General features: G+C 41.0%; 221 protein-coding genes, 1 tRNA gene, 1 other RNA gene, 7 pseudogenes and 2 other annotated features (2 of these 232 running past the window's edge). Of the genes and pseudogenes, 170 read left to right on the plus strand and 60 right to left on the minus strand.

Going from position 1 to position 230686, the window contains the following annotated elements:
* Both N1I87_RS04765 and pepF read left to right on the plus strand, forming a co-directional pair.
* Positions 1-6, plus strand: partial view of a competence protein CoiA gene (locus N1I87_RS04765; RefSeq protein ID WP_341100837.1) — the final stretch only. Its footprint begins 1197 nt before the window's first position; the window shows 6 of its 1203 coding nt (coding positions 1198-1203); its start codon lies off the left edge, out of view; the stop codon is at positions 4-6.
* A 111-nt stretch (positions 7-117) separates the two neighbouring features.
* A complete protein-coding gene (pepF, locus tag N1I87_RS04770; RefSeq protein WP_003353656.1) occupies positions 118-1935 on the plus strand; it encodes an oligoendopeptidase F in 1818 nt (605 codons plus the stop codon).
* A 151-nt stretch (positions 1936-2086) separates the two neighbouring features.
* Here the strand turns inward: pepF and N1I87_RS04775 are convergent, their stop codons facing one another.
* From N1I87_RS04775 to N1I87_RS04805, 7 genes are all read right to left on the minus strand, one after another.
* Positions 2087-2263 (minus strand): hypothetical protein, encoded by a 177-nt coding sequence (locus N1I87_RS04775; RefSeq protein ID WP_003353655.1) that lies wholly within the window; start codon positions 2261-2263, stop codon positions 2087-2089.
* A gap of 725 nt (positions 2264-2988) precedes the next feature.
* Entirely contained in the window at positions 2989-4173 is a 1185-nt protein-coding gene (locus tag N1I87_RS04780; RefSeq protein WP_003353654.1) for a toxic anion resistance protein, read from the minus strand.
* Positions 4170-4826, minus strand: coding sequence for a 5-bromo-4-chloroindolyl phosphate hydrolysis family protein (locus tag N1I87_RS04785; protein ID WP_003353653.1), 657 nt, complete (start codon positions 4824-4826; stop codon positions 4170-4172). Before N1I87_RS04785 ends, N1I87_RS04780 begins: the two co-directional genes overlap by 4 nt.
* 328 nt (positions 4827-5154) lie before the next feature.
* Positions 5155-6009 carry a ClpXP adapter SpxH family protein gene (locus N1I87_RS04790; RefSeq protein ID WP_003353652.1) on the minus strand — a complete coding sequence of 285 codons (855 nt, stop codon included), beginning with the start codon at positions 6007-6009 and terminating at the stop codon, positions 5155-5157.
* On the minus strand, positions 6009-6404 hold the full coding sequence (locus N1I87_RS04795) for a globin domain-containing protein (RefSeq protein ID WP_003353650.1): 396 nt from the start codon (positions 6402-6404) through the stop codon (positions 6009-6011). Before N1I87_RS04795 ends, N1I87_RS04790 begins: the two co-directional genes overlap by 1 nt.
* 351 nt (positions 6405-6755) lie before the next feature.
* Entirely contained in the window at positions 6756-7388 is a 633-nt protein-coding gene (locus N1I87_RS04800) for a lytic transglycosylase domain-containing protein (protein ID WP_341100838.1), read from the minus strand.
* Positions 7389-7408: 20 nt separating this feature from the next.
* Positions 7409-7987 (minus strand): CYTH domain-containing protein, encoded by a 579-nt coding sequence (locus tag N1I87_RS04805; protein WP_327803816.1) that lies wholly within the window; start codon positions 7985-7987, stop codon positions 7409-7411.
* A gap of 101 nt (positions 7988-8088) precedes the next feature.
* Between N1I87_RS04805 and N1I87_RS04810 the strand changes: the two genes are divergently transcribed.
* Genes N1I87_RS04810 through N1I87_RS04825 form a run of 4 tightly spaced genes read left to right on the plus strand, consistent with a single transcriptional unit; the run spans position 8089 to position 10920 of the window.
* A complete protein-coding gene (locus tag N1I87_RS04810) occupies positions 8089-8463 on the plus strand; it encodes a UPF0738 family protein (RefSeq protein ID WP_003353647.1) in 375 nt (124 codons plus the stop codon).
* A 56-nt stretch (positions 8464-8519) separates the two neighbouring features.
* Positions 8520-9191, plus strand: a complete 672-nt coding sequence (locus N1I87_RS04815; protein ID WP_003353646.1) for a GTP pyrophosphokinase — start codon at positions 8520-8522, stop codon at positions 9189-9191.
* Positions 9188-9985, plus strand: a complete 798-nt coding sequence (locus N1I87_RS04820) for an NAD kinase (protein ID WP_003353645.1) — start codon at positions 9188-9190, stop codon at positions 9983-9985. Before N1I87_RS04815 ends, N1I87_RS04820 begins: the two co-directional genes overlap by 4 nt.
* 17 nt (positions 9986-10002) lie before the next feature.
* The gene (locus N1I87_RS04825) at positions 10003-10920 is read left to right on the plus strand and encodes an RluA family pseudouridine synthase (RefSeq protein WP_270584311.1); all 918 of its coding nucleotides are present in this window, start codon (positions 10003-10005) and stop codon (positions 10918-10920) included.
* A gap of 20 nt (positions 10921-10940) precedes the next feature.
* Here the strand turns inward: N1I87_RS04825 and prpE are convergent, their stop codons facing one another.
* Positions 10941-11681 carry a bis(5'-nucleosyl)-tetraphosphatase PrpE gene (gene prpE, locus N1I87_RS04830; protein ID WP_341100841.1) on the minus strand — a complete coding sequence of 247 codons (741 nt, stop codon included), beginning with the start codon at positions 11679-11681 and terminating at the stop codon, positions 10941-10943.
* Positions 11682-11954: 273 nt separating this feature from the next.
* Here prpE and fabI point away from each other — a divergent pair, with 273 nt between their 5' ends.
* The 4 genes from fabI (at position 11955) to N1I87_RS04850 (ending at position 14289) form a co-directional block, all read left to right on the plus strand.
* A complete protein-coding gene (gene fabI / locus N1I87_RS04835) occupies positions 11955-12725 on the plus strand; it encodes an enoyl-ACP reductase FabI (protein ID WP_341100842.1) in 771 nt (256 codons plus the stop codon).
* Positions 12726-12845: 120 nt separating this feature from the next.
* The gene (locus N1I87_RS04840; protein ID WP_341100844.1) at positions 12846-13079 is read left to right on the plus strand and encodes a hypothetical protein; all 234 of its coding nucleotides are present in this window, start codon (positions 12846-12848) and stop codon (positions 13077-13079) included.
* 581 nt (positions 13080-13660) lie between these two features.
* Positions 13661-14011, plus strand: a complete 351-nt coding sequence (locus tag N1I87_RS04845) for a hypothetical protein (RefSeq protein WP_341100846.1) — start codon at positions 13661-13663, stop codon at positions 14009-14011.
* A gap of 29 nt (positions 14012-14040) precedes the next feature.
* Complete coding sequence (locus N1I87_RS04850; protein WP_341100848.1) at positions 14041-14289, plus strand: hypothetical protein; 249 nt, start codon at positions 14041-14043, stop codon at positions 14287-14289.
* 1052 nt (positions 14290-15341) lie between these two features.
* Here N1I87_RS04850 and N1I87_RS04855 read toward each other — a convergent pair.
* Complete coding sequence (locus tag N1I87_RS04855; protein ID WP_341100850.1) at positions 15342-15998, minus strand: hypothetical protein; 657 nt, start codon at positions 15996-15998, stop codon at positions 15342-15344.
* A 423-nt stretch (positions 15999-16421) separates the two neighbouring features.
* Here N1I87_RS04855 and N1I87_RS04860 point away from each other — a divergent pair, with 423 nt between their 5' ends.
* The 5 genes from N1I87_RS04860 to N1I87_RS04880 all read left to right on the plus strand — a co-directional run bounded on the left by N1I87_RS04860 (position 16422) and on the right by N1I87_RS04880 (position 18558).
* Positions 16422-16895 (plus strand): sporulation protein, encoded by a 474-nt coding sequence (locus N1I87_RS04860; RefSeq protein WP_341100852.1) that lies wholly within the window; start codon positions 16422-16424, stop codon positions 16893-16895.
* Between the two features lie 16 nt (positions 16896-16911).
* Positions 16912-17382, plus strand: a complete 471-nt coding sequence (gene spoVAC, locus N1I87_RS04865; protein WP_270584207.1) for a stage V sporulation protein AC — start codon at positions 16912-16914, stop codon at positions 17380-17382.
* A gap of 158 nt (positions 17383-17540) precedes the next feature.
* Entirely contained in the window at positions 17541-17897 is a 357-nt protein-coding gene (gene spoVAE, locus N1I87_RS04870; protein ID WP_003353628.1) for a stage V sporulation protein AE, read from the plus strand.
* Between the two features lie 83 nt (positions 17898-17980).
* Positions 17981-18145: a YjcZ family sporulation protein gene (locus tag N1I87_RS04875; protein WP_270584206.1), complete on the plus strand. Its 165-nt coding sequence runs from the start codon at positions 17981-17983 to the stop codon at positions 18143-18145.
* Positions 18146-18294: 149 nt separating this feature from the next.
* The gene (locus N1I87_RS04880; protein ID WP_327803803.1) at positions 18295-18558 is read left to right on the plus strand and encodes a stage VI sporulation protein F; all 264 of its coding nucleotides are present in this window, start codon (positions 18295-18297) and stop codon (positions 18556-18558) included.
* A 555-nt stretch (positions 18559-19113) separates the two neighbouring features.
* Here N1I87_RS04880 and N1I87_RS04885 read toward each other — a convergent pair.
* The 4 genes from N1I87_RS04885 to N1I87_RS04900 form a co-directional block, all read right to left on the minus strand.
* Positions 19114-19536, minus strand: coding sequence for a GNAT family N-acetyltransferase (locus tag N1I87_RS04885; protein ID WP_341100853.1), 423 nt, complete (start codon positions 19534-19536; stop codon positions 19114-19116).
* Positions 19537-19540: 4 nt separating this feature from the next.
* Positions 19541-20053 (minus strand): YjcG family protein, encoded by a 513-nt coding sequence (locus N1I87_RS04890; protein ID WP_003353623.1) that lies wholly within the window; start codon positions 20051-20053, stop codon positions 19541-19543.
* 89 nt (positions 20054-20142) lie between these two features.
* A complete protein-coding gene (locus N1I87_RS04895) occupies positions 20143-20871 on the minus strand; it encodes an alpha/beta hydrolase (RefSeq protein ID WP_048622909.1) in 729 nt (242 codons plus the stop codon).
* Between the two features lie 254 nt (positions 20872-21125).
* On the minus strand, positions 21126-21365 hold the full coding sequence (locus tag N1I87_RS04900) for a hypothetical protein (RefSeq protein WP_340396356.1): 240 nt from the start codon (positions 21363-21365) through the stop codon (positions 21126-21128).
* A gap of 237 nt (positions 21366-21602) precedes the next feature.
* Here N1I87_RS04900 and N1I87_RS04905 point away from each other — a divergent pair, with 237 nt between their 5' ends.
* Together N1I87_RS04905 and N1I87_RS04910 are read left to right on the plus strand one after the other, a co-directional pair.
* Positions 21603-22574 carry a phosphotriesterase family protein gene (locus N1I87_RS04905; protein ID WP_341100854.1) on the plus strand — a complete coding sequence of 324 codons (972 nt, stop codon included), beginning with the start codon at positions 21603-21605 and terminating at the stop codon, positions 22572-22574.
* A 313-nt stretch (positions 22575-22887) separates the two neighbouring features.
* A complete protein-coding gene (locus tag N1I87_RS04910) occupies positions 22888-23940 on the plus strand; it encodes a 2,3-butanediol dehydrogenase (protein WP_341100855.1) in 1053 nt (350 codons plus the stop codon).
* Between the two features lie 528 nt (positions 23941-24468).
* Here N1I87_RS04910 and N1I87_RS04915 read toward each other — a convergent pair.
* Positions 24469-24873 (minus strand): endonuclease domain-containing protein, encoded by a 405-nt coding sequence (locus N1I87_RS04915; RefSeq protein ID WP_174521043.1) that lies wholly within the window; start codon positions 24871-24873, stop codon positions 24469-24471.
* A gap of 253 nt (positions 24874-25126) precedes the next feature.
* On the opposite strand from N1I87_RS04915, the pseudogene N1I87_RS04920 reads away from it, so the two are divergent.
* The 3 genes and pseudogenes from N1I87_RS04920 to N1I87_RS04930 all read left to right on the plus strand — a co-directional run.
* Positions 25127-26068 (plus strand): annotated as a pseudogene (locus N1I87_RS04920) (IS110 family transposase); the annotation flags it as partial.
* A gap of 103 nt (positions 26069-26171) precedes the next feature.
* The gene (locus N1I87_RS04925) at positions 26172-27050 is read left to right on the plus strand and encodes an IS982-like element ISGsp1 family transposase (RefSeq protein WP_011231214.1); all 879 of its coding nucleotides are present in this window, start codon (positions 26172-26174) and stop codon (positions 27048-27050) included.
* A gap of 22 nt (positions 27051-27072) precedes the next feature.
* Positions 27073-27423 (plus strand): annotated as a pseudogene (locus N1I87_RS04930) (transposase); the annotation flags it as partial.
* Positions 27424-28371: 948 nt separating this feature from the next.
* On the opposite strand, the gene N1I87_RS04935 reads toward N1I87_RS04930, so the two are convergent.
* Together N1I87_RS04935 and N1I87_RS04940 are read right to left on the minus strand one after the other, a co-directional pair.
* Positions 28372-28444 (minus strand) — tRNA-Val (locus N1I87_RS04935).
* A 447-nt stretch (positions 28445-28891) separates the two neighbouring features.
* The gene (locus N1I87_RS04940) at positions 28892-29032 is read right to left on the minus strand and encodes a ribbon-helix-helix protein, CopG family (RefSeq protein WP_003352379.1); all 141 of its coding nucleotides are present in this window, start codon (positions 29030-29032) and stop codon (positions 28892-28894) included.
* A gap of 87 nt (positions 29033-29119) precedes the next feature.
* On the opposite strand from N1I87_RS04940, the gene N1I87_RS04945 reads away from it, so the two are divergent.
* Positions 29120-30232: an RNA-guided endonuclease TnpB family protein gene (locus N1I87_RS04945; protein ID WP_003353982.1), complete on the plus strand. Its 1113-nt coding sequence runs from the start codon at positions 29120-29122 to the stop codon at positions 30230-30232.
* 84 nt (positions 30233-30316) lie between these two features.
* Here N1I87_RS04945 and N1I87_RS04950 read toward each other — a convergent pair whose 3' ends face one another.
* Positions 30317-30733, minus strand: coding sequence for a glutathione peroxidase (locus N1I87_RS04950; protein ID WP_341100858.1), 417 nt, complete (start codon positions 30731-30733; stop codon positions 30317-30319).
* Positions 30734-30874: 141 nt separating this feature from the next.
* On the opposite strand from N1I87_RS04950, the pseudogene N1I87_RS04955 reads away from it, so the two are divergent.
* A pseudogene (locus N1I87_RS04955) lies at positions 30875-31018 on the plus strand (GNAT family N-acetyltransferase); the annotation flags it as partial.
* Between the two features lie 367 nt (positions 31019-31385).
* Positions 31386-31673: a hypothetical protein gene (locus N1I87_RS04960; RefSeq protein ID WP_003353606.1), complete on the plus strand. Its 288-nt coding sequence runs from the start codon at positions 31386-31388 to the stop codon at positions 31671-31673.
* A gap of 98 nt (positions 31674-31771) precedes the next feature.
* Here the strand turns inward: N1I87_RS04960 and N1I87_RS04965 are convergent, their stop codons facing one another.
* Positions 31772-31954: a hypothetical protein gene (locus N1I87_RS04965; protein ID WP_003353605.1), complete on the minus strand. Its 183-nt coding sequence runs from the start codon at positions 31952-31954 to the stop codon at positions 31772-31774.
* A 454-nt stretch (positions 31955-32408) separates the two neighbouring features.
* Between N1I87_RS04965 and N1I87_RS04970 the strand changes: the two genes are divergently transcribed.
* Positions 32409-33368: a hypothetical protein gene (locus N1I87_RS04970; protein WP_341100860.1), complete on the plus strand. Its 960-nt coding sequence runs from the start codon at positions 32409-32411 to the stop codon at positions 33366-33368.
* Positions 33369-33750: 382 nt separating this feature from the next.
* Here N1I87_RS04970 and N1I87_RS04975 read toward each other — a convergent pair whose 3' ends face one another.
* Both N1I87_RS04975 and N1I87_RS04980 read right to left on the minus strand, forming a co-directional pair.
* The gene (locus N1I87_RS04975; protein ID WP_340396918.1) at positions 33751-33993 is read right to left on the minus strand and encodes a hypothetical protein; all 243 of its coding nucleotides are present in this window, start codon (positions 33991-33993) and stop codon (positions 33751-33753) included.
* Between the two features lie 348 nt (positions 33994-34341).
* On the minus strand, positions 34342-34563 hold the full coding sequence (locus tag N1I87_RS04980) for a helix-turn-helix domain-containing protein (RefSeq protein ID WP_341100861.1): 222 nt from the start codon (positions 34561-34563) through the stop codon (positions 34342-34344).
* 204 nt (positions 34564-34767) lie between these two features.
* Between N1I87_RS04980 and N1I87_RS04985 the strand changes: the two genes are divergently transcribed.
* Positions 34768-35190 carry a hypothetical protein gene (locus N1I87_RS04985; protein WP_003353601.1) on the plus strand — a complete coding sequence of 141 codons (423 nt, stop codon included), beginning with the start codon at positions 34768-34770 and terminating at the stop codon, positions 35188-35190.
* A 319-nt stretch (positions 35191-35509) separates the two neighbouring features.
* Here N1I87_RS04985 and N1I87_RS04990 read toward each other — a convergent pair whose 3' ends face one another.
* Both N1I87_RS04990 and N1I87_RS04995 read right to left on the minus strand, forming a co-directional pair.
* On the minus strand, positions 35510-35806 hold the full coding sequence (locus N1I87_RS04990) for a hypothetical protein (RefSeq protein WP_003353600.1): 297 nt from the start codon (positions 35804-35806) through the stop codon (positions 35510-35512).
* On the minus strand, positions 35790-36590 hold the full coding sequence (locus N1I87_RS04995) for a ParA family protein (RefSeq protein WP_341100863.1): 801 nt from the start codon (positions 36588-36590) through the stop codon (positions 35790-35792). Before N1I87_RS04995 ends, N1I87_RS04990 begins: the two co-directional genes overlap by 17 nt.
* Before the next feature lie 703 nt (positions 36591-37293).
* Between N1I87_RS04995 and N1I87_RS05000 the strand changes: the two genes are divergently transcribed.
* Entirely contained in the window at positions 37294-37704 is a 411-nt protein-coding gene (locus N1I87_RS05000; protein ID WP_003353597.1) for a ClpX C4-type zinc finger protein, read from the plus strand.
* 241 nt (positions 37705-37945) lie between these two features.
* Here N1I87_RS05000 and pdxR read toward each other — a convergent pair whose 3' ends face one another.
* Complete coding sequence (pdxR, locus tag N1I87_RS05005; RefSeq protein ID WP_003353596.1) at positions 37946-39340, minus strand: MocR-like pyridoxine biosynthesis transcription factor PdxR; 1395 nt, start codon at positions 39338-39340, stop codon at positions 37946-37948.
* 163 nt (positions 39341-39503) lie between these two features.
* On the opposite strand from pdxR, the gene N1I87_RS05010 reads away from it, so the two are divergent.
* From N1I87_RS05010 to N1I87_RS05020, 3 genes are all read left to right on the plus strand, one after another.
* Positions 39504-39707 (plus strand): hypothetical protein, encoded by a 204-nt coding sequence (locus tag N1I87_RS05010; RefSeq protein ID WP_341100865.1) that lies wholly within the window; start codon positions 39504-39506, stop codon positions 39705-39707.
* An 82-nt stretch (positions 39708-39789) separates the two neighbouring features.
* On the plus strand, positions 39790-40149 hold the full coding sequence (locus tag N1I87_RS05015) for a hypothetical protein (RefSeq protein WP_341100866.1): 360 nt from the start codon (positions 39790-39792) through the stop codon (positions 40147-40149).
* A 119-nt stretch (positions 40150-40268) separates the two neighbouring features.
* Entirely contained in the window at positions 40269-41552 is a 1284-nt protein-coding gene (locus N1I87_RS05020; protein WP_270584767.1) for an IS110 family transposase, read from the plus strand.
* A 506-nt stretch (positions 41553-42058) separates the two neighbouring features.
* Here N1I87_RS05020 and N1I87_RS05025 read toward each other — a convergent pair.
* On the minus strand, positions 42059-43432 hold the full coding sequence (locus tag N1I87_RS05025; RefSeq protein WP_044899598.1) for an IS1380-like element ISGsp2 family transposase: 1374 nt from the start codon (positions 43430-43432) through the stop codon (positions 42059-42061).
* A 219-nt stretch (positions 43433-43651) separates the two neighbouring features.
* Here N1I87_RS05025 and N1I87_RS05030 point away from each other — a divergent pair, with 219 nt between their 5' ends.
* The 4 genes from N1I87_RS05030 to N1I87_RS05045 are packed head-to-tail and all read left to right on the plus strand — an operon-like array spanning position 43652 to position 46864.
* Positions 43652-44065, plus strand: a complete 414-nt coding sequence (locus tag N1I87_RS05030; RefSeq protein WP_341100868.1) for a DUF2000 domain-containing protein — start codon at positions 43652-43654, stop codon at positions 44063-44065.
* A 15-nt stretch (positions 44066-44080) separates the two neighbouring features.
* A complete protein-coding gene (locus tag N1I87_RS05035) occupies positions 44081-44851 on the plus strand; it encodes a formylglycine-generating enzyme family protein (RefSeq protein WP_003353593.1) in 771 nt (256 codons plus the stop codon).
* A 12-nt stretch (positions 44852-44863) separates the two neighbouring features.
* The gene (locus N1I87_RS05040; protein ID WP_341100870.1) at positions 44864-45499 is read left to right on the plus strand and encodes a molybdopterin-dependent oxidoreductase; all 636 of its coding nucleotides are present in this window, start codon (positions 44864-44866) and stop codon (positions 45497-45499) included.
* A 24-nt stretch (positions 45500-45523) separates the two neighbouring features.
* Positions 45524-46864: an APC family permease gene (locus N1I87_RS05045; RefSeq protein WP_003353591.1), complete on the plus strand. Its 1341-nt coding sequence runs from the start codon at positions 45524-45526 to the stop codon at positions 46862-46864.
* A 308-nt stretch (positions 46865-47172) separates the two neighbouring features.
* Here the strand turns inward: N1I87_RS05045 and N1I87_RS05050 are convergent, their stop codons facing one another.
* The 6 genes from N1I87_RS05050 to N1I87_RS05075 form a co-directional block, all read right to left on the minus strand.
* Complete coding sequence (locus tag N1I87_RS05050) at positions 47173-48378, minus strand: cytochrome P450 (RefSeq protein WP_003353590.1); 1206 nt, start codon at positions 48376-48378, stop codon at positions 47173-47175.
* Between the two features lie 149 nt (positions 48379-48527).
* Positions 48528-49430, minus strand: coding sequence for a class I SAM-dependent methyltransferase (locus N1I87_RS05055; protein WP_003353589.1), 903 nt, complete (start codon positions 49428-49430; stop codon positions 48528-48530).
* A 687-nt stretch (positions 49431-50117) separates the two neighbouring features.
* Entirely contained in the window at positions 50118-51506 is a 1389-nt protein-coding gene (locus tag N1I87_RS05060; protein WP_341100872.1) for a VWA domain-containing protein, read from the minus strand.
* 93 nt (positions 51507-51599) lie between these two features.
* Entirely contained in the window at positions 51600-52784 is a 1185-nt protein-coding gene (locus N1I87_RS05065) for a bifunctional lytic transglycosylase/C40 family peptidase (RefSeq protein WP_340396907.1), read from the minus strand.
* Complete coding sequence (locus tag N1I87_RS05070; protein WP_340396905.1) at positions 52771-53403, minus strand: hypothetical protein; 633 nt, start codon at positions 53401-53403, stop codon at positions 52771-52773. Before N1I87_RS05070 ends, N1I87_RS05065 begins: the two co-directional genes overlap by 14 nt.
* Before the next feature lie 11 nt (positions 53404-53414).
* Entirely contained in the window at positions 53415-54371 is a 957-nt protein-coding gene (locus N1I87_RS05075) for a hypothetical protein (protein WP_340396903.1), read from the minus strand.
* Positions 54372-54832: 461 nt separating this feature from the next.
* Here N1I87_RS05075 and N1I87_RS05080 point away from each other — a divergent pair, with 461 nt between their 5' ends.
* Complete coding sequence (locus N1I87_RS05080; protein ID WP_048622918.1) at positions 54833-55129, plus strand: hypothetical protein; 297 nt, start codon at positions 54833-54835, stop codon at positions 55127-55129.
* Between the two features lie 563 nt (positions 55130-55692).
* Here N1I87_RS05080 and N1I87_RS05085 read toward each other — a convergent pair.
* A complete protein-coding gene (locus tag N1I87_RS05085; RefSeq protein ID WP_327798144.1) occupies positions 55693-56022 on the minus strand; it encodes a GlpM family protein in 330 nt (109 codons plus the stop codon).
* Positions 56023-56560: 538 nt separating this feature from the next.
* Here N1I87_RS05085 and N1I87_RS05090 point away from each other — a divergent pair.
* The 9 genes from N1I87_RS05090 to N1I87_RS05130 all read left to right on the plus strand — a co-directional run bounded on the left by N1I87_RS05090 (position 56561) and on the right by N1I87_RS05130 (position 66238).
* Entirely contained in the window at positions 56561-57763 is a 1203-nt protein-coding gene (locus tag N1I87_RS05090; RefSeq protein ID WP_341100876.1) for a transposase, read from the plus strand.
* A 131-nt stretch (positions 57764-57894) separates the two neighbouring features.
* On the plus strand, positions 57895-58299 hold the full coding sequence (locus tag N1I87_RS05095) for a hypothetical protein (RefSeq protein ID WP_341100878.1): 405 nt from the start codon (positions 57895-57897) through the stop codon (positions 58297-58299).
* Between the two features lie 319 nt (positions 58300-58618).
* Positions 58619-59176 carry an NADPH-dependent FMN reductase gene (ssuE, locus tag N1I87_RS05100; RefSeq protein ID WP_341100879.1) on the plus strand — a complete coding sequence of 186 codons (558 nt, stop codon included), beginning with the start codon at positions 58619-58621 and terminating at the stop codon, positions 59174-59176.
* 134 nt (positions 59177-59310) lie between these two features.
* On the plus strand, positions 59311-60384 hold the full coding sequence (gene sfnG, locus N1I87_RS05105; RefSeq protein ID WP_341100881.1) for a dimethylsulfone monooxygenase SfnG: 1074 nt from the start codon (positions 59311-59313) through the stop codon (positions 60382-60384).
* A gap of 397 nt (positions 60385-60781) precedes the next feature.
* Positions 60782-61522 (plus strand): ABC transporter ATP-binding protein, encoded by a 741-nt coding sequence (locus tag N1I87_RS05110; protein WP_445285708.1) that lies wholly within the window; start codon positions 60782-60784, stop codon positions 61520-61522.
* A gap of 150 nt (positions 61523-61672) precedes the next feature.
* Positions 61673-62854: an IS701 family transposase gene (locus N1I87_RS05115; protein WP_003353085.1), complete on the plus strand. Its 1182-nt coding sequence runs from the start codon at positions 61673-61675 to the stop codon at positions 62852-62854.
* 99 nt (positions 62855-62953) lie between these two features.
* A complete protein-coding gene (locus N1I87_RS05120; RefSeq protein ID WP_341100883.1) occupies positions 62954-63946 on the plus strand; it encodes an aliphatic sulfonate ABC transporter substrate-binding protein in 993 nt (330 codons plus the stop codon).
* Positions 63947-63959: 13 nt separating this feature from the next.
* Positions 63960-64754 (plus strand): ABC transporter permease, encoded by a 795-nt coding sequence (locus N1I87_RS05125; protein ID WP_341100886.1) that lies wholly within the window; start codon positions 63960-63962, stop codon positions 64752-64754.
* Positions 64754-66238, plus strand: coding sequence for a 4-hydroxyphenylacetate 3-hydroxylase family protein (locus N1I87_RS05130; protein ID WP_341100887.1), 1485 nt, complete (start codon positions 64754-64756; stop codon positions 66236-66238). The genes N1I87_RS05125 and N1I87_RS05130 overlap by 1 nt, the downstream gene beginning before the upstream one ends.
* A 732-nt stretch (positions 66239-66970) precedes the next feature.
* On the opposite strand, the gene N1I87_RS05135 is transcribed toward N1I87_RS05130, so the two are convergent.
* Complete coding sequence (locus N1I87_RS05135) at positions 66971-67315, minus strand: hypothetical protein (protein ID WP_341100888.1); 345 nt, start codon at positions 67313-67315, stop codon at positions 66971-66973.
* Between the two features lie 1606 nt (positions 67316-68921).
* Here N1I87_RS05135 and N1I87_RS05140 point away from each other — a divergent pair.
* Both N1I87_RS05140 and N1I87_RS05145 read left to right on the plus strand, forming a co-directional pair.
* Entirely contained in the window at positions 68922-69239 is a 318-nt protein-coding gene (locus N1I87_RS05140; RefSeq protein ID WP_341100889.1) for an IDEAL domain-containing protein, read from the plus strand.
* Positions 69240-69580: 341 nt separating this feature from the next.
* Entirely contained in the window at positions 69581-70111 is a 531-nt protein-coding gene (locus tag N1I87_RS05145; protein WP_341100890.1) for a GNAT family N-acetyltransferase, read from the plus strand.
* A 154-nt stretch (positions 70112-70265) separates the two neighbouring features.
* On the opposite strand, the pseudogene N1I87_RS05150 reads toward N1I87_RS05145, so the two are convergent.
* From N1I87_RS05150 to N1I87_RS05160, 4 genes and pseudogenes are all read right to left on the minus strand, one after another.
* Positions 70266-70816: pseudogene (locus N1I87_RS05150) on the minus strand (cupin domain-containing protein); the annotation flags it as partial.
* A gap of 170 nt (positions 70817-70986) precedes the next feature.
* Entirely contained in the window at positions 70987-72153 is a 1167-nt protein-coding gene (locus N1I87_RS05155) for an IS256 family transposase (protein ID WP_341100373.1), read from the minus strand.
* 103 nt (positions 72154-72256) lie between these two features.
* Positions 72257-72373, minus strand: a pseudogene (locus N1I87_RS17985) (cupin domain-containing protein); the annotation flags it as partial.
* Positions 72374-72855: 482 nt separating this feature from the next.
* On the minus strand, positions 72856-74229 hold the full coding sequence (locus tag N1I87_RS05160; protein ID WP_044899598.1) for an IS1380-like element ISGsp2 family transposase: 1374 nt from the start codon (positions 74227-74229) through the stop codon (positions 72856-72858).
* Between the two features lie 802 nt (positions 74230-75031).
* On the opposite strand from N1I87_RS05160, the gene N1I87_RS05165 reads away from it, so the two are divergent.
* Both N1I87_RS05165 and N1I87_RS05170 read left to right on the plus strand, forming a co-directional pair.
* The gene (locus N1I87_RS05165) at positions 75032-75688 is read left to right on the plus strand and encodes a Type 1 glutamine amidotransferase-like domain-containing protein (RefSeq protein ID WP_341100891.1); all 657 of its coding nucleotides are present in this window, start codon (positions 75032-75034) and stop codon (positions 75686-75688) included.
* A gap of 306 nt (positions 75689-75994) precedes the next feature.
* Positions 75995-76873: an IS982-like element ISGsp1 family transposase gene (locus N1I87_RS05170; protein ID WP_011231214.1), complete on the plus strand. Its 879-nt coding sequence runs from the start codon at positions 75995-75997 to the stop codon at positions 76871-76873.
* Between the two features lie 88 nt (positions 76874-76961).
* On the opposite strand, the gene N1I87_RS05175 is transcribed toward N1I87_RS05170, so the two are convergent.
* Positions 76962-78356 (minus strand): APC family permease, encoded by a 1395-nt coding sequence (locus tag N1I87_RS05175; RefSeq protein ID WP_341100893.1) that lies wholly within the window; start codon positions 78354-78356, stop codon positions 76962-76964.
* A 562-nt stretch (positions 78357-78918) separates the two neighbouring features.
* On the opposite strand from N1I87_RS05175, the gene zwf reads away from it, so the two are divergent.
* Positions 78919-80364 (plus strand): glucose-6-phosphate dehydrogenase, encoded by a 1446-nt coding sequence (gene zwf, locus N1I87_RS05180; RefSeq protein WP_341100894.1) that lies wholly within the window; start codon positions 78919-78921, stop codon positions 80362-80364.
* 352 nt (positions 80365-80716) lie between these two features.
* Here the strand turns inward: zwf and N1I87_RS05185 are convergent, their stop codons facing one another.
* Positions 80717-81898 carry an IS701 family transposase gene (locus N1I87_RS05185; protein WP_003353085.1) on the minus strand — a complete coding sequence of 394 codons (1182 nt, stop codon included), beginning with the start codon at positions 81896-81898 and terminating at the stop codon, positions 80717-80719.
* A 338-nt stretch (positions 81899-82236) separates the two neighbouring features.
* The gene (locus N1I87_RS05190) at positions 82237-82608 is read right to left on the minus strand and encodes a winged helix-turn-helix transcriptional regulator (RefSeq protein ID WP_341100896.1); all 372 of its coding nucleotides are present in this window, start codon (positions 82606-82608) and stop codon (positions 82237-82239) included.
* Positions 82609-82805: 197 nt separating this feature from the next.
* Here N1I87_RS05190 and N1I87_RS05195 point away from each other — a divergent pair.
* Both N1I87_RS05195 and N1I87_RS05200 read left to right on the plus strand, forming a co-directional pair.
* Positions 82806-84024: pseudogene (locus N1I87_RS05195) on the plus strand (MFS transporter).
* 201 nt (positions 84025-84225) lie between these two features.
* Positions 84226-84309, plus strand: a pseudogene (locus N1I87_RS05200) (aldo/keto reductase); the annotation flags it as partial.
* Between the two features lie 95 nt (positions 84310-84404).
* Here the strand turns inward: N1I87_RS05200 and N1I87_RS05205 are convergent.
* Positions 84405-84545 (minus strand): ribbon-helix-helix protein, CopG family, encoded by a 141-nt coding sequence (locus N1I87_RS05205; protein ID WP_003352379.1) that lies wholly within the window; start codon positions 84543-84545, stop codon positions 84405-84407.
* A gap of 87 nt (positions 84546-84632) precedes the next feature.
* Between N1I87_RS05205 and N1I87_RS05210 the strand changes: the two genes are divergently transcribed.
* Positions 84633-85745, plus strand: a complete 1113-nt coding sequence (locus N1I87_RS05210; protein ID WP_003353982.1) for an RNA-guided endonuclease TnpB family protein — start codon at positions 84633-84635, stop codon at positions 85743-85745.
* Positions 85746-86006: 261 nt separating this feature from the next.
* On the opposite strand, the gene N1I87_RS05215 is transcribed toward N1I87_RS05210, so the two are convergent.
* Complete coding sequence (locus tag N1I87_RS05215) at positions 86007-87566, minus strand: IS1182 family transposase (RefSeq protein WP_270584763.1); 1560 nt, start codon at positions 87564-87566, stop codon at positions 86007-86009.
* Positions 87567-87685: 119 nt separating this feature from the next.
* Between N1I87_RS05215 and N1I87_RS05220 the strand changes: the two genes are divergently transcribed.
* The 18 genes from N1I87_RS05220 (at position 87686) to pheA (ending at position 104636) form a co-directional block, all read left to right on the plus strand.
* Positions 87686-88867 (plus strand): IS701 family transposase, encoded by a 1182-nt coding sequence (locus N1I87_RS05220; RefSeq protein WP_003353085.1) that lies wholly within the window; start codon positions 87686-87688, stop codon positions 88865-88867.
* A 749-nt stretch (positions 88868-89616) separates the two neighbouring features.
* Positions 89617-90192 (plus strand): Maf family protein, encoded by a 576-nt coding sequence (locus tag N1I87_RS05225; protein WP_048623769.1) that lies wholly within the window; start codon positions 89617-89619, stop codon positions 90190-90192.
* Between the two features lie 379 nt (positions 90193-90571).
* Positions 90572-91261, plus strand: a complete 690-nt coding sequence (radC, locus tag N1I87_RS05230) for a RadC family protein (RefSeq protein WP_003355529.1) — start codon at positions 90572-90574, stop codon at positions 91259-91261.
* A 380-nt stretch (positions 91262-91641) separates the two neighbouring features.
* Positions 91642-92655 (plus strand): rod shape-determining protein, encoded by a 1014-nt coding sequence (locus N1I87_RS05235; RefSeq protein WP_003355528.1) that lies wholly within the window; start codon positions 91642-91644, stop codon positions 92653-92655.
* 209 nt (positions 92656-92864) lie between these two features.
* Positions 92865-93767 (plus strand): rod shape-determining protein MreC, encoded by a 903-nt coding sequence (gene mreC, locus N1I87_RS05240; RefSeq protein ID WP_003355527.1) that lies wholly within the window; start codon positions 92865-92867, stop codon positions 93765-93767.
* On the plus strand, positions 93764-94282 hold the full coding sequence (mreD, locus tag N1I87_RS05245; RefSeq protein ID WP_341100897.1) for a rod shape-determining protein MreD: 519 nt from the start codon (positions 93764-93766) through the stop codon (positions 94280-94282). The genes mreC and mreD overlap by 4 nt, the downstream gene beginning before the upstream one ends.
* Before the next feature lie 198 nt (positions 94283-94480).
* Entirely contained in the window at positions 94481-95158 is a 678-nt protein-coding gene (gene minC, locus N1I87_RS05250) for a septum site-determining protein MinC (RefSeq protein ID WP_003355524.1), read from the plus strand.
* Between the two features lies 1 nt (position 95159).
* Positions 95160-95969: a septum site-determining protein MinD gene (minD, locus tag N1I87_RS05255; protein WP_003355523.1), complete on the plus strand. Its 810-nt coding sequence runs from the start codon at positions 95160-95162 to the stop codon at positions 95967-95969.
* 170 nt (positions 95970-96139) lie between these two features.
* A complete protein-coding gene (locus N1I87_RS05260; RefSeq protein ID WP_003355522.1) occupies positions 96140-96910 on the plus strand; it encodes a M23 family metallopeptidase in 771 nt (256 codons plus the stop codon).
* Positions 96903-97769, plus strand: coding sequence for a M50 family metallopeptidase (locus tag N1I87_RS05265; protein ID WP_048623766.1), 867 nt, complete (start codon positions 96903-96905; stop codon positions 97767-97769). The genes N1I87_RS05260 and N1I87_RS05265 overlap by 8 nt, the downstream gene beginning before the upstream one ends.
* Positions 97770-98024: 255 nt before the next feature.
* The gene (locus N1I87_RS05270) at positions 98025-99488 is read left to right on the plus strand and encodes an Rne/Rng family ribonuclease (RefSeq protein ID WP_048623765.1); all 1464 of its coding nucleotides are present in this window, start codon (positions 98025-98027) and stop codon (positions 99486-99488) included.
* A 47-nt stretch (positions 99489-99535) separates the two neighbouring features.
* Positions 99536-99614, plus strand: a sequence feature (ribosomal protein L21 leader region).
* 13 nt (positions 99615-99627) lie between these two features.
* Positions 99628-99936, plus strand: coding sequence for a 50S ribosomal protein L21 (gene rplU, locus N1I87_RS05275; protein ID WP_003355519.1), 309 nt, complete (start codon positions 99628-99630; stop codon positions 99934-99936).
* Between the two features lie 11 nt (positions 99937-99947).
* Positions 99948-100304, plus strand: a complete 357-nt coding sequence (locus N1I87_RS05280; protein ID WP_003355518.1) for a ribosomal-processing cysteine protease Prp — start codon at positions 99948-99950, stop codon at positions 100302-100304.
* Positions 100297-100587 carry a 50S ribosomal protein L27 gene (gene rpmA, locus N1I87_RS05285; RefSeq protein ID WP_003355517.1) on the plus strand — a complete coding sequence of 97 codons (291 nt, stop codon included), beginning with the start codon at positions 100297-100299 and terminating at the stop codon, positions 100585-100587. The genes N1I87_RS05280 and rpmA overlap by 8 nt, the downstream gene beginning before the upstream one ends.
* A gap of 237 nt (positions 100588-100824) precedes the next feature.
* Positions 100825-101376, plus strand: a complete 552-nt coding sequence (locus N1I87_RS05290; protein WP_270583097.1) for a Spo0B C-terminal domain-containing protein — start codon at positions 100825-100827, stop codon at positions 101374-101376.
* 314 nt (positions 101377-101690) lie between these two features.
* Positions 101691-102980, plus strand: a complete 1290-nt coding sequence (gene obgE / locus N1I87_RS05295) for a GTPase ObgE (protein WP_048623764.1) — start codon at positions 101691-101693, stop codon at positions 102978-102980.
* Positions 102981-103084: 104 nt separating this feature from the next.
* The gene (locus N1I87_RS05300; RefSeq protein ID WP_048623763.1) at positions 103085-103540 is read left to right on the plus strand and encodes an ACT domain-containing protein; all 456 of its coding nucleotides are present in this window, start codon (positions 103085-103087) and stop codon (positions 103538-103540) included.
* A gap of 250 nt (positions 103541-103790) precedes the next feature.
* Entirely contained in the window at positions 103791-104636 is an 846-nt protein-coding gene (pheA, locus tag N1I87_RS05305) for a prephenate dehydratase (RefSeq protein WP_003355511.1), read from the plus strand.
* 121 nt (positions 104637-104757) lie between these two features.
* Here pheA and N1I87_RS05310 read toward each other — a convergent pair whose 3' ends face one another.
* On the minus strand, positions 104758-105297 hold the full coding sequence (locus tag N1I87_RS05310; RefSeq protein ID WP_327796918.1) for a transcription repressor NadR: 540 nt from the start codon (positions 105295-105297) through the stop codon (positions 104758-104760).
* Positions 105298-105342: 45 nt separating this feature from the next.
* Positions 105343-106506, minus strand: coding sequence for an IscS subfamily cysteine desulfurase (locus N1I87_RS05315; RefSeq protein ID WP_341100898.1), 1164 nt, complete (start codon positions 106504-106506; stop codon positions 105343-105345).
* Between the two features lie 177 nt (positions 106507-106683).
* Here N1I87_RS05315 and nadB point away from each other — a divergent pair, with 177 nt between their 5' ends.
* The 7 genes from nadB to N1I87_RS05350 all read left to right on the plus strand — a co-directional run bounded on the left by nadB (position 106684) and on the right by N1I87_RS05350 (position 114576).
* Positions 106684-108279, plus strand: a complete 1596-nt coding sequence (gene nadB, locus N1I87_RS05320; protein ID WP_341100899.1) for an L-aspartate oxidase — start codon at positions 106684-106686, stop codon at positions 108277-108279.
* Positions 108248-109093 carry a carboxylating nicotinate-nucleotide diphosphorylase gene (gene nadC, locus N1I87_RS05325; protein WP_341100901.1) on the plus strand — a complete coding sequence of 282 codons (846 nt, stop codon included), beginning with the start codon at positions 108248-108250 and terminating at the stop codon, positions 109091-109093. Before nadB ends, nadC begins: the two co-directional genes overlap by 32 nt.
* Before the next feature lie 15 nt (positions 109094-109108).
* Complete coding sequence (gene nadA / locus N1I87_RS05330; protein WP_341100903.1) at positions 109109-110212, plus strand: quinolinate synthase NadA; 1104 nt, start codon at positions 109109-109111, stop codon at positions 110210-110212.
* A 143-nt stretch (positions 110213-110355) separates the two neighbouring features.
* Complete coding sequence (safA, locus tag N1I87_RS05335) at positions 110356-111642, plus strand: SafA/ExsA family spore coat assembly protein (RefSeq protein ID WP_341100904.1); 1287 nt, start codon at positions 110356-110358, stop codon at positions 111640-111642.
* Positions 111629-112591 carry a hypothetical protein gene (locus N1I87_RS05340; protein ID WP_341100905.1) on the plus strand — a complete coding sequence of 321 codons (963 nt, stop codon included), beginning with the start codon at positions 111629-111631 and terminating at the stop codon, positions 112589-112591. The genes safA and N1I87_RS05340 overlap by 14 nt, the downstream gene beginning before the upstream one ends.
* A 107-nt stretch (positions 112592-112698) precedes the next feature.
* Positions 112699-113430 (plus strand): YhcN/YlaJ family sporulation lipoprotein, encoded by a 732-nt coding sequence (locus N1I87_RS05345; RefSeq protein ID WP_003355502.1) that lies wholly within the window; start codon positions 112699-112701, stop codon positions 113428-113430.
* Positions 113431-113847: 417 nt separating this feature from the next.
* Positions 113848-114576, plus strand: coding sequence for a YebC/PmpR family DNA-binding transcriptional regulator (locus N1I87_RS05350; protein WP_048623754.1), 729 nt, complete (start codon positions 113848-113850; stop codon positions 114574-114576).
* A 147-nt stretch (positions 114577-114723) separates the two neighbouring features.
* Here the strand turns inward: N1I87_RS05350 and mprF are convergent, their stop codons facing one another.
* Entirely contained in the window at positions 114724-117288 is a 2565-nt protein-coding gene (gene mprF, locus N1I87_RS05355; RefSeq protein WP_341100907.1) for a bifunctional lysylphosphatidylglycerol flippase/synthetase MprF, read from the minus strand.
* Positions 117289-117565: 277 nt separating this feature from the next.
* On the opposite strand from mprF, the gene N1I87_RS05360 reads away from it, so the two are divergent.
* Complete coding sequence (locus N1I87_RS05360) at positions 117566-118138, plus strand: BofC C-terminal domain-containing protein (RefSeq protein ID WP_341100908.1); 573 nt, start codon at positions 117566-117568, stop codon at positions 118136-118138.
* A 389-nt stretch (positions 118139-118527) separates the two neighbouring features.
* Here N1I87_RS05360 and N1I87_RS05365 read toward each other — a convergent pair whose 3' ends face one another.
* Positions 118528-119775, minus strand: a complete 1248-nt coding sequence (locus tag N1I87_RS05365) for an MGDG synthase family glycosyltransferase (protein WP_341100909.1) — start codon at positions 119773-119775, stop codon at positions 118528-118530.
* A gap of 424 nt (positions 119776-120199) precedes the next feature.
* On the opposite strand from N1I87_RS05365, the gene N1I87_RS05370 reads away from it, so the two are divergent.
* The 7 genes from N1I87_RS05370 to yajC all read left to right on the plus strand — a co-directional run bounded on the left by N1I87_RS05370 (position 120200) and on the right by yajC (position 126725).
* A complete protein-coding gene (locus N1I87_RS05370) occupies positions 120200-121588 on the plus strand; it encodes an MFS transporter (RefSeq protein WP_341100910.1) in 1389 nt (462 codons plus the stop codon).
* 418 nt (positions 121589-122006) lie between these two features.
* Entirely contained in the window at positions 122007-122618 is a 612-nt protein-coding gene (ruvA, locus tag N1I87_RS05375; protein WP_341100911.1) for a Holliday junction branch migration protein RuvA, read from the plus strand.
* A gap of 150 nt (positions 122619-122768) precedes the next feature.
* Positions 122769-123770: a Holliday junction branch migration DNA helicase RuvB gene (gene ruvB, locus N1I87_RS05380; RefSeq protein ID WP_003355494.1), complete on the plus strand. Its 1002-nt coding sequence runs from the start codon at positions 122769-122771 to the stop codon at positions 123768-123770.
* Positions 123767-123979 carry a DUF2905 domain-containing protein gene (locus N1I87_RS05385; protein WP_003355492.1) on the plus strand — a complete coding sequence of 71 codons (213 nt, stop codon included), beginning with the start codon at positions 123767-123769 and terminating at the stop codon, positions 123977-123979. Before ruvB ends, N1I87_RS05385 begins: the two co-directional genes overlap by 4 nt.
* A gap of 172 nt (positions 123980-124151) precedes the next feature.
* Complete coding sequence (gene queA / locus N1I87_RS05390; RefSeq protein WP_270583112.1) at positions 124152-125180, plus strand: tRNA preQ1(34) S-adenosylmethionine ribosyltransferase-isomerase QueA; 1029 nt, start codon at positions 124152-124154, stop codon at positions 125178-125180.
* A 50-nt stretch (positions 125181-125230) separates the two neighbouring features.
* The gene (gene tgt, locus N1I87_RS05395; protein ID WP_341100913.1) at positions 125231-126370 is read left to right on the plus strand and encodes a tRNA guanosine(34) transglycosylase Tgt; all 1140 of its coding nucleotides are present in this window, start codon (positions 125231-125233) and stop codon (positions 126368-126370) included.
* A gap of 64 nt (positions 126371-126434) precedes the next feature.
* Positions 126435-126725, plus strand: coding sequence for a preprotein translocase subunit YajC (gene yajC / locus N1I87_RS05400; RefSeq protein WP_341100914.1), 291 nt, complete (start codon positions 126435-126437; stop codon positions 126723-126725).
* 81 nt (positions 126726-126806) lie between these two features.
* Here yajC and N1I87_RS05405 read toward each other — a convergent pair whose 3' ends face one another.
* Complete coding sequence (locus N1I87_RS05405) at positions 126807-127190, minus strand: TIGR04086 family membrane protein (RefSeq protein WP_341100916.1); 384 nt, start codon at positions 127188-127190, stop codon at positions 126807-126809.
* A gap of 442 nt (positions 127191-127632) precedes the next feature.
* On the minus strand, positions 127633-129177 hold the full coding sequence (spoVB, locus tag N1I87_RS05410; RefSeq protein WP_341100918.1) for a stage V sporulation protein B: 1545 nt from the start codon (positions 129175-129177) through the stop codon (positions 127633-127635).
* Positions 129178-129286: 109 nt separating this feature from the next.
* Between spoVB and N1I87_RS05415 the strand changes: the two genes are divergently transcribed.
* From N1I87_RS05415 to dtd, 6 genes are all read left to right on the plus strand, one after another.
* The gene (locus tag N1I87_RS05415; protein ID WP_340396000.1) at positions 129287-129604 is read left to right on the plus strand and encodes a post-transcriptional regulator; all 318 of its coding nucleotides are present in this window, start codon (positions 129287-129289) and stop codon (positions 129602-129604) included.
* Between the two features lie 117 nt (positions 129605-129721).
* Positions 129722-131986 (plus strand): protein translocase subunit SecDF, encoded by a 2265-nt coding sequence (secDF, locus tag N1I87_RS05420; protein WP_341100920.1) that lies wholly within the window; start codon positions 129722-129724, stop codon positions 131984-131986.
* A gap of 137 nt (positions 131987-132123) precedes the next feature.
* On the plus strand, positions 132124-134493 hold the full coding sequence (recJ, locus tag N1I87_RS05425; RefSeq protein ID WP_341100921.1) for a single-stranded-DNA-specific exonuclease RecJ: 2370 nt from the start codon (positions 132124-132126) through the stop codon (positions 134491-134493).
* A complete protein-coding gene (locus N1I87_RS05430; RefSeq protein ID WP_003355482.1) occupies positions 134484-134999 on the plus strand; it encodes an adenine phosphoribosyltransferase in 516 nt (171 codons plus the stop codon). Before recJ ends, N1I87_RS05430 begins: the two co-directional genes overlap by 10 nt.
* Before the next feature lie 463 nt (positions 135000-135462).
* Positions 135463-137655 carry a RelA/SpoT family protein gene (locus N1I87_RS05435; RefSeq protein WP_341100923.1) on the plus strand — a complete coding sequence of 731 codons (2193 nt, stop codon included), beginning with the start codon at positions 135463-135465 and terminating at the stop codon, positions 137653-137655.
* Positions 137656-137666: 11 nt separating this feature from the next.
* The gene (gene dtd, locus N1I87_RS05440) at positions 137667-138107 is read left to right on the plus strand and encodes a D-aminoacyl-tRNA deacylase (protein ID WP_003355480.1); all 441 of its coding nucleotides are present in this window, start codon (positions 137667-137669) and stop codon (positions 138105-138107) included.
* Between the two features lie 35 nt (positions 138108-138142).
* On the opposite strand, the gene N1I87_RS05445 is transcribed toward dtd, so the two are convergent.
* The gene (locus N1I87_RS05445) at positions 138143-139399 is read right to left on the minus strand and encodes an N-acetylmuramoyl-L-alanine amidase (RefSeq protein WP_341100924.1); all 1257 of its coding nucleotides are present in this window, start codon (positions 139397-139399) and stop codon (positions 138143-138145) included.
* A gap of 173 nt (positions 139400-139572) precedes the next feature.
* Between N1I87_RS05445 and N1I87_RS05450 the strand changes: the two genes are divergently transcribed.
* The 5 genes from N1I87_RS05450 (at position 139573) to N1I87_RS05470 (ending at position 144524) form a co-directional block, all read left to right on the plus strand.
* On the plus strand, positions 139573-139746 hold the full coding sequence (locus N1I87_RS05450) for a hypothetical protein (RefSeq protein ID WP_340395997.1): 174 nt from the start codon (positions 139573-139575) through the stop codon (positions 139744-139746).
* 55 nt (positions 139747-139801) lie between these two features.
* Positions 139802-140020, plus strand: a binding site (T-box leader).
* 98 nt (positions 140021-140118) lie between these two features.
* Positions 140119-141384 carry a histidine--tRNA ligase gene (gene hisS / locus N1I87_RS05455; protein ID WP_341103285.1) on the plus strand — a complete coding sequence of 422 codons (1266 nt, stop codon included), beginning with the start codon at positions 140119-140121 and terminating at the stop codon, positions 141382-141384.
* A 104-nt stretch (positions 141385-141488) separates the two neighbouring features.
* Entirely contained in the window at positions 141489-143264 is a 1776-nt protein-coding gene (gene aspS, locus N1I87_RS05460; RefSeq protein WP_341100926.1) for an aspartate--tRNA ligase, read from the plus strand.
* Positions 143265-143326: 62 nt separating this feature from the next.
* Positions 143327-143522, plus strand: a non-coding RNA gene (gene ssrS / locus N1I87_RS05465) — 6S RNA.
* 237 nt (positions 143523-143759) lie between these two features.
* A complete protein-coding gene (locus tag N1I87_RS05470) occupies positions 143760-144524 on the plus strand; it encodes a tRNA threonylcarbamoyladenosine dehydratase (RefSeq protein ID WP_003355475.1) in 765 nt (254 codons plus the stop codon).
* Between the two features lie 249 nt (positions 144525-144773).
* On the opposite strand, the gene N1I87_RS05475 is transcribed toward N1I87_RS05470, so the two are convergent.
* The 4 genes from N1I87_RS05475 to N1I87_RS05490 all read right to left on the minus strand — a co-directional run bounded on the left by N1I87_RS05475 (position 144774) and on the right by N1I87_RS05490 (position 150717).
* Positions 144774-145970 (minus strand): MFS transporter, encoded by a 1197-nt coding sequence (locus tag N1I87_RS05475; protein ID WP_341100928.1) that lies wholly within the window; start codon positions 145968-145970, stop codon positions 144774-144776.
* A 248-nt stretch (positions 145971-146218) separates the two neighbouring features.
* Positions 146219-147400, minus strand: coding sequence for an IS701 family transposase (locus N1I87_RS05480; protein WP_003353085.1), 1182 nt, complete (start codon positions 147398-147400; stop codon positions 146219-146221).
* A gap of 477 nt (positions 147401-147877) precedes the next feature.
* Positions 147878-149134 carry a cation:dicarboxylate symporter family transporter gene (locus tag N1I87_RS05485; RefSeq protein WP_341100930.1) on the minus strand — a complete coding sequence of 419 codons (1257 nt, stop codon included), beginning with the start codon at positions 149132-149134 and terminating at the stop codon, positions 147878-147880.
* 299 nt (positions 149135-149433) lie between these two features.
* A complete protein-coding gene (locus tag N1I87_RS05490) occupies positions 149434-150717 on the minus strand; it encodes a replication-associated recombination protein A (RefSeq protein ID WP_341100931.1) in 1284 nt (427 codons plus the stop codon).
* 189 nt (positions 150718-150906) lie between these two features.
* Between N1I87_RS05490 and N1I87_RS05495 the strand changes: the two genes are divergently transcribed.
* The 23 genes from N1I87_RS05495 to N1I87_RS05605 all read left to right on the plus strand — a co-directional run bounded on the left by N1I87_RS05495 (position 150907) and on the right by N1I87_RS05605 (position 172006).
* Entirely contained in the window at positions 150907-151581 is a 675-nt protein-coding gene (locus N1I87_RS05495) for a YczE/YyaS/YitT family protein (protein WP_174521048.1), read from the plus strand.
* Entirely contained in the window at positions 151565-151984 is a 420-nt protein-coding gene (cymR, locus tag N1I87_RS05500) for a cysteine metabolism transcriptional regulator CymR (RefSeq protein ID WP_003355470.1), read from the plus strand. The genes N1I87_RS05495 and cymR overlap by 17 nt, the downstream gene beginning before the upstream one ends.
* A 16-nt stretch (positions 151985-152000) precedes the next feature.
* Positions 152001-153146, plus strand: coding sequence for a cysteine desulfurase family protein (locus N1I87_RS05505; protein ID WP_048623737.1), 1146 nt, complete (start codon positions 152001-152003; stop codon positions 153144-153146).
* A gap of 18 nt (positions 153147-153164) precedes the next feature.
* Positions 153165-154280 (plus strand): tRNA 2-thiouridine(34) synthase MnmA, encoded by a 1116-nt coding sequence (gene mnmA, locus N1I87_RS05510; RefSeq protein WP_327796934.1) that lies wholly within the window; start codon positions 153165-153167, stop codon positions 154278-154280.
* A 219-nt stretch (positions 154281-154499) separates the two neighbouring features.
* Positions 154500-155153 carry a tetratricopeptide repeat protein gene (locus N1I87_RS05515; RefSeq protein WP_341100933.1) on the plus strand — a complete coding sequence of 218 codons (654 nt, stop codon included), beginning with the start codon at positions 154500-154502 and terminating at the stop codon, positions 155151-155153.
* A 156-nt stretch (positions 155154-155309) separates the two neighbouring features.
* Positions 155310-157712 carry an SF1B family DNA helicase RecD2 gene (gene recD2, locus N1I87_RS05520; protein WP_341100935.1) on the plus strand — a complete coding sequence of 801 codons (2403 nt, stop codon included), beginning with the start codon at positions 155310-155312 and terminating at the stop codon, positions 157710-157712.
* Positions 157713-157753: 41 nt separating this feature from the next.
* Complete coding sequence (locus N1I87_RS05525; RefSeq protein WP_003355464.1) at positions 157754-158266, plus strand: PRC-barrel domain-containing protein; 513 nt, start codon at positions 157754-157756, stop codon at positions 158264-158266.
* Positions 158238-158426 (plus strand): hypothetical protein, encoded by a 189-nt coding sequence (locus N1I87_RS05530; RefSeq protein WP_003355463.1) that lies wholly within the window; start codon positions 158238-158240, stop codon positions 158424-158426. The genes N1I87_RS05525 and N1I87_RS05530 overlap by 29 nt, the downstream gene beginning before the upstream one ends.
* 15 nt (positions 158427-158441) lie before the next feature.
* Positions 158442-158573 carry a YrzQ family protein gene (locus tag N1I87_RS05535; RefSeq protein ID WP_003355462.1) on the plus strand — a complete coding sequence of 44 codons (132 nt, stop codon included), beginning with the start codon at positions 158442-158444 and terminating at the stop codon, positions 158571-158573.
* Positions 158574-158791: 218 nt separating this feature from the next.
* Positions 158792-159862, plus strand: a complete 1071-nt coding sequence (locus tag N1I87_RS05540) for an AI-2E family transporter (protein WP_340395892.1) — start codon at positions 158792-158794, stop codon at positions 159860-159862.
* A gap of 510 nt (positions 159863-160372) precedes the next feature.
* Complete coding sequence (alaS, locus tag N1I87_RS05545) at positions 160373-163015, plus strand: alanine--tRNA ligase (protein ID WP_341100938.1); 2643 nt, start codon at positions 160373-160375, stop codon at positions 163013-163015.
* Positions 163016-163077: 62 nt separating this feature from the next.
* Complete coding sequence (locus N1I87_RS05550) at positions 163078-163341, plus strand: IreB family regulatory phosphoprotein (RefSeq protein ID WP_003355459.1); 264 nt, start codon at positions 163078-163080, stop codon at positions 163339-163341.
* Between the two features lie 4 nt (positions 163342-163345).
* Positions 163346-163762 carry a Holliday junction resolvase RuvX gene (gene ruvX, locus N1I87_RS05555; protein WP_003355457.1) on the plus strand — a complete coding sequence of 139 codons (417 nt, stop codon included), beginning with the start codon at positions 163346-163348 and terminating at the stop codon, positions 163760-163762.
* A gap of 49 nt (positions 163763-163811) precedes the next feature.
* Positions 163812-164120 carry a DUF1292 domain-containing protein gene (locus N1I87_RS05560; RefSeq protein ID WP_003355456.1) on the plus strand — a complete coding sequence of 103 codons (309 nt, stop codon included), beginning with the start codon at positions 163812-163814 and terminating at the stop codon, positions 164118-164120.
* Between the two features lie 122 nt (positions 164121-164242).
* Positions 164243-165352 (plus strand): endolytic transglycosylase MltG, encoded by a 1110-nt coding sequence (gene mltG / locus N1I87_RS05565; RefSeq protein ID WP_341100939.1) that lies wholly within the window; start codon positions 164243-164245, stop codon positions 165350-165352.
* Positions 165353-165562: 210 nt separating this feature from the next.
* Complete coding sequence (locus N1I87_RS05570) at positions 165563-166216, plus strand: O-methyltransferase (RefSeq protein WP_327796938.1); 654 nt, start codon at positions 165563-165565, stop codon at positions 166214-166216.
* Entirely contained in the window at positions 166206-167138 is a 933-nt protein-coding gene (locus tag N1I87_RS05575; RefSeq protein WP_341100941.1) for a peptidase U32 family protein, read from the plus strand. The genes N1I87_RS05570 and N1I87_RS05575 overlap by 11 nt, the downstream gene beginning before the upstream one ends.
* Before the next feature lie 99 nt (positions 167139-167237).
* Positions 167238-168515, plus strand: coding sequence for a peptidase U32 family protein (locus N1I87_RS05580; protein ID WP_003355450.1), 1278 nt, complete (start codon positions 167238-167240; stop codon positions 168513-168515).
* Between the two features lie 4 nt (positions 168516-168519).
* Positions 168520-169155, plus strand: a complete 636-nt coding sequence (udk, locus tag N1I87_RS05585; RefSeq protein ID WP_003355449.1) for a uridine kinase — start codon at positions 168520-168522, stop codon at positions 169153-169155.
* 111 nt (positions 169156-169266) lie between these two features.
* A complete protein-coding gene (greA, locus tag N1I87_RS05590; RefSeq protein WP_003355448.1) occupies positions 169267-169743 on the plus strand; it encodes a transcription elongation factor GreA in 477 nt (158 codons plus the stop codon).
* Positions 169744-170142: 399 nt separating this feature from the next.
* A complete protein-coding gene (locus tag N1I87_RS05595) occupies positions 170143-170772 on the plus strand; it encodes a YrrS family protein (protein WP_003355446.1) in 630 nt (209 codons plus the stop codon).
* 26 nt (positions 170773-170798) lie between these two features.
* Positions 170799-171494: a 5'-methylthioadenosine/S-adenosylhomocysteine nucleosidase gene (gene mtnN, locus N1I87_RS05600; protein ID WP_341100944.1), complete on the plus strand. Its 696-nt coding sequence runs from the start codon at positions 170799-170801 to the stop codon at positions 171492-171494.
* Between the two features lie 269 nt (positions 171495-171763).
* Positions 171764-172006, plus strand: coding sequence for a YrhC family protein (locus tag N1I87_RS05605; protein WP_048623727.1), 243 nt, complete (start codon positions 171764-171766; stop codon positions 172004-172006).
* Positions 172007-172274: 268 nt separating this feature from the next.
* Here N1I87_RS05605 and sigK read toward each other — a convergent pair whose 3' ends face one another.
* Positions 172275-172997 carry an RNA polymerase sporulation sigma factor SigK gene (sigK, locus tag N1I87_RS05610; protein WP_340395895.1) on the minus strand — a complete coding sequence of 241 codons (723 nt, stop codon included), beginning with the start codon at positions 172995-172997 and terminating at the stop codon, positions 172275-172277.
* An 867-nt stretch (positions 172998-173864) separates the two neighbouring features.
* On the opposite strand from sigK, the gene N1I87_RS05615 reads away from it, so the two are divergent.
* Positions 173865-175004 (plus strand): IS110 family transposase, encoded by a 1140-nt coding sequence (locus tag N1I87_RS05615; protein ID WP_341100946.1) that lies wholly within the window; start codon positions 173865-173867, stop codon positions 175002-175004.
* Between the two features lie 187 nt (positions 175005-175191).
* Here the strand turns inward: N1I87_RS05615 and N1I87_RS05620 are convergent, their stop codons facing one another.
* On the minus strand, positions 175192-175332 hold the full coding sequence (locus N1I87_RS05620) for a sporulation histidine kinase inhibitor Sda (RefSeq protein ID WP_341100947.1): 141 nt from the start codon (positions 175330-175332) through the stop codon (positions 175192-175194).
* A gap of 195 nt (positions 175333-175527) precedes the next feature.
* On the opposite strand from N1I87_RS05620, the gene N1I87_RS05625 reads away from it, so the two are divergent.
* The 9 genes from N1I87_RS05625 (at position 175528) to N1I87_RS05665 (ending at position 181066) form a co-directional block, all read left to right on the plus strand.
* Positions 175528-175923 (plus strand): hypothetical protein, encoded by a 396-nt coding sequence (locus N1I87_RS05625; RefSeq protein WP_341100950.1) that lies wholly within the window; start codon positions 175528-175530, stop codon positions 175921-175923.
* Between the two features lie 146 nt (positions 175924-176069).
* Entirely contained in the window at positions 176070-176591 is a 522-nt protein-coding gene (locus N1I87_RS05630) for a YqeG family HAD IIIA-type phosphatase (protein WP_270583167.1), read from the plus strand.
* The gene (yqeH, locus tag N1I87_RS05635) at positions 176588-177694 is read left to right on the plus strand and encodes a ribosome biogenesis GTPase YqeH (RefSeq protein ID WP_003355438.1); all 1107 of its coding nucleotides are present in this window, start codon (positions 176588-176590) and stop codon (positions 177692-177694) included. The genes N1I87_RS05630 and yqeH overlap by 4 nt, the downstream gene beginning before the upstream one ends.
* A gap of 11 nt (positions 177695-177705) precedes the next feature.
* Entirely contained in the window at positions 177706-178554 is an 849-nt protein-coding gene (gene aroE / locus N1I87_RS05640) for a shikimate dehydrogenase (RefSeq protein ID WP_341100953.1), read from the plus strand.
* Complete coding sequence (gene yhbY, locus N1I87_RS05645; RefSeq protein ID WP_003355436.1) at positions 178541-178834, plus strand: ribosome assembly RNA-binding protein YhbY; 294 nt, start codon at positions 178541-178543, stop codon at positions 178832-178834. The genes aroE and yhbY overlap by 14 nt, the downstream gene beginning before the upstream one ends.
* Entirely contained in the window at positions 178831-179403 is a 573-nt protein-coding gene (locus N1I87_RS05650) for a nicotinate-nucleotide adenylyltransferase (RefSeq protein WP_341100954.1), read from the plus strand. Before yhbY ends, N1I87_RS05650 begins: the two co-directional genes overlap by 4 nt.
* Positions 179393-179968: a bis(5'-nucleosyl)-tetraphosphatase (symmetrical) YqeK gene (gene yqeK, locus N1I87_RS05655; RefSeq protein WP_341100956.1), complete on the plus strand. Its 576-nt coding sequence runs from the start codon at positions 179393-179395 to the stop codon at positions 179966-179968. The genes N1I87_RS05650 and yqeK overlap by 11 nt, the downstream gene beginning before the upstream one ends.
* Positions 179961-180317 (plus strand): ribosome silencing factor, encoded by a 357-nt coding sequence (gene rsfS, locus N1I87_RS05660; RefSeq protein WP_003355432.1) that lies wholly within the window; start codon positions 179961-179963, stop codon positions 180315-180317. The genes yqeK and rsfS overlap by 8 nt, the downstream gene beginning before the upstream one ends.
* Positions 180314-181066 carry a class I SAM-dependent DNA methyltransferase gene (locus N1I87_RS05665; RefSeq protein WP_327823966.1) on the plus strand — a complete coding sequence of 251 codons (753 nt, stop codon included), beginning with the start codon at positions 180314-180316 and terminating at the stop codon, positions 181064-181066. Before rsfS ends, N1I87_RS05665 begins: the two co-directional genes overlap by 4 nt.
* Before the next feature lie 119 nt (positions 181067-181185).
* On the opposite strand, the gene comER is transcribed toward N1I87_RS05665, so the two are convergent.
* Entirely contained in the window at positions 181186-182007 is an 822-nt protein-coding gene (gene comER / locus N1I87_RS05670; protein ID WP_003355430.1) for a late competence protein ComER, read from the minus strand.
* A gap of 83 nt (positions 182008-182090) precedes the next feature.
* On the opposite strand from comER, the gene N1I87_RS05675 reads away from it, so the two are divergent.
* From N1I87_RS05675 to N1I87_RS05685, 3 genes are all read left to right on the plus strand, one after another.
* Positions 182091-182738: a helix-hairpin-helix domain-containing protein gene (locus N1I87_RS05675; protein WP_341100957.1), complete on the plus strand. Its 648-nt coding sequence runs from the start codon at positions 182091-182093 to the stop codon at positions 182736-182738.
* A 127-nt stretch (positions 182739-182865) separates the two neighbouring features.
* Complete coding sequence (locus tag N1I87_RS05680; RefSeq protein WP_040341964.1) at positions 182866-183396, plus strand: ComE operon protein 2; 531 nt, start codon at positions 182866-182868, stop codon at positions 183394-183396.
* Positions 183397-183413: 17 nt separating this feature from the next.
* Positions 183414-185711, plus strand: coding sequence for a DNA internalization-related competence protein ComEC/Rec2 (locus tag N1I87_RS05685; protein WP_341100958.1), 2298 nt, complete (start codon positions 183414-183416; stop codon positions 185709-185711).
* A gap of 55 nt (positions 185712-185766) precedes the next feature.
* Here the strand turns inward: N1I87_RS05685 and N1I87_RS05690 are convergent, their stop codons facing one another.
* Positions 185767-185898 (minus strand): YqzM family protein, encoded by a 132-nt coding sequence (locus N1I87_RS05690; protein ID WP_003355426.1) that lies wholly within the window; start codon positions 185896-185898, stop codon positions 185767-185769.
* Positions 185899-186204: 306 nt separating this feature from the next.
* Between N1I87_RS05690 and holA the strand changes: the two genes are divergently transcribed.
* The gene (gene holA / locus N1I87_RS05695) at positions 186205-187227 is read left to right on the plus strand and encodes a DNA polymerase III subunit delta (RefSeq protein ID WP_003355424.1); all 1023 of its coding nucleotides are present in this window, start codon (positions 186205-186207) and stop codon (positions 187225-187227) included.
* A gap of 147 nt (positions 187228-187374) precedes the next feature.
* On the opposite strand, the gene rpsT is transcribed toward holA, so the two are convergent.
* A complete protein-coding gene (gene rpsT, locus N1I87_RS05700) occupies positions 187375-187635 on the minus strand; it encodes a 30S ribosomal protein S20 (RefSeq protein ID WP_003355423.1) in 261 nt (86 codons plus the stop codon).
* 252 nt (positions 187636-187887) lie between these two features.
* Here rpsT and gpr point away from each other — a divergent pair, with 252 nt between their 5' ends.
* From gpr to mtaB, 12 genes are all read left to right on the plus strand, one after another.
* Entirely contained in the window at positions 187888-188997 is a 1110-nt protein-coding gene (gene gpr, locus N1I87_RS05705) for a GPR endopeptidase (RefSeq protein WP_341103288.1), read from the plus strand.
* 127 nt (positions 188998-189124) lie between these two features.
* A complete protein-coding gene (gene spoIIP, locus N1I87_RS05710) occupies positions 189125-190315 on the plus strand; it encodes a stage II sporulation protein P (RefSeq protein ID WP_003355421.1) in 1191 nt (396 codons plus the stop codon).
* A 181-nt stretch (positions 190316-190496) separates the two neighbouring features.
* Positions 190497-192143: an IS1182 family transposase gene (locus N1I87_RS05715; RefSeq protein WP_340397600.1), complete on the plus strand. Its 1647-nt coding sequence runs from the start codon at positions 190497-190499 to the stop codon at positions 192141-192143.
* Positions 192144-192437: 294 nt separating this feature from the next.
* Positions 192438-194264, plus strand: a complete 1827-nt coding sequence (gene lepA / locus N1I87_RS05720) for a translation elongation factor 4 (RefSeq protein ID WP_003355420.1) — start codon at positions 192438-192440, stop codon at positions 194262-194264.
* Positions 194265-194442: 178 nt separating this feature from the next.
* Positions 194443-195579, plus strand: coding sequence for a radical SAM family heme chaperone HemW (gene hemW, locus N1I87_RS05725; protein ID WP_341100959.1), 1137 nt, complete (start codon positions 194443-194445; stop codon positions 195577-195579).
* Between the two features lie 86 nt (positions 195580-195665).
* Positions 195666-196694, plus strand: a complete 1029-nt coding sequence (gene hrcA, locus N1I87_RS05730) for a heat-inducible transcriptional repressor HrcA (protein ID WP_048623717.1) — start codon at positions 195666-195668, stop codon at positions 196692-196694.
* A 136-nt stretch (positions 196695-196830) separates the two neighbouring features.
* Entirely contained in the window at positions 196831-197454 is a 624-nt protein-coding gene (gene grpE, locus N1I87_RS05735) for a nucleotide exchange factor GrpE (protein ID WP_445285709.1), read from the plus strand.
* A 39-nt stretch (positions 197455-197493) separates the two neighbouring features.
* The gene (gene dnaK, locus N1I87_RS05740) at positions 197494-199320 is read left to right on the plus strand and encodes a molecular chaperone DnaK (protein WP_341096731.1); all 1827 of its coding nucleotides are present in this window, start codon (positions 197494-197496) and stop codon (positions 199318-199320) included.
* A gap of 170 nt (positions 199321-199490) precedes the next feature.
* The gene (gene dnaJ / locus N1I87_RS05745) at positions 199491-200621 is read left to right on the plus strand and encodes a molecular chaperone DnaJ (protein WP_003355414.1); all 1131 of its coding nucleotides are present in this window, start codon (positions 199491-199493) and stop codon (positions 200619-200621) included.
* 23 nt (positions 200622-200644) lie between these two features.
* The gene (gene prmA / locus N1I87_RS05750; RefSeq protein ID WP_341100961.1) at positions 200645-201583 is read left to right on the plus strand and encodes a 50S ribosomal protein L11 methyltransferase; all 939 of its coding nucleotides are present in this window, start codon (positions 200645-200647) and stop codon (positions 201581-201583) included.
* A gap of 18 nt (positions 201584-201601) precedes the next feature.
* Positions 201602-202360: a 16S rRNA (uracil(1498)-N(3))-methyltransferase gene (locus N1I87_RS05755; protein WP_003355412.1), complete on the plus strand. Its 759-nt coding sequence runs from the start codon at positions 201602-201604 to the stop codon at positions 202358-202360.
* Between the two features lie 5 nt (positions 202361-202365).
* Complete coding sequence (gene mtaB, locus N1I87_RS05760) at positions 202366-203724, plus strand: tRNA (N(6)-L-threonylcarbamoyladenosine(37)-C(2))-methylthiotransferase MtaB (protein WP_003355410.1); 1359 nt, start codon at positions 202366-202368, stop codon at positions 203722-203724.
* A gap of 68 nt (positions 203725-203792) precedes the next feature.
* Here mtaB and N1I87_RS05765 read toward each other — a convergent pair whose 3' ends face one another.
* Positions 203793-204761, minus strand: coding sequence for a DMT family transporter (locus N1I87_RS05765; RefSeq protein ID WP_341100962.1), 969 nt, complete (start codon positions 204759-204761; stop codon positions 203793-203795).
* Positions 204762-205142: 381 nt separating this feature from the next.
* Here N1I87_RS05765 and rpsU point away from each other — a divergent pair, with 381 nt between their 5' ends.
* From rpsU to N1I87_RS05890, 25 genes are all read left to right on the plus strand, one after another.
* A complete protein-coding gene (gene rpsU, locus N1I87_RS05770) occupies positions 205143-205316 on the plus strand; it encodes a 30S ribosomal protein S21 (protein ID WP_003355405.1) in 174 nt (57 codons plus the stop codon).
* Positions 205317-205331: 15 nt separating this feature from the next.
* Positions 205332-205778 carry a GatB/YqeY domain-containing protein gene (locus N1I87_RS05775; protein WP_003355404.1) on the plus strand — a complete coding sequence of 149 codons (447 nt, stop codon included), beginning with the start codon at positions 205332-205334 and terminating at the stop codon, positions 205776-205778.
* A 309-nt stretch (positions 205779-206087) separates the two neighbouring features.
* Positions 206088-206765, plus strand: a complete 678-nt coding sequence (locus tag N1I87_RS05780; protein WP_341100963.1) for an NfeD family protein — start codon at positions 206088-206090, stop codon at positions 206763-206765.
* 18 nt (positions 206766-206783) lie between these two features.
* Positions 206784-207782: a flotillin-like protein FloA gene (gene floA / locus N1I87_RS05785; protein ID WP_341100964.1), complete on the plus strand. Its 999-nt coding sequence runs from the start codon at positions 206784-206786 to the stop codon at positions 207780-207782.
* A 20-nt stretch (positions 207783-207802) separates the two neighbouring features.
* Positions 207803-208156, plus strand: a complete 354-nt coding sequence (locus N1I87_RS05790; RefSeq protein WP_341100965.1) for a hypothetical protein — start codon at positions 207803-207805, stop codon at positions 208154-208156.
* 74 nt (positions 208157-208230) lie between these two features.
* Entirely contained in the window at positions 208231-208515 is a 285-nt protein-coding gene (gene yqfC / locus N1I87_RS05795) for a sporulation protein YqfC (protein ID WP_340402387.1), read from the plus strand.
* 10 nt (positions 208516-208525) lie between these two features.
* Positions 208526-209770, plus strand: a complete 1245-nt coding sequence (gene yqfD / locus N1I87_RS05800; protein WP_341100968.1) for a sporulation protein YqfD — start codon at positions 208526-208528, stop codon at positions 209768-209770.
* Complete coding sequence (locus N1I87_RS05805) at positions 209721-210683, plus strand: PhoH family protein (protein ID WP_003355397.1); 963 nt, start codon at positions 209721-209723, stop codon at positions 210681-210683. Before yqfD ends, N1I87_RS05805 begins: the two co-directional genes overlap by 50 nt.
* A gap of 238 nt (positions 210684-210921) precedes the next feature.
* Positions 210922-213048, plus strand: coding sequence for an HD family phosphohydrolase (locus tag N1I87_RS05810; protein WP_341100970.1), 2127 nt, complete (start codon positions 210922-210924; stop codon positions 213046-213048).
* A complete protein-coding gene (gene ybeY / locus N1I87_RS05815; protein ID WP_327823975.1) occupies positions 213045-213515 on the plus strand; it encodes an rRNA maturation RNase YbeY in 471 nt (156 codons plus the stop codon). The genes N1I87_RS05810 and ybeY overlap by 4 nt, the downstream gene beginning before the upstream one ends.
* Positions 213493-213891 carry a diacylglycerol kinase family protein gene (locus N1I87_RS05820; RefSeq protein ID WP_341100971.1) on the plus strand — a complete coding sequence of 133 codons (399 nt, stop codon included), beginning with the start codon at positions 213493-213495 and terminating at the stop codon, positions 213889-213891. The genes ybeY and N1I87_RS05820 overlap by 23 nt, the downstream gene beginning before the upstream one ends.
* Positions 213892-214335: 444 nt before the next feature.
* Positions 214336-215250 carry a GTPase Era gene (era, locus tag N1I87_RS05825; protein WP_341100972.1) on the plus strand — a complete coding sequence of 305 codons (915 nt, stop codon included), beginning with the start codon at positions 214336-214338 and terminating at the stop codon, positions 215248-215250.
* Positions 215251-215368: 118 nt separating this feature from the next.
* Positions 215369-215512: a YqzL family protein gene (locus N1I87_RS05830; RefSeq protein ID WP_003355391.1), complete on the plus strand. Its 144-nt coding sequence runs from the start codon at positions 215369-215371 to the stop codon at positions 215510-215512.
* Positions 215513-215549: 37 nt separating this feature from the next.
* Positions 215550-216326: a DNA repair protein RecO gene (recO, locus tag N1I87_RS05835; RefSeq protein WP_341096743.1), complete on the plus strand. Its 777-nt coding sequence runs from the start codon at positions 215550-215552 to the stop codon at positions 216324-216326.
* Positions 216327-216717: 391 nt separating this feature from the next.
* Positions 216718-217608: a glycine--tRNA ligase subunit alpha gene (glyQ, locus tag N1I87_RS05840; RefSeq protein ID WP_003355389.1), complete on the plus strand. Its 891-nt coding sequence runs from the start codon at positions 216718-216720 to the stop codon at positions 217606-217608.
* Positions 217601-219673: a glycine--tRNA ligase subunit beta gene (glyS, locus tag N1I87_RS05845; protein ID WP_341100973.1), complete on the plus strand. Its 2073-nt coding sequence runs from the start codon at positions 217601-217603 to the stop codon at positions 219671-219673. Before glyQ ends, glyS begins: the two co-directional genes overlap by 8 nt.
* Before the next feature lie 178 nt (positions 219674-219851).
* Positions 219852-220484 carry a helix-turn-helix transcriptional regulator gene (locus tag N1I87_RS05850; protein WP_169799141.1) on the plus strand — a complete coding sequence of 211 codons (633 nt, stop codon included), beginning with the start codon at positions 219852-219854 and terminating at the stop codon, positions 220482-220484.
* A gap of 31 nt (positions 220485-220515) precedes the next feature.
* Positions 220516-221319 carry a pyruvate, water dikinase regulatory protein gene (locus N1I87_RS05855; protein WP_341100975.1) on the plus strand — a complete coding sequence of 268 codons (804 nt, stop codon included), beginning with the start codon at positions 220516-220518 and terminating at the stop codon, positions 221317-221319.
* A 482-nt stretch (positions 221320-221801) separates the two neighbouring features.
* Positions 221802-222245 carry a YaiI/YqxD family protein gene (locus tag N1I87_RS05860; protein ID WP_341100977.1) on the plus strand — a complete coding sequence of 148 codons (444 nt, stop codon included), beginning with the start codon at positions 221802-221804 and terminating at the stop codon, positions 222243-222245.
* Between the two features lie 40 nt (positions 222246-222285).
* Positions 222286-224139 (plus strand): DNA primase, encoded by a 1854-nt coding sequence (gene dnaG / locus N1I87_RS05865; protein ID WP_341100979.1) that lies wholly within the window; start codon positions 222286-222288, stop codon positions 224137-224139.
* Positions 224132-225265: an RNA polymerase sigma factor RpoD gene (gene rpoD, locus N1I87_RS05870; protein ID WP_341100982.1), complete on the plus strand. Its 1134-nt coding sequence runs from the start codon at positions 224132-224134 to the stop codon at positions 225263-225265. Before dnaG ends, rpoD begins: the two co-directional genes overlap by 8 nt.
* Positions 225266-225390: 125 nt before the next feature.
* Entirely contained in the window at positions 225391-225924 is a 534-nt protein-coding gene (locus tag N1I87_RS05875) for a hypothetical protein (protein ID WP_327803994.1), read from the plus strand.
* Between the two features lie 190 nt (positions 225925-226114).
* The gene (cccA, locus tag N1I87_RS05880) at positions 226115-226483 is read left to right on the plus strand and encodes a cytochrome c550 (protein ID WP_048623700.1); all 369 of its coding nucleotides are present in this window, start codon (positions 226115-226117) and stop codon (positions 226481-226483) included.
* Between the two features lie 100 nt (positions 226484-226583).
* Positions 226584-227291, plus strand: a complete 708-nt coding sequence (locus N1I87_RS05885; protein WP_327823978.1) for a tRNA (adenine(22)-N(1))-methyltransferase — start codon at positions 226584-226586, stop codon at positions 227289-227291.
* Complete coding sequence (locus tag N1I87_RS05890) at positions 227288-228406, plus strand: Nif3-like dinuclear metal center hexameric protein (protein WP_327796967.1); 1119 nt, start codon at positions 227288-227290, stop codon at positions 228404-228406. The genes N1I87_RS05885 and N1I87_RS05890 overlap by 4 nt, the downstream gene beginning before the upstream one ends.
* A gap of 75 nt (positions 228407-228481) precedes the next feature.
* Here N1I87_RS05890 and N1I87_RS05895 read toward each other — a convergent pair whose 3' ends face one another.
* Positions 228482-229441: a 4-hydroxy-3-methylbut-2-enyl diphosphate reductase gene (locus N1I87_RS05895; protein ID WP_270584032.1), complete on the minus strand. Its 960-nt coding sequence runs from the start codon at positions 229439-229441 to the stop codon at positions 228482-228484.
* A gap of 124 nt (positions 229442-229565) precedes the next feature.
* A complete protein-coding gene (gene vrrA, locus N1I87_RS05900; RefSeq protein ID WP_340395981.1) occupies positions 229566-230189 on the minus strand; it encodes a VrrA/YqfQ family protein in 624 nt (207 codons plus the stop codon).
* A gap of 409 nt (positions 230190-230598) precedes the next feature.
* Between vrrA and N1I87_RS05905 the strand changes: the two genes are divergently transcribed.
* Positions 230599-230686, plus strand: partial view of a DEAD/DEAH box helicase gene (locus N1I87_RS05905; RefSeq protein WP_048623695.1) — the 5' portion only. The gene runs 1223 nt beyond the window's last position; 88 of the gene's 1311 nt are visible here — the first part of the coding sequence; it begins with the start codon at positions 230599-230601; its stop codon lies off the right edge, out of view.

Raw genomic sequence — 230686 nt, forward strand, 5'->3', positions numbered from 1 at the left:
ATTTGAGCACTTAAGCAGGATAATTTCGGCAATAAGTGTAAAATATATAGTGAAACTCTCATGCGAAGAGATGAACAAAAAGTATGGAATGCTGACGTTTTCGATGGAGGGATATTGATGACAGAAACACAGGCAAAGACGTTGCCTTCTCGCAATGAAGTGCCGGAAGAGCTGAAATGGAGGCTGGAAGATATATTTGCCTCCGATGAAGAATGGGAAAAAGAATTCGAAGCCGTTAAAGAATTAGCGAAAAAAGCAGCTACCTTTAAGGGAAAGTTGGGAGAAAGTGCAGATCAATTGTATGAACTCCTGACTTTTCAAGATGAATTGCTGCTGAGGATGGGAAAATTATATGCCTATTCTCATATGAGATATGATGAAGATACGACAAATTCATTTTATCAAGGGCTGGATGCGCGTGCGAAAAGCTTGTATTCACAAGTAGCCAGCAGCCTTTCTTTTGTCGTTCCGGAAATATTGAGCATCGATGAAAGCAAACTTGAAAAGTTCTTAGAAGAAAAAGAAGAATTAAAACTGTATCGCCACGCCATTGAAGAAATCAACCGCGAGCGCCCTCACGTTCTTGATGCCGATCAAGAAGCGTTGTTGGCCCAAGCTTCAGAGGTAATGAGTGCTTCCAGCAATACGTTCGGCGTTTTAAATAATGCCGATTTGGAGTTTCCGGCCATTGAAGACGAGAATGGGGAAAAAGTGCAAATCACCCATGGCCGCTTTATTCAATTTTTGGAATCAAAAGATCGCAGAGTGCGCCGCGAAGCTTTTAAAGCGGTTTATGAAACATATGGAAAGTTTCAAAATACATTTGCCAGCACATTGAACGGCCAAGTAAAACGAGACAATTTTTATGCAAGGGTTCGTAATTATGAAAGTGCCCGCCAAGCGGCTCTTTCTTCTAACAACATCCCGGAGAAAGTGTACGATAATTTAGTGGAGACAGTGAATAAACATCTTCACTTGCTTCATCGCTATGTGGATTTGCGCAAAAAAGTGTTACAACTCGATGATCTTCACATGTATGACCTTTATACGCCGCTCGTTCAAGATGTCGATCTGAATGTAACTTACGAGGAAGCCAAAGACTATGTATTGAAAGGTTTAGCTCCTCTTGGAGACGATTATTTGAATGTCTTGAAAAAAGGCTTTGAGAATCGTTGGGTGGATGTTGTAGAAAATAAAGGGAAAAGAAGTGGCGCCTATTCTTCCGGATCCTATGGAACGAATCCTTATATTCTTTTGAACTGGCAAGACAATGTGAACAATCTGTTTACGCTTGCACATGAATTCGGTCATAGCGTTCACAGCTACTATACGAGAAAAAATCAGCCGTTTGTGTATGGCGATTATTCCATCTTTGTGGCGGAAGTTGCTTCGACATGCAATGAGGCGCTTTTAAATGAGTATTTATTGAAAACGTTGAAAGACGAAAAAGAGCGGATGTATATTTTGAATCATTATTTGGAAGGATTCCGAGGCACAGTCTTCCGTCAAACCATGTTTGCTGAATTTGAACATATCATCCATCAGAAGGAACAAAACGGCGAAGCATTGACATCTGAGCTATTGACTAAGGAATATTATGAATTGAACAAGAAGTATTTTGGCACGGGGATGACCATCGATGAAGAAATCGGTTTAGAATGGGCGCGGATTCCGCATTTCTACTACAATTATTACGTATATCAATACGCAACTGGATTCAGTGCAGCCCAAGCTCTAAGTTCACAAATATTAACCGAAGGGAAACCGGCAGTTGATCGTTACATCAATCATTTCTTAAAAGCGGGCAGTTCCGATTATCCAATTGAAGTGCTGAAAAAAGCAGGGGTTGATATGACGACACCTGAACCAATTGAACAGGCTTTGAAAGTATTTGAAGAAAAGCTGTCCGAACTCGAATCATTATTAGAGCAATAACAAAGGAGAAATAACGGCCATCAGTGGGGATTTCTCTCCGCTGATGGTTATTTTCGCTTAACAGGGATGGTGAACGTTCCATTGAGCATTGGAAAAACATTACTTCTTTCCTTGAAATTCTCCATCATTTCCCCGCAGAAATTCATAGTTTTTAACGAAATCCTTTAAAACGTTTTCGATCGTTCAGATAACTAATAAATAGAAAAATCACAATAAATAAAATGGGGGAAGTAATGTAAAGCGGTACTAACTTCATAAGTCCAAGCAAATTGATCAATAATGTCAATAGAAGCAGAATGGTAAGAAATAGAATGGGAAGTTTTTTCAATCGAGACAGCCTCCTTCGCTGTTTTTTGCTCTATTTCCCTATTTCATTATTATGAAAAGGGCATCGCATTCATTCAAATAAGGGGAAGAGGCCATCTTGATGTGCTCTTTTTCTAACATTCATTCGGAATTTGACAAATCTGTGAAAATTCGAGCAAACTCTTGAAAACTAAAAAAATAATTGATATATTAAAAACGTGAAGTTGATCACAAGCAAACATATACCCCTTTGTTTGACCGTGAAAAATTTCTCCCATCCCCTTTGTTCGAGAAAAGGCCTTGCAGTTTGTCACTGCAAGGCCTTTTCTCTTTATGATGGACATTGACGAAAATCTACTAAAATAGTGTTCATTTTATCTTATGGTCATTTTAATCCTACTTTTTGGGGGCAACAAAGCTCCGGTGAATGGCTGTTGTTTAATGAATGAATGTTTGTTTTTGGACGGAAGAATAGAAAGTACTAATAGGCTGGAGAACAGGTAAGTCGAATAGATTTTTAGATGAGGGGAGTCGATAGGAGGGGAGAAAGGCGGTATTAGGAAGATCGGACATAGACTGTTTTAGGCTTTATTTTTAAAAGGAGCTATCCGAGAGAACATTCTTCGTTGATATGGTGGAAATGCTATGTCCATTCGTTCAATGAAAGGCTGATTTTGTATCTACCTTGCACGTAAAGGTTTCCATTCATAAAAAAGTGGGGAAGATGTTTCCCCACTTCTAATTTTTTCACTTTAAATTCAGCAGCTTTTGTTTTAGTTCGTTTTCCATTGTGGAAAGCTCTTGCTCGACTTGGTAACGTTTGGCGCGGCCTTCTTGTTGTATGCGCAACACTTCTTCTAATGTCGAGATCAAGTTTTCTTGAGTTTTTTTCAGTGTTTCAATATCGACGAGGCCTCTTTCGTTTTCTTGAGCCGTTTCGATGGTGTTTGCTTTTAGCATTTCAGCATTTTTCAGCAATAATTCATTCGTTGTTTTGCTGACTTGTTTTTGAGCTTCTACTGCATGACGTTGGCGAATCAGCGTTAACGCAATCGCGATTTGATTTTTCCACAACGGAATCGCCGTCATAATCGAGGATTGAATTTTTTCCGCTAATGTTTGGTTTGTATTTTGAATTAATCGAATTTGTGGTGCGCTTTGGATCGTAATTTGACGGCTTAATTTTAAATCGTGCAGACGTTTTTCCAGTCGATCAGCGAACTGCACCATATCATTTACTTCTTGATAAGCCATTTGGTCGCCGGATGTTTCCGCTTTTTTTCTCAGTTCCGGAATGATCTTCGTATGAAGTTCCTCTAATTTTAACTCGCCTGCCGCAATATAAATATTCAAAGCATGGAAATAGTCTTTGTTTTTCTCATACAATTGTTCTAACAATTGGATATCACGAAGCAATGTTTGTTTGGCAAGATCGAGTTTCACGCTAATGCGTTCGATTTGAGCGCTCGTTTTTTGATATTTGGATAATATTTCGTGAACCGAATGAGAAATTTTCCCAAACATCCGCAGGAAAAAGTTTTTCTTTTCCGGCTGCAGCTCTTCAGGGTTTACTTGTTCGAGCTTTTGCATCAATTCGCTTAAAATATCGCCGATTTCGCCAATGTCTTTATTTTGTACATGTTCAAGCATCGTTTGCGAGAAATGGAGTAATTTAGATTGCGCTTGCGTTCCGTATAAAATGATGGCTTGATGATCGGTGGGATCAATTTGTTTGCTCAGTTCATATGCTTTTTGACGATGCTCTTCAGGCAAAATGTCGACTAAACGGTTAGAATCGGCTTTATGGCCGACTTCCGTTTGATTCTCTTTTTGATCCAATATAAATTCGTTGCTTCCAAAAGGGTTGGCAAGTAAATCATCGATTCCATCACTGGAATGTTCAGGGGTTAACGATTTTTTTTCATCTGTCATTTTGTGCTGTTTCTCCTTTCATGACGTGAGAGCGGGTGTTTATGTCTGAGGGAGCGTTTTGCATATTCCAGTTCAAATTGGAGTTCATCCATATCGTTTGAAAGCAGTTGATATAAATCTTTCTCCACTTCATGATGCAATTCCTGTAAAGTGCGCTTCGTTTCTTGAACGCTTTGTATCATTTCTTTATTTTGAACGGGCTGTGTATTTAATAAGGCGTATTTTTCAATGAGTTCTACCATTGAATCCAGATGAACATAAAAAAATGACTCTGCCTGATAAAATCGCTTCGGTTCTTTTTTTATGAGACTATATATTTTTCTGACTAATTTGTACATGTCATAAAACAGTCTGAACGTATCGATTTGGCGAACACTTAGAAAAGCTTTCTGAAGGCGTTTCATTTTTAGCTTCGCTTCTTTTAAATTTTTGCGGATAAAGCGATATTCTTTTCTTGATAAACCTTGCTGTTTCAAAAACTTTCCAGTCATCATCCATTTTAGCCATTGGTAGATCACGAAACCGGCAAAAATGGAAACTGCCGATGATAACCAAAATAAATGATGAAACAGAAAATATACGAGCGCCCAAATGAAGATCATCGACGGTATGGTAATGAGAATCCGAATCAAGAGATCTAAAATCCATTTCACTTTTCGGCAACTCCTGTCTATATTTGTCGTTCTTCTATTGTATACGATTCAAATGAAAAAAAGGATTCATCACTACTATATCAAAGATTAACAAAATGTTCATAATGATGAGAAACAAAAAATCCAAAAGAGGGTGGGCTTCATTGGGAGAGAGGAAAGCACGGTAGGATTCTGTGCAGGGTGGAATGGAAACGTTGTAAAGTAAAAGAAGATCGTTCATTCACAATGCTTTGCAACGTGTACATACACTGCTTCAAAATGCATTTTGAAAAATTTCTCCATAAAAAATAAAAAGCAAGTGATCCTTTTGTAAAAGAACACTTGCTTTTTAACCGATATATTTCCAAAAAACCCCGTGCTTTGCAGGTATTTTTTCCACTTTTCTTTGAAGCATAAGCTTCTTAAGCTCTTTTTCAGCATCGGCCGTCTCCCAATCATAGACAACAGCCACTTCTTTAGTGGCCACGAATTGATAATGTTTCAAAAATACTTCGAGCGGGGGTGGAGATAAAGGTTCAGGAGTTTCCGGCAGCATCTCTTGGATAATTTGAACATAAATTTCATATGGATAAGTTCCAGTAACTTTAATTCCTTCATCTTCGATATTCTCATTAAAAAACACCAAAGTTGGAATTTCATCTACTTCCATTTCCGAGGTGATTTTTAAATCGCATTGAAAAGCTTTTACCGCCGGATCGGCATGCAAATCGTTTTTAAATTCTTCTACATCGAGATTCGCTTCTTCTGCACTTTGTACAAGAACATCCATCTTCGTCACATTTTGTTTTTCCAAAAACAATCGTTCTTGCACCTTTCTTAAAAATCGGCTTCCGGCTTTTCTGCCTTGCAATTCGGCTGCTTTAATGGCTACAGAAACGATATAAGGAGAGGAAATAGGATTTTCAAGCCAGAGAGTTCCGTCACAGGACATCCCCGTCCGGCTTGCTGTTCTTTCCCAATATTGGGCCATGTTTTCATGCCTTTTTTTGCCGATATTTAATGCTGTCAATTTTCCCGTTAATATGTGTCTAAGACGAAAATACTGTCCATATTCAATGTGCAGTTTCTTTAAAATCGGTTCCAACGCCCAACATTGAGGACACAACGGATCAATAAAAAAGTAGATTTCCAGCGGTTTCTTTTCTTTGCTGCAGCAATTTTGGAAAAAAAATATTTGTTCCACTATACTTCACCTTGTTCTTCGGGTGTGTTGATCATATGATGGGCCGTCAGCGTCAGTCGCATTAAGAGAAATTCACGAAATTCCCCCGCCAGTCCCACTTTATCCATTGCCCTTTTCATGCAGTTGAGCCAGGCTTCTGCACGTTTCGGTGTAACCGGAAAATTCATGTGCCGCGCTCTTAACATGGGGTGTCCATGTTCTTGAGAGTATAAAGGAGGCCCACCTAAAAATTGGGTCAAAAATTGTTTTTGTTTTCTGGCTGTTTCGGTTAGGTCATCAGGGAAAATAGGGGATAAATCAGGGTCTTTAGCCACATTGGCATAAAAAGCGTCTACTAAATCGGAAAGTTTCTTTTCACCGATGACATCATAAGGCGTTACCGCATTTTCAACCATTATTCAGGCTCCTTCAATCCTTAGTGTTAGTATTTTTAAGCTTATTGTATCAGTGATAGAAAGAGAACTCAAACAAATAGCTTTTAACGGTGGGTTCGGTGCCCTCATCAACGTTAGCGTTCAAAATGCACCTAAGTTTCGCCGCAACGTATTTGCACATAAAAGCACATGCAAATTGCAAAAAGATAAACATTTTTCAAAAATAGTATATCACATTTGGTGAAAAAGCGGAAAAAAGACCGGCGATAGATTTCAGCTCCCAGCTTCTGAAATAAGGTCGAATAGATGCTCAATCTCTTTCATATCCTGTTCAAGAAGATGGAAACTGTCATGCCGGATTTATATTATATATTATGCATAAAAATGTTGAGCAATATTGCGTACATAATTTTCCGTTTCTTGAAACGGCGGGATGCCTCCGTATTTTTCTACGTTTCCGGGACCGGCGTTATAAGCGGCTAGGGCAAGCTCAATATTATTGTCAAAGCGATCGAGAAGCTGCCGTAAATATTTGGTCCCCCCAAAAATATTTTCTTCGGGATCCATTGGATTGCTGACTCCAAGCGACCTTGCCGTTGCGGGCATCAATTGCATCAATCCTATTGCGCCGACAGGGCTGACGGCGTTTGGATTGAAATTAGACTCTTGCCTGATGACGGCTTGAATCAGTTTTTTCGGAACGTGGTACGTTTCAGCCGCTTTCGTTATGTATTCATCAAAATCCGTTTTTACAGAAGAATCGTCTGTAGAAGCGATCACATCTGCGCCGGGCTTAGTGATCAAAGGAGGAGCCGAATGATGGTTCTCATAATCTTCTATGATTTCTAAGCCTTCTTTTAACGCTTCCTGGAAAATGATGCCAAATGAATTCAGCGGTTCCTCGTGAAAAAGTGTTTGTGACGACACGGATTGAACGGGAGAAGAGGCGATATTGCCAAGAGCGTTCAATTGCGTGATAAGCCCCAACCAATTGTTATTGACCATAATCCTTCCTCCTTACTTCGTTATTTCGACATCAGTGCGTTATAAAAACGTTTGATTTTATTTTCCGTTTTTCTGACCGGGATACCGTATTGCTGCAATAGTGATAAGAATTTTTCTTTTCCGACATCATAATTTTCTACTTCATATTCTAGCTCAAAATCTTGAGTATTTAAATACCAACTCTTGTCCAATACGAGAATGCCATCTTTGTAAGGAATTTCAGCACGGCAAGTAGTTAGAGTGCCGAAGCATTTTAATTCTGAAAGTGGAACAGAAGATTGAATCAATGCCGACTTCACTTCTCCATCAGGGATCATGCCGGAAGTCAGCATCATGGTCGCTTCTTCCGAATTTAAAGTTTGATTGGTTTCAAGAAGGCCTTTTTCGTAAGGCTGTTTTAATGTAAGTTCAAAATGGTTGTTAGTTTCGCGAATTCTTAAAGCCATTTTATTTTCTTTCAATAAAAAAGAAGGTGTATCAAAATAATGGTTTTTATGCGAAAAAAAGTCGTTTTGGCTGACGCGGAAACGGTCGGTCAAACGATGGAATTCCTCTTCGGTCAACAGATTTTTAAACTCAATTTCTAGCTGCTTAGGCATGAAACATTCCTCTTTTCCGTTAAAAAATGATAATATAATTATGTCTTGAATCATGAAAAACATCAATGATTGCATCAAAAGTCCTGGAAGGGAGACAAAAGATGAGAAAGAAAATTCACTTTACAAAGTCCGAATGGGATGGAAAAAATCTCATTCTGAAAACGGATCAAAAGGAGACTTTTCCTGCTTTGAAAGCAAGCGGACAAATGATCGTCGATTCCGATCAATTCGCTTTTATTTATTTGGCGGAAGATAAAGACGAATATATATATCTTTACATACACGAGCCTGTTTGGGCGGATTTACATAAGGTGCTGCAAACGGACGCAGCAGTGAAAGCCGATATTGAAGGAGAAATATTGGAATTAACTCAATTTTCTGATGAACTTTCCTATTTAATCCACAACATAGAAGGAAACAGCAATTATGGAGAAGAAATGGTGGCAAAAGTAGAATCTGTTTTTTTCGAAAAGTAACGGCCGGTTATATAGAATAGGGGAAAAGAATATTTTCCTCTTGTGAGGTGAAGAAAGTGAATCACTGGGATCAATTTTTAGCGCCTTATAAGCAAGCTGTAGATGAGCTGAAGGTGAAACTGAAAGGGCTGCGGTCACAATTTGAATTGATGAACATTCCTTCTCCTATTGAGTTTGTTACCGGGCGGGTGAAACCGATCGCCAGCATCTTGGATAAAGCCAATCAAAAAGGGATTCCGCTGGATCAATTGGAAACACAAATGCAGGATATAGCTGGCTTGCGGATGATGTGCCAATTTGTGGACGATATTATGAAAGTGGTAGAACTTTTGCGGATGCGAAAAGATTTTACGATTGTAGAAGAAAAAGATTATATTTCAAATAAAAAACCAAGCGGCTACCGTTCTTATCATGTGATCATCGAATATCCCGTCCAAACGATTTATGGAGAGAAAAAGATTTTAGCCGAGATTCAAATTCGTACGTTGGCCATGAATTTCTGGGCTACGATCGAGCATTCTTTGAATTATAAATATAAAGGGCGTTTTCCGAAAGAAATCGAAATGAGGCTGCAGAGAGCGGCAGAAGCAGCCTTTCAGTTGGATGAGGAAATGTCGCAAATTCGAGAAGAAATTCAAGAAGCGCAGGCTTTTTTTACAAAGAAGAAAGAAGCGAAAAAGGATCACAATGACAAAATATCGGATCAAAAAGGGGGGACAGAAAAATGAAATTTGCGATCACGTCCAAAGGAGATGCGAAATCCAATGCGCTTATGCACAAAATCCGAACGTATTTGCAGGATTTTGATTTAACCTATGACGATAACCAGCCTGATATTGTCATTTCAGTAGGGGGAGACGGCACGCTGCTGTATGCTTTTCATCGCTACAGTTCAAGGCTGTCCAAAACGGCTTTTGTCGGAATACATACGGGACATTTGGGATTTTATGCCGATTGGGTTCCCGAAGAAATCGAAAAACTGGTCATTGCGATCGCAAGAACCCCCTTTCAAGTGGTCGAATATCCCCTTCTTGAAATCATTATTCGCTACCAGCACGGAGGAAAAGAAACGAGATACTTGGCTTTGAATGAATCGACGGTGAAAAGCGTGGACGGTACTTTAGTGATGGATGTGGAAATCAGAGGATCCCATTTTGAACGCTTTCGGGGAGACGGACTCTGCGTCTCGACCCCTTCGGGAAGCACCGCGTATAACAAAGCGCTTGGCGGAGCCATTATCCATCCTTCTATTAGGGCGATTCAAATTGCAGAAATGGCTTCCATTAATAATCGGGTATTCCGGACAGTCGGCTCTCCGCTGATTTTGCCTTCTCATCATACGTGTATGCTAAAGCCGGTTAATAAAATGGATTTTTTGATTACCATTGATCATTTAACACTTCTCCACAAGGATGTTAAATCGATTCAATATCGGGTAGCGAATGAAACGATCCGTTTTGCCCGTTTCCGCCCTTTTCCGTTTTGGAAGCGGGTGCGTGATTCTTTTATTTCCGAAGATTAACAACGGTGAGGAGCAATATGAAAACCTTTATGCCTTTTCAGCTTGAGTGGGTCATCCATGAAGATGCCGATGGTCTTCTCATTAGAGAATTTTTAGGAAAACAGCATATTTCCAAGCGAGCTTTAACCGCAATCAAATTTTCGGGTGGAAAAATAATGGTTGATGGCAAGGAGCAAAATGTCCGCTATCGCCTGAAGAAAGGGGAGCGACTGACTGTCGTGTTTCCCCCGGAGATGCCATCTGAAAGTTTGCAGGCGGAAAATATTCCGCTTTCGATTGTGTATGAGGATCCATACTTACTCGTGATTTCCAAACCTGCAGGAATGAATACAATTCCTTCCCGGGAGCATCCTTCGGGAAGCCTTGCAAACGCACTATTGGGTTATTATGAAAAGAAAGGGATTCAGGCGGCTCCCCATATTGTGACAAGGCTTGATCGTCACACGTCAGGTTTGGTGCTGGCGGTGAAAAGCCGCCATATTCATCATCTTTTCAGCGAAATGCAAAAAAGGCGCGGGGTGAAAAGAACGTATCAAGCCCTTGCGGAAGGAATTTTTTTAAACCATCAAGGAACGATCGAACAGCCCATTGGAAGAAAAGAGTCGAGCATTATTGAACGCACTGTAAGAGAAGATGGCCAGTATGCCTGTACACATTACGAAGTGCTTAGGCAATACGACCAATTTGCCCATGTCCAGCTGACATTGGACACCGGACGGACGCATCAAATTCGCGTCCACCTGTCTTTTATCGGACATCCGCTGTTGGGAGATGATCTTTACGGCGGGAATACGAGCTTCATTTCAAGACAGGCCCTCCACTGCGCTAATCTTCAATTTTACCATCCTGTATTCCAAAGGGATATGGAGTTTAGTGAACCGTTGCCGTTGGATATGAAACAAATTCTTGCTTTCCATACTAAGATCGACCTCTAGTCCCAGTGGAATCTCAAGAGTTAATCCCATGTTTCTCGAAATTTTTCGGGGACGAAGGGCATCGTGGAAGGAACGCTCACCGTTTCGAGTTCGGGCCAACGAAAAGCGGTGAGGGCTCCGCCAAATACAGCCCCTGTATCGATATTGGCAGTTCGGTTAAGAATTCGTGGTTCTTTTACAGGAGTGTGTCCGTAAACAATCCAGGCTTTTCCTCGATAATATTTGGCCCAGTCTCTGCGAACAGGAGTTCCGTCCGCATGTTTTTCACCGGTAATGTCGCCGTACAAGACGAAAGTTTTGACGCGTTGATTGTTTTTTCCAATATCTTGTTCACGAATGCCGGCATGAGCGACGATCAATTGGCTTTCGTCTAGAATTTGATAAAGAGGGGCATTTTCATAGAGTTTCATGAACATGCGCCGATAATGGGCGGCATTTTTTTCGGGGAGAGCCTTCAGTTCGGCTACAGTCGTTTCCAACCCATGGGAAATTTGAACACGATTTCCGAGAAAGTAGCGGTACAGCTTGTTGCAGTGGTTGCCTGGCGAATAGTAACCAAGTTTTTGTTTCCAAAGCAGGTAGACGGTTTCTATCACTTTCAGAGACTGAGGCCCTCTGTCCGTCAAATCTCCAACAAATGAAAGCACCCTTCCCTTTGGATGGACAGGAATGCCTTTTTTCCAGTCGTATCCAAGTTTTTCGGTCAGCTCTACCAATTCTTGAAAGCAACCATGAATGTCTCCAATAATATCGATGTTCATTTTCAATTCCCCCAAGTCGTCGTGTTTCTTTTTATTCTTTCCTTTTTGTCCATTGAGAAGTACATATTTCGTCTTTTTTCATTATTCAAAATAAAACATAATACGTGGAAAAGAAAGGAATTAAAAAAGCAATAAGGAAAACGGATAGAACGGAGTGTTTTTTGATTCCCTTGCAGAATCCGGAAGCCCTTTTTATCAGGGCTTTTTTTCTGTATGGAAACATGCTAAACTTTTTATCAGGTTCTAATAACTTGTATTAGGAGGAAACGGAACATGGATCTTTTAAAAGGAAAAACGTTTGTGGTGATGGGGGTCGCGAATAAGCGGAGCATCGCATGGGGCATTGCTCGTTCCCTTCATCAAGCTGGGGCGCGTCTTATTTTTACATACGCAGGAGAACGTTTGGAAAAAAGCGTGAAGGAACTGGCAGAATCTTTAAACGAGGACTCGCCTGTTTTGCCGTGTGATGTCACCAATGACGAAGATATTAAAAAATGTTTCGCGGAAATAAAAAATCGCGTCGGGGTCATTCATGGTCTTGCGCATTGCATTGCCTTTGCCAATAAAGAGGATTTAAGCGGAGACTATGTGGACACTTCCAGAGATGGATATCTTCTCGCTCAAAATATCTCTTCTTATTCATTAACCGCCGTCGCCAGAGAAGCGAAAGAGTTGATGACAGAAGGTGGAAGCATCGTCACAATGACGTATTTAGGCGGTGAACGAGTGGTAACCAACTATAATGTGATGGGTGTGGCTAAAGCAGCTTTGGAGGCAAGCGTGAGATATTTGGCTGCGGATTTAGGGAAATATGGAATCCGTGTCAATTCGATTTCGGCAGGACCTATTCGTACACTATCGGCAAAAGGGATCAGCGACTTTAACTCGATCTTAAAAGTTATTGAAGAACGCTCGCCGCTTAGAAGAACTACTACACAAGAAGAAGTTGGGGACACGGCTGCATTTTTATTCAGCGACATGTCACGTGGAATCACCGGCGAAAATATACATGTGGATTCAGGTTTTCATATTACGGCGCTTTAATCGAGTCGATAGGCTGGCTTGGAAAGGATGCTCATTTCAAGCCAGCTTTTTTCTATTTATCAACAAATGGGCGGTCGCAGCATACAATGAGGAAGGTTCGATCAGAATGGAGGGTTGAGAATGGAACAAAGCCAAAGAATCAAACAGTCGAGACCGCCTTTATTGTATATCAGTCAGCCTAAATTTCCCCTGCCGAACACTCCGATGCAAAAGCAGTACACGATGGAAATAGGGAGGAACGAGACTGTTGCAGAACCACCTATCTTGAACGAGGCAAAAGAACAGGACAAAACCTTCGTTAAAGCGGACAAATTGGATGACCATAAAGACGATTCTAATCATCATAGCGGATGATGCCACATAGACATCAAACGAAAGTAATCAAAATGAGGAATCGTCCAATGGAGCAGATAGCCTACTTAAAAATTTTCAGTCAGCATTCATTCATTGAAAATAGTAGAATCCTTTACCGGAGCACTCTATTAAAAAAGGATCGAAAGTATCAAGATAAATTGAAATAAAAACCTGTCTGTTTGGATCCCCTCAAGGTAGACAGAAAAAGAAAACAAATGATTCTGTTTACGATTGAGGAGGCTTTTTTATGGAGAAATAAGGCAAAACATATGAAGCGGCATGCAAGAAAAAATCTACTGGCTTATATCTTAAGAATGGGAGATTTGAGACGCAGCAAAAAATAAGGAATCGATCATGCGATGATTCGCCGCCGGGTGAATCTTTTTTATTTGAGAAATTAAAAGGTTTTGAAGATAAGTCTGAATAGGCAGAAACGGAGAACTCGTTAAAAGGACCCTAAAACATAAAAACGAACAAGAAAAATGCCAAAATATATATTAGTTTTAAGTTTTTCTCTCTTATCCACTTTTTTGACTTATAATTAAATGACTATATTATTATTTTGGAAGAAAAGGGTATTTTTGGATGAAGAGCAAAAAAATGAAGGGCCTTATGCTCGTCCTTCTCATCCTGATCGGAGGAGGTTTTCTAACGGACAAGTTTTACTTTCAAAAAGCTGCAGCACAAAAAGCCACAATGGATCATCGGAGGAAAAAGGATATGCCGACCGGATAGAAACGAAAAAGATGGTTTATGACAGTAAAAAGGGGACTTATTATATGGTTGTTTCCTACAAAGATGAAAAAGGCGTTCGTTATGAATATTTTTGTAATGGCGGTTTATTCCCTACTAAAGTTTTTGTAGCAGCATATGATCATCATGATTCAATTGAAAAAGGTACGAAAGGAAAAGGGAAATATTTAGAGGAATAATGAGCAAGCAGAAAATGGAGAGAAGGATAATGGATAAAAAGATAAAAGAAAGCAAACTTTTAAAAAAATACGACGAATTTAACATAGGGATTGTGTGCGCGCTTATTCTTTTCATTTGTGGGCTTTTAAGAGTCAGTATCTCTATTCAACTATTTTTATTGTCGCTAGTGGCGCTGGTAGACTTAATGGTGACGGTGATAACGAACAAAAAGAAAGAGATGATCATGGATATTTGTGCCACCGTCCTTTTATGGATTGGCGCTGTGTTTTTAAAATAAAAAGAAAGGGTGAATCATGAAGGAGAAAAGAAATCATGGTTTACTGAAGGATGGTTAGAGATTATTTTTGGGTAATGGGATCATTTAGTTTGATACGACTTTTGAACGTAATGCGGCTTTTTGCCGAAGCGTTTATTTGAATATTCGAAAAATAATGTTGCTATCAGTCTATCATTTCGACAAGAACTTTTGTGTTTAATGCAAATTTGAACCTAACTATCTTTTTGTATCTGAAGAAAGCTGTTTGAATTTGAAAGAATGAATTCTTTCTCTTTAACCAAATGGTTTAATATAGGTGTGATATCTGTTATATTTAACTAATTGGTTAACCATAATAAAGATGATCATTTAAATGAAAGTTTTATGCATTAGCTGTTTCTGAAAGTAGGACAGTTACTAGCGAAACCGTTTGATCTGTTTTTGGCTTCTATTTCAAAACAAATGAAGATTTTAGAGCGAGCGAATTAGTCCATAAGATTGTAAATGGAAAAACTCACACGTGTTGCTTAAATACCGCATCATTATTTCAAGCTACAGAATGGCTGCTTTTTTTGAGAAATTTTGGAGTAAACGTTTTGATCTTCTTGAGAGTGAATTATAAAAAAACAATAAAAAGAATATTAAATCACCCGTGGTACTAGATAAAATGAGATCAGCATAAAAATAGCCCTGCATGAAGGATCTCCTTTAAAATGAAAGTGCTACCAAACATTCAATAAGAAGGCAGTGTCAACAAAATCGTCTATAATATATAGATTGTTTCCAATAACTCAAGGGATTATTTTGGCAGTGTTGAAAAAGAGGTTGAAGAGCAGCATACTGTTGCCCTGGCAACCTCATTATTCAACGTTTAAAATGAGCAAAAGAAATTTTTCCTTCTGATTTTGAGCGGTAGATCCCCGAATCTGTCCCCAAAAATGAAGCGGAATTTTTGCATTTAGCAAGTCATTTATACACATAACGAAAGAAAATCCCGCTTGTGTTCCTCATTTAAGACACATATTTCTTAAATTTTTGAATGTCGATTCACAATCAGTTCGGTCTTCTTATTTTTATTTCCGTTTTTTGGAAAACAAACGTGAAAAAAAACCTTTTTGTTTCTCTTTTTCTGCCATGGCGGCTTCGATTCTAGCTTTCCTGATTTCTAAAGCTTGATTCAATGATTTCATGAGTTGTCGATCACGTTTCTCCAATGACTCTTTGATGAATTTTTCTTGTTCTTGAAATCGTTCCGTTAATTGTCTATTGAGCTCATTGAGTTCTCGAAGCTCTTTTACTATATCTTCCATCATGTTGAGTTTATCCAATTGATTCATTAACTCATTGAATCGGTTATCATATTGTGTTATATCGCTTGATTCTTGTTGATTTGACTGGACTTGTTTAAGTGTTTCGCCTTCCGCTTCACTTTGTATTTTTTGTTTCTGATTGATTACGATCATTTTCGCCATACGTTCCACTGGCACAGCACTTTTTTTAGATAAACTCTTTACTTCTTTGAAAACAAACACATCGTTATTCGTATAGATCCTGGATCCATTCTCGGTTTTCCTGAATCTATAACCTGCTTTTTCCAATGCTTGTGCATATTTTCTTACCGTCGATTCCGCTATATCGACCATATTCGCTATATCTTTAGTACTGTATTCTTTCCCTACATTATCGCTATTCATGTCCCAATACCGGTACACATATTCAACACGGGTCATATCGTGTCCTTCAAAATCATCACACAATCTCGTTTCAACCTTTATCCAACTCATTTGTAATCTATACAATTCATGTTTTAATTGTGTGTTTTTCTCGCCTAGAACGAAAACAGTTTTTTCTTTGTTCACTATAAAATTAAGTAGCTCATCCTTTTTAATGAATTTAGCCATTGAGTTATCCATTATTTAATGAGCTAGGATCCAATCATGGATTTTGTCATGTAAGTGAACTGAATTCAAAACCATTTTTTATGATCAATTAGATTATTTGAACAACCACAGTGCACTCATTGTTAGTCGCGATAGGAGAACATGGCTTTTACCAGATGCGGATCTTATAGTTGTTAACCATTTCCATTATAAAATAACGGGTTTGGAAAAAAATAAGACTTAGTTAACAAGCAATGTTGAGGAGATGACGTTATGAACATCGTAAAAGGAATTATGGCCATATTTGTTCTTTTCCTTTGTCTTTCCGGATGCGGCGGCATGGGCAGCAATCACACAAAAGACAGTAAATTGGCGTTGATGAAAACGACGGATCCCGAACCGATAAAATTATCCGACTCTTCCTCTAAGAAAGTAGCTGCCATTAAAAAAGAAGTCAGCCGGATGAATGAAATTTATGATGTTTCTGTGGTGGAAGGGAAAAAGGATATACTGGTTGCTTATAAAGTAAGGCATTTGTCGAGATTTAAAATGAAAACCATCGAAAAGAATTTAAAAGAGAGACTTGAGAAACAATATCCACACGATCATTTCGTTGTCTCAAGCGACTATAAAATATTTTTGGAATCCGTTAGATTGAAGGAAGATTTAGATGCAGGAAAAATATCCAAAAAAGAAGCCAACAAGCGTTTTCGGAAAATAATAAAACTGTCAAAAGAACTTACATAAAGGAAGGAGTATTCAAATGCCGAAACAGCAAAAAACCATGGTTCAACAGGAATATGAAGAAATTGAAAAAAAATATGAAACGAAAAGACCAGTGTTAAAAAATTGCCTGCGGGCTTTTTTCGTAGGAGGGCTGATATGCGCCATCGGACAAGCGATCACGTATTTTTATATTTACTTCTTCGATTTTACAGAACAAACAGCGGGAAATCCGACTGTTGCTACCCTTGTATTCCTGTCGATGCTCCTGACGGGATTTGGGGTTTATGATAGAATCGGTCAATTTTCAGGCGCAGGCAGCGCAGTTCCGGTTACAGGATTTGGAAATTCAGTTATTTCTGCAGCCATTGAGCACCGAACTGAAGGATTCGTTCTAGGAGTAGGCGGCAATATGTTTAAATTGGCCGGATCGGTCATTGTGTTCGGTGTTTTTTCAGCCTTTGTGATTGCTTTAATTAAAACACTTTTGTTCAAATTCGGCGTTTTGTAATAAGGATGAAACGTTCAAGTTCAAAAGATCTGCATTTTTAGGCATCTTTACTCCACGAAATGAAGATTAATCATCCGATTTCATTGTTCGCAAATGCTGTAAGAGGCGTTGGTCGATGAAAGCGACATAACAAATTGAACAGAAAAGGAGTGATCCATATGATCGCCATGTACTTTTGGGCTTTTGTCGTCGGTGGAGCGATTTGTGTTCTCGGTCAGCTTCTTTTTGACGTTGCAAAATTATCACCGGGCCATACGATGTGTTTATTGGTTGTTTTAGGTGCTATTGTGTCCGGATTTGGACTGTATGAACCGTTGATCGATTTTGCCGGTGCGGGTGCCACTACTCCGATTACCAGTTTTGGCAATTCACTTGTACAAGGAGCGATGCAAGAGGCAAGACGTCACGGCATTGTAGGGGTATTAACAGGAATGTTTGAAGTAACGAGTTCAGGAATTTCCGCCGCCATCATTTTTGGATTTATCGGTGCACTGCTATTTAAACCAAAGGGATAATCAAACTTTCATGGCAAAAGCCTATACAAGAACGTACACCTCCACATATGTTATTAATGAAATCACAAAGTGAGGTGACGATCATGGGCTTCGGATTTGGAGGATACGGTGGCTACGGCGGCTTCGGCGGCTGCGGTTGTGGCGGCTACGGCGGCTATGGCTACGGTGGTTTTTATGGCGGCTCTACGTTTGTGCTAATCGTCGTGCTTTTCATCTTATTAATCATAGTTGGCGCAAGTTTCTGCTAATTAATGGGCCTCACCTAGATGAATGGAAAGGCAGAGGGCAACAGGCTCTCTGCTTTTTCAATTGTTGAAGAATTCAGGCTTTCTTTTGGTGCACGAAACGCTAAGGGTTGAATATGATAGCAGTAGCCAAAAGGAGGTCGGTAGAGAAAATGGATAATCAATTTTTTAAGAATATCGAAAAGAAAACAGGCGTCAATATGAAGGATGTTTTTGAATTGGCAAATTCTCTACAAAATGCTGATTTTCGAGATGAAAAAACCGTCCGCCATGTCATCCGCCGAGTTTCAGAAATCGCGAACAAACCTGTTTCCAAAGAAATGGAGGATAAAATTGTTCGAACGATTATAAAAGACGGGAAAAAATTAGATTTCAATGCAATTTCCCAAATGATGAACAAAAAGTCAGGGAAATAACTTGCTGACTGCCACTAAGTGATGAAAACATTGAAAAATGATTGAATTTTTGGAATATTATATATAAACAGTGATCGAACATAGACGGGGGCAACATCCCCCGTTCTATGGATTTGCGGCACCTACTATAGAAAAGGAAGTGAATGATTGTGGGCTATATCAATCCTAATCTTTCGTTTCATACTATCCAGTATCATGAACGGATTAGAAATCAAATGGCACGGCCTTATCAAATTCAAAGCATTCATCCTATAAAAATGAAATCCCCGTTTCAGAAGATGCTTGATAAAAAACTACCGTTGCCAAAAAAGAAAAAACATTCTAGTACCATGACGGAAAAAGAACAAGATATGAGAAAAAAGATCGATTTACGTTGGTAAAATGCCGGACATCCATGACGTTCATTAACCATCATACATAAACTAGGCAACCGTTTAGAGGGCGCTGCACATAATGGGAGGTGGATACTATAGATAGTATTCACTTTTTGTGCGTTGAAATGAAGAAGGAAGCGATTGCAGTGCTCGGATAGGGTGTTTGACACAACTTATCAGGTCAGAATTCTTTCAGCATTGTCTTATGAGGGATTCCGGCATCCATAAACTCTTCGGAGACAACTTTATATCCAAGCTTTTCGTAAAAAGGGATGGCATGGACTTGGGCATTAAGCTTTAATGCCGGAACGTTTTGGCTTCTAGCGTATTCCTCGATGGCTTCCATAATCGCTTTGCCGGCACCTGATCCGCGCGCTTCAGGAAGAACGCAAATCCGCTCTGCTTTTCCTTTGCCATCCACTATCCTGAACCTTCCGGCGCCTGCCGGATCTCCATGATGAAGAAGGAGAAAATGGACTGCTTCCTTTTCGTATTGGTCGATTTCCTCTTCTATTGGTACATGTTGTTCTTCCACAAATACTTTTTTTCTAATTTGAAAGACTTGTTCAAGCTCATGTTTTGTTTCAACGACTTTCACTTGCATGGGCTTATTCCTTTCCTAATAAGAATGTTTCATACACTGTCCACTGTCCGTTTTCCAATTGATACAGTAAATGGAATCGGTCTACTGTTTCTGTATGATCAATGCCAAGCATTCTAAGCGATCCATAAACATCGGAATGCTCATCATTCGATAAATCTTGTGCGATCGTAATGTGAGGCACAAAAGCGTATTTCGTATCATCGTCAGGAAATTGTTCATGAATATCTTGATACAGTTTTTCTAATTCTTCCGTCGGTTTTACTTTAAAATATACGACGTTGTTAACCGGTTGGAAAGAGCTTACCTTGAAGACATGCAACGTTAGGGGCTTTGATTTTTTGGCAATCCCGCTTAGTTTTTGTGCGATTTCGCTAATTTTGGCTTCATCCGCTTCAAATGGATCTTTTAAAGTCAGATGCGGAGGGATTAACGAATAGTGAGAATCATATCTTTTTCGATAGGAATTGGCCAAATCTTGGAGTTTTTTCGACGGGAATATCACAATTCCATATTTCATATTTTCATCCTCCTCACTATGCCTTTATTAGACATATGTAGTTTATTATAACAAATTTTCAAATGATTCAAAACTTATAGTTTGAAAATTCAAATGGCAAACATTTTCCGAAGAGCTCTTTTTAAATCAGGCTGCCAATATTTCCAAGAATGGTGCCCATCGAACTCATCATAAAATGGATTTAATCCCTTGCTTTCCATCAGCAAATGGAGCTCCCGATTCGGGCTTAAGAAATCCTTTACCTGTCCGTTTGTCATTTTCACCGCTGTTTCTTGTTGGCCGATGATATGATAAATATCCAAAAGATGCATTTGGTCGTTGTTCTCAACGGTTTTCAAAACTTTTTCGTCCACATATGGAGAATAAAGGATGATTTTCCCAAAAATATTTGGATATTGAAGCGCTGCCATTAAAGAAACCGTTGCCCCTAAAGAATCTCCGGCTAAACAGCGGCTCATGCCCATTTGGTAAGTGGGGTAAGCATCGTCGAGGAAAGGTACCAATTCATGGGCAAGGAAGCGGATGTAAGCCGCATTCTGTTCCCCATCCGGATGGTATTTCCTCCGACGATCCTGAACATTTCTATAAGGAATACCCGCGATAATAATGTTTTCAATTTCTTTTTTCCCAAGCAGCTCATCGGCTAAACGAGGAATTCTTCCTAATTGAAAATAATCTTTGCCATCTTGTGTGATCAGCAAAGAATATTTGGAAAGCGGCGAAAAAGAGGGGGGCAAATAGACAAGAACAGGGATTTCTTCGTTCAATTCTTTTGAAAAAATAGTATGTTCTGTAACCGTTCCGCGTTGTTGAGACATTTGTCAACCCTCCAGTAGATAATGTCAAGTATTCCTTTTATTCCGGTATTTGTTTGAGTCGTCTGGAAACAATGACCGCCGGATGAGGGAAGATGACGAAAACAACCCATTGGCTAAACGTTTGCCTATCTAGTTTACCATAAAAATGCAAAATTTTCTTATAAGTTTTATTCCTCCAGATGGGAAAAAAGAAAAGTTTCTTCTAGTTCATTTTATCGTCAACGAATTTTTGTCAGAAAAGGGGATGATCTGCTTCAGCCGGCTGACCGTCTTTTTGAACGTTTCATTTGGTGAAAGCGGCTTGGAAACGCGGACAGTATGTGATCGATGGAAAATCTTCGCAAGTCTTGGCGCATAAAGCAGTAGGCGAGGATGGAGTGTTCATTTAGGTTGAGGACAAGAATGGTTCGCTGAGAAAACTTTCCGTATTTGGATTCGTAAATGATCGTAATGGGGAACCGCTCCCGCATGCTTCTTCTGAAAAGGGATTCCATTTGGTCGCACCTCCTTGTGGTGAATTATATAGAACATTCGTTCGGTTGTCAATGAAGCTGAGGTTGTATTTTTTTCCAAAGGTCTTTTAAAAAAGATTGCAATTCATAGAACTCCCATGATTCCTGGGCGGAAAATTATCATGCAGCAAACGGACGAGTTTTGTCTTGTTCGAATAAACCTGTCAATTGGTCAGTAAAATGGAATGAAAGCGTTTTAAAAAGAGGGGGATCAGGGGAATGGGCATTCAAACAGTAACAGGAGAGCTGGCTCTTGAACAGTTGGGAAAAACGTTGATGCATGAACATTTCTTTTTTGATTATGCGGGATTTCAAGGAGACCGGACGTTGGCGGGGAGATCAAACCAAACGCTGTTGGAAGAAGCGTCCCATGCGGCAGCGATTATGAAAAAGCACGGCGTGAAGACGGTGATTGACCCGACACCTAGTGATTGTGGACGTGATGCGACAATTTTGAAAGCGTTATCAGAAAGGAGCGGCATTCACATTATTTGTGCATCAGGCTATTACTATGAAGGGGAAGGCGGTCCGGCGTATTTTAAATTCCGCCAAGCGCTTGGCACAGCCGAACAAGAAATTTACGACTTGCTGAAAACCGAAGTGACGGAAGGAATTGAAGGGACGGGCATAAAAGCAGGGGTGATCAAACTTGCCTCCAGCAAGGATCGAATCACACCTTATGAACGAATGTTCTTTGTAGCAGCGGCGCAAGTTCAAAAAGAAACCGGCGTCCCGATTGTCACCCATACACAAGAGGGCACAATGGGACCGGAGCAAGCCAAACTTCTAGTCGAAAACGGCGGCATTCCGGAAAAAATTATCATCGGACACATGTGTGGGAACAACGATATCGATTACCAACTTCGGACGCTGGATTATGGAGTCAACGTTGCCTTTGACCGCTTTGGACTGCAAAATTTGGTTGGAGCTCCAACGGATGACCGCCGCATTGGAACGTTTATGGGATTGATTGCGCTCGGATTTGAAGACCGTTTGTTCCTCTCTCATGACACAGTCAACGTTTGGCTGGGACGACCGCCGCAAATGCCTCCGGAAATGAAAGAAGCTCTGAAAAACTGGCAGCCCGGACATCTTTTCGAAAATATCCTTCCGAAAATGAAGCAAGGCGGATTAACCGATGAACAAATCGATAAAATTTTTGTACGAAATATTCAAAGAGTATTCTCCTAAATCATAAATATCACTTCTTAAAAAGAGGTTGTTGTCATTGGGCAATTTATTATATTCATCCTTTTTCATAGAGAATGGCTCCTGTAATGGTGGTTTCATCCCCATTTAGCAGTTTGAACGGAGTCATTCTCTTTTATATGGAAATGGATAGGTCTTTCCTAATATAAACCCTGTTTCATCGGCGCACGATGAAAATGACAAAATTCAATTCTAGTATTTTTGAACTATTTTTGAAATTTATTGAATAGATAAAAATAAAAGGAGTTTTGATGATACAATGAACGTGTAAAGAAAATAAAGAGGGGGAATCCTCATGAAAGGTGCAAGATGGCATAACGTTCGCGACATTCGAGTGGAGGAAGTGGAAGAACCGAAAGTAGAAAAAGGAAAAGTAAAAATCCAAGTGGAATGGGCAGGAATCTGCGGCAGTGATTTGCATGAATACGTTGCTGGTCCTATTTTTATTCCTGTCAAAGAACCTCATCCTATCAGCAAAGATGTAGCTCCTATCATTATGGGACACGAATTTTCGGGACGAGTAGTGGAAGTGGGCGAAGGAGTTACGAAAGTAAAAGTAGGAGATCCTGTCGTTGTAGAACCCATTCTTCGCTGTGGAAAATGTCCTGCATGTAAACAAGGAAAATACAATCTCTGCGAAAATTTAGGATTCCACGGTTTAGCCGGAGGAGGCGGTGGATTCTCTGAATATACTGTAGTAGATGAATACATGGTTCATAAAATGCCAGAAGGCCTTTCTTTCGAACAAGGGGCACTTGTGGAACCGGCAGCTGTAGCCTTACACGCTGTAAGATCGAGCAAAATTAAGGCCGGTGATAAAGCGGCTGTCTTTGGAACAGGTCCAATCGGGCTTCTTGTCATTGAAGCTTTAAAAGCAGCCGGTGCTTCCGAAATATATGCCGTAGAAGTTTCCGAAGAACGTCTTCAAAAAGCGTTGGAACTCGGCGCAACTGCCGGCATCAATCCGAAAAATGAAGATCCCGTCCAAAAGCTTCTCGAATTGACCGATGGAGGCGTCGATGTTTCCTTTGAAGTAACAGGAGTGCCGGCTGTTTTACAACAAGCCGTTGACAGTACGGCGTTCGAAGGAGAAACAGTGATCGTAAGTATTTGGGAAAAAGAAGCGAACCTTTTGCCCAATAACATCGTTTTAAAAGAAAGAAACGTAAAGGGAGTCATTGCATACCGCGATATCTTCCCAGCAGTCATGAATTTAATGAAACAAGGTTATTTCCCAGCTGAAAAGCTTGTAACGAAAAAAATTAAACTGGATCAAATTGTAGAAGAAGGATTTGAAAAACTCATCAAAGAAAAAGATCAAGTGAAAATTTTAGTCAAACCGGAATAAAATCTGAAACTTGCAGCAATATCCCCTTAGAAAGCAGTTATCTTGCGCTACCCATTGATCAGACATTTTCGTGAAAGGTGACAGGCCTCTAATGCTCCCAACATCGGAGGCCGCGCACCTTTCTTTTTTTTATATTTTATCATTCTACTTATTTTAATATGTTCTTGCAATCAGTAAAAATACGGGAAGAAGCTCCTCGAATCATTTGATTCACTGGATAGGAGCTGCAAAAATCCAATTAGTACGCATTTAAAGGTATGAAAATTCTATCATTTTAAAAAATTCCTCATAAGTTCAAGAGCCTACATCATGATAAACGTGCTAAATTTCGTTATAAACGTACAATCATTAATGTAATGGCCGGATTTTTTGTGACCGCATGCCTCTCGAAAAGACGTCTGGAAATTCTGTGAATTTTATGGGTTTCAGACTTGCGCACAGAAAAAACTTTGGGGGTCTGATACGAAAGCAACATTGTTAATTCAATGGAAATTATTATGGAACAATGTAAGTATAAGCAGAAGTTTTTTATATTTCGCTTTTAATCTTTTCGAGTACTTTCGCTAAATCTCGGTGAATCATCCGGCCGCTAAACCGCATCACTTTCCAGCCGTTTTTCCGCAGATAAGCGTTTTTACGTCGATCATGTGCTTTTTGTTCAGGTGTTGAATGATACGCTTTACCGTCGCATTCAATAGCGATTTTATACGTTGGCAGCGCAAGATCGATCCGGTATTTACCACATGGCACTTGCGTTTTTACATAATAGCCGTTTAAGGACAGCGCATCGTAAAGTCGCAATTCGATTGGACTTTCGCATTTTTGACGATCAAGATCGCCGATGACCGAATAATCTTTTTCGAGTTTTAAGGCGAGGATATAAAAGACAAGACCAACGCTTATAAGGCCGAAAAATACGATGTAATCTACCATGTTAATCACCTCAATGTATTAGTATGTCCATTTTTATCTTTCCGGAAACAGGCAATTTATACGCGGGTTCTTTTTAAAATCTTTGAAGGTTTTTCGAGAACTATATAGAAAACAAACTGGGAAGATAACTACTAATAAGGAGCTATTCCTGTAATGAAGAAATTTGAGGTTTGAAACAAAAAGAGCCCTCTTGGTATAGTACAGGGTGTCAATGCATTGACCCCGAATTAATAATTACCAAGGAGGACTCAAGATGAATTATACGCAAAATCGTAAAATCTCGCAAATTACACCATCAACATTAATTGTAGGCATTGATATCGCCAAAGACAAACACGTCGCTCGAGCTCAGGATGATCGAGGAATCGAATTTGGAAAAAGACTGATCTTTGAAAATCGCATACATGGCTATCAAAAACTGCTTGATTGGGTTTCGAGGCATCAAAAGGAACACCAAAAAACACATGTCATTTTTGGTGTTGAGCCGACCGGTCATTTCTGGCTGAGTCTGGCCTATTTCTTGACTGCTAAAGGTTATGACTTTGTCTTGGTCAATCCTATGCATGTCAAAAAAACTAAAGAGCTGGATGATAACTCTCCAACTAAAAACGATACGAAAGATGCACGTGTGATTGCACAGCTGATTAAAGATGGGCGATACTCCGTACCAAATCTCTTAGATGGCATCTATGCAGAGCTAAGAGAAGGCGTCAAATTAAGAGATCAGCTCATCCAGCAGCTTATGATCACAGAAGGTCGTATTCAAAATCACATCCAGCGTTACTTTCCGGAGTTTTTCGATGTATTTAAAGACTGGGAAGGAAAGGCAGCTCTTTGTACATTAAGAAACTTTCCATTCCCCTCTCAGATTAAAGAAATGACATCAGAAGAAGTTCTTGCGAAATGGAAACAAGAAGTAAACCGTGGTGTAGGAATCAAACGAGCTACAAAGTTAATAGAAGCAGCGAAAAAGAGCATTGGTATCCAAATTGGTATCAAGTTTGCTAAACGTGAATTGGATTATTTACTCGATCAATATGAGCTATACAAAGAGCAATTAGGACAGTTAGATAAGGATCTGGAAGCACTTGTAGTAACGATACCTGGAGCGAAGGAAATGATCAATATTCAAGGCTTAGGTCCTACAACAGTCGCGCTATTCTTCGCTGAGGTCGGGGATATAACAAAGTATAACCCGTGGTGCTAGATAAAACTCAGACAAGCATAAAAATAGCCCTTGCTGGCGGATCTCCAGTAGAATGAAAGTGTCACCCAACATTCGAAAGGAGAGATCCCCCATGCAAGAGCACTTTCATTTTACTACAGATCCAGCCAAACTTCAAAAACAATATGCCGCTATTTTCTGTTTTGTTTCTGCCCAACTGTCGTTGATTCAAATGTATCTTCATCGCCGCAACCGTCACTTGGTCAAGCAAGAAGACGAAGTGGTCATGGCGGTTCACCTTTTGGGGAAGCTGCTGGGCTTTTCTTCCGAACGAGCCTGGCATCGTTTTGTCACGGGAAATTTGTTCACAAACGGCTCGTTTCTTGAACGCTCCCGATACAACCGCCGCTGCCGAGCGCTTGGTTTCGCCATCAAATGGATCCGTCATGAGCTGGCGAAACGTGGCCAACACCATGCTTATGCGGTCGTCGACAGCTTGCCTCTTCCGTTGTGCCATCCCGCAAGAATGCAGCGCGTCAAGCGGTTTCGAGGGATCGCGGATATGGGGTATTGTGCTTCCAAAAAGCAATGGTACTACGGTTTCAAGCTGCATCTTCAAGTGACCAATCAAGGGCTGGCCATGGGCTATGTCGTGACGGAAGCGTCCTGCCACGACGTCAAAGCCGCTGAAACGGTGATGACTCAAATCCCTCATCCCTACAACTTTGGGGACAAAGGGTACATCAGCCACGCTCTTCGAGAAAAGCTGTACGAAGAACACCAAGCCGCGTTCTGGACACCGTCTCGACACAATCAAAAGCACGGCCCATCCAAGGCATGGGAAGAATGGATCAGGAAAAAACGCAAAGTCATCGAGACGGTGTTTTCGATTCTCGTAGACCAATACCGGATCACCGACATTCGAGCGAATTCCATTGCCGGGTTTGAAGTGGCACTCGATGGCATCTTGTTGGCTTATTCCTTGGTCACACTAGGGCTGGTTGAGCGCTGACACTCAACTAGCACCACGGGTAAAGTATAGTCATCCCCAGCAATTAGTAAATCTGGCAGGGCTGTCATTACGTGAACATAGTTCCGGGAAGTTTAAGGGGCAAACCAAGATCACAAAACGAGGACGAAGTCGATTGCGAAGAGCTTTATACTTGGCCATTCGTCCACTCGTTGCCCATAATCCAACGTTTAAAGCCCTGCATCAATACTACACAAAGCGTCCTGATCGACCTTTGAAGAAACAGCAGTCACTGATTGCCTTGTGTTGTAAATTACTACGTGTCTTATTTGTCATTGGTCAAAAACAGTGTGAATTTGATGGTTCAAAGTTATTGAGAGGTTTGCCTCAAATCGATTCATTACAGGCAGCTTAAGGCTTTATTAAGTTCATGAAATCATTTCAGAATACCGTAATTATCTCAAATGACAAACACCAATAGTGCAGAGTTGGAGCTTATTTATTCCATACGGGCATGTGACCCAGCAAAGGAGCATATCCAACCTCCACCTCATGGATACGCAGGACGAAGGAATGTATGGAATTCAATCCGGAGAGATGTGGGAGGGTTAGCGACCGTGAGTGATGTGGAGATGATGAAGCACGGTTATACCTTATTTTTACCAAATAAATACAATTTGGTTGATAGGATGCCCCCTACCATGTAAATTATTTAAAAAAATTCAACATATATCCATTAAATGAGGTGTGTATTCTATTAAGTGTCTATGAAATTTTGAGAAAAAGCGAGTATTCGGGAGAAAAATAAACTTTATTGAGGGAGGGAAGATATCATGTCGCAAGAATTTAACGTGACATTGAAAGAAGCAACACAATAAATTTTACAATAATTGGTATGTAAGAAAAATTTGGTAATTATGAGAAAATATATAGGCCTTGATTAGATAAAGTAAACAAGGGTGAAATTCAGTCCATAAAAAGAGGATATAGAAAAAATTTCATTAATTTGTGATAAAAATCGAATAGTATCACGAGTAATTTCGTTAATTGATCGTGGAATTCCGCATTTATCTAAATACTCGGTAAAACACGAATAGTTGTCGCGGTATTTTTTTAGAGTGTTAGGCGCTTGATCTTCCGCCTTTTTGATTGCAAAGAACGTTTCGGAAAGATCGTCTAGGTTGATCGCGGTTTTCCTCACGACATGTTCGTTCATTGTTTCGCATGAAAAAACACGCTCCTTTTCGAAGCGTGCAACATACCGGGTTAAGTAGGGTGAAACCTTTCGGACGAGTCTGCGCTTATGTCAACGTAAACAAAAAAGCGTCAAACCATTGAAAGTCACGGCTTGACGCTCGTTCAATGATTCCGACTGGTCTCGAACCAGCGACCTCCACCCTGTCAAGGTGGCGCTCTCCCAGCTGAGCTACGGAATCGAAAATCAGTATCGTTTAACTGACATGTATTATTTTATTGGATGCATAAAAAATAGTCAATACTTTTTATCCTATTTTTTTGCATTCGTATTTTTATATCTGTAAAATCAAAGGTTTTCCATTTTATGCATGAAAAGCACTTATTTAATGACAGGGTTTTGCTGTCTTATGTTCCCTTTACTCTTCTAATAATTTCTGAACGTTTTGCTCGAAATCAACCGGTTCTTCCCATGGTTCATATCTATCCACGACTTGACCGTTTTTGTTAATTAAATATTTGGTGAAATTCCATTTAATATCATCGCCGACCAGCCATTCAGGATAGTCATTTGCCAGTTTTATTTTTAACGTCTTTCCGAAAGAAGTCTCCCATCCTCTAGGAATGTGAAGGTGCGAATAGCACCAATGAGTAGGTGGGAGATGAATTTCGGTTGGCTTTAGCCAAAGTTATTTTTCCAATCCCTTTCTCAACAATTCTAAGATTGCGGCTGTTCTAGTTGGAATCCCATTTTCTTTTTGATATTGCTCCAATTTTTCTAATATCGTCTTAGGCATACGAATTTCTACACGTTCTTTCTCTTCTCTCATGATTATCACCTCATATTGATTGTACGGATTTTTTACGGTATAATCAATATATACGAAATTTTTCCGCACAAAGTGAGGTGAATTGATATGGCCAAGCAAAACAAAGCTTTCAAGTTTCGTTTGTTACCAAACAAAGAACAATCCGCATTATTAGCTAAGACATTTGGTTGTGTTCGCTTTGTCTACAATAAGATGTTAGCTGAACGCAAAGAAACGTATGAAAAGTTCAAGGATGATAAAGAATTGCTTAAAAAGCAAAAGTTTCCGACCCCTGCAAAATATAAAAGTGAATTTCCATTCCTAAAAGAAGTGGATTCTTTAGCTTTGGCAAATGCACAAATGAACTTACAGACTGCTTATAAGAATTTCTTTGAAGGAAATGCGGATTTTCCAAAGTTCAAAAATCGTAAAGCAAAACAATCCTATACAACTAATATGGTCAACGGAAATATTAAGCTAGAAAATGGTCATATCAAACTGCCAAAAATCAAAAAGCCAATAAAAATGAAACAGCATAGAGAGATACCTGCTGATTATAAAATCAAATCTTGCACTATTTCTAAAACAAAGACAGGCAAATACTACATTTCAATTTTGACAGAATATGAGAAAGATATTCGTCCAGTTAAAATACAGAAAGTTGTTGGTTTGGATTTTGCTATGGATGGTCTATATGTCGAGAGTGAACAGGGTAAGAAAGCCAATTACCCACGTTACTATCGGCAAGCCTTAGATAAATTAGCAAAAGCACAACGAATTCTTTCTCGAAGAAAGAAAGGTTCTGCAAGATGGGAAAAACAACACCTGAAAGTGGCTAAGCTACATGAAAAGACAGCGAATCAGCGCAGAAACTTTCTTCATCATAAGTCAAAAGAATTAGCAACAAACTATGACGCTGTGATTATTGAGGACTTAGACATGAAAGGCATGTCTCAAGCCCTCAACTTTGGAAAAAGCGTTCATGATAACGGCTGGGGGATGTTCACTACTTTCTTAGCGTATAAGCTAAAAGAACAGGGGAAACAACTTGTGAAAATTGATAAGTGGTTTCCCTCCACTAAGAAGTGTTCATGTTGCGGCAAGGAAAAAGAAATGCCATTATCTGAACGTGTATATAAATGTTCTTGCGGCTTTGTATTAGATCGCGATCACAATTCAGCAATCAATATCAAAAATGAGGGATTACGCTTATTAGCATAAAGAATAATAACTTTCGGAACGAGAGGGTTAGCTCGGTCAATTTTCTGTCATTAGACGGGATTACCCGAGAAGCCCCCACTTCAATCAAACCGTAAGGTTGATAAGTGGAGGGTAGTTCACTAGCTTTTCTGTCATATTCGATTCATCAAATCCACGGAACGGCGCCTCTTGTTTTAAATAATGGAACAAAGGATGAGCGTCTTTTCCGTTTACATCGATTTTTGCAAACATCGGAAACGTGACGCCGTATTTTAATTGGCAAAAAGAAGCCGCTTGGTCGCTTGTTCCAGGCTCTTGTTGATCAAACTGGTTGCATGGAAATCCCAGTATTTCGAAACCTTGCTTTTGATATTTTTCATACAGCTTTTGCAATTCCTCAAATTGGTATGTAAAGCGGCATTTACTAGCCGTATTCACCACTAAGAGCACTTTTCCTTTAAATTCTTCTAAAGAAACTTTATCACCGTATGCATTCTCTACTTCAAATTGATAAATGGACATGGGGAACACCTCTTTCATCTATTATTATTTAATAATTATTATAATATAAAAATACAGATAGGCAAAAAAAATTGCTCACAATGGCATGTTTGGAAATGCCTGCCCATAAATCAAAACATTTGAAAGAGAGTGCCTGCCTAAATGCCGCAAAATATCGGGTCGATTCGAGTTTTGGAGAAGGCAGGATTTCATAAAGAGGGGCTTTCCAAGCAGAACGTGAAGATTAAAGGAAAGTGGGAAGATCATTTACACTTCGCCATTGTGAATCCAAATGATACAGAATAGCCATGAATCCTTCATTTCACTATTATTTTTTTGCAAAAAAATCGTATGATCCTTTATTATTGGAAGCTAGACTAGGTTTATCACCATTACGTTACATAGGAAAAGAACGATAAGGACTGTCAAAACGGTTTGTATCCAAGACCGTAAGCGATACGAATGGAATGGTGATCTTTATAATTCTAAGGATAAGAGATAGTAAATTTTCAATCGAACTGTTTCAGTGATACCAATGGAGTGAATGACCTCCAGAACTTGCATCAGAGGAAATGGAAGTAAGCGGAGTGTCTACTCTAAAAAGAATAAATATTTTCCTAATTCTTCCGATATCAATAGTGTTTAAAAAAATTTTTTTCGAGGAGTTATGATCATGTTAACAAAGATAAAAAAGGTTAAACTAGAACCGGAATATAAAAATCCTGTTTATAAAGTAAAGCTGGAGAGCCCAAAAGGCAAAGAATTGTATATTAAATTTGACTTTACTTATTCGATGAATCGTTACATGCCTTTAGAAGTTCATTATGACGGAGAAGATAAAGGAGCCAAACTTGCTTGGTATACGAACGAAGTAGAAAAAATGAATGTGGAAGATTTCCTGGAGGCAATCGCAAAGAAAATTAATAAAAAATATAATTTTGAGTTAAAGAATACATTATAATGGTAAGCTCCCTCACAGAAACATGCAAAATGAAAAGGTATAACGGTAAAAAACTTATCTATTACCACTCTGCACGGAACGAATCTGTAGATGATCGTTTACATATATAATTTGAATTGTATATCACACCGAACAGGGTGTGTTTTTTTATCTGCTGATACAGGCAGATCGAGATATTTGTTAACGATTTTTCCTGCAAATAATGGAGTCTGTTTTTTGGTTCTTATTTGGTTTTCTTTTGGTGCGAAGCCAGTCTGCCCATAAGAATAATTTTTCTCCACGTTCTAAGAACTCCCCATTCTCAAAGCACCCTCGATAAAGCATGTATAGATCATTGTTTTATGGCATGAAATAATCAAATCTGTTTATTCATAAAGTAGTATTTTATTCACTAGCCTTACCTTCAGGTTTCTCATCGCGTTCCTCCATCAGGATTTTTTTCATTTTCCAAGCTTAGCAGATGTGACAAAAGGGAATTAAACACAAAAAATAATACCGGCTGGCCGACTGTATAAAGTTGAAATCTAAATGGCTTGCGGCATTTGAAATGAAGACATGAATCTCTTCATCAACACCAAGATCTTTCAGACAGTCACAACAACACAAGCACTAACCCATTCATAAACATAAACTAAATAAAAAATTCATTCTACTGCGGTTGATTTCAACCGTTCATTCACAAAAGATCTGTTTGTTTATTCTCAGCGAGAGATGGAATCTCAAAAGACCAAGTACTTGATAATTTGGGACTGCTTAAGCGAGTTTGCTGTTGCAGAATACGCCGAGAAAGGATACACACTGGAGGGACTAAATAGACAAATTAAAAGAAAGATAGATGCTGTTTCAGCTATTGAAAGTTTTTTAATGGCTCATTGGGAAGACGATAAAAACAAAATAAATGATCTTGCTAAGGGAACGTTAGCTTATTCTTTAGCTGACGAACAGTTAAAAAAGAAAATTGTTGAGTTGTTTAAATTGTTGGCACAGAATATTTCTCAAAATGTTCCCCAAAACTCCAAAAAGAAGTTGTTTGGAAAGATGTTATATGGTCTAAGAACTGTTACGTCAATCGAGAATTGGGTTGATCTTCATTTCAAAGAGCTCAGCAAATGCAAAAATTTTGAGGAACTACTGGATGCTTTATGGCCACTTTTATCTAACAACATTCAAAATAATATTTTCAAGAATTGTGAACGGCCAGAAATTTTAAAGGATATAGCCTTAGGATGGATTAATGGAAGATCATTCGTTGAATTACATGCAATTCTTAAAGAAAAAGACATTCGAATTAACAGCAAAAAGCAGAGGAGAAAGTTTAAAATAGAGCATGTTGTAGACATTTGTGAAAATGCATTTGCTTATGAGGCGATGCTTCTTATTGGGGCAATAGCTGAAATAATTGAATCTAAAGAAGATATTCAACATGAAGATATCATTAATAATCTTAGGAAATTACAAAAAAGAATAAAGTATGGGTTACCTAATTCATTAAGTATTATGTTTTATGAGCTAGGATTTGCAGATCGTGTTATTTCCATGGACTTAGGATTAACTTTAAATCAATATGGTTTCTCTAAAAGTTCCAAGAAAGCTTTAACCATAATAATTAAAGAACAAGAAAGGGTATTTCGTAAAACCCTTGCTAAATATCCATCTTATTTCACTTCGGTTTTAAATAACCTCTTGAAGAAATAACTATTATATTTTTCATTATTCTGCCTATTTATAGACATCAACTCCTATGATCAATAAAATGTGCACATATAGTTTACATAATACTGTTTGTCAAAAATAAAAAAATTAAGGATCAGTGAGTATCTTACCCACTGATCCTTAATTAAATATGTATCCAACACGAGACGTAACGATCTACCTTACACTATTATGAATAGTTGATTACCTATTTATGATTTCGACCATAATAAACAGTCCACCACTAATAATAATGGTTCGTTCGACCATATAAAATACCTGTACACCCATATACAACCTTTCGGCTGTATATGAACGTTAACTTTAATTTAATCGGTTGCCCAATAATGTTTAAACATGAATAACTGTAGATAACCGTTCAAACTTAAAAGTCTATGTCCAGAATAGGTTCCTCATCTATCTCACGGACTTTCTCCGTTATTTTTTTTTCGTTGTTCACGATCACCTTATTGATACGAGTATCTCGATACCCTGTTTCCTTCTTTAACTTCTGAATCCATTCATACGCAATACCTGGAATATCTTCTTTCCTTCGAGCTTTAAAATCTCCTGACTGCATTAATTTTTGACCTTCGATATCAAGATGAACGGTTAGTTTGATTTTCATTTATATTCTCAATCCTCCTTACAATTAATTATGCAAACAAATGTTCGGAAGTCTACTGTGAATAGAACAAACGTTCTTATATAATAATAAAAAAGGTCTGATCGATGAAGGGTTTGTTAAAAAGAGCTTTGGAATCGGGAGAAATTTTTGAAATGATTTATCTGTCCAACAAGAATGAAATAAGCCAACGGAAAATCAAAGTGGTTGATATTTCATCAAACACTTTTCGAGCCTATTGCTTTACAAGACGACAACCAAGAATCTTCAAAATAAGCAACGTTTTATCGATCGGTCTTGTACGAAGAAGAAAAATGAATCAGGGGGCATAATTGTCGTTTTCCATCATATTCACATCCAAAAATCATGATATTCAACATTGTATCCCATCTTTTTTAGCCCTTTTTGTAATTTTGCAAATATGGAGAATTTGGGCTTGTAATCCTTATCATTGCACATATTTGAAACTGTCGCTCTTCCCAGATTAGCTGCTTCCTCCAGTTCAATTTGTTTAATCCCCTTTTTATCAATCCACTTACCGAATTTAGTACGCTTCTTACCTATTCCAAACAATTTGCTCACTCCTCTTTTTTATCCAGTCTCGGCAAAAATGTCCGTTTTTAAACCACAAGAAAAAAACGGACATATTGGACAAGCTGTGTCGAATATTGTTTATCAAGACGTCTTGAAGACACCAGTAAATAGAGGAAGGAAAGATTAGCATTAGAAGTGAAGGACGTCAGACAGACGTCAAACACGATAGAAGGAGGACGTCACATGTATAGACCGACCGTGCGTTATGCAGATGTTTATAAACAATATGTCGATAGTTTGTTTCACGCTACTACACTAGATCGGAATCAAATCATCCGTGCAGCTTTATTTACGGCTGCCCATTCAAAAGAATTTTTAAATTTGATGTATACAAATAAGAAGAAAGACGTCAACCTCCCCTCCCCATCATGGAAGTTGGAACAATCGGAATTATGGAAGGAGCAGAACCCAACAACAAGAGAGGAGAAGGACGTCAATGCTAACTGCGAAGGAAAAACAAAAGTTAAAACAAATCCTGGAACTATTGGACGAGAAAGAAGTGAAGACCATAAAGATAGACGTCTCGGGCAGACTGCGGGACGAGAAGGGGAGATTCCGTTCAAAATCCGAACGTCAGGAAGAGGCATCAAAATACGCATCGAGTAGGAAGATTAAACTTGTTAAGGTGAAAGGTAGTTACGGAACATACTTAGTACAAACAAAACTATTTTCTGACGGGGAATTGGATTTATTATTAATATCCGGTTTTCTAATCGTGATGGCATTACTCTTTTAATTATTTTTGGGCATTCCACCCATGCATTAGAGGGTTATTTCAGACCATATCAGAAAATTTCTTCCTTGTTTCTCCATTATAAAAAAGGCAGGGGCAATCCCTGCCTTAAATTCACTTTACGCAACCATTGAATTTTTCTTTTCAATTTTTATAAAAACTTAAAACTATTTATTATTGAAACAGAGAGATCTACATCTGATCCTTTCCTTTTAACTCAGATAAATATTTTTCTACAGCTTCCTCAATAAGCAAATAAACATTCTTCTCCTGTAAGATCAACTGCACTTTTAGTTCTTTATGTAAATCTATGCGCAGATCAAAGGATACCCGTTTTCTTTCTATCTTCTTTTCTTCCTTTCTTTCTTGGTTGTTTTCTTCGTTGGAAACAACATTGTTTTCATTTCCAACCGATTCCACTAACACTTGTGTAGGTGTAATCGTTTTTTGCTGACGTTTTAGATTTTTGATGTCATCTACCTTTGACACGTTCCATCAGCTCCTTATAAAAATTTTTGTATTGCCCCAAAGCCTGCTTCAACTCAACATTTTCATCGAAACCGTACAGTGACAACCTTCCAATCGGAGCTTTACGTGTAATAATAGTTTGGAATACTTCGTTTGGATAATCCTCTTCGATCATTTCGTTAAACGCTTTGGCATCACTTCGTCTAACATCGTTCATCGTACGCAAAATACCGATAACCTTTGTTCCGTGCTTACTAACATTTCTTGCTCCCTCTACGGAATCCATAAAATTTGGAATCGCAGAATAGCACCAGTTAGAGCATTCAAATAACACAACGACATACTCACTGGCACATAAGGCATTCGTTGTCTGTTCACTTAATGAAGGAGGCGTGTCGATAACAATAAAATCGTAATTATCTCTCACCTTCTCTAATGTTTCATCTAAAATCTTACTAGGATTATCACCGTTATAACGAATTTTTTCACCTAGATATGTCACGCCTGTGTAAATCCAGCGAGGAAAAGTCGTTAAAAAATTATTGGCCGGTAACAGGTCTAAGTTTTCGTAAATTGGTACGATATAATTTGTAGGATCCTGACGCTGCATTGCTTCGAGTACCGACTTCTCAACAAATTCATTCGCGGGTCTCTTAGACAGCAATTCTGTTAAATTTCCTTGCGAGTCCATATCAACCGCAAGCACCTTGTACCCGTCTTGACTTAATAGATAAGCTAAAATCCCAGTGGTGGTTGACTTGCCGCAACCGCCTTTTTGGATGCCCATTGTTATCGTAATAGCCAACCTTCGAACCCTCCTTTCTTCCAACGTTCTTTTCTTCTTTTCTTAGTTCTTTTGTTCGTTCTTAACATCATTAATTAATGAATTCGCATAATAAGTAAAACACCTTTTTAAACCAAAACAATAAAGGGAGCAAAAAGCTCCCCTTCTTACTCTTATACATATATCGTGTAATGGTAACGAAACAATAAATCGCCTATCGGCGTTGCCCAAACGGAAAGTAAACCACCTTCGTACTTCACTTTCCGTTTCGGTTAAAATGGGATTCACCTATCGGAAATTAAAAGGGATGTAATCATGACAATTTAATCATTTCTCCGCATAAGTACTTTCACTTTCAAAAGGTTAATCTTCCGAACATTGACATAATGGATCAAGTTTTGAATCATTTTTCTTTATGATAAGTAATCCTTCACATCTTCCTTTCTTCCAACGTTCTTTTCTTCTTTTCTTGGTTCTTTTGTTCGTTCCTAACATCACTATTTAATTGAGTTCGACAATAAGTAAAAACATTTGTATTTGAAATGACGGACACTTATGATATTGTGCGTCTGTCAAAGTTCAATGTTTAGTTCTTAATTTACTAACGAGGCAGGTCAATCCAAAAATAATTTTTGAAAAATGCAGGACCATTTTATAAGTTTAAAGAATATATCTCACTAAATATGTATAAAAATGTACACATATAAAATAGGAGGTGTAAATAATGGAGCAAGATTTTCGCAAAAAAACATTTCGAGGTGCAAAAATTGAAGATGTTATCTTGGAATTAGAGAAACTAAGCTCTTTATGTGAAGAAAAATCTAAAAGTAGTGAACAATTAGAGAGACAACGTTTTTATGAAGGTATGGCTATTGCTTATACAACTATTGCATTGAAGTTAAAAGGAGATTTTGATTATATTGAGACAACTGTAATTGATGAATTGTACAATGCAGTAGAGAAAACTTCAAATCCAGTTAACCTAAACAATACTGAACATATCGAGACTTGTTCTTTTTGTCTTAGAAGTAAAGAAGAAGTCGGAAAATTGGCTTTGGGACCAGGAGTTTCTATATGCAGTGAATGTTTAGAATTTGGTGCAGAAGTTATTAAATCTCATTCAACAGAAGTTTAGATTCTTCAACAAACAGGTGTGTTACTTTAACAAAGATTGGAAAACCTTTATAATTTGGTTCTCCCTTGATTTTATTTTCTAATTATCAACATTAACATTTAACACCAGCCTTATAATAAAAAAATGGAGTATCCCAAAAGTGTTCGCTTTTGGGACATCATCTTCATGTTCCATTTACAACAAGTCGCCGTACAGAACGAACCAAAAAATCGAGAAGACATTGATAATGATTCACCATCTCCTAGATCAAAGCAGATTTTAATCTATATATACCTGCTTCTATTTCCTCTATTGTTAGATTACCATAGCCTAAAATGATTTTACTTTGATGCATTCCTTTGTGAATCGTATGAAGTTCTACTGGGTAAATTTTCACTTTATGTTCGGCCATTATTTCCTGTACCTTTTCATTTGAAAACTCTATATTTTGAAATTCAGCAATCAAATGCAGACCTGTTGAATCACCTGAAATTTTAACCTTAGTACCAAACTGTTCTACTAAACATTTTTTTAAATGATCCCGACGTGTTTTATATATTTTTTTCATTTTTCTAATATGGCGTTCCAGATGTCTTTCATCTATGAAACGCGCAAGGGTGAGTTGTTCTAATGAAGGGGTGTGAAGATCCGTGAACCATTTTAAATCTTTACAACGTTTTGTTAAAGAAAGAGGGAGAACTAAATACCCCAACCTTAGGGCAGGTGATAAGATCTTGCTGAAAGTTCCAATATAAATCACCCTGTCTGGATCAAGCCCCTGAAGTGAATTAATTGGCGCTTCTTGATAACGAAATTCACTGTCATAATCGTCTTCTACAATAAAACAATCAACTTTTCTGGCAAATTGGATTAACTGAATTCGACGCTGAATAGGCAATGTTCCCCCAAGAGGAAACTGATGGGATGGAGTCACAAAAATAAATCTTGGTTTTTTATTTTGGGGGATTAAATCCGTTTTCATACCGTGTTCATCTACAGGTATAGGGTGAAGCACCGCCCCAGTGGAAGAAAAAATGGTTTGAATTTCGTGTGTAATAGGATCTTCAATCATTACTTCATCCCCTGGTGAAAGAAGTAGTTTTGCTATAAGAGATAAGGCTTGTGTTGCTCCAGATGTAATAACTAGCTGATCAGGATGACAATGCACCCCCCTTGTTCTCTTTAGATACCGAGACAAGATATGACGCAGTTCAATTCTACCTTCAGGGTAACCATAGCCAAATACGGAATGTGGAGTTTCTATACAGACTCGTTTAGCAATTTGTCCCCATATATGCCTTGGAAACATGTCTAAAGCGGGGATACCAGAACGAAAATCTATGAAATCATTTCTTTCATCTTTTAAGTACTGAATTTCAAAAAAAGATAGACATTCCGTTCTCTCTTGTTGACTTAAGTAGGCTCCTTCCGCAACATATGTTCCAGAACCTTGCCGTGCTTCAACGTATCCCTCTGCTAGCAATTGTTCATAAGCTTCTACAACCACATTCCGTGATATGCCTAAATTAGAGGCTAGTTCGCGTGTAGGTGGAAGACACTCTCCGGCTGCAAGTTCCCCATTTAATATTTGTGTACGAATTTGTTCGTAAACTTGTCGTGTTAAAGATATATCGAGTCTCCGATCAATAGTTATCAAAGCATTCTTATTCCCCTTTTATCTAAATTGGTACCATAAAAGTCAATAATAATTGGTCCTTATCACTACCATTTTATCATGCTAAATTATAAAAGGAAATAACAATTACACATAATGGATATGCATGAAAAATAATCCTAATCGTTACGGGGGCGGGGGCAAAATGATCGTTGAAACCCAAGCAAAGGAGCAAAATAATCCCTTATTAATTTGGAATCAACACTTTTTATCTTCCCTGGTATTTTTAGAACAACTTGAAATTGCTACTCTGGGCCCTTCTGGAACAAGTAGTGAAGCATCAGCTCAATACTTGCTTTCATCCTTAAAAAAACAGTCATGGAAAGTATTCACTTTTTCCTACTTATGAAGAAGCTTATGAAAACTTAGTTTCAGGGACATCTAATATTCTTCTTGTAGCTAATGCCTACAAGGGAATAGATAAGTTTTACATGTCAAAAGATATCCAATTTTTATTTCCATTTGTCTTTGAAACACCTTTATACGGAGTTGCAAAAAGACCTTGTGAAGAATTGAATAGGAACCGTTCATTGGTTATTGCTACTCATCATGCTCCTTCTTGTCTTCTTCCTTGGTTCTTAGCCGATTTCGACATGAAATATGAGGTGTTATTTGTCAATTCAACAAGCGAAGCTGCTATCAAATTACAGAAAGGTGAAGTGGACCTTTGTTTAACAACTGTCAATGCAGCCCAAAAAAATAACGTAGAATTCATTTCGCCGACCCGTACCATTTTAATGTTATGGTCCGTTTTTGGTAAAAAGTCAACAATCGTATCGTTCAAACTTTAACAATGGAGCTATTCCTGTAATGAAGAAATTTGAGGTTTGAAACAAAAAGAGCCCTCTTGGTATAGTACAGGGTGTCAATGCATTGACCCCGAATTAATAATTACCAAGGAGGACTCAAGATGAATTATACGCAAAATCGTAAAATCTCGCAAATTACACCATCAACATTAATTGTAGGCATTGATATCGCCAAAGACAAACACGTCGCTCGAGCTCAGGATGATCGAGGAATCGAATTTGGAAAAAGACTGATCTTTGAAAATCGCATACATGGCTATCAAAAACTGCTTGATTGGGTTTCGAGGCATCAAAAGGAACACCAAAAAACACATGTCATTTTTGGTGTTGAGCCGACCGGTCATTTCTGGCTGAGTCTGGCCTATTTCTTGACTGCTAAAGGTTATGACTTTGTCTTGGTCAATCCTATGCATGTCAAAAAAACTAAAGAGCTGGATGATAACTCTCCAACTAAAAACGATACGAAAGATGCACGTGTGATTGCACAGCTGATTAAAGATGGGCGATACTCCGTACCAAATCTCTTAGATGGCATCTATGCAGAGCTAAGAGAAGGCGTCAAATTAAGAGATCAGCTCATCCAGCAGCTTATGATCACAGAAGGTCGTATTCAAAATCACATCCAGCGTTACTTTCCGGAGTTTTTCGATGTATTTAAAGACTGGGAAGGAAAGGCAGCTCTTTGTACATTAAGAAACTTTCCATTCCCCTCTCAGATTAAAGAAATGACATCAGAAGAAGTTCTTGCGAAATGGAAACAAGAAGTAAACCGTGGTGTAGGAATCAAACGAGCTACAAAGTTAATAGAAGCAGCGAAAAAGAGCATTGGTATCCAAATTGGTATCAAGTTTGCTAAACGTGAATTGGATTATTTACTCGATCAATATGAGCTATACAAAGAGCAATTAGGACAGTTAGATAAGGATCTGGAAGCACTTGTAGTAACGATACCTGGAGCGAAGGAAATGATCAATATTCAAGGCTTAGGTCCTACAACAGTCGCGCTATTCTTCGCTGAGGTCGGGGATATAACAAAGTATAGTCATCCCCAGCAATTAGTAAATCTGGCAGGGCTGTCATTACGTGAACATAGTTCCGGGAAGTTTAAGGGGCAAACCAAGATCACAAAACGAGGACGAAGTCGATTGCGAAGAGCTTTATACTTGGCCATTCGTCCACTCGTTGCCCATAATCCAACGTTTAAAGCCCTGCATCAATACTACACAAAGCGTCCTGATCGACCTTTGAAGAAACAGCAGTCACTGATTGCCTTGTGTTGTAAATTACTACGTGTCTTATTTGTCATTGGTCAAAAACAGTGTGAATTTGATGGTTCAAAGTTATTGAGAGGTTTGCCTCAAATCGATTCATTACAGGCAGCTTAAGGCTTTATTAAGTTCATGAAATCATTTCAGAATACCGTAATTATCTCAAATGACAAACACCAATAGTGCAGAGTTGGAGCTTATTTATTCCATACGGGCATGTGACCCAGCAAAGGAGCATATCCAACCTCCACCTCATGGATACGCAGGACGAAGGAATGTATGGAATTCAATCCGGAGAGATGTGGGAGGGTTAGCGACCGTGAGTGATGTGGAGATGATGAAGCACGGTTATACCTTATTTTTACCAAATAAATACAATTTGGTTGATAGGATGCCCCCTACCATGTAAATTATTTCCTGAATCCGTGATGAATTGAAATCGACTTTGATTTTGTTGTAATTTTGATGGATTGATAATCCATAAAACCCTTTTTATGCTTATGACCTATGTCATCTCTATTTCCGAAAATGGAACCAATCTCTTTTTTAGGTATACGAACCAAAAAAAGAGACAAAAAAGCACAGGGAGTGACGTTGGACATCAGCGACCGAACATTCGTTCGTTATCTTGCCTCTCTCCATTTCTGATAGACGTTCAGTAGGGGCTCGCTATAACCACTCCTTCGCGTCAGTTTCATCCAGATCTGTCGTGATCGACGGACGAGTCGCCCTGCCATCGTGATCACCGTCTGAATAATCGTCTTGATGCGGCGGCGTTTCACTTTGTGGTGCAACGGATGTCTCGGATCGCTTAATAGATCTTGTCCAATCAGACGAAGAAGATTGTAAACGAAGGCTCCCATGACCAACACGAGCGCATTCGTTTTCATCTTCCCAGATGGAAGCCGCTCTAAATCTAAGTCGCTCTTCAGTTCGCTATGAAACTGTTCGCATGTCGCATGGTCATGATACAACGCGAGCACATCGCTCATTCGAACATGCTCGTATCCTTTGAGCCGCACCCAATAGCTTTCCACTTCATAATCAGGAACGAGCATCAGCTGTCCATTGCGTTCCATCGTCCGTTCCGTCACTTGGGTGACTTGAACGTACGTATACGTGTTTCCATCGATCGCTGCCTTCTGTGGAAGGCATAGCTCATAGGTTTGTACTCCTTCGCTTTGTCCATCATCGACACGTTTGCCCTTTTGCGAAGCGATCTGGAACCAAAGCGCTTTCGATTCTCGGCGTAAGTTTCGCTTGATGACAAAGTCCACGTCTTCCTTTAGGCATACGTGCACATTCGCTTCTGCATCGTTTCCTGCATCCATGCGAACAAGCAGACGAGATGAAGTCAGTTGACGAGCTCGACGGATAGCGGTGACTAAAAACGAGGGCATGTTGTCTTGCACATGTTGTTTCCCTGGACGCAACTCGGCATGAACGAGATACCCTTCCTTCCCTGCATACGCAAACAACGGTGTAAAACCGTCAAATCCTTTATACGTTCGACTGACTCCTTCTTTTTTCGTATCGGAGTTGTCAAATGGGGAACCATCTATATCAAGGGGAAGCCATGTCGTCTTTCCTTTGGTCCAACAAGGGGACAAAGTGGCATGTCGTTGAATCAACAGACGTATGGACTCCTCCCAAAGAATCGTTTCGGTCATCGGAAGACAAGCGAGCTGATCGAGTCGTTGTCGCAAGGTTGGAGAGGAAGGCACGTGCTGAATCCCCATCGATGCCGAAAAGATATCGTCCTGACGATACGCTTCGATATGATCGAAATCCGTTTTTCCTGTGGCAAGCAAGCCAATCATCGAGCGAATGACATCGCTATGGGAAATGTGCACTTCTCGACGAACCGTTGGAAGCCGAAGTGCGTTTACCCGTTTATCCAGTTTCGTTCGATGGAGTAAGTAGCCAACGAGAGCAAGCCCAGCACTTGGGGTAATCGCTTCATCTGTCAATACAAACCGAATCGGGAAATCTTTCATCACATCACCTACTTGATGAAGAATCGTCAACGTCGTTTTTCCTTATCGTATCAACGGTTTGCGACCATTGTAAAGATGTTTTGTCACGGATTCAGGTATTTAAAAAAATTCAACATATATCCATTAAATGAGGTGTGTATTCTATTAAGTGTCTATGAAATTTTGAGAAAAAGCGAGTATTCGGGAGAAAAATAAACTTTATTGAGGGAGGAAAAAATCATGGAAATGAAATGTGTAATGGTTATTGATGCAGATTTACCTACAGGATTAATCTCAAATACTGCTGCGGTATTAGCCCTGACTTTGGGAAAGGAAATTGAGGGAATTATTGGTCCAACGGTAAAGGATGGAAGCGGTCATCCTCATGTAGGGATAACTACTACACCTATTCCTATTTTAAAAGGTGATTCCCTAAAAATTAAAGAGTTAAGGAACAAGTTATACGCAGAGGAATTTTCTGATTTATTTGTTGTAGATTTCACCAATGCGGCACAGACAACAAAAAGTTATGAGGAATATATCGAAAAAATTTCGACCTTATCAACAAACGATCTTGAGTATTTAGGATTGGCTTTATATGGAGACAAGAAAAAAGTGAATAAACTAACCGGAAGTATGGGGCTTCTCAAATAATAGGGGGAATCCAAGATGGGGAATCAAGTGAAAAATCAGTTAGACAATATGATTGTGATTCCAGGGGGGACTTTTCTTCGTGGCAGCAATGAATCGCCGGATGAACAACCAGTTAAATCCGTAACATTACACCCTTTTGCCATTGATAAAACACCAGTAACAAATAAACAATTTCGAGTATTTGTAGAAGCAGGCGGATATGAAAACCCTGTTTTCTGGCTTCCGAAAGGATGGGAGTATATCAAAACTAACAACATTAAATATCCAAATTATTGGTACGATGATCATTTTAATCAAGACGACCATCCTGTCACAGGAGTCAGTTGGTGGGAGGCAATGGCCTTTGCTACGTTTGTAGGCAAGACCTTACCGACCGAAGCGCAGTGGGAGTACGCATGCAAAGGAACGGATCAACGAAAATATCCGTGGGGAAATGAAGAACCAACTTCTAATCATGCAAACTTTGCTGTTGACTGCGATCCCGAAGAATTGAACCGTAGCTCAACCTCTGTTTATGCTTTTCCAAAGAATAAGTCCTTTTTCGGGTGTTTAGATATGGCGGGGAATTTTGCAGAATGGTGTTTGGATAATGTTTCTCTTAATTACGAATGGGATGAAACCGGAGTAAATCCATTATATCTTACGCAAGAAGAAGATTATCACATAGTTAGAGGTGGATGCGGACTACATAATGAAGATTTCATGAGATGTACAGCAAGAGATTACTATCCCGTTTCAGTCAGGGATAATCTAATTAGTTTTCGTTGTGTTATCAATCTTATTTAAGGAGAGAGGACTATGAATCCAATAGTTAAAACTCCAAATTTAGATCGAAAGCCATCTTCACTTCGTTATTATCAGGAAGGTCCACCAAAATCGGTTGATTTAAATACCTGGCGTAAATCAGTTACTGGATTAGTAGACAAAAAATTGAGTTTTACCTATCAAGATTTATTAGAGATGCCACAAATAGAAGAAAGCAGAAGAATGGTTTGTGTCTGTAATTGGAGTATTCGTCGGACGTGGAAAGGTGTTTTATTATCGAACATTATAGAAATGGCTGGAGTATCCCATCCTGAGAAGTATTATTTAAAGCAAACAAGTATAGGAACTAAGGAAAAAGGAGTTTATGAATCTACGATTCCTTTGGGTGATGCTCTTTCCAGACGGGCATTGATTGTTCACTCAGTTGATGGGGAACCTTTACCCATGGAACAAGGGTATCCTGTTCGATTATTTGATTTCGGTTTATACGGCTACAAAAACGTCAAAGGGTTGGCTCAATTAGAAGTGACCGAAGAATATCAAATTGGGGAATGGGAACGCCGTGCAGGATATGACATAAATGGGATTGTCCGTCCTAAAAAGTACTGGATTGTTGATTTGAAAAAATGGCGTTTTGTAGAAAAGCCAGGTGAAGTCACGGAATTTTAGCTCAATTGATGAAAGGGGAATTTCATGAACTTAAAAAGAGATTTAGGATGGAAAGAAGCTACCTCTCTTGGCACTGGCGCTATGGTCGGTGCGGGTATTTTTATTCTTAGTGGTGTAGCAGCTGGTAAAGCAGGGCCGGCTGTGATGCTTGCTTTTGTAATCGCAGCACTCTTAGAAATTTTACTAGGACTATGTTACGCAGAATTAGCATCGAGATACCCTAGAGCAGGTGGTGCTTATGAATATGTGAGGCAAACAATGGGTTCATTTGTTGGGACGTTAATTGGATGGTCATATTGGGGAGCATGGCTTGCAGCAAGCAGTTTCGTTTCACAAGGGTTTGGTAACTACCTTAACTCCTTAACGGGTGCTCCTCCGTTGCTAAGTGCAGTGGCACTCCTTCTGGTTTTAGGATTTCTAAATATTTTGGGTATCAAGTTCAGCGGCGTTGTTCAAGTGGGAATTGTCGTTGTTGAAATCATCGTACTCCTTTTATTTTTTGCTCTAGGTTTTGGTCATGTGGATTATTCGCTATATACACCTTTTGCACCTAACGGCTTTGAAGGAATTCTTGCCGCAGCATTAGTTGGTTTTCTTTCGATGGTTGGATGGGATGTGATTGTGGATGCAGGAGAAGAAATGAAAAATCCGAGTAAAACCATTCCAAAGGCTATTTTTTCATCCATTATCATCGTACTTTTTCTATACTGTGGTCTTTTATTCGTTTCGACAGGAGTCGTCCCTTGGCAGGAACTTGGATCATCAAAAGTACCGGTTGCTTTCGCAAGTCAGCAATTTTTAGGAGACTTCGGGCCGACCTTAGTTAGCATTGTGATTGTTATTGCTTTACCAGCCACAGCTAATGCTTTTATTATCTCGATTTCGAGAACTGCCTTTGCCATGGGCCGCAATGGATTTTTGCCGAAAAAAATTGGCTTTATACATCCTCGCTTCCAAACTCCGGTTTACGCTATATTACTAGGAGTTAGTATTCAAATTCTTTTTACATTGGTAAGTTCAATTAATATTGCAGTTAATGCAACAGGTTTTTTATATTTAATCACTTTTATTTTTACGATGATTGCCTTTTTTATCTCGAGAAGAAAAGCGACTCTTGAAGAAAAATCAACGCAGTTTTTAACTCCTTTTTATCCCTTTCTTCCAGCTTTAGCCTTAATCATCAGCCTTTGTTTACTAATTCCAGTTGGAGGGTCTGGCTTTTTTTCAGGATTGATATGGCTATCAACGGGGTTTTGTATCTATTTAATTCGTACTAAATCGATCAAAGCTACTGACAAAGTAAGAAGAAAAGAAAATGAGATCAAGATATCCTCCAATGAAGTGATCGACAGTGTTGTTGAGTGATTCTATCTTCGTGAGAAAGTGTAAATATAAAACCAAAAAAACATTTTCAGGGAATCAAAATCTAAAAAATGAAACATTAATAGTCATAAAACCTTTTGTTGATTATGGATTAAAAGAAGTAGCTCTTACGTCATATGAACATGCATTAATCTATTTGAGGGAGAAGGCTTTGCACAAGTGATCGAAGAGCACGACCAGAGATTGCGCACGCGTTTCCCGACCGATGGTTGCAGCCAACTTCTCCATTTAATACAAGCGCCTCATTGGTAAAGCGACCGGGGCGCTTATCATGCTTTTACGGAAACTGTTTATTTCACGGAAACGGGAAGCTTTTTCAATCCATAAATCGCTGTGCTATTGCCGATCGGAACAGGGCGGCGATCCGGTTGCCAAAAAAGGCGATCCACTCTTTGCAGGAGACTAGTTAAAGCGATGTTAGCTTCCAAACGCGCCAGGGGGGCACCCAGGCAAAAGTGGATGCCTTGCCCAAACGCAAGGTGGTGGTTGGGCTTGCGATGAATGTCAAACACATGGGCGTTTTCGAATTGGTTTTCGTCACGATTGGCGGAACCGATCCAAGCCATTACGATTTCGCCTTTTTTCAACTTGTTGTTCCTTAATTCCGTGTCTTGTTTCACTCTGCGGATGATGACTTGGGCGGGTGAACGGTAACGTAGCGTCTCCTCGACCAGTTGGGGAACCAGGGCAGGATCATGTTTGACCTGTTCAAACACCAGCTTATGCTCGATGAGGCTGTATACCGCATTGGAAATTAAATTGGTTGTAGTCTCATTTCCCGCCACAAGCAATAAGTTGCAAAAGGCAATTAGTTCTTGGCTGGACAGTTTCGCTTCCTCTTCCTTCGCTTTGATGAGGATCGAGATGAGGTCATTTCCTGGATGTGCCCGTTTTTCTTCAATGATTTGCTCAAAAAAGGCGCTTAATTCCGCTTCGGTTCTGTTGCGAATCTCTTTGAATTTGGCCAAGTGTTCGGGGTGATCGTTCTCGGGGGAACTGACCAGCGTATCCGACCAGTCTTTGAACCGTTTCATTTCGGACGATGGAACACCCAACATCTCGGCAATGACAATCACGGGCAAAGGATAAGAGAAATCATTTACAATATCAAATTCCGATTGCCCTTGGACCGAATTGAGCAGTTCCACTGCAATCTCATGAATACGGGGTTCCCACTCTCTCATTACTTTGGGAGTAAAGGAGCGACTGACTATGGAGCGGATATCGGTGTGCTTGGGCGGGTCCATGGCAATGATGCTTTGTGAAAGTGAACTCTGCCCTCTTCGCGGAATGACATTTGAGAAAAATTCCTTATCCTCCAATACCCTTTTGACATCTTTATAGAGGAAAACATTCCACATGCCTGCCTTGTCATTGTAATAAACGGGGGTTTGTTTCCTCATTTCTTCATACCACAGGAAAGGATCATAGGGGTCTATTTTCCCACGCAAATAACTGCTGGGGATCAGTCTGACATCCATCGTTCGATTTTCCATGAGTTTCCCTCCAAAGTGAGATCAATTTGAAAAGATAAGACTCTTTTATTGTGCGACATGGGTATTAACGGCTTCCCTCCGCGCCCTCGAGAGAAAAGAGACATCTCTTTTGGAATAGGCAGGTCTCCGTGTTCATCATGCCCAATGAATTACTCTACTACTGCCCTCGCAAAGCGCACATGTTTACTCGCATAATAGCCGTCCGTTCGACTCTGAAAATAGCGTTCTTGAATATCGGATGGGCTTAAGTTCTCATGAAGACGGAGCCCTAAACTTTCCAGTTCAAAAGCCAGTGTTGACGGATCAAAGGTCGTTTTAATCGGCTCGCCTATCTTTCGTAAATTCTCCTGTATCTTTTTCATATATGGAGTAGCTTCTTCTGGTACAAAGTAATCGAAAATAACCGCACTGCCCACGGGGGCAATATCGGTAATGGAACGCAGCGTTGCGAACACTTCGTTTTGAGTTAAGTACATTGTAACACCTAGCCAACTAAAAAAACTTTTAGTCTGCAAGTCATACGAAGTTCCCTTGAGTGCATCAGCCAAACTCTCCTTTGTGAAATCCACAGGTACAAAGTGAAGATTTGATGGGATTTCCCATTCTAATTCAGCCAGTCGATTAAGTTTGAAGGCTTGTGTGGCCGGGTGGTCAACTTCAAATACCTGAACCTGACTTAGGAGATCCGGACGACGAAAAGCAAAGGTATCCATCCCAGCCCCGAGTATCACATACTGCTCCACCCCTTGTTTTACAGCCTGATCAAGGTTGTCTTCCGTATATCTTGAACGGCTAAGGACATTAGGTAACCCCATGGCTTGCAATAAAGACGGCAAGGTATTTGTCGCCTGGTCGGAGCATGCCAAGATACTTTCAGGAACATTAATCTGGAGAGCTCTAGAAAATCCTTGTTCAATGAGTGCACGTCTTTCCTCTGGAATCAAACGATAGGCTAGAAAGTCATCAAAAATTTTTGGAGTATCATTCATGGCATGGTAGGCACGTAAGTAGGCGGTCATTATTGCAGTAAGACTGACTTGGTTTTCTTTCATTTGAATATCCTCCTTTTAGAGCCAATCTCCTTAGGAACTGAGAGATAACTCTAAAAAGAAGTATACCAAACCCACCTCTTGTGTAAATAATTAAATTTAAATAATATCACAATAATAAAATTTTGTCAAGTTTTATTTCAAGAAGCCGTCGAGAAGATGCCCCATGGTGAATTCTTAGAGATTAAAGGCACTGCTCATGCTGGTCTCTTTGCGAAGGCTGACGAGATCAACAATGCATTGATTGACTTCTTTTCTAAGCAACAACACCATAAGAGGTAGTGATCACATTTATACTAAAAATTTCTGTGATCCCATATAGAGTGACCATTGAAAAATATAACCGACTCCTTAAGGTACAGGTAGTCGGTTAAAATGCGTCTAAAATGTGTCTAAACGTACAATTTTTCCGAAATTATACGGTTACCCCCAAGATACGGTTAATGCAAACACCAATGAGCGCGGAGTATATTCCAAACTGAGGAGGGCCTTAACACGATCGCATATCATCCTGAGTATCTGTTGTAAAAAACCGATGACTGATTTTTTAGCCAAGAGTGGGAACATCCAACATCTCCTTTATTCATTAAATTTGAACGTTCGTACATAAAGGAAGAGCTTCAAGCAAGCAAAGAAAAACATTCGTTTTTTGCTAACTTGAAGCCTTTGAAACCAAAATAATATTCGTGATTATTTTCGATATTTATCTTTCATTTCTTCGCCTTTTTCATCAATAGCATCTTTTAATTTTCTTCCTTCTGTTTTGACTGTCTCAATTAAACTTTTGTATTTTTCCTGAATGTACTCATCTAAAATCTTACGACGTTGTTGAATAAGGCTTTCTACTTCATCCCGTGTTTCAGGGCTAATTTGTTCTCTGTCACGCAAATAGTATACGGCATCAGTTAAATGAGCTTTTTCATCATAAATTAAGTTTTGAAATTTTGACTTATTGCTGTAAAGAGCATTTTCTTTCTCGTTTTGTTCTCTTGATACATCATTCCAATTTTCAGCAATCCAAGAACTCCACTCATTGAACAGACGAACACGTTCCCTATCCCAAACTTGTTTGAAGTCTTCTGCTGTATCCACCGTTTCAAATTCTCCGCCGCTGGCTTCTGCAACCGAAATTAATTGTTTTTGACCATTGCTATCTACATCAAAGCCAATGATATTGACAACGGCTTTAATATTGGAATCATGAAGTTCCTTTGCTGCCTTTACCGGATCACCGTCACATGTTTCAATTCCATCACTTACCACGTAAATGATATTTTGTCCTGGCTTATTTGCTTTTTCAAAATCCTTTTTTGTTTCCGTAATTGCTAAAGCAATTGGTGTCCAACCTGTAGGTTGGAATTTCCCTAATGAAGCTTTAAAATCGGTAGCATTATAAGGCTTTAAATCATAAACCACTTCTGTGCTTCCACATGAAAGTTTTTTATCTTTGTCACTGTTACTTCCTTTATGTCCATATACTCTTAGTGAAACATTTGCTCCTTCTGGCATAGAAGAGACAAACTGATTAACAGCTTCTTTTGCAAGATCCATTTTTGTTTTACCACCAATTTTTTGAGCCATACTTCCACTGGCATCAAGCAAAATAGCGATATTAGCTGTTCCGTTGACTACTTGACCGTTATCAAGCTTCATTCCTTCAGGAGTTTTCGAAAGGGTTGTTTCAATGTGGGGATTAAAATTCTCCGCAAAATCATAATATTCTTTATAACCCTTTGATTCATTCATGAGCTTTAACAGTTGGTTGTAAACTTGAAAACTATCTTTATCTTGGAAGTTCTGCTCATCTAATGCTCTATGTACCACGGCTTCATTATAGGCATTACCTGAATATTTTCCTTTCTTCTCTTTCACAATTTCTTCTATACTCGTAGCAATTTGTATTTCTTCTTCTGAAGCAGCTTTTTCTTCCTTTTTAGTTTCTTCCTTGTTAGTTTCTTTGGATTTCTCACTTTTTGCATCAGTGGATGTTTGATCCTTTATACCACAAGCAGTTAATACAAATGCTAAGAATAAAACTAAAAATGAAAACAGTAACCGTTTTTTATTTTTTACTTTCATTGTAACCCTCACCTTTTAGAATTTTTGTTAAAGATTAGAGACGGGCAGGTAGTTGCATTTTTGTAAATTGAAAACTGTATGTTTTTTCATCCCTTATATTCTTTTAACCCGTCCATTGAATTTCTCCTTCCAGTAGCCCTTTGACATATCAGCAATCGCCACACCGGTACTCGATTGCGCCCCTATGAACTTGCCATTACCCACATAGATACCGACATGTCCATCTTTTTTATAAGTGTCAAAGAATACAAGATCACCCGGCTTCATTTTACTAGGTGAAACCGGCTTTCCTAAATACTTGAGCGTTTCTGTGCTAGTTGAACTTAACGGACCAAGATCGATGCCAACTTGAGCAAACGCCCAATGCACAAAGGATGAACAATCAAAGCGTCCTCTTGCTATATCACTCTGATTTCGTCCACCACCAAAAACATAGACAGAATTTCCAATCCACTTCATTCCAACATCAATAACTTCTACGCCAGTATTTCCTCCACCGCCGACTTTAATAGTGACATAGCCTTTCACGTACCGATCGGCAAAACCGAGAACTTCTTCGACGTACCAATCCGCATGATTGTATGAGAAAACTGCATCTCTGAAACGTCCTTCAGATGCACCGTTTGCAGCAAGATAGTTTGCTGCAGAATGGATGGCATCTTCTATATCCCACGGATCAGCTTTTCCGTCACCATTTGCATCAACACCATAGCCGCCATACTTCGCAATAACAGCTGGATTCGTTTTTTGGGATGTAGGAATATTCCCTTTTCCTAATCCTCCACAGGAAGGATGCTTCCAGCCAACCCATGTACAAGGCATGAACTGCAAATGACCTTCTGCACCAACCGGGGAAATCATAGGGTTAATCGTAGAAAAACGTGTTTCTACCCGATGCTGCGCAGCAATAAGATTCCACGGTACCCCATATTTTTGTTCAGCAGCTTTATAATATGGGATGAACTGCGCGGGTATTTCATTGGCTCCTATTTCCGATATTTCACCGCCCCAATAGCCACTGCCTTCCGGTCTTTCTTCTTCACCACTTGAAGCAATAATAATGAAAGCTGCAATCGCGAAAAATGCAAAAACCAAAACAACAGCGACAATGGCTAAAATAACCGGAAGTCCAATAGTAGAACCACTGGCCGCAGCTGCTTTTGTAGCTGCGGATTTTAAAGCTTTTTTAGCAGCAGCTTTTCCAACTTCACTGGCGGTTTTCTTTAAGGCCGAGCTGCCTTCTGTTTCATAGCCGTTAGGATCATTAGTTTGGGACATTTACTCTCACATCCTCTACCTTCCATTCTCCTTCGACCTCACGCAGCCCAAGTAAATACCAATCTTCCGTTTCTGAGGTTGTTCCATCAACTGATTTCGCTTCACCTGTCACCATCACATTCCAACGAACAACGACGCTACTCTTGTTAACCACCGGGGTAACTTGTGTGTCCTTGACGGTCAAATAAGACCGTTCAAGGACTTCTCGTCTGCCGTTTCGTTTCATCTTTTCATATAAAGCATCTGTCATATAGGGCTTCGCGTTTTCTAAATACTTCATTGGTTCATCCGCGCTGTAAGTATGAAAAGCTTTTGCAAATTGAACTGCAATCTCCTTCGCTTCATTCAGTGTTTCTTCTGAAAAACGCTCGGTTTGATCGTACTCATTTGTTCGATCATTACTTTCTAACGATTCGTAATGTTCCGAAACCGATGATTCAACTTGTTCAATCGATTCAGCTGCATTTTTTGGATTTTGTTTTACGGCCGCGTCTTCTTCTTTATTCATGCTCCGAAATACAGCTGATACTGTGAAGCCAACAACTAGAAAAACAAAAAGGATGAAAAGAAACAACTTGATTCGATCGCTCTTACTGTTATGAAAATCCCATCCGAACACATTTGTTCCTCCTAACGCTCTGTTCTATTCCCTCTCTCTCTATTTGTGGTGTTTTCACTCTCTTGGTTAATAGTTTCATTGATTTGTTCACGAGTTACGTTATTGATATTGCTCACATTTTCTCTTACGCTTTGCTCGGTTCTTCTTGTAACATTTCTTGAAACACTTTCTCTTTCCGTCATGTGTTCTTGAACATTACGATTAGTTTCCGTTACGTTATTAATTCGGTCTTCGTGGCTATGCTGGTTCATCAAATTAATTTTACGCCCGCTTTGGGTACGATCTGAAAGCTTTACATCACGCATTTCAGCCTGATCTACTGAAGGAGCTGCTTCACGTTGTGCATCCTGTATATTTGTTCGATCTGTTAAAGCAGATTCAGCAAGATTTCCTCGTTTGCGACGCAAGTCCTTGATATTCATAACATTATCATTCTTAGAATCTACAGCTTTTTCACGAGCAACATCCAAAATGCTTTGAGGTACGTTTAGTTTTTTTCCTATAGCAGCTTTATCTACCTGACGATCCATTAGCTGTTTACGGTCAGCTGTCGCTGCATTTTCAATACCTGAACGGTTTTTGTACATTTCTTGACCTTCATAAAATTCTTTATTTCTACGATCTGCCAGCATGGTACTACTAACAGAACTCTTGAGACCGTCTTTTGTTGCTTTCAGCTGTTGTTGTCTTTCTGCTAACTGATCTTTATCACGAACACCTATGTTGCTCTGTCCTACCTGACGTTGTGCTAAAGGCTGATTCCGAATACGTCCACGTGTGTTCAGTTGATCTAACACATCTTTGCCGGTACGAGCAATATTTCGAGTTTGCTTAAACTTCTGACGGTAACTCTGTAACGTTGCCCCTGTGCTACTTTGAACATTATTTGTAGCCGTTGCTACCATGCTGAATAATTCTTTTCGTTTCGCCCAAATACCAACGAAACAGATGATCTGAAGAATCATCATACCAAGATACCCTAAATCAGACGATTCAGTTGCACGATATAAAATCGCGGAAATTCCAAACAAGATGGTTAACAGTAGGGCAATCCAGCAGAAGAGGATGAATTCAAAAAAGAAGTTTTAGCTAAGTAAAATTCGGACTTATTTAGAAAGAAGCCGAACAGCGGAATGTCCATTTCAGCATTGGTAAAATTGGTCGCAGATCGATCAGTCAAAAAGAACTTCAGTATGATCACATCACCATAAGATTGGGATTGCAGCATCAGAAGTCCGATTGAATCTGTCGGAAAAAAGTTTCTGCAAAACGATTGAAGCATGCAAATATGAAACGTCCATTTGGAATTTATACATCTAGAATGATAAAAGAAACCGGGAAGCTGGTTCAGAACGTGGATGATGGCATGATACTCCATTTGCTCGCGGTGGTCAGAATTTTATTGAATGTGCGGGGAGGATAACGAATTATGGTGCGAGTAGGGGATTGGGTGAAGGTGTGTTTAAAGGATTATGACGTGATTGGGTTTGTCATTGCGACTTACGGTTATTCAGCCGTTATTCAGAAAACGATTTATGTTCGAGACGGGATCATCATGATCACTCGGGAGGATCCGGTGAAATATTCACTAGGTTTATTAAAACCGATCCCTGAAACGATTCATCCAGATGATTTACCCGTGTTGATTGATATGGCATTAGATCATTATGATCGAGAATGGTTCGAGGAACTAACAAGGAAAAAGAATGTGCATAAGAAACGATAAGAACGGCGCCGCGAGTACTAGGATGAAGAAAAAATTGTCCAGCGATAGAGACGCTGAAGGTGGAATATGGAAATGATTTCAAGAAAGTCATTGATTAGACAAAACAAATATGGGAAACAAATGAGGGGGTGAACATTGTTTTGCAAAAAGTTGAAGAATGATTAGGGGTTCCATTATGAAAATTGAAAGTAACAAAAAAAGGCAAGATGGTTTTTTGAAGAAAAGAGTGGAGATAAGCAATTGAATGACAAATGTTTCATCATAAAGTTAAAAAGATCCCCATTTCATTCCGCAGGAAAATGAAAGTTGGGTATTAGTTGAAATGATTGTAAGCGCATTATCGGATCTATTTTTCTGAAATTCACTTTGAACGATTGACCTTATTGCAGATGTCAAGGTTCACCCCTTAGATTTTAAAATGAAGAGAAAGCGTCTTGAAATCTTCGTACAGGTTCAACCTAGTTACATACATCCAGAAGTGATAAAAAAGTTGGTCCAAACGGATCCATATAATTCTAATCAAAAACCTACTAGAAAAAGTCTCTAGTAGGTTTTTAGGTAAATTAAGCTATCATTATTTTAGACATGAAGAGGTAAGCAGCATAAATGAATACGGAAAGCAAAACGGCATAAGACGGCTTCATCCAATTGGTCAAGAGAAAAACACAAAATACAAAAAGGGCTAAACCGAGCGCACCGAAAATACCACTTTTTTGAGCTGTATGAAACTCCTTTGAACTCATGAATTTCATTTGCAGCGTCATGTTGGCCAATGTCATGAGTGGAAGTACAGTGATCAAACCAGATATAAACAAATTTTTGGATTTGCTGAAATAAGTCGCAAATGCAAGGATGCAGCCGCCTAAGATAAACTTTGAAACATATTCCAACATTGTATGGCACTCCTAAAAAATTGCGTTTTAAGTAATTATGACATAAAAAAATTGAAAGTAAACTCTTGAAAATGATCATTTGTTTATTTTATGAATATATCATAACCAATGGTGTTTCTTAGAAATACTAAAAAATACGTTTAACTGATGAGATAAACTTCCGCTGGAATGAGTAGGCTATTTTTAAAAAAGCACGTGCAAAGATATGCCGTTTTTGTATATGTGCTGGGAGGCAGCAGAGTGATTGAAAACTTAGGAAAGAGAATTACAAGATCCTGGCACTTATGATGAATATTGAAATAGAATGGGAGATTTTAGTATGGATTCGATTCGAGTGACTAAATACAACCCTCAGTACAGAGATACGAACGATGTGTACACTAGAGAAGAGTGGACTAGTTTTTCAGATATTGAGCATTTTGCACATTTTTCAACCCAAGAGCCATAAGGTTTTCTAAAGCATAAAAAAGGACTTCACCCCTTATTTGTAGAATTTTGAAGTGACCAAACCACAAAAATCCACAAGGAGGAAGTCACTTTGTATATTCTACAAGAAAGTCTATTTTCCTTTGAAGAATTGCAAATTTTAGAGTCAAAAGAGAAATTACCGATCTTTTTTAGTGCTCTAGATTTGCGTCCTTATGCTAAACAATTGAAAAGTTCTTCACCCCAAGGGGCTGAAGGACATTCCAAAGAAGGGATATTAAGGGCTCTTATCGCTGCCCCATTAGAAGGTATTGATACTTTTACTTCTCTTCACAATCGATTGAAAAATGACCTGCGTTTTCGTTACCAATGTGGTTTAGATATTAGCAGGCCTGCACCATCCATCTCTACTCTTAGCCGAGTATTTTCTTCACTAACCAAAACTGGACTTGTGAAAAGAATCTTTCAAGATCTCGTCCAGTTAGCTCAAGAGGAAGGAGTAATTGATGGAAAACATCAGGCTATCGACAGTGCCGCCATTGATGCTTACGAAAAGAAGCAGCCTAAGAAGCGAAGTGAACAAACAGGCAACGCCAATTGGGGGGCAAAGTTTGATTCCTTCGGTAATAAAATTACTTGGTTTGGCTATAAGATGCATCTTTCCGTTGACACCAAAAGTGAATTACCAATGGCGATTGAAGTAACCCCTGCTCATATCAACGATGGGGATGTCGCACCACAATTAATTGAACAAGTAAAGAGTTGTACAAACTCTAAAATTGATTTCCTGATAATGGATGGTGGGTACGACCAGCTTAAAAACTACGAATCCGCCAAGAACATTGGGGCTCAAGCTATTATTCCACTCAATTTGCGTAATGAAAAGGAGCCTCCCGAAGGAATTGCCTCCAATGGAACCCCACGCTGTTCGATGGGGTACGAAATGACTTATTGGGGAGCCAATAAGGATCAGCTCAAATTCAGATGTCCACACGCAACCGGAAAAGTGGATTGCCCATTAGGAATGGCAGCCTGTTCATCCTCCAACTATGGAATGGTAGTAAAAATTAACGTGAATAAGGATCTTCGCCGGTACTCTAATCCACACCGCGATTCCAAACGTTGGAAAGAACTTTACAATGAGCGAACCAGTGTAGAACGGTGCAATTCAAGAATGAAAAGTGATCTTACAGCGAACTCCCTGCATGTGTGGGGAATCGATAAAGTAAAAACTCATATTTACTTGAACGCCATCGTATTACTGGTTTCAGCTCTCGCAATGGCAAAAGAGAGTAAAAAGCAACAAACCGCTTAAAAAATTTTTAAAGCGAAAAATTCTGCAAGTACGCCCAAAAAAGGACAAACAGAATATTTGTAAACCAAAGATACAAAATACCCCAATTTATTTGGGTTTCTTTTAAAACTCTTTTTAATAAAAATCTAATTTTGCAAAATGCTCATATTAATAAAGTGTTTCAAGGTAAGTTATTTTCCTTAAATGAATATTTACTTGTAGAGGAGAAATATATAAAAGCTGTAAAAACAATTTTAAAAGAAAAGAATATCAAAAACTTAAAAATTCGTGATCTAGAGATATATTCTGATGATCTAAACCTGAATCTAAAAGAGGGAGATAGTATAGGGTCCTTAAATTTAAACGAAGTAATGAAAATGATTCTTAGGGAAAACATTTGGTGTAAATTAGTTTCGGATGATTATTTTGAAATACATTTTGGCTACGATTATTATATGTATTTTGTGAGTAGTGAAATTTCCAATCGTGTCATTGAGAGTGTGAAAGAAATTGAAGGATTATTTGTAGAAAAAAGAAAATCACCTTATATCCGATGAATGATTTTTGTTGGGGTACAAATTTTTTCCAGTCGTTAAGCACTGTCTTTGCAAAAGCATTTTTTTTAAAGTGCAATAGTGATCTTTCAAAGTTTTATAGGCTTTATCATTTAAGTGAATTTTTCATATCGAAAACAAAAAGATTTGGAATGGTTTCAGTTCGTCCATCCAAATTGACGGAATATAGCGACTTTTATTCTTTTTGATATTGACACTTAGCAGGGACGGTGATAATATACAATAAATCAGACTAAACAGGTATGATTTATAAGTTTAATAAAATTAATTCTATTATTTAGAAAAATAAGGGGGAGTTTAAATGGGGAAAATCGTGATTATTAACGGGAATCCTTCGCTGACATCGAGACTGAACGGAATCATTCAATATGTTGAACGAAAGTTGCTGCAAGAGGGGGTTGATATTGAACATATCCAAGTTGCGGAATTGCCGGCGGACGATTTGATCAAAGCCAATTTTGACAGCGACGCTATACGGAAAGCGAATCAAAAAGTAGAGGAAGCGAAGGTGATCATCATCGCGAGTCCGGTATATAAAGCGTCGTATACGGGTGTATTAAAGACCTACCTCGATTTGCTTCCACAAAAAGCTTTAACCGGAAAAATCATTCTGCCACTGTTTATCGGCGGCTCAATCGCTCATCTTTTGTCCATCGATTATGCGCTGAAGCCGGTACTATCCACGTTGGGCGCAAGGCACATTATCGGCGGGGTGTATGCGGTGGATACTTGGATAACCCGAAATGGAAACAACGGCTATCATCTATCGGAAGAATTGATTCGTAGATTAGATGAAGCAGTCGCAGAATTGCTAGAAGAAATAGAATTAAGAAGCGGATTGCCGGAAAAGGTCAAGTAAACCGTCAAAGGCTAACGAAGCAAGACAGAAGCTAGATTTATACAAATATATTTCTGAATATTAAAAATAAATTTACTTATTTCTAGAAGAGGTCTGACTTTATATCGATCCATTTTTAAAAAGGGGTGAAGAAAATGTCTTTGAAGTTTGCTTATTGGGTTCCGAATGTTAGCGGCGGATTGGTGATTTCCAAAATTCCTCAAAAAACAGGCTGGTCCTTTGAGGATAATGCCAGATACGCTCAAATAGCTGAAGAAGCAGGATTTGAATATGCGTTGCTTCAAACGAGATTTCTGGCAAGCTACGGTGCGGAAAATCAATTGGAGGCTATCACGTTGGCATCCGCATTGGCGGCGGTAACGAAGAAGATTAAACTGATTTCGGCGGTGCTTCCCGGCTTATGGCATCCGGGGACGGTAGCCAAAATGATTTCCACCATTGATCAAATCAGCCATGGACGTGCCGCGATTAATATTGTGAGCGGGTGGTTTAAAGGAGAATTTAACGCATATGGCGAACCATGGCTAGACCACGACGAAAGATATCGGAGATTCGAGGAGTTTATCAATGTGCTTCGAAAATTGTGGACGGAGGAGGAAACCCATTTTCGTGGTGATTTTTACCGAATAAACGGTGCTCCATTAAAGCCGAAGCCTTTGAGAGTTCCGGAGATTTTCCAAGGAGGGAATTCTTTCGCCGCACGAAAGATGGCATCCAGAGTATCTGACTGGTATTTCATGAACGGAAATACCATCGAAGGCATTAAAGCACAAATTGATGAGGTGAATTCGCTCTCGGCTGAAAATAACCGTAAGCTGAAATTCGGCGTCAACGCATTTGTGATTGTGAGAGATACAGAAGAGGAAGCTAAACAGGTGCTTCGTGACATTATTGCTTATGCGGATGGCGAAGCTGTGGAAGGATTCCGCAGCCAAGTGCGCTTTGCCGGCAAAGCTTCTCCGGAAAGAGAAGGAATGTGGGCCAATTCGGATTTCAACGATTTGGTTCAATACAACGACGGTTTTAAAACCGGATTGATCGGTACGGCGGAACAGGTGGCGGATCGTATAATCGAACTCAAAAAAATCGGAGTCGACCTTATCTTAACCGGATTCCTTCATTATGACGAAGAAATTCGATTATTCGGGGAAAAAGTGATTCCATTGGTTCGAGAAAAGGAAGCCATATTAAACGTGGATGCTGTATAAAAATGGACTTTTTATGAAAAGTATGATGTTGAACGTAGCAAGGAATGGTTATGTACAACTAAATGTAGAAAGAAGACTTGCGAGAAGAATCCCCCTCTATTGTTGAAAAAGATATTCGACCAATTACCAAAATCATTGATTAAAACAATGTGTTTCCAAATCTTTAAATGCTCGCTAAAACGGGATGGATGCGGCTGGGATTGCATTTGTAAGTGCTCCATTATACAAAGAAGGGGGCATTTCTGCGGTATTTTCTAAATCCTTGATAAACAGCAGCGGGATGATGGAATATTTAGACGGACAAATCTACATCACCATAATTATGAATATTCGTAAAATTGGTTATTGAAATAGGGAGGAATGAGGATTGGGGGTAGGGTCAATAGGTTTCCATTTAATGGTCAAAGAGGTTAGCAAGCGATTTAATAATGTCCAAGTATTGAATCATTTAAATTTGGAAATCGAACCTGGGGAATTTGTTGCTATTATTGGGCGCAGCGGCTGCGGCAAAAGCACTCTGTTGCGTCTTCTTGCTGGACTTGATGTTCCGACAGAAGGGGAAGTGCTTCTTGACACTAAAAGAGTCAAAGGAGTTCATCCCGATACGCGAATACTTTTTCAAGATGCTAGATTGCTTCCTTGGAAAAGAGTGATAGCGAATGTACAAATCGGTGCAAGAAACGGAGACAAGGACAGAGCAGAGGAAGCACTACAGCTCGTGGGGTTGGAACATAAAGCGAAAGAATGGCCCGGCATACTATCCGGCGGACAGCGCCAGCGCGTCGCTCTTGCGAGGGCGTTGGCGGGTAACCCGCGCCTCCTGTTATTGGATGAACCTCTTAGTGCATTAGATGCTCTGACACGTATCGAAATGCAAGAATTGATTGAACGAATTTGGCATCAGCAACGATTTTCTGCCGTTTTGGTCACACACGACGTCAGCGAGGCTGTCGCTTTGGCAGATCGTATCGTCTTGATCGAAAATGGGGCTATCTCTCTTGATATACCGGTAGATTTACCCCGTCCGAGAGAAAGAAATACGGGCTTTGCCTATTATGAAAAGCTCATTCTGGATCTTCTTATGGGAAAAGAGACTAAAGAGACTTTAGAATCTGCGTTTATGTTCTCTTCCAAATAATAGTTTATAAATGTTGAATATTTTTTATTCTAACTGTAGATGAGCAAATTCGCTAACATAAATTTACAACCAAACAAAAAAGAAGACATGAACCCGATTCCTTGGTTAGAATAGATGTGCCACAACTACTCACAAGGGGGTTCATGTCTCATGAATAGATTAGCACATCACCTAGGAATCCACAAGTTTTTGACGATGTTGGGGTTGGCACTTTATTTCTCAAAACCTGTCATGAAGCATCTCGTTCATATCGTGGATGCGATGATTACAAAGGGCTTTTCGGGAACACTGACCGATCTACATCACGGGAGTTTTCATCCGAACCATCGCACGACACTCAGCCATTTTTTCACGAAAAGCCCATGGGAAGAAGAGACGTTGCTTCGCAAACTCCAGCAGTGGGTGCTTCATCGTGTCGAACGCAGCTCGAAACGAGAGAATCAACCCATTTTTGTTTCGATCGATGATACGATTTGCCAAAAAACGAAGCCCTCGTCACGGGCAACACACGCCATTCAAGGGTGTGATTGGCACTATTCTCACGCAGAGAAAAAGTCGATCTGGGGACATTCTCTCGTTTGGCTCATGGTTCATACGATGACCCAAGCGTTTCCTTTTGCCTTTCGCCTCTACGACAAGACGGCGGGGAAAAGCAAAGGGGAACTCGCGATCGAGATGCTTTCTTCGTTGGATGTGAGTCGACCCGTTTATGTGCTCATGGACTCTTGGTATCCATCGAAAACCCTCGTGGGAGCCTGCTTGAAAAAAGGGTTCCACGTCATCGCGATGCTCAAGACGAATCGGATTCTCTATCCAAAAGGGACGGCCATTCAAGCAAAGGAATTTGCCAAATCTATGGAGCCACGGGATACCCGCCTCGTCACGGTGGGAAAAGAGCGTTATCGGGTGTATCGCTACGAAGGTGCTCTGAACGGTCTCAAGGATGCCGTGGTGCTGCTCGCATGGAAAGCCGATCAGCCGATGACACCGAAACATCTTCATTGCGTCTTGAGCACCGATCGCGAGCTAAGCGATGAAGACATCTTGTGCTACTATGCCGAGCGTTGGTCGATCGAATGTTTTTTCCGTCAAGCGAAAGACCAGCTGAAACTCGATGGATACCGCGTTCGCGGGCGTCGGGCGGTGAAACGGTATTGGATCTTGGTGCAACTTGCGTATGTGTACAGCATGTTCGAGTCGAACAGTGATGTTTCGGATGGGCTCGATCTCCTGCGCAAGAGAAAAGGACATAGCCTCGTGGAGTTCATTTATCGTGCAGCAAAACAAAATATTCCCATTGATGCCGTGAAAAAACAGCTCCACGTGGCATAAGGGGTACCCCGTTTGTCTCTTTTTCGTATGGTAATCATTGTTAATAAAAATGCTCATCTACAGATTCTAATTCAATCCATTGAAAGAGGGATCTTTCCGATGATCTCAAAAACGTATAAAATGGCCGTTATGATTTTCGTTATGACCGTGGTATGGATTCTTGATGGCTGTAGTCACTCCGTTTCCCAAGAATCCGAAGTGAAAACTGTCAAACTGGATTATGCTTACTACAATCCGGTGAGTCTAGTTCTGAAAGAAAAGAAATGGTTGGAAGACGATTTGAAAAAGGATGGAATCGGAGTTGAATGGATTTTTAGCGCCGGAAGTAATAAATCGCTGGAGCTTTTGAATAGCAGGAGCATTGACTTTGGTTCGACATCGGGAGCCTCGGCTTTACTAGGAAGGGCAAATGGAAACCCAATCAAATCGATTTATGTTTTTTCTAAGCCAGAGTGGACAGCTTTAGTTGTTCGTGCCGATTCCCCTATTAAAAATATAAAAGATTTGAAAGGCAAAAAGATAGCTGTTACTCGAGGAACGGACCCTTACATATTTTTGCTGCGGGCATTGGGTACTGCGGGATTGAGTGAAAAAGATGTAGAAATCGTGCAACTGCAACACCCCGATGGTAAAACGGCCTTAGAAAAGGGGGATGTAGACGCATGGGCAGGACTCGATCCATATATGGCGCAAACAGAGATAGAGAAACACTCAAAATTGTTTTTCCGCAACCCGGATTGGAATACGTACGGATTTCTTAATGTAAGGGAAGAGTTTGCAAAAGACCATCCCGAGATTGTGAAAAAAGTGCTTAAAGCTTATGAAAAGGCTAGAAAATGGGCATTAGAAAATCCGGACGAGTTTGAGAAATTAGTGGCAGCAGAAAGTAAACAAAGCGATAAAGTCGCCGCAAAAGTGATCCACCGAACAGATTTGACCAATCCGGTCATTGGGGAGGTCCACAAACGGACCATAGAAGCGTCGGGAGAAGTGTTATTGAAAAGCGGTGCAATGGATAAATCCGTCGATATTAAGAAAACGGCCGACAATTTAATTGATCCGGAGTATATCGAAAACATCAACAAGAAGTAAAGGAGGAAAGCGGTTGCGTCAATGGAAGAAACATTTCTTTATCACAGGTATGGGGCTGATCATTCCAATATTCATCATCATCTTGTGGCAATCCCTTTCTATTAACGGTTTGATTCCCCCTAATATTATGCCTTCTCCCTTGAAGATTGTTTCCACCATCGTAGATTTGTTTCGGGGAGGAGAGCTCATGGAACACGTCGGAATTACACTATATCGGGTAAGCGTGGGATTTTTGCTTGGAACGGCTGTTGCTTTATCGTTTGGGGTATTGAACGGATATTTTCGTACGTTTCGGTATTTGTTGGATCCACTTATCCAAGCCTTGCGAAATATCCCTTCCTTGGCTTGGGTACCGTTATTTCTTTTATGGATGGGCATAAGCGAGACTTCCAAAATATCCTTGATTGCTTTAGGTGTTTTTTTCCCGGTTTATCTTAATTTAGTGTCTGGTATTCAAGGAGTGGACCGACGTTTACTGGAAGTAGGATTGGTGCACGGTTATCATGGCTGGAGATTGATTCGTCATTTTTTTCTGCCTGCGGCTCTGCCTTCGTTCATTGTAGGACTGAGAAGCGGGCTTGGATTAGGATGGATGTTTGTTGTAGCGGCGGAGATCATGGGGGCAAGCAAGGGATTAGGCTTTCTTATGATGGATGGTCAAACGACAGGGCGACCAGCTATTATCGTGGCCAGCATTTTATTGTTTGCTTTGTTTGGAAAATGCACCGATTATTTCTTGGAGCTGGTAGGACGTCGAATTCTTGCTTGGCAAGACAGCTACCAATCCTTGGAAAGGGGAAACGTTTAATGAATAAGAATAGCATGATAAACAAGACACGTGGCAAAAAATATTTGGACAGTTTGAAAGATGGAAGGAACGTGTGGCTGAATGGGAGCATCGTGGAGGATGTCACTGCGCACCCCGCCTTTACGGGAACGCTGTCTACCATCGAGCGGTTGTTCAATATGCTCGATCATCCGGAAGAGAAGCAATTGGTCGGCTTTCAACCGCCTGGTTCAGACACATATGTCCATAGTTCATTTCTTGTACCTAGAAATCAAGACGATTTGCGGAAGAGAAGCATCGCTTTTAAATATTGGGCGGATGAAACGCATGGAGTGATGAGCCGTCTTTCGGAATACGCCCGCTCACTCGTAACCGGGTGGTATGCTGCCAGAGAGCAGCTGGCCCAGTTGGATCCGCGGTTTGCTTATAAGATTGCGGATTATTACGAGAAGGCACGGGACAATGATTTGTTTGTAGCCAATGCATTGCTCGATCCACAGGTAGACCGTTCCAAAGGATTGGAAGATTTCGATGCGGCCGATCGCATTCTGCATATCGTTAAAGAAACGGAGGACGGTTTGATCTTAAGGGGTGCCAAGATGATAGCCACCGCCGCTCCTTATGCACACGATTTTCTTATATTCCCTTTTCATAAAATCAAAGAGGAATATGCGAAACATGCACATGCCTTGATCGTTCCCGCCAATTCGTCGGGACTGCATATCGTATGCCGGGAACCGTTCACTTCTGATCGTGAACAAGATCATCTTTTGAGCGCTTCTTTCGACGAAATGGATGCTGTATTATTTTTTGACGACGTTCTAGTTCCTTGGGAAAGAGTGCTCATTCACGGGAATGCGGAAGCAGTATGGAAGTTTCGGATGAATCGGACCGCTAATTCTCTCGCTTTTCATCAAACGGTCGTGAGGCTGTTAAGCAAACTTGAGTTTGTGACCGGTGTCGCCATCGCCATTGCAGAAGCGATTGGGGTTTCCGGATATTTGCATATTCAAGAAAAATTGGGGGAACTCATTACCCAAGTCGAAACGATTCATTCGCTGTTGGTTGCCTCGGAGGCGCAAGCTGAAAGGGACGAGACCGGCACGTTTATTCCTGCTCTTAAACCAATTGATACGGCGCGCATTCTAGGATCTCAATACTATCCGCGTGCGATAGAAATTTTACAGCAAATCGGTGCGGGGGGCTTCGTTCAAGTTCCGTCTACATTGGAAGAAATAAACGGGCCCATTTCAGAATTAATGCATAAATATTTTGCCGGAGCAACGGTGGGAGCCGAAGAAAAAGTCAAACTGTTTAAGCTGGCTTGGGACTTGTTTGGGAGCCAATTGGGTTCCAGACACGAATTATATGAAAGATATTATGCAGGAGATCCTGTAAGAGCCTTGGCCAATATATATACGAATGCGGAAAAACAGCAATATACAAAGCCGGTTTGGGAGTTTTTGCAAAGTAAGTCTCACGTCAAAAATGGATCACGATTATGAGAACGGGCTGATGCACTAAAAGCTCTCTGAAGGAAGTCTCGCTTTATCCCGCATAAGGGAGAGTAAGCTCCCCCGCAGGATGGGAAGAATCAAGAAAAGTCTGAGAGGAGCCACTCTCCCTAAATGCCCGATTAGTTCAATTAACCTTCAGGAGGATAAGAAACCTCCTGAAGGAAGTTTCGCTTTATCCCGCACATAAGGGAGAGTAAGCTCCCTCACAGTGAAGGGAAAAATCGAGAGAAGTCTGAGAGGAGCGACTCTCCCTAAATGCCCGATTAGCTCAACTAACCTTCAGGAGGATAAGAAACCTCCTGAAGGAAGTTTCGCTTTATCCCGCATAAGGGAGAGTAAGCTCCCCCCGCAGGATGGGAAGAATCAAGAAAAGTCTGAGAGGAGCCACTCTCCCTAAATGCCCGATTAGTTCAACTAGCCTTCAGGAGGATAAGAAACCTCCTGAAGGAAGTTTCACTTTATCCCGCACATAAGGGAGAGTAAGCTTTTGAGATTTGGAAAAATCGAAGCAGGGCGATTTTCCTTTTTTATGAACATAAGTACTGTAGTTGTTAAAAAAGAAAAGCCCCTAGTAAGGGCAATTTCGTGAAATGAACATTCATTACAGACCAGCATTTTCTGATATGTGATGTCATTTCCAATAATGAAAGCTTTTTTCTAATTGATTTTTGCATCACCAATGTCTAATGGCTATTATATAGCAAAAAAATGTAAATCCTCTTATGCTTTTGTATCGATTTTATTTATTAAAGTTTCATCCTTGTCGACAAGGCCTAATTGAAATGCCTTGGATATAATATCTTTTACTTTTAATGTAAATTCAGGGTCTTTACTATAATTCATTTGTATTTGAAGCGCATCTTTATGAAATTTAGACATTTCCCCGGCGTTTTCTTTGTTTACAACTTTATTTTCATTCAAAAGTTCGTTAAATTGCTCAAAAGAAATATCTTTCGATTTTCCACCGACAAATTCAGCTCCATCCTTTATGCTTTTTTGAAATTCAGCAAATAATGTCAATCGAGTATAGGCAGCAAAAGTTGGGTCATATGGTTTGATTTGCATTTTTTCCTCCTATTTATTAACTGTAATGAATGGATTGTCATAAATTGTATGATTGGGTGGATAAGGATATATTCTGACGTACCCATGAAACCGCAGAAAGTGGGATACCTATCTATTTTATTTTCCCTATAAGGATATTGGTTGAATCCGATACATAACCATCTGATAACGCCTGAAATGTACTAGATGCGATATTATTACCGTTGTTATTTACTCTAATCTATTGGCTTGTATGGTTCCTTCAACATAGACTGCACAATATATCCATTTTCGCCACTCATCGGTGCACTCGCAGACTGTTGATTAAAACCAATTATTTCAAGTTCCATTTCTCCGTCTGATGTTATCCCAATAAATTGAATGTTTGTTAACGCTGGGGCTGGAGCTGCATGTGCTGTTCCACTAAACATAATGGAATAGCTAGTAAACTCACTAAGAATACGGATAGTACCTTTTTTATAAATATTTCCTCTTTTTTATAATTTTTCAACAACCAACTATAATTATTTTATACGAAAAATTTAAAAAATTGAACCTTTTGTACTATACAAATGAAAAAATTCTATATTTATGTCTTATTAATCCTATGAAAAGTTAATCTCGAATAATTCCGATAAAAGCTCTGGAAGGGTTTGATCGCATCCATATGTTTAATAGAGTTGTAGTTTGCAAAGTTTTGGATAACAGTTTTTGATTCTAACACCAAACTGGCAGGAAATTTCTTTTATATTCATTTCATCCGGATATGAATGGAACTACGTTGTTAGTCCGTTCTGCCCAGCATCCGCTTTCCTGAATGCCATACCTTTTTTGATCCATGATTTTATTTACAGATCCATAAAAATTGGGCTCAATTTGTCAATCCTCTATCACACCAATCCATTTTCAAGTTCCTCTTTCATCAGAAATTTTTTTGCCATTATACAATCTGTCCCTTTTCTGAAAACAACGACAACAGGCTAAAAAATAACACGATGAATGCGGCTGGGTGGGGGTTCCTAAGGGCTTAAGGCAAGTAAAAAGCAGACAGTCACAACGACACAAACATCAAACATTTCATAAACATAAACTAAATAAACCAAAAAGAATTCTACTGCTGCAGAATGTCTTTACTCAGCTGGTGAAATGGGACAATTCAAACGGTTTTTTTTGCTGAAGAGGAGGTTGGAATCGAAAATTCCGGGTTTGTTGCGTATTTAAGAAACAAAATCACTATTTTGAAATTAGAAAAGCTCCTTTGTCCAAAACGTGATTCGGGACTGGAACGTTTTGTCGTTTTTGATGTTTTCTTTAAGGACGAGCTTAAAGCCAAAATAATGACGAAACCATAAAACGGCTACTTTTAGTGAGAATTTATTTAGCTGTACTTGTAAAGAGACTACATCTGCAAAATGAAATGGTGGTTTGTAAGTTCGAATATCAATGTGTGTTGTCGTGATGAGTATTTTTTTGAAAAGCGAGAGTAAATGTAAGTGGTTACATTTATTGTTGGCGATGGGTGTTACGGAAGAGCGTATCGGAGTGATTTAGGATCTGGATTATTTAGAAGTGAGGCATTGCTTTAGATGGTGAGAATGAAAACTGAATGAGGGGAAGAGAATGGATCATGGTACGAGTAGGAGATTGGGTGAAGGTGCGTTTATCTGAATATGATGTGATCGGTTATGTAGTGTGGATTTTTGATTATTCAGTGGAAATTCAAAAAACGATTTGTGTCCGAAATGGTGAAATAGAGCCAATCGAAAAGCGACTGGGAACCTATTCGCTATATGAAATAAACCTTATTCCGGATATGATTCACCCTGAAGATTTAAAAGAATTGATTGATATGGCATTAGATCAACATGACCGGCAATGGTTCGAGGAACTAATGAAGAAGAAAAACAGGACTCTAACAAAACTGTACAAGCAGACGAGACAATGAATAGGATGAAAGAAATGACTCCTTTCTTAAAAGTTCATTTTTAAAAAAGCGAAATTGCTTAAAAGCGCCCTTATTCTTCCATTGAGTAAGGGCTTTTTGTCCATTGTGAGGCGCGTCTACATTTAATGTAATGTATGGATAAATAGATTCTCCTAATGATCTTTGTACAAGGCAAAGAGTTTATATAGAAAAGGAATTATAGCAAAGATTGTCGAACTGATAGGGAAAGGCAGCAGTTACAGAAAGAGAAAAAACGCATGGGGAGAGTTAGTGAATAAGAAATCCTTAATCGTCTCTAGATGTTAAGGATAATAAATTAGTTGAAGGGGGAGAGCGGTGTCATGATTGAACTTGAATATTTTGAACGTCCAGATTTTAATCAGCTGATTCGTTGGATTGATTCACCGGAATTTTTACTTCAGTGGGGAGGACCTCAATTTGATTACCCGCTGAACGAAAGTCAATTAAAAAAGTACATTGAGAATGCAAATCATGATACCTCTGATACTTTGGTTTATAAAGTGATACATAAAGAAACAGGGAATGTGATCGGCCATATTTCTCTGGGGAAAATAGACAGGAAAAATAAATCAGCAAGAATAGGGAAAGTTTTAGTGGGAGAAAAAAATTTAAGAGGTCTAGGGATAGGTTCATTGATGGTAAAAGAACTATTGAAAATAGCCTTCGAAGAACTAAAATTACATAGAGTTAGTCTTGGCGTATTTGACTTTAATGAATCTGGGATCGCTTGTTATGAAAAGGTTGGTTTTAAAAAAGAAGGATTGCTCAGAGATTGCAGAAAAACAGGAAATGATTATTGGAGCTTATGGGAGATGAGCATTTTAGAACAGGAGTGGTTTGATCAAAAATGAATTCTTGATGCACACTGTGAAGGAAGAGCTGGACTTCCATCTGTGGTGCGGGATTAGCAGCAGAATTAGGTTGTAACTAATGAACAGGGAGAAATTTGCTTCCCCCTTAAATCCATACGGATAAAAAGCATGAATCGGGAATTCCGTTGGTGCTTCAATATTCGTTGTATCCCGAATGATGAGGCTGCTGATATGGTTGATAGTATGGATAATGAGAGGAATGACGGATTTCGTTCTGGCTATGATGGGCCAATCTAGTTTGTTCCTTTTGATATTGCTCGCGATGACAGTTTTTGTATGGACCTATAAAGGTATTGGGTTGAATAGGAGCGATCGTTTTTTTCCATTCATTTTCATTGAGGCAGTAGGTATGGGCTATGATATTCGGTGGGGTAAATTTCAAAAGATCTGAACCTAAAATCACTTCAGGAGTCGGTGCGTTAAATATGGCTAGAAGATGTGTATGATCTTTCGTCGCTGCTTCGTAATGCCACCATCCTTGTGGAACATTGACTACTTGGCCTGGTTTTATGGGATAGTTATGGATTTGTTTGGTAAATGGATTGAAGAAGGAAACGACGGCAGCTCTGAAATACAATAAACTAGCTCTGCCGCATTTTGGTGATAATGTGGCTCGATCACATTATTTTTGCTTAAGAAAATATCCAATAAAGAAATATTTTCTAATGTGTTTAACTGTTCGAGGTACCGTCAAGAATTTTGTGTAATGTAAGATAGATAGGGTATCTCTGAAATAGATTTAGAATAGAGGGGAAGACTGGTTTCCTCCATACAGGAGACTGAATATTCAGTCTCCTGTATGGAAAGAGAGAATCCCCCTTATAAAATCAACCTCATTGATTTACATTATTTGGTTAATTATAACGTTCTTCAAACATTCGTTGAAGGGCTTCATGTGCTTCGGCAAATCCTCGCAATTTTCGTCCTGCCCATTTCTCATTAAAATCTTGGATGGTCAAATACACGACTTTTTCAGCGGCTTCTAAACTACTCAAACTGTTCATCGGCTTTAGACGTTTCCGAATCTCTTTGATCGTTCGTTCAATGGCATTGGTCGTGTAAATCACACTTCGAATACTGCTTGGATAATCCATAAATGTAAGGAGGACATCCAACTCATTGGCCCAAGATTGAACTTCTCTCGGATACTTGTTCGACCATTTCGACTCAAACTGTTGAAACATCTGTAACGCCATCTCCTTATTCGGTGCGCGATAAATCAGTTTGAGATCCTCTGCCACTTCAAATTGATCTTTTTTCCGAACACGATTTAAGGTATTACGTACTTTGTGAACGACACAGCGCTGCACATCGGCTTTCGGATAAACCGCCTTAAAGGCTTCCTCTAGCCCCGGAAGGCCATCAAATACGCCCAGAAGCACTTCCTGTAATCCTCTCTTGTAGAGATTGTGGAGAATCTCTTGCCACCCATAGGCACTTTCTTGTCCTCCTACGAAGAAGTCGAGAATTTCACGATACCCTTCTTCGTTTACACCTAACACGACATAAATGACCTCTTTTTCTACCGTATCTCGACGAAGTTTCACGTACAACCCATCCAAATATAAGACCGAATAACGCTTGGGTAGGGGGCGATTATGCCATTTCTCGATGTCTTCCCTTACCACATCCGTGATATGGCTAATCGTTGTTGGTGAGTAGGCATTTCCTAAAATTCGTTCGATAAACTTGCCAATTTCACGCGTACTCATCCCACTTTGATACATCTTGATGACGGCTTCCTCGAGCCAGCCGGTATGGCGTTGGTAAGGGGCAAACAGCTGCGTTTGAAATTCCCCGTTTCGGTCTCTTGGAACAGAAAGTCCTTCGATACGACCATACTGCGTGTCTAGGTTTCGATGGTAATAGCCGTTTCTTCTATTCGACGTTCCCTCTTGTTCCATTTCGAGGAAAGTCTGGATTTCTTCCTTCATGATCAGCTCTAATTTTTCCTTTACAAACTCACGAATAACGTTTTCCAGTTGATTCATCCAATCTATATTCGATATACTTTTAGACATAGGTAGGGTACTCCTTTCTCTAAGATTTTTGCCAAATCAGAGAATACCCTACCTTTTTCTTTTGGTCTAGCCAAATGCTTGACACAAAATTTTATACATCATCCTGTTCGACCCCTAATACATTGATAAAGTTGTGTTTATCTTTTGTGAACGCATTGCTTTTGTTTACATCGAAAGTGAATTGAGTGTGAGGTGATGTGTAATCCATATACAAAACCATGGTTCATTCATCCTTTTATTTGAATATTGTGATTACAAACTAATTTATGTCAATACGTATTAAGCAGTGCGTGTACCTATCATGATGGATGAACGCAAAAAGTTTGCAGCACAGCACTTGATGGTATGAAACTCAGTAATCATTAAATGAAAAGGCACCGATATAAAATCGGTGCCCAAAAGTGGCTGTGTTGGCAGAGCTTTGAATTTTTACCAATCAAAGCCCGAGAAGAATGATATCAGTTTTGGTTTATTAATGTCGATGATAAAATAATGCCTGAATCCGTGATGAATTGAAATCGACTTTGATTTTGTTGTAATTTTGATGGATTGATAATCCATAAAACCCTTTTTATGCTTATGACCTATGTCATCTCTATTTCCGAAAATGGAACCAATCTCTTTTTTAGGTATACGAACCAAAAAAAGAGACAAAAAAGCACAGGGAGTGACGTTGGACATCAGCGACCGAACATTCGTTCGTTATCTTGCCTCTCTCCATTTCTGATAGACGTTCAGTAGGGGCTCGCTATAACCACTCCTTCGCGTCAGTTTCATCCAGATCTGTCGTGATCGACGGACGAGTCGCCCTGCCATCGTGATCACCGTCTGAATAATCGTCTTGATGCGGCGGCGTTTCACTTTGTGGTGCAACGGATGTCTCGGATCGCTTAATAGATCTTGTCCAATCAGACGAAGAAGATTGTAAACGAAGGCTCCCATGACCAACACGAGCGCATTCGTTTTCATCTTCCCAGATGGAAGCCGCTCTAAATCTAAGTCGCTCTTCAGTTCGCTATGAAACTGTTCGCATGTCGCATGGTCATGATACAACGCGAGCACATCGCTCATTCGAACATGCTCGTATCCTTTGAGCCGCACCCAATAGCTTTCCACTTCATAATCAGGAACGAGCATCAGCTGTCCATTGCGTTCCATCGTCCGTTCCGTTACTTGGGTGACTTGAACGTACGTATACGTGTTTCCATCGATCGCTGCCTTCTGTGGAAGGCATAGCTCATAGGTTTGTACTCCTTCGCTTTGTCCATCATCGACACGTTTGCCCTTTTGCGAAGCGATCTGGAACCAAAGCGCTTTCGATTCTCGGCGTAAGTTTCGCTTGATGACAAAGTCCACGTCTTCCTTTAGGCATACGTGCACATTCGCTTCTGCATCGTTTCCTGCATCCATGCGAACAAGCAGACGAGATGAAGTCAGTTGACGAGCTCGACGGATAGCGGTGACTAAAAACGAGGGCATGTTGTCTTGCACATGTTGTTTCCCTGGACGCAACTCGGCATGAACGAGATACCCTTCCTTCCCTGCATACGCAAACAACGGTGTAAAACCGTCAAATCCTTTATACGTTCGACTGACTCCTTCTTTTTTCGTATCGGAGTTGTCAAATGGGGAACCATCTATATCAAGGGGAAGCCATGTCGTCTTTCCTTTGGTCCAACAAGGGGACAAAGTGGCATGTCGTTGAATCAACAGACGTATGGACTCCTCCCAAAGAATCGTTTCGGTCATCGGAAGACAAGCGAGCTGATCGAGTCGTTGTCGCAAGGTTGGAGAGGAAGGCACGTGCTGAATCCCCATCGATGCCGAAAAGATATCGTCCTGACGATACGCTTCGATATGATCGAAATCCGTTTTTCCTGTGGCAAGCAAGCCAATCATCGAGCGAATGACATCGCTATGGGAAATGTGCACTTCTCGACGAACCGTTGGAAGCCGAAGTGCGTTTACCCGTTTATCCAGTTTCGTTCGATGGAGTAAGTAGCCAACGAGAGCAAGCCCAGCACTTGGGGTAATCGCTTCATCTGTCAATACAAACCGAATCGGGAAATCTTTCATCACATCACCTACTTGATGAAGAATCGTCAACGTCGTTTTTCCTTATCGTATCAACGGTTTGCGACCATTGTAAAGATGTTTTGTCACGGATTCAGGTAATGGTTTTATTTACAAATATTGTATTATATCCAAAAAATAAAAACGCCAAGATCTTTTCCGACATGCCAGAATCGTCTTGCCTTAGGGAAAATCTTGTATAGATATTGATGAAGTTGTCCTTATTTAAAATGCAAATTTTATCGTAAAGGATAGGCGGGTAAGATAGTTTCGATACCGCCACATGGGTGCGAAAAACGCGTTGGCAGTGCGGAAAGCTAGAGCATATGTCTAAGATCGTGGATCGTTTTTTTTTTCACTTATGAGATATTATGAAAATGCCCTACTACAAAAAGAAGGCAGTTTGCTGCATTAATAGCAGCATTTATTAGGGTAACCAGGGTCAACAACCACATTTCTTGTAACAGGTCTGTAAATATGTCTAGGGACATTGACGATGTTGTATCTATTGACATTTACGACTGGATGAATGTAGGGCACTTGACGAGGGACAAAATGATCTCGGACACGATGTATTGGCGGACACACAATAGGTCTATGACGATGATGCATCTATGAAACACCTCCTAATGTTTGTAGTATATTACATGCAAAAGCAAGTCCTTTTGAAACGACAGTTATCATGAGAAAAAGGTACAATTTTATAGAAGATATCCATTTCGCTAATATCTAGTTTGAGGACGAAAGATTCGTAGAGAAAGGAATTTTGTATTTTTACGGTATTGTCGAAAAAGAGGGGGATTCAGTGATTAGGTATTTATTAAGCAAGATCGATTTTCATCATCATTTTGATGAAAAAATGGCTGACTTCATGAAAAGAGATATAAAAGAAGAGAAAATAGTATTCATTCCAACATCACCAGATGAAAAGATAACCACTCAAAAATATGTTGAAGAAACTTTACGGTTTTTTGAAAAAGCCCAAATTTATTTTAAAAAGTCAGTCACTTTATACAGTGATATGGATCCAGAAGCAATGTCAAAAGAAATAAAGGGTGCTTCAGTTCTATATTTAATGGGTGGAAATACCTTGCGGCAGTACGATTTTATCGTTCATCACAATCTTCAATCCGTTTTAAAAGAATTTAAAGGAGTCGTAATCGGAATCAGTGCTGGTGCCATAAATATGTGCAGAAAAGCAATCCTTACACCTATCCATGAAGTAGAAGAAGTGCACCTATATAATGGTCTAGATTTAGTAAGTTTCAGTGTCGAGGTCCATTTCGAACACGGCAATAAAATCCACGAACAAATGGTTTTAAATATTGCTGGAAAGATTGATAACGAATTATATTGCATTTCGGATTTCTCTGCCATTAGGATGGACGATCATGGTCATATGTCCATTATTGGAAGCGGAGTTTATAAAGTTTCGGGGAATGAGATATTAAAATTGTCATAACTAAAACACGAATATACAGAAAGATGATTCGACAATAGAGATTCTTTGTCATAGTAGGTTCAACTTGTGAGCATTTAAATCCGTGTTTTCTGTGATGATCAATGACCGAATGGGAAGGAAGAGTTTACTCATCCAAAAAGGAGATGATTGAAAACATCATCTCCTTTTACAGTGTTCTCTATGAAGGAAAGATCTATTTTAACCCGTGGTGCTAGATAAAACTCAGACAAGCATAAAAATAGCCCTTGCTGGCGGATCTCCAGTAGAATGAAAGTGTCACCCAACATTCGAAAGGAGAGATCCCCCATGCAAGAGCACTTTCATTTTACTACAGATCCAGCCAAACTTCAAAAACAATATGCCGCTATTTTCTGTTTTGTTTCTGCCCAACTGTCGTTGATTCAAATGTATCTTCATCGCCGCAACCGTCACTTGGTCAAGCAAGAAGACGAAGTGGTCATGGCGGTTCACCTTTTGGGGAAGCTGCTGGGCTTTTCTTCCGAACGAGCCTGGCATCGTTTTGTCACGGGAAATTTGTTCACAAACGGCTCGTTTCTTGAACGCTCCCGATACAACCGCCGCTGCCGAGCGCTTGGTTTCGCCATCAAATGGATCCGTCATGAGCTGGCGAAACGTGGCCAACACCATGCTTATGCGGTCGTCGACAGCTTGCCTCTTCCGTTGTGCCATCCCGCAAGAATGCAGCGCGTCAAGCGGTTTCGAGGGATCGCGGATATGGGGTATTGTGCTTCCAAAAAGCAATGGTACTACGGTTTCAAGCTGCATCTTCAAGTGACCAATCAAGGGCTGGCCATGGGCTATGTCGTGACGGAAGCGTCCTGCCACGACGTCAAAGCCGCTGAAACGGTGATGACTCAAATCCCTCATCCCTACAACTTTGGGGACAAAGGGTACATCAGCCACGCTCTTCGAGAAAAGCTGTACGAAGAACACCAAGCCGCGTTCTGGACACCGTCTCGACACAATCAAAAGCACGGCCCATCCAAGGCATGGGAAGAATGGATCAGGAAAAAACGCAAAGTCATCGAGACGGTGTTTTCGATTCTCGTAGACCAATACCGGATCACCGACATTCGAGCGAATTCCATTGCCGGGTTTGAAGTGGCACTCGATGGCATCTTGTTGGCTTATTCCTTGGTCACACTAGGGCTGGTTGAGCGCTGACACTCAACTAGCACCACGGGTTATTTTATTTCAAAATGGAGCATGAATATGCAATATCATGCAGATAAATGGAAATTGGATATTAAAATTAACTCGCTTTTTTCAAGACTTCCTTTTTTTCTTTTCTTCCGATTCGATAAAACCAAAAACCTAAAGCGGCAAAGAATATAGGTCCTACTATAAGCGGTGCATATTGTGATACGGTCGTGTCCGGAGCGGGAATCAAAGTTAATAGGATGGTTCCTGTAACGGAAATCAATCCAATGCCTGCAACCACATAAGCTAATGCATTTTTCTTTATTTTGAACGGTCTGACTGTTGCCTGGTCCGTCTTGCGCAGTTTGATATAAGCACAAATTAAAAAGAGATAAGGAATAAAGAAGGCAAGAGTGGCCATAAGGACCAGCATGTTCAAAGCTTTCGAGATAGTCGGAACAAAACCGGAAAGCACTAATATAATGGATACGCCTGCAGCTTGCCAAAGAATCAGGTTGGCGGGCATATCTGTTTTATTCATTTTTGTTAGAAATGGGGGCAGAATCGCTTTTCCGCTGTTATAGAACATGACGCTTGGATTCAAAATTAAAAAGGACAACGCCCCCATCGTTGAAATGGCAAAACAAATCCCAAGCATTTGCGATAATGAAAACGGTAAATGGAACTGTTTTGTCATTTGATCTGCAAATAAGAATAAAGCCGTCGCCGTTTGATCCGGTTTGATGTTAATCACAAATTGAAAAGCGATGGTCCCAAGAATATAGATTCCTCCAATGATGACTGAAGAAATCAAAATGGCTTTTGGAAATGTTTTTTGCGGATTTTTTACGTCGCCAGCGATGGTACCCAGCATTTCCATTCCTGCAAAGGCGAACATCAATGTTGACAAAAACATCACTGTATCTAATGAAAGATGATTAGGCGTCATCGTCCGTACTGAAAATTCTGTTGCTGAATGATGTCCGCTTAGAATACTGGCGAATCCAAAGCCGAAAATTAAGATGACTGGCACAATTAATCCAAGCGGGGTTCCGATGGCCGCCAGTTTCTCGCTCATTTGTGTACCACGCAATGTCAATAACGTAATAACCCAGAAAATAGTTAGGGATATCTCTGTTGTTAATATTTTGTTATGGATCATTTGCTGTTGATTGATGGCATAAGCAATATTCACGATGATTCCAAGTAAGAGGGATGGGTAATAAGTGAAATTTGCCACCCAATAAAACCAACTGCATAAAAAGCTTGCTTTTTGGCCAAAAGCACGGTTTACCCACGCACTCACTCCACCTTGTTCGGGATAGGTTGTCGCCAACTCCGCCACGATTAAACTAATCGGAATAAAGAATAAGAACGCGGCTAAGACCCAAAATACGATAGCAGACGGTCCAACCGTAGCCGCAAAAGGAATATTTTTTAAACCTAATATGGTATTGGTACTGATGATCGTTAAACCCAATGCACCGATCTTCTTTTTTTCTGTCATTGCTGTTTACCCTTTCTTAGTGATTCATGTAATAGATACGATTAATAATACATAGGGTAGAATAATTATGCAACTTATTTTATTAAAATAATATTTTTTCATCAATTATAATTATTTTGTTAATTTTGTTTTTTAGTAGGATGTTCTTTATTATAAAGTCCTAATGTTCATAAACTCACAGGCAATCATGTGTATATCTTTTTTCCAACGGTTAGAAACAAAATCGGATATTCACAAACAGCCTCAGTCTCCTAAAATCAGCATCAGGATTTAGCCTTGTTCTGTTGGCAAGACGCAAGAAAAAGGCTCCCTTATCCATGATGGTTTGGATTGAACACTTCTTATTCTTCATTTAAGATTTCCTCATTTGTATTCTTTTCCATACTTTTTGTTCATGATTGTTCCTTAGTATATTTTTTGACACTATATGCTTTTTTTATAATTATATGCGATTAAAGTGCGTACTTTTAAAAGATGATTGTACGTTGTACACTGTCATATGTGGCACAGAGAAGAACACATCAAATGGCCGTTGAGAGTGTTTTTAGTGGAGGTGTGAAATATGAATTCAATGACTTTTGTCTTATTTGGAGCAACCGGGGATTTAGCGAAAAGAAAAATATTTCCTGCTTTATATAACTTATTTCTCGATCAAAAGCTGCCTCTTTCATTTTCAATTATTGGTTCGGGTATAGAGGAATGGTCTGATGATCAGTTTCAAACACATGTGGAAGAATCATTGCATTGGTTTTCTAGACGTTCCAATAATGATCAATTCAAAATAGAAGAGTTTCTCCGAGCCATTCGTTATTTTCCTTTAGATGTAACAAATTTGCAAGGATATAATGATTTGCTCGAACTGGTTCAACGGCGTGAGAAAGACTTAAATATTCCTGAAAATCGATTGTTTTATCTTTCTGTTGCGCCAACCTTTTTTGACGTGATTGCGAAAAATATCAACGAAAGTGGATTGGGTTCTACTAAAGGGTGGAAACGACTTATTATTGAAAAGCCGTTTGGACACGATTTGAAATCGGCTCAAGAGTTGAATGAAAAATTAAGCCGATTTTTTAAAGAAGAAGAAATTTATCGGATTGACCACTATCTTGGCAAATCGATGGTCCAAAATCTGGAATCGTTGAAATTTGCCAATCCGGCGCTGCAAGCGCTATGGAACCATCAACATATTGCCAATGTCCAAATTACGGCCAGTGAAACGGTGGGAGTGGAAGAAAGAGCCGGCTACTATGATCAAGCGGGCGCTATTCGAGACATGGTTCAAAATCACATGATGCAGTTGGTGATGATGACGGCCATGCAGCTGCCCAACCGCTTTAACGCCGAAGACATCCGCAAGGAGAAAAGAAAAGTCTTGGAAAATCTTCGTCCATTGCGGAAAGAAGACGTCCGCCAATATGTCGTTCGCGGACAATATGGACCGGGGGAAATTCAAGGGGAACCCGTTGTAGGGTATACAGAAGAGCCGGGCATTCCTCCTTCTTCCACGAACGATACGTTTGTGGCGGCACGCTTATGGATTGACAACGATGCTTGGCGAGGAGTCCCTTTTTATATCCGTACGGGAAAAAGAATGAAGGAAAAATCGACCCGCATTGTCCTTGAATTTAAACATTCGCATACGGTTGAATCTCAACAAGCGGAGCCAAACTTATTAGTGATTCATGTCAATCCGGTGGAAGGCGTCTCGTTCCAACTCAATCGGAAAAATCCGGTCCACCGCGATCAAATCGAACCGGTCCAAGTCGATTTTTCGGCGAATCAGAAGGATGTGCCCGAAGCGTATGAACTGTTGCTGTTCGATGCTTTGCTTGGGGACTCGACGTTCTTCGCTCATTGGAAAGAAGTAGAGTTGTCTTGGAAATGGGTTCAACCGATTTTAGAAGCCTTTGAAGAAAATCTGGTTCCTCTCCATTCCTATCCTTCCGGTTCCATGGGGCCGGAGGCCTCTCAACAATTATTGGCAGAGGACGGATTTCGTTGGTGGTAAAAACCAATAGACTGGGAACGGATTCTTCACCTTTGGAAATTTATCCTTTTGGATGTCTAAGGACTCTTTAGTTTGGCTTATAAGTTATTATTCTTGTAAATCATCATTTATCTTTAAAGAATGTCTTGCTGCATTGTGCGAATCCGCGCTGTTTAGATTAAAAAGTATCAGGTCATGCAACGATGAACTCCATTTTTATTTCTCCATTGGACTTCGATGTTAAAGCTCAACCAAATTTGTGTAAAGTCTTAGAAGAGATTTTATGACATTGTCAGCTTTTAATCATTGACTGTAGATGAGCATTTTTATTAACAATGATTACCATACGAAAAAGAGACAAACGGGGTACCCCTTATGCCACGTGGAGCTGTTTTTTCACGGCATCAATGGGAATATTTTGTTTTGCTGCACGATAAATGAACTCCACGAGGCTATGTCCTTTTCTCTTGCGCAGGAGATCGAGCCCATCCGAAACATCACTGTTCGACTCGAACATGCTGTACACATACGCAAGTTGCACCAAGATCCAATACCGTTTCACCGCCCGACGCCCGCGAACGCGGTATCCATCGAGTTTCAGCTGGTCTTTCGCTTGACGGAAAAAACATTCGATCGACCAACGCTCGGCATAGTAGCACAAGATGTCTTCATCGCTTAGCTCGCGATCGGTGCTCAAGACGCAATGAAGATGTTTCGGTGTCATCGGCTGATCGGCTTTCCATGCGAGCAGCACCACGGCATCCTTGAGACCGTTCAGAGCACCTTCGTAGCGATACACCCGATAACGCTCTTTTCCCACCGTGACGAGGCGGGTATCCCGTGGCTCCATAGATTTGGCAAATTCCTTTGCTTGAATGGCCGTCCCTTTTGGATAGAGAATCCGATTCGTCTTGAGCATCGCGATGACGTGGAACCCTTTTTTCAAGCAGGCTCCCACGAGGGTTTTCGATGGATACCAAGAGTCCATGAGCACATAAACGGGTCGACTCACATCCAACGAAGAAAGCATCTCGATCGCGAGTTCCCCTTTGCTTTTCCCCGCCGTCTTGTCGTAGAGGCGAAAGGCAAAAGGAAACGCTTGGGTCATCGTATGAACCATGAGCCAAACGAGAGAATGTCCCCAGATCGACTTTTTCTCTGCGTGAGAATAGTGCCAATCACACCCTTGAATGGCGTGTGTTGCCCGTGACGAGGGCTTCGTTTTTTGGCAAATCGTATCATCGATCGAAACAAAAATGGGTTGATTCTCTCGTTTCGAGCTGCGTTCGACACGATGAAGCACCCACTGCTGGAGTTTGCGAAGCAACGTCTCTTCTTCCCATGGGCTTTTCGTGAAAAAATGGCTGAGTGTCGTGCGATGGTTCGGATGAAAACTCCCGTGATGTAGATCGGTCAGTGTTCCCGAAAAGCCCTTTGTAATCATCGCATCCACGATATGAACGAGATGCTTCATGACAGGTTTTGAGAAATAAAGTGCCAACCCCAACATCGTCAAAAACTTGTGGATTCCTAGGTGATGTGCTAATCTATTCATGAGACATGAACCCCCTTGTGAGTAGTTGTGGCACATCTATTCTAACCAAGGAATCGGGTTCATGTCTTCTTTTTTGTTTGGTTGTAAATTTATGTTAGCGAATTTGCTCATCTACAGTCATTGAAATGAGTTCAAAACGGAGATGTCTCAAAAATTTTTTATAAATGATGAAAACCCACAGAAATCTAGTACATTCTGTGGGTTTTTGCTGTTTGATTAAGGTCTTTCCCTAAAGAGCGGGTAAATTGGATGTCTGTTTTAACCTATTTTAAAGCAAGATGCCCTAGCCTTTGCAATGAACGAACACATTCGCCTCTCAATGTTCCCTCTAAAAGATGTTATTTCAATTTTTCGTTTAAAACACTTTCCTCCAATACGGAAAATTTATCGCCATATACTTTGGTAATATGTTTTTCTCCCCAAGCACATAAAGAATCTAATATATGTTGTAAAGTCCAACCGTATTCGCTTAATTCGTATTCCACCTTTGGAGGAATTTGATGATAAAAAATACGATTGATAATCCCATCTTCTTCTAATTCGCGTAATTGTTGAGTCAACATTTTTTGTGTAATGCCGGGCATAAGTCGTTTTAACTCACTTGTCCGTTTTTTGCCACGCGTCAGATGACAAAGAATTACGCATTTCCATTTTCCACCTATCACTTCCAGAGTTGCTTCAACCGGAATATTGTACTTCTTTTTCTCCATATTATTCCTCCTAATCGATAGGTACAAAAAAGTATCTATGGTACTTTTAAGTATCTATATTACTTAAAAGTACGTACTTTCCAGAGAAATTTATATATATCATAATATCATTTGCCGATCGGTTTTCACCACATCATATTCTATATTGTTTGTTTGCAGAAATGAAAAATAGAAATAACATGAACAGGAGGTAAAAAATGACTTTGGATAAAAAACGAAGTACATTGGCTTTATTGGCATTAGCCGTCAGTGCATTTGCCATCGGGACAACCGAATTTATTAGTGTTACCGCTGATATCTAAAAGTTTAAACGTTTCTGTTTCAGTGGCGGGGTTGACGGTTTCCTTATATGCTTTAGGAGTAACATTTGGAGCTCCCATCCTGACAGCAATAACATCTCAAATGCCACGTAAATCTTTATTGCTTTGGATTATGTTTGTTTTTATTATTGGGAACAGCCTTGCCGCAATCGCCACTAATATAGGTGTTCTGCTCGTTGCCCGTGTCATTTCGGCTTTTTCGCATGGGGTATTTATGTCCATTGCCTCCACCATTGCGGCAAGTTTAGTTTCGGAAAATCGCAGAGCAAGTGCTATTTCCATTATGTTTACAGGGCTGACTGTGGCAACTGTTACGGGTGTGCCTTTTGGAACATTCATTGGTCAGCAGTTTGGTTGGAGATTGGCATTTATGTTTATTGTCGCCGTTGGTGTGATTGCCTTTATTGCTAACAGTATTCTTGTTCCATCTGATTTAAGAAAAGGTGCCCGTACAACCTTTCGCGATCAGCTCAAACTAGTGACAAATGGTCGTTTATTGCTGTTATTTGTTATTACTGCCTTAGGATATGGGGGGACTTTCGTCGTCTTTACCTATTTATCTCCACTTCTTCAAGATATAACCGGATTCCAGGAACAAACCGTTGCCGTTATTCTGCTTGTCTATGGAGTGGCCATTGCGATAGGGAATGTGATAGGCGGAAAGTTATCGAATCATAATCCCATTGGAGCATTATTTTATATGTTTATTGTGCAATCTATGGTTCTATTTATTTTAACATTTACCGCTCCGTTTAAGATAAGTGGATTGCTGACGATCCTTTTCATGGGGTTGTTAGCTTTTATGAACGTGCCGGGACTGCAAGTATATGTAGTAATGCTAGCGGAGCGTTTTGTACCGAGCGCAGTAGATGTGGCTTCTGCTATCAATATTGCAGCATTTAACGCCGGGATCGCAATTGGATCTTATTTGGGTGGTATCGTCACGGATTCATTGGGACTTATTCATACACCTTGGATAGGAGCACTAATGGTTCTGGGAGCCGTTATTTTAACGGGATGGAGTCGATTCTTGGAGAGAAAAGATGAAAAAAGTGTCGAACAAAAAAGTGCTCTTTTTTCAATTAAAAAGGGTTAAAATGTCAAAAAAAGAATAGGATCACTTTATGATCGACGACAGCATGTAATGACCATCTCCTATCTTCAGGTTCCCATTTAATCACGTATGCTCCTGAACGATGATAAACGAATAATGCTTTTGGGGGGTGGTAGGTGCTTAAACAGAAAGTCTTACAATTTGAATTCCATTTCATTTGAAATCCATTAGGAGGTACATATTATGGTTGCAGAAAATTTACAAGATACAACTACTTTGCATAATGGTGTAAAAATGCCTTGGTTTGGTCTCGGGGTATTTAACGTCTTTCCGAAAGAAGTCTCCCATCCTCTAGGAATGTGAAGGTGCGAATAGCACCAATGAGTAGGTGGGAGATGAATTTCGGTTGGCTTTAGCCAAAGTTATTTTTCCAATCCCTTTCTCAACAATTCTAAGATTGCGGCTGTTCTAGTTGGAATCCCATTTTCTTTTTGATATTGCTCCAATTTTTCTAATATCGTCTTAGGCATACGAATTTCTACACGTTCTTTCTCTTCTCTCATGATTATCACCTCATATTGATTGTACGGATTTTTTACGGTATAATCAATATATACGAAATTTTTCCGCACAAAGTGAGGTGAATTGATATGGCCAAGCAAAACAAAGCTTTCAAGTTTCGTTTGTTACCAAACAAAGAACAATCCGCATTATTAGCTAAGACATTTGGTTGTGTTCGCTTTGTCTACAATAAGATGTTAGCTGAACGCAAAGAAACGTATGAAAAGTTCAAGGATGATAAAGAATTGCTTAAAAAGCAAAAGTTTCCGACCCCTGCAAAATATAAAAGTGAATTTCCATTCCTAAAAGAAGTGGATTCTTTAGCTTTGGCAAATGCACAAATGAACTTACAGACTGCTTATAAGAATTTCTTTGAAGGAAATGCGGATTTTCCAAAGTTCAAAAATCGTAAAGCAAAACAATCCTATACAACTAATATGGTCAACGGAAATATTAAGCTAGAAAATGGTCATATCAAACTGCCAAAAATCAAAAAGCCAATAAAAATGAAACAGCATAGAGAGATACCTGCTGATTATAAAATCAAATCTTGCACTATTTCTAAAACAAAGACAGGCAAATACTACATTTCAATTTTGACAGAATATGAGAAAGATATTCGTCCAGTTAAAATACAGAAAGTTGTTGGTTTGGATTTTGCTATGGATGGTCTATATGTCGAGAGTGAACAGGGTAAGAAAGCCAATTACCCACGTTACTATCGGCAAGCCTTAGATAAATTAGCAAAAGCACAACGAATTCTTTCTCGAAGAAAGAAAGGTTCTGCAAGATGGGAAAAACAACACCTGAAAGTGGCTAAGCTACATGAAAAGACAGCGAATCAGCGCAGAAACTTTCTTCATCATAAGTCAAAAGAATTAGCAACAAACTATGACGCTGTGATTATTGAGGACTTAGACATGAAAGGCATGTCTCAAGCCCTCAACTTTGGAAAAAGCGTTCATGATAACGGCTGGGGGATGTTCACTACTTTCTTAGCGTATAAGCTAAAAGAACAGGGGAAACAACTTGTGAAAATTGATAAGTGGTTTCCCTCCACTAAGAAGTGTTCATGTTGCGGCAAGGAAAAAGAAATGCCATTATCTGAACGTGTATATAAATGTTCTTGCGGCTTTGTATTAGATCGCGATCACAATTCAGCAATCAATATCAAAAATGAGGGATTACGCTTATTAGCATAAAGAATAATAACTTTCGGAACGAGAGGGTTAGCTCGGTCAATTTTCTGTCATTAGACGGGATTACCCGAGAAGCCCCCACTTCAATCAAACCGTAAGGTTGATAAGTGGAGGGTAGTTCACAACATAACTAGCATTGTTTTTTTCTAGAGGCTGACCCAAAAGGTCGATAAAATCGACTTTTTAGGGCTCAGCCTTTTTCTTTAGAATGATTTATTGGATATTATTGGTTGTAATTCGTGCACAGAAGATCATTCCCCTGTTTTATTCCCTCACTTTTTGTTGTTTTTCAGTGTATGTTGCCCACTTTTTCAAATTGTGGGCAACACAAATAAGACCCCATTCCACCGTTGTTTTGGAAAGGCCTCTTAATGTAAATCGTTGGAAGTGGCTGTTGTGCTTAATTTGAGCAAATACTGGCTCCACTTCTATTTTTCGTTGTCTATACTTCTTTTTCGCTTCCTCCGAGGTTAATCTTTCACGGACTTCTTGGCGCTGCTTCTGATTCTTCATGGAAACACTGATGCTTTTTGTGTTCTTTCCTTTTGCACAAGAAGATTGAAAAGGGCATCCATAGCAGTCTGTGCACATGTAAGTTCGTTTCACCGATTCATACCCATTTTCTGATTTCCGTTTTCTTTCGTAACTAAAGGTAAGTCGTTTATTATTTGCACAGATCCATTCGTCTAATTCCTCGTCATAAGTCATGTTCTCCAATTTACCGATTTGATTTTTCCAAGCTTTTGTTTGTTCCTTATCGAATGTGTTGTATTTAACCAGTGCTTCCATTTCTTCCTTTTCACAATAATCATAGTTTTCTTCGCTACCATAACCAGAATCGGCAATGAGTGTCTTTGGTTTTGGCCGATTATACTTTTTCATTAATTCAAAGTGAGGAATTAGGCAGCCGGGATCTCCGGCACGTTGATGTAGACTGAACCCTGTGATAAATTGTCCTTCCGTTCCGATTTGTACATTGTAACCAGCCTTTAATTGACCGTTCTTCATGTGGTCTTCTTTCATGCGCATGAAAGTGGCATCTTTATCCGTTTTTGAATAGCTGTTTCGGTCGCCAAATGTTGCTTTTTGTTCTTCATATTTTTGCTTTCTGGGCAAAAGATCCTTTTCCAATTGTCGTTTTGCTTTTTTCAGGGTTCGATTTGTAGGTTCCTGTTCTAATTTTTTCTCTACCTTTTTGATGGTCTCTTGGATTTTCTCGGAGGTAACAGGAGCTGCCTCCAATTTTTCTTGAAAATCCATTTCTTTTTCAGCTTGCTCATCTTCTTTCATTACTTCCTCAATCGATAAGACGATCTGTTTGTATTTCTCATCCAGCTTTGTATCGAACTTTTCGGTCGCCTTCCTCCAAACAAAAGTATATCGATTAGCGTTAGCTTCAATTTTCGTTCCATCAAAATAATAATCTTCAAGCTTTACTAACCCCTCCTGGCATAAAAGATCCACAATTCCGAAGAAGGTTTCATAAATGACATCCTTCATACGATTGGAGCGAAATCGATTGATTGTACGAAAATCAGGTTTTTGGTTTCCCGAAAGCCACATAAAATAAATGTTTTCTCCCAGTTGTTTAGCAATTTGCCGGGAAGAATAAATTCGATTGACGTAGGCATAAAGGATAATTTTTAACATCATTTTGGGATGGTAAGGCGGGCGGCCGCCACCAGGATGAAGAGAAAGAAGGATGTTTGGATTCATCTTTTCTACTGCCAAATCCACAATTCGGCAAAGATGATGTTCGGGGATTAGAACTTCTATATCCATTGGTAGAACTAATTGTCCTGTCGTGGTATAATTTATGTACATAACTGTAGATGAGCAAATTCGCTAACATAAATTTACAACCAAACAAAAAAGAAGACATGAACCCGATTCCTTGGTTAGAATAGATGTGCCACAACTACTCACAAGGGGGTTCATGTCTCATGAATAGATTAGCACATCACCTAGGAATCCACAAGTTTTTGACGATGTTGGGGTTGGCACTTTATTTCTCAAAACCTGTCATGAAGCATCTCGTTCATATCGTGGATGCGATGATTACAAAGGGCTTTTCGGGAACACTGACCGATCTACATCACGGGAGTTTTCATCCGAACCATCGCACGACACTCAGCCATTTTTTCACGAAAAGCCCATGGGAAGAAGAGACGTTGCTTCGCAAACTCCAGCAGTGGGTGCTTCATCGTGTCGAACGCAGCTCGAAACGAGAGAATCAACCCATTTTTGTTTCGATCGATGATACGATTTGCCAAAAAACGAAGCCCTCGTCACGGGCAACACACGCCATTCAAGGGTGTGATTGGCACTATTCTCACGCAGAGAAAAAGTCGATCTGGGGACATTCTCTCGTTTGGCTCATGGTTCATACGATGACCCAAGCGTTTCCTTTTGCCTTTCGCCTCTACGACAAGACGGCGGGGAAAAGCAAAGGGGAACTCGCGATCGAGATGCTTTCTTCGTTGGATGTGAGTCGACCCGTTTATGTGCTCATGGACTCTTGGTATCCATCGAAAACCCTCGTGGGAGCCTGCTTGAAAAAAGGGTTCCACGTCATCGCGATGCTCAAGACGAATCGGATTCTCTATCCAAAAGGGACGGCCATTCAAGCAAAGGAATTTGCCAAATCTATGGAGCCACGGGATACCCGCCTCGTCACGGTGGGAAAAGAGCGTTATCGGGTGTATCGCTACGAAGGTGCTCTGAACGGTCTCAAGGATGCCGTGGTGCTGCTCGCATGGAAAGCCGATCAGCCGATGACACCGAAACATCTTCATTGCGTCTTGAGCACCGATCGCGAGCTAAGCGATGAAGACATCTTGTGCTACTATGCCGAGCGTTGGTCGATCGAATGTTTTTTCCGTCAAGCGAAAGACCAGCTGAAACTCGATGGATACCGCGTTCGCGGGCGTCGGGCGGTGAAACGGTATTGGATCTTGGTGCAACTTGCGTATGTGTACAGCATGTTCGAGTCGAACAGTGATGTTTCGGATGGGCTCGATCTCCTGCGCAAGAGAAAAGGACATAGCCTCGTGGAGTTCATTTATCGTGCAGCAAAACAAAATATTCCCATTGATGCCGTGAAAAAACAGCTCCACGTGGCATAAGGGGTACCCCGTTTGTCTCTTTTTCGTATGGTAATCATTGTTAATAAAAATGCTCATCTACAGTACATAAGAAAATCGTTCCTTTCCGGTAGATTGGTTGTAGTGACTAAATTATACCAAAAAAGAACGATTTTCTTTATTTTTTTGTACAGAGTTTCAAGATTAATTTTTCACTCTGTTGATTGGAGTGGAAGGCGCGAAGACTCCTGCGGGAGTACGGGACAGGGGAGACCCCGCAGGAGCGTAAGCGACGAGGAGGCTCCCCGGCACGCCCGCGGAAAGCGAAGCGCCTGGAACGGAAATCAACAGACCAGGTTCAAAGAACCATTCACAAAAAATGGGTGTCCCTAAAAGCTATACTTTTGGGACACCCTCTAAATTTTTGCTTTAATACTTATTATCACGACCTTAGTTTTACAGGTAAAGAAAACTTTTGCTTGCTGTTTGTCAACGGTAAATCGGACTGAGTGAAGGATGAACAAAGTAGAATTTAAGGAGTTGACAAACTAACTACACCCGAACCCTCTTGGAATTGTCTGAATTTTTTGTTTTTATACCCTGTAAATTTTTTAAATGAAAGAATGACAAAACAGTTTCCTATGTTTACAAAAAACAAAGGATTGGTCCTACTTAAATCGTCAAAATTTAAAGTAAAAGATGAATGGTGAAAGGATTGAAGGATTTGTACTATAAGGTGAATATTGGTAAAATAGACGTGTATCTCCCTGACATGAAAGGAACGTGAAGGTATGCAAAAATTGATTTTGGCTTCTAGTTCTCCACGCAGAAAAGCACTTCTTCAAAGACTGAATATCCCCTTTACAGTTGAAATCAGCCATGTAGAAGAGAAGATCTCACCAGAAGCTCCCCCTGATGAAGCGGTAATGTCTCTTGCCCTCCAAAAAGCAAAAGCAGTGGCATCTCATGCACCGGAAGCTTTTGTTATTGGGGCTGATACAATGGTGTCTATTCACAATCAAATTTTAGGAAAACCGAAAAGCCGTGAGGAAGCTAAGAACATGTTGAAGATGCTGTCTGGACAAACCCACTCCGTTTATACCGGAACAGCCATTGTACATGGGGAGCAGCAACGCGTTTTCTATGAGCGGACGGATGTTACCTTTTGGACATTGCCTGATGATGTAATAGATGACTATCTCAACAGCGGGGAATCGTTTGATAAAGCGGGTGCATACGGAATCCAAGGTCTGGGGTCAATATTCGTCAAAGAAATTCATGGCGACTTTTTTTCGGTGGTAGGACTGCCAATAGCAAGGGTATTCTGGACATTAAAAGAAATGGGATATCGGCCATTTGTTTCATGAGATGAAAGAGGAAGACAGAGCCTTTCATCTAAGAAAGTGGCATTGGAGCTGTTGTAAAAACGGATTGGCTTGTCAGGAACCGCTATTACACGCAAGTTTATTTCTATGCGAATCTTCCAAAAAGAAAAGACACCCCTGAAATTTTCCTTGTCATGGCTTGCCCGATCTTTTACCAAGGAAATGAAGGCATCGTATTGGAATCCCCTTTATTAGAACCTCTGATATAACGGGGATGATCACGATACCGTTCTATTCTTTCCTCCTCATTTTACAAATAGAAAAGTCTGGCGAACCAAAGCACAATTCCTTTTTTGACTCCGTTTTCATGAGTGAGCGGAGAACAGATGATAAACCAATATTGATACAAGGAGGATCAAATTTGTCAAAAGAATCGCTTAGGATCCATAACGTTCCACGTGAAGATCGGCCGCGGGAACGACTGATATTAAAAGGAGCGCACAGCTTGTCCAACCATGAATTGATCGCCATTCTTCTTCAGTCGGGGACAAAAGAAGAGTCCGTCTTGCAGCTGGCAAATCGGCTATTAAATCAGTTCGAAGGATTACGAATGTTAAAAGATGCTACTTTAGAAGAAATTACCTCTATTAAAGGAATTGGTCGGGCGAAAGCTGTTCAAATCATGGCGGCGCTGGAACTGGGCAGACGTATCCACAGTCTTTCATTAGACGAACGGTATGTTATCCGCTCTCCCGAAGACGGTGCAAATTATGTCATGCAAGAAATGCGGTTTTTAACACAAGAACATTTCGTGTGCCTCTTCCTTAACACCAAAAATCAAGTTCTCCACAAACAAACCATTTTTATCGGTAGTTTGAATGCTTCGATTGTTCATCCTAGGGAAGTGTTTAAAGAAGCGCTTCGCCGCTCCGCTGCCTCCATTATTTGCTTTCACAACCACCCATCCGGTGATCCGACGCCTAGCCGAGAAGATATTGAAGTGACCAAACGTTTAGCTGAGTGTGGAAAAATCATCGGAATTGAAGTTCTCGATCATCTCATTATCGGCGACCAAAAATACATTAGTTTAAAAGAAAAAGGCTACTTATAATGCTATGATTTTTCTGGGGGTTACGCTATAATATAATTTATGATTTTTACAAGTTTTTTCGAATTCCAATGGAGAATAGGGCCATCAGAATCTAGAGGGTTAGGCGCGTTTTGAAAGCCTTGCCTTGGTTTTTTCTGCTCACATTGCCGCTGTGGGAGAAACGACAGTTTATCAAGTTGTGGCACTAAAGGGGCATCAGTTGGAATGAGAACCACAAAAAGGCAATTCAAGCATTCGAACTGGTTCGCTTCTTTAACAGTCTTTTTTAAAGCGGGAAATCCTATTAGGCAGCAAAAAAACGTGCTTACCTAATGGATGGCTTTTGCAGAGATCACATTTTCAATTGCTATTTCGTATCAGTTAGAAAGGGAGATACAACAATGTTTGGAATTGGAGCAAGAGACTTAGGAATCGATTTGGGAACGGCCAATACACTTGTTTATGCAAAAGGAAAAGGAATTGTCGTACGGGAGCCTTCCGTGGTCGCCATTCAGACAGATACAAAACAAATTGTGGCAGTGGGAAATGATGCTAAAAATATGATCGGACGGACTCCTGGAAATGTGGTGGCTACTCGTCCGATGAAAGACGGAGTCATCGCGGATTACGAAACGACAGCTACCATGATGAAGTATTACATTTCTCAAGCAACTAAGAATAAAGGCTTTTTTACGCGAAAACCATATGTGATGGTATGCGTTCCTTCGGGGATTACGGCAGTGGAAGAAAGAGCCGTGATCGATGCCACTCGTCAAGCGGGTGCAAGGGATGCCTATACCATTGAAGAACCGTTTGCAGCGGCTATAGGCGCTAATTTGCCGGTATGGGAGCCGACGGGAAGCATGGTTGTGGATATTGGCGGAGGAACGACTGAAGTAGCGATTATTTCCTTGGGCGGCATCGTGACGAGCCAGTCATTAAGAGTGGCAGGTGATGAAATGGATGAAGCGATCATTGCGTACATTCGTAAGCAGTATAATTTATTAATTGGAGATAGAACAGCGGAAATTGTTAAAATGGAAATCGGATCGGCAGATGGTGAAGCGGAAGTCGAAAAAATGGATATTCGCGGCCGAGACCTGTTAACAGGATTGCCAAAAACGATTGAAATTTCCGCGAAGGAAATTGCCACTGCCTTAAAAGATACCGTCTATGCTATTGTGGATACCGTGAAAAGCACGTTGGAAAAGACTCCTCCGGAACTGGCTGCTGATATTATGGATAGAGGAATTGTATTGACTGGGGGAGGAGCTCTGCTTCGCAATTTAGACAAAGTGATTAGCCAAGAAACGAATATGCCTGTGATCATTGCCGAAAATCCTCTTGATTGTGTAGCCGTTGGAACGGGTAAAGCGCTCGATCATATTCATATGTTCAAAAATAAAGCAAGATAAGATTGATTTTTATCGCAAATAGGATTTCCTTCCGCCCGTGAAAATGGGGCGGCAAGCGGCAAAAGAGGCGGCTGGCGTACAGTAAATAAAAAAGTTTTCTCATTCTTGAAACCAGCTGCCCCTGTTTTTTTGCCGATTGGGAAGCCTATCTGCTGATGACTTTTGATTTCATCCGTTGATGAAAAAAGGATAAAATAGAGGTGTACTTCATGCCACAGTTTTTTTCGAATAAACGTCTTATAGTTCTTCTTGTCAGCATTATCGTTCTCGTGGCATTGATCGGATATTCCCTGCGCAATAAAGCAAATATCTCTTGGCCGGAACAATTTGTAAAAGATATTGTTGGTTTAGGACAATCCGTTGTTTCAAAGCCTGCTGGCGCTATAACGAATTTTTTTGAAGATATTCAGAATTTAAAAAATACATATCAAGAGAATGAAAAGTTAAAAGCCCATTTAGCACAATTGGGGCAAATTGAAAGTGAAGTTAACCGATTGAAAAAAGATAATCAAGAGTTGCGGGCAGTCTTGAAAAAACAAGAAAGCCTGTCAGATTATAGCGTTATACAAGCAACGGTCATTGCGCGTAATCCGGACCGGTGGTTTGATCTTGTCACGATCGATAAAGGAAAAGCGGCAGGGGTAAAACCCGGTATGGCGGTTCAAACGGCGAATGGATTGATCGGCAAAGTAAAAAGTGCGGCAAAGTTTACGGCTTCGGTTGAATTGTTGAGTGCGCAAGATCCAAAAAACAGAATTTCAGCGGTGATTCAATCGAAGAAAAACGTTTACGGCCTCATTGAAGGTTACGATCAAGATAAAGGATATTTGCTGTTAAAGGATATCCCGTTCAATGCGAAAATTAAAAAAGGAGATAGCGTCATCACTTCTGGACTTGGCGGTGTTTTCCCGAAAGGGCTTTTAATTGGCAAAGTGAAAAAATTGGTGCCGGACCAATTCGGTCTGACGCAAACAGCTTATATCAAACCGGCGGCAGATATGTATGATCTTGAACACGTGATGGTTGTCAAACGGAAAATGAGAACCGCGAGTATGGCTTCAGATAATTCACAACAGCAGCAAAGCACAGTTGATGGGGAGGGGGAAATGTGAAACAGTTTCTTCTTCCTCTTATTATGGTTGCATGTTTCCTGAGTGAAAATGTGTTTTTTAACTGGACCCCGGAATCTGTGCTGGATGGCAGGTGGATATTAGCTCCCCGCTTTTTTGCGGTGGCTCTTATTTTAATGACGATTTTTTACAATCGATCCACAGCCATAAAATATGGATTTATATTTGGTCTGCTATTTGATGTGTTCTATACCGAAATGTTAGGTGTCTATATGTTTGTTTTCCCGTTTATTGTTTATATTACATCCAAATTGATGAAGGTCTTGCAAAGTGATTTTTTGATCGTTGCTTTGGTTGTGGTGATCGATCTTTCCGTTTTAGAATCCATACTTTATGCTTTAAATTTATTAATCCAGCGCACGGATCTTACATTTGGACAATTTTTGTCTGATCGGCTATGGGCGACTCTTATTCTGAATCTTGCTTTTTATCTAGTATTCGGAGGACTGTTAAAAAATGTGTTCACTCATTTGAGGCGAGAGATTTTGGATGCGTAAAGCAATGTTTCATTTTTAGTGGGAATGGACGATATAGTAAAGCCCTGTATCAAAAAGCACGTTGGAACCAACGCAACAAAGAATGCGAAACGAATCGTTCTCTTTTATATGGAATTCACATAATCGGAACATGACTATAAAAAAGGAAAACGCCGAATGGATGTCGAATTATTGGACGACAGAGGTGAATAGTGCGCCATGAAGAAAAGCCAAAATGTTGTGATGAAAGGAACAAAGGACGGATTGACCCTTCATTTAAACGATCGTTGTTCCTATGAAGAACTGCTTGAAGAATTGCAGGAAAAAATATTGTTGGATCATCAAGACGACGATTCACCGCTTATCTCCGTGAAAATCCAAACAGGCAATCGTTATTTGACAGACCAACAAATTAATCAAATTAAAGAGTTGATCGGTTCAAAAAAGAATTTAATTGTAGAAGATGTTTCCATGAATGTAGTCTCAATAGAGGAGGCTATGCGATGGAAACAAGAAAGCGAAATTATCACCATCGCCAGCATTGTTCGTTCAGGTCAAGTGATCGAAGTTCCGGGTGATTTGCTGTTGGTTGGAGACGTCAATCCTGGCGGTATGGTGATGGCGGGCGGCAATATTTTTATTATGGGATCCTTAAAAGGGATTGCTCACGCCGGATGCTATGGCAATGATGAAGCGGTTATTGTCGCTTCAAAAATGGTTCCAACACAGTTAAGGATTAGCAACTGTTTAAATAGAGCTCCTGATGAATATAGCGAAGATGAGAGTCATGAAATGGAGTGTGCCTACATAAATGAATCCAACCAAATTGTCGTCGATCGTTTGCAAGTTTTAAAACATCTTAGACCAAATATTACGAGATTTAAAGGGGGACAATAAAGTGGGTGAGGCGATCGTCATAACATCTGGAAAAGGCGGAGTCGGAAAAACAACCACTTCTGCCAATTTAGGGACAGCTCTTGCTCTATTAGATAAAAAAGTATGTTTAGTAGATACGGATATTGGACTACGAAATTTAGACGTGGTATTGGGATTGGAAAATAGAATTATTTACGATTTGGTGGATGTTGCAGAAGGGCGTTGTAAAATTCATCAGGCTCTCGTGAAAGACAAGCGGTTTAATGATCTGCTTTTTCTGCTTCCAGCTGCGCAAACGAGCGACAAGTCGGCTGTTTCTCCGGAACAAATAAAAAAGCTGGTTGAAGAATTGAAACAGGATTTTGATTATATCTTAATCGATTGTCCTGCAGGCATTGAGCAAGGCTATCGAAATGCAGTGGCAGGAGCGGATAAGGCCATAGTGGTTACCACTCCCGAAAAATCGGCGGTACGGGATGCTGATCGGATCATTGGTCTTTTGGAAAAAGAAAGTCATATTGAGCCACCTAAGCTTGTGATCAATCGCATTCGCAGCCATATGGTGGAAAATGGTGAAATGTTGGATGTCGATGAAATTACAACCCATTTGTCCATTGATTTGCTCGGAATCGTGGTAGATGACGATGAAGTGATTAAATCTTCGAATGCAGGGGAACCGATTGCACATGATCCGAATAATCGGGCGTCTATTGCTTTTCGGAATATTGCCCGGCGAATCCTCGGTGAATCCATCCCTCTTCAACCGCTTGAAACAGAAAAAGAAGGAGTTTTTTCGCGAATTAAAAAGTTTTTTGGCATTCGGAGCAAATAAATTTTGAAAGAACATTTTCAGGAAACGATTCGGCTTTGCTTTGGGATATTCTGACCAAAGAAGAGGCCGATTTTTTTTGTCTCTCCTTTCTTTGAAATGATGAGCAATAGTCATACTCTCTCTGGACAAGTCATAAGATGGAACATAAACGGAGCAAAGAGGGATGAGAGATGAAGGATCGAAAAAAGGAAATTAAGAAAAGAATTGCGAAACGAAACAGGGAAAAACGACGTCAAGCCAATCAGCGCGCCTTTCAGCCTATCAATATGGCATTTGGAGAAGAAATGGAATTTGATCACCAAGCCATTGATTACGAAGCTCCAAATGATGAGTACAGGCCTTTCGTGAAAAAGGAATGGTTTCTCTTTAAAATATTGGCTTCGGGAGCGCTTGTTTTGGGGACCGCAATTGTATTTAAAAGCCAATCACCTGTGATGGTCGACAGTCAAAAGTGGATACGCCAAGCAATGGAAACAGACATTCAGTTTGCCTCCATTGCCAACTGGTATGAAAAACAGTTTGGGAAGCCCTTGGCCATATGGCCGCAGAAAGAAAAAACAGTCACAGTGGACAAACCAAAAAAGGATTTGGCCGTTCCGGCGTCCGGAAAAGTGGTGGAAACATTTCAAGCGAATGGAAAAGGAGTCATGGTGAAGACAGGAAAAGGGGAAGTAGTAGATGCGATGAAAGGTGGGCTTGTCATCTTTGCCGGGAAAGAAGCCGAAACGGGGAATACAGTAGTCATTCAGCATCCTGATCAATCCGAATCTTGGTATGGGCAATTGCAATCCATTTCTGTGGAGCCCTATCAACGCGTTCAAGCGGGGGAAGCAATCGGAAAGGCGAAAGACCGGGCAGACGGAACTTCTGGTGAATTTTATTTTGCAATCAAACAAGACGATCATTACATCGATCCAAACAAGGTGATCAAATTTGAATAAAGCCGTCACTTTTTTTTCAAAAATTCATATTCATCCTCTTCTTTGGCTGGTGATCGGAATTAGCGTTGCCACTGGATACTTTTTCGATTTAATCATGGTGTTATGTATTATTGCCATCCATGAAATGGGGCACTTTTTTACAGCCCTGTTTTTTTCGTGGAGAATCAGAAAAGTATCGTTGCTCCCGTTCGGCGGAGTGGCGGAAATGGATGAACACGGAAATCGACCTTTGCATGAAGAATTGCTGGTCGTCATCGCTGGTCCGATTCAACATGTATGGATGATGGGATTAGCCGCACTGTTGTATTCTTTTCATATAGTTCCGAAAGTATTTTATGATGATTTTCTTATGTACAATTGGATGATTCTTTGTTTTAATTTATTGCCGATTTGGCCGCTGGATGGCGGAAAATTAATCTTGCTCATACTGTCAAGAGTCAAAACTTTTTTGAGCGCTATGCAGTGGACAGTCGTTAGTTCCTTTTTTTTGCTCGTTTGCCTGCATGCAATGGTTTTGATATGGGCTCCGTTTCAACTCCATCTTTGGATTGTTCTCTCATTCTTATATTTTTCGCTTTGGCAAGAATGGAAACAACGTCATTATGTGATGATGCGCTTTTTGCTTGAACGTTATTACGGAAATCGAAGGGGGATACATCAGCTTAAACCGATCACTGTATCGAGCGATACGGTTTTATCGACTGTATTAATGCAGTTTCAACGGGGAGTCAAACATCCGATCATTGTGATGGAAAATGGAGAAGAAAAAGGAAAATTAGATGAAAATGAAGTGTTACACGCCTATTTCTCTGAAAAACAAACAACGGTGAAAATTGGCGACCTTCTTTATTATTATTGACGGGTGCTGACGAAATGAGTAAAGTATAGTGGACGAGGTGCTGTTTTTCCATTTACATGATAAATCTTTTTTTGACAGACGTACATGGATCGAATATGGATGTGACCAATCGGTTATGTTCAGATTTTTGCTGAGATATCAAGGAAGGTGGAATGTTTCTTACAGATAGATTTGAGACATTTGCACCTATTTTTTATCTTCCAGCGACAAAAAGTTTTTTTGTTTTAATGTGGATATGTTGAAAAGGGTGGAATGATGAATCAAATTATCGTAAGTGCAAAAGGCCGGGAAAAGCGCATGGCAGTTCTCCGCGACGGAAAAGCGGATCAATTTCATATTTTTCAGCCTTCGCATCAATCCATTGTCGGAAATATTTATTATGGGGTTATCCAAAAAATTGAGCCGGGCATGAACGCTTGTTTTGTCGATATCGGAATCGGAAAAAACGGTTATTTGCCTAAAGATCAAATTCCTGATTCCCGCCAATTGCCGATTTCACAATTAGTGTTCGAAGGGGAAAAGATAGCGGTTCAAGTAAAAAAAGACGCCACTGATCATAAAGGTCCTGAGTTGACGGCCCTCATAGAATGGCCCGGGATGTATTTAGTCTATATACCGGCAGGAAATCATATCGCCGTTTCAAGAAAAATGGGTCAAGAAGAACGAGAAAACTGGAAACAATGGGCACAACAAATGAAAAAAGAGCAGGAAGGCGTCATTTTAAGAACTTCTGTTGCCGCTGGTGAAAAAACAGAAATTGAAAAGGAATGGGTGGCGTTGCGGGAAATGCATAGAAAGGTATTGTCCCAAATACCGAATAAAAAAGCCCCTTCTTTATTATTTCAAAGAGATCCGTTTAAGGAAGAAGCGATCGCTCAAATGATCAGATTAAAGAGCGGGTCGCTGATTGTGGACGATCCTGCTTTTCAAAAGTTGATTACTAGCGATGCCCGTTTCTCCAGTCAACATTGGCGTTGTGAGCTTCATCATCATCCGCAAGATCTTTTTTCCACTTTTGACCTTGATGCGGAGATACAAAAGGCATTAAAACAAATTGTCTGGCTTCCAAGCGGCGGATATGTCATTATTGAAAAAACGGAAGCGATGACAGTTATTGATGTAAATTCGGGGAAATATACGGGGAAAAGCGATTTTCGTCATACTGCTTTTCTCTCAAATATCGAAGCAGCAAGGGAAATTCCAAGGCAGATTCGATTGCGTGATATAAGCGGCATCATTTTAATCGATTTTATTAATATGGACTCGGACAAAGATAGAGAACAAATCCGGGCAGTGCTGGAGGAAGAAACAGCAAAGGATCCGAAAAGCGTGAACGTGTACGAATTTACTTCTCTCGGATTACTCCAGCTGACAAGAAAGAAAACGAAAAACTCCCTGCTGGAAACGTTGACGGAGCCTTGCCCTGTTTGTATGGGGAAAGGAAGAGTTTTAAGCGCAGCAACGACTGCTTTTCAAATGGAGAGAGCTCTTTTCGAATATGCGAGACAGGATCAAGAAGCTGTTTTGCTTGATGTAACGGAGGATGTCAAAAAAGCATTTGCCGGCGAACAAAATGGCGATCATTTTCATTTAGAGAATCTTCTAAAGAAAAAAATATTCTATAGGATTGTCAATCGGCCACATCCTTTTGGAGAAATCAGCCGACTGGGAACAGAGGAAGAAATGAAATTGCTAGGAGAAAGACCGAAAAAAGGTTGACACTCTTTTATAAAAGATGGTAAAATCTCAATGTTATTATTGTAGCACCCGTGCTACAACCGCTCATAACAGGTTTTAAGTTTTCGCTTTGCGAAACACCTGCCATTGGCGAGTCTTAGTTATTAAGGAGGTGCAGTAAATGTACGCTATTATTGAAACTGGCGGAAAACAGTTGAAAGTGGAAGAAGGTCAAACTGTTTATATCGAAAAAGTGGATGCTGCTGAAGGAGAAACTGTGACTTTTGACAAAGTTTTATTCGTAGGCGGCGAAGATGTAAAAGTAGGTACTCCACTTGTAGAAGGTGCAACGGTCACTGGCAAAGTGGAAAAACATGGCCGCGGCAAAAAAATCGTTGTTTTTAAATATAAACCAAAGAAAAATTATCGCCGCAAACAAGGTCATCGTCAACCTTACACAAAAGTCGTGATTGAAAAAATCAACGCGTAAGGCGATATAAGATGATAAATGTCGTGATCGAAAAAGATCGTTCCGGCAAAATTCGTTCATTTACAATGGACGGACACGCCGATTTTGCTGAATATGGCCAAGATATCGTTTGCGCGGGGGCATCAGCTGTGTCATTCGGGGCCATTAATTCCATCATGGTGTTGACAAATGTGGAACCGGAGATTGAACAAAAAGGCGGCGGAGGTTTTCTCCGTTGCGTTATTCCTGAAACGACGACGGGAAAAGAATTGGAAAAAGTTCAGTTTCTTTTGGAAGCCATGGTGGTGTCCTTGCAAACGATTGAACAGCAGTACGGAGATTTTATCAAGATCGTATTTAAAACTGTAGGAGGTGGAAAGAATGCTTAAATTAGATCTTCAGTTTTTTGCATCGAAAAAAGGGGTTGGGTCTACTAAAAACGGCCGCGACTCTATCGCAAAACGCTTGGGCGCTAAACGTGCGGATGGACAATTTGTAACAGGCGGTTCTATTCTTTATCGCCAACGCGGTACAAAAGTCTATCCTGGCGAAAACGTTGGCCGTGGCGGAGACGACACGCTATATGCTAAAATTGACGGCGTTGTTCGTTTTGAACGATTCGGTCGTGACAAAAAGAAAGTTAGCGTTTATCCTGTTGCGAAAGAAGCATAATCCTTTTTCTGTTAGGGGTGCCCAAAGGGAAACTTTTGGGCGCCCTCTTTTTTTGTTTTAAGGAGCATCGGAAGCGGTAAAAAGCGTTTGGTCGTTCATTGGTTGCATGCAGCTGCTTTTTAATAAGCAATCCTCTGTATCTCATTTCAATCTTTTCTGTTATACTTCATAATGAAGAAGAATGGGAAAACCATTGAGTGTGGGATGGTTACTATATGACAAAATAGGAGTAAAAGAATGAATAATGACTGGACGCTGCTGGAAGTTTTAAAATACGTGCGGCATGATTGGATGAATCGCATCCAGTTAATCAAGGGCAATCTTGATTTAGGACATACAGAAAATGCAAAACGTGTGATTGACGAAATTATTTTAAATAGCCGTCAGGAAACAAGGCTGACCAATTTAAATTTGCCATGTTTGGCTGAATGGATCATGACTTACAATTGGCGGTCTCGACAACTGACGCTAGAATACGAGATTTTGGATGATTATCGCAACGTTTCGTTAAACGATCAGCTCATAACAAAATGGATGTGCTCTTTGTGCCAAGAAATCGAAAAGAGGGTGGATCCTAGAGGAGAGAATCATTTATTTCTTTCTATTCAAGAAAGAGGCAAGGCGCATTGTTTCTTTTTTGACTTAAGTGGGATAATAAAAGACAGCCATGAACTGGAAAGATGGATTGAACAATCCGTCAAATCGCTTTTCGAAACAGAGGTGGAATTCATCGAATCAACAGATGAGAACTTGCAATTTCAAGTTTGTTTTTCCCCTATGGAAAGATAATCATCAAGTGTGGCTGGCACAGGACATAACTATTCTGTTTTTGAAAGAAGTCCAATGATGATGAAGAAATAAATGGATTCTGGATGCTTAGGTGAGCAGTCCCCAGCTCTCCTCGTGTTAAAAAAATTTGCAGCGCTCTTCAAAAAAAGAGCGGCAACCTTTTAACAAAGATAAACTTTGTCAAAGAAGACCATCTATTCTTCGTTTTTTTGATAAGCGATCTTTACACTCGTATAAGATAAAAAACTTGTATGGTACCATTTAGGATAAAACGATCTTCAATAGACTTTATTGGAAGTAAATGGAGGTTTTCTATGTTTGTCGATCAAGTCAAAATCTATGTTAAAGGCGGAGACGGCGGAAATGGCATGGTAGCGTTCCGACGTGAAAAATATGTGCCTAAAGGCGGCCCTGCCGGGGGAGACGGCGGCAAAGGAGCCGATGTTGTGTTCGAAGTCGACGAAGGACTGAGAACGTTGATGGATTTCCGCTATCAGCGCCATTTTAAAGCGCCGCGCGGAGAAAACGGAATGAGTAAAAATCAGCATGGAAAAAATGCGGAGGATATGGTGGTCAAAGTACCGCCGGGAACGGTTGTGATCGATGATGATACAAAAGAAGTCATTGCCGATTTAACGGAACACGGCCAGCGTGTAGTGGTAGCTAAAGGAGGAAGAGGAGGAAGAGGAAATACCCGTTTTGCCACTCCCGCAAATCCGGCTCCGGAAATTTGCGAGAAAGGCGAACCGGGAGAAGAACGATATGTCGTTCTTGAATTAAAGCTCCTTGCCGATGTTGGTCTTGTCGGTTTTCCAAGTGTAGGAAAATCTACGCTGTTATCTGTAGTGTCACGCGCAAGGCCTAAAATTGCCGACTACCACTTTACGACGATCGTTCCTAACCTTGGCGTGGTAGAAACAGAAGACGGCCGCAGTTTTGTGATGGCTGACTTGCCCGGGCTGATTGAAGGCGCCCATCAAGGGGTCGGATTAGGACACCAATTTTTACGTCATATTGAGCGAACGCGTGTGATTGTCCATGTGATCGATATGTCGGCGTCAGAAGGTCGAGATCCATATGAGGATTATGTAACGATCAACAATGAGCTAAAAGAATATAACTTACGGTTAACTGAAAGACCACAAATTATTGTGGCTAATAAAATGGATATTCCAGAAGCACATGAAAATTTAAAACGGTTTAAAGAAAAACTTCAAGAAGACTATCCTGTTTTTCCTATTTCAGCTGCAACGAGAGAAGGAATACGGGAGCTATTGTTTGCGATTGCGGATAAGCTGGAAGAAACACCTGAATTTCCTCTTCATGATGCCGAAGAAAAACAAGGCGTTCACCGAGTCGTGTATAAATACGAACGGCCTGAAGAGGAGTTTACCATTACAAGAGATCCTGATGGCGCCTTTGTTCTGAGTGGGGCAAAAATTGAAAAGCTGTTTAAAATGACTGACTTTACCCGCGATGAATCCATCCGACGCTTTGCTAGACAAATGAGAAGCCTCGGAGTCGATGAGGCTCTCAGAGCAAAAGGAGCGAAAGACGGGGATACTGTCCGTTTATTGGATTACGAATTTGAATTTATCGAATAATGATGGAGTCGGGCCGGACTATTCGTTAAGCTATGTTCGGCCGAAGATTCTTTTCCACTAGCACTGCCAAAAGTTTTATTTTATCGCAATTGGGGGAAAATGCATTGCGAAAAAAGGATCTGAATCAAAAATTTTACTTAGTTCGTGAGGATGTCCTGCCGGAAGCCATGAAAAAAACGTTGGAAGTGAAAGAACTTTTGGAACGCGGAAAAGCCGATTCGGTCCAAGATGCTGTAAACAAAGTTGATTTAAGCCGGAGCGCCTTTTATAAATACAGGGATACCGTATTCCCTTTCCATACGGTTGTAAAAGAGAAGATCATTACGTTGTTTTTTTATTTGGAGGATCGTTCAGGGACGCTGTCACAATTGCTCGAGGTAGCGGCTCGTTTCCATTGCAATGTGCTGACCATCCACCAGACGATTCCCATTCAAGGCCGGGCGAATGTCACTCTTTCGCTTGACGTGACCAATATGTCAACGGACTTGGATGACTTGCTCAACAAGCTGAAAAAACTGGAATTTGTCGAAAAAGTGGAAGTGCTAGGTTCGGGTGCATAAAAATTAGGTATATTATTCCCACATTAAGGGACAGTAAGCCCTTTTTAGGAGATGTGCAGGAGAAAAAAGAGAAGGGGAAAAGGTCCAACTGCCTCTAAATGCCCGATTGGTTCCACTAACCATTCGTGTTCCCGCATGGAGGGGCAGTTGCCTCTGATGCCTAAATAGCTCCATTAATCATCCGTGAAACACCGATGGGAGTGTCACTCCATTTTTCATAATTTTCTTGACAGAGGGAGAGAGAAATCAAATGAAGATATCTTATTTAGGACCTGCGGCGACATTTACAGATTTAGCCGTTTGTTCTGCTTTTCCAAAAGCGGAAAAAAAAGCATGCATGACCATTCCGGAGTGTATGGATGAGGTTATGGAAGGAAAAGCGGATTTGGCAGTAGTACCGCTGGAGAATACATTGGAAGGAACCGTGAATTTAACCATTGATTATTTAACCCAGGAAGTCGATTTAAAAATTATTGCAGAGTTGATTGCCCCCATTCGGCAGCATTTATTAATGCATCCTCAAAATGCAGAGCGTTGGAAGAACATCGAAAAAGTGATGTCTCATCCTCATGCCATTGCCCAATGCTATAAGTTTTTACATACATATTTTGAGAAAGTGCCATGTGAAGAAGCAGCATCGACTGCTGCCGCTGCACGTTACGTAAGTGAACATCCGGAAGAGCTCACCGCTGCGATTGGGAATTCATTATCCGCCGAAAAATACGGCTTAACCATCGTGAAGGAAAATATTCACGATTATGATTTCAACCATACCAAATTTATTGTGCTGTCCAAAGAAGAACAAAAGCTGGAATTACCTTATGAGTCTGGTGTGGAGAAGACGACGATTATGGTCACATTGCCATCGGATCAAGCGGGGGCGCTTCATCAAGTGTTATCAGCGCTTGCTTGGCGAAAAATCAACTTGAGCAAGATTGAATCCAGGCCGGTCAAGACCGGACTGGGAAACTATTTTTTCATTATCGATATTAATCAAAGGATGGACGACATTTTGCTTCCCAACGCCTTTGCTGAGATGGAAGCGCTGGGTTGTACAGTCAAAGTTCTTGGAAGCTATTTATCGTATCAAATTTAAATATGGAAAACGGGCATCCAGCCAAAAAGGCTTTTGATGCCCTTTTTTCATAAATGAAATGAAAAGAGCGATTAAGCCAGGAAATTCAATAAAACCTTTGCGGGTGCTCCGAGGCGTCAAACTATTCGTCTAAGAGAAATCCTGCTTTTTTCAGGGCTTTTTCCGCTGCGTCAAGAGTGCGGGAATCCTTGGCACTGACAGTATGGAGATGCACACCGTCGGTCAACTCCGACAAAAAGGCAGCGTTCGTTTCGCGAATTCTGGCCATAAACTGTTCGACCTCTTTGCGATTGGATACCATTATGGATGCTGTTAAATCACCGTATACAGGATGTTCGATTTTCACATCTTTTACGGTAAGACCATAGTCCACAAGCAAATTAAGCTCCGCTTCCGCTTCATCCGGAGTATGATAACAGGCGATCGTCCGCTCAAAAACGCCATCATTGCCTGACTGAGGTAAATACATATATCCTTGGCTTGTGGCAATAATCGGTTCATTTCTAGCTTTTAAAATAGTAATATCGTTAACAATCACTTGACGGCTAACGTTGGTTTTTTTCGCTAGTTCACTTCCAGTGATCGGATCAGACGATTGTTTCAAGTACTGCAAAATAAGCGTTCTTCGCTCTTCCCCTAAAATTTTTCTGCCGGAAGACAACAAAATCCCTCCAATTGCTTCAATATCTCTTTAGCCGATTTTCTACTACGATTGTATCATAGTTCGTTGAGCTAGCGAACCCGGAGAGAACCGGCGAGCGATTTCATAAAGTGTTTTTGCCAGCTCTATGATATCAAAATCAGGCGTTTGATCGCTGAAGGATATTCGGAAAAACTGTTTAGCAGAAGCATCAGGTTCTCTCATGGCGGTAATCGTTTTGGCTCCTTCTCCTTTTCCTTCTGAACACGCACTGCCGGTGGAAATGGCAAAGCCAAGCCGGTTGCATTCGAGCATGACAAGCTGTCCTTCTATTCCGTCCATGGTCATTCCGATAATGGATGGAAGCTGGACGCTTTGTTTCGCCTCATAAATGGTGTATGGGAAGTCTGGCAAGGCTGAACGAAAAAGTTTACGCTTTCTTGAGCATTCTTTCCAGTAAGATGGAGGATCTGTTTTGGCAGCAGCTAACGCGAAGGCGGCAATTCCGGGTACGTTGATCGTTCCGCCACGGAATCCGTCTTCTTGCGAAAGAAGCGGAAAGACCGGTTCATAGGAGCAGTCCGGGCGAATATAGACGGCTCCGACTCCTTTCGGTCCGCCGATTTTGTGAGAAGCAACGGAGAGACTGTCCACATAAGGAATGATTTCTCGTATATCGACTTTTCCAAAAGATTGGACGCAATCTGTGTGAAATAACACTTTTTTTCGATCGATAAGCCTGCTGATTTCCTGTATAGGTTGAAGTGTTCCGATTTCTTGATTCACGTGTTGGATGGAAATCAATATCGTGTCAGGACGAAGATTTTCAAGGACTTGTTCGGTCGATATTTGACCGTTTTTTTCCATTTTCAGTTTGGTTATTTGAAATCCCTCTTTTTCCAGAAAGTGAACGGCGGAAAGGACAGAAGCATGTTCACTTTCAGCCGTAATGATATGGTTTCCTCTGCCGATTTCCCGCGCTTTTCTGGCTAGTGATATGATGGCAAGCAAATTGCTTTCTGTTCCTCCTGAAGTAAAAAAAAGTCCTTTAGGTTCTACACCCATTTGTTCGGCAAGAATGGAGCGGCCGTTCTCCAATACGTCCCGGGCGCTGATCCCGATGTTATGATGGCTTTCGCTGTTTCCAAAATACATTTTGCTGATTTCCACATAGGCAGAAAGAGCTTCTTCGTCCATTGGAACAGTGGCCGCACAGTCAAAATATTTCATTTTTCCCACTCCTTTCGATTCTGTCAAACAAACGATCGATTTCAAAAAATGCTTGTCAATAGTTTAATTTTATGTAAATATATGTGTCAAGACATATGTAAAAAACAAATAAAAATCTCCGGGGGAGTATAGAGGAAAATGTTACAGGCGTGTAGAGACAAAAAGGAGAGATAAAGAATGGAGAAAGAAGCGGATGTAGTGATTATCGGGGGAGGGGTGGCGGCTCTTCAGCTTGCTCGCTATCTTCATCCGCAATTTCATGTAGTGATCATGACAAAAAGCAAAATCCGAAACAGCAACTCTTACAAGGCACAGGGAGGGATTGCTGCGGTTGTTTCCGAGACGGATCGATTGGATTTGCATGTTCAGGATACGTTAGTTGCCGGAAGGTACCACCAATCTACTAAAGTAGTGGATAGTCTCGTGCGCGAAGGTTCTGAAGTGGTGAAAGAGTTAATCAAAAGCGGTCTTCCTGTCGACCGGAATGAAACAGGAGAGGTGGCGTTAGGACTTGAAGGCGCCCATAGTCGCCGCCGGATTGTTCATTGCGGCGGGGATGCAACAGGTCGTTATTTAATTGAATTTTTATTGGATCGGTTGCCGACAAATGTTGAAATAGTGGAGAATGAACTGGTTTTTGAACTACTGCTTACAAACGATCGAAGCCGATGTATCGGGGTAGCGGCAAAATCAGTGGACGGCATTGTTCATCGCTATTTTGGCCGTCATATTGTGCTGGCAACTGGGGGAGCGGGTGCACTTTATCCGTATACATCCAATCATCCGGGAATGATTGGAGATGGAGTGGCGATGGCTTACCGAGCTGGAGCGGCAGTGGCTGATATGGAATTTGTTCAGTTCCACCCAACATTGTTATACGTAGATGGAGAAACAAAAGGTTTAATTTCAGAAGCGGTAAGAGGAGCCGGAGCTATTTTACTGGACAGTAAAGGAAGGCGGATCATGGAAGGAGTTCATCCGCAAAAAGATTTGGCTCCGAGACATATTGTCGCCTATGAGATTTACAAAAGAAGAGCAGAACAGCAGGACGTTTTTTTAGATATAAGCGGAATATCTCATTTTGAAGAAAAGTTCCCGAGCATTTCTCAATTATGCCGCGAGCAGGGTGTGGATCTTAAGGAAGGAAAAATCCCGGTAGTGCCCGGAAGCCACTTTTTAATGGGCGGAATCGTCATCGATTCCTTTGGACGAACTTCGGTCAATGGATTATATGCGATCGGGGAAACAGCATCCAGCGGGGTCCATGGAGCCAATAGGCTGGCTAGTAATTCTCTTTTAGAAGGGCTTGTGTTTGGGAAAAGAACAGCTGAGTTTATCAACCATGAATCTCACGTTTCGTTGATACGATCCGTTCTTTATGACTATCCGTTGAAAGCGAAAGAAGACGAAATGCCAAATCTCGATTCAGAACAGTTGAAATGGAACATGATCGAAAATGTAGGCGTCATCCGAGATGAAGCCGGACTTAACAGACAATTGAATTGGCTGCCGGTTCAGTTGTTGGAATCTTTGATGGAACAATCTTTGGAAAGGCTATCAATCGAACAAATTCAAACGATTTTTATGTTTATCAATAGTTTTATCATGACGAAGTCGGCATTGATTCGGAAAGAGAGTCGCGGTGCCCACATACGAAGCGATTTTCCAAATGAAGACCTTTTTTGGAAAGATCGGCGCATTATCCATGAACAAACGAAAATAACATGGAGGAGAGAGTCTTATGAATCGCATCAAACTGGAATCCATGCTTAAAGATTTTTTTATCGAAGATATTGGGGACGGGGATATAAGTGCAGAAGCCATTTTTACGGCTGATGATCGCGGCTCTTTTTACTTTTTGTCAAAGGCGGACGGCGTTTTTTGTGGCAGTGATGTCATTAAGACAGGTTTTCGTCTGATCGATCCCACTTCGGAGGTAACCGTATATCGGAAAGATGGCGATGTTGTGGAAAAAGGAGAACTCATAGCTGAAATCAAGGGTGCGATGCGCGGCCTTCTCCAAGGCGAAAGGGTGATCTTAAATTTGATTCAAAGGATGTCCGGGATTGCCACAGTAACGGCTAAGGCAGTTGAAATCGTTAAAGGGACGGGGGCGAATATTTGCGATACAAGAAAAACAACTCCCGGTCTAAGGATGCTTGAAAAATATGCCGTTCGAGTAGGCGGGGGCTATAACCATCGCAAAGGACTTTTTGATGCCATTATGTTAAAAGACAATCATATTGCATTTGCAGGGAGTATTTTGTCTGCAGTGAAAAGGGCAAAACAGTTTGCCGGGCACACGACGAAAGTAGAAGTGGAAATTGAAACGAAAGAGCAGCTGCTGGAAGCAGTAGAAGCCGAGGCCGATATTATTATGTTTGATAATTGCACTCCGGAACAAATACGCGATTGGATCGTTTATGTGCCGGACCATATTATTACAGAAGCTTCAGGAGGCATTACTTTGTCGAATTTGAAAGCGTATGCCAAAACGGGTGTACAATGGATTTCTCTTGGCTTTTTGACCCACTCTTACCAAGTGCTCGATATCAGCGCAAAGGTGCAGCCAAATTTTATATCTTAAAAGGGGGATTGGATGATGAATTTGTTGCAGGCGCTTCAACAAACAACGGTGATTCCGGAGCGTTATAACAAGATGACCATTCAAGAGATGGAAGAAAGAGTCCGAGAATTGAAAACTCGTTTAGGAGAACGATTGTTTATTCCCGGGCATCATTATCAAAGGGATGAAGTGATTCAATTTGCGGATGCCGTTGGAGATTCTTTTAAGCTTGCGAGGATTTCCGCTGATAATAAAAAGGCGGAATACATCGTCTTTTGCGGTGTTCATTTTATGGCGGAGACGGCTGATATTTTGACTGCGCCTGATCAAAAAGTGATATTGCCCGATAGGAAAGCCGGCTGTTCGATGGCGGATATGGCGGATATCCATCAAACGGAGAGGGCATGGAACAAGCTTGCGAATTGGTTTGGCAACACCGTTTTGCCATTAACATATGTGAATTCCACGGCGGAGATCAAAGCATTTGTTGGCAGAAACGGCGGAGCCACGGTCACTTCTTCCAATGCCCATAAAATATTGAAATGGGGATTCTCGCAAAAAGAAAGAATTCTGTTTCTCCCAGACCAGCATCTTGGACGAAATACCGCTTATGATTTAGGGGTCGATCTTCAACAAATGGCTCTTTGGGACCCGTTGAAAGAAGAATTGATCTACGATGGGGATGTGAATGAGATTAAAGTGATTTTATGGAAAGGGCATTGTTCTGTGCATGAAAATTTTACTATCCATAATGTCCGGGAAGTACGGAATAAATATCCGAACATCAATATTATCGTACATCCGGAATGTCGTCGGGAAGTCGTGGAGGCTTCGGATAGCAGCGGTTCCACGAACTACATTATCCAAACAATTGAAAAAGCGGCGCCGGGAACATCTTGGGCGATTGGAACAGAAATGAATCTCGTCAGTCGTCTGATCAAACAACATCCGGATAAACATATTATTTCCCTTAACCCGAATTTTTGCCCGTGTATGACGATGAACCGTATTGATCTTCCCCATCTGCTTTGGTCATTGGAGTCCATTTACAAAGGAGATTCCGTCAATTTCATCAAGGTGCCTGAACAAGTAGCGATCGAAGCCAAACTTGCGCTTGAACGAATGCTTGCACTTGCATGATTCAAAATGGCCGCCTATCATGTCTTTCCGAGCAGGAAAGGCATATTTTTTGGGGAAAAAACATAAATTTTTGTGTAAGTTCAATCGCATTTTGGGATCTGAGGCATACAATATATGGACTTACGCCTAAGGAGGGAAAAATGTTGAAGATCCATATAGTGCAAAAAGGTGATACGCTGTGGACGATCGCAAAAAAGTACGGCGTGTCTTTTGAAGAATTAAAAAAGATAAATTCTCAGCTCTCCAATCCGGAAATGATTATGCCTGGCATGAAAATTAAAATACCCGGAACAGGGGGAAACGTAAAAAAAGGGCCCAGCCATCATCATGGCCACCATGGACATCATGGAAAAGAAATAAAAAAATACGAACATCCATTTAAAGAATCGAAACCTCCTACTATTCCAACCGCAGAAACGCCCAGCCAAGTCACCAAAAAAGAAGTCCCGAAAGAAAAGCCCAAACATGTCGCCCCCATAATGCCGCAGCCAATCGTTCCGGATATAGAAATCAATCAGCATTTTGACGTGACAATGGAGCAAATGAACAAACAAATTAGTCAACAAACGCAAAAAGAAATTCATAAGGTGCCGCCCAATATATTTCCCGGACTGGAGGAGTCAGTGGAATTCACGGAAGAAAAGGAATCATCATCTCATCATCAAATCGCTCAATTTGAATATGGCGGGAACTTTCCATATGTAAGTCCATACTATACGAATTGTTATCCCGCTCCCGTCCCGGTTTATCCGTATCAACCGCAGTGGCCGCATCCCGTCCCGGTTGTTCAACCTGCCGCGAATCCGGTTTATCACCAGCCTTCCTATCCGTACGGACTTCCCGGAGCGGGGATGAATGAACCAATGGAAGAGTCCTCCTCAGCGCTGCTGCCTTTTACGGAAAATCAGGCTCCAGGAATGTATCCTCCGGGTGTTTACGGGAACCAGCCGAATTATGTTCCGATTTCCCCAGTGGCACCGGGAACTGGATATGATCCTTATTATGGTGCTTCTTATCCTGGAGCAGTTTATCCGCCGATGCCAAATCAGATGCCAAATCAACCTGTGCCAAATCAACCGATGCCAAATCAGATGCCAAACCAACCAATGCCAAATCAACCGATCTCCAATCAACCAATGCCTTATCAACAGGCAGGACCGACGGAGGGTAAATGGTCAAATGATTGCCATTGCCAAGATCAAAGCGGACAACAAATCCCGTCTTATCCTGGAGGGACTTTCATGCCGGTTCAGCCGGCGCCTTATCAGCCCCTGTATCCGCAGGCACCCAATATATACGGGATGTATAACCAGCCATATTCAACACCGCCAGCTCCTTACGGGGGACCGGGCTATCTGCCGGCGTCTGATCAAAATTCAGATTTTAGGACCTCTAGAACGGATGATGAGAGTCATGATGATGATCAATGATGTATGTAGTGGGGACGATTTTAGTCATCGTCTCCTTTTATCTGTTCAAAATGTGTTGAAAGAACCCGTGCTGGCCTATACGCCTATAAAAGAAGGAAAATGGAAAATTTTTTTGCCGTCAGGACCATGGTTTCTGAAGGAATTTTCTTCAGAAACAAAATGGAAACAACAACAAGCACTTATTCGTTCGCTTCATAGCGTTCATTTTTTCAAAACAGCAGAGCCTCATCCTATGCAGACGGAAGAAGTCATCTCCTTTCAAAAACGATTTTATGGCGTTTTCCGATGGATCGAATCATCCATTCCCCCTTTTTCCTATAAAAGAGAAGAAGAAAGAATTCAAGCTCTTTCTGTTTTAAATGAATTCCACGCTTGCACAGAGACATTTTATTCCTCTTTTTTGTCTGTTATTTCGCATTTTGATCAAACAAAAAAATGGAAAGAGAGGCATCATGAATTTGAGGCCAATAGAAAGAGACTGGAATGGTATTTATCTTTGAACGCGATCAAAAAGTATTTATGGATGGGGGAACGAGCGATAGAGGCAATATCGAAATTCACGATACAAGATGAAATGGCGATCATTCACGGCGACGTCGCCCATCATAATTTTATCAAAGATCGCTCTAATCGCTTGTTTATTACGGATTTCGACCTGATTGCCATTGCTCCGAAAACATATGATTACATTCAGTTTGCCATGAGAGTTTTGCCCATTCTTCATTGGGATGAATCCCTTCTTTGGAAACACCCCTTTTTGGACAAATATCAAGATGATCCATTTTTTCTTGCTCATTTGCTGTTTCCAAGCGATATCTTTAGAGAATGGAACCGTTTTTTCAAACGCCCTCGAAACGGTCATTTACCGTATTTATATCAAATAACCGTCAAGGAAATGGACGAACGAACGGCCTTTTTTAACAAAATATTCGCTAAAATGTTCAAATGACGTATCGTTTTTCGAATCCATTCCCTTTACCGTATAGTTTTTTTAAAGCCCCGCACACTATAAAATGAGCTGATTGTCCAGCTCACTATGTGGCAAAAGAGGGGATAATGGTGAAAAAAATTTACCAATCTCTCGTTTCGGGAGTGATGGTTTTGAGTCTTGCCGCTTGTTCAGGAGGAGAAGACGCTTATGGAGGCGACCGGCCCAATTATCATCCAAAGGGTGTTTTTTCCAACGAAGGGCATGGCGGCGATACGAATGACCGGCATGATGGCCCGATGACAGAACTGTATGACCACTCTGTCGGCAGAGAAGGTCAGGCCATTCGTGAACATAAAAGAAGATATTTGCAAGTGCGTGATGAAAACGGAAATCCTCCCAACCCGACCGTTCCGCTTGCGAAAGATGATAAAAACTTTTGGGCCAGAGATAATCAATTCAGTCGTAAAGATGCAAACTATCATGGACATTTGCAAACTCAATTGCCTCAGACCAAAAATTCATATTATCAAGCCTATGAAGGGAAACTGGCAGAGAGACTGGCGGCTGAAGCGGCAAAAGTCAATCATGTTCAAGATGCAAGAGCCGTCGTTTATAACAAAGATGTGATCATTGCGGTCATAACCGAAAACGGATCGGATAAAGAAAAAGTCAAATCAAGCGTCAAAAAAGCAGTCCAACCGTATGTAAACGGGCGCCGATGCACTGTTGTTACGGGTATAGGCAATTTCGGCCGCGTTCGCAATATTGATAATGAACTAAGAGATGGCGGACCAAAAGATCAAATAGAGCTTGATTTAAAAGAAATGGTGCGAACTTTACGCCATCAGGAAAGATAAAGAAAAAGGGGATGTCCCGAAAGTCAGTAAAATGACACAGGGGCACCCCTTTTTTGAGTAAAGCTTTCTATTGCGAAATTCACTCGCTTTCAATGTGCCTTCCCTCTCTCGGGCATCGCCAAGTTCGCTTTTTCCACTGATTCTCGCCCACCGCGGTCATCTACAATTTCACTTAGTTAATGCCAAAACAGCGCGTTTTCTATTCTTCCGTAGAAAGCAAAAAGGAGACCGGCACATCCATTATCATTCGGCGTTGGAAGGAATAAAAAGCAAAAGCGAAGAAGAGGAAGAGCCTTTGGTCTGTCGAGGCTGCGCTCGTGTTCGCCTGAACGGTCCGTAATCCCCAGGAACTTACCAAAAGGAAATAAAATGTGCTATATTATTGTCGGAAAAACAGATTTGAGAGGGGTATTTAGGATGGCAGGTCATTCTAAATGGAAAAATATCCAACGGAGAAAAAATGCGCAGGATGCGAAAAAAGGGAAAGTGTTTCAAAAGCTGGCGAAAGAAATCTACGTAGCCGCTAAAAGAGGGCTTCCTGATCCTGACGCTAACCCTGCTTTACGGCTTGTCGTTGAAAAGGCGAAAGCGGCAAACATGCCAAATGACAATATAAAACGAGCCATTGAAAAAGCTCGCGGCAATCAAAATGGAGAAAATTACGAGGAAATTGTGTATGAAGGATATGGCCCCGGCGGTGTTGCCATCATGGTCACTTGCTTGACTGACAACAAAAACCGCACGGCATCAAATGTGCGGATGGCTTTTTCGAAAAATGGAGGAAATCTTGGGGAAACAGGCTGTGTTTCCTATTTGTTTGACCGCAAAGGCTATTTGGTCATTGAAAGAGAAGATTTGAATCTCGACGAAGATGATATGCTTCTGCAAGCTATTGAAGCCGGAGCGGAAGAAATGGAAACGAGCGAGGAAGCTTTTGAAATTTATACGGATCCGGAGAACTTTATGGAAGTGAAAGAAAACTTGGAAAAAGCGGGATTTACTTTTGCAACCGCTGAAATCACGATGGTTCCGCAAACTTATACGGTGCTTGATGATGAGCAATCAGCCAAAATGGAAAAATTGCTAGACATGCTCGAAGACAACGATGATGTGCAAGAAATTTATCATAACTATCAAGAAGCTTAATAAGTTTCATCCATCATCCATTTGGAGCAAGGCCTCGTTTTTCGATTTTATATAAAAGCTTTTTACGTGAGCGTTCATGATAAAAAAAGGACATGTTGGCAATCTGCGATAAACGCGTAGAATGCCGGCATGTCCTTTTTTGCTGTATCATTTAGAAGATGATGGTTTCGGTTTCCCGCGATTGATGAGTCTTGCGACATCGATCATCGAGAAAGGCAAGAAGCGGTATTTTCGGTAAGCCATATATCTTGGCTCCCAGTTTGGATCATATTTTTCTTTGAATTTTCGCAGTCCGGCGAAATGGTAAATATATTGAATATGATGAAACATATGGGAAGCAATCCGTTCCGGCCAAAAAGCAGTTTCGGTTTGGCCGACATTGGAAAGCGGCGTCATACCTAAGTTGAATGTGGTATAGCCGTGTTCTTGTGCCCATTCAATCATGGCAATCAATAGACCGTCCATAATGCCGGGAGGAGCATCGGGTACATATCGCATTAAGTCGATGGAAATAATTCCTTCCTGGTAAGTCGGCATTAAGCTGGCAAAGGCCATGATCTTTCCTTCTTCCGTTTCCAATACCGCGACGGGGGCAAGCGAGAGATAGTCTCGATCAAAATAACCTAAAGAAAATCCTTTTTCTTTTTTCTTACCGAGCCATTGATTAGAGACTTCTTCAAGATTATGGAAAAATTCGTCTGTAAATGGTGGTTCCACCATCCGAAAGCGTATATTTTCTCTTTTTAATCGGTTTTTGGTGGATCGAAGTCCTGCCTTTCGCTTTCCTCTCAAGGAAAATGAAGTTAAATCGACGATCGCTTCCTCTCCCAGTTTAAAGAAAGAGTTGCCAAAGTCATGGTACATCGGCATGTATTTAGATTGGACTTGATAAAAAATGATATGATAACCGAAACGATCCGCTTTTTTATAAAGATCATTCAACAATGAATAAAACGAGTCTTCGTTTCCCACCGGATCGCCAAGCACCACCACTTTATCGCGAATGATCGAAAATTGAATAAAGGCATTTCCATCTTTGGACAAGAAAAAGGATTTGTCCCCCAAAAACGCCAAATGGCTTAAATAATTTCCCCCATAATGATGAAGCAATTCCAAAAGCTTCTCATCGGAAACTTCCATTTCGAATTTTTCGTTGTGCTTGGATTCAAAAGTGTAATAAAAAATGATATTCAGAATAAGGAAGATAGCGGTGCTCATTCCAAATGTCAATTCGACATCATTTTTTTGTATGGTCATTCCTAGTTCATATGCATAATCAGGAAGACTGTTTAACGTAATAAAGTAGATCCAATAAAACAACATAAACAAGCCGACAAGAACCAGTTTCCGGACCCCCGTTACAGGACGGCGGATGCGGTCGAACTTTTTCTTCGAGTAGCCAAAAAGCAAGATCATGCCAATCAGCCAAATAACCTCTAAAACGGTTCCCGCTGTTAAGAGAACAAAAAGAAGCGCCAAAACAAAGCTGTTGAAAACAAAGTGGCGAGCTCTCTTCGTCCCTAAATAAACCCCTTTGACACTTAATATCAAAGTGATGGAAAGAGCGACCAGAAAGGCGTCAAACAATAATTTGATATAACGAGTATAATCTTTGCCGGCGATCGAATGATCAAAATGATAAGGCTCAATTCCATATAAAAATAAGTAGACTCCGCTCAAAAACACCAAAATGGAAAAAGACAAATACGGAATTTTTTGCACCCAGCTTTTTTGCAAGGACAAGACGACGCTCGACGTATCGATCGCCGGTCCAAGAATCGGTTTCATTTCCGGCTTTTTCAATACGTTGCCGCTGAATTCGTAAATGGTAAAGATAAGCCCTAGAAGAAAAGGCAAAAAGTAATAAACAGTACGATACAATAATAGAGCGGATACAATCGTTTCTTCTTGATAGCCCAATTCTTGAAAACCGATTAAATAAATAACATCAAAAGCGCCTAAGCCTCCGGGAATCATACTGATTAATCCGGCAGCAGCTGAAGTGAAGAAAATGCCGCAAGCTGTTCCAAACGGTACATGGATCCCCAGAACCCGCAACGAAAAAAAGGCGACGATGGCCGCTGACAGCCATTCGATAATAGAAGCGACCATATATTGTACCGATAAAGTGAAAGAAGTAGCGTCTTTCCCTTTGATGCGAGACAGAAGAAAAAAGGCGGGCAAATAGAGCGCGATGACGGCTAATACGATGTCGAGCCACTTTTTGCTGGCAAGCAAAGGTTTGGCATGAAAAAAGTTCAAGAGCACGAATAGACAATAAAACGACAAGCCGGCAAGGGTGCCCGTCGCCATCCAAGCAATTCCCCGCAACAGCTTAGATTCTTCTTTCGTATGCTGCTTATACAACATCATTCTTAATCCCGCGCCGATGATGCCGCCAAAGCCCAAAATTCCGTTAAGCGTATTGGAGATCCAAGAGATGCGGAATATTTTTCCCGTACGAATATTCAAGTTCAAAAAACGAAGAAGAAAGAAATCATAAAGAAACATCGTACTGACCGCGAGCAAGCCTAATAATACAACTACCGTCACTTGGTAGGATGAAAGACTTTTTAATATGCGGATGGAATCGCTAATGGAGATATTGGAAAGTTCTCTTTTTCCTTGAAAAAAGACAAATACAATGATGGCTAATGAAAAGAAAAATTTTGCTGAACTGCGTAGCCTTTTGAATGTAAGGAATTGTTGCAATATGATCTTCTCCTTTGCTCCGCATAGTCCGTCCGTCAGTTCGTTTCGCTGCTTCAGCGACGACGGACGCTTTTTCCTTCCTTCATTCTATAATAAGTAAGCCAAAGATAGAATTTTTTTCTTCCGCTGTCAAGAGGCCGTATCCTTGGCAAAATGAGAGAAAACAAGGGATAGTCGTCCGTTGAAAGGACTATATTTGCTCTTTCGATTATGATTATATTTCTCCTTTTTGGAACAAACTATCAACAAGAGTTCATTACATTTAGGTGGTGTTTACATGACGCTGTTTACAAGAATCAGTTTTATGCTGTTATTGGTGGCAGGAGCGTTTTTCCTTACGATTTTCCACGATGAAGCCAAAACGGATACGAGCAAAAAATCGGCCGAGAGTGAAGAAAAGCCAATAAGTACTGCCGGTGTCGTGTCGCCCAATGTTTCTGAAAAAACGATGACCGTGATTTTAGACAGAATTTATTTGGATGGAGAGGTCAGCGAAGAAATCCGGACAGAGCCGTTCATTTCCATTGGAGATATACTTGAACGTTATAAAAACTGGAAATTGGTAGAAATGGATGATACAGAAGCTGTGTTCCAAAAAAAAATAAACGATATATCTCCTTTATTAAAAGCTAATGGATATTTTGGCATTACGGACAAAGGGGTTTTATCCATTTTCAAGGGAAAACCGGAAGAAAAAAACGCCCAAATCATTCAATCTTTTTTTCAAATTGATGTCCATAAACTTGAAAGCGGCGTTCAAAAAGAATTACGACACGGAATTCCCATTAAGACAAAAGAAAAATATACGAAAGTGATTGAAACGTTTAAGCCGTACTCCATCGAAAAATAAAAGCAAGATGATTTTGATAGCCTCCTTTGTTCATTTTAATCCAAGCTTTTGGATACAGTATTCAATCACAGTCGTTTTCAAGAAAATAAACGACCTTTCCTCGACTCAACCCGAGAAAAGGCCTTTTTATTTTTACTTATAAAGAGCTCGCGGAAAAAAAGCCGTGAAAAGGAGAGTGCTGAAAATATTGTTATCTTGCTGTCAAAGGGGATTTGACTATTCAGATTCAAATGACTTTCTGAAAAAGATTAGAAACGAACCCGACATAAATAGGATTCGTTTCTCGTAGTGATTTGTTTGTCAAATATATTGGTAGGCGGGTGACAAAGGTCCCCTAAAAAGATCGTTCTGTCAACTAGCCATCCGTTAAACCGACGGCATGTTGAAGTTTATTTGAAAGAAAGACCGGCTGCAACTTCCATTTGCTGATCTTTCACTTCTAAAACAAATTGTAAAATATCTTCTGCTGCATGCGGATTGATGAATTTTCTTTGACTATCGATAATATGATTGAGTTTTTCTCCATCATTTTTAAGCAATTCGGTCATTGTCTGTTTGATATCGTCCGTCTTATTGCACACTACTCCCAAATTTGATTTTTCAGCAAAGTAGGGGTTGTCCTCTTCTTGGCCGGGCAACGCACCGGTTATAATCATCGGTGTATTGGAAGCAATGGCTTCAAACATGACGTTCGGACTCCCTCTTGTAAAGACGATATCAGAGGCAAACATCAGTTCATGGATATTTTTCGTGAAACCGTAAATCTCTACTTTATCTCCATATTGTGGAAAAAGGGATTGCTCTAACTTTGCTTTCAGCTTCGCATTTCTCCCTGCCACAATTTTGACGGTGCAATCAAAATGATCAAGCAAAATTTCCGCAATCTTCTTCATATTGCCTACACCTTCGCCGCCGCTCATAATCAAGCATTTTAAAGGTGCGCCTTTTTGATAACGGACTTTTTTATTGGTGTTGTTTCTAAAAAACCTGGAACGAACCGGAAATCCTAAAATTTTTATATTCTCCGCTGGAATGCCGTATTCCATACACTTATCCGCCGCTTCCACGGTCGGGCTGATGATATAATCAGCTCGAATATCTGCCCATAACGGGCTAATGTTGACAAGATCAGCTATCAGTGTAATGAATGGGATTTTAATATTTTGTTTCTCTAAAATATTTAAAATCGAGCCGTTAAAATTAGGGTGCACCGACAAAATCAAATCGGGTTTTACTTCGTCCAGCAAATGCAGAAAGTTATTTTTGATTAATCCTTCTATAAAATAGTTGATTAACGTTGGGTTATCAGCTGATATGTTATATACCATCTTCCATAAATTTTCGGCTTTTCTCGTGATCGGTCCATATAGTTTGCCGATCGACAGCAGAGTTTGTCCGCCAAGCGAAAAGCCATCCACAACGTGTATGTTGATGTCATGGTCCCTTCCAATTTTTTCGCATAAAGATTCTGTAATGCTTTTATGCCCATGACCTGTATGATCAGAGGAAATGATCAGCACTTTTACGCCCATTTTACCAAGCCTTTCTTCACATTGTATAATATAATCATACCAATAAATGATAGGGAGAATACTAAAATTTTCTTCCATTTTGATCAAGCAAAAAAAAGAAAACACTTTTGAATTCCTGAAAGTAGTATTTGTACTACTCAAAGATAAAACGGAGTTCTTTCTGTGTTTTCACTAAAAAAGACTTCCAAAATAGAAATATGTTCTTGCTCCAAATAGTATGTAAAGAAAAAATAGACGGCTGTCTTGCATTCATCCCTGTTTAACCAATAAAAAAGCAGGATGAACCTTAGTCATGATCTTTTGTTTGAAATGATCTGTAGATATAATATCATATTGATGAAATGTCAAAGAAGTTTTTTTGCAAACTGCACTTCCATTGGCTGGACGAATCTGAAAGGAAATGCATGTTGACAATAGCTGTCGCATCTTGCTGCATAAGAAATCTTATATTAAAGGAATCCAATTCGTGTTGACAATCTAAAAGCAAACCATATCATCAAAATTTTAGACAAAGGAGTTTTCATTATATTTGAAACGTACGAAATGGAAAATCATCTATACGATCTTTGTTTTTATTGCCCTTGCGGCATTTGACAATATCATCATTGGATTATTTCCTCCGCTGTTTCGCTATATAGCAAAAGATTTACATGTGGAAGTTGCGAAATTAGGAGTTGTTTCAGCTGTTAACATTTTAGTTACAGCGGTTTCCTCCGTTTATTGGGGGTATCTTTCCGGAAAATATAAACGTAAGAGACTGATTATGATTGGGACCTTTATTTGGGTCATATCTGTATTTTTAACGGCCTTTAGCCAAAGTTACGGGCAGCTTTTACTGTTTCAAATCATAACAGGAATCGGTTTAGGCTGTATTGCTTCTATTGGTTTCAGTGTTTTAACGGATTATATCCCCTATCAAAAGCGGGGGATGGTGTTAAGCCTTTGGGGCATGGCACAAGGCTTAGGAGGTATTTTAGGGTCTCTGATGGCTTCTTTAACGGCCATTAATACGAGTTGGAGATGGCCTTTTGAAATCGTTGGGTTGATCGGTTTTTTTCTCATTATTCTTTACGTTTTTGTAGAAGAACCATCCAGAGGCCAGTCAGATCCTGAGTTGAAAGATTTGATGAGAAATGGACAATCTTACAACTACATAATAGAGGCCAAGCATATTCCCGCTATTCTTTTAAAAGGCAGCAACGTGTTTTTGTTTTTGCAGGCATTTTTTATGAATATTGCAACGGGTAGCCTCATTTGGATTCCAACTTTATATATTTATAAAATTCAGCAGCAAGGGTACAGTTTGGAAACAGCCATGATTGCATCAGGTTATCTTTATGCGATTTTTCAAATCGGCGGGATGACTTCCGCTTATTTCGGCCATCTTGGTGATCAGTTGCAAAAGAAAACGTTTAAAGGAAGAGCTTTATTAACGGCTATTTTCGTATTTTTGACGATGCCTCTTTATATACTCATGTTTTTCATTCCGTTGGATCATCTGTCATTGCCAAATGATCATAATGCTTTATCGGTTTTAGTCAGTTTAATCACACAAATATTCACAAATCCATGGATTGCTTTATTGTTTGTTTTATCGCTTTTGGCATCCGCAGCTCAATCTGCCAACACACCTAATTGGCTGGCGCTGATAACAGATGTGAATCTTCCTGAGCATAGGGGGACCGCATTTAGTGTCGCTAATCTTTTCAATAGTTTAGGCAGAACTGTCGGAAACGTAGGAGTTGGAATTGTGCTTGGCATCGTTTCCGCTTCTTATCATGAACCATATAGCTATATGATCACGTTATCACTGCTGCAGCTGTTCCTTGTTCCATCTGCATTCAGTTATATTTTAATGGCCAATCAAAATGTATCTGACATCAAACGAGTGAAAAAAATCTTGAAAGAAAGATCGTAGCGGCTGCATTGTCTAAAGTCGGCAAATGATGCGGAAAGATAAGGGTTCCGTATGGCGAAAGCAGGATCGCCGCTTTTCTTTTAAAAAAATAAATTCCGTCGGTTTCTTGGTTTCGTTTTCGATTGGTCTGTTTTTTGTTTTCTATTTTTCTGTTAGAATAGGAACAGATGTTTTGTTAAAGGAGATGAAGGATGAAACCTACTTCGGCTTCTGTCATTGCCGATTAGTTGCCGCAACGGCTGTTATAAAAGTTGCACGGCCTTGTTTCGGCCGTTTTGACAACATAGAAGGATAGGAGCGAATGCCGCACTTCTTTTCTTTTTTGTTCCTGACAGTCCCATTCATTCTCTCCCGTTTTTTTCGCTTCACAAATCAAGATGTGGTACAATCATGGTTAGCATAAAAGGAGAGAGTTGGTTTGTTTGAATATATTAAAGGTGTTATTGAATATGTAAGTCCTGAATATATCGTCGTCGATCATCAAGGAATAGGCTATCAAATCATGATGCCGAATCCATTTGTGTTTTCAAAAGAGCTGGGACGCGAGAAAAAAGTGTACATACACATGCATGTACGGGAAGATTTGCTTGCTTTGTACGGTTTTGAGTCAGCCGAAGAAAAAAAGTTATTTCAAAAATTATTAAAAGTCTCAGGTATCGGTCCAAAAGGAGCTTTGGCCATTTTGGCTTCGGGAGCCCCTCAACAAGTGATCGCCGCCATTGAAAACGAGGATGAAAAATTTTTGACGAAATTTCCTGGCGTTGGCAAGAAAACGGCAAGACAAATGATTTTAGACTTAAAAGGCAAATTGCAAGATGTCGTTCCTGATTACTTTCCTAATTTATTTTCCTCCTCATCACCTGAATCTCCTGCTGAATTTTCTCCTGAATGGGAGGAAGCCGCTCTTGCGTTGGAGGCGCTTGGGTATTCCCGCAACGAAATTCAAAAAGCGGCTCATGTGTTGAAAGGAAAAGCCCTTTCAACGGATGAATATATAAAGAAAGCTTTACAAGTGCTGTTGAAAATATAGAGTGACATTTCCAGCCGTGGAGTGGAAGCAATCGGGCAGCATGTGAGGCAGTCGTCCCTTAAAAAGGATGTCTTCTGTGCTGCAGTCCCAAGGAAGGGGAAGGGACGTATTGCCCGTTAATATGGGATATAAGGAGGGAGGAGATGAACGGTGGAGGAAAGGATTGTGTCGGGTGAAGCAGATTGGCAAGAAGCTGCAATGGAACCGAGTCTGCGCCCGCAAACGCTGAAGCAGTATATTGGTCAAGACAAAGTAAAGAGAAATTTGGAAATTTTTATTGAAGCCGCTCGAATGAGACAGGAAACTTTGGATCATGTGCTTTTGTATGGCCCGCCGGGATTGGGAAAAACCACGCTGGCTCAAGTAATCGCTAATGAAATGGGTGTCCGTCTGCGGTCGACTTCAGGACCGGCGATTGAGCGTCCGGGTGATTTGGCGGCTATTTTGACATCGCTTGAGCCCGGAGATGTTTTGTTTATTGATGAAATTCATCGTCTTCCAAGGGCCATTGAAGAGGTGCTTTATCCTGCCATGGAAGATTTTTGCTTAGATATCGTCATCGGCAAAGGTCCAAGTTCTCGTTCTGTCCGGCTTGATGTACCTCCTTTTACGCTTATCGGAGCGACGACGAGAGCTGGATCGCTTTCAGCTCCTTTGCGGGATCGATTTGGGGTGTTAAGTCGGCTTGAATATTATAATCAAGAGCAGTTGAAAGAAATCGTTTTGCGGACCGCCGATATTTTCCATACGGAAATTGAAGAGAGAGGGGCGATGGAAATCGCCAGACGCTCGCGGGGGACGCCGCGAATAGCGAATCGCCTGCTAAAGCGAGTTCGCGACTATGCACAAGTTCGCGGAAATGGACTAATTACGTACGATATTGCCGCTGAGGCGCTTGAGTTGCTGCAGGTGGATCAAATGGGGCTGGATCACATTGACCATAAGCTGCTTTTAACCATCATTGAAAAATTTCGCGGCGGCCCTGTCGGTTTGGATACAATTGCGGCAAGCATCGGCGAAGAACCGGGTACAATAGAAGATGTATATGAGCCGTATTTACTGCAAATAGGTTTTTTACAACGGACGCCTAGGGGAAGAATGGTTACGGAACTTGTTTATCATCACTTTCAAATGGAGGTTCCTAAAGAATGAGCGGTTTAGGAAAAACATTGATGATTGTTGGAGGCATTGTTTTTTTGGTCGGTTTTCTCATGCAGTTTATCAAAATTGGGAGACTGCCGGGAGATATTCTCATAAAAAAAGGGAATATGACCTTCTATTTTCCCATTGCTACGTCCATACTGTTAAGCGTCCTGTTGTCCGCGATCTTCTATTTTTTGTCGCGTTTTAACCGGCCGTAGCATCTTCATTCAAAGCTTATGGTCGTTTGAAATACCCAATCATTTTGCCAATCGCAGGCGGCCTGCCTCGATTTGGCAAAAGATGTTCTTCAATCCTGCATATAGGATGGGAAACGTTTAGAAACAAGAATTTTTCTGCTTAGAAAAGATTGAATTGAAAAGGTGACATCGAATGAATGTAGAAGATTTTGACTTTGAATTACCAGAAGAATTAATAGCCCAAACTCCTTTAAAAAATCGTTCAGAAAGCCGGCTGATGGTGTTGGATAAGGAAACGGGTGAAATCAAGCATGATATTTTCAAAAATTTATTGCACCATCTGAATCCCGGTGATTGTTTAGTATTGAATGATTCAAAAGTTCTTCCGGCTCGATTGTATGGAGTAAAGAAGGATACGGGTGCTCATATAGAAATTCTGCTTTTAAAACAATTGGAGGGAGATCGCTGGGAAACGTTGGCGAAGCCGGCCAAAAGGTTAAAAGAAGGAAGCCAAATCATTTTCGGAGATGGTCAATTGACAGCGGAGTGCGTTGGGGAGCTCGATCATGGCGGCAGAGTGATCGAATTTCATTATGACGGCATTTTTTACGAAATTCTTGATCAGCTTGGAGAAATGCCGTTGCCCCCTTATATAAAAGAAAAGCTTGAAGATCAAGACCGTTATCAAACCGTGTACGCAAAAGAACGCGGGTCGGCTGCCGCACCGACAGCTGGACTTCATTTTACGGAGGAACTTCTTAAAGAGATTGAATCTGCAGGAGTTCATCTGGCTTTTCTTACTCTGCATGTAGGTCTTGGAACGTTCCGTCCTGTGTCGGTAGATAGGGTGGAAGATCATGATATGCATGCCGAGTTCTATCAAGTGTCTAAAGAAACGGCGGATTTAATTGAAAAAGTTCGTAGAGAAGGCGGAAAAATTTATAGTGTTGGAACTACTTCAACTAGAACGCTCGAAACAATTGCCAGGGATCACGACGGAAAAATTGTTCCCGCTAGCGGCTGGACGGATATTTTTATTTATCCGGGATTTCAATTTCGCGCGATCGACGGGTTGATTACGAATTTCCATCTTCCTAAATCGACGCTGATTATGCTTGTGAGCGCCTTGGCAGGGAGAGAAAACATCCTGAATGCCTATGAAACCGCTGTGCGGGAAAAATATCGTTTCTTTAGTTTTGGAGACGCGATGTTTATTAAATAAATTGATTTGGCAGACAAAGTTAGCATCAAAAGAGGAAGGAGCATTGAACATTGCCAGCCATCAAGTATGAATTATTGAAAACTTGTAAGCAGACGGGTGCAAGGCTTGGTAGAGTGACGACGCCGCATGGAAGTTTTGAAACGCCCATGTTTATGCCCGTTGGAACGTTAGCGACAGTGAAAACCATGTCCCCGGAAGAATTAAAAGAGATGGGGGCTAAGATTATTTTAAGCAATACGTATCATCTTTGGTTAAGGCCCGGCCATGATATTATCCAAGAAGCGGGCGGCCTTCATTTCTTTATGAATTGGGATGGAGCGATTTTAACCGATTCTGGCGGTTTTCAAGTATTCAGCTTGAGCAAACTTCGTCGCATTGAGGAAGAAGGCGTGTATTTCCGCAATCATTTAAATGGGGAAAAACTGTTTTTATCTCCTGAAAAAGCGATGGAAATTCAAAACGCTCTTGGATCAGACATTATGATGGCATTTGATGAATGCCCTCCTTATCCGGCTGAGTTCGATTATATGAAAAAGTCGATAGAAAGGACTTCGCGATGGGCTGAGCGCTGCCTGAAAGCTCATAAAAGACCGGAAGACCAAGGGTTGTTTGGGATTGTGCAAGGGGGAGAGTATAAAGAACTTCGTCGGCAAAGTGCCAATGATTTAGTGTCTCTTGATTTTCCGGGCTATGCGATCGGTGGACTGTCGGTGGGAGAACCGAAAGAGGTCATGAATGAAATGCTGGAATTCACGACGCCGCTTTTGCCGGCTGATAAACCGCGCTATTTAATGGGAGTAGGGTCGCCGGATTCTTTAATTGACGGCGCCATTCGGGGAATTGATATGTTCGATTGTGTACTTCCAACGCGAATTGCCAGAAACGGTACGCTGATGACGAGCCAAGGTCGGCTTGTGGTGAAAAATGCAAAATACGCTCGCGATTTTCGACCGATTGATGAGCAATGTGATTGCTATACGTGCAGAAACTATTCGAGGGCGTATATCCGTCATTTAATTCATACGAATGAAACATTGGGAATTAGGTTGACGACTTACCACAATCTTTATTTTCTGTTAAAATTAATGGAGAAAATCAGACAAGCTATCCGGGAAGACCGGCTTGGTGATTTTAGAGAAGAGTTTTTTGAACAGTACGGTTTTAATCGTCCTGATGCCAAAAACTTTTAAAAAGGAACGTAAGCTTGAACCTCAAGCTTTGATTGTTTATTGTACTTAGAAAGGGGTGAATGGATTGGGTAGTTTAGGAACATTTTTGCCTTTAATAATCATGTTCGTTCTGTTTTACTTCTTGCTTATCCGTCCTCAGCAAAAAAGGCAAAAGCAAGTCATGAATATGCAGAACAGCTTGGAAAAAGGAGATAAGATCGTTACGATTGGCGGTCTTCATGGCATCGTCGATTCGCTGGATGAAAATACGATTGTCATTCGATGCGGAGATGGCAGCCGTTTGACATACGACCGGTCAGCGGTCCGTGATGTGATTGAAAAAGCCAAAAGTTCATCGACGAACTCAAACTCGTAATAAAAAAAGAAGCAATTTGGTCATTCGAATTGCTTCTTTTTTATGGATAGATTAAAGAGCAAAACAGAGACCAGAAACTTGCTAAGACTCTTTCGTTTTCCCGCCGGAAAGATTAACGCCCAAGACGCTTCCGAGCATGGCGGTGGCGATATAGCAAAGATGAAAGATGAGTTGCTTTAAAGAAAAGATGGAGTCGTATCCGAGAAACTGATATAGAAAAATAATGGAACTATAAATGATTCCTGTAAATGCTCCGAGAAGCAGTCCTTTTTCTTTTCCTTTTCCCCCTGTGATGTACCCCCCGATAAATAAACTGAAAAAAGATATAATGGTGACCAATAATTGAATGGAATGTTCCGTTAATTGCGATAACCGTAAAATCGTAGCAAAAATAAGGCTGCTGGCTATGGCCGTGATCAGGATCGCGATGACTCCGTATAACACTGCACTAATTTGCCTTTGCATAAAATGGCTTCTCCTCCCGCCTGAAAATTTCAATTTTTCCCAGTACAAGCATATGCGCTTCATTGTTAGGTTAGAAGCAAAAGTTAATAGAAGCCAAGTTCCCGACTTATTCCGTCATTATTCACACATACTAAAAAAGGTGAGCGACAAGAAGAGGGAGTTTGGTGAATTCCTGGACAATCCATTTTATCTTGATAAGAAAGCCTCTCCGCTAAGAACCGATGAAGAGAGTCAACAATCTTAGCCAATGGACAAGAGCGAAGAAATTGAGTCAAACGGCTTTGTTTTCATCGTTAGGCGGACAATTTGCGGTTTTTCTTAAGCATGGCCTTTATGAAGAAGGAAGAGCAAGGTTGAAAAGGACTGATTCCCCCTTTTCAAGTGAACCGAATGGAACCTTGCTTCGTTCATCATTTTTGCATGAAAGCCGGTTTGAGTGAAATTATATCCACTTTTTCACAATGGGAATTTTTAGCAAATCTCTTTTTTTAATAAGACCAGCTGCACCGGAAATGATGATGTAAAGGACGGAAGTGAAAGTGGCTCCCGCCAGAAAACGAATGAATGGACTTTCCGTGGTGAGTACATATTGATCTGCCAGTTTGGAGAATATAATGACAACCACGACGACAAATATAAAATGAAGATAATCTCTTACATAAATCGTTAAAGATAATTTTTTAACGGCTGTCATTAGATGAAGCAACGTCACTAACATGGTTCCCGTCACAATCCCAAGTGCCGCTCCGTAAATGCCGAATGAAGGCTGGGAGGCGAGTACGAAAATAACGGCCAATTTTACAAAAGAGCCGATAAAGCTGTTGGTCATCGCTGCATCCGCCAGATTCAGCGCCTGCAGAACCGCCTGAAGAGGTCCTTGATAATACTGGAAAAGAAAGAAAGGAGCCATCAATTGAATAAACACTGCCCCTTTATTTGATCCATACATTAGTTGCATCAATGGTTCGGCATACAAATAAAGAATAATGACAGCCAGTCCTCCGGTGACTAGACAAAATCGCAAAGCTTCTTGAACTTGGTATTCCAAAAGCCGATAGTTTTTATGGGCATTGGCCTCGCTGATCGCCGGTACTAATGAAGTAGATAAAGAAGTGGTAATAAAAGAAGGCAGCAGTAATAGCGGCAACGCAAAGCCCGTTAACATCCCGTATTGCTGCGTGGCCACACCGGAGGCTATTCCAGCGATGGCCAGACTGCGGGAAACGACAATCGGTTCTAAAAACCAAGACAAGGAGCCGATCACTCTGCTGCCCATCGTCGGTATTCCCACAACCATTAATTCTTTAAAAACATCTCCCCCTGAAAAAATGGTTTTCAAAAAGTGGTTTCGCACGCGGAATCTCTTTTTCATTTTAAACGTGGTAAACAGATATAACAGGGATCCAAGTTCGCCGAGCACGGAGGCGATCATCGCCCCTGCGGCCGCAAACTCTACGCCATAGGGTAGGAAGGCCTTTGTCATAACGGCGATGAGAGCGATCCTAATCGCCTGCTCCAATACTTGTGATATCGCGGATGGTTTCATATTTTGCCTACCTTGAAAATAGCCCCTTAAAACCGAGGAGACGGCAACGACAGGGATAACGGGAGCGATGGCCAGAAGCGGATAGAAAGTCCGTTCATCTGTAAACAAAGTTTTGGAGATAAAAGGCGCACATAACAGCAATCCAGGTGTAAAGATGAGCGAGAGAGAAATCGTGACTCCAAGTGAGACGACAAGGATTTTCTTGATCCTCCGAAAATCACCTCTTGCTTCAGCTTCCGCCACACTTTTGGAGATAGCCACAGGAAGCCCCATTTGCGTCAATGTAACAGCGAGTATAAAAGTCGGGTAGGCCATCATGTATAATCCGACTCCCTCTTCACCGATGGACCGAGCTATCACAATTCTATTGATAAACCCTAAGATTCTGGTCACAAAGGTCGCTATTAATAATATGAGTGTTCCTCTAAGAAACTTCGACATTTTCCTCCCTGCCTTCTCAACTGTACCGTTATCTTTTACAATGATATATATGCAAACAAATGGACAAAGCATGACAAGATGTTCATTTATCGGAAAAGGCGGGATGAACATGAAAAAAAATCATCACCCATATCAGCGGTTTTATCATCGATTAACACCAGCTCTTGTCAGCAAGGTGGAAGAATTTCGGCTGTTAGGCTATGAGTCGGTTCAACTGGATTCATTATGGAATTATTTCATCAAGAAAAAATGGAAGAATGCCCAACAAGATGTGCGGATCTATCAATTAGTAAGCGATATTATTGCACTGAAACCTGGAGATTTTATGAATTATGCAACGGTGGAAGCGTATCGTACCTCTCCTTTGTTGACAGATCAAAATCGAGAAGAAATCCAATACCTTTTTCATCCACAAAAAGAACGATGATAAATTGACAGCTTCTTTTTTCTGCTTCATAATAAATACGTTGAGCGATTCTGGTGCCTTATTCGCCAGAATTTTTTTGTATCTTCGCAGTACATATTTAAGGAGGCTTTAATTGGAATGGTAAAGCGGAGCCGTATTGTTGCCTTTTTTTTGATTGTGATTCTAATCGGAAGCTTGGCGGGGGCAACAACTAAAAATATTTTGAATCATATCAGGCTGGGCCTTGATTTGCAGGGCGGTTTTGAAGTTCTGTATAAAGTCGAACCAGCGAAAAAAGGACAAAAAATTACGGATAAAGTAGTAGCGGATACAGCCGAAGCCCTTGATAAGCGGATTAATGTTCTCGGGGTAAGCGAACCGAGTATTCAGATTGAGAATGGTCATCGCATCCGCGTCCAGCTGGCAGGGGTGGAGGATCAAAATCAGGCTCGTGAAATGCTATCGACTCAAGCCAACTTGACGTTTCGCGATGTCAATGACCATGTGATGCTTGATGGTTCGGATCTTGTCTCCGGAGGAGCGAAGCAATCATTTTCGCAGGATGGCAAGCCGAATGTTGTGCTTAAATTAAAGGACCGGAATAAATTTAAAAAGGTCACTCAAAAAATTGTTAGCATGGCTCCCAATAACCAGCTTGTCATTTGGCTTGATTTTGAAGAAGGAAAAGATTCCTTTAAAAAAGAAATTCAGAAAAAACATCCGAAATTTATATCCGCGCCTAACGTAAACGAAGTGTTAGACACGGATCAAGTGACGATCGAGGGCAACTTCACCACTAAAGAAGCCCAAAACCTTGCTTCTTTGTTAAATGCAGGCGCATTGCCGGTGAAGCTGAAGGAAGTTTACTCGACATCGGTCGGCGCCCAATTCGGTGAACAAGCGTTGCATGATACCGTTCTTGCCGGAATCATCGGGATTGCAGTCGTTTACTTATTTATGATTTTTTACTATCGGTTGCCAGGTATCATCGCTGTGATTGCCCTTTCCATCTATATTTATTTAGTACTTTTGATATTCGATTGGATGCACGCCGTGTTGACCCTTCCGGGAATAGCGGCTCTGATCCTTGGGGTTGGAATGGCGGTCGATGCCAATATCATCTCGGCTGAACGGGTGAAGGAAGAGATAAGGGTTGGAAAAAGCATTCGGTCTGCCTTTCAAGCCGGTAATAAAAACTCTTTATTGACCATTATTGACGCCAATATTACGACTCTTTTGGCGGCTGCCGTTCTCTTTTTCTTCGGGACAAGCTCTGTCAAAGGTTTTGCGACCAGTTTAATTGTCAGCATCATCGTCAGCTTTATCACCGCTGTCTGGTTATCGAGAGTTTTGCTTGGATTAATTGTTCAAAGCGGACTGGTCAAGAACCGTCCAGGATGGTTTGGAGTGCGCAAAAAAGATATCCACGATATAAAAGAAAACGTAGATACATTAGATTTGAGTACGAAATTTGACCGTTTAGATTTTGTCAAGCATCACCGCAAGTTTTTTGCTTTTTCATTGATTTTGATCATTGCCGGTATGATCGTGTTAGGAATCTACAGGTTGAACTTGGGTATTGATTTTACGAGTGGAACGAGATTGGAAATTATGGCGAATCAGCCATTGACGGAGGAAAAAGTAGCGAATGAGCTGAAGGCTGTCCATCTGAAAGCAGATCGAATTTTGATATCCGGCGATAAGAAAAATATCGGGACAGCAAGATTTAAAGAGGCGTTGACCAAAAAAGAAATTGCGCAAGTAAAAGAACATTTCCACAAGCAGTTTGGAAACGAGCCGAATGTGAGCAGCGTATCTCCTATTGTTGGAAAAGAGCTGGTCAAAAATGCGATTTACGCTTTGATCATCGCTTCCATAGGGATCGTTATCTATCTTGCATTTCGTTTCGAATTTTACATGGGGATTTCTTCCATCGCTGCCTTGCTGCATGACGTATTTGTGATCGTATCCGTCTTTAGTTTAACGAGACTGGAAGTAGATCTTACATTCGTCGCCGCCGTGTTGACAATCGTCGGTTATTCCTTAAATGATACGATCGTCACGTTTGACCGGATTAGGGAAAATCTGAAAAAACGCCGCCGCATTAAATCGTATGAAGAATTGGCCGATATTGTAAACCGCAGCTTGCGGCAAACGTTTACCCGTTCGGTGAATACGGTTTTAACCGTGTTGATTACTGTTGTGGCGCTGCTTCTTTTCGGAAGCGAATCGATTCGCAATTTCTCCATTGCTCTTTTCATCGGATTGATTTTCGGAACCTACTCTTCCTTGTTTATTGCCGCTCAATTGTGGTTGGTGATGAAAAAAAGAGAATTGAAGAAGAAAGGTTCCTTAAAAACGTATAAAGAAAAACGCAAATGGAGCGACGAACCGCAAGTATAAATGAAATAAATAACATCTTTTAAAAGCTGCAGGATCATCCTGCGGCTTTTTTCATGGCATCTAACTGTGAAGGGTGAATCCGTCATTGAAAGCAGAATATGAGTTTTGTATAATAGGATGAGTTGAGGGGTGAACGTATGTTAAAACCAAAAACCCGATGGATTGTTCGGAAACATCTCTCGGATGAGACTGTTCGAACATTGTCAAATGAACTGGCTATCAGCCCTATTTTGGCCGAACTGTTAGTGAACCGTGGTATTACCGAGGTAGAATCGGCACGGTGTTTTTTATTTGATAAAGGAGAAAGCTTTCACGATCCATTTCTCTTAAAAGATATGGATAAGGCAGTTCGTCGCATAAAAGAGGCCATTAAAAACGAAGAAAACATTTTGGTATATGGAGATTATGACGCCGATGGTGTGACAAGTACATCGGTTATGGTTACCGCTCTACAAGATTTAGGAGCGAATGTTGATTATTACATACCGAATCGATTTACCGAAGGATACGGACCTAATGAAAATGCTTTTCGATTGGCAAAATCGCGCGATATTCATTTGATCATTACCGTAGATACGGGGATAGCGGCTGTGAAAGAAGCGGCTCTGGCAAAGGAATTGGGAATGGATGTCATTATAACGGACCATCATGAACCTGGTCCTGTCATTCCCGAAGCATTTGCCGTTATTCATCCCAAGCATCCGGAAGGAAATTATCCGTTTCCTTATTTGGCAGGTGTAGGAGTGGCATTCAAGACGGCACACGCTTTATATGGCGAGCTGCCGGAGAATCTATTAGATTTAGCCGCCATCGGGACAGTTGCTGATTTAGTGCCGCTTTTGGGAGAAAACCGTTCTCTTGTAAAAGCAGGCTTAAAAAAACTGCAGCAGACAAGTCGTTTGGGCATTCAAGCGATTTGTCGATTAAACGGCGTATCCTTAGAAGAGATCAATGAAGATACTATTGGTTATATGATAGCCCCTAGACTGAATGCCGCCGGAAGATTGGATTCTGCGTATCCCGCCGTTGACTTGCTTCTTGCGGAAGATCAAGAAACGGCTCTTTCCATTGCAGATGAGATTAATCGGATGAATGCAGATCGGCAGCAAATGGTAAATGAGATGACGAAAGAAGCAGTGGAAATCGTTGAAACTTCCTATCCGCCAGACCGGAATCCCGTCCTTGTGATTGGGAAAGAAGGTTGGAATCCCGGCGTTATCGGGATAGCTGCTTCTCGGCTTGTTGAAAAATACTATCGACCCGTTATTATTTTAAGCTTTGATCGGGAAAGCGGGCTTGCAAAAGGATCTGCCCGCAGCATTCAAGGATTTAATTTGTTTGATAGCTTATCGGAGTGCCGCGATCTATTGCCCCATTTTGGCGGGCATACGATGGCAGCAGGAATGACGATGAAAATCGAAGACGTAGATCGATTGCGCAGCCGAATGATCGAATTGGCTCGAGAACAGCTGAATGAGGAAGATTTTATACCACAAACGGAAGTGGATATGGCCATAAACCTGGAGGATGCCGAGCTGTCAATGATTGAAGAACTTCAGCTGCTTGCCCCTTTTGGTACTGAAAATCCGAAGCCAACGTTTTTACTGGGGGATCTGGCTTTTCGCAACATGCGGAAAATCGGTGCAGATCAATCTCATTTGAAAATGCAGCTCGCCAGTGGTGACGCCTCTTTGGACGCTATCGGTTTCGGCATGGGAGAAATGGCTGATCACATAGCTCCTCAATCGAAGGTTTCGGTTATCGGAGAACTTGGCATCAACGAATGGAATCATATCAAAAAGCCGCAGATCGTCCTGCAGGATATTCAAGTAAAAGAATGGCAGTTGTTCGATGTCAGGGGAATGCGGCAACTCGATAAGTGGATGGATCTTGTTCCGGATGACAGGATTTTGATTGTCTTTCATGAAGACACGATAGCCCGACTTCGACTTCAACCTCTTGAAAAAGATCTTGTCGTCGTTTCTAATTTGGAAACAGCCGCTAATCTCGATATTTCCGGCCGAAATATCGTTTTTATGGATTTGCCTCCAAAAAAAGAATATATGGAAATCTTGCTTTCTCATAAGAGTCCGAACAGAATTTATGCCCATTTTTATCAAGAAAAGCAGCATTATTTCAGTACAGTGCCCACAAGGGAGCATTTTAAATGGTATTATGCTTTTCTTCTCAAACAGAAAACTTTTGATTTAAAACGATACAGCGGCGATTTGGCTAAATACCGGGGATGGTCGAAAGAAACGATTGAGTTCATGTCCAGAGTGTTTTTAGAACTTGGATTTGTTACAATAGAAGATGGCCTTATTTCATTAAATGAAGCGCCGGCTAAGCGAGATTTAAGTGAATCCAAAGCTTACCGCGAAAAACAGGAGCAATATCAAATCGAGAACGAACTGTTATATTCAAACTACGAACAATTGAGAGATTGGTTTAATCAATATTTTTATTTGTCTCAAAATCATGAGGAGGAAACTAAAACATGGATTTGAAAAAGTATATTGCTGTCGTGCCTGACTGGCCTCAGCCTGGAGTGCAATTTAAAGATATCACGCCGCTCATGGATAATGGCGAAGCGTTTAAATTTGCGACTGATCAAATCGTAGCCTATGCAGAAAAGAAAAAAGTAGATATAGTCGTAGGACCTGAAGCGCGTGGGTTCATTGTAGGCTGTCCTGTTGCTTATGCGCTTGGAGTTGGATTTGCGCCTGTAAGAAAAGAAGGTAAGCTTCCTCGAGAAACGGTAAAAGTGGAGTATGGCCTTGAATATGGAAAAGATGTGTTAACCATCCATAAAGATGCCATTAAACCGGGGCAAAGAGTATTGATTATCGATGATTTATTGGCAACCGGAGGAACAATCGAAGCAACGATTAAACTGGTGGAACAACTCGGCGGTATCGTTGTTGGCATTGCCTTTTTAATCGAATTGGCCTATCTGGAAGGACGCAAAAAGCTGGACGGGTACGATATTCTGGCGTTAATGAAATACGAATAAACGACTCTCTTTTATGAGAGTTTTAAGGTATGGCACTCTTTTTTCGAGTGTTTTTGCTGATGCGACTCGATCAAATGTAGAGAAACGCTCATTTTTGATGGAAAACGCTTGGACAATTTTGTTTTAAGCGGTACAATAATGTTACTAGCCGAAGACGAAAAAATGGATGAAAAGCCCTTTTTATAAGGGCTTTTTGGTCTTCTTAAAAAGGTCGAACGATAACGAAAGATGAATCCTTTTCATTGTCCAGCGGGCAAGGCAGAGAAAATGGCGGCTCAGATTGGCAGGAGATAATGGCGAAAAGGGCTGTAATAAAGATTAATCGACAAAATTCAACATTCTTTTCAATAAATTTGAATAGATGACTTTACATCTATTCTTTTTTTAAAGATAATAGAAAAATAAAGTTATTTTTAAAACTCAATACCCAAATATTTTTAAAATTACAAAGGTGAGTATTTATATGGCGAAAGATCAGGTATTAACCGCCGAACAAGTAATCGATCGGGTGAAACAATATTTAAATGAAGAGCATGTAGCTTTAGTATATAAGGCCTATCGTGTGGCAGAAGAAGCGCACAAACATCAATACCGGAAATCCGGGGAACCTTATATTATGCATCCGGTGCAGGTTGCGGGCATTTTAGCGGATTTGGAAATGGATCCTGCAACAGTGGCAGCGGGTTTTTTGCATGATGTCGTGGAAGATACGGAAATGACCCTCGACGATTTAAAGAGGGAATTTAATGAAGAAATTGCCATGCTTGTGGATGGAGTCACGAAGCTTGGCAAGATTAAATATAAGTCTCATGAAGAACAGCAAGCGGAAAATCACCGGAAAATGTTTTTGGCTATGGCTCAAGATATTCGAGTGATTTTGATTAAGCTTGCTGATCGTCTGCATAATATGCGTACGTTGAAACATTTGCCGGCTGAAAAACAACGCAGAATCGCCAATGAAACGCTGGAAATTTTCGCCCCGCTTGCTCACCGGCTGGGAATTTCTAAAATCAAGTGGGAGTTGGAAGATACCGCACTTCGCTATTTAAACCCGCAGCAATATTATCGAATTGTCAATCTGATGAAGAGAAAGCGGGCAGAGCGCGAAGAATACTTGGAAGAGGTCGTTGAAGAAGTGAGGGAGCGGCTGAAAGAAGTCTCGATTGAAGCAGAAATATCAGGCCGTCCTAAACATATTTACAGCATTTACCGAAAAATGGTCATAAAAAACAAACAATTCAATGAAATATACGACTTATTGGCTGTAAGAATTTTAGTCAACAGCATTAAAGATTGTTACGCGGTGCTTGGAATCATTCATACATGCTGGAAACCGATGCCGGGGCGTTTCAAAGATTATATTGCCATGCCGAAGCCTAATATGTACCAATCGCTGCATACGACTGTCATCGGTCCGAAAGGCGATCCTCTGGAAGTTCAAATCAGGACTTTTGATATGCATCGCATCGCTGAATACGGGGTTGCTGCCCACTGGGCATATAAAGAAGGAAAAACGCTTGATGAAAACTCTTCTTTTGAAAAGAAACTTTCTTGGTTCCGTGAAATTCTTGAGTTTCAAAAAGAATCGGCCAATGCGGAAGAATTTATGGAATCTCTGAAAATTGACTTATTTTCCGATATGGTATTTGTATTTACTCCAAAAGGAGATGTCATCGAGCTTCCGTCCGGCTCTGTTCCGATCGATTTTGCCTATCGAATCCACTCGGAAATCGGCAACAAAACGATCGGTGCAAAAGTCAATGGAAAAATGGTGACTCTTGATTACAAGCTGAAAACTGGGGACATCGTGGAAATATTGACGTCCAAGAATTCTTACGGTCCAAGTCAAGACTGGATTAAATTGGCCCAAACGTCCCAAGCGAAAAATAAAATTAAACAGTTTTACAAGAAACAACGGAAAGAAGAAAACATTGAAAAAGGTCGGGAGCTTGTAGAAAAAGAAATCCGCAATATGGATTTTGATTTAAAAGAAGTAATGACGCCGGAAAATATTAAAAAAGTAGCTGAAAAATTCAATTTCTCATCGGAAGAAGATATGTACGCAGCTGTCGGCTATAATGGCATTACCGCTGCCCAAATCGCCAACAGATTGACGGAAAAATTGAGAAAACAGAGAGATGAAGAAATCAGTGTTCAAGAATCGGCGATCAAAGAGCTGAAAACATTCCCGACTACTAGTAAAACGAATGTCGGTGTTCGAGTAAAAGGAATCGATAATTTGCTGCTCCGCCTTTCAAGATGCTGCAATCCGGTTCCTGGAGATGACATCGTCGGCTATATTACGAAAGGACGCGGTATTTCCGTTCATCGTGCGGATTGTCCTAATATCCATACTGAAGAGACGAAAAATCGTTTAATTCCGGTCGAATGGGAAAGCAATCCGGAAAATCATAAAGAATACAACGTAGAAATCGAAATATCGGGTTATGACCGCCGCGGTTTATTAAATGAAGTCCTCCAAGTGGTCAATGAAACAAAAACCAATATTTCAGCGGTTACCGGCCGATCCGATCGCAATAAAGTAGCTAGAATACACATGTCGATTTTCATACGCAACGTCAGCCACTTGCATAAAGTGGTGGAACGAATTAAGCAAATACCAGACATTTATGCGGTAAGAAGAATTATGAATTAAGGGTGTGGAAAATGAGAGTCGTACTGCAAAGAAGCAAAGAAGCTTCCGTCGAAGTGGACGGAAAAACGGTCGGACAAATTTCATCCGGTTTTGTCCTTCTAGTTGGAATCACTCATGAAGATACAGAAGAAGACGCCGCTTATTTAGCGGAAAAAATTGCCGGGCTAAGAGTATTCGAAGACGATAAGGGAAAAATGAACTTATCCATCCTTGATGTAAATGGAGAAATTCTTTCCATATCGCAATTTACTTTATATGGCGATACGAGAAAAGGACGGCGTCCCAATTTTATGAACGCCGCTAAACCGAGCCATGCAGAGCCTTTATATGATCGTTTTAATGAATTATTGCGCGAAAAAGGCGTGCACGTGGAAACCGGCCGATTTGGAGCGATGATGGACGTCAAATTAGTCAACGATGGGCCGGTCACCTTAATATTGGAAAGCAAATAACGTGATTTTAAGAGGATGGCCGACTGGCCGCCTTTTTATTGTGAAAAATAAGAAATGAGACCGTTGTAAATGCCGGTTGTTGCCTGCTCTTGATAGGGCAGGGTGATAACGGTTTGCTCTTCCTGTGGATTGCTTAAAAAACCAAGTTCAAGCAAAACAGAAGGTTGACTGTTTTCTCTTAGTACATAAAAATCGCCTTTTTTAACGCCGAGAGAAAAAAGCGGACTTGCTTTTTTTACTTGCATTTCCACCGCTTGAGCCAGCCTCTGTTGATAAGGATGATAGTAATAAGTGGTAAAGCCCCGAATATTTTGATTGTGGTTGCTGTCAAAGTGGATGCTTATGAAGGCATCGGCTCCTAAAATTTGGGACATGGCCACTCTCGAAGCCAGCGGAATATAGGAATCATCCTCTCTTGTTAAAAAAACATGCGCCCCAGCCCGTTCCAATTTTTCGTATAAACGTTCTGCTGTTTCCAACGTTAAAATTTTTTCCATAGTGCCGCTTGCTCCTTTTGTTCCTCGGTCTTTTCCTCCATGCCCCGGATCAAGGACGATGGTTTTTCCTTTTAGAACGCTTAGATCCAGTGCTGATTGGGAAGAAACATTGGCTTGATGAACAGCGACTACCCAGCTGGCTATATACCCTGTCTGCCCTTTCGATAAATCAATTTCATACCAATTTCCAACCTCTTTGTTGATCGGATAACGATCACCCGCATTTGCTTTTGCCGTAACAGCGGAATCGGTAGATGGTTCAGTTCGAATATTGGTATTGTTGTAAAGAACGACGGCCATCCTATTGTTCAAAACGTTTTCTTTTTGATCATTGAGGCGAATAAATTGTTGATTTACCCAAGCTGTTTGGTTTTGGTATTCGATTTGCACCCATTCATTTTTCGTTTGTTCGGCCTTCACTGAATCTCCGCTATTCAACTTTCCGACAATATCTCCTTGCTCTGAAGGAATGTTTCGAACATTGACGTGGTCTGCTATGATGATCCCTTGTCGGCTGAAATCGCTCTGTTTTTGAGCCAACGTAGTTAAGTAGCCGGCGATCCATCCTTTTGTTCCATTCTTTAATTCAATTTTGTACCAGCCGTTTTGTGATTCCAGCACAGAATAGGTTTCGTTGTTTTTCACGTTGCCGATGATTCCAAAAGAATAGCCGGGGCCTTCCCGAACATTGACGACATCGGTGTTTACGGTGATGCTGTTTGCGTAAGCCAAGCTAGTCTGAAGCAAAACAATCAAAAGCGACAAAAGAAACAACGTCAAAAAACGTGTACCCATCACTCACCATCCATGTCTGTTTTGATTCTGATCCGTCTTTTGAAAGGAACTCATTGTTTCAATTCTTCTTTTTCAAAAAAAATCCTGTTTTTTTATGAAAAATTAGGAAAAAGGAAATAATAGAAACAATCTCATTGCGGATGGATCAGATTTTACGAAAGGCAGGTATCATCATGCGGGCAAACGATAAACAAACAATGGTCTCAAGTGAAAACAAGCCTTTATTTGGCATCCATTTCCATGATCGAATAGATAGAGAAGAAGCGAATTTATGGGAGCTTGCTTCTGAATTCGGTGTGTCTCTGAACGAAATCAAGCGGATAAAAAAGAGGCTTGAACGTTCTTGAGAAATTCCTTATACTAAGGACATTGGCATGTGCGAATTCTATCAAACACATATAGATAAAACCAATGAGGGAGAAGAGTAGTTAAAAACGCATGCAAAGAGAGGAAATGCCTTGGGCTGAAAGCGTTTCTGCATGGCTGTTTAACGAAAAACACTCCTTAGGTTTCCCTCTGAACTTTTAGTAGGAGGGAACGCAGATGGCGTTAACGGACAAAGTGGGAGCAATTTTCGCTCCAATTAGGGTGGTACCACGGGAATCTACTCTCGTCCCTTGTTTTGGCAAGCGCAAGCAAGGGGCGAGAGTTTTTTATTAGCCCGATGGGTTCATCCGTAAGAACTCATGTACATAGTGGTTAGGTACGAAGGAGGAGAAATCATGATACAAATTCCAAGAGGCACTCAGGATATCCTTCCGGGAACTGTAGAAAAATGGCAGTGGATTGAGCAAACGGCCAAAGAGGTTTGTCGGACTTATAATTATTCTGAAATTCGTACTCCGATTTTTGAACACACTGAGCTTTTTCAGCGCGGAGTCGGAGATACAACGGATATTGTGCAAAAAGAAATGTACACGTTTGAAGACAGGGGCGGACGCAGTCTGACGCTTAGACCGGAAGGAACCGCTTCTGTCGTCCGTTCTTATGTGGAAAATAAATTGTACGGAGATCCTAATCAGCCTGTTAAGCTGTTTTACACAGGGCCGATGTTTCGCTACGAACGTCCTCAGGCCGGACGTTTTCGCCAATTTGTCCAGTTTGGGGTTGAAGCGATTGGAAGCGAGGATCCGGCTATAGACGCTGAAGTCATTTCAGTTGTAATGACTATTTTCAAAAAGTTAGGTCTAAAAAATATTCAACTTGTCATAAATTCGTTGGGCGATAAAGAAAGTCGACTTGCTCATCGGGAAGCTCTTATTCAGCATTTCAAACCTCGGATCGGTGAATTTTGTGCTGATTGTCAAAATCGGCTGGACAAGAATCCGCTGAGGATTTTAGACTGCAAAAAAGATCGCGACCATGAATTGATGAATACGGCTCCATCGATATTGGATTATTTAACAGAACCTTCCAGAAAGTTTTTTGATAAAGTTCAATTTTATTTAAAGGAACTTGGAATTGAATTTATTGTAGATCCTACGCTTGTCCGCGGATTGGATTACTACCATCATACCGCTTTTGAAATTATGAGCAATGCTGAAGGATTCGGTGCCATTACGACTTTATGCGGCGGCGGACGATATAACGGACTTGTCCAAGACTTGGGAGGTCCGGAAATGCCGGGAATTGGCTTTGCATTCAGCATCGAACGACTTTTGCAGGCACTTGAAGCGGAAAAAGTCAAATTGCCTGTAGAACGAGGTCTCGATTGTTTTCTTGTTTCTTTAGGAGAGGAAGCAAAAGATTATTCCGTCAAGCTGTTGCAAGAGCTTCGCCATGCCGGAATTCGGGCCGATAAAGACTACCAAGATCGAAAAATGAAAGCTCAGTTGAAACAGGCGGACCGGTTAGGCGCTCGCTTTGCGGCGATTTTAGGTGAAGACGAATTAAAGAAACAGGTGGTCGTCCTAAAACAGATGGAAACAGGTGAGCAAAGAGAAGTTCCTATTGACCGGCTTGTTTCTGAATTAAAAGAAATATAAAGTACGAATCGATCTGTATATCGACCTCTCTGCAAAACAGAGGGGTAAATGCCAAGATCAATGAACCATTTCATCTATGTCTATCAATTGAGGAGGAGAAAAGATTGTTTGGAAGAACTCATTATTGTGGAGAAATTACAGACCAGCACATTGGTGAAGAGGTCGTTTTAAAAGGATGGGTGCAAAGAAGAAGAGATTTAGGCGGCTTGGTTTTTGTGGATCTGCGTGACCGGACGGGAATTGTCCAAGTGGTATTCAGCCCGGAAACATCAAAAGAAGCTTATGAAACAGCAGATAAAGTTCGAAACGAGTATGTTCTTGACATAAAAGGCAAAGTGGTGGCGCGCAGTCGTGAAACGATCAACCCCAATATTAAAACTGGGACCATTGAAATTCAGGCGAATGAAGTGACGATTTTAAGCGCAGCCAAAAATCCGCCGTTTACGATTGAAGACCGGACCGAAGTTTCGGAAGATGTGCGCTTGAAATACCGCTACTTGGATTTGCGTAGAAATACGATGTTTGAAACGTTTCAAATGCGTCACAACATTACAAAATCGGTTCGCAGTTTTCTTGATGAAGAAGGATTTATCGAGGTAGAAACGCCGATTTTGACAAAAAGCACACCGGAAGGAGCACGCGATTATTTAGTACCGAGCCGGGTGCATCCGGGAGAATTTTACGCACTTCCGCAATCTCCCCAAATTTTTAAACAGTTGTTAATGGTGTCGGGATTTGATCGCTACTATCAAATTGCTCGCTGTTTTCGAGATGAAGATTTGCGCGCTGACCGCCAACCGGAATTTACTCAAATCGATATCGAAGCAAGCTTTTTAAGTCAAGAAGATATTATGGACTTGACTGAACGAATGTTGAAACGATTAATGAAAGAAGTCAAAGGACTGGAAATCACCGAACCATTTCCGCGAATGACTTATGCAGAAGCAATGAGCCGCTATGGTTCCGACAAACCGGATACCCGCTTTGGCATGGAACTGATCGATGTCTCTGAAATTGTTAAAAATTCAAGTTTTAAAGTATTTGCCAATGCCGTAGCTCAAGGGGGGCAAGTAAAGTTAATTAACGCCAAAGGAGCTGCAGGCCAGTATTCCCGAAAAGATATCGATCAGCTGGCAGAATTTGCAGCGCGTTACGGTGCTAAAGGTCTCGCATGGCTAAAAGTAGAAGATGGAGAATTAAAAGGACCGATCGCCAAATTTTTCAGCGAAGAAGAACAAGATCAGCTGAAGAAAACGGCGGAAGCAGAGAGCGGCGATTTGCTTCTTTTCGTCGCAGATAAAAAATCGATTGTGGCCGATGCTCTCGGTGCTCTTCGTCTTAAACTTGGAAAAGAACTAGGTCTGATCGATGACAATCAATTTAATTTCTTATGGGTAACCGATTGGCCGCTCCTTGAGTATGACGAAGAAGACGGAAGATATTACGCTGCCCACCATCCGTTTACGATGCCTTTCAGAGAGGATTTGCCGTACCTTGAAAGCGAGCCTGAAAAAGTACGGGCCCAAGCATATGATATCGTTCTCAATGGCTATGAACTGGGCGGAGGTTCACTGCGGATTTTTGAGAAAGATATACAGGAGAGAATGTTTAAAGCGCTAAGTTTTACAAAAGAAGAAGCAGAGGAACAATTCGGCTTCCTGCTTGAAGCGTTTGAATATGGAACTCCGCCGCATGGAGGAATCGCATTAGGACTGGATCGGATCGTCATGCTTCTGGCTGGCCGGTCTAATCTGCGCGATACGATTGCCTTTCCGAAGACGGCCAGTGCAAGCTGCTTGTTGACGGATGCACCGGGGGAAGTTAGTCAAAGCCAACTGGAAGAGTTGCATTTGAGACTGTCTGTTGAAAAAAATGGGTAAAGATTATGTGTATTGAATGTTGATAAATCAAGAAGGCTATGTTAATATATCAGTAACGATTACGAGTCCTGATGTGTACGTTAGTAACCTATTCTGTTTTGACCGAACACTTAGATTTACGGGAGCCTGGAGTTTTTAAGTAGCGCAAATGCCTCTTTCTCTGGATGGAGGACTTGCAAAGCTTAAAACAGGGCACCCACCTGCCGAGAGCGGGTTCAAAACGTATAGATCTTTGACAACGGCACGATTGGGACTCGTACTTTTGTTTCCGTAGACTTAATAGCCCGAATAAACCATTTTGCTTTGATGAACAACCGCTGCATGCAGCGGTTGTTTTTGCGTATTGAATGAAAAGGCTTTCTTATCAGGCAGGTCATTCGACTATCCTCCATAAAAACGTCTATTGAATCCTTTCTATTAGATGCGGTAAGATAGTTTTTGGCGAAAAAACTGTCGAGCTTAGGCAACGGCTGATTACATAATAGGAGTGAGAATATGCTTCACCAATTTTCGAGAAATGAATTAGCGATTGGAAAAGAAGGGCTGGAAAAATTAGCAAACAGCACGGTTGCTGTACTAGGCGTTGGAGGAGTCGGTTCCTTTGCTGTTGAAGCGTTGGCACGTTCCGGAATTGGACGTATTGTAATGGTGGATAAAGATGTAGTGGATATAACGAATGTGAACCGGCAAATTCCCGCTTTGCTGTCCACGATCGGAAAAGCAAAGGTGGATGTGATGAAAGAAAGAATCGCGGATATAAATCCTGATTGTGAAGTCATCGCCTTAAAAATGTTTTATACGGAAGAAACGTATGAGCAATTCTTTGGCTATCGCCCTGATTTCGTCATTGACGCATCCGATACCATTACTTATAAAATTCATTTAATGAAAGAATGTTTGAAACGAGATATTCCCATCATTTCTAGCATGGGAGCCGCTAATAAGATGGATCCAACCCGATTTCGGATTGCCGATATATCCCAAACGCACACTGACCCGATTGCGAAAGTGGTTCGTACCCGATTGCGGAAAGAGGGGATCAAAAAAGGGGTCCCTGTTGTGTTTTCCGATGAAAGCCCCATCGTTATCCGCGAAGACGTCCGCAAAGTGGTCGGCAACGACGAAGCAAGTATTCGAAAAGCGAAAATGCCCCCATCTTCGAATGCGTTTGTTCCATCTGTATGCGGCCTGATTATGGCCTCTTACGTGGTTAGAAAGCTGCTAGAAGGAATAGAAATAGCACGGGTGCAAAACGGGTAAAAGCCGCCGGTACAGGCGGCTTTTTATTTTTAAGGCAAGCATTTCTTTTTTGAGCAGTAATCCATGAAAATAAAGGCAAAGAGAATGACACCTGTTTGCCATGCTGGTAAAGGTATGGAGAAACGACGTCATCGTTCATCATTTAGGCTGCCGTAATAAAACGATGATGTTCTTTCCAAGGATCATCGCTTTTTTTGGTACAGTGATGGATCGAAGCTTTCCCTCATCTAATCAGCTGCATTTTCGGCATTAAGCCAGTTCTTTCGCTTTTGTTTCCGTTCCCAATAGGGCGATGCTGACAACGCTGATGATAATCGCCGCACAAAAAATAGAGAAGATGGCGGAGATGGAAGTCTCGCTTCCAAGAAAGCCGATCAAAAGCGGACCGAGGATGCCTCCTATTCGTCCGAAAGAAGTGGCCATTCCAACCCCTGTACCGCGGATAGCCGTCGGGTATTGTTCCGGTGAATAAGCATAAAGTGCTCCCCAAGCGCCTAAGTTAAAGAAAGATAGTAAAATTCCATAAGTGATCAACAACGGCAAAGTTTCCGCATTTCCAAAAAGCCATGCGCTGATGGAAGTACCCAGCAAAAAGATCATTAAGACCCATTTACGGCCGATTCTGTCAATCAGCCAGGCAGCAGTGAAATAGCCGGGAAGCTGTGCAAGAGTCATAATCAGCACATAGCCGAAACTTTTAATTAAGCTGAATCCTTTCATGACCATAATGCTTGGGAGCCAAAGAAACATGCCGTAATAAGAAAACACGACGCAAAACCAGACGATCCATAGCATGATCGTTTTTCGAATATGCGGACGAGACCATACTTCTTTTATGTTTAGAATGAAAGAATGTTTTGTTTTTACCGATTGAAAACGGGCAGAATCGGGTAAATTCCAGCGTAAATACAGGGCGTACAGTGCCGGAATGGCTCCTAATAATAATGTCATTCTCCAACCGTATTCTGGAATAATAAAATAGGAGACGACAGCAGAAAGCAACCAGCCGCCTGCCCAGAAACTTTCCAAAAGAACAATGATTCTGCCACGATCTTTGGCTGGTACGCTTTCCGATACAAGTGTTGATGCAACGGGAAGTTCGCCCCCTAGGCCCATTCCGATAAAAAATCGGAAGAATAAAAATAAGACAAGAGTGCTTGTGAACGCCGATAATCCGCTCCCGATCGTAAAGAGAAGCAACGTGATCAGAAAGACCGGCTTTCTTCCGATTCTGTCAGCCAGCAAACCAAATAAAAAGGCGCCTGCTGCCATACCGATGGAGTTAACGCTTCCAATCCATCCCATTTCCTTGACCGACAAATTCCAATCTTTTTGCAGGGCGGCTTGGATAAACGACAGCATTCCGACATCCATGGCGTCAAACAGCCAAGCGAAACCGGCTATACCTAGGAGCTTGCGAGTGTTTTGTTTTAATGCGTCATTCATTGAAGATTTCCTCCTGTAATTACATATGTAAACAAATGTATTTACAACTAATTATACAGATAAAGGCTCATTGGAACAATCCTTTTCGTATTTTTTGAATCATCCTGCAAGGATTTATCAATTTTATTGTTAAAGAAAATATAATGAGATCAAGGAAAGGATAGGATCATTCATTATGTATGTAACTGTAGATGAGCATTTTTATTAACAATGATTACCATACGAAAAAGAGACAAACGGGGTACCCCTTATGCCACGTGGAGCTGTTTTTTCACGGCATCAATGGGAATATTTTGTTTTGCTGCACGATAAATGAACTCCACGAGGCTATGTCCTTTTCTCTTGCGCAGGAGATCGAGCCCATCCGAAACATCACTGTTCGACTCGAACATGCTGTACACATACGCAAGTTGCACCAAGATCCAATACCGTTTCACCGCCCGACGCCCGCGAACGCGGTATCCATCGAGTTTCAGCTGGTCTTTCGCTTGACGGAAAAAACATTCGATCGACCAACGCTCGGCATAGTAGCACAAGATGTCTTCATCGCTTAGCTCGCGATCGGTGCTCAAGACGCAATGAAGATGTTTCGGTGTCATCGGCTGATCGGCTTTCCATGCGAGCAGCACCACGGCATCCTTGAGACCGTTCAGAGCACCTTCGTAGCGATACACCCGATAACGCTCTTTTCCCACCGTGACGAGGCGGGTATCCCGTGGCTCCATAGATTTGGCAAATTCCTTTGCTTGAATGGCCGTCCCTTTTGGATAGAGAATCCGATTCGTCTTGAGCATCGCGATGACGTGGAACCCTTTTTTCAAGCAGGCTCCCACGAGGGTTTTCGATGGATACCAAGAGTCCATGAGCACATAAACGGGTCGACTCACATCCAACGAAGAAAGCATCTCGATCGCGAGTTCCCCTTTGCTTTTCCCCGCCGTCTTGTCGTAGAGGCGAAAGGCAAAAGGAAACGCTTGGGTCATCGTATGAACCATGAGCCAAACGAGAGAATGTCCCCAGATCGACTTTTTCTCTGCGTGAGAATAGTGCCAATCACACCCTTGAATGGCGTGTGTTGCCCGTGACGAGGGCTTCGTTTTTTGGCAAATCGTATCATCGATCGAAACAAAAATGGGTTGATTCTCTCGTTTCGAGCTGCGTTCGACACGATGAAGCACCCACTGCTGGAGTTTGCGAAGCAACGTCTCTTCTTCCCATGGGCTTTTCGTGAAAAAATGGCTGAGTGTCGTGCGATGGTTCGGATGAAAACTCCCGTGATGTAGATCGGTCAGTGTTCCCGAAAAGCCCTTTGTAATCATCGCATCCACGATATGAACGAGATGCTTCATGACAGGTTTTGAGAAATAAAGTGCCAACCCCAACATCGTCAAAAACTTGTGGATTCCTAGGTGATGTGCTAATCTATTCATGAGACATGAACCCCCTTGTGAGTAGTTGTGGCACATCTATTCTAACCAAGGAATCGGGTTCATGTCTTCTTTTTTGTTTGGTTGTAAATTTATGTTAGCGAATTTGCTCATCTACAGTATGTAATATGGACGTTGTTCTTTGGATTATTAGTCATTGGGACCATTTTAATATTGGTTGGGAAAATATGACGAGTGGTCAACAATTAACGAATGGCATTTTATTCGTTGCTTGGGTTGTCCGTACGAGGGGACTAAGTGCGGATGAACATTCCGTTGCATGTATCTTATTTTCTAAGAAGTCAATGTTGAATTTTTATCGAACAGTTCAAAACGAAGTGCTAGAGGGTCATGCCGAAGAAAAGAGGTAACGGAAAAGCTTTCTGAATTAGTGGAAAGCTGTGAAATGCAGATCAACACGTTTCTTGAAAAGAGATGAAAAAAGCTTGTCCACTAAATACGGACAAGCTTTTTATTTCTTTACGAGACTTCTTTCAAATATTCTTTTCCTTTTTCAGCATCGTATTGTCCAACCAATTTGGAAACGATAATAGAAGCAAGTGAATTTCCGATAACATTGACAACTGTACGTGCCATGTCCATAATTCGATCAATTCCAGCTATAAAGGCCAATCCTTCCACTGGTAAATGGGTGGTGCTCAGTGTCGCAAGCAACACAACGAATGAAACACCGGGAACCCCCGCAATTCCTTTGGAAGTGACCATAAGAACTAACACTAGGGAAATTTGTTCAGCAATTGAAAGATGAATGCCGTACATCTGGGCGATAAAAATGGCGGCTATTGATTGATAAAGAGTGGAGCCGTCCAAGTTGAAGGAATAACCGGTAGGAATGACAAAAGTGGTAATCCCTTTTGCACATCCGAATCGTTCCATTTTCTCCATTAACTTTGGCAGAACGGTTTCTGAACTGGAAGTGGAATAAGCAAGGATTAACTCGTTTTTTAGGATTTTAAAGATATGAAAGATATTAATGCCAAATAGTTTGGCAACTAATCCTAAAACGACCAGAATAAATAAGATCATGGTTCCGTAAACTGTTAATACAAGTTTACTTAGCGGAATTAAAGAACTTACTCCAAACTTCGATACGGTAATGCCGATAAGGGCAAAAACGCCAAACGGTGCAAACCTCATGACCATGTTTGTCACATTAAACATGACATCGGCAGTTGCTTGGAAAAATTTCAGTACAGGTTTTCCTTTTTCTCCGATCGCGGCAACTCCGAGCCCGAACATAACGGAGAAAAAGATAATGGCTAGCATATCACCGTTCGCCAATGCTTTAAATAAATTGTCAGGGACGATGTTGACAATGGTATCTGCAAATGAGTGAGAGGTTGCTTGTTCTGTGGTGCTTAAGTAACTTGAGATATCACCTTTATGAAGAGAGTGTATGTCTACGCCAACACCTGGTTTCACGACATTACCTACCAACAGCCCTAAAATGATTGCGATGGTGGTAATGATTTCAAAGTAAAGCAGTGTAATACCGCCCAATTTTCCCAATTGTTTGATGTCGCCAATACCAGCAACTCCGACGATGAGGCTGGAAACAACAATCGGGATTACAATCATTTTAATGAGTCTTATGAATATATCGCCGATAGGTTGTAGGAATCCTTGAACGGAGGAATTGCCATAAAAAATAACCCCGACGATAATTCCTAAGATTAGCCCAATAAATATTTGCCAAGCTAACCCAATTTTTTTCAAAAAAACCACTCCTTTCTCTCTATTCGACAAAATAACATAAAATGCGACGAATATCATTTTAATTTATTTTTTTGAAAAGAGTCAAGATTTTTGTAAAGAAAATAGTCTACTTTTTCTTTTTCTTTTTAGAAATCGCTCCATTTGATAAAAATTGGTAATGAAGAGATCATCACCGGCAAATTGATCCTCGTCAGTTGCGTTTGAAAAATAGCGGTATGACAAGTCGTAAACCTTTATGTCAATCATGAATATAAGGGGAATCTGCCGTTCGAGTGATCCTGACATCGTTTTATTTGGTTTTAAGAATGATCGTTTTGAAGTTTGGAAATATTTTCGTAAACGGATGCCAGCACCTTTTCGAATTTCCCGGTTGTTTTTGGGTGATAATAGACGGCATCTTTTAATGTGTCTGGCAAGTATTGTTGTTTTACCCAGCCGCTTTCATAGTCGTGCGGATATTTATAGCTGATTCCTCTTCCTAACGCTTTGGCTCCCTTGTAATGGGCATCTTTTAAATGGTCTGGAACATCTCCGCTTTTCCCTTTTCGAATGTCCGCTAAAGCCGAATCAATGGCCATGATGGCAGAATTGGATTTTGGAGACAAACAAAGTTCGATAACGGCTGCTGCCAAAGGAATTCTCGCCTCAGGTAAGCCTATTTTCTCTGCTGTTTGGACGGCGGCCAATGTTCGAACTCCAGCTTGAGGATTGGCAAGGCCGATATCTTCGTAAGCGATGACAAGAAGCCTTCTTGAAATGCTGGGAAGGTCGCCAGCTTCAATCAGCCTTCCTAAGTAATGAAGCGCGGCATTTACGTCGCTTCCTCGAATGGACTTTTGGAAAGCGCTGAGTACGTCGTAATGGGCATCTCCATCTTTATCATGAACAAAACTTTTCTTTTGCAGACATTCCTCTGCTATTTCAAGATTAATGTGGATCATACCGGTTTCATCCTCTTTTGTAGATAAGACAGCCAATTCGAGCGCGTTTAAAGAACTGCGAGCATCTCCGTTTGATCCATGCGCGAAATGGAGCAACGCGTCTTCGTCGATTTGAATGTTCCATTTTCCGAGTCCCCGTTTTTCATCATGAAGAGCTCTTTTCAACAATGAGAGAATCTGATCCGGGGTTAACGGCTTTAATTCGAATATTTGACAGCGGCTGCGAATAGCCGGATTAATCGAAAAGTATGGATTGTTGGTTGTAGCTCCGATTAATGTAATGATGCCATTTTCAAGATAAGGAAGAAGAAAGTCTTGCTTCCCTTTATCCAGACGATGTACTTCGTCTAAAAGCAGAATCACTTTTCCGGACATTTTCGCTTCCTCAGCGACAATTTCCATATCTTTCTTGTTATTGGTGACTGCATTCAGTTGTCGAAAAGCATATTGAGTACTGCCGGCAATCGCGGAAGCAATGGAAGTTTTGCCTATTCCGGGCGGCCCGTAAAGAATCATAGATGAAAGCTGTTTTGCTTCGACCATTCTTCTAATGATTTTTCCTTCTCCGACTAAGTGTTCTTGTCCGGCAATTTCATCAATGGTTCTCGGTCTCATTCGAAATGCTAACGGTTTTGTACTCATACTTCATCTCTCCAGATCTAAAGTTATATCGGTTTCCCGTTTTTAAAATGTCTTTTGTCTTTTAAACATCTTTGACAATAACTTACCATAGGAAAAGGCAAGTTCAACTGTATTCGCTTAGATTGTATGCTATAATGACAAAAGCTAATCTTTATTTGTTCTACGCGGGGGATCTAAAGGGGCGTTTATGTGAAAACAAAGGGGAATATCATCTTTCGATTAGTCGTTTTTATGACTGGTTTGCTTGTCATGTCTCTCGGCCTTGTGTTCATGATTCGATCGGATCTCGGAGCAACACCTTGGGACACGATGCATGTAGGATTATATTATAAACTAGGGTTAACGGTTGGGACTTGGTCAATACTTGTAGGGTTGGCTGTTTTAGCTTTATCTGCTTTACTGATGAAAGAGTGGCCTCAATTTGGCGCTTATTTAAATATGCTTCTTGTTGGCATATTCATGGATATGTATTTAAGTCTGCCTTTTATCGTAACACCCCACAGCTTTTTAGGAAAGCTGTGCATGTTTCTGCTCGGCATCATCATCAATGGATACGGAATGGGTATTTACATTTCTGCCCAAATTGGAGCCGGACCTCGAGATAGTTTAATGATTGCCGTTACTTCGAAAACTGGATGGAAAGTTTCCCACGTTCGAAGGGGAATGGAAGTAATCGTTCTCATAATGGGCTTTCTTTTGGGAGGACCTGTACATGTCGGAACCATTTTATTTAGTCTGTTCATGGGTACGATTGTAGGCATAACACTTCCACAATGTCAAAAAATCACTGATTACTTTATCCATAAAATGCAAAAATCAAAAAATGAATTGAATAGAGGTGCAAAATATGAAAATTTCCACTAAAGGCCGATACGGCTTGACGATTATGATTGAGTTAGCCAAGAAATACGGAGAGGGACCGACCCCCTTGCGCTCCATTGCAAAAACGCATGATTTATCCGAGCATTACTTAGAGCAGCTAGTCGCTCCACTAAGAAATGCTGGTTTGGTCAAAAGCATCCGCGGAGCATACGGAGGTTATGTACTTGCCAGAGACCCTTCCAAAATTACAGCAGGTGATATTATCCGTGTATTGGAAGGTCCGATTAGCCCGGTGGAAGGAATCGAAGATGAAGATCCTCCAAAACGAGAGTTATGGATGCGCATTCGAGATGCTGTGAAGGACGTTCTTGAGAGCACAACATTGGAGGACTTAGCGAATTATACCGATCGAGGCGAATCGGATGCCTATATGTTTTACATTTAAGGAGGAATTTCTCAAAATGGAACGCATTTATCTGGATCATGCAGCAACAAGTCCTGTTCACCCGGAAGTGATCCAAGTCTTAACCGAAACCATGCAAAATCATTATGGAAACCCGTCCAGCATCCATTACTTTGGCCGCGACGCTCGTCAAGTAGTGGATCAAGCTAGAGAATTCATTGCGAAAAGCATTCATGCCAACTTTGATGAAATTATTTTTACAAGCGGTGGGACTGAAGCGGATAATCTGGCGTTAATTGGTGTGGCCAGAGGCATGGCGGATAAAGGCAAACATATCATCACGACAGCCGTTGAACATCATGCTGTTTTGCATACATGTGAATTTTTGGAGAAAGAAGGATTTGAAGTTACTTATTTACCGGTGGATGAAACCGGCCGTATTTCTGTGGAAGAGTTGAAGAAGGCTTTGCGGGACGATACGATCCTTGTTTCGATCATGTTCGCCAACAATGAAGTTGGTACGCTGCAGCCGATCCGGGAAGTTGGAGAGTTGTTAACGAATCATCAAGCTGTTTTTCATACGGATGCAGTTCAAGCATACGGATTGGCAGACATCGATGTGCAAGACCTTCATATCGATTTATTGTCTGTCTCCAGTCATAAAATTAATGGACCGAAAGGAGTAGGCTTCCTGTATGTTAGGGACGGTGTTCGCTTAATTCCAACGGTTCACGGTGGGGAACAGGAAAGAAAACGGCGGGCAGGAACGGAAAATGTCGCATCGATTGCTGCTTTTGCTAAAGCAGTGGAAATTTCCCAAAAGACAAAGCCGGAAAAATATGCTTTTTACCATAAATTGAAGCAATTGCTCATCGAAACGCTGAAAAAAGAAGGAGTCGATTTTTCAATCAACGGAACGCTTGAACAGTCTCTTCCACATGTAGTAAACTTGAGTTTTCCTGGCACGAATGTGGAAGCGATGCTTGTGAACTTGGATTTAGAAGGGATAGCAGCTTCCAGTGGATCTGCATGCACAGCTGGGTCTGTGGATCCTTCTCATGTTCTCCGAGCTATGTTCGGAAGCCAATCTGACCGTTTGACCAACTCCATCCGATTTAGCTTCGGCATTAATAATACAGAAGATCAAATTCTTCAAGCGGCGGCTATTATTTCAAAGATAGTAAAAAGATTGACAAAGCAGTGAGGGAAGTGGACAAGCAGAATGAAAAAATCACCGAAAGATACCCGTGTCGTCGTCGGCATGTCCGGCGGAGTAGATTCATCTGTAGCCGCTCTTTTGCTAAAGGAGCAAGGGTATGATGTAATTGGCATTTTTATGAAGAATTGGGATGACACAGATGAAAATGGCGTTTGTACAGCCACGGAGGACTATAATGATGTCGTTCGCGTTTGCAACCAAATCGGCATACCTTATTATGCGGTAAATTTTGAAAAACAATATTGGGATAAAGTTTTTACGTATTTTTTGGATGAATACAAGGCGGGCCGCACTCCTAATCCGGATGTCATGTGCAATAAAGAAATTAAATTTAAGGCCTTTTTGGATCATGCCATGAATCTTGGTGCGGACTATGTGGCCACCGGACATTACGCTCAAGTTGAAGAACGGGGCGGAGAAGTAAAACTTTTGCGAGGAAAAGATTCGAATAAAGATCAAACGTATTTCCTCAATCAATTGCAGCAATTCCAGCTCGAAAAGGTAATGTTTCCCATCGGACATTTAGAGAAAAAGCAAGTAAGGGAAATCGCACAGGAAGCAGGGCTTGCTACAGCGAAGAAAAAAGACAGCACCGGAATCTGCTTTATTGGGGAGCGGAATTTTAAAGAGTTTTTAAGCCAGTATTTGCCCGCTCAGCCCGGTAAAATGGAAACGCTGGATGGAAAAGTGATGGGAGAACATGATGGATTAATGTATTATACCATCGGACAACGCCATGGCCTTGGAATTGGTGGTTCAGGTGAACCGTGGTTTGTCGTAGGAAAAGATGTGAAACGCAATGTTCTATATGTAGGACAAGGCTTCCACAATGATGCCCTATACTCAGATTCGATTATTGCGACAAACGTCGGCTGGGTATCGGATCGCGAAAAACCGCAGCAATTTACCTGTACGGCTAAATTCCGCTATCGTCAACCAGATACGAAGGTAACAGTCCAATTGCTTTCGAACGGTCGCGCCAGCGTCGTGTTTGACGAACCCGTACGAGCTGTGACCCCGGGACAAGCGGTTGTTTTTTACAACGGTGAGGAATGTTTGGGCGGCGGAACCATTGACCAAGTGTTTAAAAACGGCAATCGTTTGTCGTATGTCGGGTAATAGGAATCCAAATCGCTTCAAAATAAACCAAAGATTTACCGCCGTTTTCAAGTGATCATCTAGAATCAGTCGATTTATCAGGGTTTGACCTAATCGGGCTGCACGATATATAAACTTATTATATATTGTGTCGGAAGGTCTAACCCTTTCTTTTTGTAAATGAAAATGGGATCTCCAAATATGATATACTTCCTATTAGAACAAATCAGAGGTGTCATGATGGACAAAAATGCAAAAGGAATTGAATATTTGCAAGCAGGAAAAGTCGAAGAAGCATTGAAGATGTTTACAGAACATATCGAAGAGAATCCGCAAGATCCCGCTGCCTATATTAATTTTGGAAACGTTCTAGTTTCTGTGGGCGAGATGCGCAAAGCGGAAAATTTTTTTCAAAAAGCCATTGAGGTGGACGGCAATGCGGCCGCTGCTTATTATGCACTCGGCAGCCTTTATTATAATGAAAATCGTTTTGAAGATGCGGTCGGCTGTTTTGAAAAAGCGATTCAAAAAGGAATGCAAGATGAAGACAGCTATTTTATGGCCGGGATGTGTTTTGTCCAACTGGAACAAAACAAACTCGCTTTGCCTTATCTACAACGGGCAGCCGAATTGAATCCGAACGACAGCGAAGCTCTTTTTCAATACGGACTTTCTTTGGCAAAGCTAAACGTTTATGAAGAAGCGATTCGACAGTTTGAAAAAGTCATTCAGCTCAATCCTAATCATGCCGACGCTTATTATAATTTAGGAGTTGCTTATGCCGGCTATCGAGACGACCGGGAGCAAGCTAAAAAAATGTTTCAAAAAGCGCTTGAGCTGCAAGAAGATCATCTTCTTGCCGGCTACGGTTTAAAGATGCTGGAAAAAATCTAATGAAATTTTCATCTTCTGTGAAACTTTTTCCGATCGCTGGTTGGTGGAACGAATCGTCCTTTAAGGAGAGTTTCCCGTTTTCTTTCCAATTTCGAGATGAAGGGAATCATCAAACATGAGCTGTGGGATTTGGAACCGAAGCAAGGAGGTTCAATGATGGAAGGGCAGCACAATATCAACCTGTTTGCAGAACAGGAAACATATGTGAAAGGCCGCCATATCGCGACCATCTTTCGCAATGAACAAAATCTTTATACCGTCATAAGGGTAAAAGTGGAAGAAACAAATGACCAATATGAAGAAAAAGAAGCGGTCATTACTGGTTATTTTCCGCAAGTACACGAACATGAAACATACACCTTTTATGGCTTTTTTCAAGAGCATCCAAAATTCGGAATTCAATTTCAATGCAAACATTTTCAAAAAGAAGTTCCTCAGACAAGGCAAGGAGTGATCAATTATTTATCGAGCGAATTGTTCAAGGGAATCGGGCGAAAAACGGCGGAAAGAATTGTCGATCATTTAGGCGAAGATGCCATTTCTAAAATATTGAAATCCCCTTCCGTGCTTGATGGTGTTCCGAATCTATCCTCAGAAAAAGCGAAAGCTCTTTACGATGTTTTAAAGGAAAATGAAGGGCTCGAACAAATCATGGTCGCCTTAAATCAATACGGATTCGGTCCGCAAATGTCCATGAAAATTTACCAGACCTATAAAGAACAAACGTTGGATATTATCCAAAAAAATCCTTATCAGCTTGTGGAGGACGTGGAAGGGATCGGATTTTCGCGCGCTGATGAATTAGGAAAACGGCTTGGAATGGATGAGACACACCCAGAACGTTTGAAAGCAGCCTGTTTGTATACGCTGGAATCGGAATGTCTGCAAGAAGGTCATGTCTATTTGGATCAAAAGGACTTGCTTTCAAAAGGAAAAGCTCTCTTGGATAAAAACAGCAGCACTCCAATCGCTGAGACTGACATATCCGAACAGCTTCATCAATTGAAAAAAGAGAAGAAGCTGATTGAAGAAGAGGACAGAATTTATATTCCGTCTCTCTATTTCGCTGAAAAAGGGATTGTTTCCAATATTCAGCGAATCTTAGCCCAAGATCAATACGAGGAACAATTTCCTGAATCAGAATTTTTATTAGCCTTGGGAAAATTAGAAGAAAGAATTGGCGTACAGTATGCTTCCTCTCAGAAAAAAGCGATCCAAACGGCTTTATTATCGCCGATGCTGCTGCTGACGGGCGGCCCCGGAACGGGAAAAACCACAGTAATCAAAGGAATTGTCGAATTATACGCAGAGCTGCACGGTCTATCTTTGGATCCGAAAGATTATAGTAAAGACGACCCTTTTCCGATCGTCTTAGGAGCGCCTACGGGAAGAGCTGCAAAAAGGATGGCGGAATCAACGGGCCTGCCGGCAGCAACGATCCACCGATTGCTTGGCTGGAACGGGCAAGCCGGAATCGATTTTGAACAAGACCGGACCATTAACGGAAAATTAGTGATCATTGATGAAATGTCCATGGTGGATACATGGCTGGCCTATCAATTTTTTAATGCGCTGCCGGAGGAAGTTCAAGTCGTGCTGGTAGGGGACGAAGATCAGCTGCCATCTGTCGGCCCGGGACAAGTGTTAAAAGACTTGCTGGACTCGAAAACGATACCGACTGTACAGCTTACAGATATTTATCGGCAAGAAAACGGATCTTCCATCATTGAATTAGCTCATGAAATCAAAAAGGGAAAACTGCCTGCTGACCTAGCTGTTCAAAAAAAAGATCGCTCGTTTATTAAATGTTCCACACAACAAATTGCCAGCGTTGTTGAGCAAGTGGTGGAAAATGCTCGCAAAAAAGGATTTACGGCAAAAGATATTCAAGTTTTGGCTCCGATGTATAAAGGGCCTGCCGGGATTGACCGTTTAAATAAAATGCTGCAGGAAATTTTAAATCCAAATCATGATCAATCTCGAAAAGAATTGGCTTTCGGGGATACAGTCTACCGTATTGGAGATAAAGTGCTTCAGCTTGTCAACAAACCGGAAAAAAATGTATTTAACGGCGATATCGGTGAGGTCATTTCCATTTTTTACGCGAAAGAAAACACGGAAAAACAAGACATGGTCCTTGTTTCTTTTGAAGGAAATGAAGTCACCTATACACGCCAAGAATTGAATCAGATCACTCATGCTTATTGCTGTTCCATCCACAAATCACAAGGAAGCGAATTTCCTATCGTGATTTTGCCTGTTGTGAAAAGCTATTATCGCATGCTTCGAAAAAATTTATTATATACTGCCGTGACCAGAAGCAAAAAATTTTTAATTTTATGCGGCGAAGAAGAAGCGTTTCGTTGGGGCGTTGAACGTAACGATAGTTTGTTGAGAAAAACAACTCTTTGCCAAAAACTGTCAGAAGTGTTGGCTAATAAAGATGCTGACAGCAAGGAAGAAAATTCCATTTCCTATCCGATGAGTGAAGAAGAGTGGATGCAAATCAATCCTATGATAGGAATGGAAAACGTTACCCCTTATGATTTTATGGAGTAAGTCCCACAATAATAAATAGTTCGGGAAAGGTGGGACACTTTTTGCGAACATTTTCTTCCTTAAACAGGCTGCCTGTTTTCGATGTCTGTACAGGCAGCCGCCTTGGGGAGGTTTGCGATCTTTGTATATCGGAAAAAGGCGAGGTAAAGTCGCTGTTAGTTAAGACGGTCTCCCTTTTTTCTGTGAAAAAGCAGCTGCCGATTGATTCGGTAGAATGCTTTGGGGTCGACTGCATCATGACGAAAAAGGAACGGTTGATTCCATTTTGTTCAGATAAAATTTTTACGTTTTTTCATAAACAATCGATCGAAGGAACGCCTTTTTTTGATAAAAATGGAGAAATCCTTGGCCGGTTGAAAGATGTATATTTTCTGGAAAATTTGGGCATGATCGTAGGGTATGAGTTGACGGATGGTTTCTTTTCGGATCTATTGGAAGGCAGCAAAATAATCCGCACGAATACACCCCCTGCGATCGGAAAAGATGCCGTTATCGTCACGCCAGAACGTGTGCGAGGTGGCTTTCATGCTTATTTGTCCAAATTGCCAGAGTAAAGATATCGGCAAAATAGGGATCAACCAATACTATTGCTGGAATTGTTTTATTGAGTTAACCGTATCCAATCAAATGATTTACACTCATCAAGTGGAGGAAGATGGTTCTTTAACCTCTTTGGACGATTTGTTCGATGAGAAACAACGACGACTAAGCTGAAGGAGTGTTTGTTTCATGAACAAAGCCATGATTTCATTGCTGGGATTTGGAGCCGGTGTGGCTGCTTCTGCTTGGGCCGGCCGTTCCTCCATGCTTAATCAACGGCAAATACGGAAACTCAGAAAACAGGTGAGAAAATTATTTTAGCGAGAAAAGAGATGCAGTCCGCTGCATCTCTTTCTCTTTCCATCTTCCTTGAACATTCAGTCTGAAGCCCTCAAAACTTCAAGTCACGATTTGAAACCAACCAATCTTGGTTGAAAAGTACAGCAGGCTGGATGATTTAGGAAAAAGATTCTTCGAATAAAGTCAGCATCCCACTCGCAACCTAATAGTAGATGGTTTGCTATGTTGGGGATGAGATGATGGATCCTAAAAGATACATAAAATGGATGTACCAATTGGGTTTTTTATTATTGGTCTTTGTGACACTTTATTTGCTTGTTCTCTTAAAACCGGTATGGTTGCCTTTTTTAAAAGTCATCTTCACCGGGCTTTTTCCATTTTTCTTAGGGGCTTTTATTACCTATTTGCTTCATCCGTGGGTGGAGAAACTTTATCAAGCGGGCCTGCCTCGCGGACTGTCTATTTTCCTGATTTATCTCCTCTTTTTCGGGGGAGTGGGTTATTCCATTTACAAAGGTATTCCTGTCATTATCGAGCAGCTGAACGAGTTGTCTGAGAACGCTCCCGTGTTAGTATCTCAATATCAACATTGGATGTTTCATCTCGAAAGAAAAACTTCCACTTGGCCGGATGGCCTTCAAGATCAGATTCAAGCGAGAATTCATGCTTTTGAAACTTGGCTTACCAATCTTTTGGCTTTGTTTATCGGTTGGTTGACGAAAATGCTGAATTTTCTTTTGCTGTTTGCCGTTGTTCCATTTGTTTCTTTTTATTTGTTAAAAGATTTTCATGATGTTAAAAAGGTGATTTGGTATTTAACGCCGAAAAAGTGGCGGAGAAAAGGGCTTTATTTTCTGAAAGATTTGGATGAATCGCTTGGAGGGTATATAAGAGGACAGATTCTAGTCTGTGTGCTGCTCGGAACGGTTGCTGCTTTCCTTTTTTGGATGATTCATATGAAATATCCTGTATTGCTTGGAATCATTATAGCTGTTACCGACATCATTCCTTATTTTGGGCCTATTATCGGTGCGGTGCCGGCCGTTATCATTGCGGTGGCCATTTCAAATAAAATGGCCGTCTACGTGATCATCATCATTTTGGTTCTGCAGTTTTTAGAAGGAAATGTATTGTCCCCGTTTATTGTCGGCAAAAGCTTAAACATGCACCCTTTATTTATCATGGCTGCCCTTATCATCGGCGGAGAAGTCGGAGGAATTGCCGGATTAATTTTCGCCGTGCCGTTTCTGGCCGTTGTAAAAGTGGCAATGGTGCATGCAAAAACGCATTTATGGAAGCCCCATAAATAACATTGACAAATATTGAATAACTTTCTATAATGCGACATAGACAAGTGAAACCAAATTGTATGAACAAATTAACGAATTACCAAGATTGATCGATAAGGCCATTTCCTTTAAAAACAATTTCAAATGGGTATAAAACAAAGAAGGATCGAGTATGTTATAGACCATCTGAGTGTAATGTGATTACACGGAAGAGAGGAATTTCCCCGGGCTGAAAGAAATTCCAGATGAAGGATAACAGAAGGCTAATCCGGAGTGCAGGCAAAAACTGCCGTAGTACGCCGCGTTAAGGCGCCAAAGAGATGGATTGTGTGAATCGATGGATCCATAATCAGGGTGGTACCGCGAAGACCCCTTCGTCCTTGTCCGGGAAGGAGGGCTTTTTTTATTTTAGAGCGCCACAATTGGTCAGTTAGCCGGACTCTTTTCATGCGTTTTGCTTGCAAAACGATTTTATCCATAACTCTAGTTTTTCATTGTACATACAGAATTGTTTATGTAGGAGGTTATAGCATGAAAAAATTAACTGGCGCCCAAATACGCCAAATGTTTTTGGACTTTTTTAAAGAAAAAGGCCATCAAATTGAACCGAGCGCATCACTCATTCCAAATAATGATCCATCTTTGTTGTGGATCAACAGCGGTGTGGCCACTTTAAAAAAATATTTCGATGGCAGGGTGGTACCGGAAAATCCGCGAATTACAAATGCTCAAAAATCTATTCGCACTAATGACATTGAAAATGTGGGGAAAACGGCTCGCCACCATACGTTTTTCGAAATGCTTGGAAACTTTTCTATTGGAGATTATTTCAAAGAAGAAGCCATTGCATGGGCATGGGAATTTTTGACCGATCCAAAATGGATGGGTTTCGAGAAAGAAAAGCTTTCCGTTACCATCCATCCCGAAGATCAGGAAGCCTTTGAAATTTGGAACAAGAAAATTGGGATTCCAGAGGAGAGGATTATTCGTTTAGAAGGCAACTTCTGGGATATAGGCGAAGGGCCAAGCGGTCCCAACTCGGAAATTTTTTATGACCGCGGTCCGCAATATGGAGACGACCCTAATGATCCTGAACTGTATCCTGGCGGTGAAAACGACCGCTACCTGGAAATATGGAATTTAGTATTTTCCCAATTCAATCATAATCCGGATGGCACTTATACACCGCTTCCAAAGAAAAATATTGATACCGGTATGGGTCTTGAGCGAATGGCTTCCGTTGTTCAAGAAGCGGAAACGAACTTCGATACCGATTTGTTTTTGCCCATTATAAGAGCTACTGAAAAAATTTCAGGAGAAACTTACGGAAAAGATCCGGAAAAAGATGTTGCATTTAAAGTGATTGCCGATCACATTCGTACGGTCACTTTTGCCATTGGAGACGGGGCATTGCCTTCCAACGAAGGAAGAGGCTATGTTCTTAGACGATTGCTGCGCAGAGCTGTTCGCTATGCGAAAAAGATCCATATAAATCGTCCTTTCATGTATGAACTTGTCCCAGTTGTGGGAAACATTATGATTGATTACTATCCGGAAGTAAACGATAAAGCTGCCTTTATTCAAAAAGTCGTGAAAAATGAAGAAGAACGATTCCATGAAACACTGCATGAAGGTCTTTCTATTCTCGAATCGGTGATCCGTAAGGCAAAAGTACAAAATCACAAAACGATTAGCGGCGAAGATGCCTTCCGCCTATATGATACTTACGGATTCCCGGTGGAGTTAACGGAAGAGTATGCAGAAGAAGAAGGCTTGAAAATCGACTATGAAGGATTTGAAAAAGAAATGGAACGTCAGCGGGAACGAGCCCGTTCAGCACGTCAAGACGTCGATTCCATGCAAACTCAGAACGTTCTTCTGCAATCCATTACAACGAAAAGCGAATTTATCGGATATGATCAGCTGGAAACAGACGCAGTGGTAGAAGTGATTTTGAAAAACGGAGAAATAGTTTCAAAAGCCAGTGCAGGCGACACCGTCCAATTCATCCTCAATCGGACTCCTTTTTATGCAGAAAGCGGCGGTCAAATCGCAGATAAAGGAGTACTTGTAGCTGATCATGTGAAGGTCACCATTCAAGATGTACAAAAAGCGCCAAATGGACAGCACCTTCATAACGCCGTCATTGATGAAGGGATTCTCGAACAAGGACAATTGGTTCACGCGCAAGTTGATAAAACGGCCCGTGCAAACGTAACTCGAAACCATACAGCTACTCACCTTTTGCATCAGGCGTTGAAAGATGTACTTGGAAATCACGTTAACCAAGCAGGTTCGCTGGTAGAACCTGAACGGCTGCGTTTTGACTTCTCCCATTTCGGTCAAGTGAGTCCAGAAGAATTGGAAAAAGTTGAAGCGATTGTGAACGAAAAAATTTGGAAAAGCCTTCCGGTCGGAATTGAATATAAAGGACTGGAGGAAGCAAAAGCACAAGGTGCGATGGCTTTATTCGGCGAAAAGTACGGAGATATTGTCCGCGTTGTCTCCATCGGAGATTACAGCTTGGAGCTGTGCGGTGGCTGCCATGTGCCGAACACGTCAGTTATCGGGTTGTTTAAAATTGTTTCCGAGACGGGGATCGGTGCTGGAACCCGCCGGATTGAAGCTGTCACAGGTGAAGGAGCATACCAGCTGTTAAACAGCCAAGTAGCGTTATTAAAAGAAGCGTCTGAAAAATTAAAGACGCATCCAAAAGACATTTTGACGAAAATTGACAGTATTCAAGCAGAAATGAAAGAATTGCAGCGTGAAAATGAATCACTTGCTGCAAAATTGTCCAATATAGAAGCGGGCAGTCTTATCAATCAAGTGAAACAAGTTGATGGAATCAATGTGCTGTCGGCGAAAGTCGATGCGTCGGATATGAATCAATTGCGAAGCATGGCAGATGAATTAAAGCAAAAATTGCCGTCAGGAATCATCGTTTTAGGTTCCGTTCAAAAAGAAAAAGTGAATTTTATCGCTGGCGTGACGAAAGACCTTGTGGCGAAAGGATTCCATGCAGGAAAACTTGTAAAAGAAGTGGCCGCTGTTTGCGGCGGGGGCGGAGGAGGCCGCCCGGATATGGCTCAGGCCGGCGGGAAACATCCGGAAAAAACGGAAGAAGCGCTCGCTTTTGTCGAAGAGTGGGTGAAATCCGTTTCCATTGAATAAAAGATAGTGTACAATATGGGTAAATGGACTGAAGGCGTGAAGCCGAAACGAGGTGCGAGGGAATGAGCTCTTTTGATCAGACAATGAAATTCCATTTTTCAGATGAGCCTTTTGATCATGACGTGAAAGAAATTCTTTTCCAAGTTTATGACGCTCTTCAAGAAAAGGGATACAATCCCATTAATCAAATTGTTGGCTATTTGCTTTCAGGAGACCCAGCTTATATTCCCCGGCATAAAGATGCCAGGAACTTGATTCGAAAATTGGAACGGGACGAAATTATTGAAGAATTGGTGAAGACGTATTTGAAGCAGCGAGAGGAATAATCATATGAGAACTATGGGGTTAGACGTGGGCTCCAAAACAGTCGGCGTTGCGATAAGCGACGAATTAGGCTGGACAGCCCAAGGGATTGAAACCATCAAGGTGGATGAAGAGAAAGGCGATCTAGGTTTCGACCGTTTAAAAGAACTAATCGAAGATTATCAAGTCGATAAGATTGTGGTCGGGTTGCCCAAAAACATGAATAACACGATCGGCCCGAGAGGAGAAGCTTCTCAAGCGTATGCGAAAAAACTGGAAAAAGAGTTTTCTCTTCCCGTTGTGCTCTGGGATGAAAGGCTGAGTACGATGGCTGCCGAAAGAGTTCTGTTAGAGGCGGATGTGAGCCGCAAAAAAAGAAAAAAAGTCATTGATAAAATGGCTGCTGTCATGATTCTACAAGGTTATTTGGATAGTTTGAAATAGCTGTTAGAAAACAATGCGGCTGCCGTTCAATAAATAATGAGGTGAAAAGATGGAACACGGAGATCAACATATTACTGTAGTAGATGAAGAAGGAAATGAGATTTTATGTGAAGTGCTTTTTACATTTGATTCCGAGCAATTTGACAAATCTTATGTGCTCTATTATCCGGCGGAAACAACCGATGATGAAGAAATTGAAATTTTTGCCGCTTCTTTTCATCCCAGCGAAGGAAATTCCGGTGATCTCGAACCGGTAGAAACCGAAGAAGAATGGGATCTTATTGAAGAAATGCTGAATACGTTTCTCGATCAAGAAGAAGAGCACGAACATAATCATGAACACGAACACGAAAAATAATCATTGGAGAATTTTTCAGGCCGTTCTAAAATTTAGAACGGCCCTTTTCCACGTTCTGTAGTATAATGATGGATGGAAAAAATGATCGATTGATCCCGTTTTATGTCGGAAGGGGAAAGAGAATGTCGAAGTTTCATTGGGATTTAACTGACTATAGAAGAAAAAAAAGAAAAAGAAACTTTTTTTTATCACTATTTGCTGTCATTGTTGCCTTGGCAGCAGTGGTCTTTTTCTATATCTACCAGTCGCTGCAGCCAGTAGATAAGGGAAATCGCACACCGGTCAAAGTGACTATCCCCCAAGGGTCAAGCGCCGCAAAAATCGGAAAAATCCTAGAAAAAAAAGGTATTATCCGCAATCAACAAGCCTTTAAATATTACATACAATGGAAGGGAAAAACAGGATTCCAAGCTGGAACCTATTATTTTGCGCCCTCCATGTCTCTTGATGATATCATACGTGATTTGCAGAAGGGAAATTCTTATGAATTTGCCAAAATCGTATTCACGATACCAGAGGGACGTCAATTGCGCGAAATTGCCAAAACGATTAGCAAACATTCGCCTTATGATTACAATACCGTCTGGAATCGTTTAAACGACCGTGCTTTTATTCAGCAATTGATCAAAAAATATCCGGATTTGCTGACAAAGGAAATTTTGAATCCAAAAGTAAAATATCCATTAGAAGGGTATCTGTACCCGGCTGTTTACGCTTATTATGATCCGAAAACTCCGCTGGATACGATCATTGAAGATATGATCGCCAAAACAGATCGCGTCCTATCTCAATATCAAAAAGCCATGAAGGTCAAACATTTGACCCCTCATCAATTGCTTACAATGGCTTCTCTTATTGAAGAAGAAGCGACAAAGAAAGCGGATAGACGTAAAATCTCCAGCGTTTTCTATAACCGGCTGGCCAAAAAAATGCCGCTGCAAACAGATCCGACTGTGCTTTATGCACTCAACAAGCATAAAAGTCGTGTCGTATATAAAGACTTAAAAGTGAATTCGCCATACAATACGTATAAATATAAAGGATTGCCCCCTGGTCCCATCTCAAATTCCGGAATATCTTCTTTAGAAGCAGCTTTAAATCCGGAACAAACGGATTACCTGTATTTTCTTGCGGCGCCTAGCGGGGATGTTTATTATGCTAAAACGTTGGAAGAACACAATCGATTAAAACAAAAATTTATTACCAATTACTACGATGCTGAAAAGAAATAAGAGCTATTAGCATTTATGATAAAAGTATGGTAAACTAGACAAAGTTAAACTTCCGCCAATTGTACTCCTCGGCATCAACGGTCGGGGGGGGAAAAAGGCTTTTTAGAAGACGAAATGAAAGACGAGTGGAAAGCTTTCGGGCTTTCTGCTTTTTCTTGTCAATCGATTTTCGCTTCTTTTCAATTCATTTAGCAGGAATGGGGAAGAAAGATGGAAGAAAAGATAGCACAATACTGGCAGTCGCTCCTTCCTGAAAAACCGCTTTTCATTCAGGAGATGGAACAATTGGCGAAAGAAGAACATGTTCCTATTATGGAATCGGCCGGCATCGAAACGATGCTGCAATTTATGAGAATCCAAAAGCCTAAAAAAATTCTCGAAATCGGCACGGCGATTGGATATTCAGCGATTCGAATCGCACAAGCCATCAGCGGGTCTGAAATTGTCACGATTGAACGTGATGAAAGCCGCTACAATCAAGCGATTCAATTTATTCGTCGGGCAGGTTTAGAGAACCGCATTTCCGTGATTTTGGGCGATGCATTGGAAGTGGCAGCGGAAGCAGGCGAGATGGGGCCTTATGATGCCATTTTTATCGATGCGGCAAAAGGTCAGTATCAAAAGTTCTTTGAAATGTACACACCGTATTTAGCGGAAAACGGTGTTGTGTATACTGATAATGTGCTCTTTAAAGGACATGTAGCTGAAACGGATATAGCAAAGAAGCGAATTCGCCAATTAGCATCCAAAATCCGTCAATATAATCAATGGTTGGTGAATCATTCGTCCTTTTCGACGATGATCATTCCTGTTGGCGACGGGCTGGCAATCAGTATTTATCGAGGTGAAAAAGATGGCAAATAAACCAGAGTTACTTGTTACTCCTACCAGTGTTCAAGATATTTTGCCTTTGTGCGATGCTGGAGCAGATGCATTTATGATAGGGGAGCAGCGATATGGGCTCAGACTGGCCGGCGAATTTTCTCGCGATGACGTGAAAAAAGCAGTTGAACTTGCACATTCGCGAGGGAAAAAAGTATATGTGGCAATGAATGCTATCTTTCATAATGAAAAAGTCGAAGAATTAAAAGATTATATTCAGTTTTTAAAGGACGTAAAATGCGATGCGATCGTTTTTGGCGATCCTGCGGTGTTGATGACAATCCGGGAAATAGCACCAAATATGAAATTGCATTGGAGTACGGAGACTACTGGAACCAATTGGTATACTTGCAATTACTGGGGGCGCCTTGGATCAAAGCGTGCCGTTTTGGCCCGTGAATTAAGCATGGATGCCGTCATTGAAACAAAAGAACATGCCGAAGTGGAGATCGAAGTTCAAATACATGGTATGACTTGCATGTTCCAATCGAAGCGTGCTTTGCTTGAGAATTACTTTGAATATCAAGGAAAAATGTTGGAAATAAAGAATAAAAACCAAGACAAAAATATGTACCTTTATGATAAAGAACGGGACAATAAATACCCGATTTTTGAAGATGAAAACGGTACTCATATTATGAGTCCAAACGATGTTTGCATGATCGATGAACTCACCGAAATGGTAGAAGCAGGAATCGATAGCTTCAAAATCGACGGCGTACTAAAAGAACCGGACTATATCATCGAGGTGACAAAACTGTATCGCAAAGCAATCGATTTATGTGCAGAAGATCCGGATGCCTATGAAGAAGTGAAAGATCAGTTATATGAACAAATAGTGGCCATCCAGCCGAAGCATCGTCCATTGGATACGGGCTTTTTCTTTAAGGAAACGGTTTATTAATTAGGGATTGTAGGAAATGCCAAGTTGAATACAGCCCAATGGAGATTGAGTGGAGCGGATGTTTAAGTCTTTGTCTATATTTTAAAAGGAGGCATCGGAATGTCTACGATATTGAAAGATAACATTTCACAAATTGTTGACGGAAAACGAGTGATCGTCAAAAAACCAGAGTTGCTGGCGCCTGCCGGCAATTTGGAAAAGTTGAAAATTGCTGTCCATTACGGCGCCGATGCTGTCTTTCTCGGAGGGCAGGAATATGGATTGCGCTCCAATGCCGATAACTTTACCCTTGAAGAAATAAAAGAAGGGGTGGAATTTGCGAAGAAATACGGCGCTAAAATTTATGTCACAACCAATATTTATGCTCATAACGAAAATATGGACGGACTAGAAGAGTATTTAAAAGCTTTGGAAGATGCAGGGGTAGCTGGAATTATCGTCGCTGATCCGTTAATCATTGACGCGGCTGGACGCGTTGCTCCTAAACTGGAACGACATTTGAGCACGCAGCAGTCTTTAACGAATTGGAAAGCTGCCCAATTTTGGAAGGAGCAAGGACTCGAGCGTGTTGTGCTTGCGCGTGAAACAAGCGCGGAGGAAATTAAAGAAATCAAACAAAAAGTCGATATTGAAATTGAAGCGTTCATCCATGGCGCTATGTGCATCGCTTATTCAGGAAGATGCGTTTTAAGTAATTATATGACAGCACGCGATTCCAACCGTGGAGGATGCTGCCAGTCCTGCCGTTGGGATTACGACCTCTATCAATTAAACGGAGACAAGGAAAAGCCTTTATTTACTGAAAAAGATGCTCCGTTTGCGATGAGTGCCAAAGATTTGAAATTAGTCGAATCGATTCCGAAAATGATTGAACTCGGGATTGATAGTTTGAAAATAGAAGGCCGAATGAAGTCCATTCATTATATTGCGACTGTTGTCAGTGTATATCGGCAAGTGATTGATTCTTACTGCGCGGACCCGGATCATTTTACGATGAAACAAGAATGGCTGGATGAACTTGAAAAATGTGCCAATCGTGAAACGGCTCCTGCCTTTTTTGAAGGGGGAGTACCGGGTTATGAAGAACAATTATTTGGCACACACAGCAAAAAAACAGCTTTCGATTTCGCGGGGCTGGTATTGGCTTACAATCCGGATACCCAAATGGTGACATTGCAGCAACGCAACCATTTCCGTCCGGGAGACGAAGTGGAATTTTTCGGCCCTGAAATCGAAAATTTCACCCAAACCATTGGAACGATTTGGGATGAGGAAGGAAACGAAATCGACGCTGCGCGCCATCCTTTGCAGATTGTACGATTTAAGGTGGATCGCCCGCTTTATCCATACAACATGATGCGAAAGGAGACAAAATAGCTAGATGGATAAAAAGCCAGTGATCATCGGGGTTTCCGGCGGTTCCGGCTCCGGAAAAACGAGCGTTACAAAAGCAATATATAATAATTTTAAAGGACACTCCATTTTGGTATTGGAGCAAGATTCCTATTATAAAGACCAAAGTGATGTGCCTTTTGAAGAACGATTAAAAACGAATTACGACCACCCTTTGGCTTTTGACAATGACCTATTGATTGAGCACTTAAAAAAATTGCTTAATTATGAACCGATCGAGAAACCGGTTTACGATTATACCATCCATACTCGATCTAACGAAACGATCCGTGTAGAACCGAAAAATGTCATTATATTAGAAGGCATATTAGTACTGGAAGATGAAAGGCTTCGCAATTTAATGGATATTAAGCTCTTTGTGGATACCGATCCAGACTTGCGCTTCATAAGACGCTTGACACGAGACATAAAAGAGCGCGGTCGAACTTTAGAATCCGTAGTCGAACAATATATTCAAGTGGTTCGTCCAATGCATAATCAATTTATCGAACCAACGAAACGGTATGCGGATATTATTATTCCGGAGGGCGGTCAGAACCATGTAGCCATCGATTTAATGGTTACTAAAATTCAAACGATTCTTGAACAAAAATCAATTTTGTAATAACATGTTTAAAAAAATACAAAAAAATACAATAGATATGAATAGAAAAGCGAAACATTGCTAGTTGTTTTTTCAATTAGAGATGGACAGCTTAAAAAGGAGTGAAGGGACATGTCTACGGAGAAAGAATATCCAATGACACGGGAAGGAAAATTAAAACTGGAACAAGAACTTGAATACTTAAAAACGGTGAAACGGAAAGAGGTAGTTGAAAGAATTAAAATTGCCCGCAGTTTTGGTGACCTTTCCGAAAACTCAGAGTATGATTCTGCAAAGGAAGAGCAAGCATTTGTTGAAGGACGGATTAACACGATTGAAACGATGATCCGCAATGCGAAAATTATTGAAGATGATGAATACAATCCGGATACAGTAACGCTTGGAAAAACGGTTACCTTTGTGGAACTTCCAGAAGGAGAAGAAGAAAGCTATACCATTGTAGGAAGTGCAGAAGCTGATCCTTTTGAAGGCAGAATTTCCAATGATTCACCTATAGCGAAAAGCTTATTGGGCTGCAAAGTAGGCGATGAAGTGACCGTGCAAACACCGGGCGGGGAAATGTCTGTAAGAATTGTTGCAGTAAAATAAGAAAAAGGAGGGCTGAATGCGAAAGCGTTCAGCCTTTTATGCATGAAGCTCAAGTTGAATTCTCCCTTGTTTTGTTGCTTTTTGCGTTTCGGCTCATAAAACAATATGGAAGATCTCGGCTATTTACATAATCTTTTTTAAAAATTGGATCATCATAGTAGAATAATGTACAAGAGCGACTTCGAATTTGGTTAAAAACGAATAGAAAGTCACTTTTCAACGGACGGGATATATGGTACATTTCATCATGTTGCAAGGGATGGTTTCTTGCACATCCGTCAGTGTGTACCAATGGAGATCAAGAATGGGAAGGGGTAGTTAGCCCTAGAGGAAGTTTCACTTTATCAGCAAACATGATAGAATGATGAATAATCCCCTAAGAGAGGAGAAGGTTTTTCCATGAATGATCAATATCCGTCTCGTTCAGAGAAGCGATTGAAACGAAAGAAAACGAATCGCATTTTAAATACGGCGATTGTTGTGGTTATTATTTTAATTATTCTAGTAGCTTTTTCTATTTTTTCCGGCGGAAATGATGATGAAACATCGAAAAAAACAAGCGATGAGCCGAAAACTTCCCAGCATGAAACAGCGAGCGTGAATAATAAGGACAAGCAGGAATCTAAACAGGAAAAGCATACGAAGAAGGAGAAAAAAGAGAAGAAAAAGGAAGAGAAAAAAGAAAAAGTGATTGTTGAACAAGGCGGCGGTCCCAATGTCGAGGAGACGATCAAGGATCCCAACTGGGAGCCGGTCGCCACTCAGCAAAGCGGAGAACATGTGTCTTCTTTTGATACGAATTCCGTCGACTGGAAAGAAAAGGTGAAGGCGCTTTCTTATGCTACCGGCATTCCCGAAGACAGCATGACTGTATGGTTTATAAGCGGCCAAGGACCCGATAAGGCCATTGGAACGGTTTCTCCGAAAGGCCGTAAAGATGATGCGTATCGGGTATATATAGAATGGGTAGACGGGAAAGGATGGAAGCCTGTTCAGGTGGAAAAATTGATGCATAACGATAAAGGCTAACCCAAGTTGGAATAGGAGGAAAAAGGGTGAAAATCGCAATCATTGGCGCCATGGAAGAAGAAGTGGCGATTTTACGCAATCAAATCGAATCTAGCAGTACTGACACAATAGCGAACAGCGAATATACATCCGGCAGGCTAAAAGGGGCAGATGTCGTCTTGCTTAAATCGGGCATCGGAAAAGTGAACGCCGCTATGTCAACAGCTGTGTTGCTTTATCACTATCAGCCGGATGTGGTGATTAATACCGGTTCTGCAGGAGGATTGAACCCTGAATTGCAAGTAGGAGATATTGTGATCTCAACAGAAGTACGCCATCATGATGTTGATGCCACCGTATTTGGATATGAATATGGACAGGTGCCGCAGATGCCTGCCGCGTATTTGGCGGATAAACGTTTAATTGAAACGGCAGCTCGATCTGCAGAAACATTGACTGGGGTTCAAGTTGTCAAAGGGCTGATCACGACGGGAGATTCTTTTATGAGCGATCCGGATCGCGTCGAATCGATCCGTCATAAATGGAATGATTTGCAGGCAGTTGAAATGGAAGCTGCAGCTATTGCACAAGTATGCTATCAATTTGGTACACCTTTTGTCATCATTCGTTCTCTTTCCGATATTGTCGGCAAGGAGTCGAATATCAGTTTTGATCAGTATTTAGAAAAAGCGGCTCGAAATTCCGCTGAACTAGTGGTTAAAATGGTAGAATCTTTAAAATAGATGGCTACTATCATTATATTTAAGATGATTTTCCAGACCTGTATTTAAGTTACTAATTCATGATCACTTCCTCTGTGCTAAAGTAGAAGAAAGGGTTTGAACCCATCTTTTAGAACGGCCTTCAAAGACACGAATCCGGCTGCGCCGCTATTTCTCGAATGTGCCTTAAAGCTGTTTTTGGTTCATGTTTTTTATGGAAGTGAAGACAACTGGGGACAATCAAGATTAACGGTTGTACGTTCAAACTTTAGTATGGGGGTATAGGTCGAGTGGAAAATCAATGCAAAAAAATAAAAGAGAAAATAGTAGATTTCAAAAGGTTTGGATGTACTTTGACGGCGCTAAGTGTTTTTCTTTATTTAGGTGTGGTTTTGCCGGTTGAAGGGAAAACAGAGATCCAAACCAATATGCTGATGGCAGGCACAGTGGTTTTGATCATAGGGTCTGCTCTTTTTTTCTATAAAGCTCAAAAATATCATGTTCAATTGACTGAGTACGAAGAAGATGACTGAAGAAATTGAAGAGAACGGATATTGTGCAGGTATTTTCGCTGTTTTCAATATATGTAATACCATCCATCTTTTTACAAAAAATGATATGATATTTGTGGCACTCTTAGTGTAAGATGTAAGAAGGGGTGGTTCGATGGCATTAATGATTCTTGGATTGCTTCTTGCGACGACTATCGGTATCGTGATTGCGCTCGAGGTTGGAGCCGAATAGTGCTTAAAAAGGAAGAGCCGAGATACCTTTAAGGTGTCCTGGCTCTTCCTTTTTATCTTAGTCAGGCTCCATCTTTTTCTTTTCTTTTTCTTCTCGATAAAACTCATGAAACATTTTCATAAGTGCGCGCTTTTCAATTCGAGAAACATAGCTGCGTGAAATGCCGAGTTCTTTGGCAATTTCCCGTTGTGTTTTTTCTTCCTGCATATTCAATCCAAACCTGCCGATGATCACTTCTTTTTCTCTTTCATCAAGTATCCGTAAATATTTCATTACTTTTTCCAGTTCCATGTTTAATTGAATTGTATCAATCACATCTTCAGATTCGGATTTTAAAATGTCAATGAGCGATATTTCGTTTCCTTCTTTATCTTGCCCGATTGGATCGTGAAGAGAAACATCTTTTTTCGTCTTTTTTAATGCTCTTAAATGCATTAAAATCTCATTTTCTATACAGCGGGCTGCATATGTGGCCAGCTTTGTTCCTTTTCCTTCTGAATAACTTTCAATTGCTTTAATGAGCCCTATGGTCCCGATAGAAATCAAATCTTCCGGGTCTTCCCCTGTATTTTCGAACTTCTTGACAATGTGGGCGACAAGGCGCAAATTGTGCTCGATTAATAAATTTCGTGCTTCTTCGTCGCCTTCTGCCATCCGTTTTAAATAGATTTTTTCTTCATTTGGGGACAGAGGCTGGGGAAACGCGTTGTTTTTTACATAGGAGACGAGAAAGAGAAGTTCTTTAAAAAAATACGAAAAGGCTGAAAATACTCCAAACATAACATCCCCCCTCAAAAGGTGTGCCTATTCTCTATTCATATGCACATGGGGGAACATCATTGCACGTCCTGTTTTTTCTCCATCCGATTTAATGAAATTCCTCAGCAGATTGGATGTTCATCCATCCGGGACGGTGCATTCGTTTCTAGCGCCGGAAAAATCGTCGAAGTCTAAACAATCGGATAAAATATTTTCGGAAAACGTTAGCGAAAGTGCACTTGATTGGTCACAGACATTTTTTTTTGAGACTTACGCGTTCAATGAAAGCGATAGCCATTATGTTAAGACGAGAGGGAGAAATAGCACCTTTAAGGAAGAAGAAATCATGAGAGCGGCGGCAGATGCTGTTTGCGCTGTTCATGACTGGTACACGGCATTCTTCCTTTTCCTCCACAATCTGGACAATGTACTTTGAAAATATAGAATTTCGGAATGGTTCCTTTTCCGTTGCACGTTTGGCAAATTTGAATCACCTTCATCTTTTGAGACCTTCTTTCTTCTTTTTCTACTTATTTTATTCATCATCCCTTTCGGCAAGGTGTTATTCATGATTCAGCTCATAAATGGCCATTTTTGATTGTTTTCAATAAAATACACTTAGAGTTTTAGAAACAAAACATTCATGATCGTCTCTCTCCCAACCCGTGCATGAAAATAGTTCCTTCCCGTCCATATTGGTAAAGACACAAACAGTTCATAATACGTGGCTTTTTTTGGTGGTTCGACCCTGAACACAAAACTGTTTGAGTGAATTTGGTGTTCAACCCTTTGTTAGCTCTTTCCAAATGGAAGGATGACTACGTACAGAAAAATGCTTATTTTCAAATTCACTCACTGTTTGTGATCCTATCTTTATGGAGTGATTGGATGGAAGTATTTATTGAAAGATGTGCAGGATTGGATGTTCATTCAGAAACCATAGTGGCTTGTGTTCTGATTGGTTCAAAGGATGATGAACTAATTAAGGAAACAGAAACCTTTCCGACTTTGACCAAAGATTTATTCCTGTTGTTAAAATGGCTCGAAGACCATGATGTGACCCACATTGCGATGGAAAGTACGGGAGTCTACTGGAAACCCGTGTTCAATATCTTAGAGGACTTCTTCGATATAACCCTGGCGAACGCCCAGAGGATTAAAAACGTACCTGGAAGGAAGACGGATGTTTCTGACGCTGAATGGATTGCAAAATTATTGCGCCATGGATTAATTGAAAAGAGTTTTGTCCCTCCGGTAGATATTCGGGAGCTGCGTGATTTAACAAGGCTGAGAAAGAAATGGATTGGCCACGTAACTTCTGAGAAGAACAGGATTCAGAAAGTATTGGAAGCCTCAAATGTTAAATTAAGTACGGTCATTTCAGATGTGTTTGGGGTTTCAGGAAGAAAGCTGCTCAATCGCCTCATCGAAAAAGGATATGTAGATGTAAAGGATGTTGAAGAAAGAATTCATGGGAAAATGGCTTCGAAAAAGCAGCAGATTGCGGATTCCTTATTTGGAACAATAAACGAGCATCAGCTTTTTCTGATTCGTCAGTCCTGGCAGCACATTGAATATTTGGAATCCCTCATCACCGAAATTGAACAAAGAATTGATGTTTTATTACAGAAATATCAGGAAGAACTTCAATTACTTCTAACGATACCCGGCATTAAGAAAGACACAGCAGCCGTCATTATCGCCGAAATGGGTGTAGATATGAGTCAGTTTCCAACATCACAACATTTAGCATCATGGGCGGGAGTGTGTCCAGGGAACAAAGAAAGTGCAGGAAAACGGTATAGTACAAGGACGGTAAAAGGGAATCCACCTATCAAATCCGCCATGTGCGAGGCGGCTTGGGCAGTGTCAAGATGCCGAAACAGATGGTTAGCAGCAAAATATTGGTCATTGGCAGCACGAAGAGGAAAGAAAAAAGCACTCGTTGCCACATCGCATCGAATGCTTCGGATCATTTACTCCATGCTTATCAACAAGGAGGCTTTTAAAGAAAAGCAAATTAACTAGTATAACCAAAGTCAAAAAGATTTATACAAAGTTACCTACCACAGGTAGCTCTGCTTTCTTATTGACTTTTTTCGGTCTTTGTTTAGGTTTGCCTGCTTCCGCCCGTAATATACGAGGAAACCTAGGAAATTATTTTCACAGAAAAAAAAGCCCGGTGTTTTGGCACGGGCAGAAAAAAAGAATTGGATTAAGAGGAACCCTTTACGTTACGATTCAAAGCTCGACGATCCATTTCCGTTTCAATGAGGCGAATAAAATCAGGACTTAACTTGAGTTCAATTGCCTTATAATAGGTTTCAATTAAAAGCTCATCTGATAAAAGTTGCATTCATCTTTCACCTCCAATGAAACGTTCTACTTGTGAACCGTTCTGCATATCATGGTAGGTTATTCAAGTTGTATCTTTACTTTAGCAGATTTTTCTAAATAGAACAAGCGTTCTATTGTCCACATCGATAAGTGGATAAGCTGTGGTTAACCTGTTCATAAAAGAAATAATGGGTTATTTTACTGGAAGGAAAATGTGAATAAAGTTATCCACAATGGGGGATGCAGGGAATTTGTCGAAAAGTTTTTCCGACGAAACGGTCATATTTTATTGAAAATCAAAGTCTCTTTTCATCTTCAATCATGTATGAAATGGAAAAAGCAAGCCGTTCGGCAAAATTCGATCTTCCTTATAAAGAATCAAGTTTCAATGGTCGGTTGGCATTTTAAAACTCTATCTTCGGACCTTCTTTTTTGGAAGCAGGCGGAGTGTCGGCTTGGCGCTTACATGATAATGAAAAAGACGATTTTTGCATTGTCTAAGTTAAATTTTACAGTGATGATTGCGAAGTGGGCGAGACTCCTGCGGGAAAGCTCGCGGATCGCCCGCAGAAAGCAAGTGAATTTTGCGATCATCAACAATCCTCGATAAAAAAGGGGTCCCCAGGTCATTTTACTGCCTTTTGGGACAGCTTCGACCGAGTTGGCACAGATAATAGATACGAATTTATTTTGAAACTATGAAGAAATTTATGTATGATAATATCGACATCTACATCATAATTGAGGTGCACTTAATTGATTAAAGCATTTTTGCCGAATGAACAAGTCAAAAGCATTTTCGATATTGATCCAGCTGCCTTGAAAAAAAGAGGTATAAAGGGGATTATTACCGATCTGGACAATACGTTGGTAGAATGGAATCGACCGAGCGCGACTCCTGAGCTTGAAGAGTGGTTTAATAGAATGAAAAAACACGGTATTCAAGTGACCATCGTTTCGAATAATAATGAAGATCGTGTAAAAGCATTCGCTGAACCGTTGAATATACCTTTTATTCATAAAGCAAGAAAGCCGATGGGCAAGGCTTTTCGCAAAGCGCTGAAAAGGATGAATATAAGCAAAGAGGAAACCGTTGTGATTGGAGACCAGCTTCTGACAGACATTTTAGGCGGAAACCGCGGCGGATTTTATACCATTTTAGTCGTGCCGGTTGCTCAAACAGACGGATTTTGGACGAGAATCAATAGAACGATTGAAAGAAGAATTATGAATGTGTGTAAAAAGAAAGGGTTAATACAATGGGAGGATGAAAGGTGAGCGAACAAGAAATTTATTGTACAGGATGCGGAGTGAAAATACAGACAGAAGATCCGGAAAAAGTAGGCTATACGCCACCTTCTGCATTGCAAAAAGAACAAGTGGTATGCCAACGATGCTTTCGCTTGAAACATTATAATGAAATTCAAGATGTTTCGTTGACGGATGATGATTTTTTGAAAATTTTACATACGCTTGGCGAGACTAAGAGTCTCATTGTAAAAATTGTGGACATCTTTGATTTCAATGGAAGTTGGCTGCCTGGTCTGCCTCGTTTTGTCGGAAATAATCCTGTTTTGCTGATCGGAAATAAAGAGGATTTGCTTCCGAAATCGTTGAAACGGGAACGATTAATAAACTGGATGAAAAAAGAAGCGGAGAAACTGGGGCTCAGACCTATTGATGTCATTTTGGTGAGCGCCTCTAAAGGACATTTTATAAGGGAAGCAATGGAAATGATCGAACACTACCGCGCGGGAAAAGATGTGTACGTGGTGGGATGCACCAACGTAGGAAAATCCACTTTTATCAACCGTATTTTGAAAGAAAGCGGTGAGTCGGGCGAACTGATCACCACATCCCATTTTCCCGGGACCACACTCGATAAGATCGAAATTCCCTTGGAGGACGGAAGTGCTTTAATTGACACGCCGGGGATTATAAACCACCATCAAATGGCGCATTTCGTAGATAAACGTGATTTGAAAATCATCATGCCCAAAAAAGAAATTAAACCGAAAGTATATCAGCTGAATGAAAAACAAACGTTGTTTTTCGGGGGTTTGTCCCGTCTTGATTATCTGAAGGGCGGTCGTCGCTCGCTTGTTTGCTACATGCCGAACGAACTGCAAATTCATCGTACAAAATTGGAAAAAGCCGACTCGTTATATGAAAAGCATGTCGGTGAAATGCTCGTTCCTCCAAGGGAAGAACAGCTGGATGATTTTCCGCCGCTTATCCGCCACGAATTCAAAATCACAGATGCCAAAACGGACATTGTCTTTTCAGGACTTGGTTGGGTAACGGTTCATGAACCGGGTGCAGTGGTAGCGGCTTACGTGCCAAAAGGAGTCAGTGTATTGATTCGAAAATCTTTAATATAATGGTGGGGAGAATGATGAAACTGTATGGAGTGATCGGCGATCCTATCGCTCATTCGATGTCGCCGGCCATGCATAACGATGCTTTTAGCAGGTTGGGAATACCGGCTTATTATCATCCTTTCCATGTCAAGCCAAATGATCTGAAAAAGGCTGTGGAAGGCATGAAAGCCATTGGTGTGGAAGGATTCAACGTAACAATACCGCATAAAACAGCGATTATTCCGCTATTGGATGAGCTTGATCCTCTGGCGGAAGCGATTGGAGCTGTGAATACTGTTGTTCGCAAAAACGATCGCTGGATCGGTTATAATACAGATGGCGATGGATTTGTCAGAGGATTGAAAGAAACACTGGGCAGAGATCTTCATCTTGATCATATTTTAATCATCGGTGCCGGGGGAGCGGCGAGAGCCATCTATTATACACTGGCATCTGAACATGTACGATTGATTGATATTGCGAATAGAACGATGGAAAAAGCGGCTCGTCTTGCTGAACAGTGCCCGTTTGAAACAAAAACAAACGTTCTTTCGATTTCCGAAGCTGAGCAAAGAATGGGAAACTATTCGATTGTCATTCAAACGACATCGATCGGGATGAGTCCAAAAACAGATGAAATGCCGTTGTCGCTTTCTTTGTTAAAGAAAGGAACATTTGTATCGGACATTATTTATAATCCACTTGAAACAAAATTTCTGGCGGAAGCCAAAAAACAGGGGGCTATCACCCAAAATGGAATCAAAATGTTTGTCTATCAAGGTGTGTCCGCCTTTGAAAAATGGACGGGCGTGGCTCCTGATGCAAACAGAATGGAGAAAATTGTGCTCGAACAACTAGGAGGGTATCATGTTAACAGGTAAACAAAAACGTTTTTTGCGATCGCAGGCTCATCATTTGAATCCGATTTTTCAAGTGGGAAAAGGCGGCGTGAATGAAAATATGGTGAAACAGATCAATGATGCGTTGGAGGCGCGTGAACTATTAAAAGTGAGCGTCTTGCAAAACTGCGAAGAGGATAAATCGGAAGTGGCCGAACAGTTGGTGAAGGGGACAAACGCAGAACTCGTGCAATTGATCGGTAATACCATTATTTTGTACAAAGAATCCTCTAATAACAAACAGATCGTTCTGCCAAAATGAAGAAAAGAGTAGGCATACTGGGCGGTACTTTTAATCCTCCCCATATCGGTCATTTGATTATTGCGAATGAAGTGCTTTGTGCACTTGGTCTGGATGAAGTTCGATTTATGCCGAATTATGAGCCGCCGCACAAACAAAAAATGGACAGCGTAAGTGTGGAAGATCGACTGGCCATGGTGTCGTTGGCGATTGCCGATCATCCAAAATTCACCATTGAAGAAATTGAACTTTTGAGGATGGGAAAATCGTACACGTACGATACGATGGTTCTATTGAAAGAAAGAGAGCCTGATACGGAATTTTACTTTATCATCGGCGGAGATATGATTGAATATTTGCCTAAATGGTATCGCATTGAAGAGTTGTGCAAGTTGGTCCAATTTGTTGGCGTTAAGCGCCCCAACTACAGCGTGGATACTCCTTATCCTGTTCTAATCGTGGACGTTCCTGAAATTCAGCTGTCATCTTCGTTGATTCGAAAAAAAATAGCCAAAAACGAAACAGTGAAATATTTAATGCCGGATAGTGTGATTGCCTATATAAAGGAGAATCGATTGTATGAACCGTGAGAAAGCGTTAAAGATTGTGAAAGAACAATTGACGGAACATCGCTTCCAGCACACATTGGGCGTCATGGAGACAGCCATCAAGCTGGCTTCGAAATACGGAGCGGATGAGAAGAAGGCGGAATTGGCGGCTATTTTTCACGATTATGCTAAATTCCGGCCTAAAGAAGAAATGAAACAAATTATCATTGAACAAGCAATGGACCCTAAGCTTCTGCAATTTAATGCTGAATTATGGCATGCACCGGTCGGAGCGTACTTAGTGAAAACAGAAGCAGGCATTGAAGACGAAGAAGTTTTGGATGCCATTCGCTACCATACGTCTGGCAGACCGGATATGACGGTGCTTGATAAAGTCATTTATTTAGCTGACTACATCGAACCGGGCAGACAGTTTCCGGGGGTGGATGAAGTACGGGAAATGGCGGAACGAAACTTAGATGAAGCCCTTATTCAGGCATTAAAAAATACCATCGTGTTTCTTTTGAAAAAAAACCAACCTGTTTTTCCCGATACGGTTGATACGTACAATCACCTAGTGAAAAAGTGGAGGGAAGTAAATGAGTAGTCATGATCTCTTGTTTACCGCCGTTAAGGCAGCGGATGATAAAAAAGCCGAAAATATCGTCGTTTTAAATATGAAGGGGATTTCCCTTATCGCTGATTATTTTGTCATTTGCCATGGCGGCTCAGATAAGCAAGTTCAGGCCATTGCCAGAGAAATAAAAGAAAAAGTAGAAGAAAAAGGCTTGTTTGTCAAGAGAATGGAAGGGTTCGATGAAGCACGTTGGATTCTTCTTGATCTTGGCGACGTCGTTGTCCATGTTTTCCACCGCGATGAGCGAAGTTACTACAACCTAGAGCGTTTGTGGGGAGATGCGCCGACGGTTGACGTTCAAAGTGAGATTCTAAAATGACGTACGAACGTTTTGCTCTTATATACGACGATTTGATGGAAGATGCTCCTTATGATGCCTGGATTGCATTTTTGGACAGGCATATGAAAAAACATGGGAACGGAGGGGCTCGTATACTGGACTTGGCATGCGGCACAGGAGAGTTAACGGTAAGGCTTGCAGAAAAAGGCTGGAAAACAACAGGCGTTGACTTGTCTGAGACCATGCTGATCGTTGCTCAACAAAAAATAAGCGAGCACGGCTTTCATGTTCCGCTGTTTCAGCAAGATATGCGAGAATTAGAAGGGTTAGGGCGGTTTGACGGAGTAGTGATGTTCTGCGATTCACTGAACTACTTATTAAAAGAGGAAGATGTCCTCCGTACGTTTGAAAGAATATATCAACATTTGGAAGACGAAGGGCTTTTTATGTTTGACGTCCATTCCTTATATAAGATGAACCATGTTTTTCTTCATCATACGTATGCTTTTAATGATGAGGATGCATCCTATATTTGGAATTGTTTTCCCGGTGAGCAGGAGAACAGCGTCGAACACGAACTAACTTTTTTCGTGCGGCAGCAAGAAAACGGCTTATATGAGCGTTTTGACGAATTTCATGTTCAACGTACTTTCCCGATTGCGGAATATCAAAAATGGCTGGAACAATGCGGTTTTCAAGTGCTTCAAATTAGTGCGGATTTTACGGATGATCCGCCACTAGAACAATCAGAACGAATTTTTTTCGTATGTAAAAAGCTAAGTTCGTAAACAATAGGCCAACCAACTATATGGAAAAGGGGCAGTCACTCAAAAAAGAGTGCGCCCCTTTTTTAAAAAAATTTTTGAAAGCGGAAGGATATTGATCTGTAGAAGAAGAATTCATTATATTAAGCTCCGAACTGCTGATTGATCTCCGCAATATCTTCTGCAAATTTCGCGTGAGTTTTGGCAAACAGCTTCTCAAACATATCTCCGATTTCTTGCTCCAAAATAGCAATGCCTTCTCCGGTTATACCGCCTTTGACACAAACTTTTTCTTCCAAGCTTTGCAGTGTATAAATCTTCTTTTTCAATAGTTCTCCCATTCCGATTAGCATTTCAGAAGCAAGATTTTCCGCTGTTTTTTGACTGATGCCCGTTTCGTTCACCGCAGCTTGAATAAACTTGCGGGTCATATAACTGAAAAAAGCCGGCCCGCAGCTGACGATATCCGAAGCGGCCCTTGTCCAACGATCATCTATTTCAACCGGATGAGAAATGGCCTTAATTAAGTGTAAAAATTGATTTTTCCACTCCTCTTGGCAATTTTCTCCAAATGTTACTAATACAGCACCTGCCAAAGCCCGGTTCGTGATGCTGGGGATCGCTCTTATACACGAACAGGGCAGAAGCGACTCCAATTGGGCCGTGGTAATGGGGCTAGTGATCGAAACGACGCATTTTTCTTTTAAAAAAACCGACTGGTGTTCGGCAATAAGCGAATAGATTTCTTTTGGTTTGACACATAGAAAAATGATGTCGCTTTTTTCAATGACTTCACGGTTATTAGCCGCTACGTTTAATCCAGGGTATTGGGATTTAAGTTTAAGTGATTTCTCAGGAGTGCGATTGTGTATATATACATCCGAAGGGACTAGGGCTTTTGATTCGATGAACGATTCGATTAGAATGGTTCCCATATTTCCCGTACCGATGATTCCTGTCTTCAAATAAGGTCCCTCCTTAAATGACATTTCTCCTACAATGTATGCGTTGAAAAAAATAATATGACTTGAGGTGAAGAGGAACAAAAATGGAACTGCTGCAGCGATATCGTATCCCCGCCTTGATTGCGGCCTCTATTGGGATTCTTCTCTTATTTTTTTACCAAACCGGCCATAAGGAGAAAACAGACCAACCGTCTATTGTGATGCCAAAGGAAGAAACAAAAGAGAATATGACTGAAAAAGCTGTAGAGGAGAAAGAAGAGGGAGCGGCAAAACCACAATCGGTGGTGATTGATGTAAAAGGAGCAGTCATGAGACCGGGAATTTATGAAGCAACGACCAATGACAGGATTTATGATATCGTTCAAAAAGCAGGGGGCTTTCGGAAAGAAGCCGATCAAACAAAAGTAAATTTAGCACAGAAACTACAAGATGAAATGGTTGTGTACATCCCGAAAGTCGGGGAAAAAGAATCGACAACGCTTTCTCAAAGTATTCCTTCCGCTCATCCCGCTAATAGTGGAAATGGCCAAGGAGAGCAGCTTGTGAATATTAATACGGCAACGGCGGAGGAATTGCAAAATTTACCCGGCATCGGTGAAACAAGAGCACAATCTATTATTGAGTATAGGGAAACAAACGGAGCCTTTCAAAAGGTCGAAGATTTAAAAAACATTTCTGGAATCGGAGACAAAACTTTTGAAAAATTAAAAGATAAAGTAACAGTGAAATAAGGCGGTATTATTGACGTCAACTTTTCGTTGCCTATAAACTAGAAAGAAAAGCAACGCTTCAGAAAAATATGTCGATTTAAAGGAGAGCATCGCTGTGAGCACAAGAATCACTTGGCATCAATATTTTATGGCTCAAAGCCATTTATTGTCACTAAGAAGTACATGTACGAGATTGGCGGTCGGAGCTACTATTGTTCGGGAAAAAAGAATTATTGCGGGTGGATACAATGGATCCATTGCTGGTGGGGAACATTGTGTGGATGTCGGATGCTATATGGAAGAAGGACATTGCATCCGGACGATTCACGCTGAAATGAATGCTATTTTGCAATGCGCCAAATTTGGAGTGCCGACGAAAAATGCGGAAATTTACGTCACTCATTTTCCGTGCGTGCAGTGTACAAAATCCATTATTCAAGCGGGAATTTCCTCCGTATATTATGCGAATGGCTATCACAACCATCCTTTCAGCCTTGAATTATTTGAAAAAGCGGGGGTAAAAGTCGAACACATTCCCTTTGAATGGCCGATCATTGATCGCAAAAACGAGGAAAAGAAAAAACTTGTACAAACATTGATGGACAAATTGGAATTATCCGGAGAAGATGCTGAAACTTTGCAACAGTTAAAAGCGCAGGTCACGGACTTATTTGGCTAATATATTGGGGGTGGGGAATGAAAGGAAATATTCTCTATTTCGCCGTTTTTTCTCTTTTCGGCAGCATTTGGGCACTGCCTCGTTCTTTAGGCAGCGTCCGTCTTTTTCTTTTGATGATTTGCTTGTTTCTCTTATTCAAGCTTCCTAAAACAGTAGTCATTTCCCTGTTAGCGGTGTCTGTGTTTTTTTATTTGGTCACCTTCATTCGCTCAAGTCATCATCATAGTTTATATGTTGGTACGGAATCGAATTGGACGGTTTCTTTTCAACAAGATGTGACCTTCAACGGCGATCAGCTGAAGGCCCGTGTTATTTCTCAAGATGGAGAAAAGCTCGAATTGCGATACACTCTTCATTCTCCAGAAGAAAAACAGCTTCTCCAGCAAAAATTGGTTTCTCCCCTCGTTTGTTCGTTTTCCGGAAAATTACTGGAGCCATCCACAAGCAGAAACGAGAACAGCTTTGATTATAAAACCTATTTATCGGATCATCAAATTTATTGGATCATCGAACCGATCGGCAACATTCGTTTAGACGATTGCTACTACACAAAACCGACGTTTTTGGATCGACTTCAAAAGATGCGTGCACAGGGCATCCAATTAGTCATGGATCAATTTCCGCAAGAAATGAAAGCTGTAGCGGCAGCCCTTCTATTTGGTGATCAAAGCAAAGCAGATGAAGAATTGATGACAGCTTATCAAAAATTGGGGATTATTCATTTGCTTGCCGTTTCCGGTCTCCATGTCCAATTGATAGCAGGCGCCTTTTTTTATCTTTTGATCCGACTAGGGGTGACAAGAGAAACCTCAGCGTGGATTCTGCTGTTTTTATTGCCTCTTTATGCGGTGATGACCGGAGGATCTCCTCCTGTTGTAAGATCTGTACTGATGACGAGTTTTCTCCTCCTTGCCTCTCTAACCAAAAGGGGATGGACTTCATTAGATGCCATCGGAGCCAGTTTTATGTTGGTCATCTTATACGATCCTTTTTTGCTGTACCACATCGGTTTACAGCTGAGCTATATGGTGAGCGTTTCTCTTTTGCTTTCCTCCCCGTTGATTTCCCGATTGAAAAGTGCTTTGGGAAAGTCATTTGCCATTACGTTGATCTCCCAAGCGTCCAGTATTCCGCTTCTACTTTATCATTTCTATGAAATTTCCATTATATCCCTTGCGGCCAATTTAATCTTTGTTCCATTTTATTCTTTTTTGATGATGCCGCTTTCTCTTTTCAGTTTTTTGTTTCTCAAAGTTGCTGGAGGATTGCCGCCACCCGTCCAAACATTTTCATGGTTGTTCGGCAAAATCAATCAGTTTGCTGAAGATTGCGGAAACCTGCCATTTGCCACTATTGTCACTGGAAAGCCTAATGAGTTCTTTCTTTTTTTGTACATGGGGGCTGTTTTCTTCTTCTTTTTTTTGTGGGAAAAATATCATTCCATGATAAAGGCAAGTCTTTTATTAGCTGCAGTATTGGTCGTCCATCTTATGTGCTTGCGTATGAGCCCTTATGGAGAAGTTACTTTTATCGATGTCGGTCAGGGGGACTCTATTTTCATCCATCTCCCGTTTCATAAAGGCAACTATTTAATCGATACTGGCGGACATCTTCCCTTTCAAAGAGACGAATGGCAAGAAAAAAGCAGGGAATTTTCCGTTGGGAGGGATATTTTAGTACCTTATTTGAAAAGCAAAGGAATTACGGAAATTGATAAACTGATTTTGACTCACGGCGATTATGACCATGTCGGAGCGGCGACAGAAATCATTCCTTCTGTCCATATCCGGGAAATCATCATTACTCCGGGATCTGAAAAAGACGCCATCATGAAAAGAATAATTCGGCTTGCTTTCCAAAAACAAATCAAAGTTACAGAAGGGATAGAGGGGCAAGGATGGAACACAGGCAACTTTGCCTTTTTGTTTCTTTCTCCTGACGATTCATTTTATGAAGGAAATAATGATTCTCTAGTGCTGTATGCCAAGATAGGCGGATTGAGATGGCTGTTTACAGGAGATTTGGAGAAGGAGGGGGAGGCTGAGCTTGTCCAGCAATGGAATTTAAAAGCGGATATATTAAAGGTCGGGCATCATGGGAGCAAGACATCTACATCCCCAAAATTTCTAGAGGCTGTGAACCCGAAAATCGCAGTGATTTCAGTCGGAGTGAAAAATCGTTACGGACATCCTCATCCGGAGGTGATCCGTTTGTTGGAGGAGCAACATATCAATGTGTTTCGCACAGATCTTAATGGGCAGATCACCTACAAATTTTACAAGGAAAAAGGAACGTTCCAGACTCATTTTCCATAGCATATAGTAGTTCAAAAAAAGAAGTTCGTCCCTTTATGACGAACTTTTCATCCACTTACCCAATCGCTTTAATCGTTACTCCTATCAGAAAGATAATGGTGAAGAAAAGAAACGAAACCCCAAAACCTACACCAGAATCTACGGCGTCATTGCGCTTTGACTGGACATCTTTTTCGAATTCGTTCATCCTATCCCCTCCTATTTTTTTCAGTATATTCGATCTATACAAAAAAATCTATAGCTCCTCGAACAATTTCCTTCTATGACAAGAGTTGACACCTATATTTTGATCTTGTATGGCGACAATATAAACAGCGAGGTTTACCGCTGGCCAACAAAAGTTCCCGGGACTTTTTTGCCAGCGTTTATATAGATTTGGCAAGGGGTGCATCAACGGGTAAAAGATGTTCCCCTTGTCAAAAAGGAATTGCTTTTTTATGATAGATCTGCAATGGATGATGAATAAAAAAGCAATTGGAGAGTATAGACGCTGATGAATGTATGGGAAAAAATTGAGAAAAGACAATTTTCTCCGCTTTACTTAGTATATGGACCAGAAACGTTTTTTATGAGTGAATTAAAGCAAAAGTTGCTTCAATATGCGTTAAACGAAGAAGAAATGGATTTTAATTTTTCCTCGTACGATTTGGAAGAAACACCGGTCGAGTTGGCGATTGAAGACGCCGAAACGCTTCCGTTTTTAGGGGAAAGGCGTTTAGTGGTGCTACATAATCCCGTTTTTTTAAAGGCGGAGAAGTCGAAAGAAAAAGTGGAGCATAACCTAAAAAAGCTGTTGGATTACATTGAAAAACCGGCGCCTTATTCCATCGTTGTTTTTGCCGCGCCTTATGAAAAATTGGATGAACGTAAAAAAATCACAAAGCGATTAAAGGAAAAGGCTGAAACGTTTGAGGCGAAAAAACTGAATGAGAAAGAAACCATGATCTGGATAAAAGAACGCGCAAAAGCAAAAAACAAAGAAATGGATGATGCTGCTGTCCAACAACTGATGACTCTTGCAGGAATGAATTTAATGATTTTGGCCAGCGAGATTGACAAACTTGCCATGTATGCCACAGAAACAAGTGTTATCGATGCAGGAATGGTGGAACGGTTAACGGCAAAATCGCTCGAACAAAATGTTTTTTCTTTAGTGGATAAAATAGTGAACGGCAAGATCGAAGAAGCGTTTGAAATTTATTATGATTTGTTAAAACAAAATGAAGAACCCATCAAATTATTATCTATCATTGCAAGCCAATTTCGGCTTATTTACCAAGTAAAAGAGCTGGCAAGGAAGGGTTATGGACAGCAAAAAATAGCTGCTATTTTGAGAGTGCATCCTTTTCGTGTAAAGCTGGCTCTTGAAAAGGCACAGAAATTTACAGAAGAAGATTTGGCGCGGATCATTCATCTGCTGGCAGAATGCGACTATGCGATGAAAACAAGCGCGATGGATAAAAAGATGGTCATTGAGCTATTTTTATTAAAATTTTTTGGAAGGAATCAAAAATAAGCAGTGTTCCTCTGTCGAGAATGGACCATCGACTATCTTTTGTCGGGGTTTGAAAAACTGGAATTTTGTCTGTGGGGGAAATTAAGTCACCTTCATGGATAAAAAGTGCAAAATAAAAAAGGATGTCCGTTTGACATCCTTTTTTATTTATGCGTTGACAGATAATTTTTTCATTAAGCGGGATTTAGTACGGCTTGCCGTATTTTTATGAATAATGCCTTTAGCCGCTGCTTTGTCGACGAGCTTCACCGCATTTTGGAGAAGTTCTTGAGCATTATCGGCATTGTTTACAGCCGCTGCTTCGAATTTTTTGATCGCTGTACGCATAGAAGATTTAAATTGTGCGTTTCTCGCTCTGTGTTCTTCATTTGTTTTTACACGTTTAATTGCAGACTTAATATTTGGCATCTCTGTCACCTCCTGTGAGCGATCGAGATTTTTATAGATACTCGACTTTCACTTTTCTTAAACAATAAGAACAAAAGTTATTCTATCAAACGAATGCCGATATTGCAATACTGGAATTGATAAAGCGAACTTTAAGCCAAGCCGATTTGCCAATGACGGAAAACATCTGTTCGTTTGTAATATCGAAGGAATGAAGCTTTGTCTAATGGGAAAAATAATCAAAACAGGTGGTTTCGGAAAGGGCTGATCATAGTGGAAAAAGAAAAAAACATCGATTATAGCGTATATGCCGTTCGAACGGATTTGGCGATAGAAGCGAAAGAAATGATTGAGGAGAAGGATAAAGAAAAATCAGAACTTAAGGGAGTCATTGTTCAAGAGCGGGACAAAAATGGCATCCACATTTCCTATGTGGAAATTACGGAGGAAGGCGAGAAAAAAATCGGGAAGAAAGCCGGTCATTATTTAACGATTGAAGCTCAAGGAATTCGGGAGCAAAACACGGAACTGCAAAAAGAAGTAACTGCCGTTTTTGCCAACGAATTCTCGCAGTTTTTGAAAAAAAATCATATTTCTAAAGATGCCAGCTGTTTAATAGTCGGCCTTGGAAATTGGAATGTCACCCCCGACTCGTTAGGGCCAATCGTTTGTGAGAATGTGCTAGTGACAAGGCACTTATTTCAATTCCAGCCTGAAGCGGTAGAAGAAGGGTATCGGGAAGTGAGTGCTCTTGCTCCAGGAGTCATGGGTCTGACGGGGCTTGAGACGAGCGACATTATTTACGGAGTGGTTGAAAAATCAAAACCTGATTTTATTATTGCGATTGATGCTCTGGCCTCAAGATCTATTGAACGTGTTAACGCTACTATTCAAATATCGGATACAGGCATCCAACCCGGTTCAGGTGTCGGAAATAAACGGAAAGAATTGAGCAAGCAAACCTTAGGAGTGCCGGTTATTGCCATTGGAGTGCCGACTGTTTTGGATGCGGTGTCGATTACGAGCGAAACGATTGATTTTATGCTTAAGCATTTCGGACGAGAAATGAAAGAAGGAGACCGGCCTTCTAAAGCACTTGCACCTGCCGGCTTTCTGTTCGGGAAGAAGAAAAAATTAACAGAGGAAGATCTTCCCGATGAGGAACCGCGAAAAATGTTTTTAGGGCTGATTGGCACTTTAAGTGAAGAAGAAAAAAGAAAGCTCATTCATGAAGTTCTGGCTCCACTTGGCCACAATTTAATGGTGACGCCAAAAGAAGTGGACGTGTTTATTCAGGATACTGCCAATATTATTGCTAATGGTCTGAACGCTGCTCTTCATAGTGCTATTGGACAGCATAACGCCGGTTTCTACACTCGCTGAAACCGGCTGCTTTTTTTGGGGAAAATCATCGAAAGCATCACGATTTTTCCAAAACGGGAAAGAGAAGTTCTACCTTTTCTATGAAAGTCATAGATATATTACTAGACTGAAACGAAAGGGTGGAACGATGAAAAAAACAAACTCCCACTATATCCTGTCTATCGACATTGCGACTATCGTAAAAGCAGCTTTTACTTTTTTTGCCGCTCTTTTATCCGTTTTTTCTTTGGTGGGGATTTTAACAACGTTTCAAAATGAATACCGGCTATCCTCCAATTCTGTGAATAAGGCGACAAAAAATATATCGGGAGCGGTCCTATATCATCTATTTACGATGGAGAATAAGTTGTTTTTAAAAGAGGAACCAAAAGATATCCGCGTTCCTTCGCTGAATGAAGTGTTATTTCAATTTGCGACGAATATTAAAATGAAAGATCAGCGAAGTTTATTAGGCAGGGAAATCCCCGGATTTTCCATTTATGATGGTTATATCCTCGTAGCCGGAAAGGGGACAAACTATACGAACCTTCCGATTGAGTCGGAACCGCCAAAAGAAGTATTAAGCAAAGAGAAGGAGGCGCCTTTGAAAAACACGAAGGATCTCGAGACCGAAAAGAAACAGAATCCTCCTCTGTCGACTAACGAAAAACAAACCGTATATCTTTATTTTACCCACACCCATGAATCATACTTGCCGTATTTGAACGGGGTGAATGATCCGGATGCTGCGCAAAATTCAAAACTAAATGTCACAAAAGTGGGAGAAATTTTAAAAAGCAAGCTTGAAGAGAAGGGAATTGGCACTTATGTGGATAAGACGGATATCGTCGATTTACTCAATAAACGTGGATGGGACTACGGATTGGCTTACCAAGAATCAAGGCAAGTTGTCGCTTCGGCCATGAAACGTCATCGAGATTTACAGTATTTTATCGATATTCACCGTGATTCTCAGCGGAAAAATGCAACCACCACTCGAATTCATGGAAAGAGCTATGCGAAAATCGCTTTTATTATCGGAGCTGAACATCCGAATTATGAAAAAAATGCTGCCCTTGCCACGGAGCTTCATAAACGATTAGAAAAAAAATATCCTGGGTTATCAAGAGGGGTTATCGTCAAGCAAGGCAAAAACACAAACGGAAAATTCAATCAAGATTTGTCGGACAAAGCATTTTTAATCGAGGTGGGAGGAGTGGATAATACAATGGATGAAATCACTAGAGCATGTGAAGCCTTTGCCGATGCCTTCAGCGATTATTATTGGCAAGCAGAAAAAGTGAATCAGTCCGGCGAAACTCAGCGTTCAAAACAGTAGAATTCATATGATCCACTGCTTTTAAAAGAGGCTGGGACAAAACCCCCTCTAAAATGGAAACAGCCCATGAAATTTTGGAATGAAATTTCATGGGCTGTTTTTCATTTTTTCAATAAAAAATAAGGACCTCTTCTGTTAAAATTAAGTTAGCACACAAAACCTAACAGAAAGAAGGGTCCTTATGTTCAAATATTATAACATGAATCAATTAGTTTTGCCTCTAGATTTAGAAATAAAATTACAAGAAAATGATATTGCCTTCCACATTCACCATTTAGTTGAAAGTATTCCAGATGAAGCCTTCCAGCCGTTTCTTCGAAATACAGGTTGTCCTGCTTATCATCCACGCATGATGCTAAAAATTATTTTGTGTGCCTATTCGCAGTCTGTCTTTTCAGGTCGAAAAATTGAAGCGCTATTAAAGGACAGTATACGAATGATGTGGTTGGCACAAGGATATGAACCAAGTTATCGGACGATCAATCGTTTTCGTGTGCATCCGGAAGTAAAAGAATTAATTCGTCAATGTTTTGTCCAATTCCGTTGCCAACTGGTGGAAGAAAAGTTAATCGATCAAGAAGCCATTTTTATCGATGGTACGAAGATTGAAGCGAATGCCAATAAATTTACTTTCGTATGGAAGAAATCCATTGAAAAATACAACCAAAGCTTAATTGAAAAATCCAATCAGCTCTACAACGAACTGTTAGAGAAGGAAATCATCCCTGAAATGGAGCGGGAAAATGAGGGAGAACTGTCCGTTGAAGAACTCGCTCAAATGGTGCAACAAGTCGATGAAGTGATTACGGAATATGACCAAAAGATAGAAGCATCGCCCGATGCCACAGAACGAAAAGCATTAAGAAGCGAACGGAAATATCCGAAGCGAGTGTACAAACAGTTGATTGACTTGATTTTACGTAAACAAAAGTATCAAAAAGACTTCGAAATCTTGGGTGAACGGAATAGTTATTCCAAAACAGACTTAGATGCGACGTTCATGCGAATGAAAGACGACTATATGAAAAACGGTCAATTGAAGGCTGGATACAACGTACAAATCGCAACAGAAGGTCAATACGCACTGGCTTATGGCATTTTTCCAAATCCTACCGATACACGTACATTGATTCCGTTCTTGAATGAGATTGAGAAGCATTATTTTCCATTGCCAAAATATATTGTCGCAGATGCTGGTTATGGTAGTGAACAGAACTATGAGGACATCCTTTCGAATCGAAAATGTGAGGCACTTATTCCATATACCATGTATGAGAAAGAACAAAAGAAGAAATATAAACAAAACCTATTTCATCCAGACAATTGGACGTACGACGAAGAAAGTGATACCTACACGTGTCCGAATCAGCAGCGGGTAACCTTCCGATATCGTTCTGTACGTACCGATAAGACCGGTTTCAAACGAGAATTGAAAATCTATGAATGTGAAAACTGTTCGGGATGTCCATTCCGTTCTTCATGTACAAAAGCAAAGGAAGGCAACCACCGAAAAGTCATGGTGAATGAAAAATGGGAACGACAAAAAGAATATGTAAGAGCGAAGCTTTCAGAAGAAAAAGCAGGTTCTATTTTCCGTCAACGTAAAATGGACGTAGAACCAGTTTTTGGATTCTTGAAGGCTAATTTGCGTTTCACTCGATTTTCCGTCCGAGGCAAATCGAAGGTGGAAAATGAAATGGGGATTGCCTTAATGGCCGTGAATTTACGGAAATACACGGCCAACAAAGATCAACTGACCAAAAATAATGGAGAGAAATGGAAAAAGGAGAATTTGAGTTGGCTCAAATTCTCCTTTTTCCTATTTTGAAGCTAGTTTTGTCCCAGCCTCTTTATGTAAAAACGTTCTTTCAAGCAGGAAAAAAGATACTTCTTCCACTAAGAGAGGGATAACCGCCGTGAATATCTCGAAACACATGAGTGATATCCGAACTAGCCGCATCAGCTAAAATCGGATAAATCCGTTTTAACAGCCAAATATATGAACGGATTGCGGAAGATTAGAAGACCGTTTTTGACAAGAAAGGTTTTCATTGAATCTTGGCAATCTGACTGCTATAATCGACAATAGTGTACGTGTGCCGATAAACAGGAGTGAATGAGTATGAAGCGGGAAGAAAAACTGAACAGACAGAAGCATATTCGCAATTTTTCCATTATCGCCCATATCGATCATGGAAAATCCACGCTTGCTGATCGCATTCTTGAAAAAACAAACGCCCTATCGGAACGGGAGATGAAAGATCAGCTGCTGGATACGATGGATCTAGAAAGAGAACGCGGCATTACGATCAAGCTGAATGCTGTTCAATTGAAGTATAAAGCGAAAGACGGAGAAGACTATATCTTTCATTTAATCGACACGCCTGGGCATGTCGATTTTACGTATGAAGTTTCGAGAAGCTTGGCAGCTTGCGAAGGAGCCATTCTCGTCGTGGATGCTGCCCAAGGCATTGAAGCTCAGACGCTTGCCAATGTCTATTTAGCCATTGATAATGATTTGGAAATTATCCCAGTCATCAATAAAATTGATTTGCCGGCCGCTGATCCGGAAAGAGTGCGCCAAGAAATCGAGGACGTCATTGGATTAGATGCTTCGGAAGCCGTGCTGGCATCAGCGAAAGCAGGTATCGGGATCGACGAGATACTGGAGCAGATTGTGGAAATGGTTCCGCCTCCGGAAGGGGATCCTGACGCCCCTTTGAAAGCGCTCATTTTCGATTCTTTATATGATCCGTATAAAGGGGTTATCGCCTATATTCGTGTAGTGGATGGATCGGTCAAAGTCGGGGACAAAATTAAAATGATGGCAACGGGAAAAGAGTTTGAGGTTACGGAAGTGGGCGTTTTAACTCCTAAGCCTGTCACTCGGGATGAATTAATGGTTGGAGATGTCGGCTATTTAACGGCCTCCATCAAAAATGTCGGTGATACAAGAGTCGGTGATACCATTACTTCGGCAGTCAACCCGGCTTCTGAACCGCTTCCCGGCTACCGGAAATTAAATCCGATGGTTTATTGCGGAATGTACCCTATCGACTCTGCTAAATTTAATGATCTTCGCGAAGCGCTTGAAAAATTACAATTGAACGATTCTGCTTTGCAATTTGAACCGGAAACGTCACAAGCGCTCGGTTTCGGTTTCCGCTGCGGTTTCTTAGGACTTTTGCATATGGAGATTATTCAAGAGCGGATTGAGCGTGAATTTAAAATTGATTTAATTACGACGGCGCCAAGCGTTATTTATAAAGTTCATACGACGGATGGGAAAGAAGTTCAAGTAGATAATCCGACCAATATGCCGGATCCTCAGAAGATCGATCGGATCGAAGAACCTTATGTTCGAGCCAGCATGATGGTCCCAAATGATTATGTCGGTGCTGTCATGGAACTGGCGCAAGCAAAGCGCGGTCAGTTTATCGATATGCAATATCTTGATGACACTCGCGTCAATGTTATATATGAAATTCCGCTTTCCGAAATTGTGTATGACTTTTTTGATCAGCTAAAGTCCAGTACAAAAGGGTACGCTTCTTTTGATTATGAACTTATTGGATACAAACCGTCGAAATTAGTGAAAATGGATATTTTGCTGAATGGGGAGAAAGTCGATGCCTTAAGCTTTATTGTCCATCGCGATTTTGCTTATGAGAGAGGAAAAGTGATTGTAGAAAAGCTGAAAGACTTAATCCCTAGACAACAATTTGAAGTTCCGGTGCAAGCCGCGATCGGGAGCAAAATCATTGCCAGATCCACGATCAAAGCAATGCGGAAAAATGTATTGTCGAAGTGTTACGGAGGAGACGTTTCCCGGAAACGAAAACTGCTGGAAAAACAAAAAGAAGGAAAGAAACGGATGAAGCAAGTAGGGTCCGTTGAAGTACCGCAAGAAGCCTTCATGGCAGTGCTAAAAATGGATGACTCTAAATGACAGCGACTGTATCATCAAGTTTCTTTGTAAATAGAAAACGAACGATCGAATGGGAAGGCGAAGTTCCGCTTTCCCTTTCTCGTTTTTTTTCTTGGACCCATTTATAGATCAACTTCATGTAAAGGACTTTGCTGATTGTGTACAAGGATCTTTTTAATAGGAAAGGGGTGAAGACTTCATGATCGAGTCTGCCTATATCCATATACCGTTTTGTAAACAAATTTGTTATTATTGCGATTTTAATAAGTTCTTTTTGAAAGGCCAGCCGGTTAAACGCTATTTGAAAGCGTTAAAAGAAGAGATGAGGATCACTCTTGAAGCATTTCCCACCCGAGAGCTGAAAACGATCTTTGTCGGAGGGGGGACTCCCACCGCGCTGGAAGCTGACCAGCTGGAAGAGCTTTGCAAAACGATCCGCGACATTCTTCCTTTCCAAAAAGGAGAATTTACCTTTGAAGCCAATCCGGATGACTTAACAAAAGAAAAATTGGCCATTCTACACCATTATGGCGTAAACCGACTGAGTTTAGGAGTTCAATCATTTGATGATGAATTGCTGAAAAGAATCGGCCGGACTCATACGGGCAAAGACGTTGTGAAAACAGTGGATATGGCAATCAAAGCAGGATTTGAAAATATCAGTATTGATCTAATGTATGCCCTTCCCGGACAAAAGAAAGAGGATTTTCAGTTGTCGCTGGAAAAAGCGCTTCAACTCGATCTTCCTCATTATTCAGCGTATTCTTTAATCATTGAACCGAAAACGGTTTATTACAATTTAATGAAAAAAGGGAGGCTGCCGCTGCCATCCGAGGATTTGGAAGCGGAAATGTATGATCTGCTGATGGATGAAATGGAACGGCATGGAATACATCAATACGAAATCAGCAATTTTGCTAAAAAAGGCTATGAAAGCAAGCATAATCTTGTTTACTGGAATAATGGCGAATATTATGGGTTTGGCGCTGGGGCACATTCGTATGTGAATGGGAAGAGACGAGCTAATTACGGGCCGCTGAAAAAATATATGGCGCCGGTGGAAAACGGCCAGTTTCCTGTTATGGAAGAAATCAGTCTCAGCAAAGAAGAAAAGATGGAAGAAGAAATGTTTTTAGGATTGCGAAAAACAGAAGGAGTGTCAATGACTCGCTTTCATCATAAATTTGGGATAGAGCTTATGGAGATTTTCTCATCTCCTGCGAAAGAAATGGAAAACAAAGGACTAGTGGAAGTACAAGGAGATTTTATCCGTCTCACGAAAAAAGGAAGGTTTTTGGGGAATGAAGTGTTCCAAGCTTTTCTTGGCATTAGTTAAATGATTGACAGAGGAGTCCCCTTTTGATAAGTTATTTAATAGATTTAGCACTCGATAGAAGAGAGTGCTAACAGAGGTGATGTAAGGTGTTAACAGATCGCCAATTGCTGATTCTGCAAGCAATTATTGATGACTTTATTCGATCTGCACAACCTGTCGGCTCGCGCAGTTTATCCAAAAAAAGCGAAATCCATTTTAGTTCGGCCACCATTCGCAATGAAATGGCTGATTTGGAAGAATTGGGATTTCTTGAAAAAACGCATACTTCATCAGGGAGAATTCCGTCTGAAAAAGGGTATCGCTACTACGTTGATCATCTCCTTCATCCGGAGAAGCTCAATAAACAAGATATTATGATGATCCGCTCCATCTTCGCTGAAAGGATTTATGAAATGGAGAGGATCGTACAAAAGTCGGCGAAAATTTTATCAGAGCTGACCAATTATACAGCGATTGCGCTGGGGCCAAGATTAAAAGAGAACAAATTAAAAAGAATCCAAATTGTCCCTTTAAATAAGGAAACGGCGGTTGCCATCATTGTGACGGATACCGGACATGTGGAAAATCGGACCTTTACTCTCCCGAAAACGATCAGTTCAGGCGATATAGAAAAAATGGTCAATATTTTAAATGAACGATTATTTGGCGTTCCGCTTGACAATTTGCAGGATCACATATATAAAGAAGTGGCAACGCTGCTTCGCCAGCATATATCTAATTATGACGATATTCTTCGCTCGCTGGTGAGGGCGGTAGAACTTCCAGCCGATGAAAAATTATTTTTCGGCGGGAAGACCAATATGTTGAATCAGCCTGAATTTCATGATATCGAGAAAATTCGGTTATTACTGGATATGATTGAACAAGAGAAAGGCATTGCCCGTTTGTTGAACCAAATTCCTATCGGCATTCAAGTGAAAATTGGAAGAGAAAACAAAAATTTGGCCATGAAAGATTGCAGTCTCATCACGGCTTCCTATTCTATAGGAGATAAACATGTGGGAACCATTGCCGTTTTAGGTCCGACTCGTATGGAATATTCAAGAGTCATTAGTCTGCTCCAGTTTTTTAGCGATAGTTTGAGTAATGTATTGACAAAATTGTATCAAAATTAAACATGGTGGAAATATTGAGGAGTGTTGATAGCGGGCGGTGACCGGCTTTTAGGCTGGCTGCTCTCTTTTTCTTTGTCTTTCCACTTTCCGCCATTTTAAGGAGGTGAATCCATTGACAGAAGAAAAAAAACAATCGATGGATGAGACAGAGCAAGAATCAAAAGAGAAAGAAAACCAAGAACTTCAGTCTGAAACTGAGAATAAACCGGAACTTTTTGAACAAGTAGCTGAATCCGAGGAACAATCGGAAGAATCTCCAGAAAATGGGGAGAATGTTCAAGAAGAAAATCAAACAGATATCGAAAAGCAAAAACAAAAAATTAAAGAATTGGAGACTAAACTGGAGGAAGCAGAGAATCGTTATTTGCGATTGTTGGCGGACTTTGAAAATTATCGCCGGCGTGTGAATATCGAAAAGCAAGCCAGCGAAAAATATCGAGCCCAAAGCTTAATCTCTGACCTTCTTCCCGTTCTGGACAATTTTGAACGAGCATTGCAAGTAACGGTCTCTGATGAGCAAGCCAAATCTCTTCTTCAAGGAATGAAGATGGTTTACAATGGTGTTTTGGAAGCCTTAAAAAAAGAAGGACTTGAAGAAATTGAAGCGGCTGGAAAAGAGTTTGATCCAAATATTCATCAAGCCGTCATGGTGGCTAACGATGAAACGGTAGGTCCTAACATCGTAGTGGAAGAACTTCAAAAAGGCTATAAATTAAAAGACCGTGTGATACGTCCTGCGATGGTGAAAGTAAATCAATAGGACGGAAAGTTTTACATAACAAGTTAGGAGGTATGAGACATGAGCAAGATCATTGGGATTGATTTAGGAACTACAAACTCTTGTGTTGCCGTTCTTGAAGGCGGTGAACCGAAAGTAATTCCCAATCCGGAAGGAAACCGTACAACTCCTTCGGTTGTAGCCTTTAAAAATGGGGAAAGACAAGTAGGGGAAGTGGCAAAACGTCAAGCCATTACCAACCCGAATACCATTATTTCCATTAAACGTCATATGGGAACGGACTATAAAGTGGAAATTGAAGGGAAACAATATACTCCACAAGAAATTTCTGCAATGATTTTACAATACTTAAAATCCTATGCAGAAGACTATTTGGGAGAAAAAGTAGAAAAAGCGGTTATTACTGTACCTGCTTATTTTAATGACGCACAACGTCAAGCCACAAAAGATGCCGGTAAAATTGCCGGTTTGGAAGTCGAACGGATCATCAACGAACCAACTGCGGCTGCTCTTGCTTATGGATTAGACAAAATGGAAGATGATCAAACAATTTTAGTATACGACCTTGGTGGAGGAACGTTTGACGTCTCCATTCTTGAATTGGGCGACGGCGTGTTTGAAGTGCGCGCTACTGCCGGAGATAACCATCTTGGCGGCGATGATTTTGACCAAGTGATTATTGACTACTTAGTGGAAGAATTCAAAAAAGAAAACGGAATTGATTTGTCAAAAGACAAAATGGCTATGCAACGTTTAAAAGATGCTGCCGAAAAAGCGAAAAAAGATCTTTCTGGTGTAACGACGACACAAATCTCTTTGCCGTTCATTACAGCAGGAGAATCAGGACCTCTTCATTTGGAAATGACCTTGACGCGTGCTAAATTTGACGAACTCTCTGCGCACCTGGTAGAACGTACAATGGGACCGACGCGTCAAGCACTTCAAGATGCCGGTTTAACTCCTGCTGATATCGACAAAGTTATACTTGTCGGGGGATCTACTCGTATACCGGCGGTTCAAGAAGCCATTCGCAAAGAAATTGGAAAAGAACCGCATAAAGGGGTCAATCCGGATGAAGTAGTGGCCATGGGTGCTGCTATTCAAGGAGGAGTTTTGACAGGCGATGTGAGAGACGTTGTATTGCTGGACGTTACTCCGCTTTCACTCGGAATTGAAACGATGGGCGGCGTGTTCACGAAATTGATCGAACGCAATACCACGATTCCGACATCGAAGTCGCAAATTTTCTCCACTGCAGCTGATAACCAAACGGCTGTGGATATTCACGTTCTTCAAGGAGAACGCCCGATGGCAGCGGATAACAAAACACTTGGCCGTTTCCAATTAACGGATATTCCACCTGCTCCAAGAGGAGTACCGCAAATTGAAGTGACTTTCGATATCGACAAAAACGGTATCGTTAACGTTAGTGCGAAAGATTTAGGAACTGGAAAAGAGCAAAAAATTACGATTAAATCGTCCTCTGGATTGTCCGAAGAAGAAATTCAACGCATGATCAAAGAAGCAGAGGAAAATGCGGAAGCTGATAGAAAACGCAAAGAAGAAGCAGAACTTCGCAACGAAGCTGACCAGCTCGTCTTTACGGTTGACAAGACTTTGAAAGAGCTGGAAGGAAAAGTGGATGCCGGCGAAGTGAAAAAAGCGGAAGAAGCTAGAGATGCCTTGAAAGCCGCCATTGAAAAAAATAATTTGGAAGAAATTCGCCAAAAGAAAGAGGCTCTTCAAGAAATCGTTCAAAACCTCTCCATCAAACTTTATGAAAATGCAGCCCAACAAGCACAATCTCAACAAGGAAATGACAGCAAGAAAAAAGATGACAATGTAGTGGATGCGGAATTCGAAGAAATGAACGACGACAAGAAATAATGGCCGTTTGAGGAAAAGAAAAAAGTCAAAGTCAGGTGTTCTTCATGGCTTTGGCTTTTTTCTTCATTGGCATCAAACATTTCCTTTCACCGCAGCTAACGATTTCATTGCATAACGGCTGGATTCAATGATAAAATATTCTTTATGTGAGATGCGGGAGTGTTCTAGGTATGAGTAAAAGAGATTATTATGAAGTTTTAGGCGTGAGTAAAAACGCTTCAAAAGATGAAATTAAAAGAGCATATCGAAAACTTTCAAAGAAATACCACCCGGATATCAATAAAGAACCTGGCGCCGAAGAAAAGTTTAAAGAAGTGAAAGAGGCATATGAAGTTTTAAGCGATGATCAAAAACGCGCCCGCTATGACCAATTTGGACATGAGGATCCAAGCCAAAATCAAGGCTTTGGCGGAGGATTCAGCGGTTTTGATGGTTTTGGCGGCTTTGAAGACATTTTCAATACATTTTTTGGCGGGGGCGGTTCAAGAAGAAGAAATCCGAATGCTCCAAGAGCAGGAGCCGATCTGCAATATTCCATGAGCATTTCGTTTGAAGAGGCCGTTTTTGGAAAAGAAACCGATATTCAAATTCCAAAGGAAGAAACATGCGATACTTGCGGCGGTTCCGGAGCAAAGCCGGGAACGAAACCGGAAACTTGTCCACATTGCCACGGAACTGGGCAAATCAGCACGGAGCAAAATACGCCATTTGGACGCATTGTCAACCGACGGGTATGTACGCATTGTGATGGCACTGGTCAAATCATTCGAGAAAAATGTTCGACTTGCGGTGGAACCGGTAAAGTGAGAAAAAGACGTCGCATTCATATTAAAATACCGGCTGGAATCGACGATGGACAACAACTGCGTGTGGCCGGTCAAGGAGAACCTGGGGTTAACGGGGGTCCTCCTGGAGATTTGTACATTGTATTCCATGTAAAGCCTCATGAGTTTTTCGAGCGGGACGGAGACGATATTTATTGTGAAATGCCACTTACCTTTGCCCAAGCGGCATTGGGAGACGAGATAGAAGTCCCTACCCTTCATGGAAAGGTGAAATTGAAAATTCCTGCCGGCACTCAAACAGGAACAAAATTCCGCCTGCGCGGAAAAGGGGCTCCGAATGTGCACGGCTATGGAGTCGGAGACCAGCATATCATTGTGAAAGTCGTAACGCCAACGAAGCTCACCGAAAAGCAAAAACAATTATTGCGTGAATTTGCGGAGATTGGCGGTTCCATTCCAGATGAACAACACGAATCGTTGTTTGATAAGGTGAAAAGGGCAATTAAACGCGATTAATAAGAAACGGAGCAAAGCAAATCATGAAATGGTCGGAAATCAGTATCCATACAACAAACGAAGCAATTGAACCTATTTCAAACATTTTGCACGAAGCTGGGGCAAGCGGTGTTGTGATTGAAGATCCTTATGAGTTGACGAAAGAAAGGGAAGATCAATTCGGGGAAATTTATCAACTAAATCCTGATGATTATCCTGAAGAAGGGGTTATTATTAAAGCCTATCTTCCCATTAACAGTTTCCTTGGCGAAACGGTAGAAGAGATCAAGCAATCAATCAACAATCTTGTCTTATTCGACATTGATATCGGAGAAAATAAGGTTACGATCAGCGAAGTGCATGAAGAAGAATGGGCGACGGCTTGGAAAAAATATTACAATCCTGTCAAAGTATCCGAGAAATTCACGATTGTACCGACATGGGAGGAATACAAGCCTGTTTCGACCGATGAACTGATCATTGAATTAGATCCGGGAATGGCGTTTGGAACCGGCACCCATCCAACGACGGTTATGTGCTTGCAGGCGTTGGAGAAGATCGTCAAACCGGGGGATAGAGTGATCGATGTCGGTACTGGTTCCGGGGTATTGAGCATCGGTGCTGCCTTATTGGGAGCCGAAAAAGTGATGGCCTTCGATTTAGATGAGGTGGCCGTTCGGGCCGCAAGGTTAAATACGAAATTAAATAAAGTCCAAGACGTCGTAACAGTGCAGCAAAATAATTTATTGGATGGGGTCTCCGAACAAGCTGACGTTGTCGTAGCCAACATATTGGCGGAAGTGATTGTAAGATTTGCGGAGGATGCTGCAAAGGTTGTCAAACCAGGGGGATATTTTATTACTTCCGGCATTATTCAGAAAAAACGTCAAGAAGTGATAGAGGTCCTTACAAACTGCGGATTTAAGATAGAAGAAACGATGTTGATGGAAGACTGGGTGGCGATCATCGCCAAACGAATGTAGAGATTGGATGGTGACAGCGTGCAGCGCTACTTTATTCACGAACCAATAAAGGATGATCAGTCATTTAGAATAAAAGGCGAAGATTTTCATCATTTGTCGCGGGTTATGAGAATGAAAGCCGGAGACCATTTTTATGCTGTTTTTTCTGATCGCCAAAACCAAACGGCGTTGGCGGTTTTGGACGAAATTTCTAGCGACTGTGCCCGGGCCACGGTAGTAAAATGGATCCGTGATGAAAAGGAGTTGCCGATCCAAGTGACGGTGGCCAGCGGATTGCCAAAAGGGGATAAACTAGAGCTGATCATACAAAAAGGAACGGAACTTGGAGCTTCTTCTTTTTTGCCTTTTATGGCAGAGCGCTCCATCGTAAAATGGGATGAAAAGAAGATGCACAAAAAAGTAGTCCGCTGGGAAAAAATTGCGAAAGAAGCGGCGGAACAATCTCAGCGAACCGTCATTCCGGAAATATACGAGCCCGTTTCGATTGAAAAGTTATGTGAAATGGCTGACCGCTATACTTGGAAATTATTTGCCTATGAAGAAGCGGCAAAAGAAGGAGAGCATCGGCAATTTTATGAAACGTTGAAAAATGTAAAGCAAAAAGACACCCTGTTGATCGCATTTGGGCCGGAAGGAGGCTTTTCCCAAGAAGAAGCTTCCTTATTGTCTGAAAAAGGGTTTATTCCGTGCGGCTTAGGGCCAAGAATATTACGGACGGAAACGGCTCCTCTTTATGCTTTATCCGCGATTTCCTATCATTTTGAATTAATGAGGTGATTTACATGCCGACAGTGGCATTCCATACATTAGGATGTAAAGTAAACCACTATGAAACAGAGGCCATTTGGCAGCTGTTTAAAGGTGCAGGCTATGAACGGGTTGATTTTGATTCTATTTCGGATATTTATGTGATTAATACTTGCACGGTGACCAATACAGGCGATAAAAAAAGCCGTCAAGTCATCCGGCGTGCTGTTCGAAAAAATCCTGACGCTGTTATTTGTGTCACGGGCTGCTATGCGCAAACATCGCCTGCGGAAGTTTTGGAAATTCCGGGAGTCGATATTGTCATCGGCACTCAAGATCGGACGAAAATTCTTGATTTTGTTGAGAAGTATCAAAAGGAACGGCAGCCAATCAACGCTGTCAAAAACATTATGAAAAACCGAGTGTTTGAAGAAATGGACGTTCCGGCCTTTACGGATCGCACAAGAGCTTCTTTAAAAATTCAAGAAGGCTGCAATAATTTTTGCACATTCTGCATTATTCCATGGGCTAGGGGACTTATGCGTTCACGCGATCCGAAAGAAGTCATTCGCCAAGCGCAACAGCTTGTCGATGCCGGCTACAAAGAAATTGTTCTTACCGGAATTCATACAGGCGGATATGGGACTGATATGAAAGATTACAATCTGGCTATGCTATTAAGAGACATAGAAGAACAAGTTCATGGGCTGAAGCGCCTGCGTATTTCTTCTATTGAAGCGAGCCAGCTCACGGATGAAGTAATTGATGTAATCGACCGCTCCAACATCGTCGTTCGTCACTTACATATTCCGTTGCAATCGGGTTCTAACACTGTGTTGAAAAGAATGCGCCGCAAATATACGATGGAGTTTTTTGCGGAACGGTTAAATCGACTGCGCGAAGCGCTTCCGGGATTAGCTGTCACGTCCGATGTGATTGTGGGCTTTCCGGGAGAAACAGAAGAAGAATTTATGGAAACCTATAACTTTGTAAAAGAACATAAATTCGCAGAGCTCCACGTATTCCCGTATTCTAAAAGAACGGGAACACCGGCAGCCAGAATGGAAAATCAAATTGACGAAGAAGTCAAAAATGAACGGGTTCACCGTCTCATTACGCTTTCCGATCAATTGGCAAAAGAGTACGCTTCTCAGTTCGAAGGGGAAGTGCTGGAAGTGATACCGGAAGAACGTTATAAAGAAGACCCAGAAAGCGGGCTGTACGAAGGATATACCGATAATTACTTAAAGGTAGTGTTCCCTGCTTCAGAAGACATGGTAGGAAAGCTTGTCAAAGTGAAGATTACAAAAGCCGGCTATCCATACAACGAAGCACAGTTTGTCCGCGTCCTTGATGACGATGTTCCCGCTGGAAAAGCTGCGCGTTTAGCGTAAAAGAAAGGAGAATGCACTAGAGGCATTCTCTTTTGCTTTTATACAAGTTCCGTCGTATCCTGCCTTTGTTATACATGGATCGTCTCATTGTTCTGTTCTTTTTTGGGACGCGACAAGAAACTGTGCAAAAGCATGCCGATAACGACAAAACTGATTCCCAGCCAAGACAGGGGAGAAGGAAGAGGAGCGGATAATACGATCATTTCACCGATTATGGCGAACAACACTTCCGATGACTGGGTTGCTTCCACAGCGCACAATTTTTGCATGTTTCCTTTTACCATATCAGTAGCCGCAAAAAACATAACGGTTGCGATCACTCCGGAAAATATAGCCACCCAACCAGTTTGAATGATCTGTCCGAGGCTGGGGGGGCCGATCACAGCTGCTCCGTACAACGAAAGGACGATCCAAAAAGGAAGGCTCGCGATCGTTATGCCAAGTACACGTTGATAAGCGTCTAAGCGATGAGAAACGGGCGCCATCATTTTCCGATTGCCGAGCGGATAGGCAAAGGAAGCCATCATAACGGGGAAGATGCACAGCACGGCGTCGGCAGCCGAAATTCGAGCAGCGTGTTCGAATTGTATAAAAGCCACCCCTAACAGAATGAAGCTAGACATGGCCAGACCACGGGTGGGAATGTGTCCTCGCAGCTTGAGGGGGCCTCGTGCGGTTTGGATGGTTTCGTAAAAAAACGGTGCAAGAAGTGAACCCGAAATGATGGTTATTTGCCAAGTAGCGGCAATCAGCCAACCAGGACCATAGGCAGCGGCAAAACACAAAGGCGCATAAAATAGGCCAAAGCCAACCGTACTCCATAACAGCCATTCATAAGGCTTTTTTTTCATTTCTTGCCAAAGAGTTTTAAGACCCTTGCGGAAAGCAACGATCACCATCATGGGAGGAACCATAAAAAAATAGCGCAAAGAAGCGCTCCATATCCAGCTTCCGCCTTCTAAATCCATCATCCGGTTGAATAGGAATGTAAACGCAAAAAAGAAAGCGGCTAAAACCCCTAACAGAATCGGACGCATACCCATCGTCTGCCTTTCGGGAAAGATTGAATATTCTTACAAAATGTTTCGTTTTTATCCGCTGAAAAAACTTATGGTCTAAATTTGATCCATTTTGAACCATTTGGATAAATCCGAACGCAACAAACTACTCGAAAATTATTTTACTCCGTGCAGTTTGTCTATGTAACCAATTTTTTAGAAAAAAGAGATTGGAATCATTCAATATTGTTTCTCCAGAAATGGAATGGTGGCTGTAGAAACATTTTGTCTAAGGCATCCATTTCCTCATGAGGAGAGAATTGTTGACCTAAAGACAAGCATATATTATAATGTCATAGTACATGTTATGGTCATAAACCAATATGTAATCGTACTGTGTTCGGAGGGAGGGGAAGAGAGATGTCAAAAACGATTGTTCGCAAAAATGAATCGCTTGAAGATGCTCTTCGTCGTTTTAAACGTCAAGTATCTAAAACAGGTACTTTACAAGAGTACAGAAAACGCGAATTTTATGAAAAGCCAAGCGTAAGACGCAAGAAAAAGTCTGAAGCGGCCAGAAAACGCAAGTATTAAGAGAGGGTGTAGTCATTGAGTCTTCTCGAACGTTTAAATCACGACATGAAACAAGCGATGAAGAATAGGGAAAAAGAAAAGCTTTCTGTCATTCGCATGCTGAAAGCTGCTCTTCAAAACGAAGCGATCAAGCTTGGAAAAAGTGAGTTGGCAGAAGACGAAGAGTTGACAGTCCTTTCTCGCGAAGTAAAACAACGGAAAGACTCCCTCCAAGAATTTCAGAATGCAGGTCGTGAAGATCTTGTTGAGAAAATTCAAACTGAACTGACTTACGTGAGTGAATATATGCCTAAACCATTAACAGAAGATGAACTTGAGCAAATTGTTACGGAAACAATTGCTGAAGTGAATGCTTCTTCAAAAGCTGATTTGGGAAAAGTAATGAGCGCCATAATGCCAAAAGTAAAGGGGAAGGCAGATGGCTCTCTTGTCAATAAGCTAGTTCAGAAACATTTATCGTAAATAAAAAAGAGAGGCGAAGACGATCGCCTCTCTTTTTTTGTGGGCGAATTTTGAGCGTTTAACCTCCTTTTTCTGATCCATTTTCATATATAAATGAAAAATCATTCGAAACTTTTTTCGGTATTAGGCGTAAATAAGATAACGGGAATGGTGGAGGTGTAAGCGATCGCGAGAATATCATTTTTATTCGTACTTTGTTTACTGTTGCTGCCTGTAGAAGTGTGTGCCAATCAATCGGAATCCACTCTTCAACAAGGGAAATCGTTTACCGGAGAGAAGAGTGTTTTGGTGTTTGAAAAGGAGAAGGGAATGACGAATGAAGTTCATGAAAGCTTTGCAGTGAAGTGGAGCCGTATTCTGACCCATCCAGCCATGGTGACCATTTTGTTGAGCATTGCCAGTTTGGCATTCGTCATGGAACTTTTTACTCCTAGATTTGGAATTGTCGGAATTATAGGTATATTGGCTCTTGCGTTTTTTTTTTTCTGGGCACATATTACTGCTGGTACGGCCGGGTATGAAGCCGTTGCATTCTTTTTAGTGGGTGTTGTTCTTTTAACCGCTGAATTATTTTTACCGGGCGGAATAGCCGGAATATTAGGACTTTCCGCCTTGATCGTAAGCATTTTGACGGTTGGAGATAATCGATTATGGATGGGGATTTCACTGTTGATCGCCATCGGGGTTGCCGTGACGGGGATGATCGTCATGAGAAGGGTGTTTCACCAAAAAATGAAGCTTTTTCAAAGGATGGTCCTGACCGATTCCACAGATTCAGAAAAAGGCTATGTTTCCCATGTGAATCGATATGATTTGATCGGAAAAACAGGTGTTTCGGTTACTCCTCTTCGTCCATCCGGGACTATTCTGATAGATGAGGAACGAATCGATGCGATTACGGAAGGAAATTATATTGCGAAAGATAAAAAAATTCAGGTAGTAAAAGTGGAAGGCGTTCGTATTATTGTAAGAGAAGTAAAACAATAAAAGGCAGGAGGAATAGGAATGGATCCAGGAATGATGTTTGTTCTTATCCTGATTGTGGTTGGACTTATTTTATTAGCCATACTTTTGACCATTGTTCCGGTTATGCTTTGGATTTCGGCATTGGCGGCCGGAGTCAGAGTCAGCATTTTCACATTGATTGGGATGAGGCTAAGAAGGGTGATTCCAAGCCGTGTCATCAATCCGTTAATTAAAGCTTCGAAAGCCGGCTTAAACGTAACAACCAACCAGTTGGAAAGCCATTATTTAGCAGGCGGGAATGTCGATCGTGTCGTCAACGCTTTGATCGCAGCGCATCGGGCGAATATCGAACTTTCCTTCGAACGCGCCGCTGCGATTGATCTTGCCGGCCGTGACGTCTTGCAGGCAGTGCAAATGAGCGTCAATCCAAAAGTCATTGAAACGCCTTTTATTGCTGGTGTAGCGATGAACGGGATAGAAGTCAAAGCGAAAGCTCGAATTACGGTAAGAGCCAATATTGACCGCCTTGTCGGGGGAGCGGGGGAAGAAACGGTTATTGCTCGTGTCGGGGAAGGAATTGTCTCGACGATCGGTTCAGCTGATGACCATAAAAAAATATTAGAAAACCCGGATATGATTTCGCAGACAGTACTTGCGAAGGGGCTTGATTCTGGAACTGCATTTGAAATTCTTTCGATCGATATTGCCGACGTGGATGTTGGAAAAAATATAGGGGCTGAACTGCAAACAGAACAGGCGGAAGCAGATAAACAAATTGCTCAGGCTAAAGCGGAGGAACGCCGCGCCATTGCGGTGGCAACCGAACAAGAAATGAAAGCCAAAGTTCAAGAAATGAGAGCAAAAGTTGTAGAGGCAGAAGCAGAAGTGCCGTTGGCCACTGCAGAGGCTCTTAGAAAAGGAAATATAGGCGTTTTGGATTATTTCAATCTTCGCAATATCGTGGCTGATACAGGGATGAGAGAATCAATCGGCAAACTGACTGGGGATTCAAAAGAGAATGATACACGAAAAGGGTAGAAGATGAGAGGAGAATCGCAATGGAAACCATGGTCGGACTTTTGATTATCATTGTTGGAAGCTATCTATATAACATGTTCATGAGAAAAGCGAAAACTCAGCAAAAACGTTCCATCAATCGCATTAAAAAGGAAAGAACGGCGGAAAAAACGCATCCTTTGTCGGCAAAGGCTACGAAGGAACTTGAACCGAATTTCATTCGACATTCAAAACGAAATGAACGAGAAGATCATCAAGCCCGGGCAGCGTTTGAAATCAAAGAGGCTGCGGAAGAACAGTCTGCCATGACCATTCAAGAAAAGGAATTGGTTAAGGGGATCATTTTAGCTGAAGTTCTTGGTCCTCCAAGAGCGAAAAGGAATTATTTTTCCTAGGCAGGAAAGATCAAAAGAAGTGCTGAAACTTCCTTTTATTTCATACATATGAAATGAGAGGAGGTTCTTTTTTTATGGCAAAAAAGTGGCGGCAGCAAGTAAAAAGCTGGTTTGCTAAAACACTTGACCTACCTGAAGATGTCATGATGGACCTTCCAAGAATTACGATGATCGGACAAATCCATATATACGTGGAAAACCATCGAGGGTTGCTATCTTTTTCTGATAAAGAAGTTAGGCTGTTGCTGAAACAAGGACAGTTATTAATAAAAGGAAGTTCGTTTGTCATTAAAACCATTTTGCCGGAAGAAATTTTGCTGGAAGGTAGAGTAGATCAAGTTTTGTACTTGGAACAGTAGGGGGATAGTGATGAAAAACCAGTGGACGATGTTTTTGAAAGGAAAAGTATTGGTCAAAGCGGAGGGCCAAGGGACGGAACGATTCCTTAATCATTTGATAAGATCCAACCTTTCTGTCTGGAATGCCAAAAAAACCGGGACGAAATCGGTGATATTCTATATTCAATTGGAGGATCTTTCCGAATTTCGTAAAATTGCCCGTCATTTCGAAGGGAAAATCACGTTTCTCGAAGGAAGCGGCGGTCCGTTTATAGGAAAGAAGCTTATGAAAAACAGCGGCTTGTTGGCGGGGGTGCTCTCGTTTCTCATTATATTGGTGGTGCTTTCCAATATGGTATGGGGGATCGAAATAACGGGCGCCAGTCCGGAAATGGAACATGCCATTCGGAAAGAATTAAAAAGCATGGGCATTCAAAAAGGAAAACTGCAATTTTTCATAGATGACGTCGATTCGATTCAACGCCAGTTAACAAGTCGGGTGGAAGGAATTACATGGGTTGGTGTACATTTAAACGGGACAACCTATCATTTTCAAGTAGTCGAAAAAACGGAGCCAAAGGAAAAAAAGACAACAGGACCACAAAATTTAGTAGCGAAAAAGAAAGCTGTCATTGTTAAAATGTTTGTTGAGAAAGGACAGCCTGTAGTGAAGCGAAATCAGTTTGTTCAAAAAGGGCAATTGCTTGTTTCCGGTTGGGTTGGCAACGAAGAACATCTAAAAAGCGTGGCTTCCAAGGGAAAGGTTTGGGGAGAAACGTGGTATAAATCATCCGTTGAACTGCCGCTTGAGACGACGTTTCAAGTTTTTACCGGCAAGGAAAATCGAAGCTATTTTTTGAAAATAGGAAAGTTTTCTTTTCCTGTCTGGGGATGGTGGAAGAAGGAAACATTTAAATTGACGGCCTTGGAAGAAAGCAGCCATCCTATCAAGTTTTTCCGTTTGGAACTTCCAGTTGAATGGGGCCAGTCGATCAAACGTGAATATAAAATCGTGGAAAGCCGATATACGGTGAATCAGGCGGTTCAAGAGGCGAATCAATTGGCAAGAAAGGATTTGAGAAAGCATCTTCAGTCGGATGCACAAATTACGGGCGAAAAAATTTTGCATCGAAGAATAGAGAATGGTAAAGTTAGGATAACAGTATATTTCCAAGTGATTGAAGATATTGCAAAAGGACAACCAATCATTCAAGGAGATAAAGAGAATGACAGAAAAAACCAAAAATCTGGAAATCATCCTGGAAGATCCGAATGAGGCAGTAGCTTTGTTCGGCATCTCAGACAGCAATTTAAAAACGCTGGAAGAAGAATTTCAAGTTTCTCTCATTACAAGAGGTGAAACGATTCTTATTTCAGGGAAAGAACAAGAAGTCGAGATTGTACACAACATTTTAAAACAGCTGTTGAATGTGATGAGGAAAGGGATCCACATCAGCCAAAGAGATGTTGTGTACGCTGTACAAATGGCGAAACAAGGGACAATCGATTACTTCGATGGATTGTATGACAAAGAAATTGCGAAAAATGCGAAAGGAAAATCCATTCGCGTCAAGACGATTGGCCAGCAGCATTATGTTTCAGCCATTCGACAACATGACCTTGTATTTGGGATAGGACCTGCGGGAACGGGGAAAACGTTTTTAGCGGTCGTGATGGCGGTGCATGCACTCAAAAATGGATTCGTAAAACGCATCATTTTAACAAGACCTGCCGTTGAAGCAGGGGAAAGCCTAGGATTCTTGCCCGGGGATTTAAAAGAAAAAGTAGATCCCTATCTGCGGCCTCTCTACGATGCGCTTCATGATGTATTAGGCGTTGAACATACGCAGCGCTTGATTGAGAGAGGAACGATTGAAATTGCTCCGCTTGCCTATATGCGGGGCCGAACATTGGATGATGCTTTTATTATATTGGATGAGGCTCAAAATACCACTCGTGCCCAAATGAAAATGTTTTTGACCCGGCTTGGATTCGGATCGAAAATGGTCATCACTGGCGACAGAACTCAGATAGATCTCCCGAAAGGGGTCCATTCCGGACTTATTAGTGCTGAACATATTTTGCGGGATGTACCGGGGATTGGTTTTATATACTTAGAACAAACGGATGTTGTAAGGCATCCATTAGTTTCTAAAATTATTGAGGCCTATGATCGTTTCGATGAATAAGTCCGGTGGCGACACCCGGGCTTATTCTTTATCCAAGTTCCGTCTGTTAACGTTTCCTTGCTTCAGATGAATGACAGTTTTTTAAAAAATTCATTGATACAAAGCTATCATCGCTTTCATTGTTGGATTCTACTGATATCAGGTGAGTAGTGGATGGACGTGTCGGATATCGCCGTTTAAAGGAGTCATCACACGATGTCCGTAAAAGATCCTGATGCTTGATCGGGGGATATGTACGATGATTGTACAAAAGTGGATAACCCGTATACGCTCTGCTGTCAGCTATTCGATGTTGGCTGCGCTCATGTATACACTCCTCACAATTATTTTGTTTGTCGTCCTTTATATGAATGTAAAACCCGAAACGTATGATGTAGAATTGTTTTCCGTTGCGGATAAAACAATCCGTTCACCGAAAACGATCGTTGATAAAGAAAAAACGGAAGAGGAACGAAAAAAGGCAGCTGAAGAAGTGGAAGATGCCTATGTCTATAATCAAGATACTGCTCTCAATCGGGTTTCTCTCGTGAATTCCATATTTGATTTTATACAAGAAGTGAAAAAAGAAAGTCAAAAGGAAGAACGGGCGCCATTAGCCGAACTGAAAGATAAACTGACGAAAAATGTGACAGAAGATGTGACGAAATCGATTAGCGATGATGTTTTTTTAACGTTGTTGTCCGCCGATCAAGAAGAACTAGAAAAAACACGGAATGCGATTGTGGACAATGTGGAGTTTACGTTGCAGCAGCGGATTCGCAAGGAACATTTGACTGATTTTCAAAACCAAGTCGAACAAGCGATTGAAAAAAATCCATTGGCCCCAGATTTAAAACGGGCTGCGGTTGAAATTGGACGTTATGCCATCGTGCCAACTGAAGAGTATGACAGCCGGTTGACCTCCGAGCGGAAAGAACAGGCCCAAGAAGAAGTGGAACCGGTAAGGATTTTACAAGGACAAGTCATCGTCCAAGAAGGTCACTTAATTGACAGAGACATTTATCGGCAATTAAAACTGCTGGGTCTTATCAATCACCAACGTTCTTATAAACCTGTTTTTGGACTCCTTATTTTTGTTTTGGTTGTCGTTTTTTTGCTCATTTATTCTTTTCATACCGCTTCTTTGCCTTCAGAAAAGAAAAAGAGCTATCTGCTTTTAGTGGGCATGATTTTTACTTTTTCTTTTTTGTTAATGAAAATCATTGCCTGGATTGGAAATAACGACTATGCTCAGTTGAGCTTCCTGTATCCGGGAGCGCTTTCTTCCATGCTCATTACCATTTTAATCAATGAGCGGACAGCAGCAATCGTCGCCATTCTTTTGGCGGCTTGCGGGAGCATTATGTTTCATAATGGAACGAGTGAAACCATTCATGTCGAAATGGCTATTTATCTATTGTTCAGCGGTTTAACGGGAAGTTTGTTTTTATTGAAGCATCGCCGCCGCTTGAATATTTTACAGGCGGGAGTTTATGTGTCCATTGTCAATGTGCTCGTCATCTTATTTTTGAAATTAATCGGCAATGGATCGTATTCTGGAAAGGAATATTTGTTTTTTGCCTTGTTTGCTTTTATATCCGGGATAGCGTCTGCCGTGCTGACGCTAGGCTTATTGCCAATGATTGAAAGTGGATTTGGCGTTTTGTCGACGATGAAGCTGATTGAACTATCGAATCCGAACCATCCTTTATTGAAAAAGATTTTAATGGAAACGCCGGGTACTTACCACCATAGCATCATGGTGGCCAACCTTTCAGAAGCGGCATGTGAAGCGATAGGGGCGAATGGCTTGCTTGCAAGGGTGGGATGTTATTACCATGATATCGGCAAAACAAAAAGACCAAAATTTTTTATTGAAAACCAAATGGATCATGAAAATCCCCATCAACATCTGTCTCCTGAGGTCAGTAAACAAATGATCATCGATCATGTGGTGGACGGAGCGGCTATGCTGCGAAAAGAAAAGCTGCCGAAGGAAATTGTGGATTTTGCTGAGCAGCATCATGGGACCACTTTGGTAAAATATTTTTATTATAAAGCGATTGAAAAAAACCACGAAGTGAATGAAGAAGATTTTCGATATCCGGGTCCTAAGCCGCAGACAAAAGAAATTGCCATCGTCAGCATTGCCGATAGTGTGGAAGCGGCTGTCCGATCGATGAAACAGCCAACTGTTGAACAAATAAAAAGCCTCGTCCATAATATTATTCAAGACCGTTTGCTGGACGGGCAGTTTAGTGAATGTGATATTACTTTAAAAGAACTGGAAATTGTCAAACAAACGATTTGTGATGCATTAAATGGCATTTTTCACTCGCGGATCGAATATCCGGAAATGAAAAAACAGACGGAGGAAGCAACATGAGTTTAATGATTGATTTAGTCGATGAAACGAATGAATTAAAGCAAGAAGATTTGGAATTAGTGGAGCAACTGCTGCAATTTGCGTCTGAAAAAGAAGGGATTCAGGAGGAAAGCGAAGTGTCTGTAACCTTTGTCGATAATCAGCGCATCCAAGAAATTAACAGGGATTATCGCCATAAAGATCAACCGACAGATGTGATTTCCTTTGCTCTTGAAGAGACTGACGAGGAGGAAGTGGAAATCATTGGTGAAGATATGCCTAGAGTTTTAGGGGATATTATCATCTCCGTTCCTAAAGCACGTGAACAGGCTCATGATTATGGCCATTCTTTTCAGCGTGAACTCGGATTTTTAGCGGTGCATGGATTTCTTCATCTTCTCGGATATGACCACATGACAGAGGAAGAAGAAAAAATCATGTTTTCACGGCAAAGGGAAATTTTAAATGAATATGGACTCAAAAGATAAAGATCGGAACGTTTTCAGCGTCCATCGATTAAAACGGTCCTTTTCGTTCGCTTTTGGCGGAATAGGTACGGCATGGAAAGAAGCGAACTTTAAAATTCACGTGATGGCGGCATTCTTAACTACGGCGGCCGGTCTCGCTTTTCAACTCTCAAAATGGGAGTGGGTGATCCTCTTACTTTTATTCGCAGGAATGTTCGCGCTGGAAATGGTGAATACCGCCATAGAAAAAATAGTGGATTTAGCGACACAAGACTACCATCCGCTGGCAAAAGAGGCAAAAGATTTAGCGGCGGGGGCGGTGCTCGTCTACGCTATTTTTGCTGTTGTGATCGGCATGATCATCTTTTTACCGAAATGGTTTCGACTTTTTGTATGAATGGAAGAGTCGCCCTAAAGGCGGCTCTTTTTCAAATCATGCGATTTGTGGGGAGTTCAGAGGAAGCGAAACGGAATTTCCATGAAATACGACGCATTTGGTTGAAAATGATGGATATGGGGGAGAAAACACCAAGTTTTAACTTACCCAATTTGAAATCATGCCATTTGTCGGTTAAAATGAGAGCGTAAGCCAATGAAAAACAGCCTTGTGGAATTAAATGGTTTTTTGAATCAACGAGGCAATAATAACGAATTTTTCTGAAATTTTCACTTCTCTCTCTCCATATGGAGAAAAAATGGTGTAAAATATAGATAGTGATTCAATCCAGTTGGGGATTTGGCTTTTTAAAGCGCTTACAAACGAAAGTCTTTGGTTTCACAAAGGATTTGCTCAAAATCATCATACTAAGAATCTTACAACAGTGGAGGATTTTCGAAAACTATGGCGACAATCAATGCAGATTATAAATCAGGATTTATTTCCATTATTGGTAGACCGAATGTCGGTAAATCAACCTTTCTGAACAGGGTGATCGGTCAAAAAATTGCTATTATGAGCGATAAACCGCAAACAACAAGAAACCGAATTCAGGGAGTTTATACAACGGACGATGCCCAAATGATTTTTATCGACACTCCCGGCATCCATAAGCCAAAGCACAAACTTGGCGACTTTATGGTAAAAACGGCTGTAAACGCCCTTAAGGAAGTAGATTTGATTTTATTTATGGTGAATGTGACGGAAGGGCTCGGCCGGGGAGAACAATATATCATCGAAATGCTAAAAGATATCCAAACACCCGTTTTTTTAGTATTAAATAAAATTGATCAAATACATCCTGATGAGCTTTTTCCTATGATTGAACAGTACAAAGAACTTTATCCTTTCCAGGAAATATTTCCGATTTCCGCGCTTAATGGAAATAATGTTGATCGCTTGCTTTCGGCCATTAAAGAATATTTGCCGGAAGGTCCTCAATATTATCCGGCGGATCAAGTGACTGACCATCCGGAACGTTTTATCGTTTCGGAATTGATCCGGGAAAAAGTTCTGCATTTGACAAGAGAAGAGGTTCCGCATTCGATTGCGGTTCTGATTGACAAAATGGAACGCGAGGAAGAGAAGGATCTTGTGCATATCATGGCCACGATTATCGTAGAACGAGATTCCCAAAAAGGCATTATCATCGGTAAACAAGGGAGAATGCTGAAGGAAGTAGGAAAACGAGCTCGAATAGACATTGAAAATCTTCTCGGTTCCAAAGTCTTTTTAGAATTATGGGTAAAGGTTCAAAAAGATTGGCGTGATAAAATATCTGCTCTACGCGAATATGGTTTTCGAGAAGACGAATATTAAGATCTTGAGTTTTTGACAAGGTACTTGAAAAAATTGCACCTAATAAATCGGGTATAGGCGGGGGAAAATATTATCACAACATTTTTGCTAGTTTCAATCAAAGAAAGGCGGGGTTATGATGTTGGATTTTACCTGGAAGCTGTTTTCGAAAACGGGTAATATTGATACGTATCTCTTGTACAAAGAGTTGGAAAAAGAAAGCCAATCTGCTCGCTTGGAAGAAGAGGAAGAACTAGCAGAAGCCGAATTTCCGTTGTCTTGAAAAGGCCCGTTGGTGCAATGAAAGGATGGCCTTCAACGTGTTTCAAAAGTGTGAAGGAATTGTCATACGATCGACTCCGTATGGCGAATCAAATAAAATCATCACATTGTTTACAAGAGAATTTGGAAAAATGGCTTTAATGGCGAGAGGGGCTAGAAAACCGAATAGCCGCCTCTCCGCCATTACCCAGCTGCTCTTTTGCGGGCAGTTTTTGTTTCAGCAATCAAGAGGATTAGGAACTCTGCAGCAAGGAGAATCTATTCATTCTTTCAAAGAAATAAGGGAAGACTTGTTTAAAACTGCTTATTCTTCGTATTTGGCTGAACTGCTGGATAAAGGAACAGAAGAAAGTAAAGTCAACCCGTATTTGTATGAGCTTTTTTACCAAACATTGGATTACATAGATGAAGGCTATGATGCAGCTATATTGACCAATATTTTTGAAATGAAAATGCTGCAGGTGATCGGCCTTCGTCCGGAGTTGAATCAATGTGTGAACTGCGGCAGCAAAGAAGGGCGTTTTGCCTTCTCGATTAGAGAAAACGGTCTTCTTTGTCATCGCTGTTTTGAATTAGATCCTTATTTGCTTCCAGTTTCTCAAGCCACTGTAAAATTGCTGCGCCTTTTTTATTATATTGATCTTCGGCGTCTTGGAAGTATATCAGTGAAACCTCAAACAAAAAAAGAACTGCGTACTGTCCTTTCCATGTATTATGACGAATATTCGGGTTTGTTTTTGAAATCTCGAAAATTTCTCGAGGAGATCGAAAAAATGCAAAGCATGCTTGGTCCATCTTCGAAAGAAGGAGATTGACAAACGTGGTGGGATCGATTATTTTTGAATATGAGGAATAGCTATTCAATCTGTGGTATTATTAGAGTCCACGGTTAGTTGAAATGTAAATTTCATATTTTGCGAAGAAGGAAAGGAGTACCTGAATACGTTCTATCTCAGCGAATCCGGGATGGTGGGAGCCGGACATAGGGCATCAGGGAACGGCAGTCCGGAGCAAATATTTTAAAAAGTGGCCAGACGCTAAGAAAGCGGAGGCAAATAGGGTGGAACCGCGGGTGTAACTCTCGTCCCTATGCAGATTTACTGCATAGTGGCGGGAGTTTTTGTTTTGGACTCCATGCGTGGAAAAACGAAGAATGTCTTTAGCAAGACTTGTTTTTAGCAATTGGATCATATGGAGGTGTACGAAATGAATATACAAGAAATGATTCTTACGTTGCAGAAGCATTGGTCGGATCATGGCTGCATTCTCATGCAGGCTTATGATGTAGAAAAAGGGGCAGGGACGATGAGCCCGTATACGTTTTTACGGGCAATTGGACCGGAACCTTGGAATGTTGCTTATGTGGAACCAAGCCGACGGCCGGCAGATGGCCGTTATGGGGAAAACCCCAATCGACTGTATCAGCACCATCAATTTCAAGTGATTATGAAACCTTCGCCATCCAATATTCAAGAAATCTATTTGGATTCTTTGCGTGCTCTTGGAATTGATCCGCTTGATCATGATATTCGCTTTGTAGAAGATAACTGGGAAAACCCGTCTCTCGGCTGTGCAGGCCTCGGTTGGGAAGTATGGCTAGACGGGATGGAAATCACGCAATTTACTTATTTTCAACAAGTAGGCGGACTGGAATGCAAGCCTGTGTCCGTGGAAATTACGTATGGAATTGAACGATTGGCTTCCTACATACAAGAAAAGGAAAATGTTTTTGATTTGGAGTGGACAAATGGATTTACTGTAAAGGATATTTTCTATCAGCCTGAATATGAACACTCCAAATATACATTTGAAACATCGGATCCTGACATGTTGTTTAACTTGTTTAATACGTATGAAAAGGAAGCGAAGCGCCAAATGGAGGAAGGATTGGTTCATCCTGCCTATGACTACATTTTAAAATGCTCCCACGTATTTAATATTCTCGATGCGCGGGGCTCCATTTCAGTGACTGAACGAACGGCTTATATCGCTCGGATGAGAAATTTGGCAAGGCAAGTAGCCAAAACATTCTACGAAGAAAGGGAAAAATTGGGATTTCCTATTTTAAAAGGGAAAGGGGAGAAAGCGCATGACTAAAAGGGACCTTTTGCTTGAGATTGGATTGGAAGAGATGCCGGCCCGTTTTGTGACCGAGTCCATGAATCAGCTTGGAAAAAAAGTAGAGGAATTTTTTCAAAAAGAAAACATTGATTATGGAACGGTTTCCCTATTTTCCACTCCTCGCCGATTAGCTGTTCTTGTGAAAGATGTGGCGGAATCCCAGGCAGATGTTCATGAAGAAGCTCGAGGCCCAGCTAAAAAAGCGGCTTTAAATGAAGCGGGTGAATGGACAAAAGCAGCAATCGGGTTTTCAAAAAGCCATTCAGCTACTGTTGACGACATTTATTTCAAAGAGGTCAAAGGGATTGAATACGCTTTTGTGAAGAAATTTTTGAAAGGCCAGCCAACGGTTCAATTGCTTCCCAAATTAAAAGAGTTGATTGAGGGTATGAGCTTTGGGAAATATATGCGCTGGGCCGATTACGATTTGCGGTATGTACGTCCTATCAAATGGCTCGTTGTCTTATTTGGAAGCGAAGTGATTCCATTTGCGATTACGGATGTAGAAACGAATCGATTCAGTTATGGACACCGTTTTCTTGGCGGGAAAATTCAATTGGATTCTCCTGCTGAATATGAAACGAAGCTAAAAGCGGAATATGTCATTCCGAACCCCGATGAGAGAAAACAGTTAATCCGCAGCCAGTTGAAGAATTTAGAAGAAAAGCATGGCTGGGTCATCCCGATTGACGAAGAATTATTGGAAGAAATAAATAACATTGTGGAATACCCTACCGCTTTATTCGGCTCTTTTCAGGAAGAATTTTTAAATCTGCCAGAGGAAGTGTTAATTACTTCCATGAAGGAGCATCAGCGCTATTTTCCTGTAAAAACTGCCGACGGAAAGCTTCTTCCTCATTTTGTGACGGTCCGAAACGGAAACGATCGGTCTCTTGAAACGGTAGCTAAAGGGAACGAAAAAGTGTTGAAAGCGCGTTTAGCTGATGCTGATTTCTTCTATAAAGAAGATCAAAAGCTGAAAATTTCTGAAGCGTTGGAAAAACTTTCGTCCATCGTATATCACGAGAAAATTGGGACATTGGCAGAAAAAGTAGCCAGGATACGAAAATTGTCGTCTTATCTTGCAGAGAGACTGCGTGTAGAAGAAGAAACAGCGCAGAAAGCAGACCGTGCTGCTGAAATATGCAAGTTTGATTTAGTCACGCATATGGTATACGAGTTTCCGGAATTGCAAGGGATCATGGGAGAAAAATATGCGCTTCTTCAAGGAGAAAATCCTGAGGTGGCAAGGGCGATTAATGAACATTACCAACCGCGGAATTCGGAAGATGAACCTGCGGAATCACTTGTAGGCGCCATCGTAGGCGTGGCCGACAAATTAGATACGATTATCTCTTGTTTTGCTGTGGACATTATCCCAACCGGCTCTCAAGACCCATATGCTCTTAGAAGACAGGCGACTGGCATTGTACAGACCATGTTGAAGCATAAATGGAATCTTTCGCTGGAAGCTTTGTTAAAGGACAGCATTGATATCGTGTTAAGCGATGGAATCGTCCAAAAGGAAACAGCAGAAATCTATACGGCTGTATTGGACTTCTTTAAACAACGAATGAAACACATTTTAGAAGAAAAAGAAGTGCGCTATGACGTTATTGAGGCTTTGTTAGATGTTTCCATTCATTCTTTGGCAGAGGTTGAAGCGAAAGCGGAAGTTCTGATGAAACGAATCGGTCAACCTTCATTCAAGGAAGTGGCGGAAGCACTAAGCCGAGTCCTTAATATTACGAAAAAAGCAACTGTGGACAAAGAAATTCGTGAAAATCTATTTGCGAACGAAAGTGAAAAAGAACTATATGAACGTTATGTGAACTTGAAAAAAGAATGGAAACAAGATGTTTCTGCTGAAGAGCGTTTCCAACTGCTTGAAAGTTTGCGTCCTGTGATTGAACGCTATTTTGATGAAACTATGGTCATGACCGACGATGAAGAGATCAGAAACAATCGGTTGGCGCAAATGAAGGAGCTTTCCCGCTACATTCTAGAGTTTGCCAACGTGAATTTGTTAGTGATAAAATGAACTTTCAGAAGGAAAAGATGGTTTCCGTTGTAAGTTGTTTTTGCGTAAGTTTGACTGTTCCGGCCCATACTATATCAAGATGTGAGAGCCTGTCGAACGAAGGCGGGCTCTTCCTCGTTTATGTTAAATAGTATATAATATTTTCATATGAGTATAACACTTTTAATTGTGTTGGGTGGTGAGGATCATAGAACTTACAAAGCGTCAGGAACAAATATTGCAAATCGTGAAAAATAATGGACCTATTACAGGAGAACATATCGCTGAAAAATTAAATTTAACCCGGGCGACATTGCGTCCGGATTTAGCTATTTTAACAATGGCTGGCTTCCTTGACGCAAGACCTCGGGTAGGATATTTTTATACTGGAAAAACGGGCGCGCAGCTGCTGACGGAAAATTTAAAAAAAATTTATGTAAAAGACTATCAATCGATACCCGTCGTTGTGCATAAAAACGTATCGGTTTATGACGCCATTTGCACGATGTTTTTAGAGGATGTCGGCACTTTATTTGTAGTGGATGACGATTCTTTGTTGGTAGGGGTGCTTTCGCGAAAAGATTTATTGAGAGCAAGTATAGGGAAACAAGATCTCAATAGCCTACCGGTAAACATTATCATGACGAGAATGCCCAATATTACGATGTGCTATAAAGATGATCTTTTGATCGATGTCGCCCAAAATTTAATCGAAAAACAGATTGACGCAATGCCTGTAGTAAAAGAAAAAGGAACGGGCTTCGAGGTGATTGGTCGAATCACAAAAACGAATATTGCGAAAGCGTTTGTCGCTTTAGCGAATGAAGATTAATGCCGAGAAAGAGAGAGGACAGTGATGATGAATGAGTGATCCAATTATCTACGTTGTTTCCGACTCTGTTGGCGAGACCGCAGAACTGGTCACAAAAGCTGCCCTCAGCCAGTTTGACGGTTCATATACGGTCCTCAAACGCTTTCCATACGTAGAGGAAATTTCTCATATTGAGGAAGTTATTTCTTTAGCCAAAATGGATAACGGAATGATTGTCTATACGTTAGTAAAGCCTGAAATGCGCCGATATTTGCAGGAGCGAGCCAAGAAGGAAAACATACAATCCTTTGATGTTATAGGTCCCATCATTGATGAGTTGGAGAATATGTTTCAGAAAAAGCCGCTGTACGAACCGGGACTTGTCCGCCGACTGGACGATGAATACTTTAAAAAGGTGGAAGCAATCGAGTTTGCTGTCAAATATGACGATGGACGAGATCCACGAGGATTAATGAAAGCTGATATAGTGTTAGTCGGTGTTTCCAGAACTTCCAAAACGCCCCTGTCCCAATATTTGGCGCATAAACGTTATAAAGTAGCCAATGTTCCGATTGTACCAGAAGTGGATCCTCCTGAAGAGCTGTTCAAAGTACCGAAAGAAAAATGCTTTGGTTTAAAAATTGGACCGCAAAAATTGAATCAAATTCGGAGGGAACGGCTGATTACTTTAGGGTTGGATGATCAAGCCAGCTATGCACAGTTGGACAGAATCAATAAAGAATTAGAGTATTTTGATTCCATCGCCCAAAAAATTGGTTGTGAAGTCATAGATGTAACGAATAAAGCGGTGGAAGAAACAGCCAATATTATCATAGAAAAAATTCGAAAAAAATAAGCGCATAATCACATGATTGTGTGCTTCTTTCCTTTTGAAAAAGAATTAGCTTTGACGATCCTTCTAATGTCTTGCCAAATGAAATAAAAAATAGCCAAATAAAAAAGTTTGTATTATAATAAAAAATTGTGATAAAAATATCTATTCAAGGTTTAGACTGGCCTCATTACGAATAAACTATTTATGGTGATATGTCAAGACCGGGGCAATGGATACCCAGCGGCCAAATTGCTATCTGTTTGAACAGCCCGTAAACCTACACCAGAGAAAGAAAGAGAAAAGGATGATGATTCATTAATCGTCATAGGTCGGAACGTTGGAGAATAAGAGCGAATCGTCACTTGATGAATGCTGGCGAGAAAGCCGTGAGAAAATTCGACAAACCTGGCTACACTTCTTTTTGACAGGAAACTTGCTGTGAAAAAGAAGGAATCCACCATATGGTGTAGAATAATTAATTTATGACAAAGAAGAAAAGAACGATGAATATTTTTGTCGATGCAGATTCCTGCCCTGTAAAAAAGGAAATTATTTCGTTGGCAAATGAATATGGTTTGAATGTGTTCTTTGTGGCATCGTACAAACACCAGCCGTCTGAAGAAATTGGGGGCATATGGAAATATGTCGACTCCCATTTTCAAGCTGTGGATCTGTTCATAGTCAACCATTTGCAAAAAGGAGATCTGTTGATTACACAAGATATTGGATTAGCAAGTTTGGCCACCTCAAAAGGAGGGTATGCTTTTTCGCCGTGGGGGAATCAATACAGCGAGAGTGAGATGGCTTACATTTTGGACATACGGCATCTCCAGGCAAAGGCACGCCGGTCAGGACGTTTTGAAAAAGGGGCAAGGCCTTTTACAGACGCTGACAGGAAGCAATTTTTAAAAAAAGTACGGAGATTTTTGTCGAAGTATGAAGGATAAATTCGACACTTTCGCGAATGTAATAAGCTGGTGATCTTTTATGGCAGGAAAAATCCCTGAGGAAACGCTTGACAGAATTAAACATTCGGTGAATATTGTCGATGTTATTCATGACTATGTTCAATTGAGCAAACAAGGGAAAAATTATTTTGGTCTTTGTCCGTTTCATGGCGAAAAAACCCCATCTTTTTCGGTTTCCCCTGATAAACAGATTTATCACTGCTTCGGCTGTGGAGCAGGGGGAAATGTTTTTACCTTTCTGATGGAAATAGAAAATATTTCTTTTCAAGAAGCGGCTGTCCAATTAGCGGAAAGAGCCGGGATCAAGCTGAATGTGGACGTAACAGCCGAACCCGTTCAAGCGTTGCCGAAGGACCATGAACTCATGATGTCTGCTCATGAGCTTCTAGCTAAATTCTACCATCATTTGCTGATAAATACAAAAGAAGGCCAAAATGCACTGGAGTATTTATTCTCGAGAGGCTTCACAAAAGATCAAATAGAAAAATTCCAAATTGGCTGGTCTCCAACGGGGTGGAACGTCGCTGCGCTTTTTTTAAAAAGAAGAGGGTTTCCGATTTCATTGATGGAAAAAGCGGGTCTTGTTATCCGCCACGAAGGAAAAGGAGACTACTATGACCGGTTTCGCGATCGAATTATGTTCCCTTTGCATGATTCGAAAGGAAAGGTCGTGGCGTTTTCCGGAAGAAGTTTGAGGGATCTGCAGCCGAAATATTTGAACAGTCCGGAAACTCCCATATTTCATAAGAGCCGACTCTTATACAACTTGAACCGCTCAAGAAACTCGATTCGAAAAAAACGCCAGTTGATTCTATTTGAAGGATTTGCGGACTGCATAGCAGCGGACCGAGCCGGGATTGACAACGGTGTTTCAACGATGGGCACATCTTTGACGGAAGATCATGTGCATATTATTCGCCGTCTAACCGATGAAGTGTTAATATGTTATGATGGAGACTCTGCCGGAGTTGAAGCAGCATTTCGGGCCGGGAATCTTCTTGAAGAGGCTGGCTGCCGTGTGAAAGTTTCCGTCATTCCCGACGGCTTGGACCCCGACGATTACATTCAAACATACGGCGGAGATAAATTCCGTCTGGATGTTATAGAGGCCAGCATGACGTATATGGCTTTTAAAATGCAGTATTATAAACGGGGTAAAAATCTTCAAAAAGAAGATGAGAAACTTCAGTATATCGATGAAATATTGAAAGAAATTACAAAGCTTTCAAAGGCGGTGGAGCGCGATTATTATATGAGACAGCTGGCGGAAGAATTTTCGATCTCATTGGACGCGTTAAAATGGCAACAGCGTCAAATATATTATGCAGAAAAACGGAATTTGCCGCCATCGCGACCGAATTGGGCAGGGAGAATTTCCGAAATGCCTTCAACCGGAAAAATATACCCTGCCTATATAACGGCAGAACGCCGCTTGATTGCTTATATGCTGCAAGATCCTGAATTAACGTATCAAATCCACGAAAAACTGGCCGGGGAGACTTTCAATCTGGATGAGCATCAAGCAATTTTCACTTATTTATTAGGTTATTACGAAGAGGGAAAGCCCCCTGATGCGAGTGCTTTCATCAATTTTCTGCCGGATCCGAATTTAAGAAAAACGGTGACGGAAATAGAAATGATGAATGTCAACATGGATGTCTCGGATGAAGAAATAAATGATTATATAAATGAAGTGTTAAATCACCAAAAAATGTTAAAAATAAAAGCGAAGATGGAAGAAAGCAAAAGAGCAGAACAACAACATGATTATAAAAAAGCGGCAGCCATAGCCATGGAAGTTATGCAATTAAGAAAGATGTTGAAAAGGAAAGGCAGTTTCAAGGATGTTGGAAGGAGGGGAACTAATGGCTGAAAAGTCAACACGTTCCAAAGAAGTTGAGCCTGAATTAACACTAGATAAAGTAAAAAATCAAATAGTGGAAAAAGGAAAGAAACGCGGTGAGCTTTCATACGATTATATAGCCGATAAACTATCGAATTTTGATCTTGATTCCGAACAAATGGATGATTTTTATGAATACTTGAACGAACAGGGAATAGAAATCGTCAATGAAGATAGCGATCATGAAGAGGATCCTGATATTCATGAGCTCTCAAAAGAAGAGGAAGAAGAATTTGATTTAAACGATTTAAGTGTTCCGCCTGGAGTTAAAATTAATGACCCTGTTCGAATGTATTTAAAAGAAATTGGGCGTGTTGATCTTCTCTCCGCTGAAGAAGAAATTGAGCTGGCAAAACGTATTGAACAAGGGGATGAAGAAGCAAAACGTCGTTTGGCAGAAGCGAATTTGCGTCTTGTTGTAAGCATTGCGAAGCGATATGTTGGGAGAGGTATGCTGTTCCTTGACTTAATCCAAGAAGGTAACATGGGGCTGCTTAAAGCCGTTGAAAAATTTGATTACCGAAAAGGATACAAATTCAGCACCTATGCAACATGGTGGATTCGTCAAGCGATTACTCGCGCTATTGCAGACCAAGCAAGAACCATTCGGATTCCGGTTCATATGGTTGAAACGATCAACAAGCTGATTCGAGTTCAGCGGCAATTGCTTCAAGATTTAGGCCGCGAACCGACTCCGGAAGAAATCGGAGAAGAAATGGATTTATCTCCCGAAAAGGTACGAGAAATCTTAAAAATTGCCCAAGAGCCAGTTTCGCTTGAAACACCGATCGGGGAAGAAGACGATTCTCATTTAGGCGATTTCATCGAAGATCATGAAGCCACTTCACCGTCGGAGCACGCAGCTTATGAGTTATTGAAAGAACAGCTTGAAGATGTTCTCGATACTTTAACGGACCGTGAAGAAAATGTCTTGCGCCTGCGCTTTGGTCTGGATGACGGTAGAACTCGTACTTTGGAAGAAGTCGGGAAAGTGTTTGGCGTTACCAGAGAACGTATTCGCCAAATTGAAGCGAAAGCATTGCGCAAACTTCGCCATCCAAGCCGCAGCAAAAGATTAAAAGACTTTTTAGAATAATTTCATTTTGCCTTTAAAGTTTACTTCTTTTGAAGTAAACTTTTTTTGTCGAAGAAAACGAATCATTGTGAATCTGAACGGCATTGAAAATCAGTGCCTATATTGCAATGGGAAGTGGGTTGAACATGGATAAGCGAAAGCAAATCATTATCAAAGAAATCTTATTTTGGAAGCAAAATAAGATGCTGCCTGAAAAATATTGCGATTATTTACTAACACTATACAGTGAAGGAGAAGAACTAAACTCAGCCGCTCATTTGCCACGGTTCCATCGATCATATCGAATTCTGCAAGCCATATTGTTGCTGTTCATTCCAATTTCATTATTTGTCCTTTATTTTACTGAAATGCCTTTCATAATGCAAATGGCGATTTTGACAATTTTTGTCGTTTTATTGATAGGAGCGGGTATCTACTATGGACGAAAAGGATTTTTTGTGCAGTTCATATTTCTATCTGCAGCGCTCATTTTTTTATTTTTCACAATCAAAATCCATGATAAGTTTTTGTCGGGAAATTCTATCAGCCTGTATTTGATTATTTTGATGAATTGCCTTTTATGGATAGCGGTTGGAAAAACCAAAAAATTACTATATTTTACTATTTCGGGGATTGCAGGAATATTCATAACCTTTGCTTTCATCCTGTTTCATTCCTGAGGAGAGGGAGGCTTCGGATGAATATTTGTTGACGAGAAATGATAAAATATAAGTCGAATTCTTTTTTCTGAAAAGGGAAAAACGGGAAAAAATTAACAATCAAGGACTTTTCCTCATCCGGTTTTTGAAGTAAAATAGAAGGTGTTTGTACTGTGAAGATTGAAATCGCATACATAAAGGAGGGAATAGCATGAATCGAAATCCAATTATTCCGTTTTTGCTGATTATGGTATTTGGAATCGGCCTGGTGTTTTTTTTATCATTAAAAGGTCTAAATGACAGCGAACAGGCTGCCAAAGAAAAAAAGGGCGGCGGCGAAAAAACGGAACAGACAGCTGAGACTTTTGATCCCGAAGGTTTCTTTAAACAAACATGTGCGGGCTGCCACGGGCAAAATTATGAAGGCGGCGTAGGGCCATCCTTAAAAGGGGTTGGCAAGAAATTATCCAAAGATCAAATCAAAAACATCATTCAGAACGGAAAAGGCGCTATGCCTTCAGGACTTGTGTCCGCTGACCATGCTGACCAAATGGCAGACTGGCTGATGAAATTAAAATAATGGTATCAAAGTTCTTTGCTGATCGACGCAAAGAGCTTTTTTTGTGGCAGCATTCCGTTTAAAATAGATGAGGAAAGAAAAATGGTTAAGTGGTGAAAACATGAATATCCATCAATTATCGAAACGTCTGGAAACTGTGGCAGAATACATACCGAAACATTCAACAGTGGCTGATATCGGCTCTGACCACGCTTATTTGCCTTGCTACGCTGTAAAGAAAGGATTGGCAAAAGCGGCTGTCGCCGGGGAGATTGCAGAAGGTCCTTTTCAATCGGCCAAGAAGCAAGTGCAATCATCCGAACTGGAACATTTAATTGACGTCCGTAAAGGAGACGGACTGGAAGTGATAGCAAAAGGAGAAGTTGATTGCATCGTCATTGCCGGAATGGGTGGCAGTTTAATCGCCTCCATTTTAGAAGCGGGAAAAGAAAAGCTCCCGGGAGTAAGCCGGCTTATTCTTCAGCCGAACGTCGGATCTGGACAAGTTCGAAAATGGCTTTTAAAAAACGGCTGGGAAATCGTCGACGAACAAATTCTGGAAGAAGATGCAAAAATATATGAAATTATCGTCGCCGAAAAAGGGGACCCGTATCGCCCTTATGATCAGTTGGAAGCCGGCATTTTAATGGGACCGATCTTATTAAAAAAGAAAAACGACGCTTTTTATCAAAAATGGAAGCATGAATATGAAAAGTGGGGAAATATTCTTAACCAATTAAATAAAGCAGAATCACCGGATAAGACAGTGGAAAAACGTACCGAACTCATGAAAAAAAGGAATTTGGTAAAGGAGGCGCTGGGATTATGAAAACAGTCAATGGACATGAAGTGATCCAGTGGTTTGAACGCTTTGCTCCTAAATCTTACGCGATGGAAGGCGATAAAATTGGTTTACAAGTGGGAAGACTGAATCAACCAGTGAAACGGGTGCTGATTGCTCTGGATGTGTTAGAGGAAGTAGTCGATGAAGCCATTGAGCAAAACGTTCAATTAATTATTGCTCATCATCCGCCCATTTTCCGTCCATTAAAAGCGATACGGACGGACGAACCGAGTGGAAGAATAATGGAAAAATTAATCAAAAACGACATTGCCGTCTATGCCGCTCATACCAATCTTGACATTGCTCCCGGTGGCGTCAATGATTTATTGGCTGAATGTTTGCAGCTGGAAGACACGGAAGTGCTCGTCCCGACCATCGAAGAGCAATTGAATAAACTAGCTGTTTATGTACCTGTCGACCATGCAGAAGAAGTCCGAAAAGCAATAGGAGATGCCGGTGCCGGTTTTATTGGCGAGTACAGTCATTGTTCTTTTTCGGTAACGGGAACAGGAAGATTTCTTCCAGGAAGTCATGCTAATCCTTATATTGGCGAAAGAGGAAAACTGGAAGAAGTACAGGAAGTAAGAATTGAAACGATTTATCCAAAACGGTTGGAGAAAAAGATTTTGACAGCGATGCTGAAAGCACATCCATATGAAGAAGTAGCGTATGATCTTTACCCTCTGGAAAATAAAGGAGAAATTCTTGGGCTGGGGAGAATTGGCAAACTAAAGCAAGAAATGACGCTTGAAGAATTTGCCCGTTTTGTGAAATCCCAGTTGGAAGTAGAAGGTGTGAGAGTCGTAGGAGATTTGAAGAGCAGAGTGAGAAAAGTGGCTGTTCTTGGCGGCGACGGCAACAAATATTATCAATCGGCTGTGTTTAAAGGCGCCGATGTATATGTGACGGGAGACATGTATTATCATACCGCCCATGATGCCATGATGGCTGGTTTAAATATAGTCGACCCGGGACATAATGTGGAAAAAGTAATGAAAACAGGGGTGGCCAAAATATTATCCGCCATTTCGGACGAAAAAGGGGCGGACGTAGAGTTTATTCCTTCAAAAGTCAATACGGATCCGTTTCGGTTTTTATAATTTGCTTATGATTTGATCTCTACTGTTGACGATGCCTCATTTTGTGGGGAATAAAAAACCGGCAAAGGCTGTGGATCAGCCTTTTGCCGGTTTTTTTGGATGTTTAATTTTAGGCAAGATCTTTTCAAGCGGAACTTTCTTTTCGCGGACCCAAGTCGTTTCGTCATTTGGATCAAAGGCTTCCAAAAATTCAATCACTTCTCTTACGATCGGCGTCGGTGTGGAAGCTCCTGCGGTAACAGCCACTTTTTTCACGTCTTTAATCCAATCGATTTCAATCTCGGTAATATCGGAAACGCGGTAAGCTTTTGTTCCTGCAATTTCTTCAGACACTTGGGCTAGACGGTTGGAATTGTTGCTCTTAGGATCTCCAACCACAATCAAAACATCTGCTTCTTTTGCTTGTTCAGCAACCGCTTCTTGACGCACTTGAGTGGCAAGGCATATTTCTTTATGAGTTTCCGCTTGTGGATATTTTTCTTTCACTTTGTCCATAATGTGAGCGACATCCCATTGGCTCATGGTCGTTTGGTTGGTCACGATCACTTTATCATTTTGGATGGACAAATTCTCAACATCTTCCGGCGTTTCCACCAAATGTACAATGTCGGGCGCCACCCCAACTGCTCCTTCCGGCTCGGGATGCCCTTTTTTGCCGATATAGATGACATCATACCCTTGTTCTTTTTTTTCGCGGATTAATTCATGGGTCTTTGTGACATCCGGACAGGTAGCGTCAATCGTCACCAGTCCTTTTTCTTTGGCTAGCTTTCTGACTTCCGGCGAGACGCCATGGGCGGTAAAAATAACCGTTCCTTTATCGACTTTTTGCAAAATTTCTTTGCGGTTTTTTCCGTCTAATGTAATGATCCCTTCTTTTTCAAACGCCTCTGTGACATGCTGATTATGAACAATCATGCCTAAAATATGAATGGGGCGGGGAAGGGTTTTATCTAAAGCGGCATTGCGGGCGATGACCATGGCATCTACAACGCCGTAGCAATAACCGCGAGGTGATATTTTAATGACTTCCATGCGCTAAAATCCCCCTGTACAATAATAGAATTCGGGTCCTTACGATTTTTATTATATAGGAGGATACAAAAGAAGACAAAGAAAGATTGTTTGGGTCCGTTATTGTAAAATAAGAATAGCCTTGTTAAATATAGAGTTTAGGAACGGATTCGCCGCTTCTTTTCTCCGCTTTGGCGGACGATGCTTTTTTGCTTTTTTGGATGCGGGATCTTTTTGTCTGATGAGAAGAGCTGGATGCTTTTTTTGCGCTGTCCTTTTTTTCGGTGTTTTCTTCCTCTTCATGACTGTCTTCATCCGGTGAATCGGATTCTGTATCTGCGTCTGCGTCTGCATCTGCATCTTCTTCGGCGGTAGCATTTTTAAATCCTTTGTAAAGCCTCCACATAGCCGGCAAATTTCTCACCATAGGCCCGTATTGCTGGATCATAGGCCCGATTTGCTGAGCAGTATTTAAAACTTGCTGGGTATTTGCTAAAAATTTATTCAGTGTTCCAGGGGAAGCAAGATTTTGGACAGGGGACTGGCCGATCAAGGAAGCGGGGCGTTCGAAACCGGTCATCCCGGGAAAAGCGGTGTTGCCCATTCGTCCCGATCGATTCAAAAGTCGCGACAATAATCCCCCGCCGCGGGCAGGTCTGCTCACAGGGGATCCGGCAAAAGGTGGAAAAGATTGAAAAGGCTGCGTTGGCTGCGGTCCGCGAAAAAGATTGAAACCTCTTTGTACAGGGGGCATTTGTCTAGGGGGCATGTACGTTCCTCCTTTCTGATACGATTTACACTCTTTTATAGAATATGCAAGGAAGATATAAAGTGAAACATCTTGTCAGCGAGCTCTTTTCCAATGAAGAACAAGTTGACATTTCTCAAACAGTTACGGCGAAAACGGATTGGTAAAAGAAATGAAGTATGAACTCTTGGCGTCAACCTCTTGATAAAAGAAAAAAAGCGAAGGCACATAAACAGGCTGAAAAGCGGGAAAAGGTTTTTGGTTAAAGAAGAAGCGATGAAAATCGAATTTTGACTCAATCATACAGAAAAGATGAGGGTGGAGAGAAAAAAGGGGAGTTTATAATCCGAAAAATAGAAAGAAAAGATGATTTATTGGATTGATTATTATATAATGTGGCAATGGAAATGACCTTCAAGGAGTGGCTTAAATGATCAACCATCAATTTAAGAAATTTGGATTTCAGCCTTTTCTTAATAAAGCAATTGAAGAATTAGGATTTTATCAACCTACAGAAA

Source organism: Bacillus sp. FSL W8-0102, from assembly GCF_038007225.1.
In the GTDB taxonomy this organism is placed as follows: Bacteria; Bacillota; Bacilli; order Bacillales; family DSM-4216; genus Bacillus_O; species Bacillus_O smithii.

Excerpts from the sequence above, each read along its gene's own strand:
- pepF (WP_003353656.1), top strand. The coding sequence starts at position 118 with ATGACAGAAACACAGGCAAAGACGTTGCCTTCTCGCAATGAAGTGCCG.
- N1I87_RS04780 (WP_003353654.1), bottom strand. The coding sequence starts at position 4,173 with ATGACAGATGAAAAAAAATCGTTAACCCCTGAACATTCCAGTGATGGA.
- N1I87_RS04795 (WP_003353650.1), bottom strand. The coding sequence starts at position 6,404 with ATGGTTGAAAATGCGGTAACGCCTTATGATGTCATCGGTGAAAAGAAA.
- N1I87_RS04800 (WP_341100838.1), bottom strand. The coding sequence starts at position 7,388 with ATGGTCAATAACAATTGGTTGGGGCTTATCACGCAATTGAACGCTCTT.
- N1I87_RS04805 (WP_327803816.1), bottom strand. The coding sequence starts at position 7,987 with ATGCCTAAGCAGCTAGAAATTGAGTTTAAAAATCTGTTGACCGAAGAG.
- N1I87_RS04810 (WP_003353647.1), top strand. The coding sequence starts at position 8,089 with ATGAGAAAGAAAATTCACTTTACAAAGTCCGAATGGGATGGAAAAAAT.
- N1I87_RS04820 (WP_003353645.1), top strand. The coding sequence starts at position 9,188 with ATGAAATTTGCGATCACGTCCAAAGGAGATGCGAAATCCAATGCGCTT.
- N1I87_RS04825 (WP_270584311.1), top strand. The coding sequence starts at position 10,003 with ATGAAAACCTTTATGCCTTTTCAGCTTGAGTGGGTCATCCATGAAGAT.
- prpE (WP_341100841.1), bottom strand. The coding sequence starts at position 11,681 with ATGAACATCGATATTATTGGAGACATTCATGGTTGCTTTCAAGAATTG.
- fabI (WP_341100842.1), top strand. The coding sequence starts at position 11,955 with ATGGATCTTTTAAAAGGAAAAACGTTTGTGGTGATGGGGGTCGCGAAT.
- N1I87_RS04840 (WP_341100844.1), top strand. The coding sequence starts at position 12,846 with ATGGAACAAAGCCAAAGAATCAAACAGTCGAGACCGCCTTTATTGTAT.
- N1I87_RS04850 (WP_341100848.1), top strand. The coding sequence starts at position 14,041 with ATGGATAAAAAGATAAAAGAAAGCAAACTTTTAAAAAAATACGACGAA.
- N1I87_RS04855 (WP_341100850.1), bottom strand. The coding sequence starts at position 15,998 with ATGACCCGTGTTGAATATGTGTACCGGTATTGGGACATGAATAGCGAT.
- N1I87_RS04860 (WP_341100852.1), top strand. The coding sequence starts at position 16,422 with ATGAACATCGTAAAAGGAATTATGGCCATATTTGTTCTTTTCCTTTGT.
- spoVAC (WP_270584207.1), top strand. The coding sequence starts at position 16,912 with ATGCCGAAACAGCAAAAAACCATGGTTCAACAGGAATATGAAGAAATT.
- spoVAE (WP_003353628.1), top strand. The coding sequence starts at position 17,541 with ATGATCGCCATGTACTTTTGGGCTTTTGTCGTCGGTGGAGCGATTTGT.
- N1I87_RS04875 (WP_270584206.1), top strand. The coding sequence starts at position 17,981 with ATGGGCTTCGGATTTGGAGGATACGGTGGCTACGGCGGCTTCGGCGGC.
- N1I87_RS04880 (WP_327803803.1), top strand. The coding sequence starts at position 18,295 with ATGGATAATCAATTTTTTAAGAATATCGAAAAGAAAACAGGCGTCAAT.
- N1I87_RS04885 (WP_341100853.1), bottom strand. The coding sequence starts at position 19,536 with ATGCAAGTGAAAGTCGTTGAAACAAAACATGAGCTTGAACAAGTCTTT.
- N1I87_RS04890 (WP_003353623.1), bottom strand. The coding sequence starts at position 20,053 with ATGAAATATGGAATTGTGATATTCCCGTCGAAAAAACTCCAAGATTTG.
- N1I87_RS04895 (WP_048622909.1), bottom strand. The coding sequence starts at position 20,871 with ATGTCTCAACAACGCGGAACGGTTACAGAACATACTATTTTTTCAAAA.
- N1I87_RS04900 (WP_340396356.1), bottom strand. The coding sequence starts at position 21,365 with ATGGAATCCCTTTTCAGAAGAAGCATGCGGGAGCGGTTCCCCATTACG.
- N1I87_RS04905 (WP_341100854.1), top strand. The coding sequence starts at position 21,603 with ATGGGCATTCAAACAGTAACAGGAGAGCTGGCTCTTGAACAGTTGGGA.
- N1I87_RS04910 (WP_341100855.1), top strand. The coding sequence starts at position 22,888 with ATGAAAGGTGCAAGATGGCATAACGTTCGCGACATTCGAGTGGAGGAA.
- N1I87_RS04915 (WP_174521043.1), bottom strand. The coding sequence starts at position 24,873 with ATGGTAGATTACATCGTATTTTTCGGCCTTATAAGCGTTGGTCTTGTC.
- N1I87_RS04925 (WP_011231214.1), top strand. The coding sequence starts at position 26,172 with ATGCAAGAGCACTTTCATTTTACTACAGATCCAGCCAAACTTCAAAAA.
- N1I87_RS04940 (WP_003352379.1), bottom strand. The coding sequence starts at position 29,032 with ATGAGAGAAGAGAAAGAACGTGTAGAAATTCGTATGCCTAAGACGATA.
- N1I87_RS04945 (WP_003353982.1), top strand. The coding sequence starts at position 29,120 with ATGGCCAAGCAAAACAAAGCTTTCAAGTTTCGTTTGTTACCAAACAAA.
- N1I87_RS04950 (WP_341100858.1), bottom strand. The coding sequence starts at position 30,733 with ATGTCCATTTATCAATTTGAAGTAGAGAATGCATACGGTGATAAAGTT.
- N1I87_RS04960 (WP_003353606.1), top strand. The coding sequence starts at position 31,386 with ATGTTAACAAAGATAAAAAAGGTTAAACTAGAACCGGAATATAAAAAT.
- N1I87_RS04975 (WP_340396918.1), bottom strand. The coding sequence starts at position 33,993 with ATGAAAATCAAACTAACCGTTCATCTTGATATCGAAGGTCAAAAATTA.
- N1I87_RS04985 (WP_003353601.1), top strand. The coding sequence starts at position 34,768 with ATGTATAGACCGACCGTGCGTTATGCAGATGTTTATAAACAATATGTC.
- N1I87_RS05000 (WP_003353597.1), top strand. The coding sequence starts at position 37,294 with ATGGAGCAAGATTTTCGCAAAAAAACATTTCGAGGTGCAAAAATTGAA.
- N1I87_RS05010 (WP_341100865.1), top strand. The coding sequence starts at position 39,504 with ATGATCGTTGAAACCCAAGCAAAGGAGCAAAATAATCCCTTATTAATT.
- N1I87_RS05015 (WP_341100866.1), top strand. The coding sequence starts at position 39,790 with ATGTCAAAAGATATCCAATTTTTATTTCCATTTGTCTTTGAAACACCT.
- N1I87_RS05020 (WP_270584767.1), top strand. The coding sequence starts at position 40,269 with ATGAATTATACGCAAAATCGTAAAATCTCGCAAATTACACCATCAACA.
- N1I87_RS05025 (WP_044899598.1), bottom strand. The coding sequence starts at position 43,432 with ATGAAAGATTTCCCGATTCGGTTTGTATTGACAGATGAAGCGATTACC.
- N1I87_RS05030 (WP_341100868.1), top strand. The coding sequence starts at position 43,652 with ATGGAAATGAAATGTGTAATGGTTATTGATGCAGATTTACCTACAGGA.
- N1I87_RS05035 (WP_003353593.1), top strand. The coding sequence starts at position 44,081 with ATGGGGAATCAAGTGAAAAATCAGTTAGACAATATGATTGTGATTCCA.
- N1I87_RS05040 (WP_341100870.1), top strand. The coding sequence starts at position 44,864 with ATGAATCCAATAGTTAAAACTCCAAATTTAGATCGAAAGCCATCTTCA.
- N1I87_RS05045 (WP_003353591.1), top strand. The coding sequence starts at position 45,524 with ATGAACTTAAAAAGAGATTTAGGATGGAAAGAAGCTACCTCTCTTGGC.
- N1I87_RS05050 (WP_003353590.1), bottom strand. The coding sequence starts at position 48,378 with ATGGAAAATCGAACGATGGATGTCAGACTGATCCCCAGCAGTTATTTG.
- N1I87_RS05055 (WP_003353589.1), bottom strand. The coding sequence starts at position 49,430 with ATGAAAGAAAACCAAGTCAGTCTTACTGCAATAATGACCGCCTACTTA.
- N1I87_RS05060 (WP_341100872.1), bottom strand. The coding sequence starts at position 51,506 with ATGAAAGTAAAAAATAAAAAACGGTTACTGTTTTCATTTTTAGTTTTA.
- N1I87_RS05065 (WP_340396907.1), bottom strand. The coding sequence starts at position 52,784 with ATGTCCCAAACTAATGATCCTAACGGCTATGAAACAGAAGGCAGCTCG.
- N1I87_RS05075 (WP_340396903.1), bottom strand. The coding sequence starts at position 54,371 with ATGATGATTCTTCAGATCATCTGTTTCGTTGGTATTTGGGCGAAACGA.
- N1I87_RS05080 (WP_048622918.1), top strand. The coding sequence starts at position 54,833 with ATGGTGCGAGTAGGGGATTGGGTGAAGGTGTGTTTAAAGGATTATGAC.
- N1I87_RS05085 (WP_327798144.1), bottom strand. The coding sequence starts at position 56,022 with ATGTTGGAATATGTTTCAAAGTTTATCTTAGGCGGCTGCATCCTTGCA.
- ssuE (WP_341100879.1), top strand. The coding sequence starts at position 58,619 with ATGGGGAAAATCGTGATTATTAACGGGAATCCTTCGCTGACATCGAGA.
- sfnG (WP_341100881.1), top strand. The coding sequence starts at position 59,311 with ATGTCTTTGAAGTTTGCTTATTGGGTTCCGAATGTTAGCGGCGGATTG.
- N1I87_RS05110 (WP_445285708.1), top strand. The coding sequence starts at position 60,782 with ATGGTCAAAGAGGTTAGCAAGCGATTTAATAATGTCCAAGTATTGAAT.
- N1I87_RS05115 (WP_003353085.1), top strand. The coding sequence starts at position 61,673 with ATGAATAGATTAGCACATCACCTAGGAATCCACAAGTTTTTGACGATG.
- N1I87_RS05120 (WP_341100883.1), top strand. The coding sequence starts at position 62,954 with ATGATCTCAAAAACGTATAAAATGGCCGTTATGATTTTCGTTATGACC.
- N1I87_RS05130 (WP_341100887.1), top strand. The coding sequence starts at position 64,754 with ATGAATAAGAATAGCATGATAAACAAGACACGTGGCAAAAAATATTTG.
- N1I87_RS05135 (WP_341100888.1), bottom strand. The coding sequence starts at position 67,315 with ATGCAAATCAAACCATATGACCCAACTTTTGCTGCCTATACTCGATTG.
- N1I87_RS05140 (WP_341100889.1), top strand. The coding sequence starts at position 68,922 with ATGGTACGAGTAGGAGATTGGGTGAAGGTGCGTTTATCTGAATATGAT.
- N1I87_RS05145 (WP_341100890.1), top strand. The coding sequence starts at position 69,581 with ATGATTGAACTTGAATATTTTGAACGTCCAGATTTTAATCAGCTGATT.
- N1I87_RS05155 (WP_341100373.1), bottom strand. The coding sequence starts at position 72,153 with ATGTCTAAAAGTATATCGAATATAGATTGGATGAATCAACTGGAAAAC.
- N1I87_RS05160 (WP_044899598.1), bottom strand. The coding sequence starts at position 74,229 with ATGAAAGATTTCCCGATTCGGTTTGTATTGACAGATGAAGCGATTACC.
- N1I87_RS05170 (WP_011231214.1), top strand. The coding sequence starts at position 75,995 with ATGCAAGAGCACTTTCATTTTACTACAGATCCAGCCAAACTTCAAAAA.
- N1I87_RS05175 (WP_341100893.1), bottom strand. The coding sequence starts at position 78,356 with ATGACAGAAAAAAAGAAGATCGGTGCATTGGGTTTAACGATCATCAGT.
- zwf (WP_341100894.1), top strand. The coding sequence starts at position 78,919 with ATGAATTCAATGACTTTTGTCTTATTTGGAGCAACCGGGGATTTAGCG.
- N1I87_RS05185 (WP_003353085.1), bottom strand. The coding sequence starts at position 81,898 with ATGAATAGATTAGCACATCACCTAGGAATCCACAAGTTTTTGACGATG.
- N1I87_RS05190 (WP_341100896.1), bottom strand. The coding sequence starts at position 82,608 with ATGGAGAAAAAGAAGTACAATATTCCGGTTGAAGCAACTCTGGAAGTG.
- N1I87_RS05205 (WP_003352379.1), bottom strand. The coding sequence starts at position 84,545 with ATGAGAGAAGAGAAAGAACGTGTAGAAATTCGTATGCCTAAGACGATA.
- N1I87_RS05210 (WP_003353982.1), top strand. The coding sequence starts at position 84,633 with ATGGCCAAGCAAAACAAAGCTTTCAAGTTTCGTTTGTTACCAAACAAA.
- N1I87_RS05215 (WP_270584763.1), bottom strand. The coding sequence starts at position 87,566 with ATGTACATAAATTATACCACGACAGGACAATTAGTTCTACCAATGGAT.
- N1I87_RS05220 (WP_003353085.1), top strand. The coding sequence starts at position 87,686 with ATGAATAGATTAGCACATCACCTAGGAATCCACAAGTTTTTGACGATG.
- N1I87_RS05225 (WP_048623769.1), top strand. The coding sequence starts at position 89,617 with ATGCAAAAATTGATTTTGGCTTCTAGTTCTCCACGCAGAAAAGCACTT.
- N1I87_RS05235 (WP_003355528.1), top strand. The coding sequence starts at position 91,642 with ATGTTTGGAATTGGAGCAAGAGACTTAGGAATCGATTTGGGAACGGCC.
- mreC (WP_003355527.1), top strand. The coding sequence starts at position 92,865 with ATGCCACAGTTTTTTTCGAATAAACGTCTTATAGTTCTTCTTGTCAGC.
- minC (WP_003355524.1), top strand. The coding sequence starts at position 94,481 with ATGAAGAAAAGCCAAAATGTTGTGATGAAAGGAACAAAGGACGGATTG.
- N1I87_RS05260 (WP_003355522.1), top strand. The coding sequence starts at position 96,140 with ATGAAGGATCGAAAAAAGGAAATTAAGAAAAGAATTGCGAAACGAAAC.
- N1I87_RS05270 (WP_048623765.1), top strand. The coding sequence starts at position 98,025 with ATGAATCAAATTATCGTAAGTGCAAAAGGCCGGGAAAAGCGCATGGCA.
- rplU (WP_003355519.1), top strand. The coding sequence starts at position 99,628 with ATGTACGCTATTATTGAAACTGGCGGAAAACAGTTGAAAGTGGAAGAA.
- N1I87_RS05280 (WP_003355518.1), top strand. The coding sequence starts at position 99,948 with ATGATAAATGTCGTGATCGAAAAAGATCGTTCCGGCAAAATTCGTTCA.
- rpmA (WP_003355517.1), top strand. The coding sequence starts at position 100,297 with ATGCTTAAATTAGATCTTCAGTTTTTTGCATCGAAAAAAGGGGTTGGG.
- N1I87_RS05290 (WP_270583097.1), top strand. The coding sequence starts at position 100,825 with ATGAATAATGACTGGACGCTGCTGGAAGTTTTAAAATACGTGCGGCAT.
- obgE (WP_048623764.1), top strand. The coding sequence starts at position 101,691 with ATGTTTGTCGATCAAGTCAAAATCTATGTTAAAGGCGGAGACGGCGGA.
- pheA (WP_003355511.1), top strand. The coding sequence starts at position 103,791 with ATGAAGATATCTTATTTAGGACCTGCGGCGACATTTACAGATTTAGCC.
- N1I87_RS05315 (WP_341100898.1), bottom strand. The coding sequence starts at position 106,506 with ATGAAATATTTTGACTGTGCGGCCACTGTTCCAATGGACGAAGAAGCT.
- nadB (WP_341100899.1), top strand. The coding sequence starts at position 106,684 with ATGGAGAAAGAAGCGGATGTAGTGATTATCGGGGGAGGGGTGGCGGCT.
- nadC (WP_341100901.1), top strand. The coding sequence starts at position 108,248 with ATGAATCGCATCAAACTGGAATCCATGCTTAAAGATTTTTTTATCGAA.
- nadA (WP_341100903.1), top strand. The coding sequence starts at position 109,109 with ATGAATTTGTTGCAGGCGCTTCAACAAACAACGGTGATTCCGGAGCGT.
- N1I87_RS05340 (WP_341100905.1), top strand. The coding sequence starts at position 111,629 with ATGATGATCAATGATGTATGTAGTGGGGACGATTTTAGTCATCGTCTC.
- N1I87_RS05345 (WP_003355502.1), top strand. The coding sequence starts at position 112,699 with ATGGTGAAAAAAATTTACCAATCTCTCGTTTCGGGAGTGATGGTTTTG.
- N1I87_RS05350 (WP_048623754.1), top strand. The coding sequence starts at position 113,848 with ATGGCAGGTCATTCTAAATGGAAAAATATCCAACGGAGAAAAAATGCG.
- N1I87_RS05360 (WP_341100908.1), top strand. The coding sequence starts at position 117,566 with ATGACGCTGTTTACAAGAATCAGTTTTATGCTGTTATTGGTGGCAGGA.
- N1I87_RS05385 (WP_003355492.1), top strand. The coding sequence starts at position 123,767 with ATGAGCGGTTTAGGAAAAACATTGATGATTGTTGGAGGCATTGTTTTT.
- queA (WP_270583112.1), top strand. The coding sequence starts at position 124,152 with ATGAATGTAGAAGATTTTGACTTTGAATTACCAGAAGAATTAATAGCC.
- N1I87_RS05405 (WP_341100916.1), bottom strand. The coding sequence starts at position 127,190 with ATGCAAAGGCAAATTAGTGCAGTGTTATACGGAGTCATCGCGATCCTG.
- spoVB (WP_341100918.1), bottom strand. The coding sequence starts at position 129,177 with ATGTCGAAGTTTCTTAGAGGAACACTCATATTATTAATAGCGACCTTT.
- N1I87_RS05415 (WP_340396000.1), top strand. The coding sequence starts at position 129,287 with ATGAAAAAAAATCATCACCCATATCAGCGGTTTTATCATCGATTAACA.
- secDF (WP_341100920.1), top strand. The coding sequence starts at position 129,722 with ATGGTAAAGCGGAGCCGTATTGTTGCCTTTTTTTTGATTGTGATTCTA.
- recJ (WP_341100921.1), top strand. The coding sequence starts at position 132,124 with ATGTTAAAACCAAAAACCCGATGGATTGTTCGGAAACATCTCTCGGAT.
- N1I87_RS05430 (WP_003355482.1), top strand. The coding sequence starts at position 134,484 with ATGGATTTGAAAAAGTATATTGCTGTCGTGCCTGACTGGCCTCAGCCT.
- N1I87_RS05435 (WP_341100923.1), top strand. The coding sequence starts at position 135,463 with ATGGCGAAAGATCAGGTATTAACCGCCGAACAAGTAATCGATCGGGTG.
- dtd (WP_003355480.1), top strand. The coding sequence starts at position 137,667 with ATGAGAGTCGTACTGCAAAGAAGCAAAGAAGCTTCCGTCGAAGTGGAC.
- N1I87_RS05445 (WP_341100924.1), bottom strand. The coding sequence starts at position 139,399 with ATGGGTACACGTTTTTTGACGTTGTTTCTTTTGTCGCTTTTGATTGTT.
- N1I87_RS05450 (WP_340395997.1), top strand. The coding sequence starts at position 139,573 with ATGCGGGCAAACGATAAACAAACAATGGTCTCAAGTGAAAACAAGCCT.
- N1I87_RS05470 (WP_003355475.1), top strand. The coding sequence starts at position 143,760 with ATGCTTCACCAATTTTCGAGAAATGAATTAGCGATTGGAAAAGAAGGG.
- N1I87_RS05475 (WP_341100928.1), bottom strand. The coding sequence starts at position 145,970 with ATGAATGACGCATTAAAACAAAACACTCGCAAGCTCCTAGGTATAGCC.
- N1I87_RS05480 (WP_003353085.1), bottom strand. The coding sequence starts at position 147,400 with ATGAATAGATTAGCACATCACCTAGGAATCCACAAGTTTTTGACGATG.
- N1I87_RS05490 (WP_341100931.1), bottom strand. The coding sequence starts at position 150,717 with ATGAGTACAAAACCGTTAGCATTTCGAATGAGACCGAGAACCATTGAT.
- cymR (WP_003355470.1), top strand. The coding sequence starts at position 151,565 with ATGAAAATTTCCACTAAAGGCCGATACGGCTTGACGATTATGATTGAG.
- N1I87_RS05505 (WP_048623737.1), top strand. The coding sequence starts at position 152,001 with ATGGAACGCATTTATCTGGATCATGCAGCAACAAGTCCTGTTCACCCG.
- mnmA (WP_327796934.1), top strand. The coding sequence starts at position 153,165 with ATGAAAAAATCACCGAAAGATACCCGTGTCGTCGTCGGCATGTCCGGC.
- N1I87_RS05515 (WP_341100933.1), top strand. The coding sequence starts at position 154,500 with ATGGACAAAAATGCAAAAGGAATTGAATATTTGCAAGCAGGAAAAGTC.
- recD2 (WP_341100935.1), top strand. The coding sequence starts at position 155,310 with ATGGAAGGGCAGCACAATATCAACCTGTTTGCAGAACAGGAAACATAT.
- N1I87_RS05530 (WP_003355463.1), top strand. The coding sequence starts at position 158,238 with ATGCTTATTTGTCCAAATTGCCAGAGTAAAGATATCGGCAAAATAGGG.
- N1I87_RS05535 (WP_003355462.1), top strand. The coding sequence starts at position 158,442 with ATGAACAAAGCCATGATTTCATTGCTGGGATTTGGAGCCGGTGTGGCT.
- N1I87_RS05540 (WP_340395892.1), top strand. The coding sequence starts at position 158,792 with ATGGATCCTAAAAGATACATAAAATGGATGTACCAATTGGGTTTTTTA.
- alaS (WP_341100938.1), top strand. The coding sequence starts at position 160,373 with ATGAAAAAATTAACTGGCGCCCAAATACGCCAAATGTTTTTGGACTTT.
- N1I87_RS05550 (WP_003355459.1), top strand. The coding sequence starts at position 163,078 with ATGAGCTCTTTTGATCAGACAATGAAATTCCATTTTTCAGATGAGCCT.
- ruvX (WP_003355457.1), top strand. The coding sequence starts at position 163,346 with ATGAGAACTATGGGGTTAGACGTGGGCTCCAAAACAGTCGGCGTTGCG.
- N1I87_RS05560 (WP_003355456.1), top strand. The coding sequence starts at position 163,812 with ATGGAACACGGAGATCAACATATTACTGTAGTAGATGAAGAAGGAAAT.
- mltG (WP_341100939.1), top strand. The coding sequence starts at position 164,243 with ATGTCGAAGTTTCATTGGGATTTAACTGACTATAGAAGAAAAAAAAGA.
- N1I87_RS05570 (WP_327796938.1), top strand. The coding sequence starts at position 165,563 with ATGGAAGAAAAGATAGCACAATACTGGCAGTCGCTCCTTCCTGAAAAA.
- N1I87_RS05575 (WP_341100941.1), top strand. The coding sequence starts at position 166,206 with ATGGCAAATAAACCAGAGTTACTTGTTACTCCTACCAGTGTTCAAGAT.
- N1I87_RS05580 (WP_003355450.1), top strand. The coding sequence starts at position 167,238 with ATGTCTACGATATTGAAAGATAACATTTCACAAATTGTTGACGGAAAA.
- udk (WP_003355449.1), top strand. The coding sequence starts at position 168,520 with ATGGATAAAAAGCCAGTGATCATCGGGGTTTCCGGCGGTTCCGGCTCC.
- greA (WP_003355448.1), top strand. The coding sequence starts at position 169,267 with ATGTCTACGGAGAAAGAATATCCAATGACACGGGAAGGAAAATTAAAA.
- N1I87_RS05595 (WP_003355446.1), top strand. The coding sequence starts at position 170,143 with ATGAATGATCAATATCCGTCTCGTTCAGAGAAGCGATTGAAACGAAAG.
- sigK (WP_340395895.1), bottom strand. The coding sequence starts at position 172,997 with ATGTTTGGAGTATTTTCAGCCTTTTCGTATTTTTTTAAAGAACTTCTC.
- N1I87_RS05615 (WP_341100946.1), top strand. The coding sequence starts at position 173,865 with ATGGAAGTATTTATTGAAAGATGTGCAGGATTGGATGTTCATTCAGAA.
- N1I87_RS05620 (WP_341100947.1), bottom strand. The coding sequence starts at position 175,332 with ATGCAACTTTTATCAGATGAGCTTTTAATTGAAACCTATTATAAGGCA.
- aroE (WP_341100953.1), top strand. The coding sequence starts at position 177,706 with ATGATGAAACTGTATGGAGTGATCGGCGATCCTATCGCTCATTCGATG.
- yhbY (WP_003355436.1), top strand. The coding sequence starts at position 178,541 with ATGTTAACAGGTAAACAAAAACGTTTTTTGCGATCGCAGGCTCATCAT.
- N1I87_RS05650 (WP_341100954.1), top strand. The coding sequence starts at position 178,831 with ATGAAGAAAAGAGTAGGCATACTGGGCGGTACTTTTAATCCTCCCCAT.
- yqeK (WP_341100956.1), top strand. The coding sequence starts at position 179,393 with ATGAACCGTGAGAAAGCGTTAAAGATTGTGAAAGAACAATTGACGGAA.
- rsfS (WP_003355432.1), top strand. The coding sequence starts at position 179,961 with ATGAGTAGTCATGATCTCTTGTTTACCGCCGTTAAGGCAGCGGATGAT.
- N1I87_RS05665 (WP_327823966.1), top strand. The coding sequence starts at position 180,314 with ATGACGTACGAACGTTTTGCTCTTATATACGACGATTTGATGGAAGAT.
- N1I87_RS05675 (WP_341100957.1), top strand. The coding sequence starts at position 182,091 with ATGGAACTGCTGCAGCGATATCGTATCCCCGCCTTGATTGCGGCCTCT.
- N1I87_RS05680 (WP_040341964.1), top strand. The coding sequence starts at position 182,866 with ATGGCTCAAAGCCATTTATTGTCACTAAGAAGTACATGTACGAGATTG.
- N1I87_RS05685 (WP_341100958.1), top strand. The coding sequence starts at position 183,414 with ATGAAAGGAAATATTCTCTATTTCGCCGTTTTTTCTCTTTTCGGCAGC.
- N1I87_RS05690 (WP_003355426.1), bottom strand. The coding sequence starts at position 185,898 with ATGAACGAATTCGAAAAAGATGTCCAGTCAAAGCGCAATGACGCCGTA.
- holA (WP_003355424.1), top strand. The coding sequence starts at position 186,205 with ATGAATGTATGGGAAAAAATTGAGAAAAGACAATTTTCTCCGCTTTAC.
- rpsT (WP_003355423.1), bottom strand. The coding sequence starts at position 187,635 with ATGCCAAATATTAAGTCTGCAATTAAACGTGTAAAAACAAATGAAGAA.
- spoIIP (WP_003355421.1), top strand. The coding sequence starts at position 189,125 with ATGAAAAAAACAAACTCCCACTATATCCTGTCTATCGACATTGCGACT.
- N1I87_RS05715 (WP_340397600.1), top strand. The coding sequence starts at position 190,497 with ATGTTCAAATATTATAACATGAATCAATTAGTTTTGCCTCTAGATTTA.
- lepA (WP_003355420.1), top strand. The coding sequence starts at position 192,438 with ATGAAGCGGGAAGAAAAACTGAACAGACAGAAGCATATTCGCAATTTT.
- hemW (WP_341100959.1), top strand. The coding sequence starts at position 194,443 with ATGATCGAGTCTGCCTATATCCATATACCGTTTTGTAAACAAATTTGT.
- grpE (WP_445285709.1), top strand. The coding sequence starts at position 196,831 with ATGGATGAGACAGAGCAAGAATCAAAAGAGAAAGAAAACCAAGAACTT.
- dnaK (WP_341096731.1), top strand. The coding sequence starts at position 197,494 with ATGAGCAAGATCATTGGGATTGATTTAGGAACTACAAACTCTTGTGTT.
- dnaJ (WP_003355414.1), top strand. The coding sequence starts at position 199,491 with ATGAGTAAAAGAGATTATTATGAAGTTTTAGGCGTGAGTAAAAACGCT.
- prmA (WP_341100961.1), top strand. The coding sequence starts at position 200,645 with ATGAAATGGTCGGAAATCAGTATCCATACAACAAACGAAGCAATTGAA.
- mtaB (WP_003355410.1), top strand. The coding sequence starts at position 202,366 with ATGCCGACAGTGGCATTCCATACATTAGGATGTAAAGTAAACCACTAT.
- N1I87_RS05765 (WP_341100962.1), bottom strand. The coding sequence starts at position 204,761 with ATGCGTCCGATTCTGTTAGGGGTTTTAGCCGCTTTCTTTTTTGCGTTT.
- rpsU (WP_003355405.1), top strand. The coding sequence starts at position 205,143 with ATGTCAAAAACGATTGTTCGCAAAAATGAATCGCTTGAAGATGCTCTT.
- N1I87_RS05780 (WP_341100963.1), top strand. The coding sequence starts at position 206,088 with ATGACGAATGAAGTTCATGAAAGCTTTGCAGTGAAGTGGAGCCGTATT.
- floA (WP_341100964.1), top strand. The coding sequence starts at position 206,784 with ATGGATCCAGGAATGATGTTTGTTCTTATCCTGATTGTGGTTGGACTT.
- N1I87_RS05790 (WP_341100965.1), top strand. The coding sequence starts at position 207,803 with ATGGAAACCATGGTCGGACTTTTGATTATCATTGTTGGAAGCTATCTA.
- yqfC (WP_340402387.1), top strand. The coding sequence starts at position 208,231 with ATGGCAAAAAAGTGGCGGCAGCAAGTAAAAAGCTGGTTTGCTAAAACA.
- yqfD (WP_341100968.1), top strand. The coding sequence starts at position 208,526 with ATGAAAAACCAGTGGACGATGTTTTTGAAAGGAAAAGTATTGGTCAAA.
- N1I87_RS05805 (WP_003355397.1), top strand. The coding sequence starts at position 209,721 with ATGACAGAAAAAACCAAAAATCTGGAAATCATCCTGGAAGATCCGAAT.
- N1I87_RS05810 (WP_341100970.1), top strand. The coding sequence starts at position 210,922 with ATGATTGTACAAAAGTGGATAACCCGTATACGCTCTGCTGTCAGCTAT.
- ybeY (WP_327823975.1), top strand. The coding sequence starts at position 213,045 with ATGAGTTTAATGATTGATTTAGTCGATGAAACGAATGAATTAAAGCAA.
- N1I87_RS05820 (WP_341100971.1), top strand. The coding sequence starts at position 213,493 with ATGAATATGGACTCAAAAGATAAAGATCGGAACGTTTTCAGCGTCCAT.
- era (WP_341100972.1), top strand. The coding sequence starts at position 214,336 with ATGGCGACAATCAATGCAGATTATAAATCAGGATTTATTTCCATTATT.
- N1I87_RS05830 (WP_003355391.1), top strand. The coding sequence starts at position 215,369 with ATGTTGGATTTTACCTGGAAGCTGTTTTCGAAAACGGGTAATATTGAT.
- glyQ (WP_003355389.1), top strand. The coding sequence starts at position 216,718 with ATGAATATACAAGAAATGATTCTTACGTTGCAGAAGCATTGGTCGGAT.
- glyS (WP_341100973.1), top strand. The coding sequence starts at position 217,601 with ATGACTAAAAGGGACCTTTTGCTTGAGATTGGATTGGAAGAGATGCCG.
- N1I87_RS05855 (WP_341100975.1), top strand. The coding sequence starts at position 220,516 with ATGAGTGATCCAATTATCTACGTTGTTTCCGACTCTGTTGGCGAGACC.
- N1I87_RS05860 (WP_341100977.1), top strand. The coding sequence starts at position 221,802 with ATGAATATTTTTGTCGATGCAGATTCCTGCCCTGTAAAAAAGGAAATT.
- dnaG (WP_341100979.1), top strand. The coding sequence starts at position 222,286 with ATGGCAGGAAAAATCCCTGAGGAAACGCTTGACAGAATTAAACATTCG.
- rpoD (WP_341100982.1), top strand. The coding sequence starts at position 224,132 with ATGGCTGAAAAGTCAACACGTTCCAAAGAAGTTGAGCCTGAATTAACA.
- N1I87_RS05875 (WP_327803994.1), top strand. The coding sequence starts at position 225,391 with ATGGATAAGCGAAAGCAAATCATTATCAAAGAAATCTTATTTTGGAAG.
- cccA (WP_048623700.1), top strand. The coding sequence starts at position 226,115 with ATGAATCGAAATCCAATTATTCCGTTTTTGCTGATTATGGTATTTGGA.
- N1I87_RS05885 (WP_327823978.1), top strand. The coding sequence starts at position 226,584 with ATGAATATCCATCAATTATCGAAACGTCTGGAAACTGTGGCAGAATAC.
- N1I87_RS05890 (WP_327796967.1), top strand. The coding sequence starts at position 227,288 with ATGAAAACAGTCAATGGACATGAAGTGATCCAGTGGTTTGAACGCTTT.
- N1I87_RS05895 (WP_270584032.1), bottom strand. The coding sequence starts at position 229,441 with ATGGAAGTCATTAAAATATCACCTCGCGGTTATTGCTACGGCGTTGTA.
- vrrA (WP_340395981.1), bottom strand. The coding sequence starts at position 230,189 with ATGCCCCCTAGACAAATGCCCCCTGTACAAAGAGGTTTCAATCTTTTT.